The organism is Atopobium sp. ICM42b (genome assembly GCA_000564995.1).
Classification (GTDB): Bacteria; Actinomycetota; Coriobacteriia; order Coriobacteriales; family Atopobiaceae; genus Lancefieldella.
Genome location: JDFH01000006.1, coordinates 1 through 211298, shown reverse-complemented (window position 1 = coordinate 211298; position 211298 = coordinate 1). Strand labels below are relative to the sequence as shown.

The 211298-nt window shown below is 47.1% G+C and carries 198 protein-coding genes and 6 tRNA genes; 94 read left to right on the top strand and 110 right to left on the bottom strand.

Annotation, left to right across the window (positions count from 1 at the left end; all coding sequences use genetic code 11):
* The 17 genes from HMPREF1493_RS02850 to HMPREF1493_RS02770 all read left to right on the top strand — a co-directional run.
* Nucleotides 1–323: ATP-binding cassette domain-containing protein (locus tag HMPREF1493_RS02850; RefSeq protein ID WP_156921377.1), on the top strand; the 323-nt coding region annotated here is incomplete at its 5' end.
* A 132-nt stretch (nucleotides 324–455) separates the two neighbouring features.
* Nucleotides 456–1763, top strand: coding sequence for a glycosyltransferase family 2 protein (locus HMPREF1493_RS02845; RefSeq protein ID WP_035427697.1), 1308 nt, complete (start codon nucleotides 456–458; stop codon nucleotides 1761–1763).
* Nucleotides 1764–1838: 75 nt separating this feature from the next.
* Nucleotides 1839–3362 carry an IMP dehydrogenase gene (locus HMPREF1493_RS02840; RefSeq protein ID WP_035427696.1) on the top strand — a complete coding sequence of 508 codons (1524 nt, stop codon included), beginning with the start codon at nucleotides 1839–1841 and terminating at the stop codon, nucleotides 3360–3362.
* A 75-nt stretch (nucleotides 3363–3437) separates the two neighbouring features.
* On the top strand, nucleotides 3438–6011 hold the full coding sequence (gene leuS, locus HMPREF1493_RS02835; protein ID WP_035427695.1) for a leucine--tRNA ligase: 2574 nt from the start codon (nucleotides 3438–3440) through the stop codon (nucleotides 6009–6011).
* A 124-nt stretch (nucleotides 6012–6135) separates the two neighbouring features.
* Nucleotides 6136–6630, top strand: coding sequence for a ribosome maturation factor RimP (gene rimP, locus HMPREF1493_RS02830; RefSeq protein ID WP_035427694.1), 495 nt, complete (start codon nucleotides 6136–6138; stop codon nucleotides 6628–6630).
* Between the two features lie 16 nt (nucleotides 6631–6646).
* Entirely contained in the window at nucleotides 6647–7888 is a 1242-nt protein-coding gene (gene nusA / locus HMPREF1493_RS02825; RefSeq protein ID WP_035427693.1) for a transcription termination factor NusA, read from the top strand.
* Between the two features lie 43 nt (nucleotides 7889–7931).
* Nucleotides 7932–10571: a translation initiation factor IF-2 gene (gene infB, locus HMPREF1493_RS02820; RefSeq protein WP_035427692.1), complete on the top strand. Its 2640-nt coding sequence runs from the start codon at nucleotides 7932–7934 to the stop codon at nucleotides 10569–10571.
* A gap of 11 nt (nucleotides 10572–10582) precedes the next feature.
* A complete protein-coding gene (gene rbfA / locus HMPREF1493_RS02815) occupies nucleotides 10583–10993 on the top strand; it encodes a 30S ribosome-binding factor RbfA (RefSeq protein WP_035427691.1) in 411 nt (136 codons plus the stop codon).
* 4 nt (nucleotides 10994–10997) lie between these two features.
* Nucleotides 10998–12017, top strand: a complete 1020-nt coding sequence (locus HMPREF1493_RS02810; RefSeq protein ID WP_035427690.1) for a DHH family phosphoesterase — start codon at nucleotides 10998–11000, stop codon at nucleotides 12015–12017.
* The gene (gene truB, locus HMPREF1493_RS02805; protein ID WP_035427689.1) at nucleotides 12018–12959 is read left to right on the top strand and encodes a tRNA pseudouridine(55) synthase TruB; all 942 of its coding nucleotides are present in this window, start codon (nucleotides 12018–12020) and stop codon (nucleotides 12957–12959) included.
* Nucleotides 12960–12968: 9 nt separating this feature from the next.
* Nucleotides 12969–14006: a riboflavin biosynthesis protein RibF gene (gene ribF, locus HMPREF1493_RS02800; protein ID WP_035427688.1), complete on the top strand. Its 1038-nt coding sequence runs from the start codon at nucleotides 12969–12971 to the stop codon at nucleotides 14004–14006.
* Complete coding sequence (dnaG, locus tag HMPREF1493_RS02795) at nucleotides 13996–15978, top strand: DNA primase (RefSeq protein WP_035427687.1); 1983 nt, start codon at nucleotides 13996–13998, stop codon at nucleotides 15976–15978. The genes ribF and dnaG overlap by 11 nt, the downstream gene beginning before the upstream one ends.
* Nucleotides 15979–16099: 121 nt before the next feature.
* On the top strand, nucleotides 16100–17467 hold the full coding sequence (gene rpoD / locus HMPREF1493_RS02790; RefSeq protein WP_035427685.1) for an RNA polymerase sigma factor RpoD: 1368 nt from the start codon (nucleotides 16100–16102) through the stop codon (nucleotides 17465–17467).
* A gap of 121 nt (nucleotides 17468–17588) precedes the next feature.
* A tRNA-Asn gene (locus HMPREF1493_RS02785) sits at nucleotides 17589–17663 on the top strand.
* A 294-nt stretch (nucleotides 17664–17957) separates the two neighbouring features.
* Nucleotides 17958–19259 (top strand): substrate-binding domain-containing protein, encoded by a 1302-nt coding sequence (locus HMPREF1493_RS02780; RefSeq protein ID WP_051485230.1) that lies wholly within the window; start codon nucleotides 17958–17960, stop codon nucleotides 19257–19259.
* A 104-nt stretch (nucleotides 19260–19363) separates the two neighbouring features.
* Entirely contained in the window at nucleotides 19364–20872 is a 1509-nt protein-coding gene (locus HMPREF1493_RS02775) for a sugar ABC transporter ATP-binding protein (RefSeq protein WP_035427684.1), read from the top strand.
* 15 nt (nucleotides 20873–20887) lie between these two features.
* Nucleotides 20888–22543 carry a galactose/methyl galactoside ABC transporter permease MglC gene (locus HMPREF1493_RS02770; protein ID WP_035427683.1) on the top strand — a complete coding sequence of 552 codons (1656 nt, stop codon included), beginning with the start codon at nucleotides 20888–20890 and terminating at the stop codon, nucleotides 22541–22543.
* 715 nt (nucleotides 22544–23258) lie between these two features.
* Here HMPREF1493_RS02770 and HMPREF1493_RS02765 read toward each other — a convergent pair.
* From HMPREF1493_RS02765 to HMPREF1493_RS02755, 3 genes are read right to left on the bottom strand one after another with little or no spacing between them, the layout of a single operon-like run.
* On the bottom strand, nucleotides 23259–24896 hold the full coding sequence (locus tag HMPREF1493_RS02765; RefSeq protein WP_035427682.1) for a UDP-glucose--hexose-1-phosphate uridylyltransferase: 1638 nt from the start codon (nucleotides 24894–24896) through the stop codon (nucleotides 23259–23261).
* Nucleotides 24887–26098, bottom strand: a complete 1212-nt coding sequence (locus tag HMPREF1493_RS02760) for a galactokinase (RefSeq protein ID WP_035427680.1) — start codon at nucleotides 26096–26098, stop codon at nucleotides 24887–24889. The genes HMPREF1493_RS02765 and HMPREF1493_RS02760 overlap by 10 nt, the downstream gene beginning before the upstream one ends.
* Before the next feature lie 38 nt (nucleotides 26099–26136).
* Nucleotides 26137–27195, bottom strand: a complete 1059-nt coding sequence (locus tag HMPREF1493_RS02755) for an aldose epimerase family protein (protein ID WP_035427679.1) — start codon at nucleotides 27193–27195, stop codon at nucleotides 26137–26139.
* A gap of 266 nt (nucleotides 27196–27461) precedes the next feature.
* On the opposite strand from HMPREF1493_RS02755, the gene HMPREF1493_RS02750 reads away from it, so the two are divergent.
* The 15 genes from HMPREF1493_RS02750 (at nucleotide 27462) to holA (ending at nucleotide 42017) form a co-directional block, all read left to right on the top strand.
* Nucleotides 27462–28490 carry a LacI family DNA-binding transcriptional regulator gene (locus HMPREF1493_RS02750; protein WP_035427678.1) on the top strand — a complete coding sequence of 343 codons (1029 nt, stop codon included), beginning with the start codon at nucleotides 27462–27464 and terminating at the stop codon, nucleotides 28488–28490.
* A gap of 76 nt (nucleotides 28491–28566) precedes the next feature.
* Nucleotides 28567–29670 carry an ABC transporter ATP-binding protein gene (locus HMPREF1493_RS02745; protein WP_353573412.1) on the top strand — a complete coding sequence of 368 codons (1104 nt, stop codon included), beginning with the start codon at nucleotides 28567–28569 and terminating at the stop codon, nucleotides 29668–29670.
* A gap of 153 nt (nucleotides 29671–29823) precedes the next feature.
* Nucleotides 29824–30399 carry a bifunctional pyr operon transcriptional regulator/uracil phosphoribosyltransferase PyrR gene (gene pyrR, locus HMPREF1493_RS02740; protein ID WP_035427677.1) on the top strand — a complete coding sequence of 192 codons (576 nt, stop codon included), beginning with the start codon at nucleotides 29824–29826 and terminating at the stop codon, nucleotides 30397–30399.
* The gene (locus tag HMPREF1493_RS02735; RefSeq protein ID WP_035427676.1) at nucleotides 30399–31334 is read left to right on the top strand and encodes an aspartate carbamoyltransferase catalytic subunit; all 936 of its coding nucleotides are present in this window, start codon (nucleotides 30399–30401) and stop codon (nucleotides 31332–31334) included. The genes pyrR and HMPREF1493_RS02735 overlap by 1 nt, the downstream gene beginning before the upstream one ends.
* Nucleotides 31318–32625 carry a dihydroorotase gene (locus HMPREF1493_RS02730; protein WP_035427675.1) on the top strand — a complete coding sequence of 436 codons (1308 nt, stop codon included), beginning with the start codon at nucleotides 31318–31320 and terminating at the stop codon, nucleotides 32623–32625. Before HMPREF1493_RS02735 ends, HMPREF1493_RS02730 begins: the two co-directional genes overlap by 17 nt.
* A complete protein-coding gene (locus HMPREF1493_RS02725) occupies nucleotides 32625–33419 on the top strand; it encodes a dihydroorotate dehydrogenase electron transfer subunit (RefSeq protein WP_035427674.1) in 795 nt (264 codons plus the stop codon). Before HMPREF1493_RS02730 ends, HMPREF1493_RS02725 begins: the two co-directional genes overlap by 1 nt.
* On the top strand, nucleotides 33413–34339 hold the full coding sequence (locus HMPREF1493_RS02720; RefSeq protein WP_035427672.1) for a dihydroorotate dehydrogenase: 927 nt from the start codon (nucleotides 33413–33415) through the stop codon (nucleotides 34337–34339). The genes HMPREF1493_RS02725 and HMPREF1493_RS02720 overlap by 7 nt, the downstream gene beginning before the upstream one ends.
* Nucleotides 34333–35064 carry an orotidine-5'-phosphate decarboxylase gene (gene pyrF, locus HMPREF1493_RS02715; protein ID WP_035427670.1) on the top strand — a complete coding sequence of 244 codons (732 nt, stop codon included), beginning with the start codon at nucleotides 34333–34335 and terminating at the stop codon, nucleotides 35062–35064. The genes HMPREF1493_RS02720 and pyrF overlap by 7 nt, the downstream gene beginning before the upstream one ends.
* Before the next feature lie 163 nt (nucleotides 35065–35227).
* Complete coding sequence (gene mihF, locus HMPREF1493_RS02710) at nucleotides 35228–35536, top strand: integration host factor, actinobacterial type (protein WP_012808895.1); 309 nt, start codon at nucleotides 35228–35230, stop codon at nucleotides 35534–35536.
* Entirely contained in the window at nucleotides 35536–36114 is a 579-nt protein-coding gene (gene gmk, locus HMPREF1493_RS02705) for a guanylate kinase (protein WP_035427669.1), read from the top strand. The genes mihF and gmk overlap by 1 nt, the downstream gene beginning before the upstream one ends.
* Nucleotides 36114–36398, top strand: coding sequence for a DNA-directed RNA polymerase subunit omega (locus tag HMPREF1493_RS02700; protein ID WP_012808893.1), 285 nt, complete (start codon nucleotides 36114–36116; stop codon nucleotides 36396–36398). The genes gmk and HMPREF1493_RS02700 overlap by 1 nt, the downstream gene beginning before the upstream one ends.
* Before the next feature lie 5 nt (nucleotides 36399–36403).
* Nucleotides 36404–37648, top strand: coding sequence for a tRNA uracil 4-sulfurtransferase ThiI (gene thiI, locus HMPREF1493_RS02695; protein ID WP_035427666.1), 1245 nt, complete (start codon nucleotides 36404–36406; stop codon nucleotides 37646–37648).
* Nucleotides 37649–37929: 281 nt separating this feature from the next.
* A complete protein-coding gene (locus tag HMPREF1493_RS02690) occupies nucleotides 37930–38682 on the top strand; it encodes a ComEA family DNA-binding protein (RefSeq protein WP_051485229.1) in 753 nt (250 codons plus the stop codon).
* A 97-nt stretch (nucleotides 38683–38779) separates the two neighbouring features.
* Nucleotides 38780–41062 (top strand): ComEC/Rec2 family competence protein, encoded by a 2283-nt coding sequence (locus tag HMPREF1493_RS02685; protein ID WP_156921375.1) that lies wholly within the window; start codon nucleotides 38780–38782, stop codon nucleotides 41060–41062.
* Nucleotides 41046–42017, top strand: coding sequence for a DNA polymerase III subunit delta (gene holA / locus HMPREF1493_RS02680; protein ID WP_035427662.1), 972 nt, complete (start codon nucleotides 41046–41048; stop codon nucleotides 42015–42017). Before HMPREF1493_RS02685 ends, holA begins: the two co-directional genes overlap by 17 nt.
* A 72-nt stretch (nucleotides 42018–42089) precedes the next feature.
* Here holA and rpsT read toward each other — a convergent pair whose 3' ends face one another.
* Nucleotides 42090–42353: a 30S ribosomal protein S20 gene (gene rpsT / locus HMPREF1493_RS02675; RefSeq protein ID WP_012808888.1), complete on the bottom strand. Its 264-nt coding sequence runs from the start codon at nucleotides 42351–42353 to the stop codon at nucleotides 42090–42092.
* A 108-nt stretch (nucleotides 42354–42461) separates the two neighbouring features.
* On the opposite strand from rpsT, the gene lepA reads away from it, so the two are divergent.
* The 28 genes from lepA (at nucleotide 42462) to hflX (ending at nucleotide 74558) form a co-directional block, all read left to right on the top strand.
* Nucleotides 42462–44273: a translation elongation factor 4 gene (lepA, locus tag HMPREF1493_RS02670; RefSeq protein WP_035427660.1), complete on the top strand. Its 1812-nt coding sequence runs from the start codon at nucleotides 42462–42464 to the stop codon at nucleotides 44271–44273.
* Nucleotides 44274–44282: 9 nt separating this feature from the next.
* Nucleotides 44283–45374, top strand: coding sequence for a tRNA dihydrouridine synthase DusB (gene dusB / locus HMPREF1493_RS02665; protein WP_035427658.1), 1092 nt, complete (start codon nucleotides 44283–44285; stop codon nucleotides 45372–45374).
* A gap of 9 nt (nucleotides 45375–45383) precedes the next feature.
* Nucleotides 45384–46634, top strand: coding sequence for a radical SAM family heme chaperone HemW (hemW, locus tag HMPREF1493_RS02660; protein WP_051485228.1), 1251 nt, complete (start codon nucleotides 45384–45386; stop codon nucleotides 46632–46634).
* Between the two features lie 93 nt (nucleotides 46635–46727).
* Entirely contained in the window at nucleotides 46728–47834 is a 1107-nt protein-coding gene (locus tag HMPREF1493_RS02655) for a DnaJ domain-containing protein (protein WP_035427655.1), read from the top strand.
* Between the two features lie 33 nt (nucleotides 47835–47867).
* Entirely contained in the window at nucleotides 47868–49073 is a 1206-nt protein-coding gene (gene dnaJ / locus HMPREF1493_RS02650) for a molecular chaperone DnaJ (protein WP_035427653.1), read from the top strand.
* Complete coding sequence (locus HMPREF1493_RS02645; protein WP_035427651.1) at nucleotides 49073–50344, top strand: MiaB/RimO family radical SAM methylthiotransferase; 1272 nt, start codon at nucleotides 49073–49075, stop codon at nucleotides 50342–50344. Before dnaJ ends, HMPREF1493_RS02645 begins: the two co-directional genes overlap by 1 nt.
* A gap of 11 nt (nucleotides 50345–50355) precedes the next feature.
* Complete coding sequence (locus HMPREF1493_RS02640; RefSeq protein ID WP_035427650.1) at nucleotides 50356–51315, top strand: PhoH family protein; 960 nt, start codon at nucleotides 50356–50358, stop codon at nucleotides 51313–51315.
* Between the two features lies 1 nt (nucleotide 51316).
* Nucleotides 51317–51826, top strand: coding sequence for an rRNA maturation RNase YbeY (gene ybeY / locus HMPREF1493_RS02635; protein WP_035427648.1), 510 nt, complete (start codon nucleotides 51317–51319; stop codon nucleotides 51824–51826).
* Nucleotides 51826–52203 (top strand): diacylglycerol kinase family protein, encoded by a 378-nt coding sequence (locus tag HMPREF1493_RS02630; protein ID WP_035427646.1) that lies wholly within the window; start codon nucleotides 51826–51828, stop codon nucleotides 52201–52203. Before ybeY ends, HMPREF1493_RS02630 begins: the two co-directional genes overlap by 1 nt.
* 12 nt (nucleotides 52204–52215) lie before the next feature.
* Nucleotides 52216–53154 (top strand): GTPase Era, encoded by a 939-nt coding sequence (era, locus tag HMPREF1493_RS02625; protein WP_035427645.1) that lies wholly within the window; start codon nucleotides 52216–52218, stop codon nucleotides 53152–53154.
* A 2-nt stretch (nucleotides 53155–53156) separates the two neighbouring features.
* Nucleotides 53157–53906: a DNA repair protein RecO gene (recO, locus tag HMPREF1493_RS02620; RefSeq protein WP_035427643.1), complete on the top strand. Its 750-nt coding sequence runs from the start codon at nucleotides 53157–53159 to the stop codon at nucleotides 53904–53906.
* A gap of 135 nt (nucleotides 53907–54041) precedes the next feature.
* Nucleotides 54042–54320: a 30S ribosomal protein S15 gene (rpsO, locus tag HMPREF1493_RS02615; protein WP_035427641.1), complete on the top strand. Its 279-nt coding sequence runs from the start codon at nucleotides 54042–54044 to the stop codon at nucleotides 54318–54320.
* Nucleotides 54321–54404: 84 nt separating this feature from the next.
* On the top strand, nucleotides 54405–56603 hold the full coding sequence (locus tag HMPREF1493_RS02610) for a polyribonucleotide nucleotidyltransferase (protein ID WP_035427640.1): 2199 nt from the start codon (nucleotides 54405–54407) through the stop codon (nucleotides 56601–56603).
* A gap of 250 nt (nucleotides 56604–56853) precedes the next feature.
* Nucleotides 56854–58518 (top strand): ribonuclease J, encoded by a 1665-nt coding sequence (locus tag HMPREF1493_RS02605; protein ID WP_035427638.1) that lies wholly within the window; start codon nucleotides 56854–56856, stop codon nucleotides 58516–58518.
* 5 nt (nucleotides 58519–58523) lie between these two features.
* Nucleotides 58524–61016 carry an FtsK/SpoIIIE family DNA translocase gene (locus tag HMPREF1493_RS02600; RefSeq protein WP_035427637.1) on the top strand — a complete coding sequence of 831 codons (2493 nt, stop codon included), beginning with the start codon at nucleotides 58524–58526 and terminating at the stop codon, nucleotides 61014–61016.
* A 2-nt stretch (nucleotides 61017–61018) separates the two neighbouring features.
* The gene (locus tag HMPREF1493_RS02595; RefSeq protein ID WP_035427635.1) at nucleotides 61019–62524 is read left to right on the top strand and encodes a helix-turn-helix domain-containing protein; all 1506 of its coding nucleotides are present in this window, start codon (nucleotides 61019–61021) and stop codon (nucleotides 62522–62524) included.
* 48 nt (nucleotides 62525–62572) lie between these two features.
* Nucleotides 62573–63070 carry a YajQ family cyclic di-GMP-binding protein gene (locus HMPREF1493_RS02590; protein ID WP_035427633.1) on the top strand — a complete coding sequence of 166 codons (498 nt, stop codon included), beginning with the start codon at nucleotides 62573–62575 and terminating at the stop codon, nucleotides 63068–63070.
* Nucleotides 63036–64442, top strand: coding sequence for a 30S ribosomal protein S12 methylthiotransferase RimO (gene rimO, locus HMPREF1493_RS02585; protein ID WP_035427632.1), 1407 nt, complete (start codon nucleotides 63036–63038; stop codon nucleotides 64440–64442). The genes HMPREF1493_RS02590 and rimO overlap by 35 nt, the downstream gene beginning before the upstream one ends.
* 13 nt (nucleotides 64443–64455) lie before the next feature.
* Nucleotides 64456–65061, top strand: a complete 606-nt coding sequence (gene pgsA / locus HMPREF1493_RS02580) for a CDP-diacylglycerol--glycerol-3-phosphate 3-phosphatidyltransferase (protein ID WP_035427630.1) — start codon at nucleotides 64456–64458, stop codon at nucleotides 65059–65061.
* Between the two features lie 62 nt (nucleotides 65062–65123).
* Nucleotides 65124–65621 carry a CinA family protein gene (locus HMPREF1493_RS02575; RefSeq protein WP_035427628.1) on the top strand — a complete coding sequence of 166 codons (498 nt, stop codon included), beginning with the start codon at nucleotides 65124–65126 and terminating at the stop codon, nucleotides 65619–65621.
* A 232-nt stretch (nucleotides 65622–65853) separates the two neighbouring features.
* Nucleotides 65854–66942: a recombinase RecA gene (recA, locus tag HMPREF1493_RS02570; protein WP_035427625.1), complete on the top strand. Its 1089-nt coding sequence runs from the start codon at nucleotides 65854–65856 to the stop codon at nucleotides 66940–66942.
* Nucleotides 66942–67616 carry a regulatory protein RecX gene (locus HMPREF1493_RS02565; protein ID WP_035427624.1) on the top strand — a complete coding sequence of 225 codons (675 nt, stop codon included), beginning with the start codon at nucleotides 66942–66944 and terminating at the stop codon, nucleotides 67614–67616. Before recA ends, HMPREF1493_RS02565 begins: the two co-directional genes overlap by 1 nt.
* Nucleotides 67617–67899: 283 nt before the next feature.
* Nucleotides 67900–69453, top strand: a complete 1554-nt coding sequence (gene rny / locus HMPREF1493_RS02560; protein ID WP_035427623.1) for a ribonuclease Y — start codon at nucleotides 67900–67902, stop codon at nucleotides 69451–69453.
* Between the two features lie 3 nt (nucleotides 69454–69456).
* Nucleotides 69457–70542 (top strand): ATP-binding protein, encoded by a 1086-nt coding sequence (locus HMPREF1493_RS02555; RefSeq protein WP_035427622.1) that lies wholly within the window; start codon nucleotides 69457–69459, stop codon nucleotides 70540–70542.
* Nucleotides 70543–70569: 27 nt separating this feature from the next.
* Nucleotides 70570–70893 (top strand): stage V sporulation protein S, encoded by a 324-nt coding sequence (locus HMPREF1493_RS02550; protein WP_035427621.1) that lies wholly within the window; start codon nucleotides 70570–70572, stop codon nucleotides 70891–70893.
* 2 nt (nucleotides 70894–70895) lie between these two features.
* Nucleotides 70896–72263, top strand: a complete 1368-nt coding sequence (gene miaB, locus HMPREF1493_RS02545; protein ID WP_035427620.1) for a tRNA (N6-isopentenyl adenosine(37)-C2)-methylthiotransferase MiaB — start codon at nucleotides 70896–70898, stop codon at nucleotides 72261–72263.
* A complete protein-coding gene (miaA, locus tag HMPREF1493_RS02540; RefSeq protein WP_035427619.1) occupies nucleotides 72260–73198 on the top strand; it encodes a tRNA (adenosine(37)-N6)-dimethylallyltransferase MiaA in 939 nt (312 codons plus the stop codon). Before miaB ends, miaA begins: the two co-directional genes overlap by 4 nt.
* 46 nt (nucleotides 73199–73244) lie before the next feature.
* Nucleotides 73245–74558 (top strand): GTPase HflX, encoded by a 1314-nt coding sequence (gene hflX / locus HMPREF1493_RS02535; protein ID WP_035427618.1) that lies wholly within the window; start codon nucleotides 73245–73247, stop codon nucleotides 74556–74558.
* Here hflX and HMPREF1493_RS02530 read toward each other — a convergent pair.
* Together HMPREF1493_RS02530 and lexA are read right to left on the bottom strand one after the other, a co-directional pair.
* Nucleotides 74529–75293 carry a heparan-alpha-glucosaminide N-acetyltransferase domain-containing protein gene (locus HMPREF1493_RS02530; protein WP_051485227.1) on the bottom strand — a complete coding sequence of 255 codons (765 nt, stop codon included), beginning with the start codon at nucleotides 75291–75293 and terminating at the stop codon, nucleotides 74529–74531. The two genes, hflX and HMPREF1493_RS02530, sit on opposite strands and share 30 nt — an antisense overlap.
* A gap of 7 nt (nucleotides 75294–75300) precedes the next feature.
* Nucleotides 75301–75954 (bottom strand): transcriptional repressor LexA, encoded by a 654-nt coding sequence (gene lexA, locus HMPREF1493_RS02525; RefSeq protein ID WP_035427617.1) that lies wholly within the window; start codon nucleotides 75952–75954, stop codon nucleotides 75301–75303.
* A 185-nt stretch (nucleotides 75955–76139) separates the two neighbouring features.
* On the opposite strand from lexA, the gene yneA reads away from it, so the two are divergent.
* The 5 genes from yneA to HMPREF1493_RS02500 all read left to right on the top strand — a co-directional run bounded on the left by yneA (nucleotide 76140) and on the right by HMPREF1493_RS02500 (nucleotide 80082).
* On the top strand, nucleotides 76140–76586 hold the full coding sequence (gene yneA, locus HMPREF1493_RS02520; protein WP_035427616.1) for a cell division suppressor protein YneA: 447 nt from the start codon (nucleotides 76140–76142) through the stop codon (nucleotides 76584–76586).
* A gap of 97 nt (nucleotides 76587–76683) precedes the next feature.
* A complete protein-coding gene (nrdR, locus tag HMPREF1493_RS02515) occupies nucleotides 76684–77130 on the top strand; it encodes a transcriptional regulator NrdR (protein WP_012808854.1) in 447 nt (148 codons plus the stop codon).
* Nucleotides 77130–77579: a dUTP diphosphatase gene (gene dut, locus HMPREF1493_RS02510; RefSeq protein ID WP_035427613.1), complete on the top strand. Its 450-nt coding sequence runs from the start codon at nucleotides 77130–77132 to the stop codon at nucleotides 77577–77579. Before nrdR ends, dut begins: the two co-directional genes overlap by 1 nt.
* Before the next feature lie 71 nt (nucleotides 77580–77650).
* A complete protein-coding gene (locus tag HMPREF1493_RS02505) occupies nucleotides 77651–78967 on the top strand; it encodes an NCS2 family permease (RefSeq protein WP_035427611.1) in 1317 nt (438 codons plus the stop codon).
* 164 nt (nucleotides 78968–79131) lie between these two features.
* Nucleotides 79132–80082 carry an NAD(P)/FAD-dependent oxidoreductase gene (locus tag HMPREF1493_RS02500; RefSeq protein WP_035427609.1) on the top strand — a complete coding sequence of 317 codons (951 nt, stop codon included), beginning with the start codon at nucleotides 79132–79134 and terminating at the stop codon, nucleotides 80080–80082.
* Nucleotides 80083–80174: 92 nt separating this feature from the next.
* Here the strand turns inward: HMPREF1493_RS02500 and HMPREF1493_RS02495 are convergent, their stop codons facing one another.
* The 14 genes from HMPREF1493_RS02495 to HMPREF1493_RS02430 all read right to left on the bottom strand — a co-directional run bounded on the left by HMPREF1493_RS02495 (nucleotide 80175) and on the right by HMPREF1493_RS02430 (nucleotide 93033).
* On the bottom strand, nucleotides 80175–80702 hold the full coding sequence (locus tag HMPREF1493_RS02495; RefSeq protein ID WP_035427607.1) for a GNAT family N-acetyltransferase: 528 nt from the start codon (nucleotides 80700–80702) through the stop codon (nucleotides 80175–80177).
* A 29-nt stretch (nucleotides 80703–80731) separates the two neighbouring features.
* Entirely contained in the window at nucleotides 80732–81115 is a 384-nt protein-coding gene (locus HMPREF1493_RS02490; RefSeq protein WP_035427605.1) for a VOC family protein, read from the bottom strand.
* Between the two features lie 41 nt (nucleotides 81116–81156).
* Nucleotides 81157–81729, bottom strand: a complete 573-nt coding sequence (locus HMPREF1493_RS02485; protein ID WP_035427603.1) for a GrpB family protein — start codon at nucleotides 81727–81729, stop codon at nucleotides 81157–81159.
* Between the two features lie 47 nt (nucleotides 81730–81776).
* Entirely contained in the window at nucleotides 81777–82538 is a 762-nt protein-coding gene (locus tag HMPREF1493_RS02480; protein WP_035427601.1) for a class I SAM-dependent methyltransferase, read from the bottom strand.
* Between the two features lie 642 nt (nucleotides 82539–83180).
* Nucleotides 83181–84767, bottom strand: a complete 1587-nt coding sequence (locus HMPREF1493_RS02475; protein WP_035427599.1) for a ClC family H(+)/Cl(-) exchange transporter — start codon at nucleotides 84765–84767, stop codon at nucleotides 83181–83183.
* Between the two features lie 171 nt (nucleotides 84768–84938).
* Nucleotides 84939–86057, bottom strand: coding sequence for a coiled-coil domain-containing protein (locus HMPREF1493_RS02470; protein WP_232215492.1), 1119 nt, complete (start codon nucleotides 86055–86057; stop codon nucleotides 84939–84941).
* 405 nt (nucleotides 86058–86462) lie between these two features.
* Entirely contained in the window at nucleotides 86463–86996 is a 534-nt protein-coding gene (locus HMPREF1493_RS02465) for an adenine phosphoribosyltransferase (protein ID WP_035427597.1), read from the bottom strand.
* Nucleotides 86997–87047: 51 nt separating this feature from the next.
* Nucleotides 87048–87911 carry a MerR family transcriptional regulator gene (locus tag HMPREF1493_RS02460; RefSeq protein ID WP_035427595.1) on the bottom strand — a complete coding sequence of 288 codons (864 nt, stop codon included), beginning with the start codon at nucleotides 87909–87911 and terminating at the stop codon, nucleotides 87048–87050.
* Nucleotides 87912–87928: 17 nt separating this feature from the next.
* A complete protein-coding gene (locus HMPREF1493_RS02455; protein ID WP_035427594.1) occupies nucleotides 87929–88345 on the bottom strand; it encodes an FHA domain-containing protein in 417 nt (138 codons plus the stop codon).
* Nucleotides 88346–88383: 38 nt separating this feature from the next.
* The gene (locus tag HMPREF1493_RS02450; protein WP_035427592.1) at nucleotides 88384–88764 is read right to left on the bottom strand and encodes a Rid family detoxifying hydrolase; all 381 of its coding nucleotides are present in this window, start codon (nucleotides 88762–88764) and stop codon (nucleotides 88384–88386) included.
* Complete coding sequence (locus tag HMPREF1493_RS02445) at nucleotides 88761–89603, bottom strand: hypothetical protein (RefSeq protein ID WP_035427591.1); 843 nt, start codon at nucleotides 89601–89603, stop codon at nucleotides 88761–88763. Before HMPREF1493_RS02445 ends, HMPREF1493_RS02450 begins: the two co-directional genes overlap by 4 nt.
* Nucleotides 89603–90826, bottom strand: coding sequence for a D-alanyl-D-alanine carboxypeptidase family protein (locus HMPREF1493_RS02440; RefSeq protein WP_035427589.1), 1224 nt, complete (start codon nucleotides 90824–90826; stop codon nucleotides 89603–89605). The genes HMPREF1493_RS02445 and HMPREF1493_RS02440 overlap by 1 nt, the downstream gene beginning before the upstream one ends.
* A gap of 12 nt (nucleotides 90827–90838) precedes the next feature.
* Nucleotides 90839–91570, bottom strand: coding sequence for a CDP-alcohol phosphatidyltransferase family protein (locus HMPREF1493_RS02435; RefSeq protein WP_035427587.1), 732 nt, complete (start codon nucleotides 91568–91570; stop codon nucleotides 90839–90841).
* A gap of 65 nt (nucleotides 91571–91635) precedes the next feature.
* Nucleotides 91636–93033 carry a M20/M25/M40 family metallo-hydrolase gene (locus tag HMPREF1493_RS02430; RefSeq protein ID WP_035427586.1) on the bottom strand — a complete coding sequence of 466 codons (1398 nt, stop codon included), beginning with the start codon at nucleotides 93031–93033 and terminating at the stop codon, nucleotides 91636–91638.
* Between the two features lie 127 nt (nucleotides 93034–93160).
* Here HMPREF1493_RS02430 and HMPREF1493_RS02425 point away from each other — a divergent pair, with 127 nt between their 5' ends.
* Nucleotides 93161–94051, top strand: coding sequence for an HAD family hydrolase (locus HMPREF1493_RS02425; protein ID WP_035427585.1), 891 nt, complete (start codon nucleotides 93161–93163; stop codon nucleotides 94049–94051).
* Between the two features lie 2 nt (nucleotides 94052–94053).
* On the opposite strand, the gene HMPREF1493_RS02420 is transcribed toward HMPREF1493_RS02425, so the two are convergent.
* The 3 genes from HMPREF1493_RS02420 to HMPREF1493_RS02410 form a co-directional block, all read right to left on the bottom strand.
* Nucleotides 94054–94818 (bottom strand): class I SAM-dependent methyltransferase, encoded by a 765-nt coding sequence (locus HMPREF1493_RS02420; protein ID WP_035427584.1) that lies wholly within the window; start codon nucleotides 94816–94818, stop codon nucleotides 94054–94056.
* Between the two features lie 304 nt (nucleotides 94819–95122).
* A complete protein-coding gene (locus tag HMPREF1493_RS02415) occupies nucleotides 95123–96916 on the bottom strand; it encodes an oleate hydratase (RefSeq protein ID WP_035427583.1) in 1794 nt (597 codons plus the stop codon).
* 182 nt (nucleotides 96917–97098) lie between these two features.
* Nucleotides 97099–97662 carry a TetR/AcrR family transcriptional regulator gene (locus HMPREF1493_RS02410; RefSeq protein WP_035427582.1) on the bottom strand — a complete coding sequence of 188 codons (564 nt, stop codon included), beginning with the start codon at nucleotides 97660–97662 and terminating at the stop codon, nucleotides 97099–97101.
* Nucleotides 97663–97860: 198 nt separating this feature from the next.
* On the opposite strand from HMPREF1493_RS02410, the gene HMPREF1493_RS02405 reads away from it, so the two are divergent.
* Nucleotides 97861–98607, top strand: a complete 747-nt coding sequence (locus HMPREF1493_RS02405) for a class I SAM-dependent methyltransferase (protein WP_035427581.1) — start codon at nucleotides 97861–97863, stop codon at nucleotides 98605–98607.
* Between the two features lie 163 nt (nucleotides 98608–98770).
* Here HMPREF1493_RS02405 and HMPREF1493_RS02400 read toward each other — a convergent pair whose 3' ends face one another.
* Nucleotides 98771–100114, bottom strand: coding sequence for an FAD-dependent oxidoreductase (locus HMPREF1493_RS02400; RefSeq protein WP_035427580.1), 1344 nt, complete (start codon nucleotides 100112–100114; stop codon nucleotides 98771–98773).
* 213 nt (nucleotides 100115–100327) lie between these two features.
* On the opposite strand from HMPREF1493_RS02400, the gene HMPREF1493_RS06830 reads away from it, so the two are divergent.
* Nucleotides 100328–101359, top strand: a complete 1032-nt coding sequence (locus HMPREF1493_RS06830) for an HNH endonuclease (RefSeq protein ID WP_051485226.1) — start codon at nucleotides 100328–100330, stop codon at nucleotides 101357–101359.
* A 7-nt stretch (nucleotides 101360–101366) separates the two neighbouring features.
* Here HMPREF1493_RS06830 and HMPREF1493_RS02390 read toward each other — a convergent pair whose 3' ends face one another.
* Both HMPREF1493_RS02390 and hcp read right to left on the bottom strand, forming a co-directional pair.
* The gene (locus HMPREF1493_RS02390) at nucleotides 101367–101738 is read right to left on the bottom strand and encodes a hypothetical protein (RefSeq protein ID WP_035427579.1); all 372 of its coding nucleotides are present in this window, start codon (nucleotides 101736–101738) and stop codon (nucleotides 101367–101369) included.
* A gap of 149 nt (nucleotides 101739–101887) precedes the next feature.
* Nucleotides 101888–103480: a hydroxylamine reductase gene (gene hcp / locus HMPREF1493_RS02385; RefSeq protein WP_035427577.1), complete on the bottom strand. Its 1593-nt coding sequence runs from the start codon at nucleotides 103478–103480 to the stop codon at nucleotides 101888–101890.
* Between the two features lie 134 nt (nucleotides 103481–103614).
* Here hcp and HMPREF1493_RS02380 point away from each other — a divergent pair, with 134 nt between their 5' ends.
* Together HMPREF1493_RS02380 and msrA are read left to right on the top strand one after the other, a co-directional pair.
* A complete protein-coding gene (locus HMPREF1493_RS02380) occupies nucleotides 103615–104283 on the top strand; it encodes a Crp/Fnr family transcriptional regulator (protein WP_035427575.1) in 669 nt (222 codons plus the stop codon).
* Between the two features lie 26 nt (nucleotides 104284–104309).
* Entirely contained in the window at nucleotides 104310–104798 is a 489-nt protein-coding gene (gene msrA / locus HMPREF1493_RS02375; RefSeq protein WP_035427573.1) for a peptide-methionine (S)-S-oxide reductase MsrA, read from the top strand.
* A gap of 255 nt (nucleotides 104799–105053) precedes the next feature.
* On the opposite strand, the gene HMPREF1493_RS07010 is transcribed toward msrA, so the two are convergent.
* From HMPREF1493_RS07010 to HMPREF1493_RS02360, 3 genes are all read right to left on the bottom strand, one after another.
* Nucleotides 105054–105317 carry a hypothetical protein gene (locus HMPREF1493_RS07010; protein ID WP_156921373.1) on the bottom strand — a complete coding sequence of 88 codons (264 nt, stop codon included), beginning with the start codon at nucleotides 105315–105317 and terminating at the stop codon, nucleotides 105054–105056.
* Between the two features lie 79 nt (nucleotides 105318–105396).
* On the bottom strand, nucleotides 105397–105969 hold the full coding sequence (locus HMPREF1493_RS02365; RefSeq protein ID WP_035427570.1) for a hypothetical protein: 573 nt from the start codon (nucleotides 105967–105969) through the stop codon (nucleotides 105397–105399).
* 115 nt (nucleotides 105970–106084) lie between these two features.
* Nucleotides 106085–106396, bottom strand: a complete 312-nt coding sequence (locus tag HMPREF1493_RS02360) for an MGMT family protein (protein WP_035427567.1) — start codon at nucleotides 106394–106396, stop codon at nucleotides 106085–106087.
* 79 nt (nucleotides 106397–106475) lie between these two features.
* On the opposite strand from HMPREF1493_RS02360, the gene HMPREF1493_RS02355 reads away from it, so the two are divergent.
* Together HMPREF1493_RS02355 and HMPREF1493_RS02350 are read left to right on the top strand one after the other, a co-directional pair.
* A tRNA-Pro gene (locus HMPREF1493_RS02355) sits at nucleotides 106476–106552 on the top strand.
* A 118-nt stretch (nucleotides 106553–106670) separates the two neighbouring features.
* Nucleotides 106671–107288 carry a class I SAM-dependent methyltransferase gene (locus HMPREF1493_RS02350; RefSeq protein ID WP_035427565.1) on the top strand — a complete coding sequence of 206 codons (618 nt, stop codon included), beginning with the start codon at nucleotides 106671–106673 and terminating at the stop codon, nucleotides 107286–107288.
* 81 nt (nucleotides 107289–107369) lie between these two features.
* Here HMPREF1493_RS02350 and HMPREF1493_RS02345 read toward each other — a convergent pair whose 3' ends face one another.
* From HMPREF1493_RS02345 to rpsP, 55 genes are all read right to left on the bottom strand, one after another.
* Nucleotides 107370–109214 (bottom strand): ABC transporter ATP-binding protein, encoded by a 1845-nt coding sequence (locus tag HMPREF1493_RS02345; protein ID WP_035427562.1) that lies wholly within the window; start codon nucleotides 109212–109214, stop codon nucleotides 107370–107372.
* Nucleotides 109214–110959, bottom strand: coding sequence for an ABC transporter ATP-binding protein (locus tag HMPREF1493_RS02340; RefSeq protein ID WP_035427559.1), 1746 nt, complete (start codon nucleotides 110957–110959; stop codon nucleotides 109214–109216). The genes HMPREF1493_RS02345 and HMPREF1493_RS02340 overlap by 1 nt, the downstream gene beginning before the upstream one ends.
* Nucleotides 110960–112825 (bottom strand): ABC-F family ATP-binding cassette domain-containing protein, encoded by a 1866-nt coding sequence (locus tag HMPREF1493_RS02335; RefSeq protein ID WP_035427556.1) that lies wholly within the window; start codon nucleotides 112823–112825, stop codon nucleotides 110960–110962.
* Nucleotides 112825–113676 carry a deoxyribonuclease IV gene (locus HMPREF1493_RS02330; RefSeq protein WP_035427553.1) on the bottom strand — a complete coding sequence of 284 codons (852 nt, stop codon included), beginning with the start codon at nucleotides 113674–113676 and terminating at the stop codon, nucleotides 112825–112827. The genes HMPREF1493_RS02335 and HMPREF1493_RS02330 overlap by 1 nt, the downstream gene beginning before the upstream one ends.
* A gap of 1 nt (nucleotide 113677) precedes the next feature.
* Entirely contained in the window at nucleotides 113678–114904 is a 1227-nt protein-coding gene (coaBC, locus tag HMPREF1493_RS02325) for a bifunctional phosphopantothenoylcysteine decarboxylase/phosphopantothenate--cysteine ligase CoaBC (RefSeq protein WP_035427550.1), read from the bottom strand.
* Between the two features lie 14 nt (nucleotides 114905–114918).
* Entirely contained in the window at nucleotides 114919–115638 is a 720-nt protein-coding gene (locus HMPREF1493_RS02320) for a zinc ribbon domain-containing protein (RefSeq protein WP_035427547.1), read from the bottom strand.
* A 97-nt stretch (nucleotides 115639–115735) separates the two neighbouring features.
* A complete protein-coding gene (locus tag HMPREF1493_RS02315) occupies nucleotides 115736–116884 on the bottom strand; it encodes a cysteine desulfurase family protein (RefSeq protein ID WP_035427544.1) in 1149 nt (382 codons plus the stop codon).
* Nucleotides 116885–116945: 61 nt separating this feature from the next.
* Nucleotides 116946–117620, bottom strand: a complete 675-nt coding sequence (gene rpe / locus HMPREF1493_RS02310; protein WP_035427541.1) for a ribulose-phosphate 3-epimerase — start codon at nucleotides 117618–117620, stop codon at nucleotides 116946–116948.
* A 9-nt stretch (nucleotides 117621–117629) separates the two neighbouring features.
* Complete coding sequence (locus HMPREF1493_RS02305; protein WP_035427538.1) at nucleotides 117630–118640, bottom strand: NAD(P)H-dependent glycerol-3-phosphate dehydrogenase; 1011 nt, start codon at nucleotides 118638–118640, stop codon at nucleotides 117630–117632.
* 2 nt (nucleotides 118641–118642) lie between these two features.
* The gene (gene plsY / locus HMPREF1493_RS02300) at nucleotides 118643–119305 is read right to left on the bottom strand and encodes a glycerol-3-phosphate 1-O-acyltransferase PlsY (RefSeq protein WP_035427536.1); all 663 of its coding nucleotides are present in this window, start codon (nucleotides 119303–119305) and stop codon (nucleotides 118643–118645) included.
* On the bottom strand, nucleotides 119305–120630 hold the full coding sequence (der, locus tag HMPREF1493_RS02295; protein ID WP_035427534.1) for a ribosome biogenesis GTPase Der: 1326 nt from the start codon (nucleotides 120628–120630) through the stop codon (nucleotides 119305–119307). The genes plsY and der overlap by 1 nt, the downstream gene beginning before the upstream one ends.
* 46 nt (nucleotides 120631–120676) lie before the next feature.
* Nucleotides 120677–122059 carry a DUF512 domain-containing protein gene (locus HMPREF1493_RS02290; RefSeq protein WP_035427532.1) on the bottom strand — a complete coding sequence of 461 codons (1383 nt, stop codon included), beginning with the start codon at nucleotides 122057–122059 and terminating at the stop codon, nucleotides 120677–120679.
* Between the two features lies 1 nt (nucleotide 122060).
* Nucleotides 122061–122915 carry a 4-hydroxy-3-methylbut-2-enyl diphosphate reductase gene (gene ispH / locus HMPREF1493_RS02285; RefSeq protein WP_035427530.1) on the bottom strand — a complete coding sequence of 285 codons (855 nt, stop codon included), beginning with the start codon at nucleotides 122913–122915 and terminating at the stop codon, nucleotides 122061–122063.
* Nucleotides 122916–122918: 3 nt separating this feature from the next.
* Nucleotides 122919–124463 carry a (d)CMP kinase gene (cmk, locus tag HMPREF1493_RS02280; protein WP_035427527.1) on the bottom strand — a complete coding sequence of 515 codons (1545 nt, stop codon included), beginning with the start codon at nucleotides 124461–124463 and terminating at the stop codon, nucleotides 122919–122921.
* Nucleotides 124463–125173, bottom strand: coding sequence for a histidine phosphatase family protein (locus HMPREF1493_RS02275; protein ID WP_035427524.1), 711 nt, complete (start codon nucleotides 125171–125173; stop codon nucleotides 124463–124465). Before HMPREF1493_RS02275 ends, cmk begins: the two co-directional genes overlap by 1 nt.
* 64 nt (nucleotides 125174–125237) lie before the next feature.
* The gene (locus tag HMPREF1493_RS02270) at nucleotides 125238–126077 is read right to left on the bottom strand and encodes a pseudouridine synthase (RefSeq protein WP_035427522.1); all 840 of its coding nucleotides are present in this window, start codon (nucleotides 126075–126077) and stop codon (nucleotides 125238–125240) included.
* 3 nt (nucleotides 126078–126080) lie between these two features.
* Nucleotides 126081–126755 carry an SMC-Scp complex subunit ScpB gene (gene scpB / locus HMPREF1493_RS02265; protein WP_035427519.1) on the bottom strand — a complete coding sequence of 225 codons (675 nt, stop codon included), beginning with the start codon at nucleotides 126753–126755 and terminating at the stop codon, nucleotides 126081–126083.
* Nucleotides 126756–126758: 3 nt separating this feature from the next.
* Nucleotides 126759–127688 carry a segregation and condensation protein A gene (locus tag HMPREF1493_RS02260; protein WP_035427518.1) on the bottom strand — a complete coding sequence of 310 codons (930 nt, stop codon included), beginning with the start codon at nucleotides 127686–127688 and terminating at the stop codon, nucleotides 126759–126761.
* Complete coding sequence (locus tag HMPREF1493_RS02255) at nucleotides 127688–128368, bottom strand: site-2 protease family protein (protein ID WP_035427516.1); 681 nt, start codon at nucleotides 128366–128368, stop codon at nucleotides 127688–127690. The genes HMPREF1493_RS02260 and HMPREF1493_RS02255 overlap by 1 nt, the downstream gene beginning before the upstream one ends.
* A gap of 128 nt (nucleotides 128369–128496) precedes the next feature.
* Nucleotides 128497–130515 (bottom strand): ABC-F family ATP-binding cassette domain-containing protein, encoded by a 2019-nt coding sequence (locus HMPREF1493_RS02250; RefSeq protein ID WP_035427514.1) that lies wholly within the window; start codon nucleotides 130513–130515, stop codon nucleotides 128497–128499.
* A 94-nt stretch (nucleotides 130516–130609) separates the two neighbouring features.
* On the bottom strand, nucleotides 130610–131554 hold the full coding sequence (locus HMPREF1493_RS02245; RefSeq protein WP_035427510.1) for an LPXTG cell wall anchor domain-containing protein: 945 nt from the start codon (nucleotides 131552–131554) through the stop codon (nucleotides 130610–130612).
* A gap of 254 nt (nucleotides 131555–131808) precedes the next feature.
* Nucleotides 131809–133233, bottom strand: a complete 1425-nt coding sequence (locus HMPREF1493_RS02240; protein ID WP_035427507.1) for a SpaA isopeptide-forming pilin-related protein — start codon at nucleotides 133231–133233, stop codon at nucleotides 131809–131811.
* Nucleotides 133234–133475: 242 nt separating this feature from the next.
* A complete protein-coding gene (locus HMPREF1493_RS02235) occupies nucleotides 133476–133868 on the bottom strand; it encodes a VOC family protein (protein ID WP_035427504.1) in 393 nt (130 codons plus the stop codon).
* Nucleotides 133869–133999: 131 nt separating this feature from the next.
* Nucleotides 134000–134074 (bottom strand) — tRNA-Val (locus tag HMPREF1493_RS02230).
* Between the two features lie 31 nt (nucleotides 134075–134105).
* Complete coding sequence (locus tag HMPREF1493_RS02225; protein WP_035427503.1) at nucleotides 134106–134513, bottom strand: hypothetical protein; 408 nt, start codon at nucleotides 134511–134513, stop codon at nucleotides 134106–134108.
* 81 nt (nucleotides 134514–134594) lie between these two features.
* Entirely contained in the window at nucleotides 134595–134972 is a 378-nt protein-coding gene (locus HMPREF1493_RS02220; protein ID WP_035427501.1) for a hypothetical protein, read from the bottom strand.
* Nucleotides 134973–135112: 140 nt separating this feature from the next.
* Nucleotides 135113–135188 (bottom strand) — tRNA-Ile (locus HMPREF1493_RS02215).
* A 40-nt stretch (nucleotides 135189–135228) separates the two neighbouring features.
* Nucleotides 135229–135304, bottom strand: a tRNA-Ala gene (locus HMPREF1493_RS02210).
* 74 nt (nucleotides 135305–135378) lie between these two features.
* Nucleotides 135379–137082: a proline--tRNA ligase gene (locus HMPREF1493_RS02205; RefSeq protein WP_035427716.1), complete on the bottom strand. Its 1704-nt coding sequence runs from the start codon at nucleotides 137080–137082 to the stop codon at nucleotides 135379–135381.
* A gap of 52 nt (nucleotides 137083–137134) precedes the next feature.
* The gene (gene ispG, locus HMPREF1493_RS02200) at nucleotides 137135–138208 is read right to left on the bottom strand and encodes a flavodoxin-dependent (E)-4-hydroxy-3-methylbut-2-enyl-diphosphate synthase (protein ID WP_035427499.1); all 1074 of its coding nucleotides are present in this window, start codon (nucleotides 138206–138208) and stop codon (nucleotides 137135–137137) included.
* 8 nt (nucleotides 138209–138216) lie between these two features.
* Nucleotides 138217–139581, bottom strand: a complete 1365-nt coding sequence (locus HMPREF1493_RS02195; RefSeq protein ID WP_035427496.1) for a M50 family metallopeptidase — start codon at nucleotides 139579–139581, stop codon at nucleotides 138217–138219.
* Nucleotides 139582–139588: 7 nt separating this feature from the next.
* The gene (gene dxr, locus HMPREF1493_RS02190; RefSeq protein ID WP_051485225.1) at nucleotides 139589–140776 is read right to left on the bottom strand and encodes a 1-deoxy-D-xylulose-5-phosphate reductoisomerase; all 1188 of its coding nucleotides are present in this window, start codon (nucleotides 140774–140776) and stop codon (nucleotides 139589–139591) included.
* A 3-nt stretch (nucleotides 140777–140779) separates the two neighbouring features.
* The gene (locus HMPREF1493_RS02185; RefSeq protein ID WP_232215491.1) at nucleotides 140780–141808 is read right to left on the bottom strand and encodes a phosphatidate cytidylyltransferase; all 1029 of its coding nucleotides are present in this window, start codon (nucleotides 141806–141808) and stop codon (nucleotides 140780–140782) included.
* Entirely contained in the window at nucleotides 141808–142587 is a 780-nt protein-coding gene (uppS, locus tag HMPREF1493_RS02180; RefSeq protein WP_035427493.1) for an undecaprenyl pyrophosphate synthase, read from the bottom strand. Before uppS ends, HMPREF1493_RS02185 begins: the two co-directional genes overlap by 1 nt.
* The gene (frr, locus tag HMPREF1493_RS02175) at nucleotides 142588–143133 is read right to left on the bottom strand and encodes a ribosome recycling factor (RefSeq protein ID WP_035427490.1); all 546 of its coding nucleotides are present in this window, start codon (nucleotides 143131–143133) and stop codon (nucleotides 142588–142590) included.
* The gene (gene pyrH, locus HMPREF1493_RS02170; protein ID WP_035427712.1) at nucleotides 143133–143855 is read right to left on the bottom strand and encodes a UMP kinase; all 723 of its coding nucleotides are present in this window, start codon (nucleotides 143853–143855) and stop codon (nucleotides 143133–143135) included. Before pyrH ends, frr begins: the two co-directional genes overlap by 1 nt.
* Nucleotides 143856–143986: 131 nt before the next feature.
* A complete protein-coding gene (tsf, locus tag HMPREF1493_RS02165) occupies nucleotides 143987–144859 on the bottom strand; it encodes a translation elongation factor Ts (RefSeq protein WP_035427488.1) in 873 nt (290 codons plus the stop codon).
* Nucleotides 144860–144914: 55 nt separating this feature from the next.
* Nucleotides 144915–145655 carry a 30S ribosomal protein S2 gene (rpsB, locus tag HMPREF1493_RS02160; RefSeq protein ID WP_035427711.1) on the bottom strand — a complete coding sequence of 247 codons (741 nt, stop codon included), beginning with the start codon at nucleotides 145653–145655 and terminating at the stop codon, nucleotides 144915–144917.
* 271 nt (nucleotides 145656–145926) lie between these two features.
* The gene (xerA, locus tag HMPREF1493_RS02155) at nucleotides 145927–146844 is read right to left on the bottom strand and encodes a site-specific tyrosine recombinase/integron integrase (RefSeq protein ID WP_035427710.1); all 918 of its coding nucleotides are present in this window, start codon (nucleotides 146842–146844) and stop codon (nucleotides 145927–145929) included.
* 1 nt (nucleotide 146845) lies between these two features.
* A complete protein-coding gene (gene trmFO, locus HMPREF1493_RS02150) occupies nucleotides 146846–148180 on the bottom strand; it encodes a methylenetetrahydrofolate--tRNA-(uracil(54)-C(5))-methyltransferase (FADH(2)-oxidizing) TrmFO (protein WP_035427486.1) in 1335 nt (444 codons plus the stop codon).
* Between the two features lie 17 nt (nucleotides 148181–148197).
* A complete protein-coding gene (locus tag HMPREF1493_RS02145; RefSeq protein WP_035427483.1) occupies nucleotides 148198–149073 on the bottom strand; it encodes a DNA-processing protein DprA in 876 nt (291 codons plus the stop codon).
* 2 nt (nucleotides 149074–149075) lie between these two features.
* The gene (locus HMPREF1493_RS02140) at nucleotides 149076–150572 is read right to left on the bottom strand and encodes a YifB family Mg chelatase-like AAA ATPase (protein ID WP_035427480.1); all 1497 of its coding nucleotides are present in this window, start codon (nucleotides 150570–150572) and stop codon (nucleotides 149076–149078) included.
* Complete coding sequence (locus HMPREF1493_RS02135; protein WP_035427477.1) at nucleotides 150569–151087, bottom strand: YraN family protein; 519 nt, start codon at nucleotides 151085–151087, stop codon at nucleotides 150569–150571. Before HMPREF1493_RS02135 ends, HMPREF1493_RS02140 begins: the two co-directional genes overlap by 4 nt.
* Nucleotides 151088–151299: 212 nt before the next feature.
* Entirely contained in the window at nucleotides 151300–152073 is a 774-nt protein-coding gene (rnhB, locus tag HMPREF1493_RS02130) for a ribonuclease HII (protein WP_035427474.1), read from the bottom strand.
* A 74-nt stretch (nucleotides 152074–152147) separates the two neighbouring features.
* The gene (gene rplS / locus HMPREF1493_RS02125; protein ID WP_035427471.1) at nucleotides 152148–152489 is read right to left on the bottom strand and encodes a 50S ribosomal protein L19; all 342 of its coding nucleotides are present in this window, start codon (nucleotides 152487–152489) and stop codon (nucleotides 152148–152150) included.
* Nucleotides 152490–152603: 114 nt separating this feature from the next.
* On the bottom strand, nucleotides 152604–153662 hold the full coding sequence (locus tag HMPREF1493_RS02120; RefSeq protein WP_035427467.1) for a deoxyguanosinetriphosphate triphosphohydrolase: 1059 nt from the start codon (nucleotides 153660–153662) through the stop codon (nucleotides 152604–152606).
* A 114-nt stretch (nucleotides 153663–153776) separates the two neighbouring features.
* Complete coding sequence (gene ppdK, locus HMPREF1493_RS02115; RefSeq protein ID WP_035427465.1) at nucleotides 153777–156539, bottom strand: pyruvate, phosphate dikinase; 2763 nt, start codon at nucleotides 156537–156539, stop codon at nucleotides 153777–153779.
* Nucleotides 156540–156820: 281 nt separating this feature from the next.
* Entirely contained in the window at nucleotides 156821–157216 is a 396-nt protein-coding gene (locus tag HMPREF1493_RS02110; protein WP_035427463.1) for a kinase/pyrophosphorylase, read from the bottom strand.
* Between the two features lie 62 nt (nucleotides 157217–157278).
* The gene (gene glyS, locus HMPREF1493_RS02105) at nucleotides 157279–159366 is read right to left on the bottom strand and encodes a glycine--tRNA ligase subunit beta (protein WP_035427461.1); all 2088 of its coding nucleotides are present in this window, start codon (nucleotides 159364–159366) and stop codon (nucleotides 157279–157281) included.
* Nucleotides 159367–160281 (bottom strand): glycine--tRNA ligase subunit alpha, encoded by a 915-nt coding sequence (locus tag HMPREF1493_RS02100; protein WP_035427457.1) that lies wholly within the window; start codon nucleotides 160279–160281, stop codon nucleotides 159367–159369.
* 33 nt (nucleotides 160282–160314) lie between these two features.
* Nucleotides 160315–160869, bottom strand: coding sequence for a signal peptidase I (lepB, locus tag HMPREF1493_RS02095; protein WP_035427454.1), 555 nt, complete (start codon nucleotides 160867–160869; stop codon nucleotides 160315–160317).
* Nucleotides 160862–161611 (bottom strand): tRNA (guanosine(37)-N1)-methyltransferase TrmD, encoded by a 750-nt coding sequence (trmD, locus tag HMPREF1493_RS02090; protein ID WP_035427452.1) that lies wholly within the window; start codon nucleotides 161609–161611, stop codon nucleotides 160862–160864. The genes lepB and trmD overlap by 8 nt, the downstream gene beginning before the upstream one ends.
* Nucleotide 161612: 1 nt before the next feature.
* Complete coding sequence (locus HMPREF1493_RS02085; RefSeq protein WP_035427450.1) at nucleotides 161613–162134, bottom strand: ribosome maturation factor RimM; 522 nt, start codon at nucleotides 162132–162134, stop codon at nucleotides 161613–161615.
* Between the two features lie 2 nt (nucleotides 162135–162136).
* Nucleotides 162137–162382, bottom strand: coding sequence for a KH domain-containing protein (locus HMPREF1493_RS02080; RefSeq protein ID WP_081433531.1), 246 nt, complete (start codon nucleotides 162380–162382; stop codon nucleotides 162137–162139).
* Nucleotides 162383–162442: 60 nt separating this feature from the next.
* Nucleotides 162443–162811, bottom strand: coding sequence for a 30S ribosomal protein S16 (rpsP, locus tag HMPREF1493_RS02075; protein WP_035427446.1), 369 nt, complete (start codon nucleotides 162809–162811; stop codon nucleotides 162443–162445).
* A gap of 187 nt (nucleotides 162812–162998) precedes the next feature.
* Between rpsP and dinB the strand changes: the two genes are divergently transcribed.
* Nucleotides 162999–164333: a DNA polymerase IV gene (dinB, locus tag HMPREF1493_RS02070; protein WP_035427444.1), complete on the top strand. Its 1335-nt coding sequence runs from the start codon at nucleotides 162999–163001 to the stop codon at nucleotides 164331–164333.
* A 10-nt stretch (nucleotides 164334–164343) separates the two neighbouring features.
* Here the strand turns inward: dinB and rsfS are convergent, their stop codons facing one another.
* From rsfS to HMPREF1493_RS01960, 22 genes are all read right to left on the bottom strand, one after another.
* A complete protein-coding gene (gene rsfS / locus HMPREF1493_RS02065; RefSeq protein WP_035427442.1) occupies nucleotides 164344–164820 on the bottom strand; it encodes a ribosome silencing factor in 477 nt (158 codons plus the stop codon).
* A gap of 29 nt (nucleotides 164821–164849) precedes the next feature.
* Nucleotides 164850–165488: a bis(5'-nucleosyl)-tetraphosphatase (symmetrical) YqeK gene (gene yqeK / locus HMPREF1493_RS02060; protein WP_035427441.1), complete on the bottom strand. Its 639-nt coding sequence runs from the start codon at nucleotides 165486–165488 to the stop codon at nucleotides 164850–164852.
* Between the two features lie 105 nt (nucleotides 165489–165593).
* Nucleotides 165594–166280, bottom strand: coding sequence for a nicotinate-nucleotide adenylyltransferase (gene nadD / locus HMPREF1493_RS02055; protein WP_035427439.1), 687 nt, complete (start codon nucleotides 166278–166280; stop codon nucleotides 165594–165596).
* A gap of 3 nt (nucleotides 166281–166283) precedes the next feature.
* Entirely contained in the window at nucleotides 166284–167732 is a 1449-nt protein-coding gene (gene obgE / locus HMPREF1493_RS02050) for a GTPase ObgE (RefSeq protein ID WP_035427438.1), read from the bottom strand.
* A 69-nt stretch (nucleotides 167733–167801) separates the two neighbouring features.
* Nucleotides 167802–168551 (bottom strand): energy-coupling factor transporter transmembrane component T family protein, encoded by a 750-nt coding sequence (locus HMPREF1493_RS02045; RefSeq protein WP_035427435.1) that lies wholly within the window; start codon nucleotides 168549–168551, stop codon nucleotides 167802–167804.
* Complete coding sequence (locus HMPREF1493_RS02040) at nucleotides 168544–170469, bottom strand: ABC transporter ATP-binding protein (RefSeq protein WP_035427433.1); 1926 nt, start codon at nucleotides 170467–170469, stop codon at nucleotides 168544–168546. The genes HMPREF1493_RS02045 and HMPREF1493_RS02040 overlap by 8 nt, the downstream gene beginning before the upstream one ends.
* 35 nt (nucleotides 170470–170504) lie before the next feature.
* Nucleotides 170505–171098: a hypothetical protein gene (locus tag HMPREF1493_RS02035; RefSeq protein WP_035427431.1), complete on the bottom strand. Its 594-nt coding sequence runs from the start codon at nucleotides 171096–171098 to the stop codon at nucleotides 170505–170507.
* A 391-nt stretch (nucleotides 171099–171489) separates the two neighbouring features.
* Entirely contained in the window at nucleotides 171490–171744 is a 255-nt protein-coding gene (rpmA, locus tag HMPREF1493_RS02030; protein ID WP_012808765.1) for a 50S ribosomal protein L27, read from the bottom strand.
* 38 nt (nucleotides 171745–171782) lie between these two features.
* A complete protein-coding gene (gene rplU / locus HMPREF1493_RS02025) occupies nucleotides 171783–172133 on the bottom strand; it encodes a 50S ribosomal protein L21 (protein WP_035427428.1) in 351 nt (116 codons plus the stop codon).
* Nucleotides 172134–172328: 195 nt separating this feature from the next.
* On the bottom strand, nucleotides 172329–173150 hold the full coding sequence (locus tag HMPREF1493_RS06825; RefSeq protein WP_051485224.1) for a TIGR03936 family radical SAM-associated protein: 822 nt from the start codon (nucleotides 173148–173150) through the stop codon (nucleotides 172329–172331).
* On the bottom strand, nucleotides 173147–175012 hold the full coding sequence (locus HMPREF1493_RS02015) for a TIGR03960 family B12-binding radical SAM protein (protein WP_035427426.1): 1866 nt from the start codon (nucleotides 175010–175012) through the stop codon (nucleotides 173147–173149). Before HMPREF1493_RS02015 ends, HMPREF1493_RS06825 begins: the two co-directional genes overlap by 4 nt.
* Nucleotides 175013–175025: 13 nt before the next feature.
* The gene (locus HMPREF1493_RS06820; RefSeq protein WP_051485223.1) at nucleotides 175026–176018 is read right to left on the bottom strand and encodes a hypothetical protein; all 993 of its coding nucleotides are present in this window, start codon (nucleotides 176016–176018) and stop codon (nucleotides 175026–175028) included.
* A gap of 3 nt (nucleotides 176019–176021) precedes the next feature.
* Entirely contained in the window at nucleotides 176022–177248 is a 1227-nt protein-coding gene (locus HMPREF1493_RS02005) for an FtsW/RodA/SpoVE family cell cycle protein (RefSeq protein ID WP_035427423.1), read from the bottom strand.
* Nucleotides 177249–177263: 15 nt separating this feature from the next.
* Nucleotides 177264–179273, bottom strand: a complete 2010-nt coding sequence (mrdA, locus tag HMPREF1493_RS02000; protein ID WP_035427421.1) for a penicillin-binding protein 2 — start codon at nucleotides 179271–179273, stop codon at nucleotides 177264–177266.
* Between the two features lie 9 nt (nucleotides 179274–179282).
* Nucleotides 179283–179843 (bottom strand): rod shape-determining protein MreD, encoded by a 561-nt coding sequence (mreD, locus tag HMPREF1493_RS01995; protein ID WP_035427418.1) that lies wholly within the window; start codon nucleotides 179841–179843, stop codon nucleotides 179283–179285.
* Between the two features lie 9 nt (nucleotides 179844–179852).
* Nucleotides 179853–180944 carry a rod shape-determining protein MreC gene (mreC, locus tag HMPREF1493_RS01990; RefSeq protein ID WP_035427416.1) on the bottom strand — a complete coding sequence of 364 codons (1092 nt, stop codon included), beginning with the start codon at nucleotides 180942–180944 and terminating at the stop codon, nucleotides 179853–179855.
* A 2-nt stretch (nucleotides 180945–180946) separates the two neighbouring features.
* A complete protein-coding gene (locus HMPREF1493_RS01985; RefSeq protein WP_012808756.1) occupies nucleotides 180947–181990 on the bottom strand; it encodes a rod shape-determining protein in 1044 nt (347 codons plus the stop codon).
* 70 nt (nucleotides 181991–182060) lie between these two features.
* On the bottom strand, nucleotides 182061–183464 hold the full coding sequence (locus HMPREF1493_RS01980) for a tetratricopeptide repeat protein (protein WP_035427413.1): 1404 nt from the start codon (nucleotides 183462–183464) through the stop codon (nucleotides 182061–182063).
* Nucleotides 183465–183495: 31 nt separating this feature from the next.
* On the bottom strand, nucleotides 183496–184035 hold the full coding sequence (locus tag HMPREF1493_RS01975; RefSeq protein WP_035427706.1) for a peptidylprolyl isomerase: 540 nt from the start codon (nucleotides 184033–184035) through the stop codon (nucleotides 183496–183498).
* A gap of 138 nt (nucleotides 184036–184173) precedes the next feature.
* A complete protein-coding gene (locus HMPREF1493_RS01970) occupies nucleotides 184174–185292 on the bottom strand; it encodes a zinc ribbon domain-containing protein (RefSeq protein WP_035427411.1) in 1119 nt (372 codons plus the stop codon).
* A gap of 33 nt (nucleotides 185293–185325) precedes the next feature.
* Nucleotides 185326–187770 (bottom strand): cation-translocating P-type ATPase, encoded by a 2445-nt coding sequence (locus HMPREF1493_RS01965; RefSeq protein ID WP_035427409.1) that lies wholly within the window; start codon nucleotides 187768–187770, stop codon nucleotides 185326–185328.
* Between the two features lie 40 nt (nucleotides 187771–187810).
* A tRNA-Arg gene (locus HMPREF1493_RS01960) sits at nucleotides 187811–187887 on the bottom strand.
* A 111-nt stretch (nucleotides 187888–187998) separates the two neighbouring features.
* Here HMPREF1493_RS01960 and aroB point away from each other — a divergent pair.
* Nucleotides 187999–189078, top strand: a complete 1080-nt coding sequence (gene aroB, locus HMPREF1493_RS01955; RefSeq protein WP_035427407.1) for a 3-dehydroquinate synthase — start codon at nucleotides 187999–188001, stop codon at nucleotides 189076–189078.
* Here the strand turns inward: aroB and HMPREF1493_RS01950 are convergent.
* Nucleotides 189075–189701: a bifunctional 4-hydroxy-2-oxoglutarate aldolase/2-dehydro-3-deoxy-phosphogluconate aldolase gene (locus tag HMPREF1493_RS01950; RefSeq protein WP_035427406.1), complete on the bottom strand. Its 627-nt coding sequence runs from the start codon at nucleotides 189699–189701 to the stop codon at nucleotides 189075–189077. The two genes, aroB and HMPREF1493_RS01950, sit on opposite strands and share 4 nt — an antisense overlap.
* A gap of 102 nt (nucleotides 189702–189803) precedes the next feature.
* Here HMPREF1493_RS01950 and aroA point away from each other — a divergent pair, with 102 nt between their 5' ends.
* From aroA to HMPREF1493_RS06945, 5 genes are all read left to right on the top strand, one after another.
* A complete protein-coding gene (gene aroA, locus HMPREF1493_RS01945; protein ID WP_035427405.1) occupies nucleotides 189804–191084 on the top strand; it encodes a 3-phosphoshikimate 1-carboxyvinyltransferase in 1281 nt (426 codons plus the stop codon).
* Nucleotides 191085–192227: a chorismate synthase gene (gene aroC, locus HMPREF1493_RS01940; RefSeq protein ID WP_084058288.1), complete on the top strand. Its 1143-nt coding sequence runs from the start codon at nucleotides 191085–191087 to the stop codon at nucleotides 192225–192227.
* Complete coding sequence (locus HMPREF1493_RS01935) at nucleotides 192220–192492, top strand: chorismate mutase (RefSeq protein WP_035427403.1); 273 nt, start codon at nucleotides 192220–192222, stop codon at nucleotides 192490–192492. The genes aroC and HMPREF1493_RS01935 overlap by 8 nt, the downstream gene beginning before the upstream one ends.
* Nucleotides 192482–193786, top strand: a complete 1305-nt coding sequence (locus HMPREF1493_RS01930) for a shikimate kinase (protein WP_051485222.1) — start codon at nucleotides 192482–192484, stop codon at nucleotides 193784–193786. The genes HMPREF1493_RS01935 and HMPREF1493_RS01930 overlap by 11 nt, the downstream gene beginning before the upstream one ends.
* A gap of 159 nt (nucleotides 193787–193945) precedes the next feature.
* Entirely contained in the window at nucleotides 193946–194863 is a 918-nt protein-coding gene (locus HMPREF1493_RS06945) for a type II 3-dehydroquinate dehydratase (protein WP_353573413.1), read from the top strand.
* 66 nt (nucleotides 194864–194929) lie between these two features.
* On the opposite strand, the gene HMPREF1493_RS01920 is transcribed toward HMPREF1493_RS06945, so the two are convergent.
* On the bottom strand, nucleotides 194930–195511 hold the full coding sequence (locus HMPREF1493_RS01920) for a 5-formyltetrahydrofolate cyclo-ligase (RefSeq protein WP_035427402.1): 582 nt from the start codon (nucleotides 195509–195511) through the stop codon (nucleotides 194930–194932).
* 370 nt (nucleotides 195512–195881) lie between these two features.
* On the opposite strand from HMPREF1493_RS01920, the gene pflB reads away from it, so the two are divergent.
* The 12 genes from pflB to HMPREF1493_RS01860 all read left to right on the top strand — a co-directional run bounded on the left by pflB (nucleotide 195882) and on the right by HMPREF1493_RS01860 (nucleotide 206095).
* Nucleotides 195882–198038 carry a formate C-acetyltransferase gene (gene pflB / locus HMPREF1493_RS01915; RefSeq protein WP_035427400.1) on the top strand — a complete coding sequence of 719 codons (2157 nt, stop codon included), beginning with the start codon at nucleotides 195882–195884 and terminating at the stop codon, nucleotides 198036–198038.
* 65 nt (nucleotides 198039–198103) lie between these two features.
* The gene (gene grcA3 / locus HMPREF1493_RS01910; RefSeq protein ID WP_035427399.1) at nucleotides 198104–198355 is read left to right on the top strand and encodes an autonomous glycyl radical cofactor GrcA3; all 252 of its coding nucleotides are present in this window, start codon (nucleotides 198104–198106) and stop codon (nucleotides 198353–198355) included.
* A 13-nt stretch (nucleotides 198356–198368) separates the two neighbouring features.
* Entirely contained in the window at nucleotides 198369–199172 is an 804-nt protein-coding gene (gene pflA / locus HMPREF1493_RS01905; protein ID WP_051485221.1) for a pyruvate formate-lyase-activating protein, read from the top strand.
* A 465-nt stretch (nucleotides 199173–199637) separates the two neighbouring features.
* Nucleotides 199638–200687 carry a tryptophan--tRNA ligase gene (gene trpS / locus HMPREF1493_RS01900; protein ID WP_035427397.1) on the top strand — a complete coding sequence of 350 codons (1050 nt, stop codon included), beginning with the start codon at nucleotides 199638–199640 and terminating at the stop codon, nucleotides 200685–200687.
* A complete protein-coding gene (gene rlmD, locus HMPREF1493_RS01895) occupies nucleotides 200688–202019 on the top strand; it encodes a 23S rRNA (uracil(1939)-C(5))-methyltransferase RlmD (protein WP_084058284.1) in 1332 nt (443 codons plus the stop codon). It begins immediately after the preceding gene.
* Nucleotides 202020–202062: 43 nt separating this feature from the next.
* Nucleotides 202063–203052, top strand: a complete 990-nt coding sequence (locus HMPREF1493_RS01890) for a hypothetical protein (RefSeq protein WP_035427396.1) — start codon at nucleotides 202063–202065, stop codon at nucleotides 203050–203052.
* Between the two features lie 172 nt (nucleotides 203053–203224).
* Nucleotides 203225–203521, top strand: coding sequence for a type II toxin-antitoxin system RelB/DinJ family antitoxin (locus HMPREF1493_RS01885; protein ID WP_035427395.1), 297 nt, complete (start codon nucleotides 203225–203227; stop codon nucleotides 203519–203521).
* Nucleotides 203522–203857 carry a type II toxin-antitoxin system RelE/ParE family toxin gene (locus tag HMPREF1493_RS01880; RefSeq protein ID WP_035427394.1) on the top strand — a complete coding sequence of 112 codons (336 nt, stop codon included), beginning with the start codon at nucleotides 203522–203524 and terminating at the stop codon, nucleotides 203855–203857. It begins immediately after the preceding gene.
* Between the two features lie 196 nt (nucleotides 203858–204053).
* Complete coding sequence (locus HMPREF1493_RS01875) at nucleotides 204054–204359, top strand: hypothetical protein (protein ID WP_035427392.1); 306 nt, start codon at nucleotides 204054–204056, stop codon at nucleotides 204357–204359.
* An 11-nt stretch (nucleotides 204360–204370) separates the two neighbouring features.
* Nucleotides 204371–204898 carry a GNAT family N-acetyltransferase gene (locus HMPREF1493_RS01870; RefSeq protein WP_198013751.1) on the top strand — a complete coding sequence of 176 codons (528 nt, stop codon included), beginning with the start codon at nucleotides 204371–204373 and terminating at the stop codon, nucleotides 204896–204898.
* Between the two features lie 239 nt (nucleotides 204899–205137).
* On the top strand, nucleotides 205138–205323 hold the full coding sequence (locus HMPREF1493_RS01865; RefSeq protein ID WP_035427390.1) for a ferredoxin: 186 nt from the start codon (nucleotides 205138–205140) through the stop codon (nucleotides 205321–205323).
* A 109-nt stretch (nucleotides 205324–205432) separates the two neighbouring features.
* The gene (locus HMPREF1493_RS01860) at nucleotides 205433–206095 is read left to right on the top strand and encodes a Maf family protein (RefSeq protein WP_035427389.1); all 663 of its coding nucleotides are present in this window, start codon (nucleotides 205433–205435) and stop codon (nucleotides 206093–206095) included.
* A 78-nt stretch (nucleotides 206096–206173) separates the two neighbouring features.
* Here the strand turns inward: HMPREF1493_RS01860 and HMPREF1493_RS01855 are convergent, their stop codons facing one another.
* Nucleotides 206174–207208: a glycosyltransferase family 2 protein gene (locus HMPREF1493_RS01855; protein ID WP_035427388.1), complete on the bottom strand. Its 1035-nt coding sequence runs from the start codon at nucleotides 207206–207208 to the stop codon at nucleotides 206174–206176.
* A gap of 9 nt (nucleotides 207209–207217) precedes the next feature.
* Nucleotides 207218–208420, bottom strand: coding sequence for a UDP-galactopyranose mutase (glf, locus tag HMPREF1493_RS01850; RefSeq protein ID WP_035427385.1), 1203 nt, complete (start codon nucleotides 208418–208420; stop codon nucleotides 207218–207220).
* A gap of 238 nt (nucleotides 208421–208658) precedes the next feature.
* Between glf and pta the strand changes: the two genes are divergently transcribed.
* From pta to HMPREF1493_RS01835, 3 genes are all read left to right on the top strand, one after another.
* Nucleotides 208659–209639: a phosphate acetyltransferase gene (pta, locus tag HMPREF1493_RS01845; RefSeq protein ID WP_035427382.1), complete on the top strand. Its 981-nt coding sequence runs from the start codon at nucleotides 208659–208661 to the stop codon at nucleotides 209637–209639.
* Nucleotides 209640–209714: 75 nt separating this feature from the next.
* On the top strand, nucleotides 209715–210614 hold the full coding sequence (locus HMPREF1493_RS01840; RefSeq protein ID WP_035427380.1) for an aldose 1-epimerase family protein: 900 nt from the start codon (nucleotides 209715–209717) through the stop codon (nucleotides 210612–210614).
* Nucleotides 210614–211111 carry a GNAT family N-acetyltransferase gene (locus HMPREF1493_RS01835; protein ID WP_051485220.1) on the top strand — a complete coding sequence of 166 codons (498 nt, stop codon included), beginning with the start codon at nucleotides 210614–210616 and terminating at the stop codon, nucleotides 211109–211111. The genes HMPREF1493_RS01840 and HMPREF1493_RS01835 overlap by 1 nt, the downstream gene beginning before the upstream one ends.
* The last annotated feature ends 187 nt before the right edge of the window (nucleotides 211112–211298 follow it).

Genomic DNA, 211298 nt, shown 5'->3' with positions numbered 1-211298 from the left:
AAGAAAAGATCGATCGTACGGTTTACAACTTGCTCAATTTTTCCTCTCTTGAGACGCATGCTTTTGACGGAAAAGAGGAGTCCGTTTCTTTGGGTGAGCGACAAAAAATTGGTCTTTTGAGAGCTCTATCCAGAAAACAAGGGGCACTTGTTTTGGATGAACCTCTACAGAATTTAGATGCGCCAACAGCTCAGAGGCTTTGTAGATATCTCGCAAACCTCAAAGGTAGTCGGACTGTCGTGGTGATTATGCACTCTGATGAACTAGATCAAGAAGCAGACGTTCTTCTCGATATCCAAGATGGTCAATTGTATGTGCGTTGATGTGGGAGAAAAATAGATTCAAAGGCATGGGCGCTTTAACCCTTTCGTTGCGCTAAGATTGTAAGGTAATTGTTTATCGAGAGACTTTGGCTGATAAAACATATTTGCCTTGAGTTTGGAGCGTAGGGATATATGCCATTGCAATTTAACAGACTCGGTATCACTCCAATCGTTGTTTTTAACTTTATTATCTGGCTTTTCTTTACACTTGCATACTTTTATCAGATTGTGTATATCCTTCGCGTTTTAGTTAAGGGCGAGGTAAAACTGCCAGAGGCAAAAAAGCAGCACCGCTATGCCTTCTTTATTGCTGCCCACAATGAAGAGCCAGTTATTGGCAACCTTGTCAGGTCCATTCTTTCTCAGGATTATCCTCGAGAGCTGATGGATGTCTTTGTTGTTGCAGATGCCTGTACTGATAAAACAGCAGAAGAAGCGAGAAAAGCCGGAGCAATTACTTGGGAGCGTAATGACCTTGCTCGTAAAGGCAAGAGCTGGGTTATGGATTATGGCTTTAACCGCATCCTTAATGAGTACGGAGACAAATACGAGGCATTCATTATTATGGACGCCGATAACCTGGTTTCTCCAAGCTACTTAAAGATTATGAATCAGGCTTTTGATGCAGGATATCTTGTATGCACCAGCTACAGAAACTCAAAGAATTTTGATTCCAGCTGGGTAAGCTCTGCATATGCAACTTGGTTTATGCGCGAGGCAAAGTTTTTGAATAACGCCCGTATGATGATGGGTACTAGCTGTGCTATTTCTGGTTCCGGCTGGATGGTTTCTTCTCGCATTATTAAAGGTATGCGTGGATGGAAATTTCATACCCTCACCGAGGATATTCAATTCTCCATCTTCTGCAGTGCACATAACATTCAAATTGGCTATGCGCCTGCAGAATTCTTTGATGAACAGCCTTTGACCTTCAAGGCATCGTGGACACAGCGTATGCGTTGGACAAAAGGCTTCTACCAGGTGTTCTTCTCGTATGGCTTTGATCTTATAAAGGGTATTTTTAAGGGTCAGTTTGCTTCATACGATATGCTCATGACCGTTGCTCCAGGCATGATCTTGACGCTGCTCTCGGCCTTTATTAATGGCATCTACCTGCTGGTTGGTTATTTGAGTCACGGTTTTGTTGCCACCGATGCAGAGATTGCCATGAGTGTAGGATCTTTGGTCATGACGGTTTTCTCGATGTACGTGGTCTTCTTTATTCTGGCGCTTATTACCACCATCTCGGAGTACAAGCATTTCCACGTAAAGAAGAAATGGAGTATTTTTACCAATCTCTTTACGTTCCCCATTTTTATGATGACGTATATCCCTATTACCGTCGCAGCTTTGTTTAAAAAGGTTGAGTGGGTTCCTACAAAACATGACATTGCTGTTAACTTTGAGGATGTTATTGCTTCAAGTGGGAGTTCAAATTAAATAATTAGCTCCACTGGTGGTACAATGCCAAAACACGTTGAGCATGACCGGTAGGTCAGGAGGGAGCCAAAAACAATGGCAAAGTTCTTCGAAGGCGAATCACACACATTTTCTGAGTACCTTTTGGTTCCTGGCTATTCATCAGCTGAGAATATCCCTGCAAATGTTTCTTTGAAGACTCCTCTTGTTAAGTTTAAACGTGGCGAGAAAAGCGCAATTGAGCTCAACATTCCTATGGTATCTGCAGTAATGCAGTCAGTTTCTGGTCCTCGTCTGGCAATTGCCTTGGCTCAGCAGGGCGGCATTGCCTTTATTTATGGTTCTCAGTCCGCTGAGGATGAGGCTCAGATGGTTCGTGAAGTTAAGAGCTACAAGGCAGGCTTTGTTGTTTCTGACTCCACCCTTACTCCAGAGATGACCCTTGGTGACGTGCTTGATCTTAAAGAGAAGACTGGTCACTCCACCATGCCTGTCACAGATGACGGCACTTCTCGCGGTAAGCTCGTAGGTATTGTTACCTCTCGTGATTATCGTCCTTCTCGCGATGATCGCTCTAAGCTGGTATCAGAGTTTATGACCCCAGCTGATAAGCTTATTACCGCAGCTGAGGATACCACCCTTAAAGAGGCAAATGACCTTATCTGGGACAATAAGCTCAACACCCTTCCTATTGTCGATAAGAACGGCCATCTGGTCAGCCTTGTATTCCGCAAGGATTATGATTCCCACAAGTCTGCCCCAGATGAGCTTCTTGATGACTCTAAGCGCTACATGGTTGGCGCTGGTATTAATACTCGTGACTATGAGACTCGTGTTCCTCTGCTTGTTGATGCAGGCGCTGATGTTTTGTGCATTGACTCTTCTGAGGGTTATTCCGAGTGGCAGAAGCGCACACTTGAGTGGGTTCGTGCAACTTACGGTGATTCCGTCAAGATTGGCGCAGGTAACGTTGTAGATGCTGAGGGCTTCCGCTTCTTGGCAGAGGCTGGCGCTGACTTTATCAAGATTGGTATCGGCGGCGGTTCTATCTGCATCACTCGTGAGCAGAAGGGCATTGGTCGTGGTCAGGCAACCTCTGTCATTGATGTTGCTCGCGCTCGTGATGAGTACTTTGAGGAGACTGGCGTCTATATTCCAATCTGCTCTGACGGTGGAATTGTCTACGACTATCACATGACTTTGGCTCTTGCTATGGGTTCTGACTTCATGATGCTTGGTCGTTACTTTGCTCGCTTTGATGAGAGCCCTTCTGACCGCGTTATTGTTAACGGCTCTTACATGAAGGAGTACTGGGGTGAGGGTTCTGCACGTGCTCGCAACTGGCAACGTTACGACCTTGGTGGCAACAAGCGCGGTCTTTCCTTTGTTGAGGGCGTTGATTCTTACGTTCCATACGCGGGTCCTTTGAAGGATGGCGTTGATGCATCGCTTTTGAAGGTCAAGTCCACCATGTGTAATTGCGGTGCACTTGATATTCCTGAGCTCCGCGATAAGGCAAAGATTACACTTGTCTCTTCAACTTCAATTGTTGAGGGTGGTGCTCACGACGTCTTGCTGAAAGATTCAAACCAGCAGGTCAGTTACAATTTCCGTTCATAAACCACAGGTTGTATGGACTACTGGCGTCACCAAGTATTTTGCTTGGTGACGCATCGCTATAAGAAAGGGGAACTCGTGGAAAACGAGGAAGTACAGAACGTATCCGATACAGGTGATTTTCCTGCCTACGATGCTGAGGCTATTGAAACTAAGTGGCAGCGTGTTTGGGAAGAGCAGAATCTTTACAAGACAGAAGAAGACAGCTCAAGGCCTAAAAAATACGTTCTAGAGATGTTCCCTTATCCTTCGGGCGATCTTCATATGGGTCACGCTCGTAACTACACCATTGGCGATGCTATGGCTCGTCAGGCTCGTATGCGTGGCTTTGACGTTTTGCATCCAATGGGCTTTGATGCCTTTGGTCTTCCTGCAGAAAACGCTGCTATTAAGCACAATACGCAGCCTTCTGTGTGGACTCATAAGAATATTGATCAGGCTGTAAAGACCATGTTCCGCATGGGCTTTGCTTACGACAAAGACCGCATGTTTAACACATGTGACCCTGAGTACTACAAATGGGGTCAGTGGATTTTCCTTAAGATGCTTGAGAAGGGTCTGGTATATCGTGCAACAAGCCCTGTTAACTGGTGTCCTAACGACAAAACTGTTCTTGCAAACGAGCAGGTAGTTAACGGTAAATGCTGGCGCTGTGGCGCGGTTCCAGAGAAACGCGAGCTCTCACAGTGGTATCTGCGCATCACTGATTACGCCCAGGAGCTTCTTGATGATCTTGACCAGCTTGAGGGTTGGCCAGAGCGCGTTCGCGCTATGCAGGCAAACTGGATTGGCCGCTCGGAGGGTGCAGAGATTGACTTTACCCTGGCAGATACTGATGGTGTCACCCCAACAGACACTAAGATGACTGTCTTTACTACTCGCGCAGATACCATCTATGGCTGCACCTTTATGCTGCTTCCACCAGAGTCTAAGCTTGCTGCTGAGCTGGTAGGGGATTCAGAGTACAAGGCTGCCTTTGACGCTCTTCACGAGGAGGCCGTAAAGGTTTCTTCCATTGATCGTCAGGGTACAGACCGCGAGAAACACGGTGTGTTCACCGGCCGTTACGCAATTAACCCAGTCACCGGTCAGACCGTACCAATTTGGGTTGCTGACTACGTCCTTCTCGACTATGGTACTGGCGCCGTTATGGGTGTTCCATCAGGCGATAAGCGCGACTTTGACTTTGCTAAGAAGTATGACCTGCCTATTGTTCCTATCATTTGCGAAGAGGGAACTGATATTTACGAGGAGCTCAAGGGAGTTTCCGAGTACAAGGTAACCTCCGTTGACTGGGACGGACCAATGGATACCGTTGGTATTCTTGTCCAGTCTGGTCCTTTTACCGGTCTCCGTGGTGGTAAGCATTCCGAGGCAGAAGAGGCTGTTGTTGCTTATCTGACTGAGCACAACGTTGGACGTAGAACTGTTCAGTTCCGCCTTCGTGACTGGCTCATCTCAAGGCAGCGTTATTGGGGCAATCCAATTCCTATGATTCACTGCGATTGCTGCGGTGACGTTCCTGTTCCTTATGACCAGCTCCCTGTTACGCTTCCAGATAATCTTGATCTGGCGGCAGGAGATACTCTTGCTGAGTGCAAGGAGTTTGTAGAGACCACCTGTCCAAAGTGCGGCAAGCCCGCTCAGCGCATCACTGATACCATGGACACGTTCACTTGCTCTAGCTGGTATTATCTGCGTTATTGCGATCCACACAACACCGAGCTTCCTTTCTCTAAGGAGTCAGTTGACCGCTGGATGCCAGTAGATAACTACATTGGCGGCATTGAGCACGCAATTCTGCACCTTTTGTATTCTCGCTTCTTTACTAAGGTCCTTCGCGACCTGGGCATGATTGCTATTGACGAGCCATTTAAGAACCTGATGACCCAGGGCATGGTCAAGGATGAGCACGGCGACACCATGTCAAAGTCAAAGGGTAACGTGGTACCTCCAAGCTCTGTCATTGAGCCTTACGGTGCAGATACTATGCGTCTTGCCATTCTCTTTGTTGCTCCACCAGAGAAGGATTTTGACTGGGACGAGAAGGTCGTTGCAGGTGCAAACCGCTTTATCAAGCGCGCATGGCGTGTAGTTTGGGAGCTTTCTCGCACCGCTGATGCTTCTGCCGTACTTGACCACACAGCTTTGGATGCAAAGTCGCTTGAGCTCAACCGCGTCCTCAACGCTATGGGAATCCGCTGTACCACCGAGTTTGACAAGGGCCAGTTCAACACTGCTATTTCTGCAGTTATGGAGCTGGTTAATGCAGCAAGCGCCTACATCAACGAGGTTCCTGCAGAGTCCAGAGATGCTGCACTTTGCTACAAGGTTGCAAATGATGTTGTTTCCATGCTGGCTCCAATCATTCCTCACTGGGCAGACGAGCTCAGCCACGAGGCTCTGGGTAAAGGCGCACCTGTCTATCACCAGCCTTGGCCAGAGTTTGACCCAGAGCAGGCAAAGAGCAACACCGTTGAAATTGCTGTTCAGCTTAAGGGTAAGGTCCGCGCTCGCATTGAGGTCGCTGCCGATGCTTCTGAGGAAGAGCTCACTGCAGCCGCAACTGAGGCAATTGCCGATCAGCTTGAGGGTAAAGAGATTAGAAAAGTCATTGTTGTTAAGGGCCGACTTGTGAATATCGTTGCCTAACAGCAAAAACACTTGACGAGAAGCCCTTTATCTCGTAAGATATCTCTAAACGTAGTTGTTATTAGTTGGAAGTGGGGTTGAGTTTTGACCCCGCTTCCTTTCTGTATGTAGATGAGGAGGTCAAATGCAAAACGAAGGTGCAACACAGAAAATCTTGTCCGCACTCGAGCAGGCTGCACTCAATCACCACATTGATATTGTTGATGTTGAGATTGTTGGTTCTTCTAAGAATCCTGTGGTCAGAGTAAGAATTGACCATGATGATGAGACAGCAGAGACCATTTCTCTTGATGAGGTTGCTCAAGAAACTTCATGGATCTCAGAGACCATAGATGAGCTTGATCCTTTCCCAGCATCATTTACCTTGGAGGTTTCTTCTCCAGGAATGGCTCGTCCGCTTCGCCGCGCAAAAGACTTTGAGCGCTTTGCAGGAGAAGAGATTCAGCTTCAGACTACCGCCACAGAGGGACGCCGTAAATTTACCGGCAAACTCTTGGGCATTGAGGGTACAACTATCTCAATCCAGACAGAAGATGAAGTCTGTACTGTTGATTTGTCTGAGTTAAAGAAGTGCGTTATTAAACCAGTTTTTGATTTCTCGGCCTCAGCCAAGAAGTAGATAGAGAGGATTATTCATGGCATCTGAAATGATGGAAGCTTTGATGTTGCTTTGCCAGGAGAAGCACATCGATGAGTTGTATCTTCTGGACCGTTTGGAGCAGTCTCTGGCAAAAAGCTATGCTGACGTCCTCCATCTTGATTTTGGCGCCCGTGTCACCATTGATAGGGCTACCGGCCGTGTCTACGTCTATGAGCTTGTTCCTAAGGGTGAGCCAGATGAGGAGACTGGTGAGTACACTGAGTTTGACGAGGTAGACGTAACTCCTCCAGATACCAGCCGTATTGCTGCACAGCATGCTAAGGCAGAGATTAAGACCCTTGTGCGCAATGCTGCCCGTGCTCAGATTTATGATGAGTTCCGTGGCCGTATTGGTGACATCATCACAGGTACTGTTCTTCAGTCCACTCCTGATTTCACCATCATTAAGATTCGTGAGGGCGTTGAGGCAGAGCTTCCACACTTTGATCAGCGCCGTTTCCCTGATGAGCGCGATGAGCGTCCAGCAGGCGAGCGTTACCTTCACAACCAGCGCATCAAGGCAATTATCGTTGACGTCCGCGATCCTAATGCAACTCAGCCAGCAGTTCGTGGTGAGCGTCAGCGTCCACCAATTGTTGTTTCTCGTACTCATCCAGATCTTATCCGTCGCCTCTTTGAGCTTGAGGTTCCAGAGGTTTATGACGGTGTTGTAAGCATTCGCTCCATTGCTCGTGAGGCCGGTGTCCGTTCTAAGATTGCCGTTTCTTCCGTTGACGAGCGCCTTGATCCAGTTGGTGCTTGCGTTGGTCCTAAGGGCAGCCGTGTTCGCACCGTAGTTTCTGAGCTTCGTGGAGAGCGCGTTGACGTTGTGCCTTGGTTTGACGATGCTGCTCGTTGCGTTGCATCTGCACTTTCACCTGCACGTGTTTCTCGCGTTATTGTTGATGGCGCTACGGGACATGCAACCGTTATTGTTCCTGATGATCAGCTGTCTTTGGCTATTGGTAAAGAGGGCCAGAACGCTCGTCTTGCTGCTCGTCTGACTGGTCTTCACATTGACATCAAGAACGAGTCCCTTGCTGCAAGCATTTTGAACAACCTTCCTGAGGTTGTTGAAGAGACTGTTGACGAGGAAGAGATTGCTCATCGTTGTAAGTATGTGAGCCCTAACGGAACTCCTTGCCGCAATATGGCAAGACCTGGTTCTGATTTCTGTGGCATTCATGATGACATGGAGAATGCAGAGATTTCTTCCGATCCAGACTCACTGATCTAAGCAACTACCTGTAACTATCCCGTCAACCGGAAGGTTTTCATATATGGCAAAAATGCGTGTACATGACCTTGCCAAAGAATATGGTATGCAGAGCAAAGAATTGCTCGAGCACCTTGCGGACATGAAGATTCCTGCAAAGTCTGCTTCTTCTACGCTTGAAGATGCATATATTTCTATTGTTCGTAAGAAACTCCAGCCTATTATGGAGGCTCGTGCCGCTGAAATCGCAGCTCAGAAGGCTGCCGAGGAAGAGGCTGCTGCCAAAGAGGCAAAGGCTGCTGCAGAGGTAGCAGAGGCTGAGCGTCTTGCTGCAGAGGCAAGGCGTGAGGCTGAGCGTGCTGAAGAAGAGAAGAAGCGCGCAAAAGAAGAGGCTGCTCGTAAGAAAGAAGAGGAGCGCCGCCGCGCTGAGGAAGAGAAGAAGCGTCTTGAGGCCGAAGAGGCTGAGCGTAATCGCGTAAAGGACACTGCTCCTAAGGTTGCTCCTTCCTTCAATAACCTGCTTGATCAGATTGCTCAGCAGGAAGAGGTCTTGAAGCAGCAGGCAGCAGAGTCCGCTGCTCAGAAGAAGGCCGAGAAGGGACCTAGAAACCACGCTCGCGCTAATGCAAGCGAGGCAAGTGGTGCTCCTTCTCGTCATAACTTCAAGAACGAGCGCGATGACGCCTCCATGTCTGATGAGCGTCCAAATGGTAAGCGTAAGAAGAACCGTCGTGGCGGAGATGACGGTGAAGACCGTTATAGCCGTATGGCGCGTGAGGCTGAGGCTTACAACAGAAGCCGCGTTTTGGATGAGGCTCGCGTTGCTATTGAAGAGGCAAGCCGTGAATCCACTGGTCGCCGTAAAAAGCGTAAAGAGCGTCGTCAGAAGCAGGCTGCAGAGGCTGCTATGGAGCAGCGTATTGAGGAAGCACTTGCAAATGACCAGGATATTTCCCAGCTTGATACCGTAAAGGTTCCTCAGGGCTCTACTGTCTCTGAACTGGCTGAGCTCCTTGGCGTTTCTGCAAATGACATCATTAAGCGTCTGTTCCTGCTTGGCAATCCTCTGACGCTTACCGAGACTATGTCTGATGAGCTTATTGAGATTGTTGCTGATGACCTTGGTCGCCAGATTAAGATCATGTCCAAGGAAGAGGAGAATTCCTTCACTTTCTACGATGATCCTAAGGACTTGAAGCCACGTCCTCCAGTAGTTACCGTCATGGGTCACGTTGACCACGGTAAGACATCGCTTCTGGATGCAATCCGTCACACTGGCGTTGCAGCTGGCGAGGCCGGCGGCATTACACAGGCAATCGGTGCTTCTCAGGTCACCATTAACGGCCGTGAGATTACTTTCATCGATACCCCAGGTCACGAGACCTTTACCGCTATGCGTGCTCGTGGTGCAAAGGTTACCGATATTGTCATTCTGATTGTTGCTGCAGACGACGGCGTTATGCCTCAGACCATTGAGTCTATTAACCACGCAAAGGCAGCTGGCGTTCCAATTGTTGTTGCTGTCAACAAGATTGATAAGCCAGGCGCAGATCCTACCCGCGTTCGTCAGGAGCTCACCGAGTATGGTGTTATTCCTGAGGAGTGGGGCGGACAGAACATGTTTGTTGACATCTCCGCTAAGCAGAATTTGGGCATCGACGATCTTCTCGAGACCATTCTTTTGCAGGCAGATGTCCTTGAGCTGAAGGCAAACCCAGACACCTTTGCTTCTGGTAACGTTCTTGAGGCTAAGCTTGACCGTGGTCGCGGTTCTGTTGCTACTGTTTTGGTTACACGCGGTACACTCCACATCGGCGATGCTCTTGTTGCTGGTATGGCCTTTGGCCGCGTCCGTGCAATGCTTGATCCTAAGGGCAACGCAGTCACTACCGCAGGTCCTTCTGACGCAGTTGAGATTCTTGGTCTGCAGACCGTTCCTGGCGCAGGCGATGAGTTCCGCGTCTTCCAGGAGGAGCGCGACGCTCGAGAGCTTGCTGACCAGCGCGCTCTTAAGGCTCGTATTGAAGAGCAGAACCGTGTTAAGCACGTTACCCTCGAGAACCTCTTTGACACCATGGCTGACCGTGACGTCAAGGAACTCAACCTCATCATCAAGGCTGATGTTCAGGGCTCCATCGAAGCTCTCCAGGATTCCCTGGACAAGATGGACCAGTCCGAGGTTCGCATCAGCACCATCCACTCTGCTGTTGGTGGAATCACCGAGACCGACGTTGTTCTCGCTGATGCATCCAATGCAATCATCATTGGCTTTGGTGTCCGTCCAGATGCAAAGGCCAAGCTTGCTGCAGAGCGCGTAGGCGTTGAGATTAGAACCTATAGCGTCATCTACAAGGCAATCGAAGAGATTGACGCAGCTCGTATTGGTATGCTTAAGCCAACTGAGCAGGAAGTCCAGACCGGCGTTGCTGAGGTTCGCGATACCTTCAAGGTTCCTAAGGTTGGTATTGCTGCAGGTTGCATGATTTCTGAGGGCGAGATTTCTCGCGACGATAACATCCGCCTTATTCGTGACGGCTTTGTTGTCTACGACGGAAAGATTGCATCGCTCAGGCGCTTCAAAGACGACGTTAAGAGCGTTAAATCCGGCTATGAATGCGGTATTGGCCTTGAGAACTTCCAGGACATCAAGCCTGGCGACCAGCTTGAGGGCTATCGCATTGAGCAGGTGGCTCGTACCGAGTAAGAAGGGACAGCATGAAACAGAATCAGTTTTCTCGTCGTACCAATGAGATTGCTCGAGAAAAGCTTAGCTGGATCCTTTTGTTTGAAATTTCCGACCCTGATCTCCAGCTTGTGACTGTCACAAGCTGTGAGGTCTCGGTTGATAAGTCCTTTATGCGCGCGTATGTAAGCTGTGAGCCTGATCGCTACGAGAAGGTCCTCGCAGCTCTCAAGCGTGCAAAGGGTAGGATTCGCTCGCTTTTGGGTCATGCGCTGAACTGGCGTGTTACCCCTGAGCTTGATTTCAAAATTGATACCACTACCGATGAGGCTGAACGCATTGCTCAGGCACTTGAGGTAGTTCCACCAACTCTTGGTGTCGAGAAAGACGAGTTTGGATACCCTCTAGCTTCTGATGAAGAGAATTCTGACGAGGAGGCGTAAGTAAGTGACGTCACTGAATACAAAAGTCAGTCGTCCAGAGTTTGACGAGGTTACAGCTCTGATTGAGCAGGCCTCGTCAATCGTTGTTTGCGCACATACGTCTCCTGATGGAGATGCGATTGGCTCTGGATTAGCACTTTCTTCCATTATTCAGAGAAGATGGCCTAGCAAAACTGTCACCAATCTTTTGGCAGATGCTGATGGGGAAGTACCACGTATATACAAGTTTCTTGATGGTACTGAGAGCTTTGTGCCTGCAAATAAGTACGAGGGTACTCCAGACCTTTTTATCTGCGTAGACCTTTCTACTGCAGGACGTTTGGCTGATGCAGAAGCGCTGATGGAACGCTCTAAGACGGTAGCTGTACTTGACCATCACCCCTATAACAGCGTGTATTGGAATGCGGGACTCGTGCGTCCTGATGCAGCGGCAACCGGTGTCATTATCACCGAGTTTGCCTGTCATTTGGGTACAGAGCTTGTTCCATCAGAGGCACAATGCCTTATGTGCGCTCTGGTAACTGATACTGGTCGTTTCCAGTACCAAAACGCTGACGGCGAGGCTTTTGAGGTAGCAAGTTTGCTGGTGGAAGCAGGCGCTTCTCCATCTCAGATTGCGCTTCATGTCTACCAGAGTGATCGTTTGGCCTACCTTCACCTTGCCGCAAAGGTTATGGGTCGCATCCGTACTTTTGGTGAGGGTCGCGTTGCTTACAGCTACGTCACCACCGCAGATCTTTCTGCATCAGGAGTTCCTCTTGCCGAGATGGATGGCCTGGTAGACATTGTGCGTTGCGTTGAGGGAACAGAAATTGCCCTCTTCCTCAAAGAGGTTGATGGCGGAAAAGTTCGCGGCAATCTGCGTTCCAAATCTCAGCTAGATATTTCTGGCGTAGCTCGTCAAATGGGTGGCGGCGGACACACTGCAGCTGCAGGCTTTACCGCTGAAGGCACCATTGACGATGTGTTTACCCAGATAGTCCCTCTGCTCATCGATCTTCTCGCGCTTGACAAGGAGTCATAGGTGAAGCGAGGAGCTAGTGGAATTAACGCACTTATTGCTGTTGACAAACCGCTTGGCTTAACCAGCCATGACGTGGTTTCTCGCGTTCGCCGTGCATTTGGCGAGAAACGCGTGGGACACGCAGGCACTTTGGATCCTAATGCAAGTGGCGTGCTGGTAGTGGGCATTGGACTTGCTACAAAGCTTTTGGGCCTTCTGACGCTTGACCGTAAGGGATATGTAGCCGACATTTCGTTTGGGGCTCGTACCTCAACCGACGATGCAGACGGTGAGATTGTGGCCACGGCACCTGTCCCAGCGGAGTTGCGTGATGAAGAGTTTGCTCGTGCTGCATGCGCAAAGCTGGTGGGTACGGTAGACCAGCTTCCACCTGTAGTTTCTGCAATCTCAGTTGATGGCAAACGCGCTTATCAGCTTGTTCGTGAAGGTAAGACGCCAGAGCTTGCGGCTCGTAGAGTCTCTATTTACGACGCTACGCTTTTGGCAGTGCGCAAACCTTCTACTACGGATGAATCACTGGTATGGACGGTTGCGTTTGACGTTTCAAAAGGCACCTACATTAGAAGTCTTGCTCGAGACCTTGGTCAGTCTCTTGGAACAGAGGCTCATATTAGTGGCCTGAGAAGGACGTTCTCTGGTCCAATCACACTTGGGAGCTGCGCTTTATTAGAAGAGCTTGAACAAAGCCCAGCTCAGGTGCTTGAAGATAAACGCCTCAATCCAACTGAGGTTCTGGGATACCCTGTGCACAGGTTGACTGCAGCAGAATACAAGTGTGTTGAGGTTGGAAAGCGTTTTGGTATTCCAGAAGATCTCTCTGAGATTGCTCATAACTCACTGGTCAGCCTTGTGTGGAATGATGCTCTTGTAGGAATTTGGACAAGGCAGGGCTCCTGCCTTGTCTGTCAGACAAACTTCTCTCAAGGTATTTTGTGTAAGTAAGGATGCACGTTGAACAAGGTAGAACGCATAGTACAATCCGTCTTGTATGGAAGTGAGTTGCCGGCTCCACGTGAGCTTGGTGATGCTGACTTCTATACCTTGCGTTCTGACTGCTACAGGCAGCCTTGCGTGTGCGTGCTTGGTGTCTTTGACGGACTTCATGAGGGCCACCAAGGGCTTCTCGCCAGCGCAAAAAAGGACGCCGAAGCTCGCAATGTACCACTTGTTGCTGTGACGTTTTTACCAGACCCTGTTGAGGTGCTGTTTGATGGATCACCTCGGCGGTTGCTCTCGGGAGAAGATAGACTTCGCGCGCTTGCCGCATGGGGAGTGGACGGCATTTTGGTACACCACTTTACCCTCGAGTTTGCGGCATTGAGCGCTACGCAATACGTCGAGGACAAGCTGCTTCCAAGTGTCTCGGCTGTGTCCGTTCATGTGGGTTCTGACTTTGGCCTGGGCGCACAAGGTGCTGAGGGAAGCGCGTTGCTCACCTCGCTTGGGTATAAGCATGGCTTTGAAGTTCACGCCCATGAGCTCTTTTGCTCAGGTGGACAGAAAATTTCTGCAACTCGCATTAGGGACTTGCTTGAGCAGGGTAAAGTTGAGGAAGCAGCAAGCCTGTTGGGCCGCTGGCACTTTGTGAGTGGCGTAGTCAAACACGGTCGAGGCCAGGGTACTGGTTTTGGTTTTCCAACTGCAAATGTTTCGCTTGACCTGCGTGATTGCATTCCTCAAGATGGCGTGTATGCGTGCTATGTGGTTCACGGCGCAACAGCATGGCCCGCTGCGGTTAATGTGGGAAAAGCTCCGTCATTTGAGTCTCAAACAGAACCTTTACTTGAAGCTAACCTCCTAGGTTTTAGCGGGAACTTATATGATTCGCAGGTTCAGACGGTATTCGTGAAGAGACTGAGGGAATCTAAAAAATTTGATTCACTTGAAGAGCTCAAGTGTGCCGTTCGTGGAAATATAGATTGGGTAGCCCAGAATCTGGGTACGACTTCATATAACTTAGGAAGCGGGGAGGTGGAAGATGATAACTGACGAAGATAAAGAGCGCGTAAGACAAGCCACAGATTTTGTCACGCTTGTTTCCGAGACAGTTGAGCTAAAACCCCGAGGTCAGGACTATTGGGGATGCTGTCCTTTCCACCAAGAAAAAAGCCCTTCATTTAAGATAAATCCTTCTACGGGTCTCTGGCACTGCTTTGGCGCTTGCTCCGAAGGTGGAGATGTCTTTAGTTATGTCATGAAGCGAGAAAATCTAGATTTTCCTGACGCTATCAGATATCTTGCCGATAAAGCTGGAATTACCCTTTCAGAAGAAGCTCATGTTTCTAAGGGTCCCCGCAAGAATCGCTTAATTGAGTGCCTTACTGAGGCCGAGAATTACTTCCACTCCATGCTTATGCGCGGAAGGGGAGAAGGTCCTGAGGCGGCGCGTGCATATCTCTCTGGTCGCGGATTTGGAGCGGCTGTCTGCAAGCGCTGGAAGCTAGGATATGCACCTGGCAGAGGCGCGCTTGTAGCGCACCTGCGTAAATGTGGCTATACCACGCAAGAGATGATTGCTGCAAACCTTGCCGTTGAGCGCAATGGTCGCATCAGCGACTGGTTCTATGATCGAGTGATGTTTCCTATTCATGATGAGCAGGGAAGAACTATTGCTTTTGGCGGTCGAATTACTAAAAAGGTAGAAAACGCTCCTAAGTACCTTAATACCAGGGACACTTCTGTCTTTAATAAAGGTAAACACCTCTTTGCCTACGATGTTGCAAAAGAGACTATTGCTGCCCAGTCCGAGGCTATTATTTGCGAGGGCTATACTGATGTTATTGCCATGCATGAGGCTGGTTTTACCAACACTGTGGCAGCTTTAGGCACTGCATTTACGTCTGAGCACGTCAAACTCATCGATCGCCAGCGTGCACGCAAAATCATTTGCATGTTTGACGGTGATGCTGCAGGTCAACACGCTGCTGCTCGTGCCATTAAATTTATCGATAAAACAACCGCTGCGTTTCTCTGTGTTGTTTTGCCAAATAACCAGGACCCCATGGAGTTTCTCGCCGAATCAGGTGCAGATAAGCTACGTCCTATCTTAGATGCAGCTCGTCCGCTTATGGACTTTGTCTTTGATGCCACAACAGCTCAGTTTGACTTATCTGTACCCGGTGGTCGAGTCAAAGCGCTTGAGGCTTTAGCGTCTCTGTTGGCCCCGCTCAAGACATCGGTGCTGCTGAGCGAGTATGCACTTCGTGTGTCCGATTTGCTTCATATTGATGTCGAGGAAGCAAAGCGCGCAATTAAGGCCGCGCCTATTCAAGATGACGCTGCAGATTCGCGCACTTCAAAGATGGCGCGCAAACAGCCTCAGAAGAACATCTATACCTCTTCGTATAATTCTGCTCCTAAAACTTCAGCTTACGCCGAGGGTCCTTCATACGATGATGTTCCACCGTATGACGAGGTGTCTCCGTATGATGACCCATCATCGTATAGCGTTTCTGCTGATACGTATGAGCCACGAGGCTCGCAGGGTCTCTCCGCAGAAGATCGCAGGCAGGTTAACTCAGAGCTTGAGCTCTTAAGTGCTATGGCAACAAACTTGTCTTTAGTGCGAGAGTATCAAGACCGTATTGCAGACTTTGTCTGGGCCGATGCTCGCCATCAAACCATGGCATGGGCCATGCTTGCAACTCCAGAGGGCGCTACGCCAGCGCAGGTTGTTGCCGCGGCTGCGGCTGTTGAGCCAAATGCGGCAGCTATTCTTTCTTCTGGTCGCGTGATATCTGAGGGCAACTCCGATACACGTCGTTCGCTTGAGTTTATTGTGGACACGGTTGACTACTACTCGGTACAGCGTAAATTGCGAGAAATTCGATCAAATTTGCGCTCCAGTTCTTATGCAGGGGAGTCTTCAAGCGGAACACTTGCTGAAGAGCAACTTGCTGCTGCGCAGGAGCTTCAGACACGAGCTCTTGAGCTAGGCAAGAGGCTTACTTCGGGGCAATAGAAAATACTCATTTTATGGGGATGCTACTCATCTGATTTTTTATAAATTAAAATGAATAGTTTGATTAGGTAGAGAAACTTTTGGGTATAAAGATTTGCGCTAATCTATCGAAAGGATATTTGTGGCTGCAAAAAAGGCAAATGAAGAGGTCAAACTCTCAGATGAGCTTACTAAAATTGTTGATGATCTGGTAAGTTCTTCAAAGTCTAACGGTAGTATCAGCGAAGACGATATTCAGGTTGCCATTCGTGACGTTGACGTTAACGATGATGAGCTTTCTGACCTGTATGATTCGCTGCGCGTTAAAGGTGTAGAGATTACTACCGCATCTGAAGCAACCGTTTCTTTCGCCATTGAAGATGACACCGTAGAGGATGATTTTTCATCCGATGATGACATGGATGACTCATCTGATTTTGAAGATGAAGATGATGAAGATTTTGATGCCGTAAATGAGGCACGTGAGGTCAAAGAGGCTCTCCGCTCTGTTTCTAAGGCAAAAGTCTCTAAGCCAAAACGTTCTTCTCGCGCTCGTGCTCGTCGCTCAGATACCACCACGGTTATGCTTACCGGCGATCCTGTCCGCATGTATCTTAAAGAGATTGGTAAGGTAGACCTGCTTACTGCATCAGAAGAGGTTCACCTTGCTATGAAGATTGAGGCAGGTACTGCAGCTTCCCAGAAGCTGGAGGACTTTGAGGATGGCCTCATCGAGCTCAACCGTGCAGAGCAGCGCCGCCTCATGCGTATTGAGTCCGTAGGACTTGACGCTAAGCAGCAGCTTATCTCTGCAAACCTTCGTCTTGTCGTCTCAATTGCTAAGCGCTATGTTGGCCGTGGCATGCTGTTCCTCGATCTTATCCAGGAAGGTAACCTGGGTCTTATTCGTGCTGTCGAGAAGTTCGACTACACCAAGGGCTTTAAGTTCTCAACATATGCTACATGGTGGATTCGCCAGGCAATTACCCGTGCTATTGCGGACCAAGCTCGTACCATTCGTATTCCTGTTCACATGGTAGAGACCATCAATAAGCTTATCCGTGTTCAGCGTCAGCTTCTACAAGATCTTGGTAGAGATCCTTCTCCAGAAGAGATTGGCGCAGAAATGGGTATGTCTCCTGATCGCGTCCGCGAGATTCAGAAGATTAGCCAGGAGCCCGTCTCTCTTGAGACGCCTATTGGTGAAGAAGAAGATTCCCAGCTTGGAGACTTTATTGAAGACTCTTCAGCTGTTGCTCCACCAGATGCAGCTTCTGATTCAATGCTTCGTGAGCAGCTTGAGCAGGTTCTTGATGGTCTTGCTGATCGTGAGCGTAAGGTTATTAAGTTCCGCTTTGGTCTTGAGGACGGTCATCCTCGTACCCTTGAAGAGGTAGGCAAGGAGTTTGGCGTTACGCGTGAGCGTATTCGTCAGATTGAGTCCAAGACCTTGGCAAAGCTTCGTCATCCTTCTAGGTCCGGTCGTCTTAAGGACTACATGGAGGAGTAGCTTCTTGGTTTAGGTATGCAAGAGATTGTGCAAGAAGAATTTGACTAAATTTTTTCTAAAAAATGCTTGCATGGTTTGGAATGTCTCTCTATACTTAAACACCGCTGAGAAGCACACATATTCCCCGATGGCGCAGCGGTAGCGCAGCTGACTGTTAATCAGCGTGTCGCAGGTTCAAATCCTGCTCGGGGAGCCAGAATTTTCAAGACCAGGCAATGCCTGGTCTTTTTTGTTTAAAGAATCGTTCTGCTTTTCTCGCATTAGGCAGATTTTTATTCACAAATTTGAAGAGGACGTTTTTCTCGACAATTTGGTCATTTGACCGATTTTTCTTTATTTATCCTCAAAAACTTCAAAATTGATACCGTAAAAGGTACAAAACATAACGCTTACGGTATTTCTGCAACCGTTGAGCGACATCTCACAGAGAGCTGTGATGAGATTTGTTAACGTACTCATTAAGGTCAGAGTTATGCAAAAGGCATAACAAATGAGAAAGGTCACTACTATGGATGTGTCTCGTCGCAGTTTTCTAAAGTTCTGTGGTCTAGGCGTTCTTAGCGTTGGTGGATCTAGCGTTCTTGCAGCTTGCGCACCTAGCGAGAAAAAAGAGGAAGGCGCTAAAGATGCAAAGGTAGAGAACAAGGATAAGCCTGTTGTCTTCTTCAACCGTCAGCCTTCTAACAGCTCAACCGGTGAGCTTGATACAAACACTCTTAACTTCAACAAAGACACCTATTACGTTGGCTTTGATGCAGTTCAGGGTGCAGAGCTCCAGGGTCAGATGGTTCTTGATTACATCAAGGCTCACGCAGCTGAGCTTGATCGTAACAAGGATGGCATCATTGGTTACGTTCTTGCAATTGGTGACATTGGTCACAACGACTCTATCGCTCGTACTCGTGGTGTCCGTAAGGCACTTGGTACTGGCATCGAGAAGGACGGCAAGATTATTTCTGATCCAGTAGGCACCAACACTGACGGCTCCGCTTCTGTTGTTCAGGACGGCAAGCTTGAGGTTGGCGGCAAGTCCTACACCATCCGTGAGCTTGCTTCTCAGGAGATGAAGAACACCGCTGGTGCAACATGGGATGCTGCAACCGCTGGTAACGCAATTGCTGCTTGGTCTTCTTCCTTCGGCGATCAGATTGATGTTGTTGTTTCCAACAACGACGGTATGGGCATGTCCATCTTCAATGCATGGTCAAAGGCTCAGAAGGTCCCAACCTTTGGTTACGACGCTAACTCTGACGCTGTTGCAGCTATTGCTGACGGCTATGCAGGCACCATTTCCCAGCACCCAGATGTTCAGGCTTACCTGACTCTCCGTCTGCTCCGCAACGCTCTTGACGGCGCTGATATCAACACCGGCATTGAGTCCGCAGACGATGCTGGCAACAAGATTGACTCCAAGGACTACAAGTATGTTGCAGAGCAGCGTTCTTACTACGCTCTCAACCTTGCAGTTACCGCTGAGAACTACAAGGACAACCTTGACGCAACCACTACTTACAAGGATGCTTCCGCTCAGCTGAGCGCAGACAAGCACCCAGAGAAGAAGGTTTGGCTCAACACCTACAACTCTGGCGACAACTTCCTTGGTTCAACCTATGTACCACTGCTCAAGAAGTATGCTCCACTGCTCAACCTCAACGTTGAGTTCATCGCAGGCGATGGCCAGACTGAGTCCAACATTACCAACCGTCTTGGCAACCCTGACGAGTACGATGCATTTGCATTCAACATGGTTAAGACCGACAACGGTTCTTCCTATACCCAGCTGCTTAAGTAATTAAGTAGTCGATAGCACGAAACAATACCGGAGGGGAGACACCTGCTCTCCTCCGGTGTTCTCGCGAATAAGCGCAATAACTTAGCGAGATAAGGGGTGATTACATGGCAGATACAGAAAACGATATCGTTCTAACAATTGATGGAATGAGCAAGTCCTTTGGACGTAACCGCGTTCTGGATCACATTTCAATGAACGTACGCCGTGGAACCGTTATGGGTCTTATGGGAGAGAACGGCGCAGGCAAATCTACCATGATGAAGTGCCTGTTTGGTACGTATCAAAAAGATGAAGGCAAGATATTTCTTGACGGCAAAGAGGTTAGTTTTTCTGGACCAAAAGACGCACTTGAGAATGGCGTCGCAATGGTTCACCAGGAGCTTAACCAGTGCCTTGATAGAAATGTTGTAGATAACTTGTTCCTTGGTCGCTATCCCGTTAATGCAATGGGTGTTGTCGACGAGGGACGCATGAAAAAAGAGGCTAACGAGCTCTTCAGGCGTCTTGGTATGACCGTAGACCTGACTCAACCTATGAAGAACATGTCAGTATCTCAGCGTCAAATGTGCGAGATTGCAAAGGCAATTTCTTACAACGCTAAGATTATTGTTCTTGATGAGCCTACTTCTTCACTTATGACTCAAGAGGTCGAGAAACTCTTTGAGATGATTCATATGCTCAAAGAGCAGGGAATTTCTTTGGTCTACATCTCTCACAAGATGGATGAGATCTTTGAGATTTGCGACGACATTTCAGTTCTTCGTGACGGTAAGCTTGTTATGACCAAGCGCTCAAATGAGACCAACATGAATGAACTCATCTCGGCAATGGTCGGCCGCTCACTTGAGAATCGCTTCCCAGATGTTACTAACACACCTGGTAAGACATATCTTTCTATTCAGCACCTTTCAACTAAATATGAGCCATACCTTCAAGACGTCACTTTTGATGTAAAGAAGGGTGAGATTTTTGGTTTGTATGGTCTTGTCGGCGCTGGTAGAACAGAGCTTCTTGAAACAATCTTTGGTGTTAGAACAAGGGCCGCCGGTCGTGTCTACGTCAACGAGCACCTTATGAACTTCTCGACAGCTGCAGAGGCAATGGACCACGGTTTTGCCATGATTACCGAGGAGCGCAAGGCAAACGGCCTGTTCCTTAAGGGTGACCTGACGTTTAACACAACCATTGCAAACTTGAATCAGTATAAGGCTGGTCCAATTCTTTCTGATCCTAAGATGACTAAGGCTACCGTCAATGAGCTCAAGGTTATGAACACCAAGGCTCAGGGTCCATCAGACTTGATTTCAAGTCTTTCTGGCGGCAACCAGCAGAAGGTCATTTTTGGTAAATGGCTCGAGCGCTATCCACAGGTTTTCCTGATGGACGAGCCTACTCGTGGTATTGATGTTGGTGCTAAATATGAGATCTACCAGCTCATTATTGATATGGCTAAGAGCGGTACCACTATTATCGTAGTCTCTTCGGAGATGCCAGAGATTCTGGGAATTACTAACCGAATTGGCGTTATGTCCAACGGTAGACTCTCGGGCATTGTAAATACCAACGAGACAAATCAAGAAGAACTCCTGCGCCTCAGCGCAAAGTACCTGTAGGAGAGGATGATATAAATGCCAAAAACAGGTGGATCTGTTCTGACGGCCGAGCAGGAAAAAGAGCTGCTAAAGCCTATTGATCAGAAGATTGGTTCCATTCAGGCTCAGATTGATGAGCTTCGCGCAAATGGTACCAACAAAGTAATTTCAACACTAAGCGCTATTGAGTCAACAAAGCGCGATAAGTCTATCTCCGCCGAAGAGCGCAACACGCTTATCGAGGGCTACAAGGCTGAGCTGGAGCTTGCAAAGAAGGTTGAGTCCGAGAATAGCGCTCAGGTCTCCAAGCTTATCGCAGAGGCCGAAGCTTATCTTAAGGAGCACTACAAGAACGAGTACCTGGAGCCTGTAAAGGCTAGCTGTGCTCTTGAGAAGGAGCAGGCTAAGCAGAACTACGCTGCTGCTCTTGAGCGCCTCAAGAAGGAGCATGAAGAGGCTGTCAGCAAGACTTCTGACGCTCAAGAAATCAAAGACGAGAAGTACGTCTATAAGAACCGTCAGTTTGATGCAAAGGTCAACTATCAGAAAGACCTTCAGCGCATCAAAGACCGTGCTCATAATGCGTTTAGTCATGAGTATCACCTCATCGACCTTCTCAGGATGTCTAAGTTCACTCCACTGGAGTCTCAGGCTCAGAAGTGGGAGAACTACAAGTACACCTTCAACACCCGTTCATTCTTGCTTCAGAACGGTCTGTACATTGTTATTCTCCTGGTATTCATTGCCCTTTGTATCATTACCCCAGCAGTCAAGGGCACTCAGCTCCTGACATACTCCAACGTCATCAACATTCTTCAGCAGGCATCGCCTCGAATGTTCTTGGCTCTTGGTGTAGCTGGATTGATTCTGCTTACCGGTACTGACCTTTCCATTGGTCGTATGGTTGGTATGGGCATGACCGCTTCAACCATCATCATGCACCAGGGCATCAATACTGGTCAGGTCTTTGGTATCACGTTTGACCTTACTGGTATTCCAATTCCTGTCAGAATCATCATGGCTTTGGTTACCTGTATTGTTCTCTGCACCTGCTTTACCAGTATCGCTGGCTTCTTTACTGCTAAGTTTAAGATGCACCCATTCATCTCGACCATGGCTAACATGCTGATTATCTTTGGTATTGTTACCTATGCAACAAAGGGTGTTTCGTTTGGTGCTATCGAGCCATCTATTCCAGACATGGTCATTCCACGAATTGGTAAATTCCCATCCATCATTCTGTGGGCAATCGCAGCTATTGCTATTGTTTGGTTCATCTGGAACAAGACCACCTTTGGTAAGAATCTCTATGCAGTAGGTGGAAACCCTGAGGCAGCAGCTGTTTCCGGTATCTCTGTCTTTAGAGTTATGGTTGGCGCTTTTGTTATGGCTGGTATCCTCTACGGATTTGGTTCATGGCTCGAGTGCATGCGTATGGTCGGCTCTGGTTCCGCAGCTTACGGCCAGGGTTGGGACATGGACGCAATCGCAGCCTGCGTTGTTGGTGGCGTCTCGTTCACCGGTGGTATTGGTAAGATCTCCGGTGTTACCGTGGGTGTTCTTATCTTCACCGCACTGACTTACGCACTGACCATTCTTGGTATCGACACCAACCTGCAGTTTGTCTTCTCGGGCGTCATTATTCTGACCGCTGTCACCCTTGACTGCTTGAAGTACGTCCAGAAGAAGTAGCTGGCGCTCCCGCGCCGCGCGCCGCAAGTTCGGAAACGCAGCGCAAGTGTGGAAAGCCTGCTATTACGTGCAAGTTTCGAGGCGTCTACTCACGTAGACGCCTCTTTTTTTGGCGAAAGACAGCGCTTGCACGTTAATGAAAAGTGACTTTACGGGAAATTTAAAAACTAGCTGGTAAAACGCTGTATCAATTTAGACATATGTCCTTTTAGAATTTTCGCAACACACCTAAGTCGGATAATCTGCAATTTTTGTCCTGGAAAGCACACCTATGGCTGATATTCTGCAGATTTAAAGGGAAATAACACACCTATGTCGGAAAATATGTTAACTATCGACAGATTATCCGACTTTACTGTGGTCGTGCCTCTCAAAGCCTGCAGAATGTCCGACATAGATGTGCTCGAAGCGTTGAACAGAGTTTTCTGCGACAGATTATCCGACGTAGATGTGCTCGAAGCGTTGAACAGGGCTATCTGCGACAGATTATCCGACATAGGTGTGTTAGAAGGGTCAAATCAGATCCCACATCCAACAGAATATCTGACTTTGCTGTGCTTGAGCGTTCTTTAACTGTCGTGGGCTGACGATTTGGCGGTAAAAAACAAGAGAGCCGATTTTCTCGGCCCTCTTGCTGGGTGATCTTTGCGATTGCGAGATACGTTATTGCACGTGGAGCATCGTGAGCTACGAACGAACCTGTGGACGGTAGTAGCTACAGAGACTCGAGGAAGCGATGCTGTGCTGCTCGTCCTTCTTCGTTCCACTTGAATACGCCGGCGTCTTCAAGGACGTGCGAGAAGACAATGCCAACTTCGTCGTAAATGTACTTCTTGAGCTGCTCGGATGAGAGAGAAGAGATGTCCTTCTTCGAAGCCGCATCTTTGCTAGAACCGTCGCCCTGCTCAAGCAGCTTGGCGTAGATCTGGCGAGCCCAATCGGCATGAGAGATGGTGGTGGAGTCCGTAGTCAGCTGTCCATAGACTGCGTTAGCTTTCTTGCCATTTGCCAGGCACTGCTCCATTACAGACTGAACTTTATTGAGCTCTGGCACAAGACGAGGCGGAAGCACGGCAAGTCCCATGACCTCGATGAGTCCGATATTTTCTTTCTTGATGTGGTGATACTCAGCATGTGGATGGAAGATGCCAAGCGGATGCTTTTCACTGGTAACGTTGCAGCGCAGCGCAAGAAAGACCTCGTAGCTGCCGCTCTCAAGCTTGCGAACAACAGGGGTAACCGTGTTGTGGGGCTCGCCGTCAGTTTCCGCATAAACAGAGACAGATTCGTCGGTATAGCTGCGCCATGCGGTGATGATAAACTCTGCAGCTTTGAGTGTTTCTTCTCGACTGGTAGAGGAGAGGCGAAGAACGGAGAGTGGCCACTTGAGAATTGCGCCCGCCACCTCGGGGAACTGCTTGAGCTCAAACTCTTCCGCAACTTCTGCACGCATCATAGGGAACTCGTAACGTCCGCCCTGGTAGTGATCGTGCGAGAGGATCGATCCACCCACAATGGGCAGGTCAGCGTTTGAACCAATGAAGTAGTGGGGAAACCTGTCCACAAAGTCAAAGAGGTTGACCAGCGCCTCGTGATCAATGTGCATAGGAATGTGATCCGAGTTCATGGCAATGCAGTGCTCGTTGAAGTATGCGTACGGACTGTACTGGAATCCCCAACGATGCTGGTTGAGCTCAATGGGGATGATGCGCAGGTTCTGCCTGGCAGGATGAGCGCCTGCACCAGACGAAGCGCCGCGTCCAGAATAACCCTCATTATCAAGGCAGAGCTGGCATGCAGGGTACTTCTCGCCAGAAGTGTTTTGAGCCGTTTTAGCTGCAGCAATCTCGCGAGGATCTTTTTCTGGCTTGGAGAGGTTGATGGTAATCTCTAAGTCTCCCCAGGTAGTTGGGGTAGTCCACGTGATATTCCTGGCAATGGCGCTTCTTCTGACATAGCCTGCGTCGCAGCAAAGCGTGTAGAACCAGTCAGTTGCGGCGCGAGGTCCCTCGGCAACGTACAGCTCATTGAAATGGTGCGCCACCTCGGAAGGCTTTGGCAGCAGAAGGCCCATGACGCGCATAGCAAAAGAGTCTTCACCGCTCTGGGTGTTCTCGGCAAGACCGTGAGCAACAGCTAGGCGAGCAAGCTCGGCAAGTGTCTGGTCAAGATTAAACGACGCTAGGTCAATCTTCTCCCAAGGCTTAACGGGGGCGGGCCCCTCGTACGAAAGCATGTCCAACAGCGCGTTATAGCACCAGGTCAAATCCTCAGTTTGAATAAGTCCGCGCTCGCATGCATACGCGACAAGCTGCTGAATGCAAAGTGCGCTTTCATTGTCTGCTACAGCCATTGTGCACAAGCTCCCTGGTCAGAGATGGCGTAGTGGCGGCAGGCGCCTTCGCCAAACCACTGGTTCATTTGTGAAATGAAGGTCTCGACTAGGGCGAGAGGAACAAAGCACTGGATAGAGCCACCAAAACCGCCACCGTGAATGCGAACGGCGCCAGAACCTTTTAAGATGCTCTCGGCCAAACCGAGGGCAAGCATAGCTGGCTGATACGAGCCAGAAGTAGAAACGTTCTGCAGGTACATGCCTGAGCTTGCGCCAGAAGCGTTGGTGAGCGCAATAAAGGACTCAATATCGGAGTTCTGAAGGTCTGTCCACCTCTTATCTACCAGGTCATTCTCGTACCAGTAGTGAATAGCGCGGAGAAGAGCGCGGTCTCCAAGCTCTTCTCGCAATTCAGTAACGCGAGCCTGGAAGTCTTCAACCGGAACCTCAGAGAGGCGTGTCTTGCCAAAGGCTGCTGCAACTTTCTGCATCTCTACGGGAACAGCCGCGTATTCATCTGTGAAGGCAACATGGTCGCAGCCAACATCAACAAGGCAGAGGGCGTAGCCGTAATCCTCAAAGTTAAGGTCCAGCTTTTCTGCCTTGGGCTCTGCAGAATCCTCAAAGTTCATAAAGGCAAGGCCGCCAAGGCAAACAGCAAGCTGATCCATAAGGCCGCAAGGCTTGCCAAAGTAAACGTTTTCTGTGTTCTGGCTCATTTGAGCAAGTTTAACCGCAGAAATCTCGGAGCCACCTTCCCAGAGTGCTTCCATTGCGCGACCTGCTGCAGCCTCAAAAGCAGCAGAGGAAGAAAGTCCACCGCCACCAGGTACGTCGCTTACTACTGCCATGTCAAAACCAGTTGGTTCAAAGCCAAGTTTGACCAGGTTTGCAGCCATGCCGCGAACAATGGCCTTAGTGGTAAGGAACTCATCCTCTGAGGGTTCCAGATTTGTGAAATCTACCTCAAAAGGATCGTATCCAACGCTGGCAACACGAATAACGCCCAGGTTATTAGGTGCGCAAATAGCGTCAATAGCAACATCTAGGGCGCCGGCAATAACATGACCACCCTCGTGATCAGTGTGATTACCAGCAATCTCGGAGCGACCAGGCGCATGTACTGCAAGATAGCGGTCAGCTTTTCCGAACATTTGCTCAAAGTGCTCTTTTGCGCGATTGAGCTGAGCTGTGGTTTTCTCGTCAAACGTGTGAGCCATGGTGTTCCTTTCCCTTTAGTGCTGTGAAGCCAGGTATCTTAAAAGAATCTATAAACAATCTGTGAGCTGTATGGCTGCTCAGGCGTGCATGTGGGCTGAGGCCACTCTACATGGTGAGCGCAATCTGGATAAAACTCGCTCTCAAATGCAAAACCAGCCTGAGGCTTGTAAATAGCGCCGTCTTTTGCACGTGCCTCATCAAGCCAGTTGCCGGTATAAAGATGAGCACCTGGAGCGGTAATTTGAATCTCAAGCGAGCGCCCGCTTTCTGATGTGGCGAGAAGAGCGGGGCGCAACTGACCGTTTTCATAGTTGTTAATGGCAAAGCAGTGATCATAGCCATGAGCAATGTTGAGCTGCTTGTTATCTACACCAAGATCTTTACCAATGGTCTTAGGTGCGCGGAAATCAAAAGGTGTTCCTGCAACAGCATCTATGGTTCCCGCGGAAACTGAGTCTTCTCGTAGAGGCAGATACGAATCTGCATGAATGGTCAGACTATGACCGCAGACATCTCCAGAATCATGACCATTAAGGTTGAAGTATACGTGGTTAGTCATGTTTACAAATGTTGCAGCATCGGTTGTGCAGGTATACGTAAGATTTACCGTTGACCGCGCACCCTCTTCAATAAGCTTATAGGTTGCGGTAATGTGGCGGTTTCCTGGTAGTCCATATTCTCCATCTACCAAGTCAATGCTGAAGGTTACCGTATTTTGAGCTTCATCAATTTCTGCCTGCCAAATGCGCTTATGGATACCAGTAACCAGATCAGTATGCAGGTTATTTTGGTTGTCTGGACCGTTGTTTTTAGGAAGATGATAGATAACACCATTAAGTGGAATCTCTGCTTTATCTGCACGATTAGCAGAAGGTCCAATGGAGGCACCAAAGCAGGCGGGGTTATCTAAATACAGGTCAAATAGGCTATATCCAAGAACTACATCTGCCTGCGTCCCATAAACATCTGGAACTGAAATGCCCAAAATGGTGGCACCAAAATTGCTTAATTTAATTGATGAATGGGCGCCGCGAATGGTATACGTAAGCGCAGCAGGGGAGTTAACAAAGCTATCAAAGGGTCGAACATCAATCATCGGATACCTCCGAGATACTACTCATAGTGCATTACACATACTATGTTAACGTACTCATAACGAACTAACAGGAAATTATTAAGTTTTCAGTCAGTGGTATCTTTGCGGGGGCAAACGGTTAGAGCGCAGGTCAAAAGTCCTTCTCGCCGAACGGTTATTTTTTTACCGTGAACGTTTAATTTGCTGCTATATATGCAATTTTATCGCGTTATGCCAATCTGCCTGTTAGTATGAGTACGTAAACAGGCAGATAATCGGAGGAATTCGTGACTCGCTCGCATAGTTCTAGCTCAAATAAACGCTCTGTTTCAATGGCTGATGTTGCGCAAGCCGCTGGTGTTTCTCAGCAGACCGTTTCTCGTGTTGCTAATGGTGCTCAAAACGTGAGCAAGGCAACGCGAGAAAAAGTCCAGGCCGCAATGGAGTCCATGGGCTTTAGGCCAAGCTTTGCAGGCAGGTCGTTAAGGTCTGGTTCGTATCAATCGGTGGGACTCTGTCTGTACGACATTCGTGAGTTTGGTAACTTGGCAACCCTCGATGGCATTGTCTCTGCTGCTCGTGAGCATGAATATGCAATTACGATGATTGAGAAAGGCTCTGACGATGGCCTCTGCCTGCAGGACATTTCTCATCGTATGTCTAATCTTCCTGTTGACGGCATGATTATCAGCATGAGTCTTATGGCATCAGACTTTGAATCATTTGTACCGCAGCCAGGCCTTGGAACAGTGCTTCTTACCATGCACGAGCACCCTTACTGCACAACTGTTGACTCAGATCAGTACGGCTGCTCAAAGCTTGTCATTGATCACCTCTATGAGCTTGGTCATCGCAAGATCTGTTTTGTAGCAGGCCCTTCGTACTCTATTGACTCGCAATTTCGCGAGAAGGGCTGGCGAGATGCCATGTCTGAGTATGGGCTAGAAATTGTTGAGCCTTTAGCTGGCGATTGGACCGCCAATAGTGGCTATGAAATTGGTAAAAAACTGCGAGAAAATCGTGATTTTACTGCAGTTTATGCAGCAAACGACCAGATGGCACTAGGTATCATTGCGGCATTTGAAGAAGTGGGACTGAGCGTACCGGAAGACGTGAGCGTTGTTGGTGTTGACGACTCTCTTGAAGACTATTTGCCTAACTTCTCTTTGACCACCGTACGCTTTAATCTCCTCGAGCGCGGTCGTGTGGCACTTGAGCATACAATACGTGCATCTGAGGCGGGGTATGAGCCTGAAGCAATTAGAATTGCTCCAAAGCTTATTGTTCGTACCACCACAGCGGCACCACAGAAGTAGAGAAGTCTCTTAAAAAGTCGGGTTTCTCGCCATAATCAGCTATACTGTTCAGGCAATAGTTGATTAGAGGAGTTGTATGTCTGAGTCACCAAATAAAGAATTAGGCTGGTCAGTTCAGGTTTCCTTGGATACGCACGAGATTCGTGCAGGAGAGACTGTAACTGCTACTCCTAAGATTATTGGTGCAGACCCTGAGGGCTTTAAATTTCACTATGTGTGGAGTTTGAACGACCGTTGGGATGAGGGTTTTTGGGATACCACAGAGCATCAATTTGGTGATTCAATTCCTAATACGTCGTGGACATATACCTTCCCAGAGCCTGGTCGCTATCATCTTTACATTGATGCATTTGACACGCACAACAACCCTCAGACAGTTACTGCCTGGGTAGTTGTTGCTGGCGATGACGATTTTATGCGTCCACCGCTTCCATCTGAAGACGCAGAGACCGTTGTTGCGGTAAACGGCGTTTCGGAGATCTTTAACATTGCCTCTGAGCAGTTCAACTCTTTGAAAGAGTATTTTATTGCCTTTGCACGCGGCGAGGTTGCTTTTAAGGAGTTCAAGGCTCTTGATGACATCTCATTTGAAGTAAAGCGTGGCGAGGCTTTTGGCCTGGTGGGCACCAACGGCTCTGGCAAGTCTACCATGCTCAAAATCATTGCGGGCGTACTTGAGCCTTCTAAGGGAACTTGTGAGGTTAAAGGTACTATTGCGCCTCTTATTGAGCTTGGTGCTGGCTTTGACATGGAGCTTACCGCTAAAGAGAATATCTACCTCAATGGCGCTCTTCTTGGTTACAAGAAGGAGTTTATTGACTCGCACTTTGACCAGATTGTAGAGTTTGCTGAGCTTGAGGGCTTTATGGACATGCCACTCAAGAACTACTCCTCTGGTATGGTGGCACGTATTGCCTTTGCAATTGCAACCGTTACAGAACCTGACCTGCTCATTGTTGATGAGACGCTCTCGGTGGGAGACTTCCTTTTCCAGCAAAAGTGCGAGAACCGCATCAAAGAGTTGGTCGCTTCTAATAACGTTACCGTTCTTCTGGTTTCTCACTCCATTGACCTGGTTCAGCGCATTTGTGACCGTGCTATTTGGATTGAGAAGGGCAAGCAGCGCATGCTGGGTCCTGTGGATGAAGTTTGTGAAGCTTACGAGCACCTCAAGAGATAATTAAAATTCCTAACCAAAAGTTAGGGTCTGTACGAGTACAATATGTGTGTCTTTAAATGTGGTACGAGATACCCGTAAGGCTCATAGTCATAGTTTTGCCTTTTGGATACCTTGTGCCTGGTCAGGTGAGGTATCTTTTTTATTGGAGGCGCTATGGCTCAAGAAGGTTCGCACTCTCTCATTGTGGATGAGCAGTCCCTTGACCGCATGCTTACACGAATTGCTCACGAAATTGTCGAGAATAACGATGCAATTGAAAACGTTGCTTTGGTGGGCATTGTTCGCCGTGGAGAGGTTTTGGCTTCTCGTCTTGCGGAAAAGATTTTGAGTTTTACCGGATTTAAGCCAAAAGTTGGCTCACTTGATATCAGTTTTTATCGCGATGATTTTAGAAGAAATACCGCACCGGTTCTCCATGCAACTAATATCGATTTTGATATTACAGGTACAAGCGTTGTGCTGGTAGACGATGTTCTTCAGACAGGAAGAACTATCAGAGCAGCACTCGATGCCCTCATCGACTATGGTCGTCCTGAGCGCGTTCAATTGGCCGTAGTAGTTGACCGTGGTCATCGTGAGCTTCCTATTAGACCTGACTATGTGGGAAAGAATGTTCCTTCATCAAAGAGCCAGGTAGTCAGCTTAAATATTAAAGAAATTGATGGTCAGGACTGCGTCTTGCTGTACGAAGCTGACTATTCTGACCCCTTTATTGAGGGAGGAAACTAATGCTTTCGGTTAAACATTTGATTGATACAAACAGTCTGACGCGTGACGATATCCAGCAAATTCTTGATACAGCTCAGTCGTTTGAGGCTGTAAACAACAGAGACATTAAAAAGGTGCCGGCACTTCGTGGCCGCACTATCGTCAACCTGTTCTTAGAGCCTTCTACCAGGACTCGCTCTTCATTTGAGCTTGCCGAGAAACGTCTCTCTGCCGACGCTTTAAACATGGGAGGATCTACCTCATCTGTGGTTAAGGGTGAGTCTTTGGCAGATACCATTCAGACTATCGACGCTATGAACGTTGATATGTTTATCTGCCGTGCAAGACTTGCAGGTACACCGCAGAAGATTACTGAGCACACTGATGCCGTTGTCATCAACGCTGGTGACGGCAAGCATCAGCACCCCACTCAGGCCATGCTTGACCTCTATACCATTCGCAAGAACTTTGGGCATCTTGATGGCCTTAAAGTTGCCATTGTTGGCGACCTTTCTCACAGTCGCGTTGTTGGTTCTTTGGTGCCAGCACTCAAGACTATGGGTGCAGAGGTTGTTCTCGTTGGACCTCCAACATTCCACGTAGACGATCCAAGCTGGTTTGGCTGCTATCAGACCTCACATTTTGATGAGGTCATTGGTGATGTTGACGTCGTGTACATGCTCCGCGTGCAGCTGGAGCGTATGGAAGGAGCTCCTATTCCTTCTCGCCGTGAGTACAACAGGCTTTGGGGCCTTGATGAGCGCCGCAGCAAGCTGATGAAGCCTGAGGCAATTATCTGCCACCCAGGTCCTATGAACCGTGGTATGGAAATTAACAGCGAGGTGGCCGATTGCGCTCGCTCTCGTATTCTTGACCAGGTCAATGCAGGCGTTTTGACGCGCATGGCCGCAATGTATCTGCTTCTGGGAGGAGACTCTGATGGCATTTCTGCTTAAGGGCGCGCGTGTTGTAGACCCGCAGCTTAATCTCGACGCGGTACTGGACGTTCGTATTGACGGAGAAACTATTTCCGAAGTAGCAGCTACGGTTAAGCCTCAAGAGGGTGATACTGTCATTGACGCAAAAGGCAAGGTGCTTACCCCTGGCCTTGTTGATATGCACGTTCACTTTAGAGATCCTGGCTTTGAGTACAAAGAGACCATTGAGACGGGCTCTAGAGCTGCGGTTCATGGTGGCTTTACTGATGTTGCTACTATGCCAAACACCAATCCTGTCACCGATAACGGTCCTGCTGTTCGCTTTCAGATTGATCGTGGCAATGAGGTTGGTCTCATTCACGTCCGTCCTATGGGTGCTCTAACCAAGGGCTCTAAGGGACAAGAGCTTGCTGAGATTGGCAACATGGTTGATGAGGGAGCATCCGCGTTCTCTGACGACGGCCACGGCGTTCAAAGCGCTGGTATGATGCGCACCGTTATGGAGTATGTCTCCCAGTTTGACCGCGTTGTTGCTGCTCACTGTGAGATTGAGTCCATCAGTGCTGGTGGTGTTGTTAACGAAGGTCGCGCAAGCACGCGCCTTGGTATGTTTGGCTGGCCAGCACTTGGTGAGGAGCTGGAAATTTCCAGAGATATTGATCTGTGCCGCCTTACCGGTTGCCCTCTACACATTTGCCACATTTCAACGGGCAGGGGAGCAGAGCTGGTACGTGCAGCTAAGAAGGAAGGCTTGCCTGTTACCGCAGAGGTTTGTCCTCACCATCTCTTCTTGTCTGAAGATGACATCACTGATACGTATAACACCAACCTTAAGATGAATCCACCGCTCAGAACTGCTGAGGATGCGCTTGCTCTTCAGGCAGCGGTTGCAGACGGGACAGTTGATTGTATTGTTACTGACCATGCGCCTCATGCAGCTCACGAGAAGGACTGTGAGTGGGAAATCTCTTACTTTGGCTGCATTGGCCTTGAGACCTCGCTGCCTTTGATGGTCACTAATATGGTGCGTACCAATAAGCTTTCTTACACTGGTCTTGTTCGCGCAATGGCCGTTAATCCTCGTCGTATTCTGCGTCTTGAGCCTGTTAAGATTGCTGCAGGTTACAAGGCTGACCTGACCCTTTTTGACCCAGAAAAGAAGGTTCAGATTACGACAGAGTATTTTGAGAGCAAGTCCAAGAACTCCGCCTTCATTGGCGCTGAGCTCTATGGTGTTGCAACAGATGTGTTTGTTGATGGTAAGCGAGTTCTTGCCAATGAAGTAGTTGTTCCTGGAGGGGAAAAGTAATGCCACTACGTGGAAATGTACAGGTATTTGACTTTACGGTTTTGAGTAATACCCAGGTTGCCCAGAATCTGTATAGAGCCCAGCTCAAGGTACCAGGTCTTTGTAAGTCTCTAGCGCCTGGTCAGTTTGTAAACGTTAATGTTCCAGGCGATAAGCGCCACATTCTTCGCATCCCACTGTCCTTCTCGCTAGCTGATAAAGCAACCGATACGCTCGAGCTTATCTACGCAACGGTAGGCGAGGGTACACGCAGGCTTTCTCAGATGAAGCCTGGTGACGCTAGTGACATGACTGCTCCTTGCGGCCGCCCCTGGCGCCTTAACGCCTCTAGCAAGAGAAGCGTCCTGGTAGCAGGAGGTGTGGGTATCACACCAATTATCGCTGCAGCGCGCAAGCTTACAGAGCTGGGTGTTGAGTTTGACGCGGTCATTGGCGCACAAACTGCCGAGAAACTCTTTGGAGAAGAAGATCTTCTCGCCTTGGGCGCACAGAACGTGTACGTCACAACGGATGACGGTTCTAAGGGTACTAAGGGCTTTGTAACAGCAGCTTTGGAGGAACCTCTAAGTCAAGGTGTTTGGGACGCTGTGTATACCTGCGGTCCAGAGCCTATGATGAGAAGCGTGGCCAAGCTTGCAATTGCCAACAACGTTGCTTGCCAGGTTTCTATGGAGCGTATGATGAGCTGCGCCTTTGGCGCATGCAACACCTGCAATGTCCCACTTGCTAAGGGCGGCTATGCGTCTGCTTGCATGGTTGGACCTGTTTTTGAGGCAAAGGAGATCGCATGGTAGATCAGGTAAAAATGGCCGTTAATCTGGGCGGTATCCAGATGAAAAACCCTATCAACACTGCTGCGGGTACCTTTGGCTACGGTTGGCAGTTTGAGGGTTTCTACGACGTTTCTCTGCTTGGCGCCATCACTATGAAGGGTGTTGCTCGCGTTCCTTGGGAAGGAAACCCAGCTCCTCGTATGTGCGAGCTTAACGGCGGCATGATGAACAGCGTTGGCCTTGCCAATCCTGGAGTGGACGATTTTATCGCCCACACTGATGACTACATGAAAGATCTTGAGGGTCGTGGCACACGCGTTATCATGCAGATGGCAGCACACTCCGTGCAGGAGATGATTGACGTTGTCGAGCGCCTTGAAGAGCTTAATCCACACATCTCAGCTATTGAGCTTAACGTGAGTTGTCCAAATCTTGAGAAGGGCGGTAAGCCCCTCGGTGGTACTCCAGACCAGGCTACAGAGATTATGAAGGCAGTTCGTCCTCTGACAAAGCTGCCCATTCTGGTTAAGATGGCCCCCGTCAACGTTGCCGAGATTGGTAAGGCTTTTGAGGCTGAAGGCGCTGATGGTCTTACGCTCATCAACTCTATTCCAGGCATGTCAATTAACGTCCACACAAGAAAGAGCAGGCTCTCTAAGCCAACTGGCGGCCTCAGTGGTCCTCTCTGCCATAATGCTGCTGTTCGCATGGTTTGGGAGTGCGCAAGTGCGGTTTCTATTCCTATTTGCGGCGTTGGTGGCGTAGAAACGGGCGAGGATGCTGCAGAGTTTATCCTTGCGGGAGCTACGGCTGTCTCGGTGGGTTCTGCAAACCTTTATGACCCAATGTGTGCTCCACGTATTCTGAACGAGCTTACTGACTGGGCAAAGTCTCAGGGAGTATCTGACATCCACGAGCTGATTGGAGCTGTTGAATGCTAACAGACGAGCAGGCACGCGACGCCGTTATTGTTGCGCTTGATTGCACAAGAGAAAGAGCTCTGGAGCTCACCGATCTTCTCGCCGGCCATGCACGCTGGGTTAAGGTTGGCATGACGCTTTTTTATCGCTACGGACCCTCGATGGTAGATGAGATGCACGCTCGCGGTTTCAAGGTGTTTCTTGACCTTAAGGTGCACGACATTCCATTCCAGGTCAAAGGCGCTGTCCACTCTGCATCGCTTTCTGGTGCAGACATCTTATCTATCCATGGCCTGGGAACCGCTCAGATGATCTCTGCTGGTCGCGAGGGTGCAGAAGAGGCTGCAGCAGAGCGTGGCGTTGATGAGTCTGGCCGCACCAAACTGGTGGCTATCTCTGTGCTTACCAGCATGGATGAGGATGCGCTTCACTCCATTGGCGTAGACGGATCTATTAAGGATGAAGTTGCTCGTTTGGCGTCTCTTTCTTACAACGCAGGTGCCGATGGAATTGTCTGCTCACCTCAGGAAGCACAGGAGATGAGAGAGCTTTTGGGACCAAATGCGCTCATCGTGACTCCTGGAGTACGTCCAGAAGGTGCCGAGAAGGGCGATCAGGTCAGAATTTCCACACCTTCAGCTGCAATTAAGGCTGGAGCAAGCAAATTGGTAGTTGGTAGGCCAATTACCTGCGCAAACGATCCAGTCGAAGCATTTGAATCCATTATTTCGGAGCTCAAAAATTAACGGAAATTGTTGGAATTGTGGTGAACAGGTGGTTTTTGATGCGGAAATATTAAAAAACCCCTTGTAAATAACGTGTTATGTGGCAAACTATTTTGCTGAAGTGCAAAAGGCACATTAAATTGAGTTTCGTATATGAAGTACGAAAACGATGTTTGGAGGAACAATGGCTCTACCTACACTTACCGATGAGCAGCGCAAGGCAGCACTTGAGAAGGCAGCTCAGGCTCGTCACGCTCGTGCAGAGCTTCGCGAGAAGGTTAAGACTGGTAAGGTCTCCCTTAAAGAGGTCCTTGATTCTACCGATCCTATTGCTGAGCGTATGAAGGTTTCCGCTCTTATCGAGTCCCTTCCTGGCTATGGCAAGGCAAAGGCAGCAAAGATTATGGACGAGCTCGGAATTTCCGCAACTCGCCGCGTTAAGGGCCTTGGCGCTCGTCAGCGTGAGCAGCTCCTCGAGGCACTGACCAAGTAGTGGCTCGTTCAGCCAAACTTTTTGTAGTATCTGGACCGTCAGGTGTAGGAAAAGGAACGCTTGTCTCTCTGTTGAGGGACAAGCGCCCAAACCTAGGCCTGACGGTTTCGGCTACTACGCGCTCTCCACGACCAGGAGAAGTCGATGGAGTTGCGTATTATTTTCTCTCCGATGAAGAATTTAAAAAGCGCGTTGATGCTGGTGAATTCCTTGAGTGGGCTCATGTTCATGGTCATTGCTATGGCACGCTCAAATCCGAGGTTGATCGCCTGATTTCTGCAGGTCAGTCTGTTGTTCTAGAGATTGACGTTCAGGGTGGACTTATGGTCCACAAACAATACCCCAACGCCATTCTCGTCTTTATTAAACCACCTTCATTTGAAGAGCTTGAGCAGCGCCTTAGAGGTCGTGGTACAGAAGACGAGAAGACCATTTCTACGAGACTTTCTAATGCTTCGCGTGAAATGGAGCATGCAAACGACTATACTGTTTGCATTGTGAACGACAACCTTGAGACTGCTCTGAGCAAGCTCGAGGAAGTTTTTGATGACTATGAATCAGACGGAGGTCAGCTTTAATGTCTGTTATTAAGCCTGAGATTGACAGCCTGCTTCAGAAGACTGAGCAGAATCCATTCTTGCTTTGCTCACTTGCTTCTAAGCGTGCTTGCGATATTAACAATATGCTTCACGGTCAGCACCTGCGTGTAACCGCTGTTCAGGATTTTGATGACATTACTACTGTTGCAAGTGGTAAAGATTCTGTCTCTATTGCTATGAAAGAGATTAACGACGGTACCCTTGGCTTTGTTAAAGATTCTTTTGACGAGGCAATTAAGGGCGAGAACACCATCGTTTACTAAGAGTTATGACTGAAAGAGTATGTCTGGTTCACTACCACGAAATTGGTTTAAAGGGTAAGAACCGATCCACTTTTGAAAATCAGTTGGTAACAAATTTGCGACGAGCCCTCCGACACTTTCCAGTGGCGGGGGTTTCTCGCATTTCTGGCTATCTTCTTGTAGAAACCACTGATAAACAAGCAACTGAAGAGCTGCAACATGCTGTGGCCCAGGTTCCTGGCGTTGCACGTGCTTCTTTGGCGTATCGTTGTGGCTTAGATGAGCAGGAGTTTTGTAACGCCGCCGTGAAGGCGCTGGGGGAGTCCGGTGACTTTGCTACGTTTAAAGTGCATGCTCGTCGTTCCTCAACGGTCTATCCAAAGCATTCCATTGAGATTAACCAGCTTGTTGGTGCAGTACTTTGCGAGAATTTCCCTGATAAAAAAGTTCAGATGCATAATCCGGATATGACGGTCTATGTACACGTTGTTCAGGGCAACGCATACGTTTACGCTGCATCTATTCATGGCGTTGGTGGTCTTCCTGTTGGTACTGCGGGCAAGGTTGTGTCGCTTCTTTCTAGCGGTATTGATTCGCCTGTTGCCACATGGATGGTTGGTCGTAGGGGAGCTACGGTTATTCCTGTTCACTTCTCTGGACGTCCCATGACTTCCGATACCAGTGAATATCTGTGCCAGGATATCATTGAGGCTCTTGAGCCTGCTGGTCTTATTGGCAGAATGTATGTTGTGCCCTTTGGCGAGCACCAGCGTGAGATTTCCCTTGCTGTTCCACAGGCTCTTCGTGTCATTATGTATCGTCGCGTGATGTACATCATTGCGCAGAAGATTGCAGAGCTTGAGGGCGCTAAAGCCCTGGTAACTGGCGAGTCACTTGGTCAAGTTGCTTCTCAGACGCTTGATAACATTGCTGCTGTCAACGAGGCAGTCACCATACCTGTTTTGAGGCCTCTGATTGGCTCTGACAAGCAAGAAATCATCCGTCGCGCCCAAGATATCAACACGTTTGATATCTCAACGCAGACGGCTCCTGATTGCTGCACATTGTTTATGCCTCGACGTCCTGAGACTCACGCAAGAATGCGAGAAGTTCTTGAAGCATGGAATTCCTTTGACCATGAAGCCATGATTGATGACGTTATGCAACATATTGAGTACATTGACTTTAGTCAGTGTCCTTCATATAAGCCACCTAAAAAGCTTGCTGCTCGTCATAAAGAACTTGCTCCTGCAGAGTTTATTGCTGACTAGGATATTTTTAAGTCTGAAGTATTTCTGCAGTTCAAAGGTTTTGATAGCTTTGCTCAGATACATTTTTAGAATCCGCCCCGTAAAAGGGCGGATTTTTTATGCGAGTGGTTTGATAATCTTATTTAGTGCAATTCTGTACTTGTTAGTTTGTGCAATATATCTGGTAACTGTTGATAACTGTGTCAGATTACCAGCAGTTTTAGGACAAAACTATTAGATGAATCTTTAAAAGTACCGCTTCTCATTAACCTAATAGTTGAATATAAATCTGAGGTGATTGTATGGCTCAGATTTCAAATAACCGCACTCAAGTAATTAATAAATTGATGAGAAGATTTAATCTATCTCAGCAACAACTCATAGCGGTTGCCGCTGTGGTTGTCCTAGCTATTGTGTCGGCAGTTGTATTAATTGGAATAATTTCTGCTGGAACATCAGAGTCTTTTGATAGATCGCATAATCAAGGAGACTCTACGCAAGGAGTGACTGTTGCAGAAAATCCACAACATACGGAAGAAGATAATGCTACAGATCAGCCAGGAGCTGATCATAAGATTAAAGAAGCTTCTCCTCAAATGATGGTTCATGTTGATGGAGCTGTTAAGTCACCAGGACTTTACGCTCTACAAATGGCAAACCCACGCGTGAATGATGCTATTCAAATAGCAGGAGGTTTAACTGAAGATGCAAACGGGCAAGGGATTAATCTAGCGGCTCCTGTTGAAGATGGTCAAAAAATATATATTCCTAAAAAGGGAGAAGAGCCGCCACCAGAGATTCCACAGCCAGAGCAAAACAAAGCCACAAGCAATAAGCAAACAAATACGAAGAGAGATAAAAAGACAGTTGTAGATATTAATCGAGCAACTGTAGAAGAATTAACCAAGCTTCAAGGTGTGGGAGAAGGGCTAGCTCAGCGAATTGTTGCAGACAGACAAAAGAACGGACCTTTTAAAACAACTGAAGATTTGATGCGTGTTTCTGGAATTGGCCAGAAAAAGTTTGATCAGCTCAAGGACAATATTCGTGTCTAAGGTGATAGAACAACCCACTAGGCCTTTTATTCCGTATAGCCTTTGTATCTTGCTATTTGTTTGTGTATGGCTGCAAGTTTTTATCGCAAGAAACGTAATGCTTGATACTATTTTGCTTCAGATTTTAGGAAGCTGCATGGCGGCGGCATTAGGACTTTGGTATGTAAAGTACGCGCATACCAGCCTTATGACTGTTGGAGTGGTTTTACTTTCACTTGTAATTATCTTTATCAGGTCTTCTTTTATATATGCCAGTCAAATGGCATCGGTAGATCTTTTAGAGTCAACTGCTATACACGATTTTGAATTAGTCGTATCAAGAGATTTAGTCTATAAAAATCATACATGGACTGGTCAGGCGTCTGTCTTTTACCAAGGTAGTTGTATTGGATTTGTGGGCATACATGCCAAGGAACCATTCTTGCGAGAAACTCATCTTTGTTGTGAAGGCAGGTTTACACAATATAAAGATAAGGAGTTTTCAGAAGAACAATTTAAGAGAGGAGTACTTGGTTCAATTCAGATAACCAAGGTGAACTCAAAAACCTATGAAGAGGGAATTATTGGAGAAGTTGCCCAATTTAGAGAAAACTGTATTTCTCAACTTCAACCAGAGCAGAGCTTTGGCCGAGCGTTAGTTGCATGCGGTCTTTGTGCCTATAGGCCTAGCTTGTATAGCTTTAACATTCCTAGAATATTTATGCGTTGCGGTCTAATGCATCTCATTGCAATTTCTAGTTGTCACATGGTAATTCTCTCTACCTTTATTGACGCTTTTCTTAAAAAGCTAACGATAAAACCTCTTTTAAGAGGGGTAGTGAATTTATTTTTACTCAGTAGCTACGCGCTTTTCTGTGGATTACCTGCGTCTGCAATGAGGGCAATACTTCTTGTTGAACAAAAATACGTAATGCAATATGTGGGAAGAAAAAATCATACGCTCTCAGCAGTTTCTATCGTTGCATTATTTATGCTTTGTATAGATCCACAGCTAAGTGTGAATATTGCTTTCACTTTGTCTTTAGCATGTATTTTTGGCATGAATATTTACGGCGGTCTTGCTCAGTACTATGCAAAAATTGCTTTTCACATATCTGGATATGGAACAATACAGAAGATCCTTAGAAAACCGTTTTCTGACGTGCGAAATACTATGTGTGCCACAACCGTTGCTCAGCTATCGTGCCTTCCAATTTATTGCATGTACTTTGGTCATTTTTCTTTACTTGCTCCTCTTTCAAGTGCGCTGATTACAAGTTTATTTTCTCTTCTGAGCTTATTTGGAATTGGAGCAATAGCTTTATGTTGGTTTAAACCGGCTCAAGATGTTGCTTTCTGCCTTGTGGATTTTCTTGGTCAGTTTATAGAGACTCTTACTTCTTTTTTATCCGAAAGATCTTTTGCAAGCGTGTCGTTAACTGACATGAGCTGGATAGTTTCATTGCTTGTGTTTGCAGCAATGGTGGCTCTTTACGTGTTTTGGCCAAAAGGGAAAAGAGTAGTTTTATCTGGCATTTGTTTGATGATGTTTATGCTTATTTTGGGTTTAAGTATCTACTGGAAGTTTTTCTCGCCAACAAGAATTTGTGTGATGGATATTGGCCAAGGAGATGCCATATTGCTCAGTGACGGCGCGCATTCTCTGCTCGTAGACACGAGTGTGGGAGATGTGGTTAATGACGCTCTAGAGCGACAACACATCTCATATCTTGATGCTATTTTGCTCACACACCTTGATGAGGATCATGCTGGTGGCGTGAGGTATATGGTTGATTCGGTGAAGGCAGGTCAGGTATTAGTTGGAGAAGGAATAACAAAACAAGAAAAACCTGAGCTTCAGAGAGCTATTCAGAGGATTTCCGGCAGCAACTCCTATGAAGTTTTATATGGTGATGAATTTGATGTTGGTCGCTTTCATGTCCGGGTAGTGTGGCCACATAGGGGATATAAAGCTAAAGAAGCTAATAATGCGTCGGTTGAGCTGTACGTAACGTATAACGATGGTCAGAATACCCTGACTACGCTTTTAACAGGAGACGCTGAAAGAGATCAAACAAAAGAGACGGTAACATCGGGTGATGTTGGCGATATTGATTTCTTAAAAGTCGGCCATCATGGAGCGGCAAAGTCACTCTATCCAGAAACTGCTCGCGCGCTAAAACCTGAGGTAGCAGTTGCAAGTGCTGGAAAGAATAATCGTTATGGACATCCTAAACAGGAAGCGGTGGATATCTTAGAGGGTGTTGGCGCAAGGTTTTATTGCACAAAAGATTATGGAGACGTCACCGTATTTCCCGGAGAACATGGACCTAGGGTAAGTGTGCAACATGCTAAAGTAGATACAGATTTAGAGGAGGAAAAAGATGGCGGAGCAGGCTAAGCTACTAGCTGCATATTTGGCTGTTGGCCCTGACGAGATGAAGCGTGCGAGGGCTATAGACAAACTTAAAAGCCGTCTTAACCAGAGTTTTATTACGTTTAATCTTGATGAGATTTCTGTAAGTGCTGAGCTGACTCCAGAATCTGTTCTGTCTTCTGCTCAGACACTTCCTATGGGTGATTCTAGACGAATTGTTGTCATTGATGATGCAGGTAAATTGCCTAAGTCTGTGTCAGAGGCTCTTGTTGGGTATCTAAAGAACCCCAATCCAACTACAACGCTGATGCTTTCTGCAAGTAAACTTGCCAAAACAACAAGGCTCTACAAAGCAGTTGACGCTTTAGGTAAGCTCGCAGTTATTAATTGCGGTGCAATGACCAGAAGTGAATTGCCTAAATATATAGGAGATCTTGGAAGAAAGTATGGGCTACAAATTCCAGTAAATGTGGCCAACGAGCTCGTAAGTCGTGTTGGCGATAATACCACCATGCTCGATTCTCAGATTAAATCTCTAGCAGCTCTGTTGGGTCGTCCTGGTGCAATTGACGTTCAGTTTGTAGAGACTCATGTTGCACGAGTGGTTGAGGTCAAGCCGTGGGATTTTCTCGACAGCTTATCAGCGAGAAATGCTCAAAAGGCTTTGGAGCTTTACAGTCAGATGGATGAATCGGGAGCTATTGGAAATCTGTCACTTATGACTGGACGCGTAAGAGAGCTTATTTGCGCTAGGTCTATGGTTAAGCGAGGTACAGAACGGGAAATTGCCTCAGTTTTGGGCAAGCAGGACTGGCAAGTAAGAAATTATGCACGCTGGGCGCGTCAATTTGCAGATGGTGAGCTTGAATATATTCTGGGCCTCTGTGCAGATGCAGAACGTGGTCTTAAGAGTGGAGAAGATAAAACAACCACAATGACCAAGCTCATCTTTGCTTTGTGCGGCGTCGCAAATGTGTAGATTCAAAGAATTCAGGTAAGAAAAAACGGACTCCAAGGAGTCCGTTTTAAAAAGTTTAAAAGTAGATAAGAACTACTTAAGGGTGTTAACAAGCTTCTGAACGCCGCTCTTACGCTGAGCAGCCTGATTCTTGTGTACGATGCCCTTAGAAGCAGCCTTGTCAAGAAGGCGGGATGCCTTGTTAGCTGCAACCTGTGCGTCCTCAAGCTGGCCTGCCTCAACAGCAGTGCGAACTGCCTTAATAGCAGTCTTAAGCTCGGAACGGACAGCCTTGTTGCGCTGGCGTGCCTTCTCAGCGGTGAGAATACGCTTCTTCTGAGACTTGATGTTAGCCACGTGCGGTTCCTTTCGGTGTTTACTATGTGAGGCCTCTTCGCTGAGACACGTTTGAGGCAGCTGTTGAAGTATAGCACGAAGGGGGTAGTTTACGCTATTATTTTCCTTATGAATACACAGGATACTTCACATATTCGCAACTTCTCTATTGTTGCGCACATCGATCACGGTAAATCTACCATCAGTGACCGCATTTTGGAGCTTACTCATACCGTTGAAGAACGCGATATGGAGTCACAGCTCTTGGACACTATGGACATTGAACGTGAGCGTGGAATTACCATTAAATCAAACGCAGTCCGCGTCATGTATGACGCAGATGACGGAGAGCGCTATCAGTTCAACCTGATTGACACCCCAGGCCACGTTGACTTTACCTATGAGGTCTCAAGGTCTTTGGCTGCTTGTGAGGGTGCAGTGCTGGTTGTTGATGCAACGCAAGGCGTTGAGGCACAGACTGTCTCAAACGCCATGCTGGCCATGAACGCTAACCTGGATATTGTTCCTGCAATCAATAAGATTGACCTTCCATCTGCTCGACCTGAAGAGGTACGTGCAGAAATTGAAGATGTTCTTGCTATCCCGGCTGATGATGCGGTATGTGTCTCTGGTAAAACAGGTGAGGGTATTCACGAGCTCCTTGAGGCTTTGGTGTATTTGGTTTCTCCTCCAAAGGGAGACCCTACAGCTCCACTTAAGGCGCTTATTCTTGACTCGTATTTTGACCAGTTCAGAGGCGTCGTTGCAACAGTGCGTGTTTTTGATGGTTCAATCAAAGCCGGCGATCAGCTTCTTATGATGCAGGGATCTATGCCTTTTCTTGTTGAAGAAGTTGGCGCTAAGAGACCTCTTGAGATGGCTGTTGACCAGCTTTCTGTTGGTGAAGTTGGCTATGTGGTAACTGGCCTCAAAGACCCTGAAGCTGTCCGCGTTGGAGACACGCTGACCTATAAGCAAAATCCTTGTGCAGAACCACTACCAGGTTATCGTGAGGCAAAACCAATGGTATTTACCGGTCTTTTCCCGGTTGATAACAAGCAGTACGAGAATCTCCGTGACGCACTTGATAAGTTGCACGTTAATGATCCATCTCTTACGTGGTCTCCAGAGACGTCTGTTGCTTTGGGATTTGGCTTCAGAGTAGGCTTTTTGGGTCTTCTCCACATGGAGGTTGTCAAAGAACGTCTTGAGCGTGAGTTTGACCTGGACTTGATTGCTACCAGTCCCTCTGTTGACTATCACGTCTATAAGACCGATGGAACTATGATTGAGATCACCAGTCCTCAAGATCTTCCAGAGGTTACTAAGATTGACCGCATTGATGAGCCGTACCTCAAGGCAAAAATTATTGTGCCTCCCGAGTTTGTTGGCACGGTTATGCAGCTTGTTGTTGATCATCGTGGCGTATCTGAGGACATGGTGTATTTGTCTGATAAGTCCGTTGAGATGATTTTTAGTATTCCTCTAGCTGAGCTTATCTTGGACTTCTTTGATCAGCTTAAGAGTAGAACTAAAGGCTATGCCTCACTTGACTATGAATTTGATTCGTACCGCACTTCTGACCTGGTTAAGCTTGATATCTTGCTTGCTGGAGACGTTGTTGATGCGCTCTCGTTTATTGTTCACAAAGACAAAGCATACGATCTTGCTCGTGGTCTTTGCGACAGGCTTAAAGGCATTATTCCACAGCAACTTTTTGAGGTTCCTATTCAGGGTGCAATTGGCAATAAAATCATCTCTCGTTCTACTGTTCGCGCGCGTAGAAAGGACGTCTTAGCCAAGTGCTACGGCGGCGACATTTCCAGAAAGCGCAAACTGCTCGAGAAGCAAAAAGAGGGTAAGAAGCGCATGAAGCAGATTGGCTCAGTCGAAGTGCCCCAAGAGGCGTTCTTGGCTGTTCTCAAGGTTGATGACGAGTAGAAGGTATCTGTGGAATCGCTTCAAACTATTATTGCAACCTGTGCCCCTGAAGCTGGTCTTTCTTCTCGCATTATTCCTTTTGCGTCAGGTACTTCACTTAAGGAGCGCCTGTCTGCAAATCCCGTGCTTATGGCCCCTATGGCCGGTGTCAGCGATGGCGTGTATCGCACTATGGCTCGAGCTGGCGGAGCAGGTCTTGCGTATTCAGAAATGGTTTCTGTTGCAGGAATTCATTATGGTGGCGATAAAACCTGGGAGCTTGTAGAGCCTCTTGCAACAGAGCCTGATATTGCTGTTCAACTCTTTGGTTCAAAGCCAGATCAGTTTAAAGAAGCAGCAGCTCAGATTAGTGAGCGTTTAGGGGATAAGCTGGCTCTTATCGATATCAATATGGCTTGTCCTGTTCCTAAGGTGGTTAAAAAAGGGGAGGGTTCAGCCCTTCTCGATACCCCAGAGCTTGCTGCAGATTTGGTTAAGGCTTGTCTGTCTGAGGTTAGCGTACCTGTCACTGTCAAGATTAGGCGTGGTAGACGTCAGGATGAGGAAGTGGCACCTGAGTTTGCTCGCGCCATGGAGGCTGCTGGAGCGTCTGCTGTTGCTATTCATGGCCGCTTTGCCACCCAGATGTATCGAGGTCAGGCGGAATGGGAGACCGTTAATAGAGTTTGCGATGCTGTTTCAATTCCTGTTATAGGCTCTGGCGATATGCTCTCTGCTGAAGCAGCAGCTCATGCTCTTACAGAGACAGGTGTAACGGCTGTAATGATTGCTCGCGGAACGTACGGAAATCCGTGGATTTTTAAAAACACTCAAGCTTTAGTTGAGGGTCAACCTGTGCTTGTTCCAACGCTTGACCAAATGCTTGCATCTTTTATGATGCATGTAAGGTTGCTTGACGCTGCGGATATTCATATTGCTCGCGCTAGAAGCCTTTCTACCTGGTATTTTAGAGGTATTCCAAACGCAGCCTATTGGCGTGGAAAGTCAGTAAAGTGCGTTACGGCCCAGGATTTTATTGATCTTGCACTAGAGATTAAAGAAACCGTCAAGCGGCTTGAGGGTGAGCAAGAATTTCCTGAGCATAATCTACCTATGAGCTAGTGATTTGTTGTGGATTCCTGGCAGTCTAAATACAATCAAACGGCTACCTCTGCACTTTATCTGCATATTCCGTTTTGTTCTCAAAAATGCTTCTATTGCGATTTCTCTTCTTGGTCTACAAGACAAGATGATAGTCGCATGAATAATTACGTTAAAGCACTAAAACATCAGCTAGACGAGGCTGCCCAGCTTGGTTTGTTATCAGCCACAAAAACAGTTTATATGGGCGGTGGAACGCCAAGCTTGCTTGGTCAAGATGCAGTGGATTTGGCGCAGCACACTTCTGCGATTGTAAATCCTGATGAGTTCAGTATTGAAGCAAATCCAGACTCACTATCTGATGATCTTCTCGCCAGTCTTACTACGGGCGGGGTAACACGAGTTTCTTTGGGAGTTCAAAGCTTTAACGATAATGAGCTTAAGAAGCTGGGCAGAATTCACTCGGCCGACCTGGCTTACGACAGAGTACTTGCTGCAAAAGAGCATGGTTACGATGTGTCGGTTGATCTTATGTGTGCAATTCCTGAGCAAACAGAGAGTTCTTGGGAGTTTTCGCTCTCAAGATTTATCTCGCTTGGCGTAAATCATGTGAGTGTCTATCCGCTAACCATTGAAGACGGCACGGCGCTGGCTAAGCAAACCCAGGATAAAGACACTCCATGGAACACCTATGACGTGCAGGCAGATCGAATGCAGGCGGCCTCAAAGACGCTCCAAGCGGCGGGGTTTGAACGCTACGAGGTGGCAAGTTATGCTCGCAATCAGAAGAGCTGTAAGCACAATAAGATGTACTGGACAGGCGAGTCGTACCTTGGGCTTGGCACGAGCGCTGCAAGCATGTTGACTGCAGCTGAGTACGATGTACTTGCCAAGGTCAACACCTCTTTGCCAAATCGTCCGCTAAATGCCGAACGCGCGCGACTGGTGGTTCTTGATGCTCCAAGAAAAATTGCCGAAGGTGCATCGCTTTTCTCGACAGAGTTTGATGTTGAATTTCTGACTCAAAAAGAAGCTGTGGCAGAAGATTTGATGCTGCACGCTCGTCTTATGGAGCCAATTTCGCCTGCGCTTTTAGAAGAGTCTGAGCAGATATTTGGCGCATTGCGTCTACATGATGTGTTTGATGCGTGCGTACGAGATGGGCTGTTAGTTCACGTTGATGCGGCAAATTCTAGGACTGGAGCTTCATATAAGCCTACCGAGAAGGGCTGGCTGCTTGGCAACGAGCTCTATGGACGTCTTTGGGATTTACGTTTGTAACGTGTTTGTGCTGCATTAAGTTCAAAACAAGTGGGTACACTTTCAAACGTTCTCATGATGCAGATTTATTATGGGTTGAATCGGAGAGATTTCATGGCTGCTATGAACGAAAAGGACTATTACGCCATCCTTGGTGTTTCTGAGTCCGCGACAGCTGAAGAAATTAGAAAAGCTTTTCAAACTAAAGCTCGTAAGCTTCATCCAGATATCAATAAAGAGCCCGATGCTGAAGAACGTTTTAAAGAGGTTTCTGAGGCATATGCTGTTCTGTCAGATACCGAGAAACGCCGTCGATATGATGCAATGAGAAGTGGCTCTTTCTATGGCGGCGGCTATGGTCCTTCTGGTTATCCTGGCGGATCTGCCTATGGAGGTTCTCCTTTTGAGGGAGGCTTCCCGTTTGGTGATATCAACTTTACTAATTGGACTACTGGATCTCAAAAGCGCTCTCGTGCATACAAGCCTCAGACTGGCGCAGATATTGTCTACGACTTAACGCTGAATGATACAGACGCTAAAAATGGTGTTAAGAAAGGCATCACGTATCAGCGCTTTGTTACTTGTGATGCTTGTGCTGGTAAGGGATCACAGCATAAGACTGAGGCAACTACCTGTCCTACCTGCCACGGAACGGGCCATATTGACATTGATCTTTCTTCCATTTTTGGAGTAGGCAAGTTTAGAGTTGACTGTCCAGAGTGTGAAGGCGCTGGTCACGTCGTACAGGACCCATGCGACGTTTGTGGTGGTTCTGGACGTGTTTTGTCTGCAAGCGAAATTATGGTTGATGTACCAGCTAATTCACATGATGGTGACCAAATCAGAGTACCTGGAATGGGAAATGCAGGAACAAATTGTTCTGCAACTGGTGATTTTATCGTAAATGTTAAGGTTCCTTCAGAGCAGTTGACGTTCCGCCAACGCGCGGGAGCTCGTATCACAGGTATAACTGCAATGCTTCTTGTGTTTGTGGCGCTTAATTTACGCTCACCACTATTTGCCATTGTGTTGATTCCGCTTTTGATATTTGGCATAAGAAATGTTCTTGCAGATGGCGTCAAGATGAATGCTGGCTGGTGGAGAAGCTTTGCAAATGCCTTTGTTTCGGGAATTATCAACGGTGCCTTCTACTCAATTATTATTATGACTTTGTATGCTTGTACGGCCGGATTAGGCCATGTCGGCTATATGGGAATTTAAGTTTTAGGTTTTACAAGGGGAGAGTTAGTAAGCGTGGCAGAGAAGAAAGACTTCTACGAGCTCTTAGGTGTTGCTCGTGATGCAGACCAAAAAACAATCAAGCGAGCTTTTCTAAAGCTGGCAAGAAAGCTGCACCCTGATGTTTCTGATGATCCTCATGCAGAAGAGAAGTTTAAAGAGGTAAACGAAGCTTATTCTGTGCTGTCAGATGAGCAAAAACGTGCCAACTATGACCGTTATGGTGATCCTAATGGTCCATCCGGTTTTGGTGGCGGCTATGTGGATATGTCAGATATCTTTGGCGGTGGTTTTGGCGGCTTTGGAGATATCTTTGACTCCTTTTTTGGCGGCGGCCATGGTGGTCGCAACGCTGCTCAGCGTACTCGTGGTAGTGATATGGGAATTAGACTCTCTATCACTTTGGAAGAGGCTGCTGCGGGTGTTACAAAAACTATCTCGTATAACAGACTTTCTACCTGTGATGACTGTAATGGCACCGGCCTTGGTGAGGGTGGAAAAATTGAAGACTGCCCACGCTGTCACGGTACGGGTACGGTAGTTCAGGTCCAAAATACCGTCTTTGGTCAGATGCAGTCTCAGACTGTATGTCCAGAGTGCCAAGGAACAGGCAAAAAAGTCGAACACGCCTGTGAGACCTGTGGTGGCCAGGGAAGAACTCCTGACCATGAGCGTGTTTCTGTTGAAATTCCTGCAGGCGTTCATTCTGGCCAGTCAATTTCTATTACCGGCAAGGGCGAGGCTGGTGTCAGGGGTGATACCTCTGGTGACCTCATCGTAACTATTGAGGTTTCCCAGCATAAAGACTTTGAGCGCAGGGGAGACGATCTCTTTACTTCAGTTAGTGTAGATTCTCTTGAGGCAATTGTTGGCACTACCGTTACCATTGACGGCATTATCAAAGATGAAACTATTGAGATTTCTATACCTGCAGGTTGTAAGTATGGCCAGCAGCTAAGCGTGGCTGGTAAAGGCATGCCTCGTTTGCATACTAAGGCTCGTGGAAACCTTTACGTTCTGGTTCACATTGAGACTTCAACAGGGCTGACCAAAGATCAGTTAGATACACTCACCTCACTTATTGATGAGCGTAAACAAAGTAGTGTTCAAGACACTCAAGATGAGTCACATACCACTCAATCTGAAGGTAAAGATTCTTCAGATCACAAAAATAAGAACGCCAAAAAGACTTCCAAGAAGACTTCCAAGAAGAGGCGCTAATGGCTCATGGTATTGCGCTCATAAATCTTGGATGTAGGGTAAATCGCGTTGAGCTTGATTTAATGGCGGATTCACTGCTTCGCATGGGATGTCGCATTGTTGAAGAAGATGAAGCTCAGGCAATTGTTATCAACACCTGTGCTGTCACCGCAGAAGCAGAAGCTAAGACGAGAAAAGCTGTGCGTAAAGCAGCGCTTATGCCGGGAGCCCCTCTTGTAGTAGCAACGGGTTGTGTTGCAAGTCTTTTTGCTGATGAACTTGCCTCGCTTGCTCCTAACGTTGTGGTAGAAGCCGAGAAGGACAAAGTTGCAGATAGGGTTCTTGAAGAGCTAGGTTTTGCACCAGAATCCGTAAGCGACGACGGACTTGTCATCTCCAAGCCTACTCCAACAGGTCGTACGCGCCCTGGCATCAAAATTCAAGACGGTTGCGATAATCGTTGCACCTTCTGCATTGTGTGGAAAGCACGTGGCGCAGGTAAGTCTCTTGATCCTCGTGAAGTTGTTTTGCAGGTAAAAGATGCTATGAGCAGAGGAGCTCAAGAGGTTGTTCTTACGGGAATTAATCTTGGTAGCTATAAAGCTCAACTTGAGGATGAGGGCAAGAAGACCCTCAGGCTCCCAGACCTTCTCGAGTATGTGCTTGAAAAAACAGAGGTAGGCCGCCTCAGGCTTTCTTCTCTTGAGCCACCTGATGTAAATGCTCGTTTAGTAGAGGTTATTGCTGCTTCCAACGGAAGAATTGCACCTTTTTTGCACATCTGCCTTCAATCCGGATGTGACGCTACGCTTGCACGTATGGGCAGGGTGTATAGGACAGAACTTTATCGCAACGCTGTTGAGGAAGCTCGCTCGGTACTGCCAACTATTGCGTTAGGAACGGACCTTATTGTTGGTTTCCCTGGAGAAACTGATAAAGAATTTGAAGAGTCGTTTGAGTTTTGTCGTCAGATGGGCTTTTCAAAGATGCATGTATTTAGGTATTCCAAGCGACCTGGAACGCCCGCGGCTACTGCTCCAAATCAGGTAGATCCAAAAGTGATGGCTGAGCGCGCAAAGAAAATGCGTGATCTGGGTAATGCTATGCGCTTTGATGCTGCTAAGAAGCTAGTTGGTACCTGCGATAATGTGGTGGTACAGTATCCTGGTAGGGGAATTTCTGGCGGTCTTTTTGATGTCCAGGTTGACCCTACTATTGAACTTGATGAACTTATCGCTATGCGCTTTGATGAAGTTTTACCTAATGGAACGCTAAAAGCTACTCATTTATAAATTGGGGGAACATGGAGCCAACACAGATTCGCTTAACTATTCCTGATTCAGTGGATCCTTTATATCTGACAGGTCCAGCTGATAGTTTGCTCAGAGAAATTGAAGCGTCATGTGCGGCTCTTATTTCAGTCAGAGGCAAAGCAATCTTTTTGTCGGGAACTTCTCAAGAAATTGAGCAGTTAACGCTTATTTTTTCTCACCTAATTCAAATGGTCGAGTCTGGATCTAGGCCAACGCTTGAAGACGTAAAGTTGCTGCTTGATAGTACAAAAAGAAATGCCAACTTAGAGCATACGGGAACACGTACCCTGTTTGTAACTCATAAAGGCAAAGCAATTCAGCCTAAAACACAAGGTCAAATAGCGTATACCAAGGCAATTGCAAACAACTCTATAACCTTTGGTATTGGTCCTGCGGGTACCGGCAAAACCTATTTGGCAGTTGCCATGGCGCTTGCAGCTTTGACTTCTCAGCAAATCAGCAGAATTGTGCTAGTAAGACCTGTTGTAGAAGCGGGAGAGTCTCTTGGTTTTCTCCCGGGAACACTTCAAGAGAAGCTTGATCCCTACATTAGACCGCTCTATGACGCCCTCTTTGATATGACCTCCATGGAGTACGCAAATAACCTTGTTGAACAGGGAATTGTTGAAATTGCTCCGCTTGCATTTATGCGTGGTCGTACCATGAATGATGCGTTTGTCATTTTGGATGAGGCGCAAAACACCACCCCTGAGCAGATGAAAATGTTTCTGACTCGCCTGGGTTTCTCGTCAAAATTTGTTATTACCGGTGATGCAACACAGCGAGACCTTGTGGGAAGAAGTGGTCTGGACGTTGCTCGACAGGTGTTGGGTAATCTGGAAGACGTTGCTTTTGTTGATTTAGATAGAAATGATATTGTTCGCCACACGTTGGTTGGTAAGATAGTTGATGCATACACTGCGTATGAGAAGAAACAGCTAGGGGAGTAACGTGGTTAACGAGTACGACATTGTGATCGAAGAAGGCGTCGCGTGCCCAATTTCTGTAGAAGAGATTGAAGCCGATTGCAACCTTGTACTCTCTGAAGAGGGTGTAGAGCGTCCTTGTACCGTGTCCATTTCTATTGTCAGCGATGAAGAGATTCAGCAGGTAAATCTTGAGTGGCGAGAAAAAAATGCGCCCACAGACGTTATCTCACTTGAGGTAGAGCGACCTGATGATCCAGATTTGGCTCCTGGTGAAATGTGTGAGCTAGGCGATATTATTCTGGCTCCTAACTTTATTGCACGTCAGGCAAAAGAATATGGTACTACGGAGGCAGACGAGTTTAGGCTCATGCTTGTTCACGCCATGCTTCACCTGCTTGGATATGATCACATTGAAGACGATGAGGCAGAGGTTATGGAGGCTCGTGAGGACGCTCTTGTTGCTTTGCTTTCAACGGATAGGACTATTGAGCCAGTTGTATTGACTCGCCACCGTGAGGGGATTGACGAGTAATGATTCCGGGATCTAAAGGCAGACATCCAAGCTTTAAGCGCGGCCTTCTCTTTGCACTACAGGGCGCTCGCCAAGCGTTTGCTCAAGAGACAAACCTGCGCCGTATGTCAGTAGCTGCTGTATTGACCGTAGTTGCGGGATTGTTTGTTGGCTTGGATGCCGTAAGCTGGGCACTTGTCCTCGCGTGTATTGGTGCGGTTTTAACTACAGAGCTCCTTAACACGGCAATAGAAACTGTAGTGGACCTGGTTTCTCCTGAGTTTCATCCTATGGCCGGTAAAGCCAAAGATATTGCTGCGGCAGCTTCATGCTGTATTAGCATTACCGCAGCTCTTATAGGACTTTTGATTTTCTCGCGAGCAATTTTTCATTGGTAAGTTGGAGGACATATGACCGCCAATTCAGTTTCTGAAAACACTACATCTGAGACCACTCCATTTAGGAGCGGTTTTGTTGCTTTAGTTGGTCGTCCAAGTGTTGGTAAGTCCACACTGTTAAATGCTTGCATGGGCCAGAAAGTAGCTATTGCAAGCCCTGTTGCCCAGACAACGCGCCGTCGTTTTAGGGCAGTGGTGAATGGAGAGAACTCTCAGCTGGTCATTGTAGATACTCCAGGCCTCCACAAGCCCAAAGACGCTCTTGGAAAAGAGCTTAACAAGGCAGCGCTCGGAGAGCTTAATGACGCTGATGTCATTGCTTTTTTGATTGATGCTACCAAGCCTGTTGGTCGTGGAGATGAATGGGTTGCCAATCATGTTGAGCAGGCACATGCTGCCTTTAAGCTGCTGGTTATTACCAAGGCTGACATTGCAACTCCAGAGCAAGTAGCAGAACAGCTTGAGGCCGCACAGGCTCTTGCGCACTTTGATGACGTGCTTGTTGTTTCTGCTCCAGAAGACTTCAATATCCAGGCATTTATTGCGCTTGTTTCAGAGCATCTTCCTGAGGGTCCCATGTGGTTCCCAGAGGACATGGAGACTGACGCATTGCCAGAAGACCTGGTAGCAGAGTTTGTTCGCGAGAAGCTCTTGTTGAATCTTCGTCAAGAAGTTCCCCATTCCGTTGCCGTTGTTTGTGATTCCTATGAGGTAGCAACGGACGGGCATTTATCTATTTCTGCCACCATTTTGGTTGAGCGAGAAGGACAAAAGGGCATCGTAGTTGGCCAGGGCGGCTCTATGATTAAACGCGTTGGCGTTGAGGCTAGAAAAGACTTGGAGAAACTGTTTGGTCGCAAGGTTTACCTTGACCTGCAGGTGCGCGTTCAGCCTCTCTGGAGGCGTGATGCCAATGAGATTAAGCGCCTGGGCTACTCAACTGAGGACTAGTTGTGCCTGGTAGAAAGACTACGCGTCTTAAAGCAATTGTGCTTGATAGAACAAAACTCGCTGAGCAAGACCTCATCTTAACCATGCTCTCCGATTCAGGAGAAGAGTGTCGTGCAGTCGCAAAGGGTGCTAGAAAGCCAGGCGGCCGATTTGCAGCCCGCGTTGAACTGTTTTGTGAGCTAGACGTACTGCTGGCAGAAGGTCGCTCACTTGATATCTTGTCCGAGGCAACCTTGCTTGAGCCGCACGCATCGCTGCGCGGAGATCTTTCTAAGGTAGCGGCTGCGTCAGCTATCTGTGAAGTCGCACGTCTTTCGTGTATCGACGGCGTCGAAGACGCGTTTCTCTATCCACTGCTCTCTCGCGCTCTCAGAGCCTGCGAAGAAGTAGCTGACGAGAAACACTTAGATCTTGTTGTTGCTGCTTATGTGTTTAAGGTTTTGGCACATGAAGGCTGGCGCCCTGAGTTGGAATCGTGCATTGCCTGTGGAGATGAAGCTCTAACGTACTTCTCGCCAGCTGCTGGTGGTGCATTGTGTGGAAGTTGTGCGCATGAGATTGAGGGAGCTATTGAGGTAACTCCACTTGAGCTCTCGTGGTTATCGTCGCTTCTAAAACTTACCTTTGACCAGCTTATTGTTGCTGAGATTGCTCCAGAAACTGCGCTCTTTTTGCTCACAAGCGCGCATATTTGGGCAGCCACACACCTTGAGGCGCGTCTCAAGGCATTTGAATTTCTACTCAGTATCTAGTTGAAGTGGATTTTTACTAGCAAAGTTCACCAGTAACTGGTATCCTCTTGTAGGTTATTTCCTTGTTCTTAGGGGCTAGTCACTGCCGGCTACCTTCTCAGTACAAGGAGTATTCAACGCGAAAGGCGGTTTATTATGGCAGTAACTAAGGATCGTAAGGCTGAGCTCATCAAGCAGTACGGCAAGGACGAGAAGGACTCCGGTTCCGCACAGGTTCAGGTTGCTCTTCTTACTGAGCGTATTCGTCAGCTCACCGACCACATGAAGTCCCATCAGAAGGACTTCCACACTCGTCGTGGTCTTCTGATGCTCGTTGGTAAGCGTCGTCGTCTTCTTTCTTACATCAAGTCGAACGACATTGAAGAGTACCGTACTCTTATTGCTTCCCTGGGTATCCGCGACAACATCCAGTAAGTTGGCTTTTTAGGGCGCCGTCTGGCGCCCTTTATGTTTGAGGCCCGTTTGCAATGGGGCAAACGGAGATAGAAGAGGAAAGAAATGACTAAAGTAACTCACGAATTTGACCTCTATGGTAAGCACTACACCCTTGAGGCTGGTGAGCTCGCAAAGCAGGCAACAGGTGCCTGTATCGTTAAGTGCGGCGATTCTACCGTACTTCTCACTGCAGTGGTTTCCAAGGAGCGCAAAGATTACGACTTCTTCCCACTGACTGTTGATTTTATTGAGAAAATGTACGCAGTTGGTCGCGTTCCTGGTGGATACCTCAAGCGTGAGGCTCGTCCATCCGAGAAGGCAACCCTTACTGCTCGTATGATTGACCGTCCTCTGCGCCCATCTTTCCCAGATGGCTTCCGTAATGAGGTTCAGATTGTTGCAACTTCTCTTGTTGCAGATCAGGTAAACGCTGTTGATACCATCTCTGTCATGGGCGCTTCTGCTGCTCTGGCCGTTGGTGGCGTTCCTTTTGAGGGACCACTTGCGTGCGTCCGTATTGGTCGCAACGCTGATACCGGCGAGTTCCTGGTTAACCCAACCTATGAAGAGCGCGATCACTCTGACCTTGACCTTGAGCTTGGCGGTTCTTCCACCTTTATTTCCATGCTTGAGGCTGGTGCAGATGAGATTTCCGAAGAGGATATGCTCTCCGCTATGGCATTTGGTCAGGAAGCAATTGCAGCCTTCTGCGAGGAGCAGAAGAAGTTTATTGCTAAGTGGGAAGAGGTTAACGGTCCTATTGTTAAGCGTGAGTACATCCTTGATGAGCCAATCGCTGAGGTTCATGACCGCATCTTTGCTTACTATGACCAGATGAGCGCCGCTCTTAAGGATGCTGACAAGCAGTCCCGTATGCAGAAGGTTGCTGACCTGATGGACGAGATTAAGGCTCAGTTCACCGAGGAGGAGCAGGAGCTTTGGAGCCGCGCTATTGCCGTTGAGCTCAAGGGTCTTGAGAAGCACGCTATGCGCGTCATGGTTGTTGAGACCGGCGAGCGCGTTGACGGCCGTGTTGCAGACGAGATCCGTCCAATCATGGTCAAGCCTGATTACCTGCCACTTGTTCACGGTTCTGGTCTTTTCCAGCGTGGTCAGACTCAGGTTCTCTCCATTTGTACGCTTGGCATGCTCAACGAGTGGCAGCGTCTTGACACCATTGAGCCAATGGACGGCAAGCGCTACATTCACCACTACAACTTCCCACCATTCTGCACCGGTGAGACTGGCCGTATGGGCAGTCCAAAGCGCCGCGAGATTGGTCACGGAGCTCTTGCAGAGCGCGCACTTCTGCCTGTCATTCCTTCCGAGGAAGAGTTCCCTTACACCATCCGCGTTGTCTCTGAGGTAATGGAGTCCAATGGTTCTTCTTCCATGGCTTCTACCTGCGGTTCTACGCTTTCCCTTATGGACGCAGGCGTTCCTCTGAAGCGTCCTGTTTCTGGTGTTGCAATGGGTCTTATCCAGGAGAACGGCAAGACTGTTGTTCTTACCGATATCCAGGGTCTTGAGGACTTCCTTGGCGACATGGACTTCAAGGTCTGCGGTACCACCAAGGGTATTACTGCAATGCAGATGGACAACAAGGCAACCGGCCTTACTCCAGAGATTCTGCGCAGCGCACTTCTCCAGGCTCAAGAGGGCCGTATGTTCATTCTGAACAAGATGCTCGAGCAGATTCCTGCACCTCGTACTGAGACCAAAGAGACCGCTCCACAGATCATCTCGCTTTCTATCCCAACCGATAAGATTCGCGACGTCATTGGCTCTGGTGGCAAGGTTATCCGCGGTATCCAGGAGGATACGGGCGCAACCGTTGACATCCAGGAGGATGGCACCGTCTTTATCGCTGGTACTAACGGTGCTGCCGAGGCTGCTGCAGAGCGCATCAAGGCTATTGTTAAGGTTCCAGAGGTAGGCGAGGAGTACACTGGTCGCGTTGTTGGTCTTCAGCCATTCGGCGCCTTTGTTGAGCTTCTTCCTGGCAAGGACGGTCTGCTTCACATTTCCCGCGTTGCACAGGGACGTGTCGAGAAGATCGAGGATGTCCTGGCTGTTGGCGACGAGGTTAAGGTTCAGGTCCTTGAGGTAGACGAGAAGGGCAAGATTTCTCTTGACCGTCTTGATAAGCCAGAGGCACCACAGGGTGCTCCAAAGAAGGACCGTGAGGAGCGTCGCCCACGTCGTCAGAACGACAACGGTAATGCTGAGCGTAGGCAGCCACGTCGTCACCACGACGCATAAGGCACGCTCAAACTCAATGGGTTTCTCGTCACGCGAGGTCTTATAAAACATGAGGTATTGAAGAGAGCTTCGATGCATGTCGGAGCTCTCTTGTTATTCTGTTGAGATTTTGATTCTTTGGGAATATATAGCGTAATACGTGCAGATTTTTTATATAATTAAACAACATGTAGATTTTGCAAAAAGTCTTGTAGACGGCCCTTTGGGTTGCGTCTGTTATAGAAAGTTGTTTTGAAAGGAAAGTTTTTTAATGCCTAAGAAAGACCCAGCTCTTAAAGTCATTCCTATGGGCGGACTTGATGGCATTGGCAAGAACATGACCGTATTCGAGTACGGTAATGATATGGTGCTTGTTGATGCTGGTTTGATGTTCCCAGATGACGAACAGCCTGGTATTGACCTAGTTTTGCCAGACTACACCTATGTACTTGAAAATGAAGATAAGCTTCGCGGTATTTTGATTACCCACGGTCACGAGGATCACATTGGTGCTCTTCCGTACCTGCTTATGGACCTTACTCGTAAGGTGCCAATCTATTCCAGTAAGCTTTCGCTTGGCTTTATTGAAGGCAAGCTTGCTGAGCACAAGATTGTGGGCACCAAGCTTCGTGAGGTTACTGATGGCTCAAAGGTCCAGCTTGGTGCCTTTGACATCACGTTCTTCTCGATGACCCACTCTATTCCTGCAGCTTTTGGTATTCATATGAAGACTCCTGCAGGAACGCTTATTCACTCCGGTGACTTTAAGCTTGATCAGACTCCTATTGATGGCGTGCGTCCAAATTATGCGGCTATCACCAAGTTTGGCTCTGAGGGCCTTGACCTGCTGCTGTCTGACTCCACAAACGCCAACCGCCCCGGTATGACTCCATCCGAGGCTTCCGTTGGTGCAGCGCTTCGTCACATCATCAAAAATGCAACCGGTCGCGTCTTTGTGGCGTCGTTCTCAAGCCACATTCACCGTCTTCAGCAGGTGTGTGACGCTTCTGTAGCGGTAAAGCGCAAGGTTGTTGTTACCGGTCGCTCTATGATTACCAACACAAAGGTTGCGCGTGAGCTTGGTTACCTCAACATTGCCGATAAAGACATCATTGATGCTTACGATGTTGATAAACTCGCAGATGATCGCATTGTTGTTCTGTGTACCGGTTCCCAGGGAGAGCCTCTGAGTGCTTTGGCACGCATGGCAAACGGAGAGCACAAGTCGCTTTCCATTCGTCCTCAGGACACCGTAATCATCTCTGCAACTCCTGTTCCAGGTAACGAGAAGAGCGTTCAGTCTATCATCAACGCGCTCTCTAAGATTGGTTGCGAGATTTACGATAAGTCAAAGGCACTTGTCCATGTTTCTGGCCATGGTAGCCAGGAAGAGCTCAAGCTTATGCTTGGTATGGCTCGTCCAAAGAACTTCATGCCTGTTCATGGTGAGGCTGTTCACCTGCGTGCTCACGCAGAACTTGCTCAGCAGATGGGCGTTCCTGCTAATCGCATTTTCATTCTTGATAACGGCGACACGCTTGAGATGAGAAACGGCAAGGTTACTCGTGGTAAGACGGTTGAGTCTGGCGTAGTGTACGTTGACGGCCTCTCTGTCACCGACGCTAACCCTGTTGTTCTTCGTGACCGCCAGCGCCTTTCTCAGGACGGCATTGTTACCGCAGTGGTAACCCTTGTTGGTCGCAACCTTAAGCCAGGTGTTGTTGAGATTTCTGGCCGTGGTGTTTCATTTGCCGACGATGACGAGCTTATGCATGACGCACAGAATCTTGTGAGAAATTCAATTGAGAAGGCCTCTAAGTCCGAAGGCGCAAACATTGAAGCAATGAGAAAGAGCGTACGCAATGCCCTTTCTAACTTCCTTTGGAGCAAAACTCGTACTCGACCAATGGTTATTCCGGTCATTATGGAGGTATAAGCCCAATGCCCTCTAAACGCACCTCAAACGCAGCAAAAAGAAATTCTAGAAACGCCGCTTCTGCACAGGCAGTAGGCTTGAGCCCACTGCAGAACGATATCATTGGTGTTGTTCTTGCAGTGGTTGCAATTGCTCTGTTTTTGTCCATTATTGTCCCTACTAACGCTGTTATTACCAGCGCAATGGGTCATGGACTCAAGCTCTGTTTTGGTACGGGAGCACTACTTTTTCCCATTGCAGTATTTGTCTTTGCTATGACCTTCTTTATGCGTGATGATCAGGGAATCTCAACGCGTATTGCTATTGGTCTAACGCTGGACGTTCTTGCTGCTCTTGCTCTTATTTCACTTAACTTCCCAGGTGCCGAGGCTGCTCCAGATATGCTTCTGGGCACAAAAGTTCTAGAGGCTGCCGGCGGTTATGTGGGCGGCGGTATTGCTTGGGTTTTGTTGCGCTTTGTTGGCCGCGTGGTGGGCAATGTACTTTTGATTGGCTTTATTATTGCCGGTGTTGTTATCTGCGGCTTCTCTATTTCTGACATGGTTGAGCGCGTAAGCTTCCGCCTGGATGAAGCGCGTGAGAATCATCGCTACCGTAAAGAAGAGCGTGCTCTTGCAAAAGAAGAGGCACTTTACGCCGCAAATGCTCCACAGCCTGCAAAGAAGCAGGGTAGACGTGGCGCAAACAACCAGTCTTCTCTCTTTGACGAGACCGGTGAAGGGGAGACCACCTATCTGGGCAATCGCAAGACTTCTGTCATTAAGCGTGACGCCCGTCTTTATGAGGAAGAAGAGGCGCAAGAGGACGCAGGAGATGCTCCTACTACGCTCATTGATAAGGCTAAGAATAAGCTGCGCTCTAAGAAGAAAGACCAGCCAGATGATGCAGTTGTCGAGAAAAACGATGTTTCTGTAGCTGATGTTGCTCCTACAACAAAACAGGCTAAACCTAAGAGCAAAGCTAAAACGACACCCGATTTTCTCGCCACACCTGACCAGCTTAAAAGGCCAGGCGACAACGATGAGTCGTATGAGCTGCCACCATTTACCATTCTGAAGACAAACAAGAACTCGGCCACTTCTGCCGTAAGCGATGATGAGCTTGAAGCTACTGCTCAGAGACTCCAGGCTACGCTTGAGGAGTTTGGCCTTTCCAGCCAGGTAGTTGGTTGGACTGCGGGTCCTTCTGTCACTACGTTTAAGATTTCGATGGGCGAGGGTGAGCGCGTCAACAAGATCACCAATCTTGAGGACGATATTGCGCTTTCACTTGCGGCAAAGTCTGTTCGTATTTTTGCACCAATTCCTGGAACTTCTCTAGTCGGCATTGAGATTCCTAACGAGAAAGCCCAGGCAGTCAACTTGGCTGACGTTCTTCCGTTTGCAAAGGGCGGTCCTCTTGAGTGCGCTTTTGGTCGCGATTCTGAGGGCAAGCCAATTGTTGTTGACCTTGCAAGTCTTCCTCACTTGCTGGTAGCAGGTACCACTGGTTCTGGTAAGTCTGTCCTGCTCAACGCCATTGTTATGTCTATGCTCATGCGCGCAACTCCTGAGCAGGTCCGCCTGATTATGGTTGACCCAAAGCGCGTTGAGTTTACGGGTTACGCTGGTCTTCCTCACCTGTATGTTCCAGTTGTTACCGAGCCAAGGCAGGCCGCAAGTGCGCTTCAGTGGGGCGTCACCGAGATGGAGCGCCGCCTTAAGGTATTTGAGCACTACAAAGTGCGTGACATTAAGACGTACAACAGAAATGTTGATGGCGATAAGTACGCTGATATGGAGAATCCTCCAAAGCACATGCCGTACTTTGTCATTGTCATCGACGAGCTTGCTGACCTCATGATGGTTGCTGGCAAAGACGTTGAGTCTTCCATTGTCCGTATTGCTCAGCTTGGTCGTGCTGCAGGTATTCACCTGATTGTTGCAACGCAGCGTCCTTCTGCAGATGTTGTAACCGGTTTGATTCGTGCAAATATCGATAACCGTGTTGCGCTCTCAGTTGATAACTCTTTGAACTCCCGCATTATTCTGGACCAAAAGGGCGCTGAGCAGCTGCTGGGTAAGGGTGACATGCTGGTTAAACTTCGTGGTAAGAAGCCTAATCGTGCACAGGGTTGCTGGGTCTCTGACGAGGAGATTGAGGAGACCGTTAAGTACATCCGCACTCAGCGCGTGGCCGAATATCACGACAACATCTTGACCGTTGCAACGCCAACACAGGCTGATGGTGTTGGCGGAGTTGGTGGTATGGCACAGGCAGACGACCCACTCATTTGGGAAGCTGCGCGCATTATTGTGGATTCTCAGCTAGGTTCTACATCTAGTTTGCAAAGAGCACTCTCCGTTGGGTATGCTCGTGCTGGTAGAATTATGGATATGCTTGAGGCAAAAGGTGTTGTTGGCCCAGCTAACGGATCAAAGCCTCGAGAAGTTCTTATCGATAAAGATGCTCTTGAAGAGCTCAAAGTTCAAGACGCTGCCTATAGGGAGGTAGAGTAAGCATGCCACGCCCTCGTTTTAGTGAGATGCTCGTAGAACGTAGACGTCAGCTCGGGCTTTCTATCACTCAAGCATCAAAGATTCTTCGCCTCAAGGAGCAGGCACTTATTGCTTTTGAGGAAGGCGATTTTACGAATATGCCTCAGAGCGGTTATGCTCAGGGCATGCTTTCTTCGTATGCTCGCTACCTAGGACTTAATCCGCGTGAGATCGTAGACCTCTTCCAGGAAGAGAGCTATGAGTTTGAAAACGGCACCTACTCTCATGAGTTGCGTCGTCGTACGCGAGACACCCAGTCTGGTCGTGGCATTGCGGGCTATGACGTCGTAAACGAGTCTGGTAGCAGGCCAAAGGCATATGTACAGTACCACGGCCTTCTCCCCACATCGGGAGGACCAGCTGGCGATATGGGCGCCTTTGCAACCACGTCTGGTGTTCGCTCCAGACAAACTGGTGTACCTCTGGGTGCTCAGGCATCTGAGGAGGATGCTGGCGGCTACTCGTATTCTCGCTACGCCACAGGTCATGCCTACAATGCTGGAATTGAAGAAGCTTCTCGTCAGAAGACTATGGCAAGCCGTACGCGCGGTGGCGTTCAGCGCAAGCGTGTAGGCATTGCAGGTGTTAGCATTCCAGCTTACAAAGACGATGTAACCAGAAGAACTGTTGCTCCAAGCGATTACACTGATGACCTTCGCTATGACAATGTAACTGCTCCTTACGAGCGTGCATCAACTATTTCTGGTCGTCGTGGATCAAGAAATATCGCGCAGGTAGATAGGCCTAATGTTCGCCGTCGCCAGCCATCTGGCGCCGCCGCCCAACAGCGCCGCGCTCCTCAAAGACCAGGTGTTATGGGAGCACTTCAGAATTACTTCTCTGACACAGGACGCACTATTGCCACTGTGTTTGCTCTTGTTGTTGTGATTATTACTGCCGTTTTGCTGTTCAGCGTTCGTTCCTGCATGACAGCTCGTACTACACCTACTACAACAAAGACAGTAAGCGTTAATAATTCAACAACTGATTCTTCAAAGAATTCCACTACTACAAATAGCAACACGGACACCTCTAAGAAGGATTCAACTGATGCTTCTAAGAGCACCACTACAACTGAGCCAAAGAAGGAAGAGACTCCTAAGCAGACTACCGTAGTGGTTACTGTTGCAGATGGTCAGACCAGTTGGGTTGAGATTACTGTTGATGGTAAGAGTGTTGAGGCTGATGCAATTACTGGTCCTTGGTCTCAGACATACACCGTCACTGATTCCATGAACGTTCTTGCAGGTACACCTGGCGCAGTTGCAGTTACCGTTAATGGCACTGCTAAGCCATTTGACGCAAATGCTTCTGGTATTGGTACCTTGACCATTCAGGGCACTAAGCCTGCTGACAGTACTGCAGCAAATGCTTCTGGAACTCAAACAAACAGCACGTCAACAAGTACTACCGGTGGAACTTCTGGCACCACTAACAACCAGAATTCCAACAGCAATTCAAGCAACTAAACGCCATGGGGCGAGAAGTTCTTCTCGCCCAGGTAATACGGAGGGGAAATGGCTAAAGAATCAAGCTTTGACGTTGTGTCTGAAGTAGACATGATGGAAGTTGATAATGCATTTCAGCAGGCAGCTCGTGAGCTAACTCAGCGCTACGATCTTAAGGATTCTGGTGCAACACTTGAGCTCTCTAAGAAAGAGGGTAAGTTCACTATTGAGGCGCCTGCAGATTTTGTTGCATCTCAGGTTAGGGATGTTCTTGGCTCCAAGCTGGTAAAGCGCGGAATTGATCTGACTGTTATTCGTTGGGGAGACCCCATTCCTGCAGCAGGTTCTACCGTGCGTCAGATTGGCTCTATTGTTTCTGGTATTGACCAGGAGACTGCCAAGAAGATCGCTAAAGATATTCGTGATATGAAAGTTAAGGCTAAGGCAACCGTTGAGGGCGATAAGCTGCGTGTTTCTAGTGCTTCTCGCGATGTTCTTCAGTCTGTGATTGCAAGCCTTAAGGAGAAAGACTATGGCCAGCCCCTCCAGTTCAACAACTATCGATAGGGGCTATAACGTCCTATACATCACGTTAGGATGCGCTAAAAACGAGGTTGATACAGACCGCATGCGTGCGCGTCTTTTGGCCTCTGGTTTTGGTGAAGTTGCAGACCCAGAGTCAGCAGACGTTGCAATTATCAATACCTGCTCGTTCTTGGCTTCTGCAACAGAAGAGTCTATTGAGACTACCCTTGAGATTGCCGAAGGCGCTTCTGAGGGAGTGCGTAAGCTGCCCATTATTATGTGTGGCTGCGTTCCTTCCAGGTATGGCGCAGAGCTTAACGAGCAGCTTCCTGAAGTTGCTGCGTTTGTTCCGGCAGATCAAGAAGATGGCATTGTCAGCGTTGTTGCAGACGTTCTGAATATCCCTGAGCCTACGCAGTCAATTGTTGCTGCCCATGGAATGCTGCGCACCATTGATGGCGCCAGTGCATTTGTAAAGATTTCCGAGGGCTGTGATAGATTCTGTGCCTTCTGCGCCATTCCGTACATTCGTGGTCACTATCACTCAAGGCCTGCTGAAGAGATTCTTCAAGAGGTACATGAGCTGATGGAAGGTGGTGTTCGTGAGGTCATTCTGATTGGCCAGGACACCGGTATCTGGGGCTCGGATATGCCTGATACAGCAGATGGTCAGACTCCAACGCTTGCCAAGCTTATGCAGCAGGTTGCTGAGGTAGTTCGTCCTTATAAGGGATGGATTCGTGTTTTGTATCTGCAGCCAGAAGGTATGACCGATGAGCTCATCAGCACTATTCGCGATACACCTGAGGTTCTTCCTTACATTGATATTCCAATTCAGCACTGCAACGAGCGCATTCTTAAGCGCATGGGTCGTTCTGGCTCTACACAGGAGCTTCGTGAGCTTTTTGATCGCCTCAGAACTGAGATTCCTGGCATGGTTCTTCGAACTACGGGAATGTGTGGCTTCCCAGGCGAGACAGATGATGAATCAGATGAGCTCTACGACTTTATTCAGGAGCAGGAGTTTGATTACACATCCGTCTTTACCTATTCACCAGAAGAGGGAACTCTTGGTGCAAAGATGTCTGATCAGGTTCCAGATGAGGTAAAAATTGAGCGTACTCAGCGCTTGCTTGACCTTGTAGAGCAGCTTGGCTTTGCGGCAACTGCCCGTCACGTTGGCGAGCGCTGCGAGGTCATTATCGACGGAATTGAAGAATCCGACGAAGGCACTGAGCTTATTGGCCACACGTGGTTCCAGGCTCCAGACTGTGATGGCGCTGTTCACATTGCAGAGGGAGAGGCCGCAGTCGGAGATATTGTCCTTTGTGACCTGGTAGATTCATTCTGCTATGAAATGATTGGCGAAATTGTAGACACTACAGACACACAGTCTGGCGAGAAAACCGCTTAGTTGGGGATAGGTCATGTCATCAAAGACAATTTGGACACCTGCAAATATTGTTACCTGTGCTCGTGTGGTCTTAGTGCCCTTTTGGCTTCTCTTGGCGCAGCTTTTAGGTGTATCTCTGGCAGATTCTCTGGCAACACCTGGTTTTAAACTTGGAGCTTTTCTTGTTTTTATCGGCTATGTTGTCATTTCTTTGACCGATAAGCTTGATGGTTACCTTGCCCGTAGTAGAAATGAAGTTACTACCTTTGGCAAGTTCTTAGATCCAATTGCCGATAAACTCGCTGTTGTTGTAGCTCTTTTTGTACTTCTAGAGTGGCATATGGTTTCTCCTTGGGTGCTCTTAGTGATTGTTGCACGAGAGTTTTTGGTATCAGGCCTTAGGATGGTTGTTGCTTCAAAGGGAGTTGTTATTGCAGCTTCTGACTTGGGTAAGTGGAAGACCGCAACAACTATGGTTGCTATCTGCGGTTTACTCTTCTTGCCAAGTATTCCTGGTGGAATGATTCAGGACGTTTTGCTCTTTATCTTCAACGCATCTATGTGGGTTGCAGTAGTTCTAACGGCCTGGTCAGGAATTGACTACTTTGTAAAGTCGTGGCAATACATTGCTGAAGTTTAACAAGATGGCGTCTCTCTGAGGCGCCGCTTTTGTATCAAATCTTATTAAAAGTAAGGAAGACCATGTTCTCTGAAGAAGTTCTCAAAGAAGCTCAAAGTGTTATTTCAGATGCCCTTGCATCAGGTATTACCGTAGCTTCAGCCGAGTCTTGTACGGGAGGACTTGTTGCAGGTGCTCTTACAGCCATCTCTGGATCATCAAGCGTACTTAAGGGCTCTGTTGTAAGCTATACCATTGAGATTAAGCAAAAGGTATTAGGCGTTTCAAAAGACATTTTTGATGAACCGTCTCTTGGCGCTGTTTCTGAGCCCTGCGCAGCTCAAATGGCTTCGGGCGTTAGAGACGTTATTGGATCAGATATTGCAGTTTCAGTTACAGGAATAGCAGGACCAACAGGAGAAGAGCCTGGTAAACCAGTTGGAACAGTTTGGTTTGGCATTAACAGCAAAAACTTTACCCATACGGTCTGCAAACATTTTTCTGGTAATAGAGAACAGGTGCGAGAAGCTGCTGTTTTGCAGGCTTTACAATTAATTCATGAAGCAATTGTGAAGGCTTAAAATTCGATTTTAATAGAGAGGCTCAAAACTAGTTTGTTTTGAGTCTCTTAATTTCTGCGGCTATGCAGGACTTATACAGTCAAATTTGTAATTAAGAAAAAATTAACTGCTCAAGAGCGGAAAAATAAAGGAAAGAAATCAGACAAATTCCCTCTATAGAGTATATGTTTGACGTTGACATAGAACGTCTGTTCTTATATTATCGTGGTATCAGAAAGAGCAAGGAGTATTCATGGCTAAAAAGGCAGTTTCAAAAGAGATCAAAGCTCGTACTACTGGTGATGAGAGAGATGAGGTTATCTCCTCAACCACTGCAGAGATTGAGAAGAAATTTGGTGCAGGCGCTATTATGCGTTTAGGCGAGGGTGGTCCTGCCTTTGATATTCAGGCTATTCCAACTGGCTCACTTGCTCTTGATGCAGCGTTGGGTATTGGCGGCGTTCCTCGCGGCCGTATCGTAGAGATTTATGGCCCAGAGTCCTCTGGTAAGACAACACTTTCACTAGAAATTCTTGCAGAAGCTCAGGCGCTAGGTGGTGTTGTTGCCTTTATTGACGCAGAGCACGCACTAGACCCAGGTTATGCGGCTCGTATTGGCGTTGATATTGACGATGTTTTAATTTCTCAGCCAGATACTGGTGAGCAGGCTCTAGAAATTTGTGACATGCTTGTTCGCTCAGGCGCCATTGATGTTGTAGTTGTAGACTCTGTTGCTGCTCTTGTTCCTCGTGCAGAGATTGAGGGAGAGATCGGCGATTCTAGCGTTGGTCTTCAGGCTCGTCTCATGAGTCAAGCTCTCCGTAAGTTAGCTGGCTCTCTTTCAAAGTCTAATACGCTTTGTATTTTCATTAACCAACTTAGAGAGAAGATTGGCGTTATGTTTGGAAGCCCAGAGACCACTTCTGGTGGTAGGGCTCTTAAGTTCTTCTCTACTGTCCGTATGGATATTCGCCGCGTTGACAGCATTAAGGTTAACGGAGAAAACGTTGGTAACCGTGTTCGCGTTAAGGTTGTAAAGAACAAGGTTGCTCCGCCTTTTAAGGTTGCTGAGTTTGACATTATGTACGGTCAAGGCATCTCCAAAGAGGGCTCCATTCTTGATATGGCTGTTGATTTTGAGATTGTCAATAAGTCTGGAGCTTGGTTCACCTATGAAGGTGAGCGTCTTGGCCAGGGTAGAGAAGCAGCTAAATCTTTCCTTACTGCCAATCCAGATCTCATGGAAGAGATTGATCACAAGGTACGAGTTGCTTGTGGCCTTGTATTTGATGAAGATTCTGAAGTTGGCGCTCCAGTTGCAACGGAAGATTCTGCTGAATAATGTCAGAAATTTCTTGGACGATTGAGCTTCCAAAAAAGAAACAGGCAGTTCTAGGTCAGGCAAAGCCTAAGGCAAAGATACTTTTAGAAACTGAAGTTGGAGGGACGGAGGAATTCTTTATCCCTCCAACAGTAGCTCGCGCTCTTCAGAACAAAGAGAAAGATGGTGTTTTTACACCTTATTCTCGTAATGAGTTTCTGTATGAGTTAAAAGAGATTTCAACGCAGTGCATTATAGCTCGTATTGAGGCTTTGATTGTAAAAAGGGACTACTCTACAGCTGAGCTTCAAAAAAAGCTCATGCTTGATGGCTATCAGAAGAATGTAAGAGACCCTGCAGTGCAGAGGGCTGTTGAAGTTGGTTTGGTTAATGACAGTCGTTTTGCAGACGTTTATATACGTTCTAAAATTTCGCAAGGCTGGGGTCCTCTTAAAATTAAAACTGAAATTTCTAAAAAAGGGATTGAAGTTGAGACTCTCCCTGGATGGCCTGACGCTTATTTTTCTGATGTGGATGAATTTGAAGTTGCGTATTCTTTGGCCCAGAGAAAACACCTGTCGGGAAAAAATGATTATGAGAAGCTTGTCAGGTTTCTGGCCACAAAGGGATATTCATTTTCTATAGCATCATCTGTTGCTAAAAAGATTTTGGATGAAAACGCCACATCTGAATGAATATATTTGCTTAGCTTATAAGTCTGTTGGATTGATGTACTTTACTTTTCCTACCTGCTATTTATTGACAAAAGTTACAATGCTCTATACGATAAATATGCCGTGAATAGGCTCATTTCCGCTGGGCAACCAGCGTCACGTATACAGTAGGTATCTCATACATTTGATCTATCTCTGAATGTGGCATGACCAGCCAATGAACCCTGCTCATGGCGGGTTCTTTAGATACTGTTGTGTCTAAAGTCTCCTGAACACTTTTGTAATCGCCATTTGAGGAGTAGGTATGGAATTAGCAGCGGTAGGCATTGTTTGCCTTCTTGTGGGAGTAGGCCTTGCATACGGCGTACTCTCTAACATTAGTAATTCAAAGATTAAAACTGCAGAACAGCAGTTAAAAGATGCTCAGACTAGTGCAGATCGTATTGCTTCTGAAGCAGCTCGCCAGGCAGAAACAGTTAAAAAAGAAGCTGTTCTTGAGGCTAAAGAAGAAGTTCTTCAGCTTAAGCAGGCAGCAGAGGCAGATGAGAAAAAGCGTAAGAGTGAGCTCCGTAGCATGGAGAATCGTATTCTTCAGCGTGAAGAGTCCCTTGATCACCGTACTGATGCACTAGAGAAGCGTGAGCATCAGCTCTCCAGCCTTCAGGGCCAGCTTGATCGTCGTAAGAACGATTTGGATTCTCTTGTTTCTCAGCAGTCTCAAGAGCTTGAGCGCATTGCAGCTCTTACAAAAGATGAGGCTCATGATGAGCTTCTGGCTCGAGTCCGTTCTGAAAGTGTTCGCGATGAGGCTATGATTCTTCGTGAGTCTGAGCAGCGCGTTCGTGCACAGGCAGATAAAACTGCACGTGAGATTATTTCTACCGCTATTCAGCGTGTCGCTGCAGATCAGGCTTCTGAGATTACAGTAACTTCCGTCCATATCCCATCTGATGATCTAAAGGGTAGGATTATTGGACGTGAGGGTAGAAACATTCGTACCTTCGAGCAGGTATCTGGTGTTTCTCTTGTTATTGATGACACTCCAGAGACTGTAGTTCTTTCAAGTTTTGATCCAGTCCGCCGTGAGACCGCTCGTGTTGCACTTGAGAACCTCATTGCAGACGGTCGTATTCATCCAGCACGTATTGAGGAGCTCTACAAGAAGGCTGAAGCCCTTGTTAACGAGCGTGTCCTTGAGGCTGGTGAACAGGCTGCATTTGATTGCGGTATTCACGATCTTCATCCAGAGATCGTAAAAACTCTTGGTAAGCTTCGCTACCGTACTTCTTACGGTCAGAACGTTCTTGCTCACTCTGTTCAGGTTGCAGTACTTTGCGGCATCATGGCTGAAGAGCTTGGTCTTGAGCCTGCTCCAGCTAAGCGTGCCGGTCTGCTTCATGACCTTGGTAAGGCAATTGACCACGAGGTTGAGGGTCCACACGCTGTAATTGGTGCAGACCTTGCTCGTCGTCATGGTGAGCGTCCTGAGATTGTTCACGCCATTGAGGCTCACCACGCAGACATTGAGCCAAACACCGTGCTTGACATGCTTGTTATGGCTGCAGACGCTATTTCTGCTGCACGTCCTGGTGCTCGTCGTGAGTCCGCTGAGAACTACATCAAGCGTCTTGAGAAGCTTGAGGCTATCTCTAATGCGCACGAGGGTGTTGAGCGTACTTACGCAATGCAGGCTGGCCGTGAGCTTCATGTGATGGTTGAGCCTCAGATGATTAGCGATTCCGAGGCAACTGTTCTTGCTCACGATATTGCTAAGCAAATTGAGGATGAGATGGAATATCCAGGACAGGTCCGCGTTGTTGTTATTCGCGAGTCTCGTGCTGTAGACGTTGCTAAGTAATTTATGGCAGCCACTTCTACTGACTTAACAGGTTTTGTCGCCTCCATGGGAGGTGAGCGCGCACTCCGTGTCGAGGAATCCCTCGGCGCGGGGTACGTTCGTTTACGCGTAGCAGAAGCAGAGCGTAGACAGGCAAAGCATGATATTCGTTCGGTAGAAGATATTGTTATCGAGCTCTTACGCAATTCTCGCGATGCTGGTGCTCGTCACATTTATGTTGCAACCTCAAAAGAGGGTGCGCTCAGAACTATCACCATACTTGATGATGGTCAGGGTATTCCAAAAGACATGCAGGAGAAAATCTTTGAAGCTCGTGTAACTTCAAAGCTTGAGAGCATGCATATGGACCGTTGGGGAATTCATGGCCGAGGCATGGCTCTTTACTCCATCAAAGAAAATTGTGAATCAGCCCAGGTTGTGGCTTCTGCTCCGGGACTTGGTTCTGTTATTCAGATTGTGGTAGACACTACTAAAATTTCCGAGCGAGTAGATCAGTCTACTTGGCCAACTTGTGGTTTGAATGAGGATGGAATCAAAACAACCGTTAAAGGTCCTCATAACATTATTCGTACCTGCTGTGACTTTGCGCTTGAGGTCAAAGGCTCGTGTGAGGTAATGCTGGGCTCTGCTGCAGAGGTTGCAGCTACTGCTCGTCGCAGAATTGCACAGACGCTTGATATCGCTGACCTGCTATTTGTTGAAGGCTTTGAGAACGTTCCTGTTCTCGAGCGCTTCAGGGCCGCAGCGGATGCAACAGAGCTTTCTGAGGTTTGTAAGTCTCTTGGTCTTTCAATGTCAGATAGAACTGCTCATAGAATTATTGCTGAGCAGATTAAGCCTTTGCGTAGTGTGTATGCACAGGTCAGCCACACTGTTGAACCTGAAGGGGTTTCTCGCGAAATTGATTTGATGAAAGACCACCGAGGCCTCAAGATGAGCAAAGCTGATATCAGCAGCTTTTCTCGAAAAATGGAGCAGAGTTTTGCTGAGTTGTCCGAGAAATACTACGTTTCTTTGACGTCTGAGCCTCGTGTTCGTGTAAGTAAAAACAAAATTGTTGTGACTTTTGATATTGAGTCGCAAGAGTAGAACAAACGCACAATAATTGGAGCACTCATGGGTTTGCTTAAAGTTTCAAGTAAGTCTTCACCTGCTTCTGTAGCAGGAGCTATTGCGGGACTGGTTAAAGATAATGAGCCTGTTATGCTTCAGTGCATTGGTGCGGGTGCGGTTAACCAGGGTATCAAGGCCATTGCTATTGCCCGCGGATTTTTGATTCCTTGCGGCCTGGACATCACCTGTGCTCCAACATTTTCTGATATCGAAATTGCAGGGGAGAGTAGAACTGCAATTAAAATTGCCATTTATGTCCATACACTGTCTGCCCCTGATACGCAGACTCCGGCTGTTAGTTCCACTGAGTATAACGAGGTACTTTAAGCATGATTGAAAATTCCGAGCTCGTAGGAAAAACATATCACATCAAAACTTTTGGCTGCCAGATGAATCTGCACGATACAGAGCGAGTCTCTGGTCTGCTTGAGGCTTGTGGCTGCAATGAGGTTTCAGATACCGACGACGCAGATATTGTCATCTTCATGACCTGTAGCGTTCGCGAGAATGCCGATCAGCGTCTTTATGGTCAGGCTTCTGCGATGGTCAGCGCTCCAACGCCTCCATCAGGCAAGCGTATTGTTGCTATTGGCGGCTGCATTGCTCAGCGTGATGGCGAGAAGCTCCGTGAAAAGGTTCCGGCCGTTGACGTTGTGTTTGGTACCAGCGCTCTCGCAAGCCTGCCAGCACTTCTCACCAGCGCATTTAGGGGCGAGAATGACCGTGTTGCTGTAGATACCTCTGAGGAAGGTAAGGGCTTCTCCACAGACCTGCCAAGTAACCGTGCTCAGCAGTATCACGCTTGGGTACCTATCATGACTGGCTGTAATAACTTCTGCACGTATTGCATTGTTCCTTACGTTCGTGGTCGTGAGCGCAGCCGTACCTTTGAGGCTGTTATTGGTGAGTGCGAGCGCCTTGTCGCAGATGGTGTTCGTGAGATTACTCTGCTTGGACAAAACGTTAACTCGTATGGACGCGACCTTTACGGCAAGCCTCGTTTTGCGGAGCTTTTACGTGCGGTTGGTCAGACAGGTGTTGAGCGCATTCGTTTTACCTCGTCAAATCCAAAAGATCTTACTGATGAGACTATTGCAGCTATGAAAGAAACTCCAGCTGTCATGCCTCACCTTCATCTTGCGGTTCAAAGCGGATCTACACGCATTCTCAAGAAGATGAACCGCAGCTATACACGAGAAGAGTACTTAGACGTGGTTTCTCGCCTTCGCGCGGCCATTCCAGGTTTGGCGCTTTCAACTGACATTATTGTGGGCTTCCCAGGAGAGACCGAGGAAGACTTTGAAGATACGCTTTCTTTGGTCAAAGAGGCTGGTTACTCTTCTGCGTACACCTTTATTTACTCTAAGCGTCCAGGAACTCCTGCGGCAAAGTACGAGGACAACACGCCTCACGAGGTCATTCAGGAGCGCTTTGACAGACTTGCCGAGCTTGTTGCTCAGCAGGCACATGACGCTAACCAGGTAGATTTGAATACTACTCAGGCAGTTCTTGTTGAAGGCACTTCCAAGCGTGACGATTCTGTTATGGTGGGACATAGCGAGAAGAACCAAACAGTGCACTTCAATCTGCCAGAGGGTTATACACCAGAAGATCTTATCGGCAAAATTGTTGATGTTCATATTGATGAGGCTCGTACCTGGTACCTGCGTGGAACTATGGAGTCTGATCCGCGATGAGCTCTCATGGCTCGGTAATCTGTATTGTAGGTCCCACGGCTTCAGGCAAAAGCTCATTGTCCGAGCTTGTTGCCAAGAAGCTTGAGACCTCTGTCATTTCTGTTGACGCAATGCAGGTCTATCGTGGCATGGATATCGGCACTGCAAAAACTCCCGTTGAAGAGCGAGAAGTTCCTCTTTTGATGGTAGATTGCGCCGACATTTCAGAAGAATATTCTGTTCAGATGTTCCAGACTGCGGCGCGCGCAGAAGCTCATAAGCTCATTGATGCTGGTAAAACGCCTATCTTTTGTGGTGGTACCGGTCTCTATCTTGATTCGATTATTGATCAGATGGAGTTTCCTTCTGGGTCAATTGAGTCTCCTGTACGAATCCGTTTTGAAAAGCTTGCAGAAGAGCTTGGACCTGAGGGCTTACACGAGTTTCTCGCCACTAAAGATGCAGCAAGTGCAGAACTTATCCATCCAAATAACGTGCGACGCGTTGTAAGGGCTTTAGAGCTCTTGGAAGAAGGCAAGTCGTATGCAACTCATCATGAGGGCTTAAAGGCTCATTCACCGTACTTTGATGCCCAGATATGGGGTCTTACGATGGATCGTCAGCGTCTTTATGAGCGAATTAACCAGCGAGTAGATCTTATGTTTGAGCAGGGGCTTGTTGAAGAAGTTCAGGCGCTTATTGAGGCCGGTCTCTCCGAGAATTGCACGGCTGGTCAGGCTATTGGCTACAAAGAGTTCTTTGCGTATTTTGCCGGCGAGCAGCCGCTTGAGCAAACATGTGAGCTTATTAAGCAGCACACCAGGCAGTATGCTAAGCGCCAGATTTCTTGGCTTAAACGAGATGGCCGAGTCAGGTGGCTTGATATGGATCAGCTTTCGCCTGAGGAAGCCCTCAAGCTGATTCTTGCACAGCATTTTGACGTACAATGCCAGTAAGACGCATCAAAACTAATGTATTTACCTTGTCTTAGATGGGGAGTTTATGGGTCGTTTTGTTCCATTTGATACCGCTCCTAAAGTTGAACGAGCAATTCTTGTAGGCGTTGATTGTGGTAAAAGCGATTGGTCGCTTGAAGAATCAATGGACGAGCTTGAGCGCCTCACACAAACCGATGGTGCTGAAGTCTTTATGCGTTTAACACAGAAACTTGACTCACCCATTCCAAAAACGTTTATCGGCAAGGGCAAAACGGAAGAGCTTGTTTCCCTGGTAAGAAACACTAGCACTGACGTGGTCATCTTTGATGATGAGCTCACGCCGTCTCAGCAATCTAATCTAGAAAAATTGCTTGGCGAGCCTGTTAAAGTCATAGACCGAACAGCGCTTATTCTTGATATTTTTGGTATTCATGCACGTACCAAAGAGGGCCGTCTTCAGGTGCAGCTCGCACAGCTTCAGTACGTACTTCCAAGGCTCCGCGGCATGTGGAGTCACCTGGTGGGCGAGCAAACTCGCGGTGGTATTGGTAGTCGCTTTGGCCAGGGTGAGAGTCAGCTTGAGGTTGACCGTCGTCTTATTAGAAAGCGTATTTCAACTCTTAAAAATGAGCTCAAACAGCTTGGTCAACGGCGAGAAGTTCAGTCTAAGTCCAGATGGAATTCTGGAACGTTCAGCGTCTCTCTGGTTGGCTATACCAACGCCGGTAAATCAACGCTTCTGAATCAGTTAACTGGAGCAGATGTATACGCAAAAGACGAGCTCTTTGCAACTCTTGATCCAACTACCAGAGCACTTTCTCTTGATGAAGGAAGAAAAATTGTTCTGACCGATACTGTTGGATTTATTCAAAAGCTTCCAACAAATCTGATTGAGTCCTTTAAATCTACACTGGTTGAAGCTCAAGAAGCTGATCTTCTGCTGCTGGTAGCTGATGCAACTGACAAGAATCTCTCTAAAGAAATCGCAGTTGTTCGTAGTATTTTGAAAGATATTGAGGCTGATAAAAGCGATCAAATTCTTGTTCTTAACAAGGTTGATTTACTTTCTGAGCAAGAACTTCAAATGCTCAAAGCGCTCTACCCAGACGCTGTATTTATTTCTGCACAAGAAGGCACGGGCATTAATGGTCTTCTCCATAAAATTCAGGAGATAGCTAGCGCTGGTGATAAGGTGGTTAGTGCACTTATCCCGTTTAACAAAGGCGCTCTTGTTAAGTCCGTTCACGAGAGATGTCAGCTTCTACACGAGCAATACGTTGCTGAAGGTCTTTTATTGTCAGTTAAAGCCGACACCTATATGCAGGCACTTTTAGAGCCTTATGTGGTGTCAGAGGACGATATTCTGACTGACGAATAAGGCAATGAGCAGCAAAATTGGTTGGTGCAAAATATAAACGATAAGCGAATGTTTTCCCATCTCTGTTATAAGAGGAAGGGAAAATGTTTTCATCCAGTTAGGATAGCCTTCTGCCTTGAGTTGTCTGTTAAATGCTGCTCCACTTACATACAAGAACAAATAGGGGAGCAATGGATAGTAATCTCCAGATGAAAAAGATGGAGAAGGAAATCCCGCCCAGGCTAAATACGGTGTTTGATACAACTCTTTAGGTAACGAGAAAACTATGTTACCTATACCAATGTGACCAGCAGAAATTGGAATGCAGATAACAAATAACAAAAGAAAAAGAATTGCCGCTGCATACCCTTTGGGCGGAATAGCGAAACGTGAAATAAGAGCTTCTACCAAGGTGCATGAAGCCATGCAGAAGAAAATTCCAAAGTTAATAGGAGTATCAATATTTGCAAAGGTAGTAGCTGCGAATATTGCAAGAGCAACAAGACCGTAAACCCCTGCTCGCTTAAAAGAATTTTTTGAAAAAGCACACATGCAGCCAGCAATAAAAATGAAAGGATACGAAATTGAAGGCACCCAAATTTGCATGACTAAAGGAGTAAACCACGTAAGCTTAATTTGAGAGATAAAAAACAAATCATAGGTAAAGTGAAACAGTATCATTGATACTACTGAGATTCCTCGAATAGTATCAAAGAAAGTTACTCTACCTTTGGATTGTTCTAATTCCACACCCATAGTATGACTATGAAATTGATCTAATAAGTGCAGTAACCCTACCTAAAATAACAGGATTCTGTACGTAGATTGGCTCCATAAAATCGTTTTCTGGCTGAAGACGAATACGATCATTTTCTCTATAGAATGTCTTAACAGTTGCAGAGTCATCAATGAGAGCAACAACGATTTCTCCGTCATGGGCATCTTGCTGCTCTTTTACAACAATATAATCGCCATCAAAAATACCAGCGTTAATCATTGATTCTCCACGTACGCGAAGAATGAAAGAGCTTGAATCTCCAACAATGCTTGTTGGAAGAGATAGAGATTCCTCAACGTTTTGCTCAGCAAGAATAGGTGTGCCTGCAGCAACACGTCCTACAAGAGGAAGACTAATGACATTATTAGCTACGTCTTGAGTAACGGGAGCAAGCTTTGCTGCGTCAGAAGTGTTTGAAGCCTGGGGAACAATCTTCATAGTACGAGGCTTCTTTGGGTCTCTATCAATAAGGCCAAACTGCTCCAGGACCTTTAGATGCATATGGACAGTTGAAGGAGACGCAAGATTAACAGCAGCACCAATCTCTCTTACTGAAGGGGGATAGCCGTGTTGATCTGTGTATGAACAGATGTATTCATAAATTGCTGCCTGACGCTTGCTGAGTTTGCCCTTTGGCATATGAGCCTCCTTTTTCTTTTTAGTAATAATACACGTGTTCTAAAAATTAATCAAACGAATGTTCTATTTTTTCTTGACACGAACAAATGTACTACATATTATTAGTACAAACGTTCGGACATGACTTTTTGTCCGGTGTATTAGATATAACTAGTTCCGTAAAAACTATTACGGAAGGAAATGATATGAGGCGTATGTATCAGTCAAAGATGTATCAGGTTAATGGCACTTCAGCACTTGCTTCTTATAAGCCTGCATTCAAGGTTATTGAAGGCGGCGCAAAGAAGGGTTCCGTTGCACCTCAGCGTGAGGAAGTCTCTTACGTAAAGACGCTGACCAACAAAGAGGCTTTTATTGCAGGTCTTATTGTTACCGCATCATTTATTCTGATGTTTGCGGTTTCCTTCCTTCGCACAACTGCCCTTAATTCATTTGCTACATCTGTAATGGATAGCGCTTCACAAACAATTACCGTTCAGAGCAATGATACGTTGTGGTCAATTGCAGAGAGTAACCCAATTGAGGGCGTCTCCACAGAGCAGCAAGTAAGTTGGATTAGAGAAAGAAATAATCTCGATTCTTCTCTTTTAAGAGCTGGACAAACCTTAGAGATTCCTTCTGTATCTAAATAGTAAATATTTATGTAAATTTCTCTCAGAATTCTGTGTTGATAGCAGTCAATACCTGCGTAAAATGGTATCTTCCTTTTATACGAAAAAAGGGGATTCCATGCGTTGTCCAAAATGCGGTCACGAAGAGTCAAAGGTTATTGATTCTCGTTCATCTGAGAATAACGATGCTATTAGAAGGCGTCGCGAGTGCATGTCCTGTAAGTTTCGTTTTACAACCTATGAGCGCTTAGAAGAGATTCCTATCACCGTTGTTAAGAAAGACGGTCACAAGGAGCCTTTTGATAGACAGAAGCTTATGAGAGGTCTTGTTGCTGCAACAGTAAAGAGAGATATCTCTGTTGCTTCTCTTGATCATTTTATTGATGGTATTGAGTCTCAGATTAGAGATAAGGGTCAATACGAGATTAAATCTGAAGACCTTGGAAGCATTGTGCTTAAAAACCTAGTTATGCTCGATAAAGTTGCATACATTAGGTTTGCTTCTGTCTATAGAGACTTCAAAGATGTTGATGAATTTAGCGCAGAATTAAGGAGCCTGAATTAATGAGCAATTTTGACATCCAGCTACCTATTAAACGCCTTGATCCTACTGTTGAACTACCTTCGTACGCCTATACAGGAGACGCTGGATTAGATCTTAGAAGTGCTGAAGATGTTGATCTTGCTCCTTTTGAGCGCAAACTTATTTCCACCGGTTTAGCTATCGCAATTCCTGATGGATATGCAGGATTTGTTCAGCCTAGAAGCGGTCTCGCACTTAAAAAGGGCCTTTCTATGGCAAATACTCCTGGCCTCATTGATGCTCATTATCGCGGTGAGCTTAAGGTTTGTGCCATTAACCTTGATAGCAAAGAAACTATTCACATTGAGCGTGGTGAGCGTATCGCGCAGCTTGTGATTCAACAGGTCCCTGTTGTAGAGCTTATTGAAGTTGATGAGCTTGATCAGACTGATCGCGGTACAGGCGGTTTTGGTTCAAGCGGCGTTCAATAATTTTTTTATTTTGGTGATGAGCGCTTCAGCGCTTGCATAAAGGAAAAGCCTCTTTAGGAAGGAAGAGCTTAATGGAGAAGTTCTTTAAGGTAGCTGAGCGTGGCAGTAATCCCGCTCAAGAGTTTAGGGCTGGAATTACTACATTCCTCGCAATGGCATACATTATTGCAGTAAACCCAGCTCTTCTCGCTGCTGCAGGAGTTCCAGTTTCGGCAGCTATTACTGCTACCTGTCTTGGTGGCGGCATTATGACCATTTTGATGGGTCTGTTCTCTAACCGTCCACTTGCTTGCGCATCTGGTATGGGTGTAAACGCTGTTGTAGCTTTCTCTCTCACTCCAATTACTGGTGGAGATTGGCATGCATCAATGGCAGTTATCTTCATTGAAGGAATTGCTATTCTTCTTTTAGTTCTCTGCGGCCTTCGTGAAGCAATCATGGATGCAATCCCTGTAAACCTACGCCACGCAATCTCTGTTGGCCTAGGTCTTTTTATTGCCATGATTGGTCTCAAGAATAGCGGTATTATCGTTGCTAATGAATCCACCCTTGTTGCTCTTGGCGATATTTTCTCTCCAACCTTTATCGTTGGTGTAATTTCCATTGTTGCAACAGTTGTTCTTTACTCTGCTCGTGTTAAGGGTTCCCTGCTTATCGGCATTATCCTTGCCGTACTTGCTGGTATTCCTCTTGGTGTTACCGCAAGCCCTACTGGCATTGTTTCTGGTCTTGATTTCTCCACCTTTGGCGCACCATTCTTGACCGATAGTGCTGGTGTTATGGGTATTGTTAAGGCTCTGACAACGCCAGTTCTTCTCGTCTTTGCATTCTCTTTGATGATGTCTGACTTCTTTGACACCATGGGTTCTGCTATGGCCATTGCTAAGCAGGGAGACTTCCTCACTGAGGACGGCAACGTTAAGGACATCAAGCAGATCCTCATTGTTGACTCTGCTGCTGCAGCTGCAGGTGGTTTCTTTGGTGCTTCTTCCATTACCACATTCATCGAGTCCGCATCCGGCGCTGCTGACGGCGGTCGTACTGGTCTTTCTTCTATTTTCACCGGTCTGCTCTTTATTGCAGCAGCATTCATTGCACCTCTCATTTCTATCGTCAGCTCTGCAGCTACCTGTGGTGCATTGGTACTTGTTGGCTTCCTGATGATGTCTGAGGTCACTGAGATTGATTGGAATGATCTTCTCGAGGGCTTCCCAGCATTCATGGTTATCGCTGGTATTCCAATGACTTACTCAATCTCTGACGGCATTGGTTTTGGCTTCATTTTCTACGTTGTTGTTGCTCTTGTAACAGGAAACGTTAAGAAGGTTAAGCCTTTGATGTGGGTAGCAACGCTTGCATTTGTTGCTTACTTCATCATCGCTAACTAGTTTTTAAATTACTAGGGGAGGCGCGTTCAAGATGGGGGTCTTGGCGCGCCTTTTTTCATATGTGAATAGATTGTGTACAATCTATTTTTTAGAGATAACTGATAATGATTGTCACCAGTAGGGTATAACAAAGCCAGTTACGATTTATACGATTGGAGCCAATCATGGCAGACGTTATTACTAAAGACCTTGTTATTGTTGGCGGTGGTCCTGCGGGACTTTCAGCAGCAATTTATGCAAAACGCGCCCTTCTCGATACTGTTGTTTTAGAGAAACAGGCGGTAGGTGGCCAGGTCATCACCACTACTGAGGTTGAGAATTACCCTGGCATGCCAAACACTGATGGCTTCACTATTACCGATACTCTTCAGAAGCAGGCTACAGACCTCGGCGCAGAGATTGTCATGGCCAATGTCCTTTCTATTGTTAAGGATCCAGAGACTAACCTCTTTGTGATGGAGACTTCTGAGGGAACCTATCACGCAAAGGCTGTCATTGTTTCTGGCGGCGCTAACCCTCGTCACGCTGGCTTTACCAACGAAGAGAAATTTACCGGCAAGGGTGTTTCTTACTGCGCTACCTGCGACGGAATGTTCTATCGCGGCAAGCAGGTGTTTGTTATCGGCGGCGGTAACACCGCTGTAGAGGAGTCTCAGTTCCTGGCTCGCTTTGCTGACAAAGTAACTCTTATCGTCCGCAAGGATCACCTAAGAGCTAACGCTACTGCAATTAAGCAGTTTGAGGAGAATCCTAAGACAGAGATTCGCTATCTGACCAGCATTACTGCAGTTGATGGTAACGATTTACTTACTTCCATCACCTTCCGCAATAACCAGACAGGAGAAGAGCACACAGAGACCTTTGATGAGGGCAGCTTTGGTGTCTTTGTCTTAGTTGGTCGTGTTCCTTCAACTGAGCTTCTGACAGACCTTGTAGATCTTGACGAGCAGGGCTATGTCCTTGCTGACGAGCGTATGGCTACTAAGACACCTGGTCTCTTTACCGCAGGAGACCTCAATAAGAAGCCACTGCGTCAGATTATTACTGCAGCAGCAGACGGTGCTATTGCTGCAACTTCTGTTGCATCTTATCTTGGACAGCCTGTCGAGGGCTAAGAGTTTCTCGATAAGAAGCTTTAAAGTTTGATACCAAAAGGGGACCGCAAGCAATTACGGTCCCCTTATTATTTCTTTGGCGAGAAGAACTACTAAAGGTCAATCCAATATCTTTGCGTAAGTACATTGTCCTCATCAAGGACTTCGTTTTCGAGTATTCCGCCGTTATTGATAATAGACTTTGCCGAGCCGATATTATCTTTACGACAGCACATGAGAACACGCTCAATACCAAGTTTCTTACACTCTTTGAGTGCAAGCGCAATCATTGCTGTTGCATAGCCTTTTCTTCTCTCACTTGGTCGAATTCCATCACCAATATGTCCACCACTATGTAGAAGTCCCTCATCAAGGCAATGGCGAATATTTACAGCTCCAACAAAAATGTCTTTATCGTAGTCATAGCAAAAGAGGGTTGTTGTAGGCACTCGGTCAGCTGGAACTGGTTCCTTTTCGTCTAGTTGTTCAAGATAGTTTGTAAAGTCATGGTGATCAAATCTAAAAATGCGTCTTGGAGATGGATTTGTATGATTTGTCTCGATATCATGTTTCCACTCATCAAGCATCTCTATGAGCTGTGCTTTATTTTCTTCAGTTGGTTTTATAAGAGCGATCTTCATGTAACTCCTTGAGATAATTAAATTTTTAGTTAAACCGTAATTTCAATTTGATTGTCTTCAAGGGCAATAATGCAACTTTCATAATATCCATCTCCGGTTGTTCTTGGTCCGCTGATGACTTCATAGCCGTCTGCTTTCAACTCTGCAGTGAGGGTATCTACCTTTTCTTTACTTCCGATACTAAATGCAATATGAGCGTATCCCGTGCGGTTGATCTCTTTTGGTAAATCTGACATTTTAGGTTTGTTCATGATTTCAAGTCGTGCACCTTTATCGAAGGAAAGGAAGTACGAGCGAAAATCCGTTTGAGGATTATGATAGCCATCGTTGGATGTTGCTCCAAAGTGCTTTACAAAAAACCGTCGAGCACTCTCTAAATCGTTTACATACAGTGCGATATGTTCAATTCTCATGGCTGTCTCCGAAAATCTATGACTGCATTTTGTTCTTCTAGTCAATAACGCCCAGCGTAATCACTCTTTGCTACAGCAGTCCATTTTCTGATGAATTTTGTTTTAGCTTCTGTATAAGCATCTCTATTGTGTTCAAATTGTTTCCATAAACCCAATTTCAACGTTTCGTATTCTTTTGCAATCTGTGGATGGTCTTTCAGGTAATCTCGAAAATACAGTTCATCGTTATCTCCGACATATCGGAGATGAATGTGAAAGACCTTATCGGCAAACCCATTTTTAGTATAACCAGAGTTCAAAGATATTCTGCGATCTTCCGTTGACATTTGCAGAAGTCCACTGCGTTCGATAAGTTGCGCAATACATTCGATATTAGAATCTGTTGAAATTTCAACAAGAACGTCGACTATATCTTTTGCCCATATTCCAGGAACTGCGGTACTACCAATATGACTAATCCTTTTTATAGAGTGTTGAGGTAAAACACATCGCAGCTTAGCTTCCATTTCACTATAAAATGCATCCCATTTGTCATTGTGTTCGACAAGAAATATTGGGAAAAGTTCCCATAATTCGTTCAGAGACATTTCTGATAGTTCTTTTTCTACTTTCATAGTTTTCTTTTTCTTCTTTGATAGTCTCCTAAATTTGTCTTGATATATTACTTTTTCCTCGCCACAAAGTAGTATCGATGAATTTTTCCCTTGATTACGCCATCTTGCTCAATAATTTTCTGAGCTTTAAAGAGGTTCTCTTGGTATTTTTTGACTTCAAAGTATGGGAATTCCCAGTCAATGATTCTTGCAAACCAAACAAGAGCACCTACATCATAAAATTCTATTGGCCTATAGGCTTCAGCTTCCTCAATAATGTCAAATCCATTATCTATGAATTCTTGTCTGGCAATACTTAAATAAGCTTTAGGAAAGGGAAGCTCGATATCTCCTAGTAGAAGCTCTACCAGGTCCCTGTCATTCTCAGCGCCAACCTGTTGCGTAAGAAACATACCTCCACTTTTAAGAATTCTTTTTAGTTCTTGTATGTTGTATTTACCGTGTCTGTTGGTAACAAGATCAAAGTAATCATCTTCAAACGGAAGCTCATCTCCTCCGTCAGCTGCCTTAAAGTCTATCCCTAAAGGAAGGAGTCTCTCTTCACACAGTTTGATGTTTGGAGCATAACCTTCAATTGCTGCAGTCTGTTTAGGATTGGTGAGAAAAGACAAAAGAAATTCTCCACCACCCGTTTCCATATCTAATAGATAATCAGTATCGTGTAGATAGGATTTGATGATACTTCCAAAGTCCCATGGAAGATCATCCTCTTCTTTATATCTGTTCCTAATATGGGAGAAATCCCATCCCTTGATATGAGCAATTTCTTGTTCATGAAGCCATTGGGCGAGAAGTGCTTGTTTTTCCATAGTATGTTTCCTTAAGACCGTGATTTTCGGATGTACAATTATTATATATTGTTTGACTGTATAGAAGAATTTTTACCTAATCTACCTGCCTATTTATTATATTTATGCAGGTAGATTGCTTATTTGATATATAAAAGGGGAGTAAAAGGTCAAAAGCATACAATGAAGTATGATGCGGTGTAATTTTGTATCATCAATACATTGATTATATAAAGCTCTGTTATTAAATTATTCCAAGATGATTTATCAATATGTATAACTATAAAAACGTTCAGTTCTAAAAATTAGTTTTAGAGAGAGATACAAAGAAAGTCATTTTATAAATAAAAGATTCAGTATTGTCGCCAACTTATCAAATTGAATAATCATCAAATTTATCATGTCATCAAATATAGTTTATAGAGCTGTAGGTGTAATTACTCATAAGTAATTAATATCGTGGCTTAGAAAGGCTCTCAGAGGCTCATTTTCTGGGTAATAATAATGTGATTGAAACTCTGTATACTATTGCAGTCGATACTATTTATATAATAGTATGTAAAAGTCTGATAATCGATATTATGTAAACTAATGAATTGAAGAAAAAGGAGAAGGATTTGAAACCCCTCTCCTTTGTGTTAACGCGTGTGGCAGTGATAAGCGCTATACCGATGAGTCGGTCATGACATTCAATTTAATCATGACATCGCTTTCATACATCTCATCATAAATAACAAGAATCTTGTCGAGTGCCATCAATTCAGTTTGACCCGTTGGAATAATTTCCAAACCCGCACGATCAATAGTTACAACCCTTACTTTGTCTGGCCATGGGATATCTTGGAGCAATTTGCCTTCAACAGGGCTTCCCTGACCAATGGTGAACTCATGAAGGATTTTCTCGCCAGAATCTAATGTTGGTTTAGACTCCCCTTGCTGAGAAGCCAAGAATTCTGCAAGTAAGTGCTCGTAGAATGGGTCAACACGCAGGATATTTGCGGTTACGTAGGACACGATTGCAACTGCTGACATAGCCATAAGTGCCTCAAGAGAACCTGTGAGCTCAAATATAAGCACTACTCCGGTGACGGGCGCTCTTACTGCTCCGGCAAAAATGCCTGCAACACCCATTGCAATAAAGTTTGGTGCATATGCCATAGGTATGCCAAAAACATGGGTTGCTACCAGGGCAAACAGTGTTCCAACAAGCGTTCCCATAACAACCATAGGAAAGAGAGTTCCACCAGGCGTTCCAGCAGCAAAACAGGTTGTGGTAAAGAAGTATTTACCAAGCAAAAGCGCTATAACCATGAGCTCAGTAAGTGTTGCTGGCTCTTTGATTTTCTCGATAATGGCGTCACCGCCACAAAGAAGATCTGGCCAGGTAAAAGCCATAATTCCAGCCAGCATGAATGGAATAATGAGCCTCGAGAAAGGCGCAAACTTAGTTATCCTTTTGTATAGCCCCTGGGCAAAGAACATTCCTTTATTGTGGAGCGCTCCTAATAAACCGCAGGTAAAACCGACGATAAGAACAAATGCAAAGTCGACATGAGGTAATGGTGCCACGTATGGAAGCTGAAGAACTGGCTTCATACCAAGGACGTTAGAAACTAGGAAGTCGGCACCTACTGAAGCGGTCATTGCCGAGATAATCAGTGGAGCATGAAACTCCTTCTGGATCTCTTCGATAGCAAAAAGTGTGCCCGTAAGAGGGGCATGAAAAGCAGCTGACATACCCGCAGCTGCACCACAGGTTACCAGAAGACGTTCTTCTCCCCTTTTACGCTTGAGGAACTTTGAGACCGCTTTACCAGAAACAGCGCCTAACTGGACTGATGGGCCTTCTCGACCCATAGAAAGGCCACCAAAGGCAACTAGAACGCCCTGGATAAACTTAACAGGAAGAACTCGATACCAAGGCATATCGGCAGATCCCATGACCTCAGCGTTGGTCTGAGGGATTCCAGAGCCAGCGGTGTAGGGTTCAAACTTCATGAGTAGGCAAACGGCCGCCATAAGAATAATCAGAACAACAAACCAGAGAGCCATATATGGCCAATTACCTGCGATTGATTGAGTAATGGAGCGCATTTGAGCTTCTGCAAAAGAAAGACAAAGGCGATACAGCGTGACTACGCCGCCACCCAAAAGGCCAACAAGCAGGCCTTCTCCAATAAGGGCTACCTGAAATCTACGAGAAAAGTGACGCTCAATAATGTTTGTCTTATGTTTGAGATGAAACGCCACAATCTCCCCTAGCAGTCTATGGTTAATAAAAAAGCACGTAAAGCGTACTTGGATATTGTACGACTTTACGTGCGTGAGTTAAAACTGTGTACAGAAATTGTACGTTAGCCGGAGAATGGTCCTCCACCATAGCAAGCATAAACAGGACCCTCGATAACACCGACAGACTCGTTAGCTGTGGATCATACGACCACCACCGATGTAGATTCCAACGTGCTCATAGCCTGCACGGGTAAAGACAATATCGCCATAGTTGAGCTCGTCTAGGGAATCATGCCAGTTACCAGCGGCGCGAATAGCACGGCCGATGGTTCCTGCGGTACCTGCACGGTAGCCGAGGAAGCAGTAGTAAACCAGGCCACCACAGTCAAAGCCGGAAGCAGGAGAAGCTCCACCCCAGACGTATGGATAGCCAATGCATGCATATGCAGTTGCAACGCCGCCGCCTGCAGCTGGGTAGCCACCGCCACCACCGGAGTAAGATCCGCCGCCAGAGTTAGAGCTGCTGTTAGAACTACTGCTAGAGCTGCTAGAGCTGCTCGAACTGCTTGAACTAGAGCTTGAAGAGCTAGAGCTGGAATCGTTAGAGGAGCTATCGTTAGACTCTGAGCTGTTAGAAGGAGTCTCACGAGTAACAGTCTCAATTGCATAAGCAACGTTGTTGTTAGCTGATGCAGCCTCCTGAGCGGCAAGCTGAGCTTTTACCTCAGCATCAAGGGAGTCATAGTAAGCCTTAGCCTCTGCAACCTGGCTCTGAAGACCATCTGCGGTGGTCTTCATCTCAGCGACCTGAGCCTGAAGGTTCTCTTGCTCAGCCTGAAGCTCAAGCTGCTGAGCCTGAAGCTGGTCACCAAGAGCCTTGACGGTATTGATGGAGTCAGCCTCCTGCTTGCTGGTGCGGTCCATATAGTAGACGCGGCTGACAAAGTCCTCTGGGCTCGATGCTCCAAGGAGGAAGTCCAAAGTCTCCTGTGGGCCTGCCTTATAAGCACTCTTCATTGCTGCAGAAAGGACAAGACGCTGCTTATTGAGCTGGTCTGTAGTCTCTGCAATCTGCTCCTGAACCTCACCAATTTTGTTGTTGGTGGCGTCAAGTGCATAGGTTTTCTCGTTAAGGTTATCCATGGCCTCTGCAAGAGCTGCACCAAGAGAGTCTAGCTGGGCAGATGCGGCCTCAAGATCGCTTTGTGGGTCTGCGAATAGCTTGGCTGGGGTAAGCAGCGTAGCAGCTACACCAAGACCTGCAAATAAGAGAGCGTCTCGTCTTGTGAAAGATCGGCGCTGTGACATATAAGCTCCTTCCGCAAAGCACGAAATCAATTGGGCAACGTGTTGCTTTGCTTTGCCATCTAGGATAGCTCATTTGATAAAAAATCAAAGTCAACTCGCCGATTTCTTAGCGAGAAACCCGTGTAAACAGGAAGCTACCCTATCGAGTATTTGAATAGTTTACCCCGAAAATGACATTTCATACAAATTTCAAAGACTATTTGTGCAGTTATATAGCATGGAGCGGGCAAATATCATTGCATAAATTTATCTTTGACCTGCAATTATGGAGAAATTCTATGTATTGCAAACAAGTTTACTGTCATTAACAAAATGCTTATGTAAATAAGACAAATGGCCGACAAGCACGTAGTCTTGTCAGCCAACATTGTCAGGTTAAAGTAAGTCTGATGTAAGTGATTCAGCTTATTGAACCTTAATAAGGGTGTAGACCTCTTGGTCAAAGCACTTACCAATAATCTCCCTTGGGTGCAGATAGCAAAGCTCAAGTGCAAACGCAAAGCCCGCTACTTTTGCACCGGCCTTCTCGGCAAGTTGCGCACAAGCAACGCAGGTGCCGCCAGTAGCAACCAGGTCATCAGCAATAAGAACCACGTCATCTGGGGTAAGAGCATCGGTGTGAATCTGAAGCTCGCTGGTACCGTACTCCAGGTCATAAGCCTGTGCGTAGACCTCACGAGGCAGTTTGCCTGGCTTACGAGCAGGAACAAAGCCTGCACCAAGTTTGTAGGCTACAGGGGTTCCAACAAGAAAACCACGAGCCTCAGCACCAATAACCTTGGTGATTCCCGCATCAGCAAAGTGCTCTGCAATGTCATCAACAACTGCGTGGAAGCACTCAGGATCTTTAAAAAGTGGAGTTACATCTTTAAAGATAACGCCTGGCTCTGGATAATCAGGAATGCTAATGATATGACTCTCATAATCATACGTAGACACAATGTCCTCACATTCAAAATCAAAATCAATGAATAGTTATATATACCTAGATTACTCGTCTAGATGCATATCCTTAAAAGATTCACGAACTAATTTAGTGATAAGTTCATTTCTAACCGCATTGGTGAGGCCTAACATGCGGGTCAGAGCAGCCATAAACTGCTGACGAGTCTCGTCAGTGTGGTCAACTTCAACTCCCCCGCCTTTTTTAGCATATACGACAAGTGACTTGGCAAACATACTAGATTCTCGGTTTGCAGCCATAACGTATTGACGCAGGTTCTTGGGCTCAAAACCAAAGTGACGAAGCTCACTACAAAGGCGAATCAGCGTTAAGTCTTTGCCATCTACAAGGTCTCTGCCATGTGGAGAGCGCTTTAAAGTAATGACTCCCGCCTCAGAAAGTTGGCGCACAAAACCTACAGAGCATCCCACAATTTCTGGGATGCGATCAATAGCGTGATATTTCTGAACTACCTCAGGGTCATCTACAGGTACCACAATAGCATCAGCATGCGTGGCACCAAGAATTGCCTGAGACACTTGCTTTCCATCAAGCTGAGGTTGAGCCTGGCGAGAAGAACTTTGAGCTTCAGGTGCAGCCTGAGCCTCAGCTCCAGTTGCCTCGTCAGTCTGAGCTTTGACCTGTTGTTCAGCTTCAGGGTTTTTATCTTGCCTATCAAGCTCTTCTCTAATAACTGAGAGTGGCATAAAACGGCTTTTCTGCAGATACAGAATAGTCTCAAGTCGCTTAACGTCTTTTTGGGAATAGAGACGATAGCCACCAGCAGTTCTGGTAGGAGTAAGCAAACCTTCATCCTGCAGATATCTGACTTTAGAAACACTCAAGTCAGGATAGAGAGTCTGTAATTTCTTGACTACTTTACCAATGGTAAGAAAGCCTGAATCAGCCATAAAGCTATCCTTTAACCTTAAGCTGAAACTCTGCTGGTATGGAAGACCATGCGGAAGGTACCAATCTGAATAGTTGAGCCATCACGCAGGGTAGCCTTGTTAATAATGGCACCATCGACCCAGGTACCATTGAGAGAATCAAGGTCTTCAATAGTTGCATAACCAAGCGCAAGATTTGAAAGGTCAATAGTGGCATGATTTCTGGAAACTGTCATGTCGTTCAAGAAAACACTGCTCTTTGGATCTCTACCAAGAGAAATCTGAGGTAAATTGAGCTCAAAAGTCTGACCAGTCTGTGGTCCCTTGACAATAGTAAGGACAGGGTGAGCTGGCTTTTGTTGAGCCATAAGGTCTGGAACCGTAGCGTCAGCTGATGGCATGCGGAAAATCTCTGTTGAGTCTGGTGACTGCTGTTTGATGTCGTCAGTTGACATGGTTTCTCCTTAATTTGGTTACAAGATAATAATAACGCTTAACGACAAGCAATGCAGTCCATTTCGATGAGCGCACCAAGAGGCAACGCAGAAACCTCAACAACTGCCCTGCCAGGTGCAGGAAGAACAAAGTACTGCCTATAAATCTCGTTTACCTTAGGCAAATCATTGATATCAGCAAGGTAGATAGTTGTCTGAGCTACATCAGAAAGGGTGCATCCTGCCTCTGCCAGAATTGACTGAGCAAGATGTATGACACGAGTAGTTTGCTCTTCAATTCCTCCGTCAATGAGCTCCTTTGGGTCTTCTGCAGAGACCGCAATTTGACCTGTGACAAATACCAATCTACCTGCAGTAGTACCCTGAGAGTATGGTCCCATAGGAGCAGGAACACCTACTGCATTAATCGCATATTTCATAGAAGATCACCCCTTGCGCCAATGAAATCATCAGAGGCTCTAAGTAAACCCCAACCCTCAAGTTTATCTTTAGCTACTACTACTTTAGTGTTACTTGCAAGTTCTGAAAACCATGGAAGATATGTTTTAAGGCCTTCAATGAGTTGCTTATGTCCAAGAGGATGGACTGTTTCAAAAGAAAGCAAGCTTCTAAAAAGAATTACCGTATGTACCGGTGGGACCATAACCAGATACGCGGGAACTTTCTTGGTTGAAACATTGGCCACAAGTGCAGGGATTGTTTGGTCAAGCATAAGATTACAAAGCTTTGAGTCTTCTGGAAGTCTCTGTTCTCCCAGGTAGTCCATAAGGACCTTCTTGGCCTTTTTACCAGCAAGAAGAAGCGGAGTAAGCAGCGGAGTTGCGTCTTCCAAAGACACTTCTGCATAAGGAGCTACACCGTTTTGCTCGACAGATGCAATGATAGAAAGCCACTCGTCTAGAACAAGAGAGCGCTCAGATGCATCAAGTACCACGTACTCGTTTTGACCAGAGCGCGCGAGAAGACCGATGGAAGACAGAGATCCATCTCCCGTAAGTGCACACTCAAATGAAGTCTCTCCTACCTCAAGCTGCTTACCTGCAAAGACAGCTTCAACAAAATTTTGAGCTGCAACTCCACTTACCAGTGTGTAGCCGATACCACTCAGGTCAATAAGAGCACAATCTTTCAGAGCTTCCTCAAGGGGTTTCTCGCCATAGAAAGATTGGGCTAAGTTGAAGCCTTCAGTTGAGGTTGAGAATTGTGCACCAAGATACTCAAGCTCGGTATGAAGGATAGAGCGTTTCTGCTCAGACATTAGTTTCTCCCAAAGAGATACGGAGCAACCGAATACAGGTCAAAGAGGTTGTAGGCTGGAATAGTCCACAGCGTAAGATGTGCCTGAGTAATGGTGGTGCCTACCTGCGCGGAATCTTGGGACCAGGCAGTTGAAGAAATCAGCTGGTTGTTAGCTACTGGATAGTTGGGAGAAAGCATGGAGGTCTGGTAGGTGAAGTCTTTAGAGCCAGGCCATGCCATATACGTGGTAGAAGTTGATGGTTTAACCACTGCAGAGAGTAAGAAGTTATCCTCGCTCGTACGAATCTGCACAATCTGGTTATAACGCTGGATGCTTACGCGATTGTAATTGCGATAAGCCCAGTTCATCAGAATGGCGGTATCGTCAAAACGACCTTGCGTAGTCTCGCAACCAAGCACGCAGGTATAAAGCGTAATGTTTCCACGCTTTGAAGCGCCCAAGAAGGCAGTACCAGAGTCTTCTGCACCTGTTTTAATGCCGAGAAGACCTCGGTAGGTGTCCATAAGGTCATCGGTTGAGTGGAACGTGCGCTGCTCCCCTCCTACCGTTGTAGTGTATGACCTGGTATGCACAGCGCTTGCGATAAGTGGATAGTGCTCGCGCGCATAACGACCCATCAAAGCAAGGTCTCGCGCGGTTGAATAGTGACCATCAGCATCGAGGCCGTGAGGATTCTGGAACTGTGTGTGAGTCATGCCAATTTCAGCAGCCTTCTTGTTCATCTGATCAACAAAGGCCTGTTGAGAGCCTGATACGTTGACAGCAATGTTATAAGCTGCGTCATTTGCGGAATACACCAGCATCATCATGATCAGCTGTCTGAGTGTAGGCGTATCGTCTGAGGTCAAACCAGCAACTTGCGAACCTTCTTCAAGATCTGGAACAGTGATTTCACAAGGCTCATCAAGATTAACGCCAGAATCAAGCGCCACAATTGCAGTCATAACTTTGGTGATGGATGCCATAGGGAGCTCTTGATCTGGGTTTTTGCTCCAGAGGACGTTTCCTTGTGCATCGGTGACAATGGCAGTAGTTGCCTCAGTAAGTTTTGGCTCATCGGTTACAGAAGACTTGTTAGAAGAGGTATTTTCTGCCAGAGCCGTAGTTGCAGGAGCAAAAGGAGCAGCTAGAACAAATACAAGCAGCACGCTTACAAGAAAAGCCAGCATTTTATGAGAGAGCTGGCGCAAAGATACATGGTTGTGCTGAAGGAAAGTCATAAACAACCTAACTTATGCTTGAGTGTTTTTACTATTTTTAACTATTTTAGCCGCTTCACCAGTATAAACAATGGCGGTAATTGCCGAGAAAACAATCCCTATGTACACAAAGAAGATACCGACAGCAGAACTCTGTGAATTAAGTCCTGGAAGCCAATTGACGTTTACCAGACCAAGACCAGATACAACTGGGATGCCCAAAAGCAAGAGACTAAAACCAGTCATCAAAAATGCAGTTGCCGCTTTACCAACAAAGACAACATCAATAGGACGTCTGCGGAATTTGCGAACCGCAAGAGCGCCAAGAGTAAGGTAAATATCTCGTCCAATAACAAAGAGTGGGATCCAGAGAGGAAGCTCACCAATAATCAAGAGACCAAGAACGCCTGTGATAAGAAGAACTCGGTCCATGATAGGATCCATGATTTTGCCCAGCCAGCTGACGGTTTGCGTTCTACGAGCTATCTGACCATCAAGAAAATCAGTGACAGCTGCGGTTACATAACAGCCCAGTGCAACCCAGCGATTTCCGCCTGTTGAGAAGAGCACAAGAAAGATAAGCGTAAGGATTAACCTGCAAAACGTAATGACATTTGCAACGGTAAAAACAGCATTAGAAGGATTATTAGAGCTTCCAACCGGATCAGTAATAGTTCCTTCTGCCTGCGCTTTTGCTGCATCGGCGTCTGCTGCTTCTTTAATTTGGGATGCTACTTGATTAGCTAGCTGCTGCCTAGTTTGCAACGTTTCACTCCCCTTTTGTAGTACATAACATGTGTCTATTTTAACGTAAGTTGCGCGATAGCAAATTATTGGCACATTTGTTTAACAAAGGAAATAAGAACACGAACACCCTGAGTATAAACGCGTTTTTCGATGCGCTCATCAATGCCATGGACGCCATTTGCCTCATCTTCTGGTGTTGGCCTAAACGGACAAATACGCAGAATAGAATTGCAAATTCCCTCGTATCGGACAGAATCGGTACCACCGCATACAAATGACGGGACAAAGGTAACACCTGGATGATAGTGTTCCATAATGGCCTTGAGCTCTTGATATCCAGCTCCAGTTGGAGAATCAATTCTTCCTGCTGGAGTTGAGTGTAAAGCTTCAACCTCAATATAAGGGTTAACTTGGGCTACTACTTGTTTGATGTGTTCAACGGTTTCTTCAACGCTTACCCTTGGAAGCAGCCTAATATTGATAGTTGCGCTGACATTGCCAGGCATAACGTTTGCTGCACTGCTTGAACCCTCAAGCATATTGAAAGCATATGTTGTAGTAACAAAGGGATAGAGCTCTTTGATCTGGGCTGCAGCATGGGCAATCTTATCTGCATTTGTATCTACGTCACACACCAGAGAAGCAAAAGGTTCATCGGTAATTTCTGGTGCAAGAACCTTAAAGGTTTCTTTAACAATGTCGTTAAGCTCAGGCTGAGGTTTAGCCTCAGAGAGAGCGGCTAGTGCGCAGCTCAAATGCTCAAGCGATGTTCCACCAAAAGGATTAGAGGAATGTCCGCCATGGCCAGGAGCGGTGAGCTTAACGTTTAAGAAGCCCTTCTGTGAGATGCAGATGTCGGCCACGGTAGCCTTAGGCGCACCGTAAGCGCTGCCATCAAAAAACGTAGTGGTGCCCTCGTCCAACAGACATGCTGCACGCATTTCTCGCGAGGCCATGACCTCTGCAAGCCTAGTGGCGCCGTGGCTCAAGACCTCCTCGTCCTCGCCAAATGCCAGGTAGATAGAGCGGCTTGGCGAGAAACCCTGTGAAAGCAGATACTCAAGTGCCTCAAGCTCGCCCATAAGCATGTCTTTGATATCAAGCGCACCACGTCCCCAAATGTAGGTGTCATCGACATCTCCACCAAAGGGGTCGTGCGTCCATGCGTCTTCTGTACCAGGAACAACAGGAACTACATCCTGGTGAGCAATAAGCATCAATGCAGGAAGCTTAGGGTTAGATCCCGGAATCTCAATGAGGAGCGAGTGGCCAACCACTTCAACGTTAGAGGCTGCGGTCATAACATACGGGAAGCTATCAACAATGTGCTGTTGAAGAGCATCAAACTGAGACCAATCGGTTGTCTCCGCGTCGGTATACACCGTCTTAAACGACAGCGCCTTTGCAAGTCTTTCAGACATTGCCTCTATGTTGAGCTCTGGATATTCATCCTCGTGAGCAAAGTGGTCGTAAATATTCATGGACCTCTACTAATCTCGTAGTTTTAAGTTAATAACGTAATAATAACGGCAATTTTTACGCGTTTCTCTACTCTTGCTGGTAGAATTAACAAAACACTCACTTAGCACACGTATCTTGGGAGCCCTGATGATTAAGCTTGTTCTTTCCGATATGGACCAAACGTTAAAACCCGCTGACACTCCGGCTATTTCAGAAAGAACTCATCAGGCAATTAATAATCTTAAAGCCGCAGGTATTGCGTTTGGACTTTCTACCGGAAGGCCAGTTTATGATGCACTTTCTTATCTAAAGTCTGACGTTTCCCTGACAGACACTGGCGTGTTTTCTAGTGGAAAGATTCTCTACTTTAATGGCAAGCTCATTTTCACCAAACAATTTACCTACGAGATGATGGAGAAGATCTACGAGGTTATTTCTCCAATGGATGATTGTTTGCTTACGTATTATCAAGAAGGTCCGCTTGAGCAGCCTTTAGATACGTCATTTACCTCTTGTTGGAAAATAGTTGATACCACTCAAGAGGTAGTAGATCATCTTGCAGCCTCGTTTAACACTTTTGTGCCAGGGCTTGGTCCGCAGTCCGTTCCAAAAGATATCCCTATGTATGCGGGAGGTCTTCTCTTACCCCAAGATGAAAAGCGCGCGCAAGAAATCTATGAGGCTGTTACCAGTGCAGTTCCAGAGGTTGAGTTGGTTTCTCCCTATATTGGTTGGTTTGACATCAATTATCGTGGTTGGAATAAGGCACAGGGATTCGAGAAGCTCATTGAGACTATAGGTCTTAAGCCAGAAGAAGTTATTGTGTGCGGCGATTCCGAAAACGATCTTGATCTTCTTAAGATTGCTCATCACTCATGCTGCATGGAAAACGGAACTGACGAGGCTAAGGCTGTCTCGAAGTATCTGTTGCCTAGCGTGTATGAGGAAGGCGTAGCTCAGCTCTTAGAGGCGCTTACAGAGGCTCAGGGAGACTTTGATTCTGACGTTGTCCAGGCTGTCCTGAAGAGAACTCTATAGGGTTAGAGCTTGATGCAGAGCGTGGCAATATAGTCATTCCCATACTGTGATAATCGATTCCTTTTATCACATGACTCATAAAAATCAATCATAGCAAGGCCATTTTTAAGTTGTCCTCTAATCTGAGCTTCTAAGGTATGGCTAAATTCATATCCATATGCTGGATCTATGGTTATTTTGCCTTGTTCTTCAAGCTTTCTTGAATTAAAGGGAATTGAAAACTTTAAAAGTAATTCCTCATCGGGGTGGTCCCATACAACGTCAGCGTCATACATGTACGTCCAAGGATTCATGAAGCCGACCATTAACAGCCCGCCTTTTTTCAATACGCGAGCGGCTTCTTTATACATGTTTTCTAAGTCTTCAATGTATACATTCGAAACTGGATTAAAAATAATATCGAAAGTTTCGTCTTTGAATGGAAAAGGCTTTGTCATATCGGCTTGAACGGTATTGATCATTAAGCCTTCTCTTTTAGCAACCATCTCGTCTTTTTGTAATTGTGATGAAGAAAAATCCATTATGGTTACGTCATAGCCTTTAGCAGCAAAAACGGGACCCTGTTGTCCGCCACCGCAAGCTAAGCCTAATATCTTTTTTCCGTTGGCCTTTTCAAACCATTCTGTTGGAACTTTTTTCCCGACCGTTAATGCAACAGAAATTGGACTGTTTCTAGCTTCTTCTAATTCTTCATGCGTTAGTGGTTCGGTATAGTCATTGTTTACCTTATTCCATCTATCTTGATTTAATTTTAAGTAGTCATTCATCTTATAATCTCCTCAAAATAGTGTTGTATTTTGATTTAAGTCGCATGTAGAACCATTACATTTTTCTTGTCGCTACAAATTATAATTTGTTTTCTCGCTGTTTGTGCCACATACATTTTTAGCTAATTGATACAGGTCTACAGAGCATGCAACCTAGTACACATAGTCTTATTTCTAAGTGTTATGTCTGAATCGTAAAAAAGTGGCTGCAGATGACACGTCAAATGCAGCCACTTTTATGTTACTCACACGTGTTTAATCGCGTGTTGCCAATCGTTTTGACTCTGCGGTTTTCTCCGCACTTCTACTTGATCAGACCGCTGTTCCTTAGCAGCAGCTCAATATCAGTGCCCTTGACAGCCTTGAGAGCTACCTTTAAGAGCATCTTCTCCTTGAACGAGAGTGGTGCCTTATCAAGCGTTTTCTTGTCCAGAGCATAGTAGGTTGCCCTTAGAAGCTCTCTGATGTCGTACTGAGAACCCCAAACCTCTGGTACGCCTCTATCAACATCCATCAACGTGTAGACAGACTCCATACCAGTACGGATTGAGTATTCCGTAGTAAAGATGGTGTCGCGAGGAGTCTCGGCAAACTGTCCAATAAAGGCAAAGTTAACGGAACCCTCAGGAACAACCAGAGGCCTGTCCTCAGCCTTTCTTGGCTGGAAGAATGCATTGATGTAAGGCATAAAGCACGTAGTGGTGTTGCAGCGGTTCTTAGCCCAGTCCTCAATCTTCTTGGTTGGAACGCCAATGTGATAGAGCCACTCCTGGCACACTTCCTCGCCGGTGCAGTTACGCATAGCCTTCTTAACAAAGTTACCAGGCTTGTTAGTGCTCAATGCATAGACCCAGATAAGTACGGTGTCCTTGTCCTGTGCTCTGAACTGTGGCTGACGGTTGATGGTCCACGAGAGGTACCAGTTATCGGTACTATCTTTGACGGTTACAATACCGCCGGTTGTGACCTTACCTTCTCTTGGATCTCTCTTGCAGACGCCAATAATCTTCTTGATAATCTCTTCGTCTTTTGTCTGGATGGTAGCGCTCATCCAGTTGGTTGCCTCAAAGTCACTACAGAAATTATCGGGATTGCCGTACTCACCATGCTTGGCCTGAGCTGCAATGTTCTTCCACAGATCCCAGGACTCTCCTACGCCATTTCTGACGTTACTGATGTCAGGAGCAGTATTTTGATCACCATAGCAAGAGGTATCGGTGCAGCAGCCATTGGTGATAAACACCAAATCGTCTTCGGTTAAATCAATGGTTTGCTGTGAGCCGTTCTTCTCGTAAACAATTTGAGTGGCTACCTTTTTACCATTGGTGTCGTTGATGATGACGTTCTTGACGTCCATACCATAGTCAACGCTTACGCCGTGATTCTCAAGATACCTGACCAGTGGCAAAATCATGCTCTCATACTGGTTGTACTTGGTAAAACGCAGCGCAGTAAAGTCAGGCAGACCGTCAATATGGTGACAGAATCTGCAAAGATAGCGCTTCATTTCAAGAGCAGAGGACCACCTTTGGAACGCAAACATGGTCTGCCAATAAAGCCAGAAGTTAGTGTTCCAGAAAGAATTAGGAAGTACGTCACTAATCTTCTTGTCCTCAAGGTCCTTCTCGGGAGTCATAAACAGCTTTGCGAGTGCAAGTGAAGACTCTTTATCAAGCTTGAACTTCTTGTCTGTGTGAGCGTCTTTGCCGCACTTCTCGGAAGCTCTGCAGAGAGAGTAGTTAGGATCGTGCTTGTTGAGCCAGTAGTACTCATCAAGTACCGAGACGCCAGGTGTTTCAATGGATGGAACGTCTCTAAACATATCCCACATGCACTCAAAGTGATTGTCCATCTCGCGGCCACCGCGCATGTAGAAACCCTTGCTTACATCTTTGCGGCCATCGCAGCTTCCGCCCACAAGCTCAAGCTTCTCGAGCAGGTGAATTCTTGTACCCTTTACCTGACCATCGCGGACAAGATAAAACGCAGCAGCTAGTCCTGCAAGTCCTGTTCCAATGATATAGGCTGATTTTTTGTCGGCATCTTTGGGCTTTTCTGGCTTAGCGAACGATTCATACGTTCCAGCAGAGTAATACATAACTTCCTCCTTAGTATTCCGCATCAATTACCTGCGGAAATTAGTAAGTCGCCCTTACCTTGCGTCCACTATAAACTTATAAACTGCTAAAGAAAATGCACAAAAAAGATGGACTGTCCGATAAAGTGACAGTCCACTTATTTTGCTCAATTTCACGACAAAGAGACTATTTTGTCGTATTGCTATTTGTTTCTTTTAGCATTGGTCAGTGCGTGCTTAAACGATCCATGAATAAGAAAATTGAGCCTATCAACAATGATTTTAGGATCTTCTGTCATTCCCCCATCAATCCACTCAAGCACTAATCCCACAAAACTATACTTGTAAAAATTTGCGATAAAAGCCTTATCTTCTTCCCTAACAACCATTCCCTCAGCTTTTTCTTCAAGTACGTCATAGAGAAGTTGATACGTGACCTTATACAAATATTTGTATAAATAGTCCTGCGGTACGTTGTGATAGATATTGACGATAAAGGCTCTATCTTCTTTGATCATGTTAAAGATGGCGAGAAACCCCTCTTGCCAGGTGTCATACGTCTTATTTTCTTTGAGGGCTCGCTCTGCATCTTCTTCACAAATCCATTCGGTGAGCTCCAAAATATCGTGAAAATGGTAGTAGAACGTCTGACGGTTCATCTCGCACTTCTCGGCAATGTCATTAACCGTAATCTTATTCAACGGCTTCTCTAGCAGCAGTTCTTTAAAGGCAAACGCGATGGCCATCTTTGTTGTAGCCTTGCTCATGTTTAACTCCCCAAGATCTTTGAATGAGTTACCAAAGTATACAGCGGTCCTCGCGGAATAAGATTTATAAACTCACGTCTATGAAATTGTTTAAAAATAGCAATTAATTTGGCTTTTTTCGCAGGTAATGATGTGGTTAACTTGTATTAGTTAGATAGAGCTAACTTTATTCTTTTATAGTATGAAGGGGGTCTTAGTATGGAAGCTGGTCACGAGTTTTTACTCCGCATGGGCAAGACAAGACTGCGCCCCGGAGGTATTGAAGCAACCAATTGGCTTCTTAACTCAGTAGAGATTACGCCAGAAACTCAGATTCTTGAGGTAGCTTGCAATATTGGAACTACTACGGTTGAGCTGGTAAAACGTTTTCACTGTCATGTAACCGCAATTGACCTTAATGCAGATGTGCTCCCTAAAACAAAAGAAAATATCGCGAGAAACAATATCGAGGAGTACGTAACAGTGGAACAAGGAGACGCTACAAACCTCTCCTACCCCGATAATAGCTTTGATGTTGTTATTAACGAGGCTATGCTCACTATGCTCTCTGATCAGCAGAAAGAGGCAGCCGTAAAAGAGTACGCACGCGTACTTAAGCCCGGTGGCGTATTGCTTACTCATGACGTTCTTCTGCTCAAAGAAGACGACGAGCTAGTCCATGAGCTCTCAAGAACCATTAACGTCAACGTAAAGCCTCTGACTCTTGTAGGTTGGAAGAACCTCTTTGAGTCGGCGGGTTTCTGCCCAGAAACTAAGAACGGCAAGATGACGCTCATGAATCCAGCAGGACTTATTGCGGACGAAGGCGCTGATGGTGCTCTAAGGGTTATTAGAAACGGCCTTAAGCCAGAGAACACCAAGATGTTTACCAGCATGTTTACGTTTTTCAACGATCATGCTGACGATTTCAACTACATTGCTGTAGTGAGCAGAAAGCCAAGGTAGACGTCGTTTCAAATAGACGTCGTTCCAAGCAAGGCGTCATCTCAAGATAGGCGCACAGGCGCCCCAAACAGGCATAAATCGAGCTAAACTTAGGCTCTATAGCAAAGAAGGAAGCTGGCACCTCCACCAGCTTCCTTCTCTTTTACTGCAATATATGCGGAACTTACTTGGCCTTTGCGCAGGCAGCCATAGCAACGGAGCCTATGTAGTTGACTGGGTTGGTAAAGTTTGGCTGGAACAGGAGGTCAACAGCTGCAAGGTTATCGATGGTCATACCAGCGGCAATTGCTACAGAAACAACGTTTGCTGCCTGGGCAACATCGTCATGTGTCGAGAAGAACTGTGCGCCCTTGATAAGGCGAGTCTCTGGATCCCAGACCAGCGTTGCGGTAACTGGCTCGGTGGTCAGCATAAACTCAGGACGATAGTTCTCGGTGATGGAGACAGAATCGTACTCATAGCCACGAACCTTGCCGCCCTCAACGGTGAGACCTGCTGCAGCCATGGAGTAGTTGTAGAGCTGAACCGCACTGGAAGCCTGAGTACCTGCGTAAGCAGCAGTTGGCTCAAGCATGTTAGGACCAACGTGCAGACCCTGGCGGACAGCGTTGGTTGCCAGAGGAATGTAGTCCTCTTTACCAGTGACGTTGAAGATAATTGAAGCGGAGTCACCAGCTGCAAAAACGCCAGGCTCACTGGTGCGCATGTACTCATCAACCTTGATGGCGCCGTTAGGAAGCATCTCAAGCTGGCCGTCAAAGAGGTCAGTACGAGGTAGGAAGCCAATGCCCAGAATTGCGTAATCTGCAGTGTAGGAGCCCTTATCGGTAACAACGGTGACGGAATCGCCATTGTCCTCAAAGCTCATGACCTTCTCGCCAAGTGCAAGGGTGACGCCGTGCTCTTTGTAAGCATCCTCAACCTGATCGGTGATTGCCTTGTCAAAGTTCTTTGCAAGAACGCGAGGAAGCATGTCGATGAGGGTAACAGCCTTCTGACGCTCGGAGAGCTGCTCTGCAAGCTCGGCACCAATGTAGCCAGCGCCGATGACAATAGCGGACTTAGACTCTGCCATGGTGTCGTGAATGCGACGGCCATCAGCCCAGTTCTTGCACTGAAGAACGCGAGGTCCGTCGATGCCAGGCAGTGGAGGAACAATTGGCTTAGAGCCGGTAGTGACTACAAGGTAGTCAAAGTCGTCCTCAAAAGCCTCACCTGTCTTGAGGTCTTCCCAAGCAACGTGCTTGGTCTTAACGTCTGCGGAAGTGACGTTAGTGGTCATGTGAACGTGAGCGCCAGCCTCTGCAAGGGCTTCTGGAGAGCTGTAGAACATCTTGTTAGGATCGCTTACGTGGTCACCTACCCAAAGAGCAATGCCGCAAGACAGGAAGGAAACCGTGTCATTGCGCTCAAAGACGTGGACCTCCCAATCTGGGTGTGCACCCAGGATTGAAGAAGTGGCAAAAACGCCTGCGTGGGTACAACCGATAACTGCAACTTTAGCCATAGAAACCCCTCTGTTAAATGCTACTAATGACTAACATTAATTGTTACTTTTACAGTGGCATTATGCCACATTCTGTTAACGAGAAGAGCGTCATTCTTGAACGTTCTTTAATAAATCGAATATTTGGAGTTCGTGAAGCAATTTTATTAAAGATCTTTACACGTTGGCGAGAAAAACTTACTGTTTGTACAGGTTAATTGTGAGGAGACTGGGATGTTTGATCAGATCATTACAGAATGCACGATCTTTAATCCAACTCTTGAAAGAGCTTTTAAAGTTGCTCCAAAGGAATTTGTCTCCGCTTATCAGTGGTTTATCGATCATGAAAATAGTGAGATTGATAAACTCCCCCATCGTCTAGAAAAAGGATTTACCGTTGGTGGAATTCCTATTTCTAGGGATTCCGGAATCTATAGTCCGTCTAAAAGCAAAGTTTCTTATGGATTAAAGCAGTATGCTCTCTCGGTCCACACTTCAAATGGTAATGGTCTTTATGAAGATGGAGAGCCAATTTACTATTCTGATGGTACCTGGTCAATTGAGTACAGTGAGCATATTAAGACTCAAGGAAACCAAGTACAGTCAAAGTTGTACAACGCACTTTTAATGAATTGCCTAAATGACGGTCTCCCCATTGGTTTATTTATTAAGGATAAAAATAAGAAATATAAAGTGATGGGATTAGCGTTTGTAGAGCGTTATAACAGCGCTACTGGAATGTTTACTCTCCATGGACCGGTTAACGCCAAAACAGTTAATAATTCATCTTTTATTTCGGCAGGTTTTGATGAACTCAAGCCAGAGATTCAAAATCAGCTTGAGCAGATTGATGACACTGATGAGCGCATTAAGGAATTCAGAGAATCCGTGCGTAGGCAAGGACAAGCTCAGTTTAGAAATAATTTGCTAAAGGCCTATTCCAATAGATGTGCCATCTCTGGAAACGATGTTCCTCAGGTTTTACAAGCAGCTCATATTGGTCAATATCGTGGACCTAAAACTCAAATGGTTACCAATGGTATTCTTCTAAGGTCTGATCTACATCTTCTTTTTGATGCACATTTACTTTCAGTTGAGCCCGATAGTAAACGCATTAGATTATCGAGGCTTCTGGATAAAACCGAATATATTGACTTCAATAAAAAGCAGTTGCATATGCCTGTTTATCATGAAGCTTATCCAAATGAAAAGCAGCTAGAAAGGCATTTTGATCAATTTATGGCTGAAACGGAGATTTTGAGATAAGGCTTTATTACATGATTTCTAGTTCGATCCATGAGCAAAATTCGTGAGCAAAATATTGGTCAGATTTTAATAGATCAATATGAGCCAGAAGATCCTGCAGCGAAGGATCAAAATCATAGCCGTTTACATTTAAAAAAGAATATATAGCAATTGCGGCTAATAATTCATTTTGAGTTTTAAGAGGCCTTAGATTAACGATGTAGAAAGCATATGTAAAAGCATTCCAGCTAATAGATGGGCATTCAATTTCAGTTAAAGGCACCTTATCGTAGTTATCACAGATTTGAGCAAAACACTCAAACATAGTTTGATTATTTTGTATTTTTGGATCAATTAGTTTACTCAGATTCTTTAGGTCATTAACTGTTAGTCTTCTCATTTTTCCCTCCTTAACAAAAGGAAGAATATCGATCTTTATCTGAGTTTGGCGGTTTCCAAGTTAGATCCACAAAATCCACGATCAAAAAACGCCTCCCAGCGCGTAGCTAGGAGGCGTTTAAGGAAAGGATGAGAGGGGTTTCTCGCCAATTAGGCAAGCATCTGAGCAAGATCCTCGGAAGCATCGCCGATTGGGCCAATACCGTAGTTCTCAACAAGAATGTTAAGGACGTTAGGGCTGACAAATGCAGGAAGGGTTGGTCCAAGCTTGATGTTCTTGATGCCAAGGTGCAGCAGCGTTAGAAGGACGCAAACTGCCTTCTGCTCGTACCAAGACAGAACAAAGCTCAGTGGCAGGTCGTTAACGCCGCAGTCGAATGCATTTGCAAGAGCAGTTGCAATCTGAACAGCACCGTAAGCGTCGTTGCACTGACCAACATCAAGAATACGAGGGATGCCACCAATGGTACCCAGGTCAAGGTCATTGAAGCGGAACTTACCGCAAGCAACGGTGAGAACAACGGAGTCTGCAGGAGTCTGCTCAACAAACTCGGTGTAGTAGTTACGACCAGGGCGAGCGCCGTCGCAGCCGCCAACAACAAAGAAGTGCTTGATAGCGCCCTGCTTAACAGCATCGATGATCTTATCGGCAATGCCAAGAACGGCACCGTGGCTGAAGCCAGTGGTTACCTTGTGGCCACCGTTGATACCGGTGAGCTCCTGAGCCTCAGCATATCCGCCAAGCTCCTGAGCCTGCTTGATAACAGCGCTGAAGTCTTTCTTACCGTTTGCATCCTCGTCAATGTGAACGAGCTCTGGGAAGGCAACAAGCTCGGTAGTGTAGACGCGGTCCTTGTAGCTAGGACGAGGTGGCATGAGGCAGTTAGTAGTGAAGACAACAGGAGCTGGAATGTCCTTGAACTCCTTCTGCTGGTTCTGCCATGCGGTACCAAAGTTGCCCTTGAGCTGTGGATACTTCTTGAGCTCTGGGTAACCGTGAGCTGGGAGCATCTCGCCGTGAGTGTAAACGTTAACGCCGGTGCCCTCGGTCTGCTCAAGAATCATCTTGAGGTCAAGAAGGTCGTGACCGGAAACAACGATGAATGGACCAGGCTCAATAGTCAGAGGAACCTCAGTTGGAACTGGGGTGCCATAAGCGCCGGTATTTGCGCTGTCGAGAAGAGCCATGCACTTGAGGTTGACCTCGCCTACCTCAAGAGTAAGAGGCAGCAAAACGTCAACGGAGGACTCGGTAGCAAGAGCAGCAAGTGCATTTACAAAGAAAGCGTCAACTGCATCGTCAGTTTTACCAAGAACGCGAGCGTGGTAAGCGTAAGCAGCCATACCGCGAATACCAAAGAGAATGAGGGACTTGAGGGACCTAATGTCCTCGTTATCGGACCAAACGCCGCCAAGTGGAAGATCCTCAACAGGCTCTACGCCAGCCTCTGCAGCTAGACGGTTCTTCTCGTCACGAACCTGAGCAGTAATTGCGTCAACAGCGCCTTTGTCAAAGTTGACGTTGGTGATGCAGGTAAACAGGCCGTCAACAATCAGCTGGTCAGCGCGGTTAGAACGCTTGCCAGCGGCAAGCTCGGTGCGAGAAAGACCAACCAGAGCGCCGGTGAGCTCGTCCTGAGCAAACGCAACGTCAAAAGGCTTGCCACAAACGCCAGCAGCGCCAGTACATGCAGTACAAGCAGCCGTCTGCTCGCACTGGAAACAGAACATCTTGTTATCCACTATTTTTCCTCTCCATAAAACCATATAGCGAGAAGAGATTTGCTCTTCTGGGTTTCATGATTACAGGAATGTGGAATAAGGTATGTTGTAATTACAACAAAACGATTTCTGTCCAGAAATTTTTTGGAGCGTATATGAACGTACAAGACATCAAGCCCTCGTTTTTGCTAAACACAATTGTGTTTAAAGGAGTAAAACCAGAGCTACTAGAGGCTCTTTTAAAGCATTTACGTGCTGTTGTACGCACCTATGAGCCTGGAGAGATCATTTTGTGCGCTGGCGACAAGGCGCATCAATTTGGCATTGTTATCTCTGGTGCTATTCACGTTGAGGGATCTGACGCTCAGGGCAACATCTCTGTGATGGGAGCTTTCCATACCGGAGACACCTTTGGAGAGGCGTATGCAGCTCTTGGAAACGTGCCGCTTTTGACCTCGGTCGTTGCTACCGAGAAATCGGATATTCTGCTGCTGGACGTGCGTCAAATTACTGCCAGAACGTGCGACATCTGCGGTGGCGTGGACATTATCATCAGAAATCTTATGGCTTCAATTGCTCAAAAGAACATTATGCTGAGTCGACGCATTCAAGATGCCGCACCAAAAAGCATTCGTGGCAAACTGATAGCGTACTTGCATACGCGCTCTCAAGCTGCAGGTTCTACAGAGTTTGATATCCCCTTCAACCGACAACAACTTGCGGATTATCTTGGTGTAGATAGAAGTGCTTTGAGCGCTGTAATATCTTCTTTAAGCAAAGAAGGTGTCTTTGAAGTTAAACGTAGTCACTTCAAACTTTTATAACAGCAATTCAGCCTAAGGAGGCTTTTATGGCAGAGATTTATTTGGCAGGTGGATGCTTCTGGGGACTTGAAGAGTACTTCTCCAGAATTAAGGGTGTTACCGCAACTACCGTTGGCTATGCAAACGGTAAAACTTTGGATACTAACTATCAAGAGGTGAAGGCAACAGATCACGCAGAAACAGTGCATGTTACTTACGATGAGACTGTTGTAAGCCTCTATGACATTCTGCGTTACTACTTTAGGGTTATTGATCCCCTCTCAGTAAATAAGCAGGGCAACGATGTTGGTAGGCAGTATCGCACGGGCATCTACTACACAAACGACGCAGACTTGCTTGTAATCGACCGCATTATGACTGAGCAGGAGTCTCTCTTTGGCCAGAAACTTGCCGTTGAGGTTGAGCCGCTGGACAATTACGTACTTGCTGAGGAATATCATCAGGACTACCTGAAGAAGAACCCAGGTGGTTATTGCCACATCAATGTTGATGATGCATATAAGCCACTTGCGTAAGCCGCTTAGGATTTCAAAAACTATGTACTTTGAACTATGTTCTATAGGTACATATCCGAAAACATAACGGATTACATCAATAAGGGTGAATATGAAGATTTTATTAATTAAAAGCAGCATCATTGGCATCAAAGCAACCCTCGGAAGGGTGCCTATCGCTTTAAGGCCCAGCCTGGTTTATATAATTCTTGTACTGGTGTCAACGTTTCCGATGCGGCTGCCACTTTTCCCTGCTAGATCGATAGGAAGGATGATTCAGTTCGGGTTTCCTATACTTATGTATTTCATCCTAGCCCCGGTACTGGCAGCAATGAGCATCAGACAAGAAGACTTATCAAGGGGGAACCTTCCTGCCTTGATTGTAGCTGGCGTGATGCTGTTTTTATGTATTCCAATCAGCCGATTAGCGTACTTCGCCTTTTGGGAGAACCAGTATTTCACTTTTTGGGCCATTGTTGTAACCGTAGTTCCTTTTGTTGTGACTGTTGTGGCGACCTTAATAAAGATCCTACACTCCATGTGATTTCCTTGAAGCGGTTAGCCAGGTGCGCCTTATCGGTGTAGTAACTGCCCAGGAAGTTAGACAGGATATGAGTAACTACTTTTTAACCTCGTAGTGACTCTTTACGGTAAACGTAATGACATAGGTCTTACGATATGACTCTGGTGCAGAAGTAAGAATTGCGCAGTCAGTCAGGTTGTAGTTTGTTGGGTGAGCAAGGGCTTGGTCAACGGTGTTGCCAATCTCTTCTGCGGACTCAAGCACCTGAGCCCTCTGAGCTGCATCGATAGTAGCTTTTCTCATCAAATCAAACTGATCTGCTGTACCCTCAATGCGAATAATGATTGGCCAGAGGCTGTCTTTATCAATCTGTGTGGTAATTTGAAGATCTGGATACAGGCTGTTATCAAAGCTGAATCCATCAGGAATCTGATAGGTGCCATAACTGGTTGCGTTGGAATTGTTTGATGAAGAGCTAGAGGAGCTGGAAGAATCCTCTTTTTTCTCGTCCTTTTTCTCTTCTTTTTGTTCTGATGTGGTGGATTGTGACTGGTCTTGTTTGTTTTCTGTTTGTGAGCAGCCAGACAAAATGCCCACACTCAAGGCTGACGTTACTAGTAGTACAAAAATTGCAGTAAAGAACTTGCTCATCTCAGAGCTACGCTTCATTTGACCTCCATTAAACGGAACGTGCCAACTACCAGGAACTCACTGCGATTGTACCCAGCAAATAGTGCTTCTTAGCTGGGAGAATATTTCACAACATAAAATAATGTTTCATCTTTTATGCTTCCCAAAGAAAGCGCTTCATATCAACCTTGCCGTTTTGTAGAAACCGCACGCCCTCTGCTTCTAGAAGCTCTCGTTGAGCATCAGGTCCACCAAACGCAAAACCAGGAGCAAGCGAGCCGTCTTTGAAGACTACTCGATGGCACGGCACACCTCCAGCAACGCCAGGACTTTGATGCATAGCAAATCCCACATAGCGAGCCTTTCTTGGCTCCCCTATCATTCGAGCTATCTGCCCATACGTACTGACTCTGCCTTCGGGAATCTGCTTGACCACTGAGAATGCACGCTGAAAGAAGTTATCCATATCTAGCCCACTCTATCTTCACGGTTACCGGGAATTGCTTGCTCATTTTATGTTGGAATGCTATCGTATCAAAAGCAAACGGGTGGTGGCGCAGCTTGGTAGCGCACTTGACTGGGGGTCAAGGGGTCGCTGGTTCAAATCCAGTCCACCCGACCAGAATTTCTCGCCAGGAGTATTCCTGGCTTTTTATATATTGAAGTAGTTTTTCAAAAACCGGTGTGATCTAATTTGTAGCATAGACAAAGTGACAAATTGGAAGTTATCGAGGTTAAATATGCAAGATAAAAAAGGTTTTGATTTATGGGCAGATGATTATGATAAGAGTGTAGGTTTGTCTGACAAATACGGTTCGTATCCTTTTGCAGGCTACAAATCTATTCTTAATGTAATCTATAATCGTGTAATTTGTTCATCTGCGAAGACTGTCTTAGATATTGGGTTTGGAACAGCAGTACTGACTTCAAGATTATATGAAAACGGCTGTACGATTTACGGACAAGATTTTTCAGATAGAATGATTGAAATTGCAAAAGAGAAAATGCCTAAAGCAAGTTTGTATGAAGGCGATTTTTCCAATGGCTTGGTGGAACCTATACAGAAACAAAAGTATGACGCGATCATTGCTACATATTCTCTCCATCATCTTACTGACTTTCAAAAAGTAGATTTTATTACATCATTATTTAAGCTGTTGAACGAGGGAGGATGTATATATATCGGAGATATAGCATTTGAAACTCGGTCATTACTTCAAGAATGTATGCGGATTGCGGCAGATGAATGGGACGGTGATGAAATGTATTTTGTATGGGACGAGCTAAAAGGTCAATTTCCAGAAATGCGATTCGAAAAAATGTCTGACTGTGCAGGACTTATCACCTTGCAAAAATAACTTCCAGTTTGTCAATTACAGGTGACATTGAAAGAGCCAGTCCATTCAAGGTGCTGGCTCTTTCAAAAATTCCATTTTAATTTATGCGTCTGTGCCTTCAAACTGACTCTCGTACAGATTGGCGTAGAAGCCGCCCTTAGCTAAGAGCTCATCATGGGTGCCGCGTTCAAGAATTGAGCCGTCCTTGAGGACAAGAATGCAATCCGCACCTTGAATGGTAGAGAGCCTGTGTGCAACAACCAGGGAAGTTCTGCCGTTCATGATGGTATCAAACGCCTTCTGTACCAGCTGCTCTGTTCGTGTATCAATGCTTGAGGTTGCCTCATCCAGAAGCAGAATAGGTGGATTTGCAAGCATGACACGAGCTATACACAGAAGTTGCTGCTGACCCTGAGATAAAGACCCACCAGACTCTCCCACCATGGTGTCATAACCTTGTGGAAGTTGCTGGATAAACTCTTGAGCCTGAGCCTTTTGAGCTGCGGCAATAATCTCTTCATCCGTGGCATCTGGCTTTGCATAGCGAATGTTTTCTTTGATGGTTCCCTTAAAGAGCCACGTATCCTGTAACACCATGCCAAACTGCTCTCTAAGCGATGCTCGTGTGAGCTTTTGCGTATTGTGTCCGTCTACATAAATTGCGCCAGAATCAATACTATAGAACCTGAGTAGCAGGTTAATAAGGGTGGTCTTGCCGCAGCCAGTTGGGCCAACAAGAGCAATCTTCTGGCCAGGCTCTGCCTTGAACGAAATGTGACTGAGTAGCGGGTGCTTGGGATCGTAGGAGAACGCCACGTCGTCAAATTCAATGGAGCCTTGTGGGTCATTGATGACTTCAGCGTCTGCTGGATCAGGCTTGATTTCTTTTGCATCGAGAAGGTCAAACACGCGGCGAGCGCTTGCATAGGCGGTCTGAACCTGCGTAACAACTGCAGAAATAGCATTAAAAGGCTTCATGTACTGGTTTGCGTACGAGAGGAAGCTCTGCACCTGACCGATGGTAAGCGGAGAAGGAACTCCCGTTAGAACGCAAATACAACCAAGAGCAGCTACCAGTGCGTAAATGAAGTTATTTACCAGACGCGTGGAGGGGTTAGAAAGCGATGAGGCAAATTGTGCACGCTCTCCTACTACACGGAGTTTCTCGTTAATAGCTTCAAACTGCTCAATAATGGCATCCTTGTGGGCAAATGCGGTGATAAGCTCCTGGTTGGAGACCATCTCTTCTGCGTATCCGCCAAGCTGGCCCTGGTAGCCCTGCTGCTTGCCAAAAGAAGAGCTTGCGTACTTAGTAATGGCGGATGCAACAATAATTGAGAGCGGAGTAGCCAGAGCAACTACAAGGCCCATAGGAACCGACATATAGAACATAAAGCACAAGGTTCCAATAATGGTTACCACGCCCGTAAGGAACTGCGTGAGGCCCTGCTGGAGGCCATCGCCAAGCTGGTCCACATCGTTTACTACCCTCGAGAGCAAATCTCCCTGGGAATGCGTGTCAATGTACGAGAGTGGAAGGTTTGTCACCTTAGTATGTGCCGCTTCTCTGAGGTCACGGGTGACCAGGTAGGTGAGCTTATTGGTAGACCAAGAAGCAAGCCACTGCGTTGCACTTGCAAGTAACACTACCACCGAGAGTTGAGCGAGCGTTGGTAGAAGCGCAGCCTCGCCACCCTGCACCAGTCTAATGAGCTGGTCAATGGCGGCGCCTACAATGATGGGTACCCAGAGCTGCAAAAGCACGGTTGCAATTGAAGAGGCAGCCGCCAGAACCAAAAAACCTGCGTGAGGAGAAATCCATGCAGCTAGGCGACGTGTCACTTCTGCTGCAGACATGGAAATGACGTCTACTGAGCCGCTCTTGCTATGCTCAGGCGCGCTTGATGCGATAGCGGAGGTGCTTCCGCCAGAATACATATCGGCCATTACTCCACCTCCTCAGGACGAAGCTGCGAGAGACAAATCTCTTTATAGAGCGGGCATGTGGCGAGAAGTTCTTTGTGTGTTCCCAGCCCAACCTGTTTGCCGTGGTCAAGAACAAGAATCTTATCTGCTTGCATTACCGCTGCTACACGTTGCGAAATAATGATGCTTGTAGTGGTGGCACTGAGCTTACGAAGCGCCGCGCGGAGGTGCGCGTCCGTAGCAAAATCAAGTGCGGAAGCAGCATCGTCCAAGATGACAATGCGCGGGTTTCCTACCAGCGCACGGGCGATGGTCAAGCGCTGACGCTGACCTCCCGAGAAGTTCTTGCCACCACGCTCGACAATGCTATCAAGCTGATCGGGTTTCTCGCGCACAAAGTCTGCTGCTTGAGCAACCTCAAGTGCTGACCAGAGCTCCTCGTCAGAGGCGTTTGGATCCTTCCAGCAGAGATTGGAGCGAATGGTGCCGCTGACCAGTGAGGTGTGCTGCGGAACAAAGCCAATAAGGGAACGCAGCTGCTCAAACGTATACGTTTTGACGTCGTGGTCAAAGACGCTTACAGAACCGGTCTCAGTATCAAAAAGACGCGGGATGAGGGCGGCAAAGCTGGACTTACCAGAACCTGTGCCGCCGATGATACCCAGCGTCTGGCCAGCCTCTAAGGAGAGGTTAATGTCTGAAAGAGCTGGGTCTCCTCCACCGTTGTAGACAAGTGAGGCATCCTTAAACGCTACAGCAACGCCAGTAAAATCGGATTCAGTGAGGTTAAAGCGTTTGTTACCGCTATCGGTAAGAGCAGGTTTGGTGTTCAGAACTTCCATCACGCGAGTAGCAGACGCAGTTCCGCGTGTAATGATAATAACCAGGTTAGCAACGTAGCCAATAGCTAAAAGCGCACTAGTCATATAGCTGACAAGTGCCACCACGGTTCCTTGCGATAGCGTACCCGCAGTAATCTGAGGAGCCGCAAGCCAAAGCGTTACGGCAATTCCCAGGTACATGACTAGGAAAGTTGCAGGGTTCAGTAGCGCTGAGTAATTTGCAGCATCAGTTGCTGTTTCTGTCTGAGCAAGAACTGCCTCGGAGAATTGTTCCTTCTCTTCTGATTCATGCCTAAAAGCCCTAATAACACGAATACCAGAAAGCATTTGTCGCATATATAAAGAAACGGTATCAAGGCGCTTCTGCAGCTCAGTAAAGAGTGCGGTAGATTTACGTGCAACAAAGAAGAAAATAGCTGCTACCAACACTGTTGCAATCAAGAAGACCATTCCAAGCTGAGCATCAAGCATAAGGGTGGCAATAATAGATCCGGCCGCTAAGATTGGCCATCTGACCAGCTGACGAATGCCCAGAGCAACGGAAACCTGCACCTGATTAACATCGTTGATAAGACGGGTTACCAGCGTGTCTGTTCCAAGAGCTAAAATATCGGCACTTGAGAGCTCTTGGATTTTCTTGAAAATTTCATTACGCAGATCAGTACCTGTGCGCTGCGAAACAATGGAGGCAATTTTTTGACAGACCAGGGTAAAACTAAAGCCCAAAAGCGCAATAACTACCAGCAAAATACCGTAGCGAATAATGTCATACATGTTTGCCCCATGAATTCCCAGGTCAATCATGCGCGCAATAATCAAAGGTGTAAGGAGGTCACCAATGACCTCAACACCTTTACAAAGCAAGGCAACAAAACTCTTGCGACCATACTTTGGCCATACAAACCTAGAGAGCAACTCTCCCATTTACGCTTCACCAAGTTTCTCTGCTAGCGTTAACCACTCGTCTTCCAGCTCCATCAGCGCCGCTTCTGCGTCATCAAGCTGCTGCTGCAACTCCATCAAACGCTGCGCGTCAGTAGCATCAGCGGAACTCATCTGCTCCCTAATCTGCTCAGGCAGTTCCTGAGCCTTGCCCATACGCCTCTCAATCGAGTCAAAGCGCTTCTTCATCTCTCGGCGCTCAGCGTTACTCAGCACCGCACCCTCCTGGCGAGAAGACCCGTCTACCTGCGGCTCATTTGTACCTGAGCTTTCGCGTGCACCCGACAACTCCCCCGCTCTTCTCGCCGTTTGCTTTGCAGCATCAACAAGCTTGAGGTACTCGTCTACGCCGCCGGGGACGTGGCGAATATGGCCATCTATGAGGGCATATTGGTCGTCAGTTACACGCTCAATCAAGAAACGATCATGGCTGACTACCAGAAGGGTTCCTGGCCAGGAATCCAGCAGGTCTTCCAGGACAGCAAGCATGTCCGTATCCAGGTCGTTGCCTGGCTCGTCCAGCACCAGTACGTTCGGCTCTTCCAGAAGGACGCACAGAAGTGCCAAACGCCTACGCTGGCCACCGGAGAGGTCTTGCAAGCGATTAGTGAACTCTCGGCGATCAAAGCCCAAACTTTCAAGCAACTGTGTAGGGCTTTGCATCTTGCCATTTACCAGGTAACTTGTCTTGTACTGGCCAAGCAGTTCAAGAACAGTCCACGTCTCTTTTGTGGCAAACGTATCAATCTGCTGAGAAAGCCAGCCAAATTTGACAGATTTTCCTACCTTCACGAGACCAGATGTTGGCTGCAACTGCTGTGTCATCAACTCAAGAAGCGTAGATTTACCAGCGCCATTCTCGCCCAAAATGCCATAGCGGTCTCCAGGGCCAATAAGCCATTCGACGTGCTTAATGACGTCTACCTGGGAGTCAACGCCGGCAGTCTGTGCGGCATTTTTGTAAGCAAACGAGACGTCATGCATCTCAATAACCTGCTTGCCTAGCCTAGAGACTGCCATGCGTTTGAGCTCAAGTGTGTTTCTAAGTGGTGGATCTTCGGCCAGAAGCTCCATGGCAGCGTCAATCCTAAACTTAGGCTTTGACGTGCGTGCCTTTGCACCATGAGCAAGCCAATTAAGCTCTTTTCTGAGCGTATTTTGACGGCGCTCTTCCATCACCGCTGCCTGTCTATCACGTTCAACTCGAGCTTGAATGTAGGCAGAATAGCCGCCGTCAAATGGGTCAATAACGCCATCGTGGACCTCCCACATGTGGTCGCAGACCTCATCCAAGAACCAACGGTCATGTGTGACTAGAATGAGGGCGCCATTCCCCTCTGACCAGCGGTTTTTAAGGTGATTGGCAAGCCACTGAATGGCATGAAGATCAAGGTGGTTGGTAGGTTCGTCAATAAGCATTAAGTCCCAGGTGCCCACAAGCAGTCGAGCCAAATCGCAGCGTCTACGCTGACCTCCAGAAAGCTCTCCTACCAGGCCATTCCAGTCCAAGTCTCCAATGAGCTCATCAATAATCTTACGGATGCGAGCGTCAGATGCCCACTCGTACTCTGGCGTGTCTCCCACAACAGCACTACAAATCGTCTGTGTATCAGAAAGTGAATCACTTTGGCCCATATAGCCTACTTGGATGCCACTTCTCCAAATTACGTTACCAGAATCGGGCTCAATTCTTTTGGCGATAAGATCTAAGAGGGTTGATTTTCCATCGCCGTTTTTGCCTACAACACCAATACGGTCACCCTCATTAACGCCAACAGTCTGGTTGGTAAGAACCTTCTTACCAGGCCATTCCATAGAAATTTGTTCACAACCTACCAGAATTCCCACTAGTTATCACCTAAAAAAGAACGAAGTAACGCAATTTCTTCTCCCCAACCAGAAAGCTCAGAATGAGGAGTTTCCAAAATCATAGGAAGCGTGTTGACGCGCGGATTAGTCACCACAGCGCGGAACGTTTCTAATCCAATGAAGCCTTTGCCAATCTGCTCATGTCTATCTTTATGAGCTCCAAGAGGATTCTTGGAGTCATTAAGATGCAAGGCTTTGAGCTTTTTCAAGCCAACTATCTGGTCAAACGTATCTAGAACAGCATCAAGATTATCTACAATCTCATAGCCGCCATCGTGAACATGACAGGTATCAAGGCACACGCCCATAAGCTCGGGGTGGTTTACCTTATCTAAAATCGCGGCAATCTCTTCAAACGTTTTACCAACTTCTGTACCCTTACCTGCCATCGTTTCAAGAAGAACGGTGGTGTGCTGACCTTCAAACAGGCAATCGTTAAGAGCTTCAGAAATCTGCTTAATTGCCACGTCAGAGCCTTGACCCACATGGCTACCGGGATGAAAGTTGTAATAATTACCTGGCAGATACTCCATGCGCTCAAGATCTTCTGTAAGCGCACGACGAGCAAAATCCCTGGTCTCCTCTTTAGCCGAGCAGAGGTTCATGGTGTAGGGAGCGTGTGCAACCAAAGGCCCAAAGTGATGAGCCTCAAGAAGCTCCCTAAGCCTTGCAACATCAGCCTCATCTAGAGCCTTAGCGTTGCCACCACGAGGATTTCTAGTAAAGAAAGCAAAGGTAGTTGCCCCAATAGAAAGAGCATCCTTACCCATTGCCTCCCAGCCCTTAGCTGCCGAGAGATGGCATCCAATAAAAAGATCTTCTGGTTGCACGCTATGCACGCTCCTCAAGCATTTTGGTCACACGGTCCAAAAGCTCTGAAGCTACGTCAGCAAGTGGCAAAGTCTCAAGCTGTTCTATACCTTGAGGAGTTACAAAAGCCACACGGTCTGTATCTGAACCAAAGGTTGAATCTGGCCTAGAAACATCATTTGCCACAATCATGGAGCAACCTTTACGCTCAAGTTTAGCCTGAGCATGCTCCAAGACGTTATTTGTCTCTGCTGCAAAACCTACGACAACCTGGTCTTTCTTAGTCTTAGAAAGGCTGGCGAGAATATCGGTGGTTTCTTTAAGGTCAATAGACTCAAGATGCTCTTGTGATTTCTTGAGCTTATGATCTGCTGGATGAGCTGGTGTGTAGTCGGCAACAGCTGCCGTCAAAATAGCGGCATCAACACCGTCAAAGACGTTTACACATGCCTTATACATGTCTTCAGCAGACACTACTCTTTGCACGTTGACTCCTTGAGGAGCCTCAAGATATGTGGGTCCAGAGATAAGGGTGACCTCTGCTCCACGACTAGCTGCAACTTTAGCCACGGTATAGCCAAGTTTTCCTGTAGAACAGTTGGCAATAAAGCGAACTGGATCGATCTTCTCGTGCGTTGGTCCTGCGGTAATAAGAAGCTTTTTACCTGCTAGATCTTGCTTGGATGGTGCCGCGTCATTACCAGAAAGAACCTTCAGTGCAGCGTCTACAATCTGCTGTACTGGAGCAAGCTTGCCATCACCGGTATAACCGCAGGCAAGACGCCCTGACTCGGGCATAACCATGTGGATGCCGCGTTGACGGAGTAGCGCTACATTTGCCTGAGTTGCAGGATTTTTCCACATATGCGTATTCATGGCAGGAGCCACAAGAACTGGCGTGTGAGCTGCTAGAAGCGTTGCACTTGCAGCGTCATCAGCTATACCATGAGCCATCTTTGCCATGATATTGGCAGTAGCTGGTACAACTACCATGCAATCTGCCCAATCAGCAAGGTCAACGTGAGCAACTGGAGTTTCGGCATTGTTGTAGAGCGACTGCACTACCTCATGATGCGTTAATGCTTCAAAGGTAGTCTTTCCTACAAACTGAGCTGCATCTTCTGTCATAACAACACGAACATCACAGTCAGCTTTCTGAAGGCCTCTGAGTACTTCGCAGGCTTTATATGCAGCAATTCCTCCGCACACCACAAGGCATACAGAGGACTGAGTGGTTTTATCCAACATGGCGATAAATTCCTTTATTCTTCAAACGCTGTAGATGTAATAAGCATCCTGTGGCAATAAGGGCACTCAGCAATCTCGGAGCTGTGCTGAAGATCGTGGAATGAACTTGGCTGCAGTTTAACGCGACAGACACTTGGAACGTTTCCTACAAGGTGCTCAACTGCCAGGCCCTTAAAACGTTTACGTGCAGCTTCATAGCGCTCAAGCGTGTCAGAAGAAATCTGAGCTGCAAGCTCTTCTCGAGATTTAGAGAGCTCAACAATCTCTGCGCGAAGAGCCGCAGAATCAATCTCAAGGGACTGAGAAAGGCCCTCACGCTCTTTCATAAGCTTTACCTGCAAGTCTTGAGCTGTCTGATAAGCCTTCTTGCACTTCTCAAGCTCTTCTGCTTTTGCTGCAAGCTTAAAATCGCACTTCTCGATATTCTTTGCCAAAGAAGAAAGCTGCTGGTCAAAGTCTCTAAGAGCACGATGATTAGTAGCGGTTTCTACAGTAGCAGAGACCTCTTCTGTCTTTTGAACATAGTGGGCACGCTGCTCATTGAGGTCAGAAATATCAATTTCTACGTCTTTTTTAACGCCAAGTACCTGCTTAAGCTGAGAAGCAATCTTTTTCTCTGCAAGTTGGGCGTTTTTAATTTTTTGAACCTGGGGCATTGAGGCCAAGTTGGATGCGAGTTTTAGCAGCTGCAAATCAATATCCTGGAGCTGCATCAGATTTACAGACTCACTCATAGGGCCTCCTCATATACGGTTACTCATCTAGTCTACCGTAAATAAGGACGTATCGGACGCAGAACATAACTAATGCAGAGATTAGTATGTGAAAAATTTATCCAACAATCTGCAGCAAGGTTGCACAGAAGGCATCAAGATCAGCTTCAGAAACGCGCTCGTCAAAAGTAATGCGGAGGCTGCCCAGAGCCTCGTTTCTAGAAATTCCCATAGCCGAGAGAACATGACTTGCGTCAAGAGAGCCTGAAGAACACGCAGAGCCAGCTGAGACTTCAAATCCCGCTTGATCAAGCTTTAAGATAAGCGTCTCAGAATCCATTGAGGGAACCATAATGCTGACCGTACCAGGCATATGGTCTTTGCCAGCATAAGCCTCTGTAGTCGGCTTAATCTTAGGAGAAGCACAAAGAGTCTCGTACACCTTATTAGCGCGCGCAGAAACGCTCTCTTGCGTTTGAGTAAGGTTATCCTGGCACCACTGAGCAGCCGCGGCAAACGCAACTGCGCTTCGAACATCCTGAGTGCCATGACGTCTACCAGACTCTTGTCCCCCGCCGTAACTTTGAGCCTTAAAGGGAACCTTGGAACGCATAAGCACTGCGGCAATACCCAGAGGTCCACCAATTTTATGGGCAGCAACAGTAAGAGCATCTACGCCTGCTACCTCAAGAGGGATACGACCAAACGCCTGAACGGCGTCAGTGTGGAAAAGCGCTCCCACCTTATGAGCAGCGTGTGCAAGGTCTACAACTGGTTGAATAACGCCCGTTTCATTGTTGGCATACATAACAGAAACAAGAGCTACCGACTGGTCCAAAAGACCCTCAAGTGTAGAAGCCTCAATCTTTCCCTGACGGTTAGGCTGAGCAATTCTTACCTCAAAGCCCTTCTCGCGAAGAACAGGCGCAAGATCCAAAACAGAATCATGTTCAATTGCCGAGAAAACCACCGTGTTGCGCTTGTGATCCTTGTTACGAATACCTTCTGCCATACCAAGAACTGAGAGGTTATTGCCCTCGGTACCGCCGGAGCAAAAGACCACGTCAGGAGCTCTAAATTTGCCGCCTACCGCACGTGCAATAACACCACGAGCACCATCAAGCTCTCGCGCTGCTTGACGTCCAAGCGAGTGCAAAGAGTTTGGGTTCACTCCAGCAATGGGTGAAGCCTCATAGGTTTTCTCGGCATCTAGCGCCTCTGGGCGTATTGGTGCTGAAGCTGCATAGTCTAAGTAAACGTAATCCATAACGTGTTTCTGTAGATTCAATCTTGGTGATCTGGCGAAGATAATGCTTGAGCTATCGCGTTTAGCCCTGAACGGTAAGAGCAGACTCGCCAGCGTTGCGGATAGCCTCAATAGTTGCACCGCGGTCTTCCTGGCCAAACACAGCGCTACCTGCAACAAGCATATCAGCACCAGCAGCTACAACATCAGCTGCGTTAGCTGCACTAATACCACCATCAACCTCAATCAGAGGGTTAACGTTGTGCTTACGGCAGAGCTCTTTGAGTGCCTTGAGCTTCTCAATTGAGTGAGGAATAAACTTCTGTCCACCAAAACCAGGGTTAACCGTCATGATAAGTACCAGGTCAAGGTCTTCAATAAGATCCTCAAGAACGCTTACAGGAGTACCAGGGCAAAGAGAAATGCCAGCCTTAGCACCAGAGTCCTTAATAAGATGGACAAGACGATGAGCGTGAACCTCAGCCTCGTAGTGGAAGGTAACAACGTCAGCGCCGCGGTCCAGGAACAGAGGTGCAATCTCAGCTGGATTGGTAACCATCAGATGGACATCAATGGGCAGCTCAGAAGACTTTTTGCAGTAAGAGAAAATATCTGGACCAAAAGAGATATTAGGAACAAAGTGACCGTCCATCACGTCGTAATGGATGTAGTCAGCATTTGCAATTGAATCAAGCTCACTCTTAAGCTTGGAAAAATCCGCGGACAGGACTGATGGAGCTACTAGGACGTTATTCATTAAACTCTCCTATCGAGTCATTCCATAAAATTCTTCATTAGGCAGACGGTTGGTAAGGCGAGAAGTAATGTCTTCTGGCGTAGCGCCTTCGTAAAGCACAGCATGAACAGCTGAAGTGATAGGCATCTCAACGTCCATCTGCTGACCAAGCTCATAAAGACCAATGACAGCCTGAGCGCCTTCAACAACCATACCGGTTTCTTCCTGGTATGACTGAAGCGTCTTGCCCTTAACCAGGGCTTCTCCAAACGTTCGATTTCTTGAATGCTCGGAGGTGCAGGTAGCCACCAAGTCACCCATACCAGCAAGACCCATACAGGTGAGTGGGTCTCCGCCGATAGCGCACACTACGCGACCAAGTTCTGCCAAGCCGCGGGTCATTAGGGCCGCAAGGGCGTTATCGCCATTACCAAGGCCAACAGCAATACCACAGGCAATAGCTACAACGTTTTTAGCGGCAGCACACGCCTCAACGCCACGCACGTCAGAGCTAATGTAGGTTCTGAAGTACGGACGAGAAAGCAGTGTCTGGAAGCGCTTAGCAACCTCGGCATCTTCAGACGCTACAACTGCAGCAGAGATTCCCTGTTTAATAACCTCTTCTGCATGGTTTGGACCAGAAAGCACGGCAATTCTGGCAGGATTTCCTAGCTCGTCAGCAGCTACCTCATGCATAAGCTTGTGAGAACCAGCCTCCATACCCTTGGAGAGGATCAAAACATCAACCTCAGGGTCAAGATATGGTGCGCAAGCAGCACAAACAGAGCGTAAAAACGCAGAAGGAGCAGCCATAACAACAGCATCTACACCGGTGAGAGCCTCAGCTTCACTAGTGGTAGACACAATATTAAGTGGTAGCTCGGAATCAGAAAGATGTCTGCAGTTGACGTGCTCTTTATTGATGGATTCGGTGACATCGGCCTCTCTAGACCAGATAATTACCTCATCACAGGTAGAAGCAAGTAGTGTTGAAAGTGCGGTACCCCACGATCCCGAACCAATAACAGCAACTTTTTTCATGATTACTTGTCCTTTTTCTTATCGCCGAAAGAGAATTTAGACTCACTACCAGCATTAAGACGATTGATATTCTCGCGATGTGCCCAAATTACTGCAGCTGCCACAACAAATACCGGAATAGTTGCCACGGGGTCCATACCAAATAAAAGGCAGAAAAGCGGAATGGCAACCGCTGCACCAATGGAGCCAAGTGATACGTACTTAGTTGGTACGGCAAGCGTAATAAACACCGCAAGAGCTACGAGTGCTGCAAGCGGATTTACCGCAAGGCCACCACCAAATCCAACAGCAATTCCTTTGCCGCCGTGGAAGTGAAGCCATGGCGAGAAGATATGACCAAGAACGCAGCAGGCATACACAAAAGAAATGATGAACTCAGCCTCTGCGTGATCATTTCCCGAGACTAGAGGAGTAAATCCCTGGGCTCCCAAGAACCAACGAACAAGCATGACACTGACAATGCCCTTACCTGCATCGCAAAGAAGCGTAAGAATACCTGCAGCTTTACCAGCATTTCTTGCAACATTGGTGGTGCCAATGTTTCCTGATCCAAGTTTGCGAATATCTTCATGAGCCATAACACTTGCAATAATCAGGCCAAATGGAACGCCACCAAGGCCAAATGCAATTAGTCCAAAAATCAGAGCAACAACAATGCCAGACATTAGTTAGACTCAACCTTCTTACGGAACTTCAAACGAATAGGTGTGCCAACCAGAGGGAACTTCTCGCGAAGTCTGTTCTCAATAAAGCGCTCGTAGTTATCGTCAACAAGGTCTGGAGCGTTGCACCAGAACGAGATAACAGGAGGCTTGGAGCCCGTCTGAGTGGCGTACTGAATCTTAAGACGGCGGCCGCGGTCAGAAACCGTGTGTCCGCCCTCTCTGATCTGAGCGAGAAGCTCGTTGAGCTCGGAAGTCTTGAGCTGAAGTGCGCGGGATTCTGCAGCCGAAAGAGCGGCGGCAAGCACCTTATCAATAGCGCGTCCGGTAAGTGCAGAAACGTTGATGGAAGCAATCCATGGCGCAAAGGCTAGGCGCTTTGCTACAGAGACTGCTACCTCATCGCGCTTTGCCTCAGAGTCAATAAGGTCCCACTTGTTAAGCAGGAGTACCAGAGCACATCCGCGCTCAACAGCCATGTTAGCAAGCTTTTGGTCCTGCTCGGTTACGCCAACAGAGGCGTCAACCACAAGAAGACAGACGTCTGCGCGGTCCATTGCCTGCAGACCTCTAACCAGACTGTAGTACTCAACGTCTTCATGTACCTGGCTCTTCTTGCGAATACCTGCAGTATCAACAAGACGAATGGGAGTTCCCTTCCATTCAATCATGGTGTCAATAGCATCGCGCGTAGTGCCCGCAACGTCAGAAACAATGGAGCGTTTCTTGTTAGCTAGGCGGTTTGCCAGTGAAGACTTACCAACGTTTGGACGACCAATAATTGCAAGGTTAAGGATGCCATCATCCTCTGGTTCTTCATCAGCCTCGGGGAATGCGTTGACAATATCATCCAACAAGTCACCAGTACCGTGACCATGAGAGGCAGACAGAGGCAGAGGCTCTCCACAACCAAGTGCATAGAAGTCCCAAAGACCATCCTGCTCTGTTGCAGGATTATCTTTCTTGTTGACAACCAAGAACACGGGCTTGGCGCTCTTGCGAACAATGCGTGCAACCTCTTCGTCTTCATCGGTAACGCCGGTAGAGCCGTCTACCACAAAGACAATAACGTCTGCCTCTTCACACGCAAGAAGTGCCTGCTCACGAATGTGTGGAGCAAAGCGATCCTGCGATTTAATTGACTCAATACCGCCGGTATCAATGAGCTTAAACTCACGACCATTCCAGTCAGCATCGTGATATGAGCGGTCTCGGGTTACTCCCCTTGACTCGTGCACGATTGCATCGCGTTTCTCGGCAATTCTATTTACCAGCGTGGACTTGCCAACATTTGGGCGTCCAACAATAGCAACAATGGGCTTAGCCATGTCTCACCTTTCATTCAGTTAGTTTAATAATACCAGCAATACGTGGCTAATCCCACTCTTTGAGCGCTTTAATGCACGACTTGGCAATGTTTGTGGGACCAGGAATTGACATGATGACTTTTGCTCCGCGAGCCTCTAGCTGCGCAGTTAAATCGGCTAGTGACATGCCATCAAGGGTCACCTTATCAAAGTTAAACATGACCTCAGGAAGCACCACCAGAACATCTGTGAGGTCTTCAGGTACCTGGGCGAGAAGATCAACGGCGCAGATAAGTCCTGTGACGTTAACGTCTCCACCAAAGAAGTCGTTGCGCACGGCAAAAGTAGAAACGTTGCCGTCAGCTGACCAGTCGTCGCAGAAGGTCTGGATGGTTTGCTGAGCAGCTTCTCCTACAATCAGCAAAATCTTGCGAGAGCGGGCAGAAAGATAGGTATCTGCCTCATCAAGGCCTGCACGCATAGCATGACACACCTCTTCAGCTTCATCGAGGAAGCTTCTGAGCATGCCAATGCCATCATAGAACTGCGGATAGCCGTCGTAGGTGTACGCTGGCGGAATAGGTAGCTGGGCGTCTACGTAGAACTCGTCAGAAAGCTGGAATCGAGTAATGCCCAAAGAAGCTCGTGCACGCTCCTGGTATGGTTCAACAATTTTGACTACAGAGCGGGATAGCTCTACGTCATCAGAATACGAATGCGTAAAGCGTTTGGAGTCTTTGGTATAGCCAAGGGGAACAATGGCCAACGAGGTAATCTGCTGGTGAGCCTCTACCCAATCAAGCGTTTTATCAAGCTCTTCACCGTCATTGATATTAGGGCACAAAACAATCTGGCCATGAATTTCTATGCCCGCGTCCATGAGTTTCTCAAGCACTTCAATACCCCTGGCTGCGCGAGCACCAATAAGATTCCGACGAACGTCAGGCGAGATTGCATGCAGCGAGACGTTCATAGGCTCAAGCTTGTGAGAGATGATGCGTTCAACGTCCTCATCGGTGAGGTTAGTGAGCGTAACAAAATTACCTTGCAAGAAGCTCAGGCGATAATCGTCGTCTCTAATGGAAAGCGAGGGGCGCATGTCTTCTGGCAGCATAGCCATAAAGCAGAACTGGCACGCGTTTACGCACGTCTTGATACCGTCAAAGAGCACGTCAACAAAGTCAACGCCCCAGTCTTCTCCGGACTCGCGCTCAAGCACACACTCATAGAGCTCATCATCGCCGGGAATAGAAACTTCAAGCTCACAGAGAGAGCCGTCGGCTTCCCAGCGCCAATCAATCAGATCTTTTGGCACCACGCCATTGACCTTCTCGATAATCATGCCGGGCTCAAGGCCAGCCTTCCACGCGGGACTACCCTCTTCAACGGACTCAATAAGCGCACCAAGTCCACCAGATTTTGTATTTCCGTAGTCTGCGCGCTGTTCCATGTTAGACGCCTACGATTTGTTCAATAGCTGATTTAACTGCATTGATATGAGCTTCCGGTGTAGAAGCGCCGGCGGTAATACCAATATGCTCTGCTCCCTCAAACCAGGAAGCCTGAAGCTCATCAGCGCCTTCAATGTGATAGGTTGCGGGGCAATACAGCTTGGAAATCTCTGCTAAGCGAGTGGTATTTGCAGAGATCCTGCCGCCAATAATAATCATGATGTCAGACTCTTTTGCAAGCCTCATGCACGAGTCCTGGTGGCCTGCAGTGGCCTCGCAGATGGTATTCATGACGCGAAGCTCGTCAACAAGCGGAAGCACCGCGTTAACTACCTCAGAGAGCTTAGCGGCGCTCATGGTGGTCTGTACCACTAGACCAACCTTCTTTGCAGCTCTCATAGCGTCTGCCTGAGCGGCTACTTCTTCTACTGAGTCAATAGCCAAAGAACCTGGTACATGAGCCAGAGTTGCTTCTACCTCAGGATGTCCGGACTCTCCCACCACGTATACGGCATAGCCCTGCTTGGCGAGAAGTTCTGCAGCTCCGTGAGCCTTTTTTACAAACGGGCAGGTTGCGTCTAACACGTCAACACAGCCGTCCTTGGCAATCTGCTCCTCTTGAGGAGTTACGCCATGAGTGCGCAGCAGAAGCGCACTTCCTGCAGCTTCAGAAGCGGAATCAACCACCTCTACGCCCTGGTCTTTAAGGGACGTAACAACGCGAGGGTTATGGATAAGCGGACCAAGCGTGCGCACGGGCGCATGAGCATCTTTGACGGCTTGTTGGACCATCTGAAGAGCTCTTTCTACACCGTAACAAGCGCCTGCTTCATCGGCAATTTTAATAGTAGGCACGAACTAATTCCTTCCGGGATGCTCTTTGAGCATTGCATCTCTTAGCTCGTATACCCTCTCCATGGCCACTTCTTCCATCTCTTTTGCCTGATCTTTACGCTTCGTAGAAGTCAGATCACTAAAAGAAACCTTCTGACCAGCGCGAAGATACACCTTTACAGGCTTAACCAGAGGAGAACCTTTTTTCTTAATATCAAGCGCACCAATAATAGCTAGTGGCTGAACATCTACCTTGGCAAGCTGTGCGATAAGAGCAAAACCGCCGTGGGTTTCTCCACGTTCAGTATTGCTTCTGACTCTGGTACCCTCAGGATAAATGAGAAGCATTTCTCCTCTAGAAAGAGCCGTGGTTGCGCGACGAATTGCCTTCATATCGGCAGTTCCGCGATCTACTGGGATACCGCCCAGTCTAGAAAGCGCCCACTGAAGCGGTTTGAATTTGTTGAACTCACTCTTGTAGATGGTTCTCACGGGGATACCGTGAACAAGGAGGTGAACAACAGTAACAATGGGGTCCAAAAACGTTGGATGGTTCATGATAAGAACGCGAGGGGTCTTATCGCCAACAAAGAGCTGGTCATTGTCCCAGCGCCATCTAAACCAGATTTTTGTAATCAGTCCAAGCACACTTACTGCCAGCCACTTAAAAAACTTAGCTGGAGCTGGAAAATCAGCAAGCGCGGTATCGTAATAATCGTCAAATGAGTTTCCGCCAAAAGGACGCAAACGCTTAGATGCCGCTGCTATAGAAGACTTTTTCTCGGAGCGCTTAGGCTCTTCCGTGTGAGACTTCCCGTCATCAGAAGAGCTGCTCTCTGATCCATTTCCCTGGTGAGAAGCCCTGTGGTTGCGGGCATCTCTTTTGCCGAGTCCAGGATGCAGGGCAATAATAGCTGCAATAACCTCTTCAACAGAAAGCGCAGAAGAGTCAATGTGATGAGCGTCTTCTGCAGCACGAAGTGGTGCTGCCTTACGCTCAGAATCAGCCTTATCGCGAGCCTTGATGTCTTCGAGGATCTTCTCCTCATTCTTGGCGTCTACCTGGGCATCGTTTCCGGTGGCTGCGTCTCCACCCTGGCGCTGAACGGCTCGGCGGTGAGCACGAGCAGCAGGGTCTGCGGTCAAGAAAACCTTTACATCAGCTTCGGGAAATACCACGGTGCCAATGTCACGACCTTCAGCAACTACATCGCCATTCTCGCCCGCGCGACGCTGAAGTGTGACCATAGCCTCACGGACCTCAGGGATGGCTGCAACAGCGCTAACGTTTCTATCTACCTCGGGAGTACGAATCTCTGTTGTAACGTTTGAGCCGTTTGCGTAGACGGTCTGGCCGTTTGCAGAGTTACCAAACGAGATGCTAATGCTGCGTGCAACCTGAATGATTTTCTCGGTATCAGTCATATCAATGCCCTGACGCAGGCATTCTACGGTTACCGAGCGATACATTGCGCCCGTATCTAGAAAGATCAGATCCAGGCGATCAGAAAGTGCGCGAGCAACCGTAGACTTTCCGGAGCCTGCTGGGCCGTCAATAGCAACAATCATTACTTATCCCCCTCGGTGACACCCCAAATGTCACGAAAATCGTAAAAACTTGGCTCAGTGGAACGACGAATAACCTCTTCTGGATCAAGGTTAAATCCACCAAGCTTGAAATCAGAACTGCCTGTACTAGTAAAGAAGATTGAAGAGACATTTGCAAGATGCACATTCCAGCTTGAACTACCTGGGATGCCAAAAATCTCTGCCATCATAGAGCGCAAATAACCGCCATGAGAAATACACACAGTGCGTCCAGAAAGACTGGAAAGCTCGTTAAGAATAGTGCGACATCTGCTTCTTACCTGCTCGTATGACTCTGCTTCTGGAGCTGGTATGGAGTGGCCGTTTTTGTCTGAGGCCCAAGGAAACGTAAGGCCATAGGGCTTTAAAATCTCTTCTGCACCAGCAAAACGCTTGCTCTCCAAAATGCCAAAATCCATCTCTGCAAGGTCATCTTTTACCTCACAAGGAATACCAAGCTCGGTGGCAGCCATCTGGGCCATGTCTTTGCAGCGAGATAAAGGAGAGGTCCAAATTCTATCTGGATGAAATGCAACAAGCGCACGAACAGCATGCTCTCGCTGTTCAATGCCATGCTCGGTAAGCTTAACGTCTCTTCTGCCACTGAAAAAACGTTGAGTATTAGCCACGCTTTCTGGATGGCGCATAAACAAAATGCGATGAACCTGAGCTGGAACTTCAAATGGCTGCATTATGTCTCCTCTCTGGGCGTGTTTGAGCTGTTTGACGTGCACTTAGTAATTGTGCGACTAGTAGTTATTTGCTGGTATGTAAAGGCATGATGGGAGAAGCACCAGGCTCTCTACCAATAGTGCGCTCCAGAGCGGCAACTTCCTCTTCTGTAAGAAGTCTCCACTGTCCTTCTTTAACGCCTGTAAGGTGGAGCGGCCCAAACGTATCTCTGTGGAGTGCAAGTACTCGGTGATGGATTGCCAGAAGCATCTTTTTGACCTGGTGCTTTCTGCCTTCTCTAATAGTTACGCTGACCAGGGAGTTTGGCTCTCCTCCACTGGTTTTTCCTAAACCCTGTGGGGCGAGAAGTGCCTTCAGCTTGGCATCGTTGGATACAATCTCAACCTCAGCAGGAGCTGCAGGGCCGTCTTCAAGCTCAATACCTTCTCGCAGGCGATTTAGCTGCTCTTCTGTAGGTGTACCTACTACATGAGCAACATAGTGCTTCCATACATGCTTTGAGGGATGCAAAAGCTCTTGTGCCATCTGACCATCGGTAGTAAAGAACAAAAGACCCGTGGTATCCATATCAAGACGTCCAACAGGGAAAAGTCCCGGGTATTTGTCAGTGGGAACCATGTCCACAATGGTTGGTCTACCCTGAGGGTCTTTCATAGTAGTCAGATAACCTGCAGGTTTGTTGAGCATCAAGTAGACGGGTTTCTCGGCAATTGAGCAGACAATACCGTCAACTGCTACAACATCTACCAGCGGATCGACCTTACTGCCAAGCTCGGTGACTACCTGGCCGTTTACCGTGACGCGACCAGAGGTCATCAGGCGCTCAGAGCCTCGGCGGCTAGCCACTCCTGCGCGCGCCAAAAAGCGCTGCAGGCGCATGGGGACAATACGCTCTTCTGCCACGGCCTATGCATCCTCTTGCGTATCGTAACTGTCTCCCAAAAGGGAACGTTCATCGTCAATGTCTTCTGCGGCTTCTTCAAGCGTTGAAGTGAAGCTTCTGCCAGAAAGTCTCTCGCGAATAAACTGCTTGGACTCCTCATCAGGGGCAAAGTCTTCCAGCGGCGGCAACTCTCGCAAAGACTTGAGGCCAAAGCGCTCTAAGAAAAGGGCTGTTGTGCCATAGAGAATGGCTTGTCCCCTATCTGCCTCTTTGCCCACTTCTCGCACAAGGTTTTTCTCGCGAAGTGAAGAGATGACACCATCAGAGTTAACACCACGAATAGCACGGACGCCTTCACGAGTAACGGGCTGGTGATAAGCAATAACCGCCAGCGTCTCAAGCGCTGCCTGAGAAAGGCGACGCGTATCCCAGGAGAGCACAAAATCGCTGACCAGCTGATGGTGAGCTGGGTGCGTAAAGAGACGCCAACCGCCGGCTACCTCTCTGAGCTGAAATCCCCTGTTGCAGCGCGTGTACTCCTCTGCAAGCTCTTTAAGGGCTTGGGCAACTTCGGCAGGAGCTGCATTGGTGACCTTAGAAAAGTCAGCCGTGGTGATTGCATCTGTTGCAACCAAAAGCAGTGATTCTAGTGCACCTTTGAGTGACTCAGAATCTAAATAGGTAAGCTCTTCTGCCATAAGCTATTCCGCCTCTTTCTGTGCTTCATCGGGCGTATGGGTTAGCGATAAAAGCGTCTGCTGGACGTCTTGGAGCGCATTTTGAGACAAGTTAAATCCTTCAAGGTCTGGCTCATCACCAGATAGTTCTTCTAGTTCCAAAAGAACTGACTCATCAAGCTGGTATGAATCTGCGCCCTCTATGTGCTCAATCTCAATCTCGCCAAAGATGACATCCTGCTGAACACGAACAAGGCCGCGCTTAAAGAGCTCAAGCACTGCCAAAAAGTTTGCAACCACAATTTCTGGCGTATCTTGTCCGTCTAAGAGCTCAGAGAACGTCACTTTGCCCTTAGAGCGCGTGAGTCGGTCTACAGAAGCTACCGTCAGAGCTACTGGGAGCCTTTTTGGCGCCACATGTTCTGCTTCAAGCAAGAATGTCTCACGTTTTGAGTCAATGTCCGCACAAATGACAGCAAGGCTTCTGAGGGTAATGCCCTCAAGATAGTCTGGCATGAGGTTCAAGAAATCAGGATCTGGGCCCACTGAGCGTGGGAACATGTATGATTCCGCCTCCATACGACCACCTAGTGCGGCACCTGCATTTCTGAACTGCTTATAGGCAATAAGGCGAGCAATAAGAACTTCTCGCGCCTCATCAGGAGAAAGTCCGTCAAGCTCGTCATCATACTCATCTTCATCGTATGAGCTTTTGAGCGAAACATCTTGAGGCACCAAGGCATGAGCCTTCATGTCCAAAAGCGTTGACGCAACAAGGACAAAGTCACTGGCAACGTCCAGATCAAGCTCCTCCATGGCGTCAACTTCTGCCAGGTATTGATCAGCAACCTCAGAGATAGAAATGGATCCAATGGCTACTTTTTGTCTACTTACCAACTGAAGCAGCAGGTCAAATGGGCCCGAATATGTTGCAGTGTTTACTTTGTACGACATTAGATGATTCTCGCAAGTAGACTCAAAATGACGTTAGAAATGCCCCCGATAATGGACGAGAAAAAGCCCGGTGCAAAGAACATGAGTCCCACCACAGCAATCATGCAATAGGGCTCGATGGCATAGAACTTTTGACGGTTTTTCTCGCCAAGAAAATAGAGCAGCAGCTTAGATCCGTCCAAAGGCGGAATAGGCAGCATGTTAAAGACTGCCAGGCTTACGTTAATCTGAATGTAGAAGATTACCAGCGAAGAAACGTAGTACATTACCAGCGGATTTAGTGCCGCACCAAATGCAACTGCTAATGCGTTGAGCAAACGCAACAAGAGTGCGCCGAGAAACGCCTGCAAAATGTTAGACGCTGGACCTGCGAGTGCTACAAGAATCTCGTCACGACGACGATCTTTGAGGTAGTTGGGGTTATAGGGAACGGGCTTTGCGTAACCAAAGCTAGGACCACCCATCAATACCAACATAAACGGCAAAAGAATCGTACCGAACAAGTCGATGTGTGCCAGTGGATTGAGCGTCAAACGGCCAGACATTTTAGCGGTAGGGTCTCCGCACTTGTATGCAACAAAGCCATGCGCAACCTCGTGAACCACAATGGCAAAGATTACCAGTGCAAATTCAGCGAGCGTTGTCAAAAGCGATGGAACTGATGTTAAAGCAGTTGGCACAACAATCCTTATCTCAACATCTGCAAAGACACACAGACAGGCACGTACAAACAAAGACTCTCAAGAACATAACGTTAGTTACAAGACAGTAGGTACAAGACAATTTTACCCAAGATTGGCAAAACTACCTACTCGTCAATGTCAGCTTCCATCTTTTCTGAAAGCTCCAACCATTCAGCCTCAAGAGCGGGAATTTTTTTGGAGAGTGCCTGGTATTCAGCCATACACTCATCAAACTTTTGAGGATCATTATAGAGCGCCTCGTCGGCCATAAGCGTCATGAGCTCATCGTATCGTTTATGCGCAGGAGTAAGTGCAGCCTCAACCTCATCCAAGCGCTTCTTGGTCTCCCTCAGCGCACGACTTCTACGGTTGCGCTCCTCGGCCTCAGCTCTTCTCTGCTCCTTAGTCTTCACATTGCGAGAAGAACCTGCAGCTTGACCTACCTCTGGGCCAGAACTCTTAACCGCTCTTGCACCCGAAGTTCCATACGAGGACATCGTCTTGCTCGACGTCTCCCCCTGCGCTGCTGCTTGAAGCTCTGCCAGCTTAAAGAGGAAGTAATCGTAGTTACCGTCATAGACCGTAACCTTGTGGTCGCGAACGTCCACAACCTTGTTAGCTACAGCTCTGACCAGGTGCTCATCGTGACTGATCAAGATGATAGTTCCTGGGAAGTCAACAAGCGCCTTCTCTAGAACGTCAACAGAATCAATGTCTAAGTGGTTAGTTGGCTCGTCTAGAAGTAACAGCGGATCTGGAGAAACCAGCATCTTAGCAAGTGCCAGACGAGCGCGCTCGCCACCAGATAGCACATTTACGCGTTTCTCAACGTCATCGCCATGGAAAAGGAAGGCTCCAAGCAATCTACGCTCTTCAGAAGTAGTCCAGCCCGCAGCAACGGTATCAAGCTCTGCAAGTACCGTATTTGCAGGGTTCAACTCTTCAAGCTGGTGCTGTGCATAGTAAGCTTCAGTGACGTTTTGACCAAGGCTAATCTGTCCCGCATCTGGCTTAAGCTTACCAGCAATAAGCTTCATAAGAGTAGATTTACCAGCGCCGTTAGGGCCAACAAGCGCAACGTGATCTCCGCGATACAGCTTAAGGTCAACGTTATCGTAGACAAAGTTATCCTCGTACGATTTGGCCACGCCCTCAAGAGAGATGACAGTATCTCCGGTACGAGGAGGTTCTGGGAACCTAAAATGCATGTGATGAGATTGCTCCGGAAGAACTACCAGCTCTTCACGGATCTTCTCGACCTTTGCTACGCGCTCTTGAACCTGTTTTGCCTTGGTAGGCTTATACCTAAATCGCTCAATGAAGGTTTCCATATGAGCAATGTCGCGCTCTTGAGCTGCGCGTTTAGCACGGAGCTGCTCAAGATTTTCTTCTCGCTGATGCAGATAACCTGAATAATTGCCGGCATACGTGACAAGCATACGATTCTCAAGCGCCGCCACGTGCGTTACACATGCGTCCATAAATGAACGGTCATGGCTTACCAGCAAAACCGTGCCGTCATATGACGATAAGAACCTCTCAAGCCACTGAACAGATTCCAAGTCCAAGTGGTTAGTAGGCTCGTCCAGAAGAAGAACATCAGGACGTCGCAGAAGCAGCTTTGACAAAGAGATACGCATCTGCCAGCCGCCCGAAAACTCTTTAGCTGGCTTGTCAAAATCTTCTACTGGAAATCCAAGACCTGCAAGAATCTGGCGAGCTCTACTCTCTAGTTCATAGCCACCAAGACGCTCGAAGCGCTCCATAGCATGAGCGTAGTCTTCAAGATACTTATTGAGCGTTGCACCTTCAGGAGTTTCGGCAATTTTGATTGAAAGGTCGTTGACCTTTCTCTCCCACTGTTTAATCTCATGAGCGGATTCGATAACCTCGTTGAGGGCAGTTCTGTCTCCCATGAGCTCTGTTTCTTGCTCAAGATATCCAAGAGTAGCGTCTTTTGCAAAGGTAACAGTTCCCTCATCAGCAGACTCTAGGCCCATGATGATCTTTAGAAGCGTAGTCTTACCCGCACCATTAGGACCAACTAACGCCCAACGCTCACCTGCATTGAGCTGAAGTGTTGCGTTTGAATAAAGGACTCTGCCGCCAAATGACTTAGAAATCTTATCCGCAAGAGCAATCAAGTGAACTCCTCATACATATCTGAACTGGATAAGTATAAGTCATTCACTTGATTTACGTGGTGAATTATGTAAATGAAACCAGGCTTATGAAGATTTATTGACGCTTCTTATGAAGGAAAAGAGCAGCACCAGCAACAACAACAGTTGCACCAGCAACGCCAATAATCAAAGGTAGCGTAAGCGCATTATCACCGGTATTTGGAAGAACGGACTTCTTAACCTTCTTAGCCTTTGGAGCCTCTGGTTGTGGCTGAGGCTCTGGTGCTGGAGTTGGCTCAGGCTGTGGCTCTGGAGCAGGTGTTGGATCTGGTGCAGGCGTTGGAGCAGGAATACGAGGATCAACAAAAGTTACTGTGGCAGTAGTATTTGTACCAGTGATCTGACCAACACGAACCGTAGTATCAATCTGGTAACCATCAATAGTGGTGAGCTGTGTGATGGTAGTGGAAGTGTTACCCATAAGGTTAGGAATTACAACAGAGCCATCTGCACCAGTTGTAAGAGAGTAGCTTCCGTCAGCCTCCATGGTGAGAATACCGGTCTGAGTAAATGGAGGCGTTGGGATACGAGGTCCAGCAACGTTTGCGGCAGTAGCCTTAAGAGTTGCACCGGCAATAGGATTGCCATCTGTGTCAACGACTTTAACAATAATATTGCCTAAAATTGGCTGGTTCTCCAGTTCAGCAACGACCACATCACCTAAACCATATGTAGCGTCCCTAAAAAAGTAAGAAACAGAGTCGACCTGATGAACATAGCCATCTTTATAAGTGGTTTGTTCAACTCTATAAGCGCCGTCAGGAAGAGGAAGATAAGGCCTAAAGTAACCATCAGCTCCTGTTTCTCCCTCGGCCACGATAGTAGAACCACCTTGATAAATTACAACATGTACACCCTCAATTGGTTCACGTGTGTATTTATCAACAGCAAGAGCACTAATCTCATTGGAGTCCGCAAAAGCAATTCTTGGAGCGATGACTGACACAACGAGCGTCAACGCAACTAAAACAGCAAGAACAATGTTTTTATATCGTTTCAATTCAATTCCTTAAAACCGAATCATCCAAGTAAATACTTCTATCTATAGTAAGGGAATTAGACATTGAATTAAAGATAATATCCAAAACTAAACACAATTATTTCAAATTTTTAACTGGCAAAACTGAGGAAATCTGTACTCACCTTATAAAAATCAAGTGAACTCCCCATACATTTTCAAATTACTAAATGCACAGGTTGTTCACTTGATAGACATAAGCAAATTTTGAAGTAGATTCAATAAATCCTGTAGTCTTAGAAACGTTTCTTGCTCAGATACATTGAGACACCAGCAAGAGAGCTTAATGTACCTATAATTCCAACAATTAAAGAAGAGACACTAGAAATGTCAGAAGTGTCTGGAAGTACAGCCTTCTTTTTCTTTGGAGTCTTACGCTTTTCCGGAGTCTGTGGTTGAGGCTCAGGAGTAGGCTCTGGAGTTGGCTCAGGCTGTGGCTCTGGCTGAGGTTCTGGCTGTGGCTCTGGAGCAGGTGGCTCTGGCCTACGATTTACAAAAGTAACCGTGGTTGTTTCGTTAGAGCCAGTAATCTCACCAACCTGAGGATTAGGGTCATCGATAGTGTAGCCATCAAGAGTGGTCAGCTGAGTAATAGTAGATTCTCTCTCAACAAGATAATCCGGAATAATTACGGTGCCATCAGGCCCAGTTGTGAGCAGATAATTGTCATCAGAATCCCTATTCAACTCACCTGTCTGAGTATAAGGGACACCGGGAGCTGACGGGTCCTGAGTCATAGCACGAGGAGCGCTAGAACCAGTTAAATAGGCTGGATCAGGTGTATTAAATCCACCCATAGAAGGAGGACATGCTGGTGATGGAATTCCAGGAGTTATTTCATAAGCAGGAGTTGCCTTTAAAGTTGCGCCAGCAATAGGATTCCCGTACTGGTCAACAACTCTTACAACAATATTACCAATTCTAGTTGGGAGTTTAATTGTTGCGCGAGTTGTTTGCTCGAAGAGACGAGTATCTGAATCATAAGGGAACGTTACAGCATGTAGAGGAACCATGCCATTATTGCTGGTTGGAGAACATGCAAAGACCGAATCAACCATTACAGCATCGGTATTATATGCATAACGAGTGGGATAATTTTTTGGAATAAGCGTATAGCTTCCTGTTACTGGTACGGTGACGCTTTGTCCACCTGGAACATTTGAGGCAATTCTATTTCCAAATTCATCTTCAATGTCAAATTGAATATCAGTAATAGCATTTGAATCCCAAATACTACCTGATATCTTCTTCTCGGCACCAACATAAAGCTGGCCCATAATATGGACATTTTCAAAGTTAATGGTCTGAGGATCGCCATTACTACCAGCAGGAGCGGAGAAAGTCACGTTTTTAGCTGTGTGATCAATAACATATCCAGCTTTAAACGTTGTCTGCTCAACCTTATAACTTCCGTTAGCAAGGCTAGTCTGAGCTCTACCGTTTTGGTTAGTAATCATAGTTGCAGCGTTGGTACCGGTAACTGTATTAGTCACGGTAATTGTTACGCCATCAACAGGTTTACCATAATAGTCATCAGTAACATTAACCGTGAGCTGATTTTGAACTGCTGCTTCTGCAAGCGCAAACTTTGGAACTCCAATGACAATTACGCAGCATAGTGCAACTAAAATCGACGCTACTACATACTTGAACTTTTTCACTTCAAACCTTCCAAATCCATAAAGGATTACAAATATCTAAATCAAATGATAAAAGAAAATATCATTAAAATGAATATAAACTGCATTCTAAATTGCAATTTATTAAATTTTCATATCATCAACAATAAGAATCACCTATAAATAGCTATTCCCTATCCATCCACACACAAAAAAGCGAGAAGGCTCTTCTACTTGAAAGATCTTCTCGCCAAATAATCGTAAATCAATTTAATGAAGTTGGCTTATTTATCCATGGTGAGATGAATAGCAAAGCCAGCAATCTCGTCTTTGAAATAGACCAAAAACGTACTGCCATCTGAATTAAGCCTTCTAGATGACTCATCGATTTCAAAGCCACGACCTGCAAAGTACTTCTCGGCAGCAGGAATATTGTTAACATGGAAGCCAATATGACCCTTTGTGCCTCGGCCATTTTGTTTCATGACCTCTACCAGGGTCCCTGCAAAAAATGAGGGTGGCTGCTCAATAGTTGGAAGTCCCATAAGAGCGGTAAACAGGTTGGCAATCTTTTCTGCCTCGTCCGCATTGCTTGCGTTAATGCCAACGTGAGCAACATACATATCAAACTGCTCGACTGGATTAAGAGTGCTGGAATTGTTAGTTGAATCTGTCATACATCTCCCCTTTCCTAGAGCTCAAGTATATAAGGGAAGCTCTAATATGTGTGCTTGGCAATAAATATTAGTCATTACTGTAACTAAGTACTAACAAAAAAGGCCCAGTTACCTAGGCCTTTAAATTTCTATGGTGGGCGATGCTGGATTTGAACCAGCGACCCCTTCCGTGTGAAGGAAGTGCTCTACCCCTGAGCCAATCGCCCGAACGACTTGCAATAATAACAAACAATGACGCTAATTTCTAGCTTTTGACTTTTTTGAAGGTGAATACGTAGACACAGCTTTATTCATCTGAACAAGAATAATTCCCAGGAAGATAAGCTGAAGAATCATTGGCGTAATTACCATAGGCTGAGATGAAAGCTGCGATACAAAAACCCATTCAATGGTAAAGAGAATGAGCTCAATACCAGCAACAAGACGCACAATGCCGTGGGTTTTCTCAAAGTCTTTAGCCAGACTAATGCATTTCTGCAGAATGTAGCAGCAATAAACTGCCATTAAGCTACACAGCAGAAGCACAATCATGCTTGAAGAGAAACGACCATAGCCAACTGAGAAGGCAAAGATGACAATTCCAGCAACGCCAAGTGCTCCAAGCATAGAGGAAAGCGCCATCATCAACTTAGTTCCACGATCCATACAAACCCCCAACAAGTCAGTTCACAAGGAAAAACGTACACAAGAGGAGCTAGAACAATAAAACGACGTCAACAAAATAATTTACTTGGCCTCAAGAGACTTTTTAACTTTATGAGATCCTCGGGCAATAGCGCTGGCCATTGCCAAAAGTGCAAACAGCTCAATAAACTGCAAGGTAACAGATGGTTTAAGCACCAACTGTCCAACAACAATAGCAGCTAATACAACGCATGATCCAAAAATCATTGGATAGGCAGCAACAGCTCTATTAGGTACATTAGCCTCTCTAGCTGCATAACCACCAGTTAGAAGCGAGATCATACTTGCAAGCAAAAGAAGAGCGGAATCAATTGATGGACCAGCACCAATTACAAGAACCGCAACATTAACAAGACCTAAAAGTCCGCCAATCAAAAGCGCCAGACTAAAGAGCTTCATTTTGCGAGTCTCAGGAGTCATATATCCCCTATCTATCAAATATCACTTTGGCTATTGTACCCGTCTTTTATATAAATTAAGTAATCGAATCATTAAACGGTAGAGTGTTTCGGTAAAAGAAATGGCGAGAAAACCAAAGGGTTTCTCGCCACATGTGTATTTGGTGGGCCCAGAGGGATTTGAACCCCCAACCCAGGGATTATGAGTCCCCTGCGCTAACCGTTGCGCCATGAGCCCGTAAGAAAAAAGCGGCGACTGATGCCGCCGCCAGAATGCGTGGTGGAGAATAGGGGGATCGAACCCCTGACCTCATGACTGCCAGTCATGCGCTCTCCCAGCTGAGCTAATTCCCCGAACGTGGTGCGGGAAATACTATAGCAAACCAAAGCTCTGTTTTTCTCGACAATTTTCTAATTGGTTGTATATTTTAAAGCTCGCGCTCTGGAAGAATCTTCTCTGCCAACCAAGAGGCAACCTCATCAAGGGCAACCTCAAAGCGCTCGCCGGTAGCACGCTCTTTGACTTCTGCGATACCGTTAGCAACGCCCTTCTTGCCCACAATAACCTGCCATGGGAAGCCAATAAGATCTGCGTCTGCAAACTTAACGCCAGGACGCTCTGCACGGTCATCAACAACAGTCTCAAGACCAGCTGCAACACAGGCGTCAGCTACAGAACCTGCAGCATCCCAAATCTCTGGGTCTTTGTCAGAGAGACAAAGAACAGAAACCTCATAAGGAGCAACAGAGACTGGCCACTTGATGCCCTTCTCGTCATTGTATTGCTCAACAACAGCAGCAAGCAGCCTGGAAACACCAATGCCGTAGCAGCCCATAACCAGAGGCTTATCCTCGCCGTTTTCGTCGGTGAAGGTGGCGTTAAGAGCCGAAGAGTACTTGGTGCCAAGCTGGAAGACCTGGCCAACCTCAATACCGCGAGCAGCATGCAGAGGAAGACCACACTCAGGACAAATATCGCCCTCCTGAGAAGTGACAAGGTCTTTCCACTCGTTAATCTCAAAGTCACGACCAAGCTCAACGTGATCAAGGTGATAGTCTGCCTTGTTAGCGCCACAGAGCCACCACTGAGTATCCTCAAGAGAGAGATCTCCAACAACGCGAATGCCCTCAGGTAGACCAACAGGTCCGATGAAGCCCTTGATGAGACCATACTCCTCAAGCTCTTCATCGGTCATCATGTGATAGTCACCAAAGACGTGCTCAGCTTTAACCTCATTGAGCTCATGAGTACCTGGAACGAAGCACACAACTGGCTTACCGTTTCCGTCAACAAGAGCTAGAGCCTTACGAGTTGCTGCAGGTGAAACGTGAAGGAACTCAGCAACATCATCAATGGAGCCAATACCAGGAGTGTGAATCTCACACATCTTGCCAGACTCACGCTCTTCTACGTTGATCTTTGCTGCAGCTGCCTCAGTATCTGCAGCATAGCCGCAATCGCAGTAAACCAGGCTTGCCTCGCCAGCCTCTGCCAGCGCCATAAACTCAACAGAGGTGTCTCCACCAATCTGACCAGAGTCTGCAACTACCTGCAGAGCCTTAAGACGCGTACGGTCACAAACGTTCTGGTAAGCAACCTTCTCCTGGTCATAGCACTCTTGCAGCGACTCTTGATTTGCCGAGAAGGAATATCCGTCTTTCATAATGAACTCACGGCCACGCATAAGACCAAAGCGTGGACGACGCTCGTCACGGAACTTATCCTGAATCTGATAGAGCGTTACAGGAAGCTGCTTATAGCTCTTAAGCTCGTTTCTAATAAGGTCTGTAAAGGTCTCTTCGTGAGTTGGACCAAGAGCAAACTGACGATCATGACGGTCATGCATACGCATGAGCTCATCACCATAGACATCCCAACGACCAGACTCTTCCCAGAGCTCAGCTGGAGTCATAATAGGAACAAGAATCTCCTGAGCACCAATACCATCCATCTCATCGCGAATGATGGCCTCAATCTTTAAAAGAGAGCGCCATGCAAGTGGCAGATAAGAGTAAAGACCCGCAGCGGTCTTTCTGATCATGCCAGCACGAAGGAGCAGGCGGTGACTTGCAAGTACAGCCTCAGCTGGGTCTTCTTTGAGTGTTGGTGCATACAAAGAAGACATGCGCATCCAGTGCTTCAAGGTAGTTTCCTTTCAATATGAAGTAATACGTATAGTTTACTTATTTTTTGCCAAAACGATTCTCAATTTCGGCGAATAGCTCATCAACAATTTTATCTTCAGGCACTTTTCTAATAGGATTGCCGTTTTCAAACAACACTGCCTGACCTTTGCCACAGGCTACACCAAGGTCAACGCCCCTAGCCTCACCAGGACCGTTAACAACACATCCCATGACAGCTACAGAAATTGGAGCACGAACGCCATCCAGGCGTTTGGTAACTTCTTCTGCAATAGGAATCATGTCAACGCCACACCTGCCGCAGGTAGGGCAGCTCACCAGCTCCGGCTTAATGCGACGCATACCAAGGGCAGCAAGAAGCTCCCATGCTACGTGGACTTCTTCTACGGGATCGGCCGTTAGAGAAAGGCGCATGGTATCGCCAATACCGCTCTCAAGCAAAATGCCCACCGCAGCAGAATTCTTTACCGTTCCCTGCCTTAACGCACCGGCTTCTGTAACGCCTACATGCAGAGGAATCTGTGGAAGCTCCTTGGAAAGCGCTCGATATACCGCAAGCGTAGTAGGAACATCGTGAGCTTTTGCAGACAAAACAATGTTGTCAAAACCGCGAGAAGAAAAATGCTCTACAAAAGACTTTGACGATGCCACGAGTTTCTCGACAAGGGTCATATCTTGTCTTGTATCAAATTCTTTAGCAAGAGAGCCTGCGTTAACGCCAATTCTAATTGGAATATGTGCCTCTTTAGCTGCCTCAATGACGGCGTCAACACGCTCCATAGAACCAATGTTTCCTGGATTAATACGGAGCGCTGCCGCACCTCGCTTTGCAGCTTCAAGCGCCAGCTTATAGTCAAAGTGAATATCGGCAACAACAGGAAGTGGCGAGTATTTGCAAATCTCTTCAAAGCCGTCAAGGGCCTTTGCGTCTGGAATTGCCACACGGATAATCTCGCACCCTGCCTCGGCAAGCCCCTTGATCTGAAGGAGCGTTGCGTCTGGATCATCTGTTTTAGTGGTGCACATAGACTGAACGGAAACGGGAGCGCCGCCGCCAACCTGGACAGATCCAACCATGACGGGATGAGTTTTTGTGCGAGCAATCTCAGACATAAAATCAGCTACCTAAAAAGTAAATGAAGAATATCGTTTCTCAGTGCAACAACAAAGACAAACAGGAAAAACGCCAGTCCAATGTAAGACAAAATGTTTTGAACCTTGATAGACAGAGGCTTTCTAATAATCACCTGAATTACCTCAATCAGAATCTTTCCTCCGTCAAGAGGTGGAATAGGTAAAAGATTCATGAATCCAAGTGACATGGAAATAGCTGCTACCAGCATAATAAGAGTCGAGAAACCCTCTGCAGCAGCTTCTGATGCCATTACAGAAATGCCTACAACAGAAGATGACTGATTGAGAACTTCCATGGTCTGCGTTGGGATGAGCAGTCTGAGTGCAAACTGACCAACCTGTGCGGCATACGATACAGCTGCAGCTGATGCGTCAATAAATGAGAAGTGATAGGTGGTCATGACAGGTGTCACGCCGATGATTTTATCGTCAGGACGCAAAACTGGCTTAATGGTAGTTTCAAGTTGAATGCCATTGCGCTCATACGTGACAGGGATATCCTTGCCCCCATTGGACATTGCATCTTTGATAGCAGCAGTAAGGTCTTCCCAGGTATGTACCTCTACCTTGTTAAAGGTAAGAATAGTGTCTCCGGCAGTAAGGCCAGAAATAGCAGCAAGAGAGCCAGATTCAACGGATCCAAGCTGAGCCTTATTTTGAGCAGCAGGAATGCCAACAAACATCAAAGAGCCCACAACAAGCACAAAGGCCAGCGCAATATTGACTAAAGGTCCGCCCAAGATCATAAGCAAGCGTTTGGGAACATTTACACCAACATACGTATGAGCCTTTTCCTGAGCAAAGAAATCATCTGCGGACATCTGTGGAACACGAGGCTCCCCTGCTGCTGTAGAGCCTTCAAGCTCAAAGTTGTGACCGCGATCATACTCACAGCGAAGCTCAGCATCTCTCGCGAGCGTCTGAAACGTGGTGCGCGCTAGCTCATCTGACTCTTTGACAAGCTCAATGGATCCCCAATCTGCAAGGGTGTACAGCAGATTGTAGGCGCGCTCATCCTCACAGTTAAGTTTTGCTGCAAGAACACCAACCTCAAGTGAACCCGCCTCTTGAACACTCATCAGAGCTTGTGGAAGCAGCTCATCTAGCTCGCCTTCCATACCGCAGATGCGCGTATAGCCACCAAAAAGAAGTGGCGTTACACCAACCTCGGTACCGTATTTTTTGCTCTTATGAGAAAGCTTATACTTGAACGGCATGCCCAAAAAGAACTCAGTAACACGGACGCCACAGAGGCGAGCCATACCGTAATGACCAGCCTCGTGAACAAATACAAGGAGCGAGAGGACCAAGAGTCCCCAAAAAATTGGTGAAAGAATAGCTAACAAATTCACAAAATTCCTATCCCACAAAAGAACGGGCTAAAGCTCGTGCCTCTGCGTCTACAAGCGTCAATTGTTGAAGGTCTTCTACCCTTTGAACTTCAGAGGCATTCATAGTCTCTGCAACAATGCGCTCAATATCAAGAAATGAACATCTTCCTCGTCTAAATGCATGGTTAGCAACTTCATTAGCTGCATTCATAATGCAAGGAAGCGTTCCACCAACAGTTCCTGCATGACGAGCAAGAGCTAGGCATCCAAAGGTTTTCTCGTCAGCATAATCGCCTGTCAGAGGAGCAGTTTCTTGCCACTCAACCGGCTGAGCAATTGCTGGCCAACGATGTGGATAGCTCAGCGCATATTGGATAGGCAGCCTCATATCAGAGGCTCCGAGCTGCGCTTTAACAGAGCCGTCAACAAACTCAACCATAGAGTGAATGCGACTCTGACGATGTACCAACACCTCAAGCTTATCCATTGGAGTGTCAAAGAGATGATGAGCCTCAATGAGCTCAAGGCCCTTATTCATGAGCGTGGCGCAATCGATGGTAATCTTGGCACCCATCTTCCAGGTTGGATGCGCCAAGGCGTCGTCGGCCGAAACGTGCTTAAGCTGTTCGCGAGAATATCCGAAGAACGGACCACCCGAGCAGGTCAGCCAAATCCTCTGGATATCAGCGGGGTTCTCGCCAATAAGGCACTGGAAGATGGCACTGTGCTCAGAATCAACGGGGATGAGCTGACCGGGCTTGACCAGAGGCATAAGAAGGTCTCCGCCAACAACAATTGACTCCTTGTTAGCGTAAGCCAGCACTTTGCCAGCCTTCACAGCGGCCAGACCAGCGAAAATGCCAGCCTCTCCCACCACTGCGTTGACTACACAGTCAACCTCATCCATCTCAGCGAGCGCCTGAACAGCCTCAGGGCCAAAGCTTGCCTTGCAGCCTTGAGGCAACGCGTCGAGAAGAACGTTGCCCTTGACACTTGCATCGGCAAAAGCAACATATTTACAGTTGAACTCATTTGCTGCCTTCACGGCAAACTCAGCCGACGACCTCACCGCAAGGGCAACTACCTGCACCTTTTGCGGGAAATGGCGGCATACATCAAGCGTCTGCATGCCCACAGAGCCCGAAGCTCCAAGGACAGCAACACGTAAAGGCTCATGACTAGCGGCACGAGGCGCAGTATCTTCAAAAATGCTCAAAACCTATGCTCCAAACGGCAGCGCAATAGGAAGCTTGACCTGGCTAAAGAGCACGGCAAGCTGGAAGAGAAGAAACGCCGCCATAGTTCCAAAAATCATCGAATCAGTTCTATCAAGCAGACCGCCGTGGCCAGGCATGATTGAACCGGAATCCTTGAGGCCCACGCCTCGCTTAATGCGAGACTCAAAGAGGTCTCCCACAACGGAGAAAATACCCTCAGTTACGCCAAAGAGCAGCGCAAACAGAGGATTCATGTCAATTGCACCAAACACGGCAATCAAGAACCACACCAGCATTGAGCCTAAAAGGCCACCGTAGAAGCCTTCCCAGCTCTTATTTGGAGAAATTCTTGGTGCCAGTTTATGCTTGCCAAATTTAGATCCAAACAAATACGCAAAAGAATCGTTAGCCCACACAGAGAGCATGACGGCAAGCGTGATCCAAGGAATAGAAAAACTAGGCTCTGTGGACCTCAGAAGCACTACCGTTGAAAGTGAGAGCGACGTATACAGAGGTCCAAAGGCCGTAACCGCCACGTCTGCAAGGTTTGCTCGCGGAGTAAGGACATACCAAAGGCCACAAAGGATAATCAAAAGCAGGGAGAATGCCAGCGGAAAGACATGACCAAAATACGCAATTATGGGGAAAATAAGCGAGAAAACAAGGCCAAGAGGCTCGTTTGGCATACGTCCGCCCATGCGACAAATGTGGAAAAACTCAGAGCAGCAGAGCCATGCCATACCAGCAATCAAAACAATGGTGGCTTCTTTGCCCACAAACAGAGCAGCAAGCACAATAGCTGCATAGACTACGCCAGACAGAGTTCTGGTCAAAAGCTTTTCGGTAACGCCACGGACTCGCTGGCCCATAAGGTTACCAGCAGATCGTTGCAGCTCTTTAAGTGAGCGACGAATCTCCAGCTTTTCTATCTGTCTATCAATTCCAACACTACCTGTTTCTTCAGGATTTAGCTGAGAGTCAGTATCAATCCTGGAAGTAGGCTTTTTGGAATCGCGCGTATTGTCCACCACTATTTCACTCCTCCGAATCGCCTCTCGCGACTCTGATAGTCCTTAATGGCGCGCAAAAAATCCCACTTAGAGAAGTCAGGCCAGTAAGTTTGCGTAACATACAGCTCCGAGTAAGCCAGCTGCCACAACAAATAGTTAGAAAGCCTCAGCTCTCCTGACGTGCGAATCAAAAGGTCTGGATCAGGAAGTCCTGCTGTATAGAGGTTCTTCTCAAGGTCTGCTGGAGTCACCGAATCAGCAGACACACTACCCTCAGCAATTTGGTTGGCGAGAAGAACAGCTGCTCTGGTTAGCTCCGCGCGGGAGCCATAATTGACCGCAAGCGCAAACGTCATACCAGTATTTTGTGCCGTCTCATCAAGTCCGCGCTGGAAGGTCTTGCGGGTCTTTTCTGGCAAGGCATCAAGGTCACCAAAGAAACGCAGCTTGACGTTTTCTTGATGGAACAGCGGAAGCTCTTTGAGCAGCGTCTCTGCAAAAAGACGCATAAGTAAGTCAACCTCACGCTGAGGGCGTTTCCAGTTTTCTGTAGAGAACGCATAAACTGACAGAACGTCCAATCCAAGGCGCACGCTTGTAGTAACAGCCTCGCGCAAAGAAAGAACACCGGCCTTATGACCTTCAGTTCTGTCAAGTCCGCGAGCTGTAGCCCATCTGCCGTTTCCATCCATAATGATGGAAACGTGAGACGGAATAGTTTCTAAATTGATATCAGAGAGACTGATATCTTCTGGTGCGTCTGAGAAATACTGGACGAGTTTGTCTGTATCAAACTGCACTTAAATCTCCATGATTTCTGAAGTCTTGGTCTTAAGAAGAGACTCGATCTGTGCAATATAGGTATCGGTCAGTTTCTGAATACCGTTCTTCTCGCGCTTCTGATCGTCCTCAGAGAGCTCCTCATCGCGCTCAATCTTGCCGTTAACGTCACGACGAACGTTACGAACAGCTACGCGAGCCTCCTCAGCAATCTGAGAGCACTCTTTAGCAAGCTCACGGCGGCGCTCCTCAGTTGGCATTGGGAAAGGAAGCCTAATAGCAGAACCATCATTGGATGGAGTAATGCCAAGGTCAGAAGTCTCAATGGCCTTCTCGATGCTCTTTAGAGCGGTCTTGTCCCATGGCTCTACAAGCAGCATAGATGCCTCTGGAACCTTGATGGCCGCAAGCTGAGAAATTGGAGTTGGCTGGCCATAGTAGTCTACCTTTATGTGGTCAAGCGCGTGTGGATTTGCGCGACCAGTACGGACGCGGCCAAAGTTATTCTTAAGTGCCTCGATGCACTTCTCCATAGACTGCTTAGCTTTATCAGAATGAACGCTCATTAGTCCTCCTCAACGACAGTGGTACCGACTTCTTCTCCGGAAATTGCCTTCATGAAAACGCCTTCAGACTGCATGTCAAATACAAGAATTGGCATCTTATTGTCTTTGCACAGCGCAATTGCTGCAGCGTCCATAACCTTAAGTTCTTTGGCGAGAACATCTTTGTAGGTGACAGTGTCAAACTTAACTGCATCTGCATGAGTAACTGGATCGCAGTCGTAAATACCATCTACCTTTGTTGCCTTCATCAGAGCCTCTGCGCCAATCTCGCAAGCGCGAAGAGCTGCAGCGGTATCAGTAGTGAAGTAAGGGTTACCGGTACCTGCAGCAAAGATGACAATACGACCCTTCTCAAGGTGCCTAATAGCACGACGGCGAATATAAGGCTCTGCAACCTGAGCCATGGAAATTGCACTCATAACACGGCAATCCATGCCATTGCGCTCAAAACAATCCTGGAGTGAAAGAGCGTTGATTACTGTTGCAAGCATGCCCATGTTATCGCCTTGAGCACGATCCATGCCAGCTGCTGCCTGAGAAACGCCTCTAAAGATGTTTCCGCCGCCAACAACAATGGCAACCTGAACGCCAGACTCCCAGACAGGCTTAATTTCTTTAGCAAGCATTTCTGGAATTGAAGGGTCAATACCAAAGGATTGCTCACCCATCAATGCTTCACCAGAAAGCTTTAAAAGTACTCTTTTGTATTTAGCTGAAGACAAAGCTTCCTCGCTCTCTCCGTTTGCCATAGTTGTAATAATTTTAACAAACGACACCGTAAGTTTTGCAGGAATCGCGTTAAAAAAAGAGCCGGTTGAAGACAACCGGCTCAAAATAATTGAAGTAAAAAGTCTTACTCTTCACCAAAAGCAAAACGCACGAAGCTGACAATCTTAACCTCGTCGTCAACCTTCTTGGAGAGCAGCTTTGCGTACTCAGAAATGGTCATATCTGGGTCCTTAACAAATGCCTGCTCAGTAAGGACATACTCCTTGTAGTACTTCTCGAGACGACCATAAGCCATCTTCTCCTGAATAGCCTCAGGCTTGCCGGACTCAGCAGCCTGTGCCTTGTAAATGGAGAGCTCGTGATCAACGATGTCCTGTGGAACATCCTCACGGCGAGCAGCAACTGGAGCAGCTGCAGCTACCTGCATTGCAACATCGTGTGCAAAGTTCTTGAAGTCCTGAGACTCAGCGGTCTCTGGCTTGTTGAACTCAAAGGTAACAATGTCAGCAAGCTTGCCACCAAGGTGGATATAGCTAGCAAGAGCGCCGTTTGCAGCCTCAACACGCTGGAAACGAAGAACACGCATGTTCTCGCCGATGTTGTGGATCTTATCGGTGATTGCCTCGTCAACGGTCTCGTCGCCAAGCTTAGCAGCCTTGAGCTCCTCAACGTCAGCTGGGTTGCTCTCAACGACAACTGAAGCAAGATCGCCAGCAAAGCCGGTGAACTGTGGGTTAGTACCAACAAAGTCAGTCTCGCAGGAGAGCTCAAGAATTGCGCCAGTCTTGCCATCTGGGCTGATGAAGGTAGCAATGGTACCCTCGTTGGTGTCACGACCAGCACGCTTAACTGCCTTAGCAACGCCCATAGTACGAAGAATATCTACTGCCTTCTCAATATCGCCCTCAGCCTCGACGAGTGCCTTCTTGCACTCCATCATAGGAGAGCTGGTCATATCACGAAGCTGCTTAACAAGTGCTGCGGTAATCTCTGCCATGTTTTCCTCCCAAAAATCTACTGAATAACTAAATTATTTAACCCGTTGCTAAGAGTTACTCAGCAGCTGGGGTCTCGGACTCAGCGCCCATCTCTTCAGCAGAAATCTGCTCCTTGCCGCTACCTGCAAGAATTGCGTCTGCAGCAAGCTGGCACATAAGAGAAATGGAACGAATAGCATCGTCATTTGCAGGAATGCCGTAATCAACAACATCTGGATCAGAGTTGGTGTCAAGCAGGGAGACAACTGGAATGTGAAGACGATTTGCCTCACGGATTGCGTTCTCTTCACGCTTGGAGTCAACAACAAAGAGAGCCTGTGGAAGAGAAGTCATATCACGGACGCCACCGAGGTTAAGCTGAAGCTTCAGAAGCTCCTTGTTCTTAAGAGCCTGCTCCTTCTTAGGAAGAGTTGCCATACGGCCATCCTCTACCATTGCCTCAAGCTCCTCAAGGCGCTTGATGCGGGAACGCATGGTGACAAAGTTGGTGAGCATACCGCCAAGCCAACGCTGGTTGATGTAAGGCATGTTTGCACGAGCTGCCTCAGTAGCGATTGGCTCCTGAGCCTGCTTCTTGGTGCCGACGAAGAGAACACGGCCGCCCTTAGATGCAACATTCTTCAGGAAAGTGTAAGCAGCGTCTGCGCCAAGCATGGTCTGCTTAAGGTCAAGAATGTAAATGCCGTTGCGCTCACCAAAGATGTATGGCTTCATCTTAGGGTTCCAACGACGAGTCTGGTGACCATAGTGGCAACCAGCATCCAGAAGAGTCTGAATAGTAATCTTTGCAGCCATTTTTACCTCCATTGGTTGTTCCTCCGTACGAGTTCAAGCCTTGTTAAAACCACCCAACACCTGGCTTAGCGTTAGGCACCACGGCAAACAAGTAGTCGTACGTGCGATTTTGTGCTGTTTGGTAACAGCATGTTGTGCTTCTACACAACTTTTGAAAGTATAGCAGGAAAACAAGGGCTACGTCTATAAAGAATTTAGACCATAACCTCTACAAATACTACGCAAATACATCTGACTCCCCTGTGCAAGATCTTCCACAACAATGCTCAGCTTATTTTGATCTTGGATGAGCTGCTTTTGCTGCTTCTTTGAGCCTGTCAACTGACAAATGCGTATACACCTGTGTAGTTGAAAGTGATTCATGACCTAAAAGTTCTTGCACAACACGAAGATCTGCTCCACCACCAAGAAGTTCTGTGGCGTATGTATGTCTCATAGCGTGTGGAGAGAGTGAGCTATCTAGTCCTGCAGCCGTTAGATACGACGAAAAAACCTTGCGCAAAGAATCCGCGCTCATATTATTTCCTCTTACGGAAATAAAAAGAGCCGAATGTGCACGGCCCGCTTTATCTTTCAACAAAAGCGTAGGTCGAGAAGACCTAAGGTACTTTTTAAGCCACTCGATAGCTGACTCATAGAGAGGAACAATTCGCTCTTTAGAGCCTTTACCAAAGAGACGCACTGTTCCATTTTGCAAATCAACCTGTTCAAGCTTGAGAGACGCCACCTCAGAAATACGAGCTCCTGTTGCATACAAAAACTCAAGAAATGCTCTATCTCTAAGCCCTACCGCGGTTGAAACATCACATGATTCTAAAAGCCTATTTACATCGGAATCAGTCATAGTATGTGGAAGATTTCGTGGCGCTCGAGGATTGCTCAGTGAAAGAGCTGGGTCTGTGGCAATCAGTTTTTCTCGCTGCATCCATTTGTAAAAACCACGCAACGCAGATAAATGCCTATTTAGTGTTTTTGCTGAATATTGAGCCTGTTTGAGATAGGCCAAATAGAGACGAAGGCTTCTGTGATCAACCCGAGTTACCGCAACACCTTCCCTACTACACCACTGCTCAAATGCCAAAAGATCAGTCTGATATGACCTTAGAGTATTCTCGGAGAGATTCCTGACCTTACTTAGATACTCAATAAATTGTTTTACGTGACTACCCTGCTCTTTTGAAATAGCCACGTTAATCACGCTTCATGCAATCAAAAAGTTCCTGACGAGAAGAGATGTAGTCATCAAAGTCATTATGAGCGCGCTCTGCCATCTTCTGACGTCGCTCGTCTTTTCTTTTGATATGCTCGTTCAGTGGCTCAAAAATTCCAAAGTTAACATGCATGGGCTGATAATCTTTGGTATTTGGATTTGTTGCATATCCCACAAGAGAGCCAAACGAGGTTGTTAAAGGAAGCTTGACTTCCTCTTTGCCTAACAGACGAGCGTACATGTTAAGCGCTGCAAGCAAACCTGAGGCAATCGCCTCAACATAGCCTTCTGTACCCGTAATTTGACCTGCAAGAATAGTAAAAGTTCCCGGAATTCCAAACGAACCGTCAAGCGCATGAGGAGAGTCAACAAAAGAGTTTCTGTGCATGACTCCGTAGCGAACAAACTCAGCGTTTTCCAATCCTGGAATGAGGGTAAATACGCGTTTTTGCTCTCCCCAGGTAAGATTTGTCTGAAAACCAACCAGATTAAATGCTGATTTAGCTGCATTTTCTGCACGAAGCTGAACTGCTGCCCAGGGGCGTTTACCTGTTCTAGGATCAATAAGTCCTACTGGCTTTAAAGCGCCAAATCTAATGGAATCATGTCCTGTTCTTGCCACTTCCTCAATAGGCTGACAAGCTTGGAATAAATCAGACTGCTCAAAATTGTGGCCAATAACACGTTTAGCTGCAAGTAACTCATCAACAAATGTGTCGTATTCTTCTTTATTCATTGGGCAATTGAGGTAATCGCCAATTCCCAAGTCCTCATAACGAGATTGAGAGAAGGCAATTGAATGGTCAATTGATTCATAAGACACAATAGGCGCTGCTGCATCAAAAAACGACATTCTGTTAGTTCCAACACGCTTAGAAATTGCTTCGTACAAGCTATCTGAGCACAGTGGTCCTGCAGCAATAACTGTTGGCTCATCAAATAACTCCGTGACCTCTGTATGAGTTACCGAGATGTTTGGATGATTTCTAATCCGCTCAGTAACAGCCTTTGAAAACTCTTCTCTATTGACCGCAAGCGCGCCGCCTGCAGGAACAGAATTTTCTTCTGCTATACGGAGCAGAAAACTACCCATCTTTTTAAGCTCAGACTTTAAAATTCCAGCTGCAGAATCTTCCTTAGTGGACTTCAGAGAGTTGGAGCAGACCAGCTCAGCAAACATATCTGTGTGATGTGCTGGAGAAGAAACAACAGGGCGCTGCTCAATGAGCTCTACAGAAACACCACGTGAAGCAAGCTGTAAAGCACATTCGCTTCCAGCTAAACCAGCGCCAACTACAGTAACTTTTTGTGTCATTGTTCACCTATCACACACTACGAATCCAAATAAAACTCTTTAGAAGGAGTATACCTTCCATCCGGTAATCTTTTTACCATTCCACGAGCTTCATAATCAGTAAGAGAATTTAACACGGTAAGTACGTTTTCTGATAGCCTCCATGCAAGCTCTTCTGGTCTTGAAGGAGAAGCAATAAGTGCAGATAAAAGTGGTGTTAGCTTCTTATCTTGCTTCAATTGTTCCTGAACTAGGCAATCAAAATCTAATGAAATTGCAATGCCCAACGATGTCTCATCAGGAATAATTTGAGCCCCTTCAGAGATGAGTCTATTCGTACCAGCAGAAGCAGGAGAAAAGATAGACCCGGGTATTGCATAAATACTTTTACCAAGAGAGTTAGCAAACTCAGCAGTACTCATGGTGCCTGAGCAAAGACCCGCTTCCGTTACCAAGAGCACTTTACCTAATGCCGCAATAACCGCATTTCTTCTAGGAAAGGCATAACGTCTAGGAGGCGTTCCCCACCTGTCTAAAGAAATGACTGCTCCCCTTCCTTCTCGCGCTGCTTCAAAAAGCTCTGCAGAAGTAGTTGGATATGTCACGTCTGCACCACAGCCTGCCACTACAACAGTCTTTCCACCAGCATTAAGAGAAGCCATACCCGCCCTATAATCGCAGCCTAGAGCTCCGCCAGATACCACCACAATATTATTATCAGCGGCGCATCTGCCAGCCATTTCTGCAATTGCCATACCGTATGGGGTGGCCCTACGAGCCCCAATTACAGACATACAAGGTTGCTGCAAAACACTCCTATCCCCCATTCCATAGATAATTTCAGGTGGATGATTGAGCAGTAGTAATTCTTTTGGATAGTCCTCATCTTCTGATGAAATCTCCCATCTCTCCATTGCTACTCCAAAGAACGAGACCTATAGGCAACCGCCTCAGATACGTCGTCTTTTGTCACTTTTTCATGGTGAGCAATATCTGCGATAGTCCTTGCAACTCTGCAGGTACGCGTTATTGCTCTACCTCCTAAATGAAGTCCACGAGCAAATCTATGCAGCAGTTGCAATGCTGATTCATCAAAGCTCTCCACGTACTTTTGGCGAGAAGTGCCATCTACTCCACGGGTTTCTCGCCAAGAAGCAAAGTCTCTGCCAGAGACAACAAGTGAGCGCATGCCTTCTGAAGTGAGTCCTAGCTCACCTTGAATTACTCGATCAGAAGAAGGTCGAGCTACATCACACACAATATCTATTCGATCCATTAAAGGACCTCCAATTTTTGATTGATACGTAGAAATCTTTCCTGGAGAGCACTTACAGGTGTGAGTTTTATCTCCAAAGTATCCGCAGGGACAGGGATTAGCTGCAGCGATAAGCTGGAACTGAGAAGGAAACTTATAGATGCCATCCACTCGCGCAAGACGTACATATCCATCTTCGATTGGCTGACGTAAAACCTGCAGCGTATTAGAAGCAAACTCGGGCAGCTCATCTAAAAAGAGCACGCCTTTATGGGCAAGAGAAATTTCGCCTGGGATGACAGGTCTACCGCCTCCAATCATGCCTGCTACAGAAGCTGAGTGATGAGGAGACCTAAAGGGCCGTACACCTGCTTGAATAGAATCTGTTTCACACCCCGCTACAGAATGTATGAGCAATACCTCATCGCGCTCTTCTTTAGAGAGTTCTGGGAGGATAGTTGGAATTCTTTTAGCAAGCATTGTTTTACCTGCACCTGGCGGGCCAATCATGAGCATCCCCAGGTTTCCTGTGGCTGCGACTACGATAGCTCGCTTGACTAATTCCTGGTCAATTACCTCTTCAAAGTCGAAATTCTCGCTGAACATTGCTGTTTCAACAGCATGCTTGCGCTGAACCAATGGCTTACAGAATGATTGGTCTCTTAAACTCAAGTTGAGCAATGATTGAATTCCTATGACGTGACTCCAGTCAGAACCAAACAAATTGCAATCTGAAGAGGAGATCAGTTTCATTCCCAGTTTCTTAGCAAGCATTGCATACGCTGCCATACCTCTCACTGAAGAGATCTTGCCGTTTAATGAGAGTTCTCCCACAAACATCCTGTTATGCACAATCTCTTGAGGAATCTGTCCAGTAGCTGCAAGAATAGCAACGGCTATAGGCAAATCAAATCCAGTACCTGTCTTTTTTATATCCGCAGGCGTCAAATTGATTGTTACCAGCAATCGAGGGATGGTAAAACCAACAGCTTTTAGTGAGCAGCGCACACGAGAACGAGATTCCATAATGGAGCTGTCAGGCATTCCTACGATGGTTATTCCAGGTATGCCGCCTGAAATACCCACTTCCACATCTACAGGTATTGCCTCAATTCCTCTAAGAGTTGCGGTATGAACGCAGATGGTTGCTTGACTCATTGCTCGTCCCAGCTAAATGCTCCAATTAAATGCCTTAGGCTTGCTGTGCTTGGAGCTACCAGATTGATAGCAACAACATCAAATCTAATAGAGGTAAGTGCTGGATGAAGCGCTGCATACATAAGCGCAAGCGTTCTGTATTTTTCCTGCTTTGCCCTATTTACAGCCAGCTCAGGCATGATGCTATCGTCTTTGTTCAAAATACGTCTTGTCTTTACCTCAACAAGCACAACGTTATCGCCATCTTGAGCAACAATATCAACCTCACCAATCTGACACGTCCAGTTAGTTTGGATAATTTTGTAGCCTCTTTTGATGAGGTATTTTGCAGCGATCTCCTCGCCTTTCTCGCCAATTTGGCGAGAAGACATCTCTTCTAGCGGAATTCTTCCCTCTTGTGCGTCATCCTCTTCAGAAACCTTGTCCTGATCCTTTAGCTCCTTCTGTGGTGAGTGTTTCTCCTCTACCTCATTAGGCAAAGAACCTGGATACTTGCTTGTGTCTTTCTTGCTCATAACTCTCCTTTCATTGTGGGAGAGTTCAGTTTGCAGGAGCACTTTGACACTAACTTGACTGCTGTCTGTCTAAACAGCGTAATGATTCTGACGAAAGTAAAAAATTTGATATTACGAGCTTACGGCTATAGAAAAAGCCCGTTCAATCCTCTTAGAATGAACGGGTACCTGTTTGCGTCTGAAAGTTAATCTGATTGCTTAAATTGGGTGTATTAAAACAGTCTTTGCGTCTTAACAAAGTTTCCACAAAACGACGCACGATGTATAGGAGAAAGTCCCATCTCACCAATAGCCTCAATGTGTTCAGCAGAGGCATATCCTTTGCATTCTGCCAGGTGATAGCCAGGGTACTCCTCGTCATAGGCCACCATAAGAGCATCTCTTGTTACCTTTGCCACAATTGAAGCAGCAGCAATAGAAGCAATTCGCGCATCACCCTTAACAAGAGTCTTTTCTTTGGGGTGGATATGCATAGGATTTCCATCAATCAAGACGCATTCAGGCTCAATACCTGTGTTTTTGACAGCCTGAAGCATAGCGTCTCTTAAACACTGTGCCATGCCAACTTCATCAATTCTTTGAGGAGCAATATGAGCAATGCCAATTGCTGTAGCAACTTCTTGAATTTGTGCCGCTAGAATCTCTCGCTTTGTTGCGGTTAATTTTTTGGAATCGTTTAGTCCATAGATGATAGGATTCTCTGGCAAACATACCGCACAAACCGTTAAAGGGCCAGCTACAGAACCTCTGCCCACCTCATCAACACCAACAACAAGTCCGCCCCCAGAAAGCTCCTTCTGAAAGCGATACATTTCTTCTACACGGGTCTTCTCGGAATGTTCTTTTTCAATGCGCTTTTTAGCTGATTCTAAAGCCTTGATAACCTGTTTACGGGGGTCCTCGCTATAACGAGCTATGAGTTCGTATACCTCAGTCTCCGGGGCATCGCTTAAACGAGCAAGTATGTCTTTAGCAGAATCAGCCATGTTTTCTCCAAACTACACGACTATGGTACTAAAAAAGCCGCCCGGAGGCGGCTTTAAAGAGCATATGAAGTTGATTAGCGCTTCTCGCGAAGACGAGCAGCCTTACCAACACGATCGCGCAGGAAGTAGAGCTTAGCGCGGTGAACAACACCGTGGCGAAGAACCTCAAGCTTAGCAATCTTTGGTGAGTGAAGTGGGAAAGTACGCTCAACACCAATGCCAAAACTGATTTTACGAACAGTAAAAGTCTCACGGGAGCCCTCGCCGGAAAGACGAATAATGTCACCCTGGAAGACCTGCTCACGAGTACGGTCACCCTCGACAATACGATAGTGAACCTTTACGTTGTCACCAACGCGGACCTCAGGAATGTCCTCGCGGATCTGCTGACGCTCAATAGCGCGAATGTAGTCCATTGTTTCCTCATCTCTAGAGGTGCCGACGCTTCCTGCGAACGACACATAGTTAACACACAGACGGAAAGTATACGTGAATACTTTCCACTGTACAAGGGTTAGTTTGGATAAAACTTACTTTACATATCTTCTCTTACCCCAGGAACACGGCAGGCGAAGATCTTCAAACACTCTGGTTGCATACCTATCGGTCATACCAGACACGTAATCCGCTACTTGAATTTCTGGATGATCAAAATCATGACACTTATATTCTGCAGGAACCTCGTCCAAATGATTTACAAAATAATCGAACAGCTCAATGATGAGGTCATACGCCTTGGGTTCTTCGTATTTTGCGTCTCCTGATGCGTACAGATTAGCAAACAGGAATGCTCTCATGGTCATCATGGCGCCCCACATAGAGTCGGTCATTTTAATGTCGCCTACGCGAGAGCTCTCAGAGACAATATCGTGAACCATGTTTTCAATGCGCTCAGGTGAGCTATTTCCCAACACCTCTCGAGCTTCAGTTGGGAGATACTCCTCCGAAAGAAGTCCTGCTCGTTTTGCGTCATCAATATCATGCGTTACATACGCAATACGGTCCGATATGGCAACAATTCTTCCTTCTGCTGTTTCTGCGCGTAGATTGCCTGAGTGACATCTAATACCATCGATGACCTCATGAGAAAGATTAAGACCCTGTCCGTCTTTCTCCAGATACTCAACAATACGAGCACTTTGCTGGTTATGGGCAAAAATACGCTCATTTTCTGAGGCTTCAGGATCCATTCCCCTATACAGACTAATAGCGTGCGAAAGCGCTTTCTCGCCAATATGACCAAACGGCGTATGACCTAAGTCATGTCCAAGCGCAATTGCCTCAGTAAGGTCTTCGTTTAAGCCCAAAGGCCTTGCGATTGAGCGTGCAATCTGCGAAACCTCAAGCGTATGAATAAGACGGGTTCTATAGTGGTCCCCTTCTGGGGCGAGAAAAACCTGTGTCTTGTGAGCAAGTCTTCTGAAGCTCTTGCTATGCAAAATACGGTCTCTATCACACTGATAACAGGTACGGTACTGGTCAGGTTCCTCTGCAATCGCACGACCTTTACTTTGATCAGAAAAAGCCGCTTCAGGAGATAAGATTTGATGCTCGCGAGCTTCAAGATCTTCTCGTCTAATGGATAACATAGAACCTCCTTGTACCTGCATCTTTACCTCATAATAGCAGGATATTACTATCTAGCAAAAGAGGGCGACCGAAGCCGCCCTCTAGAGTTTGTTGCAGTGTGTCTAGAAGAAAACCTACTTAGTAGCAATCTTCTGTGGACCACCGTTAGCCTGAATCTTAGCCTGTGCTGCAGCAAGACGTGCAATTGGTACACGGTATGGTGAGCAGGAGACATAGTCAAGACCAAGGTTGTAGTACATGTGGATGGACTCTGGATCGCCACCAGTCTCACCGCAGACACCGATGGTGAGGTTAGGATTACCCTTACGGCCACCCTCAACGCCCATACGGACAAGCTCTGCGACACCCTTATCAAGGGTTGCAAATGGGTTGGTCTTAACAATCTTGCGCTCAAGATAGAGAGGCATGAATGCAGACTCAACGTCGTCACGAGAGAAGCCAAGGCAAGTCTGGGTGAGGTCGTTAGTACCAAAGGAGAAGAAGTCTGCGTGCTTAGCAATCTCCTCAGACATGATAGCTGCACGTGGAAGCTCGATCATGGTACCAACTGGGATGTTGAGCTCAACACCGTACTCATCAGCAACCTGCTTGATGGTCTCCTCAACCTCTTCACGGACCTGGATGAGCTCCTCTTCGAAGCCAACCAGAGGAACCATGATCTCTGGGCGAGGGTCAAGACCAACGCGCTTGAGCTCTGCAGCTGCGCTTGCGATAGCGCGAACCTGCATAACGTTGAGCTCTGGGTAGACAAGGCCAAGGCGGCAGCCACGGAGGCCGAGCATTGGGTTTGCCTCCTGGAAGGCGTCAAACTTAGCGAGAAGAGCACGCTTTGCAGCGGCGTCCTTACCCTGCTCCTCATCATGAGCAATCTCAACGTCAAGCTCACGTGGGGAATCAAGGAACTCGTGCAGTGGTGGGTCAAGAAGACGGACAACAACGTCTTTGCCGTCCATTACCTTGAACATGCCAAGGAAGTCACCCTTCTGAGCACGGCCGAGCTGCTCAATAGCAAGCTGCTTGACATCCTCAGAGTCTGCAAGAATGAAGTCCTGAATGAGGTGCTTACGCTCACCAAGGAACATGTGCTCTGTACGGTCAAGACCAATTGCCTCAGCGCCGTTATCAACGGAAGTCTGAGCATCTGCTGGGTTATCAGCGTTTGCACGTACGCCAATGACGCGACCACGAGACTCGTCAAGGCGGACCTCATCTGCCCATGCAAGGATGGTCTGGAGGTCACCAGAAAGCTCTGGCTGGACAAGCTCAACAGCACCAAGGATGACGTCACCAGTGGTACCGTCGATGGAGATAACATCGCCCTCGTTAACAACAAGGCCGGAATCAGCAACGGTGAAGCGCTTGTTAGCAGCGTCAATGCGAAGTGTATCAACACCGCAGACGCAAGGAGCGCCCATACCACGAGCAATAACAGCTGCGTGGCTGGTCTTGCCGCCGTGAGAAGTCAGGATGCCCTCTGCAGCAACCATGCCGTGGAGGTCATCTGGAGTGGTCTCCCAACGGACAAGAATACAAGGCTTGCCTGCCTCTGCAAAAGCCTCAGCGTCTGCAGAAGAGAAGACTGCAGCACCAACAGCTGCACCAGGAGAAGCGTTAAGACCCTTAGCAATGGTCTCGTACTCAGCGTTAGGATCAAACTGTGGGTGCAGAAGCTGATCGAGCTGCTCAGGAGCAACACGAGAAACAGCCTGCTCCTTGGTAATACGACCCTCTTCGTACATCTGAATTGCAACCTTAAGTGCAGAGAGAGCAGTACGCTTACCAACACGAGTCTGAAGCATCCAGAGCTTACCATTCTCAATGGTGAACTCGATGTCCATCATGTCTGCGTAGTGATCCTCAAGAATCTCAAAGACGTGGAAGAGCTCCTCGCCTGCCTCCTTGAGTGCAGGAACCTTAACGAGGTCTGCAATAGGCTCAGTGTTACGAATACCAGCAACAACGTCCTCGCCCTGAGCGTTAATCAGGAAGTCACCGTAGCGCTCGTTGGTACCGTCTGCAGGGTTACGAGTAAATGCAACACCAGTTGCAGAGGTCTCACCCTTGTTACCAAAGACCATGACCTGAACGTTAACTGCAGTACCAAGCTCATCAGGAATCTTGTTCTGCTTGCGGTAAAGGATTGCGCGGTCGTTCATCCAAGAACCAAAGACTGCCTGCTCAGCAAGGCGGAGCTGGAGATAAGGATCAGATGGGAAGACAGCGTAGCCGTTCTTGGAGACCTCTGGGTGCTCCTTAACGTCAACGTTTGCAGCAAAGATGCCCTTGAACCAAGTTACAAGGTCACGAAGGTCATTTGCGTCCAGCTCTGTATCAAGCTTAACGCCCTTCTCGGCCTTCTTAGCAGCAATTGCATCCTCAAAGAGCTGTCCAGAGACGCCCATAACAACGCCAGAGAACATCTGAACAAAACGACGGTAAGAGTCCCACGCAAAGCGCTCGTTACCAGTTTGCTTAATGAGGCCCTGAACGGACTCATCGTTAAGACCAAGGTTAAGAACAGTGTCCATCATGCCAGGCATGGAGAATGGAGCACCGGAACGGACGGAGACAAGCAGCGGATCTTCTGCATCGCCGAGCTTCTTGCCCATGCGCTCCTCAAGAGTTGCCATTGCGGCGTCAATCTCATCAGTGACGCCCTCAGGCCAGACGTTGCCGTTGTTGGAATAAGCAACGCAAGTTTGGCAAGTAATTGAGAATCCTGGAGGTACAGGCAGACCAATCTTAGACATCTCTGCAAGGTTTGCACCCTTGCCACCAACAATCCACTTTGCCTCTTCTACGGATGCGCCAGCGACCTCAGTAACATCGTTACCGGCGTGGTCCTTTCCGAAGCTGTAAACGTGCTTCTCGGACATAACACTCCAAACTCTCAAACTGTCACACGCAAAGCGTGCACCAACACAATTGAACGCAAAGACATCAAACCAAACAAAGTAGGTTCTGTCCTCACATTCATAGTATGTTACCAACCTACGCGATTCATCTGAACAAAATAACGGTGAGCGGTCAATATCGACCGTTCACAGAATGATTTACAAACTTATGGTTGCAAATTGTGAAATTCTCCATAAAGAAAATGAGCACCCAAAAAGGATGCTCATTTAACTTTTTGATATTTTGAGGCGTCAGCGCTCTCTTAACGAGTAACTCCCTCAAAGAATGCGCCAATTGCGTGGCTTGGCTCTTCACCCGTAAGCGTAGAAATAACGTTTACTGCTGGTCCCAGAAGATCAATAGATGGGATGAGGCGCTGATCAAGCTCACGACGAATTTCTCTTCTGAGAGAGCCATCTGCAAAGGTGTGGAAGACTGCGCGAGGGCGACCCTCATCTTCATGCTCATTGAAATACGCGCGAACGTCTTCAACGTTATGAATATTTGGAACCCTTACAATCTCTACGGAATCATCGCCAAACTGAGCAGCAGCAGCCTTAACTACTGCAGCACCAGTCTCTCCGCGAGAGTCTGACAAAACATAGACGATAGGCAGACCATCACCAAGAGAGTTGTTGTCAATATCAAGTGTGCTCATGCTGTAACCCTTTCAGTCAAGTATTCAGAAAGATACAAACATTTACCTAACCTAAGCGTACTCTACTTCTTACGAGAAAGCACACTAATATCGGCGACATTACTAAATACCTGGGCAAACTTGTTCAAAAGACGCAAACGATTTCGGCGAACGGTATCGTTTTCATCCATGACAAGCACTTTATCGAAGAAAATATCAATAGGCTCACGCAGTTGTGACAGTGCAGAAACAGCAGCAGCATAGTCTGAACCAGCAAGAGCGGAAGCCACCTGCTTCTGACCCTCTTCACAAGCAGCGAGCAACGACTTCTCTGGCTCAGACAAAAGCTCTGTATCAACTTCTGTGCCAAGAGAAGCATCGCTGAGGTGAGCTGCACGTGCATAAGCAGTAGCAAGGTCCTCAAAGAGCTCGGGCTCGTTCTGACGTGCCTCATCAAGCGCACGAGCACGTTGAAGAAACTCATCAGGATTAATAACGCCAATTGCACTGACAGCTTCAATAGCGTCTGCAGAGATCTTCTCGTCCTTAGCAATAGATGCAAGGCGGCCAATAAAGTACTGCTCAACCTGGGACTGAACAGACTCGTCAACAGCAAGACCCTGTTGGCGGTAAAGCTCCAGAGAGCTTGCAATAAGCTTCTTAAGGTCAAGGTTGGAGGTAGAACGGACCAGCGCAATGACGCCAATAGCTGCACGACGAACAGCGTAAGGATCGGAAGAGCCGGTTGGTGGCTCGTTGATGGCAAAGATGCCGCAGATGGTATCAAGCTTGTCAGCAATAGCTACAAAGCGACCAATCTGGCCACTTGGGAGCTCATCGCCGGCAAAGCGAGGACGATAGTGCTCGCGAATAGCTGCAGCTACATCGCTCTTCTCGCCAGCTGCCTCTGCGTAGTAGCCACCCATGACGCCCTGCTGGCTGGTGAACTCGACAACTGCCTGGCTGACAAGGTCTGCCTTGGCAAGATGAGCTGCACGAGCAGCAAGCTCTGCCTCTTCCTGACTGGATGTCTCGTCGAGTGCAATCTCTGCAGCAAGAGTCTCCATACGCTGGGTCTTCTGCAGAACGGTGCCAAGCTTCTCCTGAAAGACAACGGTCTCAAGGCGCTGAGCAAACTCGTCAAGCGTGTGCTTCAAGTCCTCCTCAAAGAAGAACTTAGCATCGTCGAGACGAGCACGAACAACGCGCTCGTTGCCGTCAATGACGCGCTCAGCGCAAGATGGGTCTGCATTAGAAACCACAATAAACTCGCGAGTCAGCTTACCCTCAGCGTCATAGATTGGGAAATAGCGCTGGTTGGAAAGCATGGACTCAGTAATAATCTCTGAAGGAACGTTAAGGAATTCCTCGTCAAAGGTACCCACAAGAACCTGAGGCCACTCAGTTAGGTTAATGACCTCCTCAAAGACCTTCTCTGGCATATCAACGTGAGAGCCCGGACGAGCAGCCTCTACCTCTTTGATACCAGCGAGAATAACGTCTTTTCTCTGCTCCTGAAGCAAAACGCCAGCGTCTTTAAGAACTTGCTCATAGTCAGCTGGACTTGCTACCTCATGGTAACCAGGACCAAGGACACGATGGCCCTGGGTGGTGTTTGAGCTAGTTACATCAGCGTACGTAACAGGAACAATCTCTGAACCAAAGAGAGCGCACAGCCAGCGAACAGGACGAACGTAGCGCTCATGGAAAGAACCCCAGCGCTGACTACGAGGCCAATCAAGTGCAGAAATCCAAGAAGTTGCCAGCTCAGAGAGAATCTTTGTAGCAGGAACTGAAGGAATATTGAGCTCTGCAAAGACGTACTCATGACCATCGGTATCTACACGACGAGTCAGCGCATCAGCGTTTACGCCGCACTTACGAGCAAATCCCTCGGCAGCCTTAGTTGGATTGCCCTCTGCGTCAAAAGCAATCTCTGCCTTAGGACCACGCTTGACCTCGGAAATCTCTTCTGTAGCCTCAGCAACGTCCTTAACGTAGGCGGTTAAACGGCGAGGTGTCGAGAGGATCTTAACCTCTCCAAATGACAAACCAGAGTCTTTAAGTCCAGAAACAACAAGCTTATTGAACTGAGCAATAGCTTTCTGCAATGGAGCAGAAGGCATCTCTTCAGAACCAATCTCTAAAAGGAAGTCTCTAACCTCAGCCATTTAAGCCACCTCCTCCTGAGTAGTTGATGCAGGTGCTTTCTTAGAAGCAACCTCCTCCAAATACGACTCGCAGCATGCCTTAGCAACGGTGCGAACGCGAAGAATATAGTTAGCTCTCTCAACAGCAGAAAGAGCACCGCGAGAATCAAGCAAGTTAAATGCGTGGCTGCACTTCATAACGCAGTCATATGCGGGAAGTGGAAGCTTGCGCTCAAGACAGCTATGGCACTCTGCCTCATACTCGTCGAACTTCTCGCGCATAAGCTCAATGTTAGCGACCTCAAAGTTGTAGGTTGAGAACTCGCGCTCGTTCTCAAGGAATACCTGGCCATATGTCATTGGAGTGCCGTCTGGCAGGTAGCTCCAGACCAGGTCATAGACGGAATCAACGCCCTGAGCATACATAGCAATACGCTCAAGACCATAGGTAATCTCAACAGGAACAGGATCTACCTCAATGCCACCTACCTGCTGGAAGTATGTAAACTGAGTAACCTCCATGCCGTTGAGCCAGACCTCCCAGCCAAGACCCCAAGCACCAAGCGTTGGACTCTCCCAGTCGTCCTCAACAAAGCGAACGTCGTGGTCTTTTGGATCAAGGCCAATAGCAGCAAGTGATCCAAGATAGAGATCTTGAGAGTCTGCAGGAGATGGCTTGAGCAAGACCTGGAACTGATAGTAGTGCTGCAAGCGATTGGGGTTCTCGCCATAGCGTCCATCAGCAGGACGACGACAAGGCTGCGGATAGCAGGTACGCCAAGCGTCAGGGCCAAGTGAGCGCAGGATAGTTGCGGTATGGAAGGTACCAGCGCCTACCTCAGAGTCGTATGGCTGCATGACCGTGCAACCCTTTTCTGCCCAGTAGTGTTCAAGGGTCAAAATCATATCTTGAAACGTTAGTGGTGTTGCGCCCATGATGTTCTTTCTCTCAAATGTCCGACGTAAGTACTATAGCCCGCGAGCATGGTCAAAGGGCCAGAAAATAAACATTGCCTTAGAGGTCACGGTAGAAACCGCAACTGCTCCAAAATATCTGGAATCAAGCGAGTTTGTTCTGTTATCCCCCATAACAAAAATATGACCTGCAGGAACAGTATACGGATAATTCTGAATTACGGCACCTGTGCGATCTGCAAGAGAATACGTTGGCTTGCCCTCAGTGTAAGGCTCGTCCATAAGCTGACCGTCAACATACACAGCACCGTCTCGCAAATCTACCGTTTGACCTGCTGTAGCAATGACGCGCTTAACTAAAAGCGTATCGGGATTCTGGGGACTGGTAAAGGTAACTACATCACCTGCTTGTGGAGAGCCACCAAAACGATAGGTGAGCTTCTCTCCTACCAGACGATCCCCCAGTTGAATGGTATTGAGCATGGAACCTGTTGGAACCTCATATACCTCAGCAACAAAAGTCCTGATAAAAAATGCCAGCGCAACGGCAACTGCCACAATTACCAGGTATTCAAAAATTTCAAGTACTTTAGAGTGTCCGCTACTCATTGTTATCACCAGATTGTTGATCAAGCTCTGCTAAATACGCTCTGTCCTTCTCTGTGAGTTGAGCGCTCTCGAGAAGATCGGGACGCCACGCACGTGTGCGAGCAAGTGCGGATTGTCGTCTCCAGATTGCTACCGCTCCGTGGTCTCCAGATAGAAGCACAGACGGAACTTCTCGCCCCTCAAAGTTTGCTGGTCGCGTGTACTGAGCATACTCAAGAAGGCCATCGTCAGAGAAAGACTCATCCTGCGAGCTCATCTCATCGCCAAGCGCACCGGGAAGCAGGCGCACAACCGAGTCAATCACGGTAAGCGCAGGAAGCTCTCCGCCCGTCAGAACGTAATCTCCCATAGAAATAACGTCATCTGCCAGCTCATAGACACGCTCATCCATGCCCTCATAACGGCCGCAAACAAACAGAATGCGCTCTTTTTGAGCAAACTCTTGAGCAATAGCCTGAGAATACGGTCTACCAACTGGCGAGAAAAACACCACGTGGGGCTTAGGTTCCGCTTGATCAGAAATCTCACGAACTGCCTCAAAGATGGGAGCAGGCTTCATAAGCATGCCTTGTCCACCACCAAAAGGAGCATCATCTACCGTACGATGCCTATCATGCGTCCAGTCACGCAAGTCATGCGCATAGAACTCAAAAATATTTGCCTTCTGGGCTCTGCCCATAATAGAAGCATTTAAATAGGGCGAGAAGACCTCAGGAAATACTGAGAGCGTTTCTAGACGCATGCTACTCACCTAACCTAAGAAGGCCCTGAGGAATTGAGACGGTAATGAAGCCCTCGGCTGGGGCCTCTTTGATAAATTCATCCACGGCAGGCATCAGCACCTGTCCAAAAGGCCCCTCAATGACCCACACATTTTGTGTAGGTCCAACAAGAACCTCTGTAATTTCACCCAGAGAACCATGTTCTGTATCACGTACTTCTCTACCCACAAGTAGAGAAACATTTACCAGACCAAAGTTTTCTGGAAGACAATCTTCTTCTACCAGAAGCGTTTTACCAACAAGCTCTTCTGCATCAGAGATGGTAGTTACCTCTTCAAAAGTGACAAGACTACCTTCTCTATCATCTGACTCAACAGAGACAACTGAGAACTTTCTTGGTCCCTTAAGCGCAGGCGGAACAGGAACAACTGTCATGCCTTCAGCTATAAGAGAAGGAAGGCTGTGAACGGGAACCGTCACAACCTCCCCTCTTTTACCATGCGTTTTAACAATTTGAGCAATTGCTCGCCAGTGTTTACGCAAAATTAGCCTACAACCTCGACATCAACAGAGGTGCCAACACGCTGGCCAAGAGCACGAGCCAAAGTACGAATAGCCTTAATGGTTCTACCCTTACGGCCGATGACACGTCCAGCGTCTTCCTCAGAGCAAGAAACCTCAATTAAGGCTCCATCCTCGCGATCGGTGACGTCGAGTGCAACAGCATCTTCATTATCGACAAGACCACAAACGATGTACTCAACAAGGTCAGCTACCTTGTCAGAAGGCATCTCCTGAATGTCTTGATCGACAGCGTCTACCTCAGTGGGCTCTGTGAATTCAGACACGATTTACTCAGCCTCTGGAGCCTCGGACTCCTCAGCAGCTGCGGCAGCAGCCTCAGCAGCAGCCTCTGCAGCTGCAGCAGCCTTTGCCTGTGCCTTCTTGGAGAGCTTGGTCTTCTTCTCTGCAACTGGAGCACCAGTACGAGCGATCTCAATGAGGTGAGAAACTGCGCTTGTTGGCTGAGCGCCCTTTGCTACCCACTCATCAACCTTCTCGAGGTTGATATCAATCGTCTTAGGGCTAGTCAGTGGGTTATAACGACCGACTTCTTCAATGTAACGACCATCGCGAGGCATACGACCATCAGCGACAACTACGCGATAGTACGGACGCTTCTTGGCACCGTGACGGGCCAGACGAATCTTAACTGCCAATGAAAACTCCTCCATACGAGCGGTGCCTCGGATGTTAGATGGGCTGCACCGCAAAGCCACAAATCGGGTTACAAGTGTACAACAACGCGTTAACCTCGAAAAGTATAAATTTGCTCTCTTCAAAAAGTACTCGTAATTTATATATGAAACACTTGTTCTATTTACGCAAAAAGTATACACTAAATCTATGAAAACGTCAAAGAACATATCGGATAAAACCGCACGTAAATCGTGTGATTTTGAATGGCATGGTAAGGCTATTGGCCTTCTTGACCTAGATGCGTTCTTTGCATCCGTAGAACAACTTGATCATCCTGAGTGGCGTGGAAAACCAGTAATTGTAGGAGGTTCTCCTCAAAAACGAGGAGTTGTTTCAACCGCATCTTATGAAGCAAGAAAGTATGGCGTTCATTCTGCCATGCCTTCAGCTACTGCGGTAAGGCTTTGTCCTCATGCAATTTGGACTTCGGGACGTTATGACAGATACTCAGAAATGAGTGCTCTTGTTATGGGTTTTCTCAAAGATGAGACTCCCCTTGTTGAACAAGTTTCTATTGATGAGGCATTTTTTGACATTACTCCTGGAAGATTTTCTAAAGAAAATCCTTTAGAAATTTGTAAGCGCATACAAAAGAAAGTTGCAGCACTAGGTATTACCTGCTCCATTGGACTAGGAACAAATAAAACAATTGCCAAGATTGCTTCTGAACAAGAAAAGCCTCGAGGTCTTACTGCGGTCTTTCCTGGTACAGAGGGCCGCTTTCTAGCACCACTGCCCATTGAGGCAATGAGTGGCATTGGTCCTGCTATGGCAAAAACTCTTCATCAGCAAGGAATCAAAACGCTTGGAGAACTCTCAAGAGCAGATGCAACGTATCTCACTTCCCTTGTTGGCAATACTGCCTCAAAGATGATTTTGCGCGCACAAGGAAAAGAAATCTCAGAGGTTCATGAAGCTGCTCAACCTCGCGATGTTAAATCTGTTTCTAACGAGAGAACCTTTGAAACAGATTTGTTTGATAAACAAGAAATAGAAGAAGCCATCAGACACATCTCTGGTGTTGTAGGCAGACGTCTTCGCCGAAAACAGTTACAAGGATATACCGTAATGCTTAAGGTAAAAGCCTCTGCAACAGAGTCTCATACCGCTCAAAAAAGAATGTCTACTCCAACTGATGATGAGCATCTCTTTGCAGAGATTGCCGTAGGCCTTCTTTCAACCATTTGGAAAGAAGGACAGCCAGTAAGACTGCTTGGCGTTGGCATTAGCTCATTTACAGATGAAACACAAAGCAAGCCAGTTCAAACGTCTCTTTTTGATCAATTTGATGACACGTTTGATGAGGAAGCCTCTGGACCTACAACAAAAAAGAAACCTCGGAGTGACTTACGTCATCTCTCCGAGGTAACCGATAAACTCAAAGATAAATTTGGCGCCGATGCAGTGCAGTATGGTAGAGATCTACGCTTTGAACATCGCGTTTCTGACACCATGCCTACAGGCAAAAACGAGCAAATCTAGCACACCAGCACTACTCAGTAGGATCAGCAGATTCTGGAAGATTGTCTACTAGGTCATCCTCAGAAAGCTCAAAAGCTGGAGCCAAAGCATCCTCTGGAAGATCAGCGTAAGGAATCTCAGAAGTCATAGCTCCCTCAATATCCAGCTCTACACGAGGAGCATCTGCCCAAAGTCGCTCAAGACGATAGTAAGACCTTACCTCAGGCTGGAATACGTGAACTACAACTGAACCGTAATCAATCAGAATCCAATTAAGGCCGTCACGGCCCTCAGTAGAAATTGGACGAACGCCGCAATTTGCCTTGACCTTCTCGCGAACTTCATCAACAATAGCGTCAGCCAAACGAGCATTTCCGCCGGTGCAAATAACAAAGTAATCGCAAACATCACTGAGACCAGTGAGGTCAAGCACAAGAATATCTTCAGCTTTCTTTTGATCTGCAGCAATTGCAGCAGTCTTTGCAAGCTCAAGTGAAGTTACAGCCATGAATTTCTCCGTTTTCTCATGTAGCCAGGCTACTTAGATGTCTTCTCAATCATCTCATTGTATAGGGCAATTGAGTTTGGATACAAATAACTTCTAGTAGAAATTACATACATCATAACGCCACAAAACGCCGTCTCATAAAGCTCATCAAGAGAACCGCCGCGTAAATATACCTCGCGCGCCTCTTCAACTGACCTGAAACTTGGACGCAAAGGTTCAATAAGATCAGCTACATACAAGATTTTGTCTAGTTTGCTCATTTGACGGTCGCCCGCAGTGTGCTTTTGAATCGCACTGAGAATCTGCTCAGAGAGCCAAGGGTAGATGGCTGGTAGGGTTTTTGCGGCGAGAGGACCGTGCAAGAGTCCTACGATTTTCTGATAAGGAGCTGCTGTCTGGATACGAAAGCGCTCTGCTAGTTCAATGGTTTCTGCATCAGGAAGGAGTTTCTCCCAATCATGCAAAATACCTGCCACACGAGCGCTAAACATATCTGCTCCATAGGCCTGCGCGAGGGTTTCTGCACAATGTCCAACAGAAATAGAGTGCGCAAATCGCTTAGGGTTCTTGTGGTACATATGACTCTTAAGATCAGATTCAAGCTGATCAATGAGCGCCTGTTGTTCTGCGGTGTAAACAATATCTTTTGCTATAAGTGTTCTTTCCATTATGTCCTACAAAGTTTTGAATCAAGCCACATATGTATCTGTATGACACTGCCTTGCTGCTAGCGTATAAATCTCTGAGCAGCAGGTTTCTTGAGCCTTAACTACTTAATTGAGCGGTGTTGTATCAGCGCCGTAAAGGCCATGCTTATGAATATAGCCTGTAACTGAATCGGGAGTCAGATATCTAAGGCTCTGACCTTTTTGAACTCTACTGCGCAAATAGCTTGATGAGATTGCTAGTGCAGGAACCTCAAGATAAGTTACCTTGAAGTCATACGGTGAATCCACAATAACCTTTTGAGCACGACTTAATTCATAACCAGGACGTGTTGCAGCAACAAAGTGAGCAAGTTCTGCGACCGTCTGCGCATCTTTCCACGTAACAATATCAGCAATTGCGTCGGCACCGGTAATAAAGAAAAACTCAACGTTAGACGGATATACCTTGCGCAATCTTCTAAGCGTATCAGCGGTATACGTAATACCCTCGTAGTCCACCTCAAAACGAGAAGCAACAAAATGAGGATTATCTGAGGTTGCCAAAAGCGTCATTGAGTAACGGTCTTCTCCCCTGGTAACTCCTTTATTTTGTTTGAACGCGGGGCGACCAGCAGGCATAAAGACAACCACATCAAGATCAAGGTCATCATATGCCTGCTCAGCGGCTACCAAGTGACCGTTATGAATGGGGTCAAAGGTTCCACCCATGATCCCCAGACGATAGGTGCGGTTTTTATCCTGTCCCAAACGAGGCAGGCCAGGGTGCATGTTATTTAAGACGTCGGCTGCCATACTCTACTCAGTTTCTGAAGAAGCCTCAGCTACATGAGACGGATCAGATGGAGCCTCTTCAAACTCAACATCTTCGAATTGCTGGTCTGAGGCGTCCTCATCAGGAATCTCTATACCATCTGTATTTGGTTTATTTGGATCCTCATAGGTAAAGGTGAGCTCAAGAATGCGAATCTCATCGCCGTCAACTGCACCAGCCTTTGCCAGCTGTACTTCAAGACCCATACGATCAAGACGACGCTGTAGATATGCCACAGCCTCATCATTGTCCCAATCGGTCTGAATAACCATACGCTCAATCTGACCACCGGAGACACGCCACGCATGACGCTCTTCTCGCTCAATACGAAGCTTGTTATCACGACGAAGTCGCTGATGCTCCCAAGCCTCACTGCGGTCAACCGTTGGCGTAGTAATGGCAATTTCTTTGCGGAGCTCTGCCACTTCTGCAGCACAGGTAGTAACAAAATCATCAAGATTTAAACCAGTTACCGTAGAGATAGCAAAGAAAGTCCTGCCATCCGCCTCAGCGGCTTTTCTGAGAGCCTCAATAGCATCTTCTGTACCAGGCATATCGCATTTGTTTGCAACCACAATCTGAGGACGATCAGCGAGCTTTGAAGCGTACGCTTTAAGCTCCTCGTTAATAGCGTGGTAGTCCTCTACAGGATCTCTACCTTCATAGCCACCAGTAACGTCAACCATGTGGACAATAAGCGCTGTGCGCTCAATATGACGAAGGAATTGATGACCAAGGCCCTTACCCTCAGAGGCACCCTCGATAAGACCAGGAACGTCTGCACAGACAAATGACTGTCCGTTTTGTGCACGGACGACGCCAAGATTTGGAACAAGGGTGGTAAAAGGATAGTCAGCAATCTTTGGACGAGCGGCACTGATACGTGCAATAAGAGAGCTCTTACCAACAGAAGGCATGCCCACCAAGGCCACATCTGCCATGAGCTTCATCTCAAGCTCAATCCAGTGCTCTTGGGCTGGCTCGCCCTTCTCGGCAAATGCTGGTGCACGCCTCACTGAGGTGACAAAGTGAATGTTACCGCGGCCACCATTGCCACCAGGAGCAACAACTACCTGCTCACCTGGAGAAGTTAGATCGGCAATCTCGTAGAGTGGCTCTTGCGTTTCTGGATCAAGCTCGCGCACAACGGTTCCCAGGGGCACCTTGAGCAGCAAATCCTGTCCATCAGAACCATGACGGCGAGCACCCTTACCGTGAGTGCCGCGCTCTGCTTTAAAGTGATGTTTATAGCGGTAATCAATCAGGGACGAGAGCTGCGGATCTGCAACAATGACAACATTGCCGCCGTGACCACCATCGCCACCATCAGGGCCGCCTTTAGGTACATATGCTTCTCGACGGAACGACATGCAACCTGCGCCGCCGTCTCCGCCTTTGACGTTGATATGACAAAGATCAGTGAAAGTTTCCACGTGTCCTCCTTCTAATACCTTAATGTTACGGCATTTACCAGCGAAGCACAGTGAAAACACGAGAAGTTCTTATGCAAACACGAGGATAACAACAATTACCGCAACGCCAAGAATCATCAAAGCAAAGTCTGATGGAGCCAAAGGATAGCGTTTAAATGCAGATGAAGCGTTCCTTAGATAAAAACCTCGCTGCTCAGCCGCAAGTGCTGAAGCATCAGCTTTTTTAACTGAGCTTACCAGCAGAGGAACAATCAAGGGCATGGTGAGCTGGAGCTTCTTAAGTGGATTTTTGGTATCAAACTCAACACCACGAGCCATCTGAGCCTCCATAATGTGATTCATCTCGGAAGCAAAGACAGGCACAAAGCGCAAAACCGTTGCAATGGTGAATGCATAAGGATAAGGAACATGCGCAACTTCTACCAGCGCATTCATGAGGTCTTCTACACGCATAAGCGAAAGCATAGAAAGTAGCGGCAGTGCCAGCGCAATTGTTTTTAGGGCGACGTTAAAGCCGCGCTCCAAACCACCTACCGTGATGAATAAAAAGAGCGTTTGACCAGCAGGGGCAACAAGTGTCTGTACAACGCACAAGATAAGACCTAAGACAGCAAAGCCAAATACCAGCTTAAAAGTCTTCTGAGCGTTCTGCGAGATAACTCCCACAAGAATGGTGAGCGCGAGCACCGCAAGTACCTCAATCGTTCCCTGTGCGGCAAAGGCGGCCACAAAGAGCTCAAGCGCAAACACAAGCTTGGCCACAGGATTTGCCTTATGAAGGAAGCTTGTTCCTTCGGTGTAATCAATAACACTACCCACGAGGAGCCTCCTTACCATTAAGCGTGGCTGCAATACGAGCAATCTCAAACTGATGCTGCAATGCCCCAAGCACCTCTGAAGCACTGCTAAGTCCTGCAAAGGAAGGATCCACATGCTCCCCTACAAGCTTTGACAGCTGAATCATCTGAGGAGCCTCAACATACGCTTCTTTCAAAACCTCATCTGTCGAGAAGATCTGTGTAACTTCCCCATCATCTAACACGCTGCCATGCGCCATAACGACAATTCTTGTGGCAAAGTCCAGCACAACCTCCATGTCATGACAGACCATAAGAACTGCACAGCCCTTCTCGCACAGTGATTTGACCATATTCATGACCTGCATACACTCTTTGTAATCCAGACCCGAAGTTGGCTCATCAAGCACAAGAATATCTGGCTCGCAGGCAACCACAGAAGCAAGTGCTACCATCTGACGCTGACCGCGAGAAAGCATAAACGGCGACGCATCTGCATCAAGCCCCATGCGATCAATTACTTCAAGCGCTTTCTTGCGCGCATCCTCTGCAGACGCACCCTTGAGCTCAAGACCAAACGCAATCTCCTCAAGGACGCTCTCTTTGCAAATCTGGTAATCGGGATTTTGGAACAGTGTAGAGACGTGCTGAGCAATCTTCGACGTCTTCCAATCCTTGCATGAAGAACCCTTAATATGAATGTCTCCCGATCGAGGACGCAACAGGCCATTTACCAGCTTAGTTAAAGTTGTTTTACCTGCGCCGTTTTGACCGACAAGCGCCACAAGCTCGCCAGGGTGCAAGCTGAGGGAGACGCGCTCAACGCCATCAGTACTAGCCTGATATTTGAAGGTGGCGTCGATAACGTCAAGAACAGACTGAGTGCTTGGCTGGTCAGCGTCTTGAAGAACACCAATTCTGCCAAATGGCCCGCTCGATTCAGCAATCACAGGGCCATCTATTTTTGGAAGATACGTCTCCCCTGCTAACTCAACGTCATTAGTAGCTAATGGTTCAGAGTCCTCTGTAAGGGAAATGCTGCGATGCTGGAGAGCGCCTACACAGCACGCAAGCTGCTTGGCGGCTGACTGAACTGATAGCGCAGTTTCATCGCAGACAGCTCTGTCCGCCTCAGATAATAAGTGAGCATACTCAGACTGATGAGAGAGCTCATGGACGCCTTTTGAGACGCGCACGCAACGAGGAACATCAACGCCAACCTCTTGCAGTAAATCTACCTGAGAAAACACTTCCTCACCGCTACCGTATGCACAAATGGAACCCTTGTCCATAACGGCAATCTTTGAGCAATACTTAGCGAGAAGACCCACTTTTTGCTCAATTACCACAACCGTAATGCCTTTGGTTTTGTTGAGCTCTAAAAGGGTCTGGAAGATTAACTCGGACGACGTTGGATCTAAGGCTGCTGTTGGCTCATCAAGCACCATAACTTGTGGCTGAAGCGCCAAAAGTGCTGCTATAGCAACCTTTTGCTTCTGTCCACCAGAAAGAGAAGCAATCTCTCTAAAGCGAAGGTTGGCAATACCAACTGTCTCTAGAGCATAGGTAATGCGCTCTGGAATCTCTGCATGAGGAACTGCAAAGTTCTCAAGGCCAAAGAGAAGCTCATCCTCAACAATTGAAGCAACCATCTGCGCGTTGATATCCTGGGTGACAGAACCCACAATTTTAGAGATATCAGTCAGCGCAACTGTGCAGGTATCCATTCCAGCAACAAGAATCTTTCCAAAGAAACTTCCTCTGAAGTGATGAGGAATAGCGCCAGAAAGCGCAAGAGCAAGCGTGGACTTGCCTGCGCCAGAAGGACCAACAATACCTACAAAGTCACCCTCCTGAACGCTCAGTGACAGCTCATTCAGAGCATGCGCTGAGCTATCAGGATAGCTATATGACACAGATTGAACTTCAATAATAGACACAGTGTTCTCCAGGAAATATGTGCGTATCTAAGAACTTATCGACCCAAAACCTTCTTAAGAGGAGCCGCAAGAACCTGAACAACAATAGCATTAAAGAATGCGGTTCCCACGATGACAGGAAGCATTACGTAGAAAAGCTCAATAGTTGCACCCTTTGCTGGAATAGCAATGGCAGCAAAGATCAAGCCAGAAATAAGAGTGGTTACAAAAGAACCAATTGCAGGCATTACTGGCTTATCTGCAAGAGCAGACTTTGTAAAGGCAAACATAACAAGTGAAGCTGCGCCCTCTGCAACAAAATCAGCACCAGGGACAGAGGTGGTCAGCTGAATAACGGTAGCTGCGATAAGACCAATGACCAGGCTCTGAATAGCGTTTGGCTTAAGCAAAAGAATAGCCAGGCAGAACGAAGAAATAATAAACTCTGGACCAATTCCAATAGCACTAATTGCCTTACCAACGGTCAGGTTAAGAATAAAACCAGCAGCAATAAGAACGGCAACAAGGACTAGAGAAGTAACGTCCAATACTCCTGCATTTTTTGAAACAGCAACAACACGTGGTGCCTGCTCAGCAGATCCTGTCTCTGTGTCTGCGGCGTTGACCTGATTGAGATTTTCTGTAGACATACAAACTCCTTTAACGCAAAACAAAATGAACAAACAAAACTTTCAACTAAACGGGTTTCTCGCCATCCGGATTTAGCAAGAAACGTACGCACAAAAAAAGCTCTCGGTCACCCGAGAGCCTCTAAATGCGTATGCAGAAGCAACTCATCGCTGACCGGAGAAAGACAAGTTGTTCCACCACCACTGCTGAGTGCATGTAGCGCGCATGATATGTCCTCCTCCCAAAAGCGTAAATTGCAATGTAAGAAGAATACCATTACTTTGCCAGATTGTGTCAAGAAATACATTAAGAAACAAATTAGAAACTGTGAACGGTACGCGTAAGATACCGCGAGAAACAAAAAGGGGTCCCGAAGGACCCCTTGAATGAATTGCGAATGTTCAAGAAAACTTATGCCTCAGCAGCAACGACGTTAACGACGTGCTTAGCACCCTTCTTGAACTCAACAACGCCATCGCAAAGTGCAAAGAGAGTGTCGTCCTTGCCGCGACCAACGTTTACGCCAGGAGTGATGTGCGTACCACGCTGACGGATGATAATCTGGCCAGCCTTGATTGCCTGACCACCGTAAATCTTAACGCCAAGGCGCTGTGCTTGTGAGTCACGACCGTTGCGGGAAGAGCCGAGACCTTTCTTGTGTGCCATAAATGCTACCTGCCTATCTCAATATCAGAAGTGACCAATTACTCTGCAGACTCGTCGGATGCCTTAGCAGCAGCCTTACGAGCGGTAGGGAGCGCGGTAACCTTCAGCTTAGTAAGGTTCTGACGGTGACCATTGGCGCGGTGATAGCGCTTACGCTTGTGGAACTTGAAGACGAGGACCTTCTTGTCCTTGTACTGCTCAAGAACCTCACAGGTAACCTTCTTAGAGGAAAGAGTGGCAGCGTCAGCAACAACCTTCTTGCCGTCGTTAAGCATAAGAACATCAAGCTTTACCTTATCGCCAGGCTGCGCATCAAGCTTCTCGACGCTGATTACGTCGCCCTTGGCAACCTTATACTGCTTGCCACCAGTTGCTACGATTGCGTACATGTGTGTAACCCTTCATTGCTGATTCTTGCAACGATTAATACTATCTTTGTATCTCTGAAGATCCGAGCAAAGATCTTCGCCGCCGTGACCTGTGGCATCCGCGGGAAACTGTCGGTGTCCCATGTCCCTCGGCGAGAAACACAACTCGAAATAGTCTACTGCATATTTCAGAAAATTCCAAGACAAAACTACATGTTATAGAGGCTTCACAAGGAGTCCATTTTCTGAAACGTGTGCCTGTGAGACTCGGCACACCTTCAACGAGTCAATGCCTTGTAGGCCATCCACTCCAGCTTGAGCTGCAATTCTTTGAGCCTCATAAATCAAAACTGCAGGTCTAAGCGCTGCTCTTGGATCTTGGAGTGTATCAAGCTCAAATGAAATGCACGTTTCAGATGAGCTCTCAGAAATCTTATAGCCCGCAAATGTTGTCTCTAAATTGACCACTTTTTGCTTGTCTCCGCGCATGTATGTCAGCTCTTTTTTGGCGAGAAGATCCTCAAACCCCCAACGCAGCGCATCTGACCTAAGACCTTCTCCTAAAATGTCACATCTCCAATGAGCGGCATTCAACCATGCTTCAAGCGCAGGCAGCGACCGATCAACGTAGCTGGCAGCAAACGGAGCAAGCGCGGGAGGCGTAGCCGACAACAACCTATCTAACGCTTCATCCGGGTCCACGTATTTTGTGAGCTTCAAGTCAAAGTACTCCGCCTCAGACGAAGCGCCAACGGGAAGCGCCTGAGAGAACTGAACGCCCATGCGCTTTGCAAAGCCATTACCCACCCTAAACGGTAACTGAGCTCGGCGAACACAGCGCTCAATGGTACCAATAAGCTCAAGGTGTCCTAAAAACGCAAGGCGGTCATCTTTCTTGTAAGCCACGCGAAGCCTAAAAATCTCTGCTCCACGTTCCGTCATAATCTCTGGCTGAATCTGCGGTCTACCAGCGCGCCAATCTTTCTTCGCCGGTTCAACCACCCCAGGAGCTACGCTCTCTATCTGCACATCCGTCATGAGCGCACCCCCATCAACACGTTGTCAACCTTTAAGGTCTGGCATACCGCACATCCCGTACAAGAGGTAAACGTGCAGTCAGGTGTGGTGACCTCGTCCATCGCTTTACGATATTCTCGCTGTAGATAGCCCTTGGAAACGCCAGGAGACGTATGATCCCACGGAAGTTTTGCCTGGATATCAAAGGTTTCTGTTGCAATATCAGAGAGCGAGAAACCCAGACTTTCTGCTGCCGCATTCCAAGCATCAAGATTAAACTCGCTGGTCCATGCATCAAACTTACAGCCATTTTTCCAAGCCCGGTAAATCAAATCAAAACCGTCGCGGCCCATCTTTGAAAGCGCACCTTCTACCAGGGACGTTCCAGAATCGTGGTAGGCAATCTTGAGTCCCCTATCGTGATTTGACGACAAGAGTAACTGCTGTCTACGCTGGGCTTCCTCACGAGAAATCTGGCCTACCCACTGGAATGGCGTGTAGGACTTGGGTACAAATACGGCAACGGAGACAGAAACCGTAACGCCCTTGCCGCCAATTTCTCGACCGATATCTAAAATACGCTTTGCAACTGCGGGAATGGCTTGAATGTCTTCATCGGTTTCTGTTGGAAGGCCCATCATAAAGTAGAGCTTCATGCGGCGCCAGCCGTTTTCAAACGCATTTCTAGCTGCGGACTCAAGATCATCCTCGGAAACATTTTTGTTGATGACGTCACGCATGCGCTGAGAGCCTGCTTCTGGTGCAAACGTCAGTCCGCCGCGCCTTGAGGTAGAAACAGCGTCTGCCATCTCCGCGCCAAACGCGTCCATACGCTGGGAAGGAATGGAGATTCGCACGCCGCGTTTACGCAAATCAGAGTTCATACGACGTAGAATATAGCCGCACTGAGAGTGATCCGTTGTAGAGAGTGACGTGAGCGAGACCTCATCGTAACCGCTCTTCAAAAGGCCTTCCTCGCCTGCTTGGACAATCTGCTGAGCTGGGCGCTCGCGAACAGGACGATACGTCATTCCGGCCTGACAGAACCTACAGCCGCGAGCACAGCCGCGCTGAATCTCTAGAGCCAGCCTGTCCTGAACAATCTCGGTATACGGAACAATGCGCTGCGCAACAGGGTCTGTTACTGAAAGATCTGGCAGACAACGCTTATAAACCACGCTTGGTGCGCTACTTCCCTCTTTAGGAACCGCATATCCCCAGCGTGTTGAGGTATTATCGTGCACAATCTGATAAAGCGACGGTACGTAGACACCTTGGATCTCAGACAACCTCTGCAAAATCTCTTGGCGAGAAACTCCTTCAAGCTTGGAAGTTCTCACGCACTCGCACATCTCTACCAGCGCTTCTTCGCCATCACCTAAAAGAATTGCATCAAAGAGCGGGACTACAGGCTCTGAGTTCCAAACAGAAGGACCGCCACCAAAAATAAGTGGGTCCTCTTCATCACGTTCTTCAGCGAGCAATGGAATGCCTGCTAAATCAAGCGTTTCTATAATATTGGTTGCAATCATTTCATGCGCAAGGGTGAAGCCCACCACGTCAAAAGATGCTAAAGGTGCAGCACCCTCCAACGAAAGCAGAGGAACATTGCGCTTGCGCATCAAAGCTGCCATATCGACCCAAGGCAGATAGGCGCGCTCACAAGAAACATGAGGCGCCTTATTCAAAGCGTTATAGAGAATGGCAATGCCCAAATTAGGCTGACCTACCTCGTACACGTCAGCGTAAACCATACAAACGTGAAAAGGACCTTCTTGCTCCTCTACTGCTCCCCACTCGTGATTTAAGTATCTTGAGGGTTTCTCGACATGCGGAAGCATGGGCTCAATGAGACGGAAGAGATTTTCTCGTTTAACACGCACGATAGTCTACTTTCTATCTTTTGGCGAGGGACTGTGTGGTTGCTATCTCTACGGTATTTGATTGTGAATTTGTATCTGCTGTTGCGCTTGCATCTGTAGAAGCATTCGAAGCGCCGGTTTTGGTAGAAGAATCAGCTGCTACCCCGTCGCGTTTCTCGGCAATTTTGCGAGCATACGCGTGAATGACGCGAGCAGTAGTGTGAGTACCTGCGTACCCCATGCCAGCCTTAAGCGCCCAGCCAAACCCTGGAACTGCGCCTGCGACCGTGCGTGCAACCGTACGGTATCCAAAGCCCGCGCCCACAACGCCGAGAAGTTCGGCGATGGTTTCAACATTCATATTGATGTTATAGGCGGCGGTAATATCAAGCGCCAGTCTGATCTGGCGCGCTGTCATCAGCGGCATATCAGAGCCAGGAACCAATGCTACAGCTCCAATAGCTGCATTTTCTTTAGCGCAAGCAGCGGTTATCTGTTTGACCACTTGAGTTCTACAAAGAGGATACGCTGCCGCAAAAGAGACTGATTTTTCTGTTGCAGTTGCAATCCATGAAGAGAGTCGATCAAAGAGCACTTCTTCAGTGGTGCCCGCAACAATGCTAATAAGCCCCGTGTTGTAGAGCGTATCAGCAATTTGTTGCGCTTCAACTGCAGACTCTACAACCACCGCACAAGGAATTGAATGACTTACCAACATGGTAAGGGCGTCCTCGTACTGTGATGTTGGCGTAGGAATAATCACCGCAATATCAGGAATAGCAGCATTCTTTCCCGTGCGACCAATGCCTCCAGAAACAAACGAAACACCGTCGGCAAGTTTAGAGACGCGCACCGTTGCATCTGTTCTCTCTGGCATAAAATACGAATGTACAGCCAGGATTACCTCTTCAGAAGCAAGGGAATCAACGTAGATATGCGTATAAGTTGGCTCTAGAGATGAAAGCGACCCGCGGAATTCTTGTAATACAGAGGTGGCAAGTTTGCCCAAGCTGTTTCTTTTTGCCATGGCTTATGCCGCCTTTGTTCTATGTCTGTAAACAGACTGGACGATTCCTACAGAAACGAGCTGAGCAATCATCGATGTTGATCCAAAGCTGATAAAAGGCAATGGAATACCAGTAATAGGCATGATACCAATACACATGCCAACATTCTGCAAAACCTGGAACGACCACATGGCCGCACAACCAACAAGTACCAGTTTAGAGAAGGTATTCTCGGTCTTCATGGCAAACAGAATGGTTGCAAAAATCATCCATGCAAAAAGTGAAAGCATAACGAATGCACCAAGGAAGCCAAACTCTTCCGAGAAGAGTGCAAAAACAAAGTCTGTGTGTGCCTCTGGTAAGAATCGTCCACTTGCCTGCGTAGCGTTACCTGGTCCTTTTCCAATAAAGCCACCAGAACCTACGGCAATCTTTGCCTGTTGCAGGTTATAGCCGTCTCCCGACGGATCAACAGAAGGATCCAAGAAGACGGTAAGACGCTTCATCTGGTACTCCTTAAGAATGTGAGGAATACCAGGAATCATAGAAGTCACAACAACAAGAGCAACAACAGCAATGAGCAAAAGAACGGTCACAAGAATCCAAGAACGTTTTGCACCAGAGCAAATGATGATGGTGGCTCCGATAACCAAAATAATCAGGCCAGTTCCCAGGTCAGGCAAAAGCATAATGGAGCCAAAGGGAACCATCAATGTTCCACAAAGCTTTACATAGTCTCTGAGCGTTTCTACCTTACCGTTATACTGAGCACACACCGAAGCCATAAGGAAGATTGTGACAATCTTTCCCAGCTCAGACGGCTGAAATCTAAAGCCAACAAGTGGGATATTAACCCAACCAGTCATACCCTTAACCGAAACGCCAAAGCCTGGAATCTTAGGCAAAATCATCAACACAACTACGCCGACAAGCAGTACATTTGTCATATTTGAAAGTGCTCTGTAGTCATAGCGCCACATAAGTGTGGCAAAAACAAGGCCCAAACCAATACCCAGAAGGTGCCTAGGAAAACTAGCTTCGGCAATGTTCATCGATGCGGTCCAGATAACCACAATACCGATGAGGACGAGAAGTGCCGCGGGAACAAGCTGTGCTAGATAGAGATTACTCAAGATATTCTTACCAGTAAGCTTCTCTTTCTTGGCAAGACCGCCTGAAGGAATACCTCCACGTCTCCTAAAAGGTGAGTTCATTCTCTGTTTTGTAACTGCAGATGAATCAAGTGCCATGGGTTTCTCGCCTCCTTACCTACCAACGTTGTCTGGCTGATTATAAATTGCGCCAAAGACGTCTCGAACAATATACATACCAGAGCTAGCACCAGCAGGTGCACAATCAAGGTTTGCAGCAATAACATACTGAGGCTTATCTGCAGGTGCATAGCCAACAAACCAACCAACGGGCTCGCCAATAGACTGCTGCTCAGCAGTACCCGTCTTACCACAAACAGTAACATCCAGATTAGTCCAGTGGATAGTCTGAGTAGCTGACTCCTCGTAGACAACGCCATACAGGCCGCGAGCAACAATGTCTCGGTGCTCGTCTTTTTCTTCTGGCGTCAGAATGACCTCGTTTTTATACTCAATAACAGAGCCATTGCCATTTCTGGCGTTAATACTCTTCAAAACATGTGGTTTATAAATTGGACCTCGATTTGCAATGCCACAATACGCATTTGCCATCTGAAGGCAGGTTACCAAAAGATCGCCCTGTCCAATTGCAAGGTTACAGTTGTCGCCACCCTGCCACTTACGAGCATCATCAGGTGAGCTAGTAAAGTAATTCCACTTCCACTCTGCATCAGGAACGCGGCCAGATGCCTCTTCTGGAAGGTCAATACCAGAAAGCGCACCAAGTCCAAAGGCACGGAATGTCTCTTGCATGCCCTCTGGATGATCGTTGTTATAGAAGAAGCCCTTACCAATCTCATAAAAAACAATATCGCAAGAGTTGGTAATACCGGTAATCAGATTAACGGTGCCGTGACCAGAAAGAAGCCAGCAGTGCATGCCGTACTGCTCGCCAAAACCAGTCCAGAAACCCGTGCAATACCAGCTGGAATTTCCGTCACAAATGCCGTATTTGAGTCCAGCAAAGGTAGTAAGTGCTTTGATGGTAGATCCAGATGGATACTGTCCAGCAATTGCACGATTCATCAGCGGATAGTTTGCCTCTTCAGAAGAAAGCATATCCCAGTCAGAACTGGAAATGCCTCCAACAAACATTGAAGGTGAATACGTTGGATAGCTTGCCATAGCAATAACTTCACCGTTGGTGCAATCAAGCGCCACCACACTTGCACTGCGACCTTGGAAGTCTTGTGATCTAACTGTATTGATAACACTGACAAGGGATGCTTCTGCTGCTTTTTGGATGTTTGCATCAATGGTCAAAACAACATCTGAGCCGCTCTGAGGAGCAATAGACGTTGAGTGAGATAAAACATTACCAGCAGCGTCAACATATACCGTTTGTTCACCACGAACACCCTGAAGAGCGGACTCGTACTGATACTCAACACCCGTTTGTCCCACGATATCGCCGTGGGCATACACAAAGCCGCCATCCGCAGTTTTACTGCTTTCAAGCTGCTCTTGTGTAACAGTTCCGGTGTAGCCAACAACATGAGCTGCAAGAGAACCGTTTGGATAGGCTCGCTGGGTGCGCTCCTCAATTGAAACGCCATCAAGCAAAGCGCCATGAGCGTAAATATAGGCAACTACGCGCCTAGAAACGTCTACAGAAACCGTGCGAAGCGCTTGAGCACCATCAGAGGTATCCATGATTTTTCTGCGCACCGCCAACATAGGCATACCCAAGAGGTTAGCAAGAATCTGCAGCTTAATGTAGTCTTCTGCAACGTCTGCTCGAGCTACTACCGTTGGACTTGGCCTGTTGGTAACAATCTCCACGCCATTTCTGTCCAAAATACGACCGCGAGGAGCTGCGGTAGTAACGGTGCGCGTACGGTTTCTCTCTGCTTGCTCGGTGTAGTCAGCTGACGATAAGAGCTGCATGGTCCAAAGCCTGCCAATAAGCACGGCAAACATGCCGCCAACAGCAATTGCAAATCCGATAAGTCTGGACGAGAGGGTCTTCTCGGCAGAGCCGTCAGAACCACCAGACGCCTTGGGAGCGCCGCCGCCAATATCAAAGGTAAACGGCGAGTCTTTTCTACCAAAGGTGAGGTAAACAATAATCAAACCAATTGCTGCAACAGCGCAACAAGCAAGGATAACAAGGGTGAAATTCATACTAACCCCTTATTTAAGGCGCTGTGGAGCTCGGTGAGATCCGCGGTAGAGCGAAGTTCCACCCAAAGATGAATGAGACCTTTGGGAATGAGAAAGTACATAGAAAACAGGAAGCGCTGCCAAAATGGTAAACAGCATGGTGGGGAAAGACTTAAACAGCAGCCCCTCAAAGAAGTTGCCACCAGAGCCAATCAAAGAATTAATGAGTTGATACATAAAGGTGACACCAAAAGTTTGAAGGGCAACAAAGCCCATAGAGGTACCAAAATTGCCAGAGATTCTGTCTCTTACCTCTTGGCCCATGAAATAAGAACTGACCACAAGCAGGAGTGCCATAAGGCCAATAGGATTAGCAGAAGTCAAATCATAGATAAGACCAGCAATAAAGCCGCATATCACGCCGGTTTTACCACCATATCTCAGCGCAATAGCTGCCGAGAAAATAAGTGCAAAATTGATAACTCCCCCACCAAAAGAAACCTGTGGTGTAAGCATAATCTGCAAAATGAAGCAAACAACAGCAAGAACGGCGATGCTGCGTGTGTTTTTATTTCTATCAGAAACCTGCATGCATCCCCCTTAATCTGTTCTTCCGCTGTTATGTTGTGTAGTACCCGTTGGAGCAGCAACTGTTGCATTCTGCTGAGTGTTTGTTGTGTTGTTTGTTGAACCGCTGCCAGTAGAACCGCTCGATGAAGACGTAGAAGATCCGTCTTTTGAGTCTTTATCCTTACCGTCTGAATTAGTTGCAGTTGGAGTGTTTTGCTTATCTGCCTCAGCAATATCATCTGCGGTAGCTTTTTGCTCCTCAGAAAGAGACGTGATAACCATTACCTCCTCGTTAGTGCTGACATTTCCATAAGGCTCAACAACAATGGTGTAATAGAGCGATCCTGGAGCTGCCTCAACGCTGGTAACCTTACCTAGAGGAAGACCCTTAGGGAATACGCCACCAAGACCGCTGGTAACAACTGTATCGCCTACGGCAACCTTCTGGTTGGTGTTGATGAGGTTAAGAGTAATCTGTCTTGACGCAGAACCCATAAGCATGCCTTGAGCTCGACTACTTTGAACCATAGCAGCCACGCCGCTCTTCTCGTCAGTGATAAGACGAACGGTAGAGGTTGTAGGACTACACTCAATAATCTGGCCGATAACGCCACCGCTATCAACAACAGGCATGCCAACAGCCAGCCCAGACGAAGTTCCCTTGTCGATCACGATGGTGTTATTGAACGAGTCAGTAGAACCAGAGATAACACGAGCGCCTGTGGACTGCAGGTTATAGGTATTTTTGAGGTCGAGAAGACCCTGCAGACGCTGCGTGGACTGATTTGTCTCTTCTAGCTCTGCATTTCTTGAACGCAGTTGCTCGTTTTCTGCCTTGAGATCAGAAAGCGTTTGCTGGTCTGCTGTTAAGTTACTAAAAATGTTACCAATGCCCTGGAAAGGCATGGCAATAGCTGAACCCGCCATTCTAAAAGGCATGGTAATAGTAGAGAACCCACCTCGAACCATCTCGAGCGGTCCTTCTGTACCCATACGAGCGCTGACCGTCAATAACACAATTGAAAGCAGCGAAAGAATAATAAAACTACGGCCGCCCGTATGCTTATTATTGTTAGATCCAAGGCCTGTTGAAGCACCCTGGATCTGATGAGACAATGGCATATTTATTGGCCTGCACTCTGAACAAATCCACCGGACAATGCGTTAGCCTCAAGAACCTTTGCGCAACCGGTAACAACATTTTCTAGCGCGGTTGGGCTTACGTTAACGGGAACGCCAGTCTCTTCACGAAGTCTTTGATCAAGACCACGAAGCATTCCGCCGCCACCGGTAAGCAAAATACCGTAGTACATAAGGTCGGAGGCAAGATCTGGTGGAGTCACATCAAGCGCATCTTTGACAGCCTTGGTGACCTCGTCAAGAGGACGATCAAGGGCACGACGAATCTCTTCTGACTCAATACGAACAGTCTTTGGAAGACCACTCATGACGTCACGACCGTTTACCTCAACGTCAAGCTCTTCTGCAAGAGGAGCTGCTGAGCCAACCTTAATCTTGATATCTTCTGCGGTACGCTCACCAATAGAGAGGTTGTAAGCATCACGAACATGCTCAAGAATAGTTTGATCAAACTCGTCACCTGCAGTTCTGATGGACTGCGAGACAACAATACCGCCCATGGAGATAACGGCAACCTCGGTAGTGCCGCCACCAATGTCTACAACCATAGAACCTGTAGGATCCTCAATTGGAAGGTCTGCACCAATAGCTGCAGCCATGGGCTCTTCAATCAAGAATGCCTGGCGAGCGCCTGCCTGAATAGTTGCTTCAAAAACAGCGCGTTTCTCGACAGATGTAACACCAGAAGGAACGCAAACAACTACGCGTGGACGTGGTGACCAAGGATATTTGCGCTCACGTGCCTTCTCGATGAAGTAACGAAGCATAACCTCAGTAACATCAAAGTCTGCAATGACGCCGTCTTTAAGAGGGCGCTCAGCAATGATGGAGCCAGGAGTACGGCCAATCATGCGCTTTGCATCAGCGCCAACAGCCAGAACGCGGCTCTCGCTTTTATCGATTGCAACAACCGATGGCTCATTGATGACAATACCCTGACCACGAACTGCAACAAGGGTGTTTGCAGTTCCCAGATCGATGGCTAGGTCTCCGCCATATTCTCCGAAGAGCGAATCGAAGATAGACATGATATCCAATCAAACGTGCTACGCGTGTGCGTAATTATCCTGCAGAAAGAACGGTTAAAACAGTTTAGTACTAGTTACCAGACTTTGAAGAGCTGGAGGAACTATTAGAGGAATTTGAGGAGTTAGATCCATTAGTTCCAGAGGTAGTTCCCGAATTAGAGCCGTTAGTACCAGAAGTTGTGCCGGAGTTCTGGTTATTCTGGCTTACGTACGAAGTGGTAACGCTTGCAACCTTCCAACCAATACCATCACGGACAAGCTCAATGGTGTAGTCAACGTTGCCGCCATTAGAAAGACTGACAGAAGCATTAACTGTAGAGTGAGTCATGCTCTGGTCGACACCGTTGATGGTGACAGCGGAGCTTGCTGGCAGGCTGTTGGAAATCTGCTGAAGCGTTGTGCTAGAGACAGAGCTAGAAACATAGCGGCCAATATCGGTGCCCTGTGCCTTAGCGTTGAAAATATCCTGAACAACAGACTGCTGGGTTGGCCATCCATAGCCACGATAGTAAGCATAACCAGCGCCACCAACAGCTAAGATAAGCAAAATAAGAATAGTGATAAAGACCTTAAGGCCGGTATGGCGATGCTTACGCCTAATCTTCTTGTCCTTCTTATCCTGCTCAATAATCTCCTGCTCAGTAATCTGGAAGAAGCCAGTATCTTCTGCAGAAGGGATGAGCTCGCCGGACATACCTGTAGGATCCAGTGGATCATAGGCACCATAGCCAGCTGCCTGAAGGAAGGCATCAGTCTCAGATGGCTTGCCAGAAGTCATTGCAGTAATAGCCCTGCGAGCTGCATCAAAGGCAGACTGCTGCTGATTAGACAGAGCAAAGCTGCCGTCTGCAGTAGCGTGAGTGAAGGCATCAACTGCCTCAGACATGCGATTTGCTGCAACGTATGCAAGACCAAGATCTGCATAAATCTTATTGGAATTATCCAGAGGATTAGCAAAATCAAGAGCGGTACGATATGCCTCAACAGCATCAACAGGCCTGTTCAGACCCATGAAGCATGCGCCTAGGCTGCAAAGTGCTGATGAAGGATTAGGGTTCTTCTCGTCAACTGCAGCGTTTCTGTAAGCAATACCGGCGTTGCGAATATCACCGATCTTCTCGTATGCAGAACCAAGAGCAAGCTGTGCCTTATAAGGAGTTGCGTAAGAAGTGTCCTGGACAGCGTTAGTAAGGGCAGCAATAGCCTCCTGTACCCTACCAGCAGCCAGAAGTGCGCGACCCTGATTAGTAGAGAGAGCGCCAACCTTGCCGTAGGAAGCGTCAGCAAGAGCGGACTTGTAAGCAGAAGCTGCGGAATCAAACTGTCCAAGCTTCATATAAGCGTTTCCAAGAAGGTGGTCAATCTGACCGTTTACCTCGCCTGGCTCTTTAGCCACATCAAACTGACTGATAGCTACAAACCAGTCGCCCTGATCATATGCAGATTTACCTAACTCAAATGCCTGTTGATTCACAATATCCTCCAAGAGTCTGTGCGACTTGGCTTTAAGCGTTTTCAATTCTAATGGAATTGACGACATCGCCAACCTTTAACTGGGAAATGACATCCATTCCCTCGATAGTTGTGCCAAATACGGTGTACCCAGAATCCAAGCCATGCTGTGGACCAAGACAGAAATAGAACTGAGAACCTGCGGAGTTTGGATCTTGAGAACGAGCCATAGCAAGAGCACCGTCAACGTGGGAGTTGTTAGGATTTGTGGTGAACTCCTCTTTGATGCGATAACCAGGACCACCGGTACCAGGAATTCCGTCAGGACCAGGGTTTCCAAACACAACATCCTCAACACTCATCTCACGAGTGTTTGGGTCTCCGCCCTGAACTACAAAGCCAGGAACAAGACGGTGGAACTTGGTATCGTCATAGAAGCCAGACTCTGCAAGTTCGCAGAAGTTTGCCACATGAATAGGTGCGCCCTTACCATCAAGTTGAACCTTAATGATTCCCTTGTTGGTATCAAAGACGGCAACCTCAGTACCAGTAACCTGGCGCTCTGGTGTATACAATGGATCAAGTCCAAACATAATTCCTCCAAGCTTCTTTACATCTAAGAGAAGAAAACGCGAGAAACCCTTAGTAATAAAGAACATCTTTTCTAATCTAATTATTTTACCAGTATGATGAGATTTTTGAAATTAAAGCAGCTGAACGGTTGTTTTTTACTACTTTTGTGGCTTCCATTTCACGTAATTTTCATCAAAAAGTTTCTGGTATGAGCTGGAGCCGCTGGAGTCTCTGATGTTATCAACTGGCGCCAAGATGTTGTCTTTGTCCTGAGAAGGATTGTTAGAAGCAACTGAGCGCTTCCATCCCTCACTCAAAGCATCGGAGCGATTACGAAGCCAGTTACCCAGCTTGGTGAGATTTTCAATAGTCTGACGATAGTTTCCGTTGGAGTCATCAAGACTAGAAAGGTCAGAGATGACGTTACTAATATCCAGCGAAATCTGCTCTGCTTCCTGTTGAGCATCAGCGCGCTCCTGATCAGAGCCAGTAATAGCAAGCTGATCAAAGGTCTTCTCGTTATCATCAAGGCGCTTTGAGAGGTCTCCAAGCTTCTGATAATCACTATCAAGTGCGTCAAAAACAGCATCCGAACTTGTATTTTGCTGAGTTGCACTGGTGTCTTGACCCGTAAGGTGCGTAACAGGTGTGGTGGTAGGAGTAGATGAGACTGGCGCCTCAACCTTTGCTCGATTGTCGGTTGCCTGCGGGTCCCACGGGTGTGTGATGACAAAGATTGCAGCTACCACCAGCGAGGTAACAAGAAGTGCTGAGAGCAGAATAACGCGCGTACGCGGGATTCCCTCTGCTTCAGGGAGGTTCTCTTTTGAAGGCTCGGAAGGGATTGCAGACTCAAAGCGAGGAGCTGGCCTGCGACTTACCGAGGCAAACGCGCTGGTAGTGTCTGGGTCAGCGTTGTCGGCTGGCATATCTTGCAAAACAGTGGGATCTGCTGCGACAGAAGAGGATGCATCATACTCTGCGTCTACGAGCGGATCGGTCTTCTCGCCAGATGCTGGAGCGGCGTCAATCTCTGGAAGCTTGATGTTGCGTGTGGGCCTGATAGCTCGAGCTGGACGAGCAGCAGGCACTGCCTGTGGTAAAGGAAGGCCACACTTTGGGCAGCTTTCTGCGCCGGCAGCCACCAGGGCGCCACAATGAGGGCACCAATGAGCTTGAGTAACAGGAATCCTTTGGGTCAAACTTAGATCAATCTGACAATGAGGGCAGGTTAAAGCCCCTTCATCGACCTCAGATCCACAGTTTGGACAACGCATACACCCTCCACAACTCTTTGCTTGTGCTTCAGTTTAATCGTTTGTATCAGCAGAAGAGCTATAAGTTGACTTTCCTCCCATTAATCTCACAACCAGGTCAAAGAATCGATCCTTTGCATAGTTGTGAATGTAACGCTCGGAAATTCTGTTGAAGATGATAACGGAAATCACCAGACAAATTGCCAAGTATGGCAAGATGCGTGGGGTGAGCGGTGCAATACGGAAGAAGTCCTGCGCCACCGTACAACCGCCAACAACAATGGCAATGCATACAACAAGAAGTGCAATGCGAAGCTTGGTAAGCGGCAAAGAGATTCTTCTAAGCAGCGCGAAGCCAACTGTTGCAGTGGTGATAAGCGCCATCGTAGATACCTGAGACAGATTCAGCTTAAACAGATGACCTGCAGTCATAAGGAGTGCAAGCGTAATAGTTATCGCAATAGAAGCTGGCAGTGACTTGCGCAAAATGTTGACCAAGAAGTTGCCCTTTACGCGGTCATGATTTGGCTCAAGCGCCAACACAAACGATGGCAGGCCAACGGTTGCAAAAGACAAAAGTGACATCTGAACAGGAATAAAAGGATATGGTGGCGCAATAATGCAATAGAGTGCAAGCGCTGCAGTGTAAACCGTCTTAACAAGAATGAGCGCAGCAGAGCGCTGAAGGTTATTGATAGAGCGCCTACCCTCAGCAACAACTTCTGGCATGTGCGCAAAATCGTTGTCTGCCAGAACAATCTCTGCAACATTTCTAGCTGCTGCAGAACCTGAAGCAACAGAGATAGAGCAGTCCGACTGCCTCAGAGCCAGGATGTCGTTTACACCGTCGCCGGTCATGGCAACGGTGTGGCCCAGATTCTGGAGTGCAATAACAAGCTCACGCTTCTGCTCTGGCGTAACGCGACCAAATACGTGGTACTTCTTAACAGCTGCAGCAATATCTGCTTCTGTGTGCAGCGTAGTTGCATCTACCCAACCGTCGGCATGAGGAACTCCCGCGCGCTCAGCAATAGCAGAGACGGTACGAGGGTCGTCGCCCGAAATAACGCGCAAGTCAACGCCTTGCTCAAGGAAGTATGCAATGGTTTGTGGGGCGGTCTCTCTAATCTGGTCCCTGAGCACCACATAACCCAGGAGCTGCGGCGTTCCCTGCAATGCGTCGTTTTGGTCAAAGCCGTCAACGCGGCAGGCAACCAGTACGCGTTCAATGGATGCAAACGCATCGGAGCCTGCAATTACATCAGCCGCCTCAGGCCCAAGCACAAACTGAGCTGCACCGATAACAAATGCCTCTCCGTCCTCAGTCACACAGCCAGAGTACTTTCGCTTGGAAGAAAACGCCACAACGCGAGAAGGGCGTTCACTTTGAATCCCCTGCTTAGATGCGTACGCAAGGATTGCCGTAGCCGTATCGTTAGCGTCATCTTTGTTTGCGCCGACAACGTTTACAGCCGCTTGTAGAGCGCCTGCGGCCTCAGTAATTGGTGTAAACGAAGCATCCAAAACACGAGCAACTTCCATGTTTCCCGTGGTGATAGTGCCCGTCTTGTCCAAACAAAGGGTATCTACGCGTGCCAGCGTTTCGATGCAGTATTGCTGCTGAACCAAAACATTCTTCTGGCCAAGCCTAATAGTTGCAATAGCAAGAACCGAGCTGGTGAGAAGAACGAGTCCTTGAGGAATCATGCCAATAACAGCAGCAATCATCGAAAGAAGCGCTTCATTTAAATCGGCGTTACCAATGAAATAGGTACGAACAAAAAGACCAATACCCAGCGGAATCAATGCAATGGAACCTGCGCGAATAATCGACTTAATGGTGGTAAGAATCTCTGAATTGATCTCTTTTACAAACTTAGCTTCTGCGTTAATACGCGCAGCATAACCTTCCTGGCCTACACGGCATACCCTACCAACAAGACTGCCCCTCTCGACAAAACTACCAGAAAGAAGCTCGTCTCCCGTGGTCTTTTGCACGGGCTCCGCCTCACCAGTTAGAAGGCTTTCGTCAACGCTTACGTGCTCTGACACAAGAATACTGTCAGCAGGAATTTGATCGCCCGTCTTCAAGCGCACAAGATCATCGATGACAAGCTCGTCTGGTTTGATAAAGGTATCTTTTCCGTCACGAATTACACAAACACTCTGAGCTGTCATAAGAGACAGGCGGTCAACCATGCGTTTTGCACGAATCTCTTGCACAATACCAATGACCAAGTTTGCAAGAACTACGCTCATGAACAGTGCATTTCTGTACTGTCCCGTTACAACAACAAGCAGCGCCATCAAAACATTAACTATGTTAAAGAGCGTAAAGCTGTGCTCTGCAATAATCTGAGCAATAGATTTGGTTTTGACGTCTGTATTAGTATTGACTTTACCCGCAGATACTCTCTCTGCAACTTCTTTTGACGTCAGACCTTCATACGTTTCTTCAAAACGTTTGCTACTCTTGCCTTCAGTACCCTGCAATGACATATAAACAATCTCCAGTCAGTGATGGCCGGTTTTTTGCACGTGGTGACCCCGGTGGGTTTCGAACCCACGACCTTTTGCTCCGGAGGCAAACGCTCTAATCCACTGAGCTACGGAGTCATGGTGCATAAGTATACCCCAGCCTACTTACTGCCTTTTGTAACGGTTTGCGTAATTTTCTTCTGGTATTTTCCCATGCTAAAATGAATTCAACCAGCAAATGAGGAGTTCATGAATACTATTTCTGTTGACCTAACATCCGACTCATATCAAATTCATGTAGGGCATCACCTGCTTACGCAGGCTGGTAAGCTCATTCATTCCTGCACCTCAGGGTCAAAGATTCTTGTAGTCACTCATCCAGATTTGAACAAGCTCTTTGGCGCAGAACTTCTCGCCTCGTTAGAGTCAGCCGGCTATTCTGTCACAACTGCTACGGTTCCCACAGGTGAGCACGCAAAATCATTTGAGTCGTATCAAAAGCTGGTAAGCATCCTTGCAGAAAACCGTTTTACGCGAGAAGACATTGTCGTGGCGTTTGGCGGAGGTGTTATTGGCGATCTTGCGGGATTTGTTGCAGCTACCTACATGCGCGGCTGCGCACTCATCCACGTTCCCACCTCACTTTTGGCAATGATTGACTCCTCAATTGGTGGAAAAACTGCCATTGACCTACCGTTTGGAAAAAATCTGGTTGGAGCCTTCTATAACCCCAGGGCGGTTATTGTTGACCTTGAGCTGCTAAACTCAATTCCGACTCCCCTCTTGCAAGATAGCTGCGGAGAACTTATTAAATACGGTGTACTTTCCGGGCAGGATCTCTTCAATAAAATCTCTTTGGCGAGAAACCCCATGCAGGTCATCGACGTGACGCATAGGCAAGAACTCATTCAAGCGTGTATCGAAATAAAAAAATCAATCGTTGAAGCAGACTTCAAAGAAGCAGGGTCAAGAAAATTGCTCAATCTGGGCCATACACTTGGCCATGCTATTGAGACGCTCAGCAACTTTGAACTTGGACACGGCTCCTGTGTGGCTGCTGGAACTTCCATGTTGGCAAAAGCCTGTTCCAAGCTTGGTCTTTGTACTGTTGAAGACGCAGAGAACATCATTACACTTACGCAGTCATATAATCTTCCTACCAGCACTTCATTTACTGTGGAAGAACTTTACAGCGCAGCACTTCATGACAAGAAAAGCCACGCAGATTCAATTGATATGGCGCTTATCTATGGCATTGGTGATGTTCGCATTGAGCACAAATCATTTACAGAACTTAAACAGCTTATTGAGTTGGCAAATAAAGACTAACGTCCTTGACGCTCTAGCTCTTCTGCAAGCTTACGTACTGACTCGTTTAAGGCAGTCTTGTCTTCAGCTAGGATATCGTTTTTGTTGAAGATGCCGTTAGCAGTTCCTACATAGGCATAACCACCAGCAAATACTTCGGCAATAGTATCTGTTGTAACGCCACCAACCGCCATAAGCGGTAAGTTTCCTAAAGGTTCGCATACCTTTTTGGCGTATCCATAACTGACCTCATTTGCGGGAAATACTTTGACAATATCTGCACCAAGAGCAAATGCATGTGCAATCTCTGTTGGCGAAAACGCTCCCGGAACACTTAAAATCTCATGCTCTTTGCAGTAGTCAAACATCTCTTCAGAGAGCAGCGTTGGTGCTAAAACAAACGTAGCGCCAGCTTTATGAGCCGTCTGAAGATCTTCAAGAGTAAGCACGGTACCAGCGCCGATATTGATATCAGAACCATATTCACTGGACAGCTTCTGAATTAACGAGGCAGCTTCTGGAGTGTTCATGGTTACTTCAACGTTATGTACAGGAGAATCAACAAGAACCTCAACTACAGCTTTAACCTGATTGTACGTATAACCACGTAAAACCTGAGTTACGGCACTAAAAGGCTTATTCACTTGCTTCCTCCTTTAATCTTCAAACAATTTTAACCATATCCTTCTCTGACACTCAACTGCGGTATTCTTACATCAAGCAATTAGTTATGGAGCGTGTGAAAAATGGATGTTTCAATAACTCCTCATGATTTGTTTGGAACGGTAGAAGCCATCCCGTCAAAATCATGCGCTCATCGCGCGCTCATCTGCGCTTCATTTGCAAACGGCACCACCAACATTACCTGTCCTTACACATCAGAGGACATTCAAGTAACTGTTGATTGTCTTAAAGCTTTAGGCACCACTATCGCTAGAACTAAACAGGGATTTAGAGTTGTCCCTGTAAAAGAGCAAAACCGCCCTCAAAACGTGCAGCTTAACTGCAAAGAATCTGGCACCACGCTCAGGTTTTTACTCCCCCTTCTAGGCGTGCTAAACGTAAACGCCACAATTTCTGCAGAAGGAAGACTCTTTTCTCGACCCCTAGAGCCGCTTGTCTCAGAACTCTCTGCCCATGGTATGTCTTTTAGCTGGCAAGACGAGAAGATCCTTGAGGTTTCAGGCAAACTTATTGGCGGTTTATTTGAGCTACCAGGAGATATTTCATCTCAATTTATTTCTGGACTTTTGCTGTCATTACCTTTGTTAAACGTATCTTCAACACTACAGATTACAGGGTCCATCCAGTCAAAAGACTATCTGGCTATCACAGAGCACGTATTGAAAGACTTTGGCGTTACTACTGTATTTGATGCAAAGAATGCCACCTATACCATTGAACCTCAACACTACGTTTGTCCAGGCGTTTATTCAATCGAAGGAGATTGGTCAAACGCTGCACCATGGCTTGCTGCGGGAGCAATTGGACAAGGCGTAGAGGTCACAGGACTCTCCATGCAAAGTATCCAGGGAGACAGAGCTATCTTGGCCGCGTTATCGCTTGTGGGCGCACGTGTTTCTCGCCAGCAAAAGGGTGCAGCTTGTATGATGGATCACCTGCGGCCGTTTACCATTTCTGTCTCCGAGGTGTGTGATCTTGCCCCGGTACTTGCTGCATTAGCTGCGTTTATCCCTGGAACAAGTAGGCTTACCAATATTCAGCGCCTTCGTCTTAAAGAGTCCGACCGCGTTCAAAGTATCTGCAACGTACTTAAGGCATTTGGTGTGACCGTTGAACTCTCTGAAGATCAGACAGAACTTGGTATCACAGGAGGAAAACAGCCCATCAGCTGCATTGTGGACTCATGCAATGATCATCGCATGGTGATGATGGCAACTATTTTGGCTTCGTATGCAACAGGTCCTGTTGTCATCACCCATGCCGAGGCAATCAATAAGTCGTATCCGCTCTTCTTTGAGCACTTCAAGCAGCTTGGTGGCGTCTGTCACAGTATGGAGTCATAAATGATGACCTCAACTTTTGGGACAACAGTAAAAGTATCTATTTTTGGCGAGTCTCATGCTCCAAAAATCGGCTGCACCATTGAAGGTTTACCTGCTGGTTTTAGCATTGACTTAGCAGCTCTCAAGACATTCCTTCAAAGAAGATCTCCATCGCATCCGTGGGATACTCCGCGTAAAGAGACTGATGATCCACTGTTTGTCTCAGGAATTTCAGCAGAAGGCATTCTAGATGGCTCCCCGCTCACGGCGGAGCTACCTAACACAAACGTTCGTCCACAAGATTACGCAGCTACAAAGCTTGTCCCACGACCAGGACATGCCGATTTTGCTGCCTGGGCAAAATGGGGAGACTCGTACAAGCAAACGGGTGGAGGACATTTTTCCGCCCGCCTCACCGCCCCTCTCTGCATTGCGGGAGGAATAGCGCTCCAGATTTTGCGAGCTCAGGGCATAACTATTGCAGCTCACGTTCTCAAAATAAAGGACGTCAGCGATACTCCCCTTGAGCTCGTAAACAACTCACTTGAGGCCAGCAAGCTACTTGCTTACCAAATGGATCAGCTGCTCCAAGCTGATCCTCAAGCGCTTCCTTTCCTTGATGCTCAAGCTGGCGAGAAAACCAGTGCACTCCTTACGCAGCTGCGCTCAGAGAAAAATACTGTTGGCGGCATCATAGAATGTGCGGCAACGGGTGTTCCTGCAGGTATTGGGTGCCCTCATTTCCATGGGCTCGAAAATACCATCGCTGCTGCAGTCTTTGGTGTTCCCGCTGTTAAAGCCATAGAATTTGGCAGCGGCATGGATGTTGCCAATTTACTTGGCTCTGAGAATAATGATGCTTACGAAGTACGTAACGGCTCCGTTGTGCCAACCACCAATCATGCTGGAGGTATTCTGGGCGGCATTTCAACAGGTGCTCCCATCTGGTTTAGGTGCGCGTTAAAACCTATCTCGAGCATTGGGCTTCCTCAACATTCGGTTAATCTTCAGACTATGGAACCAGAGCAGCTTGTAGTTCAAGGCAGACATGATGTAAATGCAGTTTTACGCGCTGTACCCTGCGTTGAAAGCACTTTTGCACTAGCTCTTCTCGACACCTTATATTCCTGGCCCTCTGAGCAGAACGGATATCACAATGCCTAATCAGCTAGAAACGCTTCGCCAGGAAATCGATTCAATTGATGCGCAAATCTTTGACCTCTTTGAGCAGAGGATTGCGGTTGCCAAACAAATTGGTGCTTACAAAAAGGGGCAGGACCTCGCTGTTCTTGATTCCTCAAGAGAAAATGCCAAAAGAGACCAGGTTAAAGCAACTGTTTCTAATGAACTTGAACCGTATGCTTTAGAGTTGCTTGAGGTTTTGATGAACGCTGCAAAGGCAGTTCAGGAGACATCTCGTGAGTTCTAAAACTGTACAACAAGGTTCAAGTAACCTTACAGCCCCTCTTGCTCCTTACGGCCTTATTGGTGAGAAACTCTCTCATAGTTGGTCGGCAGCAATTCATGAAAAGTTGGGGTCATTTCCCTACCAGCTTCATGAGCTTTCTGCTTCTGAGCTAAAGGGTTTTCTCAAAGACCAACCTTGGCAGGGCTTGAACGTTACTATCCCTTACAAAAAGGATGCCTGCGCTCTTGCGGACTCAGCTTCTGAGGATGCACAAGCTATAGGAGCGGCAAATACCCTGGTAAAAGATGCAAATGGTTTTATAGCAGCAGACAACACCGATGTGTATGGCTTTGAGTATCTGGTAAAAAGCCTCAAGGTCAACTTGAGCCAAAAGAAAGTAATGGTCTTAGGAGCCTTTGGTGGTGCTGGTCAGGCAATTTGCTATGCGCTCAAAAAAGGCGGTGCATATGTTGTGGGAGTCTCCAGGAACCCTCACGAAAGTTCTTCATATGTAGACTGCGCAATTACCTATGACCAGCTTAAACTCCACTATGACGCTAATCTTCTTGTCAATGCAACGCCAGTAGGAATGTTCCCACATGCTGGTGTTTCTCCTCTTTCAAAAGAGGAGCTTGCTGCTTTTTCTTCCCTCCAATGCGTGATTGATCTTATTTATAATCCGCTGCGCTCTCAGCTACTTTTAGATGCAGAAAGTCTTGGAATACTCAATGCAAATGGTTTAAAAATGCTGGTAGCTCAAGCAGCTAGGGCTAGCTCACTCTTTTTGGGACAAGATGTATCAGACTCTCAGATAGAAAGCATCTCGCGTGAGCTCCATGCTTCAAAAGAAAACATCGTGCTTATTGGTATGCCGGGAGTTGGAAAGACTTCTACGGGAGAAGCCCTAGCAAAACTCCTCAATCGTCCCTGGATAGACACTGATTTTCTCATCAAGCAGAAAGCTCACTGCGAGGCGGCAACCTACCTACAAACACACGGTGAAGCGGCTTTTAGGCGTCTAGAGCATGAGGTAATTCAAGAGATTTCTAGCACGAGTGGTGCGGTGATCTCTTGTGGAGGTGGCGTAGTTGTTACACCTTCAAACTACCAGCTCCTCCGTCAAAACGGCAAGCTTGTCTACCTTACGCGCCCTCTTGAAGACCTAGCTATTGTCGGCAGACCTCTTTCAGAACGTATGGGTGTTCAGAATCTTGCCGCAGTACGTATTCCGCTCTATGAAGCATGGGCTGACGTAACCTTTTTTTGTCTCGGTAGTCCAGACGCAGATGCCAAGGGTCTTCTCGACACGCTTTAAGCATAACAGTAAGCGTTCGCAGTTATTTTTTAACCGTTCACCGGATGGTTCGTAGATTTTGAATTTTGGCACGTTAAAGACCCTATACTTATGCTTCGTAGGTATGTATTCATAAGACTACGAGAATGCTAGACCAAGTCAAACGGTTAAGTGTTTGATATGTGGTTATACTTGGGGAGATATCCAATGGACGGCAATGCTATTGCTCACGAGATCCTAAATGCAATAGGCGGCTCAAAAAACTTAACTCACAACGAAGTGTGCATGACACGACTTCGCCTTTCCATCAATGATATGACGCTTATAGACCATGAACAGCTGGCCACAGCCACTGGTGTTCTTGGTATTGTTGGAAAGGGTGCCAACGGACTTGAGGTAGTCTTTGGTCCTAATCTTGTGAGCCAGGTTAATAACTCTCTTGACCAAGTCCTTGGTGAGCCAGAAAAGACTTTTTGTTCGTTAGATGAGAAGCGAGCAGATCTTCCCACTCAACACAACGAAGAGGTAGATGAGCTCATCTCTTTGCTTGCTCAAAAAAATACCCTTGATCAAGACGAAGAAGACTTTGACAGCCTTGCCTCTGACTTAGACGCAGACGACTTTGAAGACAACTATGAGGATGACCTCGACGCTCCTCGCCTACTCATAATTAACGGCCCAAACATCAACATGCTGGGCATTCGTGAGCCAGAGGTTTATGGAAAAGCTGACTACAGAACCCTCATAGAGACTTGTAAGGAAGAAGCCCTCTCTCAAGGTTTCTCTGATTGTGTGTGTTATCAATCAAACCATGAGGGTGATCTAGTTGATGCAATCCAGGACGCCCTGGGCAGCTACGATGGCATTATTATCAATCCTGCCGCCTATACGCACACCTCAGTTGCCCTGCTCGACGCGGCACTAGCGGTGCAAATTCCCATGATTGAGGTACATCTTACTGACATCTCTACCAGAGAAGACTTTAGGCACATTTCTTATATAAAGGACGCATGCTTTGCTACAGTTGCTGGTAAAGGAATTGACAGCTACAGAGAAGCAATCCAACTGATGGCGACTCATCTCAAAGATGAAGCATAGCCAGTTGCATATAACCATTTGGCGAGAAACACAAACCTGCTGTAATGCTAAATTGCAGCAGGTTTTTTATGCACACGTAAGTACCTCTGACTCGGTTATCACCATATCTACGGCAACATCAAATGCTGTATGAGGAAGCATTGTCTGTCTCAAATTTTGCTGGTAAGCAAGACAAATTTTCTTGCCAGGATACGTAGACAAGAACCGGTCATAAAAACCAGCGCCATAACCCAAGCGATACCCCTTTATATCAACAAGAAGCGCTGGAACAATGCAAATCGAATTGATTGTCTGGTCCTCAGTTAAAGCAGGCAGCTCTTTTGCTGGTTCTAACAAGTTAAATGGTGCTGCTACCAGCTGTTCCAATGAAACGATGGCAACAAACTCTAAACAATGTCCAGGTAGACAACGAGGTACCGCCACTGTTTTCCCATCGCGTAGAGCGCTCTCAATAAACATCCTGGTAGAAACTTCAGATGAAACAGAAACATACGTTAAAACAGTAGTTGCTTCTACATATTCAGAGGTTGCAAGGAGTTTCTGAGTAATGCGATCATCAAGCACAGTTCTCTCTTGTTCAGAAAGAGTTTCTCTTGCTGCTAGACGTTCTTCTCGCAAGCGTTGTTTTTCTAATGCCACAGTATCCATGAAGCCTCCCCTATAGCTAAGAATAACAACATTTTTGTGGACATTTGGAGAAGAAATGGACACCTGTCGCAATAAATGTGACTAAATCTCAACAATTTTTATATAGCTTTCTTTTTAGCAAATTTCTGACCTGCGCAAATGTAAACCGTTTCTAACTTGTCAAAATATTGCGTATTTGTCACTTGTTTGGCACTACATATTGAGTAAAGTTAGAGGTCGCAACTAATATTTGACGTCATTTGTCCAAAGACATACCTGCTGTCAAAATTAGTCTCAAGATTGCTATTTGTAAACTGCTGAGCGGCCATGCTCCACTCAACACGCTCAGCATGAACATGGACTCAAAAATCCATGTAAAAAGGAGTGTGTTATGCAGGAAACACCAGCACAGGAGGCTTGGGACGGCTTTGTCGGTGGTAACTGGCAAAAAGCAATTGACGTCCGAGACTTCATTCAGAGGAATTACACCCCTTACGATGGCGATGATTCCTTCCTCGCTGGTCCAACTGAGGCTACCACAAAGCTTTGGGCGGATGTTATGGATCTCTTTGCTCAAGAGACCGCAAATGGTGGTGTACTTGATATGGATACCAAGCTGGTTTCCACTATCACCTCCCACGAGGCCGGCTACATTGATAAACCACTTGAGCAGATTGTTGGCCTTCAAACAGACAAGCCACTGAAGCGCGCCCTTATGGTAGACGGTGGCATTCGTATGGCAATGGCTGCTTGCAAGGCCTACGGCTACGAGGTTGACCCAGAGATTGTTGACTTCTACACCTACCGTCGCAAGACTCACAACGCTGGCGTTTTTGATGTCTACACAGAGGACATGCGTAAATGCCGTCACTCCCACATCATCACTGGTCTGCCTGACGCATACGGCCGTGGCCGCATCATCGGCGACTACCGTCGCGTTGCTCTCTACGGTGTTGACGCTCTTATCGCCGATAAGACAAATCAGAAAAATGGCACCGGCACCGTCATGGACGAGAAGACCATTCGTCACCGCGAGGAGCTTTCCGAGCAGATTCGTGCTCTCAAGGAGCTCAAGCAGCTTGGTGAGATTTATGGCTTTGATTTGAGCCGCCCTGCTGAGAACTTCAAAGAGGCTGTTCAGTGGCTCTACCTGGGCTACCTTGCAGCTGTAAAAGAGCAGAATGGCGCTGCAATGTCTATTGGCCGTAACACCACCTTCCTGGACATCTATGCAGAGCGCGATCTTGCTCGTGGTACCTTCACTGAGTCTGAGATTCAGGAGATTGTTGACCACCTGGTTATGAAGCTTCGTATGGTCAAGTTTGCCCGTACTCCTGAGTACAACGAGCTCTTCTCTGGAGACCCTCAGTGGGTCACTGAGTCCATTGGTGGCATTGGCATTGATGGTCGCTCTATGGTTACCAAGTCCTGCTTCCGCTGGCTCCACACCCTTGAAAACATGGGTACCAGCCCAGAGCCTAACCTGACTGTTCTGTGGTCTACTAAGCTTCCTGTAGGCTTCAAGCGCTACTGCGCAAAGATCTCTATTACCACCAGCTCTATCCAGTACGAGAATGACGATCTTATGCGCGTCTATCATGGCGATGACTACGCAATTGCTTGCTGCGTCAGCTCCATGCGTGTTGGTAAAGAGATGCAGTTCTTTGGCGCTCGCGCAAACCTTGCCAAGTGCTTGCTTTACGCAATCAATGGTGGCCGTGACGAGAAGACCGGCGAGCAGATTGGTCCTAAGTACCGTGCAGTTGAGGGCGAGTACCTTGATTACGACGATGTCTTCTCCAAGTATATGGACATGATGCGCTGGCTTGCTGGCGTTTATGTCAACGCTCTTAATGCAATCCACTACATGCACGATAAGTACAGCTACGAGCGCATCCAGATGGCTCTCCACGACGAGCACGTTCATCGTTGGTTTGCAACAGGCATCGCTGGTCTTTCTGTTGTTGCTGACTCCCTCTCTGCAATCAAGTATGCAAAGGTAAGGGTTGTCCGCGATGAGACCGGCCTTGTTACCGATTACATCACTGAGGGCGACTTCCCTAAGTACGGTAATGATGATGACCGCGTTGACACCATTGCTCATGACATCGTTGAGATTTTCATGAACATGATTCGCCAGAACCACACCTACCGTGATTCTGTCCCAACCACTTCTATCCTGACCATTACCTCTAACGTTGTATATGGTAAGGCCACCGGTAACACTCCTGATGGCCGTCGTGCGGGCGTTCCTTTTGCTCCTGGTGCTAACCCAATGCACCACCGCGATACTCACGGTGCTGTTGCATCCCTGGCCTCCGTTGCTAAGCTTCCATTCAACGACGCACAAGACGGTATTTCCAATACCTTCTCAATCATTCCTAATGCTCTTGGTAAGGGCTCTGACGTCTACTTCCACGGTAGCGAGCTAGACCTTGAGCACATCGACTTCTCTGATATGAATCTTGATATTCAGATTGAGAACAAGATTGATTGCGCCTGTGAGGCAGACCCATCCGCAGTTGAAGGTGCTGAGGATCGTAAATAACAAGCCCTGGCGAGAAGATCTATCTACACGTTTCTTCTCGCCAACAAACTCGTAAGGAGAAACACATGCAGTCCAACGAAGTAGCTTCCGAGCAGATTGACAACCTGGTAAACATGATTGATGGCTATGCCGAGAAGGGCGGTCATCACCTCAACGTTAACGTATTTACTAAGGACACTCTTCTTGATGCTCAGGCACACCCAGAGAAGTATCCTCAGCTGACCATTCGCGTTTCTGGTTACGCTGTTAAGTTCAATTCCCTTACCAAAGAGCAGCAGGACGACGTTATTTCTCGTACCTTCCACGACGCTCTCTAAGGATTTCTTGTCCATGTCTTGTTCTGATACTCACATGGATCTCAATGACCCGCTCACAGTTTGTGGGCGGGTCCACTCTATTGAGACCTTTGGCACCGTAGATGGTCCTGGAACTCGCCTGGTTGTGTTTACCCAGGGGTGTCCCATGCGCTGTGCCTATTGTCATAACCCCGATACCTGGCAATTTGGTATTGGAACAGAAAAATCGGTAAAAGAAATTCTTGCCACCTTTAACCGTAATAGAGCTTTTTATAGAAACGGCGGAATTACAGCCACTGGCGGCGAACCACTCGCTCAGCCTGAGTTTATCGGTGCTTTGTTTGAGGCGGCTCATAATGACCCGCAAGGACGCATTCATACCTGTCTTGACTCTTCTGGCATTGCGTATAATCCAGAAACTCCAGAAAAATTTGAGCGCGTTCTTGATAATACAGATTTAGTGCTCCTTGATATCAAGCACTCTGATCCAAAGGGCCACCTTAGTCTTTGTGAAGTTGGTTCAGAAAGACCGCTTGCGTTTGGCGATGAGCTTAATCGTAGGGGTATTAAAGTTCTTATCAGACATGTTGTAGTGCCTGGAATTACTGATTCACCAGAAGAACTTGCTGGCGTTGGTAGAATCATTGCTCACTGGGATAACGTTATTGGATTAGATCTACTTCCCTATCACGTGATGGGCGTAAAAAAGTATGAAGAGCTAGGTATCCCTTACAAACTTGCTGACACTCCTGCCATGGATGGCAAAAAGATTCCTGAGCTGCGCAAACAAATCCTTATTGCTCGTGCCCTTGAACGCAAAAAGCTTGGAAAACAGTAGATGTTAAATACCTATGATCGATACAATAGCTTAACGATGCGGCGGATATTTTTCTGTTAATCTAAAATTTGTCCTACGAATCAAATTAGATATATAAGAAGCATTACTTGGACTTCTTAGTTACAAATAAAACAATTAAAACAATTAACAACAGTACTATCCAAAACGCAGGTTGAAGCAAAATTCCTACTAACGGAAACTCCATTCCAAGGATCATGGTATCCCACCCAACTATTTTTCCCATTTCATAATTTCCTCTAAACTACCTAAGTAATCTATAGGTATTTTTCATTATATATACTGCATGATAAATTCATATAATTCCGTAAACGCATTAAAAATACCGCTTACAGAAATTAGAACAGATAGAAATTAAGGCTGATAAAATTAAAGATTGTGTGAGGAAAATACTTTTATTGAAATAAAATAATGAAAGCAAAAATTTGAGATTAACAAGGAGTAACTATGCCAAATGAAGGCAGTTATGAAGCAGCTGTTCGCCGTTCCGATGAAATCCAGGCGGATTTAGCCGAGCATGCAGGAAAGTACAACATGCTTACTGGTGACCGTCCTACTGGAAGGCTTCACCTTGGTCATTACTTTGGCACTATTGTTGAGCGCGTAAGACTCCAAAATCTTGGTGTTCATACCAATATTATTATTGCTGACTATCAGGTTATTACAGACAGAGACACCACTGAGCATATTGCAGATAATGTCTACAATATGGTTATTGATTATCTGGCCTGCGGAATTGATCCAGAAAAGACTATGATTTTCACGCATTCTGCAGTTCCAGCTCTTAACCAGCTTATGCTTCCGTTCCTCTCGCTTGTTACCGAGTCTGAGCTTCATAGAAATCCAACCGTTAAGGCAGAGCAGGAAGCATCTGGCCATGCTCTTACAGGTCTTCTCCTCACTTATCCTGTGCACCAGGCATGCGACATTCTTTTTTGTAAAGGAAATGTTGTTCCTGTTGGTCGCGATCAGCTGCCCCACATCGAGATTACTTCTAAAATTGCTCGTCGCTTTAACGAGCGCTACGGAAAGGTATTCCCGGAGGTTTCTGGCCTTCTCACCTCTACCCCATTGATTCCTGGTCTTGATGGTCGCAAGATGAGCAAGTCTTACGGTAACGCTATCTCGCTTTCTATGACAGCTGAAGAAACTGCCAAGCTCATCAAGAAGTCCAAGACTGACTCCGAGCGCATGATTACCTTTGATCCAGATAATCGTCCTGGCGTTTCTGCGCTTCTCACCACTGCTGGTATTTGTACTGGCCGTGATCCAAAAGAGATTGCTGACGAGATTGGCATGGGTGGCGGTGGAGCACTCAAGACTTACGTCATTGATGCCGTTAACACCTACTTTGAGCCGATTCGTCAGAGGCGTGCAGAGTTTGCTGCTCAGCCAGACCTTATTCGCGACATCATCCACGACGGAAACGCTCGTGCAAATGTTATTGCTAACGCCACGCTCGATGAGGTCCGCGAGGCAATGGGAATGGTCTACTAAGTGTCTGAGCTCACCTTACATGTTGAACGCATGAGCTATGGCCCGGATGCCATTGCTCATACTTCAGAAGGCAAAACGGTTTTCATCTCTGGTGGTGCTGTTCCTGGAGATACCGTTAGTGTACAGATTACCGAGGACACGGACAGGTTTTCTCGCGCACAACTTGTAAAGGTTTTGGAAGCTTCTGCGTTCAGAGAGCCTCGCCCCAATCCTTTTGTGGCACTTACAGGCGCCACTCCTTGGGGCAACATGCTCTACGAGCAGCAGCTTGTCGAGAAGCGCAACGGCGTAGTCTCTGCTCTTGAACGCATTGGGCATTTTTCACCCGACGATGCCTCCGAACTGGTAAAAGGCATTGTTTCTCCTGGCGAACCTTGGGGTTATCGCAACAAAATTGAACTGGCATTTAAGCGCAACGGCAATAAAACGCTGGTAGGCATGTATGCGCCTAACGGACAAGACATTGTTCGCATTAAAGACTGTCCGCTTTTGGATAAGAGCAACCAGAAGGCAGTTGGAGCTGTAAGCGGCGCTCTCTCCTACCTCTCGGGCTCTCACGAGCTCGACATAGAACGTATTGGCATCAGAGTGTCTAGACGCACTAAAGAGCTTGAAGTGGCGCTCTGGACCGCTCCGAGCGGCTTCCCACGCACGCAAGTGGCACGCGTTTTAGGCGACGCAGTAAAGGCAACAAGTATTGTTCGCGTTATGACCAAGGGCCCCAGTAAAGCCCGACGCGTTGTAGGTGTAGAGCGTCTGAGCGGCTCCGGCTCATGGAGCGAACTCATTGACGGCCAAAAGATGCAGCTTTCTGCACCTTCATTCTTTCAGGTCAACACTAAAGGTGCCGAGAAACTCGTTGAGCTTGTACTTTCTGGTTTGGATGTTCAGCCAGACGATGAGGCTATGGACCTCTATTGTGGAGCAGGAACCTTTACGCTTCCTCTGGCAAAGCGTGCAGGATTTGTTTCTGCTGTTGAAGCCTATGGTCCAGCAGTTAGAGATCTTCGTCGCAACCTTGAACTAGCCAAGCTTGATAACGTTGACGCAGTAGGCGGAGACGCAGGTAGAGAATTCCCTGATACAGATGCTGACGTTATTATTGTTGACCCTCCTCGTGCGGGACTTGCTCCTGATGTAATTCAGCAGCTTTCTAAGCAGAGTGCTCGTGCGATTGCCTATGTCTCATGTGATCCGGCAACCCTTGCGCGTGACCTACGCCGCTTTGTTGATGCAGGAACGTTTAGACCCGTAAGCATCACACCCGTCGATCTTTTTCCTCAAACGTTTCATGTGGAGAATGTAGTATTGCTGTCCAAAATAAAGATTTAAAACTATATAAAAGGTCTAAAATTACACGCAAGGGGAAGAAAATATGTCAGAGTTGGTTGCATACGGTACTGAAGTAAATAATATATTTCAGTTAATAGGAAATCTTGAGAACGACATAACTAAAAGTATTGCTTGGTCATTAGCACGCTGTCCCGAATTTCTTAAATCAGTAATCAATGAGGTGATGTCACTAGAGATTGATGCACAAAATGTTAGGATTAAGTATCAGGAATTTGAGAAGAATAAAGGTATAACGGATTTGGAAATAACTGATACTACTTCATTTTATATAATTATTGAAGCCAAAAGGGGCTGGATTTTACCAGGAGCTGAGCAACTCACTTTATACTCACAAAGAAAAAATATTATAGAGAGTCCAGTCTCACATAAAGCTATTATTTCAATGTCAGAGTGTAGTGAAGATTATGCAAACGCATATTTGCCTTTTAAGGTTATAAATGATATTCCAGTAAATCATCTGTCCTGGAAGAGAATATACGAACTAGCAAACTCTGCAAAAACTAGTTCTAGCAGATCACAAAAAGACTTGTTAAAAGAATTAATGAGATATTTAGGAGATATAATGACTATGCAGGCAAAAGAATCAAATTGGGTATATGTGGTTTCACTTTCAACTGAAAACCCAAAAAATTGTGATTTGACATGGATAGAATTAGTAGAAAAGAAAATGAAATATTTTCACCCATTTGGAATTAACGGTTGGCCTAAAGAACCACCTAATTATATAGGTTTTCGGTATGAAGGAAAATTACAGTCAATTCATCATATTGAAAGCTATTCGATAACAAAAAATATCCACGATGAAATTGAAGAAATGCCTAATGTGGAAGATGAATATGAGCATTTTGTGTACAGCCTTGGGAAACCAATTATACCATCAAAAGTCGTTAAGACTGGAAAGATATACGCATCTGGTCGCAAATGGGCAATGATTGATACATTATTGACTGCTGATACGATTCATGAAGCTAGTGAAATTTCCAGACAAAGAATGAATAACAAACTCTCTTAAAATGTCAATTCGACCAAAAACGACTGAAAGATACGGCAGTTCATGAAATATGCGCAAAAGATATAGCTGATTTTCGAAATTATCTGAAAGATTATCCGTAGACTGTATAATATGCATTGTCTCGCAAATTGCAAGACAATGCATTACAATATACTTACTAGGAGGTGTTGATATGAAAGATACAACTGTAAGCGCCCGCGTTGAAAATAATGTAAAAGTCGAAGCAGAAGACATCCTTCAGAAACTTGGTATTCCTGTTTCCGTTGTCATTAATTCCCTTTATCGTCAGATTATTTATCGTCATGGCATTCCTTTTTCTCTAACAATCCCGTCAAAACCAAGAGCTCTAGATGAAATGTCAGATACTGAGCTTAATGCAAAACTTCAGCATAGCTATATCCAATCGCTCTCTGGTGAGGGTAAGCCAATGAACGAAGTGTTTACTGAGTTAGAAAGGAGTCTGAAATAAGTGGACTCCTATGACATTATCGTCACACCGGATGCCGAAGCAGATCTTTTTGAAATCAGAGACTATATTGCACGCACTCTGTTGGTTCCAGATGTAGCGCTGAACTATATTCGAACACTTCAAGAAGAGATGCAAAAACTTACCTATATGGCCTCCAGCATTGCTCCTGTAGAACCAGAACCGTGGCGCTCCAAAGGTGTGCGGAAAATCATTGTTAAGAACTTTTACGTTTATTACAGGCTGGATGTTCCATCTGGCAAGGTATATATCTTGAATGTCATTTACGCAAAGCGCGATCAGCTCAAAGTGTTAAATAGAATCAATTTGAATGAGTAATTCTTTGTTTAAAAGTAAGAAGGTAAACGATAGAACAAACACCTTTAAAGTTTGAGGAGACAGCTATGAGAATTGAACATATTGCACTGTATATAAACCCTACTTTGCCGTAATCCCACTCTTTAATGGCAAAACGCTTGGTAGCGCTTTATTGCGTTTTAAGCTCTCAAACGAGAAACAAAGAATTTCTCGCACTATGCTTAGAGGATTGTTCATTACGAGCTATTTCTATCTAATTCCTGACGGTCTATTGTTTTTGACTAATGAATTTAATAAGACTCCAGACTCGATGCTTTTCCTTGCACTATTTCCCATTATGTTTGCGGCTTTAATTCTTTTTTTTATTATTACCGTTGTACTGATGCTGATGAACAAACGATTCTTGTTTGATCGACTGTCTGGCTCCTACTACACAAGCACAGTGCAAAATGAACAGCCCACTGAAACTAATACGGTGGAAACTCAAGCGGAAACTCAAGCGGAGGCTGAAAAAGACATTTAAGAACATCAAATGTGGTTCCAAAACAGACAAGAAAAGGGCGCGTGGACCTGCTGATGAAAGAAGAATGTAAAAGTCCTATTACCCTATATACACCGTCTTTAGAAGATCTTTGGTTTCGCCAGAAGATGATGGTAGACGAAGAAACGATGTCATATAACCATGCCTGGGGAGGAACAATTCCTTTTCCAAAAGAAGTGTGGCAAGGCTGGTATGATTACTGGATTGTAAAACACGAGAATAAACGTTATTACAGGTATTTAATGGATAGCGGCGATCATTTTATTGGAGAGGTCGCCTATCACTTTGATAGCGATAAGAATATTTATCTTGCAGACGTCTTAGTCTACGCACCATATAGAAAAATGGGCTACGGCAGCATTGGATTAAATTTGCTCTGTGATGCAGCTAAACAGAATGGCATTAAGCAGCTCTATGATGATATTGCCATAGACAATCCATCAGTCACGATGTTTCTAAAGAATGGATTTGTTGAAGAGTACAGAACTAGCGAATTTATCATGCTCAAAAAAGAGCTATAAAAGAGTTCCTCAATAAGACAGTTGTACTAATTGGAGCGGTTGTACTAAAAATTAAACCTTTTATATATGCAGGTCAGATGTGCACTTACTACTTCAAGTAATGTTCTTTCAATTATCTACGCCTTTGTTGTTGCATAACAGCAAAGAAACGTGTAAAAAATACATTGCAATCAAGTACTCTTGAATGCAAGATAAGTATTACTCGAGTAAGGGGCTCGAGATACGGAGAGGAATGTATTATGAAGGCAACAGTTAATGAGGATTGCATCGGTTGCGGTCTCTGCGAGAGCACTGCTCCTGAGGTATTCGAGATCGGCGAGGACGGTCTTGCTCACGCTATTGAGGAAGAGGTTCCTGAGGCTGCAGAGGACGCAGCACAGGAGGCTTGTGATGGCTGCCCAGTCACCGCTATTGAGCTTGACTAGTTTTTAGCTTAGCTTTTCTTTCTTAGTATGTAAGCCTGATGGGTTTCTCGCCTATCAGGCTTCTTTTTTGGGTACAGTATCAGCAAAACCTCAAATGATAGGAACACATATGATTCTTGCATCACAATCCCCTAGGCGCCTTGAGCTTATGCAGTCTATGGGAATAGATCCACAGGTTATGCCAGCTGATATTGATGAAGCTCAAAAAGTTGACGAGAAACCCCTTGCGCTGGTAAAGCGCTTGGCTCAGGAAAAGGCCATTGCAGTGTGTTATAAGCTCATGGAGCAGCCTAACTTTGAGCAGCTCAACAATGAAATCGTGCTTGCCGCAGATACCATTGTCTGGACAGATGACGGTCAAGTTTTTGGCAAGCCTACAAATGCTGAAGACGCCAAACGCATGCTTACTAAGCTTTCTGGTCAGACTCACCACGTATCCACTGGTGTTGCCCTGCGTCGCTTTAAGGCTTTCAAATCTCCTTCTCCTGACGGAGCACCCTCTGTTGTTGCCGTAGCGTTTGTGGAGACTACTGACGTCACGTTCTTTGAACTCTCCGAAGACGAGATTGCTGCCTACGTTGCTTCTGGTGAGCCAATGGACAAGGCTGGAGCTTACGGCATTCAGGGAAATGGTCGCTATCTAGTTCAGAGCATTCAGGGAGATTACGAGAATGTCGTGGGGCTCCCCGTCTCTTTGCTTTCTCGCGAGCTGGTTAAATTTACCGGTAATCATGACTATCTAGAGCACGCTCTTGCAGGACGTAAGCATTAAAGCACCTCTATTGATAAAGGAAAACCCTCGTATCACCTTAGATACGAGGGTTTGTACTTTTTGGCTATGCTCAACCGTTTAGTTGAACTTAACAACCTTCTGAGCTACACGGTAACCACCGATGGTGACTGTCTTACCAATCTTGCCAGGAAGGTTTGTGGCGGTGCCAACAAGGCCATAGCGAGCCTTGCGGTACATCTTCTTATCGTAAGCGCGAAGCTCATCCCAGAGCTCCTCAAGCTGGTCCATAGCATCTTCACGGTCACTCATCTTAGAGAAGACTGAGCAAATTGCCATGATGATAGTGAAGTAGCTCATCATGTACGTCTGAAGGCGTGGAGAAGAGATGTCGTCGTAAATGTGATATGCGTGCATCATATTGCGCGCTACGCGCCAGTAGTGATCAACACGACTTGTTAAGACCTTCTCGTTAACTGATTGATCGTCTCGACCAATGAAATAACGATACAGGTCAACGTCAACGTAGTAGATAGTCTTTACCTTAGGGAATGGAACATAGGCGTAGACGTTATCTACATAGAAAGTGTGTTCAGGCATCTGAATATTTGCAGAGCGCAGAACTTCAACGCGGTACGTAATTGCATGCATCAGAAGGTACTGAGACAGCTTGAAGCGGCCAATCTCGTCCCAACCAATAATCTTGTTGGTAGGAACAGCGTCGCGATAGTCTACAAAGTTCTGGGTGTTGTCCTCAACGTGCTCGTAGACGTAGTTAGAGAGAACCAGGTCAACGGGATTGTCAGAGGCAATAAAGGTACGAAGCTGCTGAAGGAAGGTCTTCAAAGCATCGCCATCTACCCAGTCATCTGAGTCAATGTTTTTGAAGTACACACCATCAGCATGAGAAACGGCCTTCATAACAGCTATGCCGTGGCCGCCGTTTTCTTGATGAACTGCTTTGATGATGTTTGGATGACGCTCCTGCCAAGCGTCAGCTTTAGCAGCAGTGTCATCTTTTACAGAACCATCATCAACAATAACAATCTGCACGTCATCAGCGTAATCAGAGCCCTCAAGAATTGACTCAATGCAGTGATCCATGTACTCCGAAGAGTTATAGCATGGAATACCAAAAGTGATTGTCTTTTTCATGCAAGCTCCCTATGCCTGATGAGCAATAAGCTCGTCAGAAAGTTCCAGTGCAGAAGCAACAACGCCATCCATATCGTAGTAACGATACTCAGCAAGGCGACCAACTGCGTGGAAGTTCAGAATGCCAGAAGTGCGCTCCTTGTAAGAACGATAGAGCTCCTGATTTTCTGGCTCGAGAATAGCGTAATAAGGGGTCTGACCACTCTCTGGAACATATGCGTGTGAATACTCACGCATGATGGTTGTTTTACCAGGAAGAACCTGACCAGTCATATGCTTGAACTCAGTGATGCGAGTAAAGTCCTCACTGGTGGTGTAATTAACAGTACCAACAGGTTGGAACTGATCCTGGTCAAGTGTCTCAAACTGCATATCAAGCGTACGATATGGCAGAGCGCCCTGATCAAGGTTGAAGAGCTCATCCAGAGGGCCGGTGTAAATTACCTCACCTGCAAATGGTTTCTCGCAAACAGCCACGTTAGAAGCGGTGAGCTTCATGATGTCACGGACATCAACATCTAGGAAGACCTCAATCAAATCATGATCAAGCATGTTCTCAAAGAGCTTGGTGTAGCCCTCTTTTGGCATGCCCTGATAGGTTGCGCCTGGGAAGTAACGATCATCATCGCCGACAAAGATTGGAACGCGACCTGTGATGGACTTGTCAATCTGGTCTGGAGTCTTACCCCACTGCTTCATGGTGTAGTGCAGGAAGACGTTCTCATAAACGTAGTCAGCAATCTCTTCCAGATCTGGATCGTTCTTCTCGCGCAGCTCCATGATAGGAACTTTGACGTTCTCACCAAACGTGAGAACCAGCTTCTGATAGAGTTTCTCGCCACGTTCTTCTCCAAAGGCAAGCTTCAAAGACTGGTGGTTAAAAGGAACCGGCATCAGCTGGCCGTTAATGTTAGCCAGAACTTTATGCTGGTAGTTAGTCCACTCAGTAAAGCGCGAGAGGAACTGGTGAACGCGGTCACTCATGGTGTGATAGATGTGTGGACCGTACTCGTGAACAAGAACGCCCGCGTCATCAAGGCGATCGTAAGCATTACCGGCAATGTGGTTTCTGCGCTCAAAGATCGCTACCTTTGAATTGCAGTTTTCTGCCATACGACGAGCAACAACTGCGCCTGCATATCCAGCTCCAACAACAATAACATCGTAGTTGTCGGGGTTAAAACCGGCAGGAAGACCATGAATGATAGACATGTAAACCTCCGTGTGCGCCTAAGTGCGCAGGATTTGTATGTGAAACTTCACTCATTTTAACACGCGTCTATAAAGTGAGCCACGCGGGGCGCAAAGCTCTGCCGTTAGGCGTAAAATATTCAACTGGTGTGAAAATGCATTTCTTAGCTTTTTGTGTCTAGCTTTTATACAAACTACAAGCTGAGAAGTGCAAAATTCAACGAGGCACAGATGTCAAAGTATGATTGGAGCACGACACATGAGCAAGTTTCTTGACCGTATGAAAGAAACCGCTAAGTCCGACGTAAAGACTATTGTTCTTCCAGAGGGCGAGGACCAGCGTACCATCGATGCAGCTCAGAAGATTGTTGCAGAGGGTATTGCAAAGGTCATTATTCTGGGCGATCCTGAGCAGATTAATGTTCCAGGCGCAACGGTAGTAGACCCTGCTACTGACGAGCGCCATGAGGCATATGCTCAGAAGTTTGCTGAACTTCGTGCTCGCAAGGGCGTCACCATTGAGGAAGCTCGCAAGCAGATGAATGACGCTACCTATTTTGCAACCATGATGGTCAAGATGGGCGATGCTGACGGTCTGGTTTCTGGTGCTTGCCACTCTACTGCAAACACCCTAAGACCTGCACTGCAGATCATCAAGACCGCTCCTGGTACCAAGCTTGTTTCTGCATTCTTTATCATGAGCACTTCAACGGACTTTGGCGAGGACGGCACCCTGCTCTTTGCTGACTGCGGTCTTAACATTGATCCATCTGCAGAGGAACTCTCCGAGATTGCTCTTGCTTCCGCTGATTCTTGGCGCGCATTTATGAGCGACGAGCCTCGCGTTGCCATGCTCTCCTACTCCACTATGGGCTCTGCTGGAGGCTCAACTGCCGAGAAGGTCCAGGAGGCCACAAAGCTTGCTCACGAGAAGAACGCTGAGCTTTCACTCGACGGCGATCTTCAGCTTGATGCAGCTCTTGTTCCTGAGGTTGGTAAGCTCAAGGCTCCATTCTCTAAGGTAGCAGGAAACGCAAACATCCTGGTCTTCCCTAACCTTGAGGCTGGCAACATTGGCTACAAGCTTGTTCAGCGCTTCAGTGGTGCTGAGGCATACGGTCCAATCCTTCAGGGCATTGCCCGTCCTGTCAACGACCTCTCCCGTGGTTGCTCCGCTGACGACATTGTTGGTGTTGTTGCAATTACTGCTGTTCAGGCTCAGATGGCAGACAACAACTAGTCTTTCTGCTCTTCTAACTTGGTATACTAAGCCAGTCTCAAAAGAGGCTGGCTTATTCTTTAGCTGGAGGCATCTATGTCTGAAATTATTTCTATTTCTAACGGCTCCCTTACCGCTTCAATTGACACCATGGGTGCACAGCTCATGAGCTTACGCAAAGGTGAGTCGGAATACCTCTGGCAAGGCGATTCCAACTGGTGGCCAAGACGTGCTCCCATCCTCTTCCCCATTGTTGGTGTCCTTAAAGACGGCAAAGCGGAGTCTGCAGAAGGCACCGTATCTCTTGCCCGTCATGGACTTGCTCGCCTCAACCAATTTGAGGTTGTCGAGCGTAGCACCTCTTCTGTAACGCTCCAGTTAAGGAGCACAGAAGAGACTCGTACGTCTTACCCTTATGACTTTGAACTTAGACTGATTTTCTCGGTATCTGACGATACGTTGACGCAAACATATGAGGTCACCAATACGGGAAACGTTGTGCTGCCGTTTACCCTTGGCGCACATCCTGCGTTCAATATTCCTGTACCCGGCGTTGAGGCAGCCTCTTTGGACCAGTATCGCCTCTTGTTTACGCGCTCCTGGACCAGCTTTGGCCCTTCTATTACTGATGAGGGTCTATGTGACTACGCAAATCCACAAAGGCTTGTTGTGGACTCTGACGCGCTTCCTCTATCTTGGGAGCTTATTGATCGCGAGAAGACCATCACGCTTGAGGACGTTCCTGATAGACGCATTACACTTGCAGCTAATGCGGAAGCTTCGTCTGAGACTCATGGCATTCAGATAGACTTTGAAGGCTTTGATTATCTGGGCATTTGGAGTGCTGCTCCTGGTTGTCCATTTGTTGCTCTTGAGCCATGGTGTGGCATTGCAGATACCGTTGACACTGATGGCGTCTTTGAGCACAAGCCAGGCATCATAAGCCTTGAGCCTGGCCAAAATATTGCTAAAACATTAAGCGTCAAAGTCTTCTAATGCATATCAGAAGAGCTGCTGCTAAAGACCTCAGCGATGTTGCAGATTTGTACGACACAGGTCGTCAGACTATGTATCAGCAAAATAACACGTTTCAATGGAATGAGAACTATCCTCTTTTAGAAGACGCTGTTGCTGATTATGAAAGATGTGGCCTTTTTGTAGTCACCGAAGATGAAACCTCTGAAGAAATCATTGGCTGTTTTTCGCTTTTAGCGGGACCAGATGATGCATACACCAATATTGCTGAAGGCAGCTGGATAAATGACTTCGATTATGTAGTTATTCATCGAGTAGCTGTTAAATATACAGGTCGCGGAATTGCAACCTACATGTTTAGATGGATTTGTGAGAACTATCCCAATGTACGCGCGGATACTTATAAAGCCAATGTTGCTATGACTACAACACTTACACATGCTGGTTTTGTGTATTGCGGCAAAGTGGTTGGACACGATAAAACACCTCGTGACGCATTTCATTTTGTAGCCTTATAGACAGCAAGAAACGCTTTGAACAAAAAGAGAGCCTGTGAATGAACTGCCTCCCATTTCTTGGACACGAGAAATGGGAGGCAGTTCAAAACACACCTAAGTCAGATAATCTGTCAAAAAGACGTATACATTACGCTGAAAATAGCTAAAACATGCAGAATATCGTCATTAGATGTGTAAAATGCCCGCA

Excerpts from the sequence above, each read along its gene's own strand:
- HMPREF1493_RS02845 (WP_035427697.1), top strand. The coding sequence starts at position 456 with ATGCCATTGCAATTTAACAGACTCGGTATCACTCCAATCGTTGTTTTT.
- HMPREF1493_RS02840 (WP_035427696.1), top strand. The coding sequence starts at position 1,839 with ATGGCAAAGTTCTTCGAAGGCGAATCACACACATTTTCTGAGTACCTT.
- rimP (WP_035427694.1), top strand. The coding sequence starts at position 6,136 with ATGCAAAACGAAGGTGCAACACAGAAAATCTTGTCCGCACTCGAGCAG.
- nusA (WP_035427693.1), top strand. The coding sequence starts at position 6,647 with ATGGCATCTGAAATGATGGAAGCTTTGATGTTGCTTTGCCAGGAGAAG.
- infB (WP_035427692.1), top strand. The coding sequence starts at position 7,932 with ATGGCAAAAATGCGTGTACATGACCTTGCCAAAGAATATGGTATGCAG.
- rbfA (WP_035427691.1), top strand. The coding sequence starts at position 10,583 with ATGAAACAGAATCAGTTTTCTCGTCGTACCAATGAGATTGCTCGAGAA.
- dnaG (WP_035427687.1), top strand. The coding sequence starts at position 13,996 with ATGATAACTGACGAAGATAAAGAGCGCGTAAGACAAGCCACAGATTTT.
- HMPREF1493_RS02780 (WP_051485230.1), top strand. The coding sequence starts at position 17,958 with ATGAGAAAGGTCACTACTATGGATGTGTCTCGTCGCAGTTTTCTAAAG.
- HMPREF1493_RS02775 (WP_035427684.1), top strand. The coding sequence starts at position 19,364 with ATGGCAGATACAGAAAACGATATCGTTCTAACAATTGATGGAATGAGC.
- HMPREF1493_RS02770 (WP_035427683.1), top strand. The coding sequence starts at position 20,888 with ATGCCAAAAACAGGTGGATCTGTTCTGACGGCCGAGCAGGAAAAAGAG.
- HMPREF1493_RS02765 (WP_035427682.1), bottom strand. The coding sequence starts at position 24,896 with ATGGCTGTAGCAGACAATGAAAGCGCACTTTGCATTCAGCAGCTTGTC.
- HMPREF1493_RS02760 (WP_035427680.1), bottom strand. The coding sequence starts at position 26,098 with ATGGCTCACACGTTTGACGAGAAAACCACAGCTCAGCTCAATCGCGCA.
- HMPREF1493_RS02755 (WP_035427679.1), bottom strand. The coding sequence starts at position 27,195 with ATGATTGATGTTCGACCCTTTGATAGCTTTGTTAACTCCCCTGCTGCG.
- HMPREF1493_RS02745 (WP_353573412.1), top strand. The coding sequence starts at position 28,567 with ATGTCTGAGTCACCAAATAAAGAATTAGGCTGGTCAGTTCAGGTTTCC.
- pyrR (WP_035427677.1), top strand. The coding sequence starts at position 29,824 with ATGGCTCAAGAAGGTTCGCACTCTCTCATTGTGGATGAGCAGTCCCTT.
- HMPREF1493_RS02735 (WP_035427676.1), top strand. The coding sequence starts at position 30,399 with ATGCTTTCGGTTAAACATTTGATTGATACAAACAGTCTGACGCGTGAC.
- HMPREF1493_RS02730 (WP_035427675.1), top strand. The coding sequence starts at position 31,318 with ATGGCATTTCTGCTTAAGGGCGCGCGTGTTGTAGACCCGCAGCTTAAT.
- HMPREF1493_RS02725 (WP_035427674.1), top strand. The coding sequence starts at position 32,625 with ATGCCACTACGTGGAAATGTACAGGTATTTGACTTTACGGTTTTGAGT.
- HMPREF1493_RS02720 (WP_035427672.1), top strand. The coding sequence starts at position 33,413 with ATGGTAGATCAGGTAAAAATGGCCGTTAATCTGGGCGGTATCCAGATG.
- pyrF (WP_035427670.1), top strand. The coding sequence starts at position 34,333 with ATGCTAACAGACGAGCAGGCACGCGACGCCGTTATTGTTGCGCTTGAT.
- mihF (WP_012808895.1), top strand. The coding sequence starts at position 35,228 with ATGGCTCTACCTACACTTACCGATGAGCAGCGCAAGGCAGCACTTGAG.
- HMPREF1493_RS02700 (WP_012808893.1), top strand. The coding sequence starts at position 36,114 with ATGTCTGTTATTAAGCCTGAGATTGACAGCCTGCTTCAGAAGACTGAG.
- thiI (WP_035427666.1), top strand. The coding sequence starts at position 36,404 with ATGACTGAAAGAGTATGTCTGGTTCACTACCACGAAATTGGTTTAAAG.
- HMPREF1493_RS02690 (WP_051485229.1), top strand. The coding sequence starts at position 37,930 with ATGGCTCAGATTTCAAATAACCGCACTCAAGTAATTAATAAATTGATG.
- HMPREF1493_RS02685 (WP_156921375.1), top strand. The coding sequence starts at position 38,780 with ATGCTTGATACTATTTTGCTTCAGATTTTAGGAAGCTGCATGGCGGCG.
- holA (WP_035427662.1), top strand. The coding sequence starts at position 41,046 with ATGGCGGAGCAGGCTAAGCTACTAGCTGCATATTTGGCTGTTGGCCCT.
- lepA (WP_035427660.1), top strand. The coding sequence starts at position 42,462 with ATGAATACACAGGATACTTCACATATTCGCAACTTCTCTATTGTTGCG.
- HMPREF1493_RS02655 (WP_035427655.1), top strand. The coding sequence starts at position 46,728 with ATGGCTGCTATGAACGAAAAGGACTATTACGCCATCCTTGGTGTTTCT.
- HMPREF1493_RS02645 (WP_035427651.1), top strand. The coding sequence starts at position 49,073 with ATGGCTCATGGTATTGCGCTCATAAATCTTGGATGTAGGGTAAATCGC.
- HMPREF1493_RS02640 (WP_035427650.1), top strand. The coding sequence starts at position 50,356 with ATGGAGCCAACACAGATTCGCTTAACTATTCCTGATTCAGTGGATCCT.
- HMPREF1493_RS02630 (WP_035427646.1), top strand. The coding sequence starts at position 51,826 with ATGATTCCGGGATCTAAAGGCAGACATCCAAGCTTTAAGCGCGGCCTT.
- era (WP_035427645.1), top strand. The coding sequence starts at position 52,216 with ATGACCGCCAATTCAGTTTCTGAAAACACTACATCTGAGACCACTCCA.
- rpsO (WP_035427641.1), top strand. The coding sequence starts at position 54,042 with ATGGCAGTAACTAAGGATCGTAAGGCTGAGCTCATCAAGCAGTACGGC.
- HMPREF1493_RS02610 (WP_035427640.1), top strand. The coding sequence starts at position 54,405 with ATGACTAAAGTAACTCACGAATTTGACCTCTATGGTAAGCACTACACC.
- HMPREF1493_RS02605 (WP_035427638.1), top strand. The coding sequence starts at position 56,854 with ATGCCTAAGAAAGACCCAGCTCTTAAAGTCATTCCTATGGGCGGACTT.
- HMPREF1493_RS02600 (WP_035427637.1), top strand. The coding sequence starts at position 58,524 with ATGCCCTCTAAACGCACCTCAAACGCAGCAAAAAGAAATTCTAGAAAC.
- HMPREF1493_RS02595 (WP_035427635.1), top strand. The coding sequence starts at position 61,019 with ATGCCACGCCCTCGTTTTAGTGAGATGCTCGTAGAACGTAGACGTCAG.
- HMPREF1493_RS02590 (WP_035427633.1), top strand. The coding sequence starts at position 62,573 with ATGGCTAAAGAATCAAGCTTTGACGTTGTGTCTGAAGTAGACATGATG.
- rimO (WP_035427632.1), top strand. The coding sequence starts at position 63,036 with ATGGCCAGCCCCTCCAGTTCAACAACTATCGATAGGGGCTATAACGTC.
- pgsA (WP_035427630.1), top strand. The coding sequence starts at position 64,456 with ATGTCATCAAAGACAATTTGGACACCTGCAAATATTGTTACCTGTGCT.
- HMPREF1493_RS02575 (WP_035427628.1), top strand. The coding sequence starts at position 65,124 with ATGTTCTCTGAAGAAGTTCTCAAAGAAGCTCAAAGTGTTATTTCAGAT.
- recA (WP_035427625.1), top strand. The coding sequence starts at position 65,854 with ATGGCTAAAAAGGCAGTTTCAAAAGAGATCAAAGCTCGTACTACTGGT.
- HMPREF1493_RS02565 (WP_035427624.1), top strand. The coding sequence starts at position 66,942 with ATGTCAGAAATTTCTTGGACGATTGAGCTTCCAAAAAAGAAACAGGCA.
- rny (WP_035427623.1), top strand. The coding sequence starts at position 67,900 with ATGGAATTAGCAGCGGTAGGCATTGTTTGCCTTCTTGTGGGAGTAGGC.
- HMPREF1493_RS02555 (WP_035427622.1), top strand. The coding sequence starts at position 69,457 with ATGGCAGCCACTTCTACTGACTTAACAGGTTTTGTCGCCTCCATGGGA.
- HMPREF1493_RS02550 (WP_035427621.1), top strand. The coding sequence starts at position 70,570 with ATGGGTTTGCTTAAAGTTTCAAGTAAGTCTTCACCTGCTTCTGTAGCA.
- miaB (WP_035427620.1), top strand. The coding sequence starts at position 70,896 with ATGATTGAAAATTCCGAGCTCGTAGGAAAAACATATCACATCAAAACT.
- miaA (WP_035427619.1), top strand. The coding sequence starts at position 72,260 with ATGAGCTCTCATGGCTCGGTAATCTGTATTGTAGGTCCCACGGCTTCA.
- hflX (WP_035427618.1), top strand. The coding sequence starts at position 73,245 with ATGGGTCGTTTTGTTCCATTTGATACCGCTCCTAAAGTTGAACGAGCA.
- HMPREF1493_RS02530 (WP_051485227.1), bottom strand. The coding sequence starts at position 75,293 with ATGGGTGTGGAATTAGAACAATCCAAAGGTAGAGTAACTTTCTTTGAT.
- lexA (WP_035427617.1), bottom strand. The coding sequence starts at position 75,954 with ATGCCAAAGGGCAAACTCAGCAAGCGTCAGGCAGCAATTTATGAATAC.
- yneA (WP_035427616.1), top strand. The coding sequence starts at position 76,140 with ATGAGGCGTATGTATCAGTCAAAGATGTATCAGGTTAATGGCACTTCA.
- nrdR (WP_012808854.1), top strand. The coding sequence starts at position 76,684 with ATGCGTTGTCCAAAATGCGGTCACGAAGAGTCAAAGGTTATTGATTCT.
- dut (WP_035427613.1), top strand. The coding sequence starts at position 77,130 with ATGAGCAATTTTGACATCCAGCTACCTATTAAACGCCTTGATCCTACT.
- HMPREF1493_RS02505 (WP_035427611.1), top strand. The coding sequence starts at position 77,651 with ATGGAGAAGTTCTTTAAGGTAGCTGAGCGTGGCAGTAATCCCGCTCAA.
- HMPREF1493_RS02500 (WP_035427609.1), top strand. The coding sequence starts at position 79,132 with ATGGCAGACGTTATTACTAAAGACCTTGTTATTGTTGGCGGTGGTCCT.
- HMPREF1493_RS02495 (WP_035427607.1), bottom strand. The coding sequence starts at position 80,702 with ATGAAGATCGCTCTTATAAAACCAACTGAAGAAAATAAAGCACAGCTC.
- HMPREF1493_RS02490 (WP_035427605.1), bottom strand. The coding sequence starts at position 81,115 with ATGAGAATTGAACATATCGCACTGTATGTAAACGATTTAGAGAGTGCT.
- HMPREF1493_RS02485 (WP_035427603.1), bottom strand. The coding sequence starts at position 81,729 with ATGAAAGTAGAAAAAGAACTATCAGAAATGTCTCTGAACGAATTATGG.
- HMPREF1493_RS02480 (WP_035427601.1), bottom strand. The coding sequence starts at position 82,538 with ATGGAAAAACAAGCACTTCTCGCCCAATGGCTTCATGAACAAGAAATT.
- HMPREF1493_RS02470 (WP_232215492.1), bottom strand. The coding sequence starts at position 86,057 with ATGTCACAGCGCCGATCTTTCACAAGACGAGACGCTCTCTTATTTGCA.
- HMPREF1493_RS02460 (WP_035427595.1), bottom strand. The coding sequence starts at position 87,911 with ATGGCTGATTCAGGCTTTCTTACCATTGGTAAAGTAGTCAAGAAATTA.
- HMPREF1493_RS02455 (WP_035427594.1), bottom strand. The coding sequence starts at position 88,345 with ATGTCAACTGACGACATCAAACAGCAGTCACCAGACTCAACAGAGATT.
- HMPREF1493_RS02450 (WP_035427592.1), bottom strand. The coding sequence starts at position 88,764 with ATGAAATATGCGATTAATGCAGTAGGTGTTCCTGCTCCTATGGGACCA.
- HMPREF1493_RS02445 (WP_035427591.1), bottom strand. The coding sequence starts at position 89,603 with ATGTCTGAGCAGAAACGCTCTATCCTTCATACCGAGCTTGAGTATCTT.
- HMPREF1493_RS02440 (WP_035427589.1), bottom strand. The coding sequence starts at position 90,826 with ATGACTTTCCTTCAGCACAACCATGTATCTTTGCGCCAGCTCTCTCAT.
- HMPREF1493_RS02430 (WP_035427586.1), bottom strand. The coding sequence starts at position 93,033 with ATGAATATTTACGACCACTTTGCTCACGAGGATGAATATCCAGAGCTC.
- HMPREF1493_RS02425 (WP_035427585.1), top strand. The coding sequence starts at position 93,161 with ATGATTAAGCTTGTTCTTTCCGATATGGACCAAACGTTAAAACCCGCT.
- HMPREF1493_RS02420 (WP_035427584.1), bottom strand. The coding sequence starts at position 94,818 with ATGAATGACTACTTAAAATTAAATCAAGATAGATGGAATAAGGTAAAC.
- HMPREF1493_RS02415 (WP_035427583.1), bottom strand. The coding sequence starts at position 96,916 with ATGTATTACTCTGCTGGAACGTATGAATCGTTCGCTAAGCCAGAAAAG.
- HMPREF1493_RS02410 (WP_035427582.1), bottom strand. The coding sequence starts at position 97,662 with ATGAGCAAGGCTACAACAAAGATGGCCATCGCGTTTGCCTTTAAAGAA.
- HMPREF1493_RS02405 (WP_035427581.1), top strand. The coding sequence starts at position 97,861 with ATGGAAGCTGGTCACGAGTTTTTACTCCGCATGGGCAAGACAAGACTG.
- HMPREF1493_RS02400 (WP_035427580.1), bottom strand. The coding sequence starts at position 100,114 with ATGGCTAAAGTTGCAGTTATCGGTTGTACCCACGCAGGCGTTTTTGCC.
- HMPREF1493_RS06830 (WP_051485226.1), top strand. The coding sequence starts at position 100,328 with ATGTTTGATCAGATCATTACAGAATGCACGATCTTTAATCCAACTCTT.
- HMPREF1493_RS02390 (WP_035427579.1), bottom strand. The coding sequence starts at position 101,738 with ATGAGAAGACTAACAGTTAATGACCTAAAGAATCTGAGTAAACTAATT.
- HMPREF1493_RS02380 (WP_035427575.1), top strand. The coding sequence starts at position 103,615 with ATGAACGTACAAGACATCAAGCCCTCGTTTTTGCTAAACACAATTGTG.
- msrA (WP_035427573.1), top strand. The coding sequence starts at position 104,310 with ATGGCAGAGATTTATTTGGCAGGTGGATGCTTCTGGGGACTTGAAGAG.
- HMPREF1493_RS07010 (WP_156921373.1), bottom strand. The coding sequence starts at position 105,317 with ATGGAGTGTAGGATCTTTATTAAGGTCGCCACAACAGTCACAACAAAA.
- HMPREF1493_RS02365 (WP_035427570.1), bottom strand. The coding sequence starts at position 105,969 with ATGAAGCGTAGCTCTGAGATGAGCAAGTTCTTTACTGCAATTTTTGTA.
- HMPREF1493_RS02360 (WP_035427567.1), bottom strand. The coding sequence starts at position 106,396 with ATGGATAACTTCTTTCAGCGTGCATTCTCAGTGGTCAAGCAGATTCCC.
- HMPREF1493_RS02350 (WP_035427565.1), top strand. The coding sequence starts at position 106,671 with ATGCAAGATAAAAAAGGTTTTGATTTATGGGCAGATGATTATGATAAG.
- HMPREF1493_RS02345 (WP_035427562.1), bottom strand. The coding sequence starts at position 109,214 with ATGGCCGATATGTATTCTGGCGGAAGCACCTCCGCTATCGCATCAAGC.
- HMPREF1493_RS02340 (WP_035427559.1), bottom strand. The coding sequence starts at position 110,959 with ATGGGAGAGTTGCTCTCTAGGTTTGTATGGCCAAAGTATGGTCGCAAG.
- coaBC (WP_035427550.1), bottom strand. The coding sequence starts at position 114,904 with ATGTTGGATAAAACCACTCAGTCCTCTGTATGCCTTGTGGTGTGCGGA.
- HMPREF1493_RS02320 (WP_035427547.1), bottom strand. The coding sequence starts at position 115,638 with ATGAGTGAGTCTGTAAATCTGATGCAGCTCCAGGATATTGATTTGCAG.
- HMPREF1493_RS02315 (WP_035427544.1), bottom strand. The coding sequence starts at position 116,884 with ATGGATTACGTTTACTTAGACTATGCAGCTTCAGCACCAATACGCCCA.
- rpe (WP_035427541.1), bottom strand. The coding sequence starts at position 117,620 with ATGAATAACGTCCTAGTAGCTCCATCAGTCCTGTCCGCGGATTTTTCC.
- HMPREF1493_RS02305 (WP_035427538.1), bottom strand. The coding sequence starts at position 118,640 with ATGAAAAAAGTTGCTGTTATTGGTTCGGGATCGTGGGGTACCGCACTT.
- plsY (WP_035427536.1), bottom strand. The coding sequence starts at position 119,305 with ATGTCTGGCATTGTTGTTGCTCTGATTTTTGGACTAATTGCATTTGGC.
- der (WP_035427534.1), bottom strand. The coding sequence starts at position 120,630 with ATGGCTAAGCCCATTGTTGCTATTGTTGGACGCCCAAATGTTGGCAAG.
- HMPREF1493_RS02290 (WP_035427532.1), bottom strand. The coding sequence starts at position 122,059 with ATGGAACAGCGCGCAGACTACGGAAATACAAAATCTGGTGGACTTGGT.
- cmk (WP_035427527.1), bottom strand. The coding sequence starts at position 124,463 with ATGATTGTTGCTATTGACGGCCCAGCAGGCTCCGGAAAGTCTACGGTT.
- HMPREF1493_RS02275 (WP_035427524.1), bottom strand. The coding sequence starts at position 125,173 with ATGCAGCCATTTGAAGTTCCAGCTCAGGTTCATCGCATTTTGTTTATG.
- scpB (WP_035427519.1), bottom strand. The coding sequence starts at position 126,755 with ATGGCAGAAGAGCTTACCTATTTAGATTCTGAGTCACTCAAAGGTGCA.
- HMPREF1493_RS02260 (WP_035427518.1), bottom strand. The coding sequence starts at position 127,688 with ATGTCGTACAAAGTAAACACTGCAACATATTCGGGCCCATTTGACCTG.
- HMPREF1493_RS02235 (WP_035427504.1), bottom strand. The coding sequence starts at position 133,868 with ATGACAGATTCAACTAACAATTCCAGCACTCTTAATCCAGTCGAGCAG.
- HMPREF1493_RS02225 (WP_035427503.1), bottom strand. The coding sequence starts at position 134,513 with ATGGATCGTGGAACTAAGTTGATGATGGCGCTTTCCTCTATGCTTGGA.
- HMPREF1493_RS02220 (WP_035427501.1), bottom strand. The coding sequence starts at position 134,972 with ATGACTCCTGAGACTCGCAAAATGAAGCTCTTTAGTCTGGCGCTTTTG.
- HMPREF1493_RS02205 (WP_035427716.1), bottom strand. The coding sequence starts at position 137,082 with ATGCGCATGTCTTCTTTGTATGCACCAACACTCAAAGAAGACCCAGCT.
- ispG (WP_035427499.1), bottom strand. The coding sequence starts at position 138,208 with ATGTCTGAGATTGCTCGCACAAAAACTCATCCCGTCATGGTTGGATCT.
- frr (WP_035427490.1), bottom strand. The coding sequence starts at position 143,133 with ATGAGCGTTCATTCTGATAAAGCTAAGCAGTCTATGGAGAAGTGCATC.
- tsf (WP_035427488.1), bottom strand. The coding sequence starts at position 144,859 with ATGGCAGAGATTACCGCAGCACTTGTTAAGCAGCTTCGTGATATGACC.
- rpsB (WP_035427711.1), bottom strand. The coding sequence starts at position 145,655 with ATGGCTGCAAAGATTACTATTCAGACTCTTCTGGATGCTGGTTGCCAC.
- trmFO (WP_035427486.1), bottom strand. The coding sequence starts at position 148,180 with ATGACACAAAAAGTTACTGTAGTTGGCGCTGGTTTAGCTGGAAGCGAA.
- HMPREF1493_RS02145 (WP_035427483.1), bottom strand. The coding sequence starts at position 149,073 with ATGGAGAGATGGGAGATTTCATCAGAAGATGAGGACTATCCAAAAGAA.
- HMPREF1493_RS02140 (WP_035427480.1), bottom strand. The coding sequence starts at position 150,572 with ATGAGTCAAGCAACCATCTGCGTTCATACCGCAACTCTTAGAGGAATT.
- HMPREF1493_RS02135 (WP_035427477.1), bottom strand. The coding sequence starts at position 151,087 with ATGAGCAAGAAAGACACAAGCAAGTATCCAGGTTCTTTGCCTAATGAG.
- rnhB (WP_035427474.1), bottom strand. The coding sequence starts at position 152,073 with ATGGCTGATTCTGCTAAAGACATACTTGCTCGTTTAAGCGATGCCCCG.
- rplS (WP_035427471.1), bottom strand. The coding sequence starts at position 152,489 with ATGGACTACATTCGCGCTATTGAGCGTCAGCAGATCCGCGAGGACATT.
- HMPREF1493_RS02120 (WP_035427467.1), bottom strand. The coding sequence starts at position 153,662 with ATGTTATCCATTAGACGAGAAGATCTTGAAGCTCGCGAGCATCAAATC.
- ppdK (WP_035427465.1), bottom strand. The coding sequence starts at position 156,539 with ATGTCCGAGAAGCACGTTTACAGCTTCGGAAAGGACCACGCCGGTAAC.
- HMPREF1493_RS02110 (WP_035427463.1), bottom strand. The coding sequence starts at position 157,216 with ATGAGCACACTTGATATTGACAACAACTCTCTTGGTGATGGTCTGCCT.
- glyS (WP_035427461.1), bottom strand. The coding sequence starts at position 159,366 with ATGGCTGAGGTTAGAGACTTCCTTTTAGAGATTGGTTCTGAAGAGATG.
- HMPREF1493_RS02100 (WP_035427457.1), bottom strand. The coding sequence starts at position 160,281 with ATGGGCGCAACACCACTAACGTTTCAAGATATGATTTTGACCCTTGAA.
- lepB (WP_035427454.1), bottom strand. The coding sequence starts at position 160,869 with ATGAGTAGCGGACACTCTAAAGTACTTGAAATTTTTGAATACCTGGTA.
- trmD (WP_035427452.1), bottom strand. The coding sequence starts at position 161,611 with ATGCGTCTAGAAACGCTCTCAGTATTTCCTGAGGTCTTCTCGCCCTAT.
- HMPREF1493_RS02080 (WP_081433531.1), bottom strand. The coding sequence starts at position 162,382 with ATGCCTTCTGACAAGGTAGCTGACCTTGTTGAGTACATCGTTTGTGGT.
- dinB (WP_035427444.1), top strand. The coding sequence starts at position 162,999 with ATGAAAACGTCAAAGAACATATCGGATAAAACCGCACGTAAATCGTGT.
- rsfS (WP_035427442.1), bottom strand. The coding sequence starts at position 164,820 with ATGGCTGTAACTTCACTTGAGCTTGCAAAGACTGCTGCAATTGCTGCA.
- yqeK (WP_035427441.1), bottom strand. The coding sequence starts at position 165,488 with ATGGAAAGAACACTTATAGCAAAAGATATTGTTTACACCGCAGAACAA.
- nadD (WP_035427439.1), bottom strand. The coding sequence starts at position 166,280 with ATGGCAGCCGACGTCTTAAATAACATGCACCCTGGCCTGCCTCGTTTG.
- HMPREF1493_RS02035 (WP_035427431.1), bottom strand. The coding sequence starts at position 171,098 with ATGTCTACAGAAAATCTCAATCAGGTCAACGCCGCAGACACAGAGACA.
- rpmA (WP_012808765.1), bottom strand. The coding sequence starts at position 171,744 with ATGGCACACAAGAAAGGTCTCGGCTCTTCCCGCAACGGTCGTGACTCA.
- rplU (WP_035427428.1), bottom strand. The coding sequence starts at position 172,133 with ATGTACGCAATCGTAGCAACTGGTGGCAAGCAGTATAAGGTTGCCAAG.
- HMPREF1493_RS06825 (WP_051485224.1), bottom strand. The coding sequence starts at position 173,150 with ATGACGGATGTGCAGATAGAGAGCGTAGCTCCTGGGGTGGTTGAACCG.
- HMPREF1493_RS06820 (WP_051485223.1), bottom strand. The coding sequence starts at position 176,018 with ATGGCAAAAAGAAACAGCTTGGGCAAACTTGCCACCTCTGTATTACAA.
- HMPREF1493_RS02005 (WP_035427423.1), bottom strand. The coding sequence starts at position 177,248 with ATGGCACTTGATTCATCTGCAGTTACAAAACAGAGAATGAACTCACCT.
- mrdA (WP_035427421.1), bottom strand. The coding sequence starts at position 179,273 with ATGAATTTCACCCTTGTTATCCTTGCTTGTTGCGCTGTTGCAGCAATT.
- mreD (WP_035427418.1), bottom strand. The coding sequence starts at position 179,843 with ATGCAGGTTTCTGATAGAAATAAAAACACACGCAGCATCGCCGTTCTT.
- mreC (WP_035427416.1), bottom strand. The coding sequence starts at position 180,944 with ATGCCATTGTCTCATCAGATCCAGGGTGCTTCAACAGGCCTTGGATCT.
- HMPREF1493_RS01985 (WP_012808756.1), bottom strand. The coding sequence starts at position 181,990 with ATGTCTATCTTCGATTCGCTCTTCGGAGAATATGGCGGAGACCTAGCC.
- HMPREF1493_RS01975 (WP_035427706.1), bottom strand. The coding sequence starts at position 184,035 with ATGTTTGGACTTGATCCATTGTATACACCAGAGCGCCAGGTTACTGGT.
- HMPREF1493_RS01970 (WP_035427411.1), bottom strand. The coding sequence starts at position 185,292 with ATGCGTTGTCCAAACTGTGGATCTGAGGTCGATGAAGGGGCTTTAACC.
- HMPREF1493_RS01965 (WP_035427409.1), bottom strand. The coding sequence starts at position 187,770 with ATGTCATTGCAGGGTACTGAAGGCAAGAGTAGCAAACGTTTTGAAGAA.
- aroB (WP_035427407.1), top strand. The coding sequence starts at position 187,999 with ATGAATACTATTTCTGTTGACCTAACATCCGACTCATATCAAATTCAT.
- aroA (WP_035427405.1), top strand. The coding sequence starts at position 189,804 with ATGGATGTTTCAATAACTCCTCATGATTTGTTTGGAACGGTAGAAGCC.
- aroC (WP_084058288.1), top strand. The coding sequence starts at position 191,085 with ATGATGACCTCAACTTTTGGGACAACAGTAAAAGTATCTATTTTTGGC.
- HMPREF1493_RS01935 (WP_035427403.1), top strand. The coding sequence starts at position 192,220 with ATGCCTAATCAGCTAGAAACGCTTCGCCAGGAAATCGATTCAATTGAT.
- HMPREF1493_RS06945 (WP_353573413.1), top strand. The coding sequence starts at position 193,946 with ATGTGGTTATACTTGGGGAGATATCCAATGGACGGCAATGCTATTGCT.
- HMPREF1493_RS01920 (WP_035427402.1), bottom strand. The coding sequence starts at position 195,511 with ATGGATACTGTGGCATTAGAAAAACAACGCTTGCGAGAAGAACGTCTA.
- pflB (WP_035427400.1), top strand. The coding sequence starts at position 195,882 with ATGCAGGAAACACCAGCACAGGAGGCTTGGGACGGCTTTGTCGGTGGT.
- grcA3 (WP_035427399.1), top strand. The coding sequence starts at position 198,104 with ATGCAGTCCAACGAAGTAGCTTCCGAGCAGATTGACAACCTGGTAAAC.
- pflA (WP_051485221.1), top strand. The coding sequence starts at position 198,369 with ATGTCTTGTTCTGATACTCACATGGATCTCAATGACCCGCTCACAGTT.
- trpS (WP_035427397.1), top strand. The coding sequence starts at position 199,638 with ATGCCAAATGAAGGCAGTTATGAAGCAGCTGTTCGCCGTTCCGATGAA.
- HMPREF1493_RS01890 (WP_035427396.1), top strand. The coding sequence starts at position 202,063 with ATGTCAGAGTTGGTTGCATACGGTACTGAAGTAAATAATATATTTCAG.
- HMPREF1493_RS01885 (WP_035427395.1), top strand. The coding sequence starts at position 203,225 with ATGAAAGATACAACTGTAAGCGCCCGCGTTGAAAATAATGTAAAAGTC.
- HMPREF1493_RS01875 (WP_035427392.1), top strand. The coding sequence starts at position 204,054 with ATGCTTAGAGGATTGTTCATTACGAGCTATTTCTATCTAATTCCTGAC.
- HMPREF1493_RS01865 (WP_035427390.1), top strand. The coding sequence starts at position 205,138 with ATGAAGGCAACAGTTAATGAGGATTGCATCGGTTGCGGTCTCTGCGAG.
- HMPREF1493_RS01860 (WP_035427389.1), top strand. The coding sequence starts at position 205,433 with ATGATTCTTGCATCACAATCCCCTAGGCGCCTTGAGCTTATGCAGTCT.
- HMPREF1493_RS01855 (WP_035427388.1), bottom strand. The coding sequence starts at position 207,208 with ATGAAAAAGACAATCACTTTTGGTATTCCATGCTATAACTCTTCGGAG.
- glf (WP_035427385.1), bottom strand. The coding sequence starts at position 208,420 with ATGTCTATCATTCATGGTCTTCCTGCCGGTTTTAACCCCGACAACTAC.
- pta (WP_035427382.1), top strand. The coding sequence starts at position 208,659 with ATGAGCAAGTTTCTTGACCGTATGAAAGAAACCGCTAAGTCCGACGTA.
- HMPREF1493_RS01840 (WP_035427380.1), top strand. The coding sequence starts at position 209,715 with ATGTCTGAAATTATTTCTATTTCTAACGGCTCCCTTACCGCTTCAATT.
- HMPREF1493_RS01835 (WP_051485220.1), top strand. The coding sequence starts at position 210,614 with ATGCATATCAGAAGAGCTGCTGCTAAAGACCTCAGCGATGTTGCAGAT.